The sequence below is a fragment of the Butyrivibrio sp. CB08 genome, assembly GCF_003625485.1.
Classification (GTDB): Bacteria; Bacillota; Clostridia; order Lachnospirales; family Lachnospiraceae; genus Butyrivibrio.
Map to the genome: position 1 here is coordinate 576714 of NZ_RAIR01000001.1, position 230686 is coordinate 807399.

The 230686-nt window shown below is 42.3% G+C and carries 201 protein-coding genes, 2 tRNA genes and 1 other RNA gene (2 of these 204 only partly in view); 190 read left to right on the forward strand and 14 right to left on the reverse strand.

Going from position 1 to position 230686, the window contains the following annotated elements; all coding sequences use genetic code 11:
* The 17 genes from D6855_RS02560 to D6855_RS02640 all read left to right on the forward strand — a co-directional run.
* On the forward strand, positions 1–16 hold the 3' end of the coding sequence (locus D6855_RS02560) for a cysteine hydrolase family protein (protein ID WP_120737704.1). 506 nt of this gene lie to the left of the window's left edge; the window shows 16 of its 522 coding nt (coding positions 507–522); the start codon falls outside the window, past its left edge; it ends in the stop codon at positions 14–16.
* A gap of 358 nt (positions 17–374) precedes the next feature.
* Positions 375–956: a glycerol-3-phosphate responsive antiterminator gene (locus D6855_RS02565; RefSeq protein ID WP_120737706.1), complete on the forward strand. Its 582-nt coding sequence runs from the start codon at positions 375–377 to the stop codon at positions 954–956.
* Between the two features lie 62 nt (positions 957–1018).
* Complete coding sequence (gene glpK / locus D6855_RS02570) at positions 1019–2521, forward strand: glycerol kinase GlpK (RefSeq protein WP_120737708.1); 1503 nt, start codon at positions 1019–1021, stop codon at positions 2519–2521.
* A 60-nt stretch (positions 2522–2581) separates the two neighbouring features.
* Complete coding sequence (locus D6855_RS02575) at positions 2582–3304, forward strand: MIP/aquaporin family protein (protein ID WP_120737710.1); 723 nt, start codon at positions 2582–2584, stop codon at positions 3302–3304.
* Positions 3305–3422: 118 nt separating this feature from the next.
* Positions 3423–4874 (forward strand): NAD(P)/FAD-dependent oxidoreductase, encoded by a 1452-nt coding sequence (locus D6855_RS02580; RefSeq protein ID WP_120737712.1) that lies wholly within the window; start codon positions 3423–3425, stop codon positions 4872–4874.
* Positions 4871–6139: an NAD(P)/FAD-dependent oxidoreductase gene (locus D6855_RS02585; protein WP_120737714.1), complete on the forward strand. Its 1269-nt coding sequence runs from the start codon at positions 4871–4873 to the stop codon at positions 6137–6139. Before D6855_RS02580 ends, D6855_RS02585 begins: the two co-directional genes overlap by 4 nt.
* A 7-nt stretch (positions 6140–6146) precedes the next feature.
* Positions 6147–6512 (forward strand): DUF1667 domain-containing protein, encoded by a 366-nt coding sequence (locus tag D6855_RS02590; RefSeq protein ID WP_120737716.1) that lies wholly within the window; start codon positions 6147–6149, stop codon positions 6510–6512.
* A gap of 108 nt (positions 6513–6620) precedes the next feature.
* Positions 6621–7010 (forward strand): GntR family transcriptional regulator, encoded by a 390-nt coding sequence (locus D6855_RS02595; protein WP_120737718.1) that lies wholly within the window; start codon positions 6621–6623, stop codon positions 7008–7010.
* Complete coding sequence (locus D6855_RS02600; protein ID WP_120737720.1) at positions 7003–7908, forward strand: ABC transporter ATP-binding protein; 906 nt, start codon at positions 7003–7005, stop codon at positions 7906–7908. Before D6855_RS02595 ends, D6855_RS02600 begins: the two co-directional genes overlap by 8 nt.
* The gene (locus D6855_RS02605; RefSeq protein WP_120737722.1) at positions 7880–10045 is read left to right on the forward strand and encodes a DUF6449 domain-containing protein; all 2166 of its coding nucleotides are present in this window, start codon (positions 7880–7882) and stop codon (positions 10043–10045) included. The genes D6855_RS02600 and D6855_RS02605 overlap by 29 nt, the downstream gene beginning before the upstream one ends.
* A 16-nt stretch (positions 10046–10061) precedes the next feature.
* Positions 10062–10928: a carbohydrate ABC transporter permease gene (locus tag D6855_RS02610; RefSeq protein ID WP_243111766.1), complete on the forward strand. Its 867-nt coding sequence runs from the start codon at positions 10062–10064 to the stop codon at positions 10926–10928.
* 4 nt (positions 10929–10932) lie between these two features.
* Complete coding sequence (locus D6855_RS02615) at positions 10933–11859, forward strand: carbohydrate ABC transporter permease (RefSeq protein ID WP_243111768.1); 927 nt, start codon at positions 10933–10935, stop codon at positions 11857–11859.
* 15 nt (positions 11860–11874) lie between these two features.
* Entirely contained in the window at positions 11875–13434 is a 1560-nt protein-coding gene (locus D6855_RS02620; protein ID WP_120737726.1) for an efflux RND transporter periplasmic adaptor subunit, read from the forward strand.
* The gene (locus tag D6855_RS02625) at positions 13435–14736 is read left to right on the forward strand and encodes an ABC transporter permease (RefSeq protein ID WP_120737728.1); all 1302 of its coding nucleotides are present in this window, start codon (positions 13435–13437) and stop codon (positions 14734–14736) included. It begins immediately after the preceding gene.
* Positions 14737–14756: 20 nt separating this feature from the next.
* Positions 14757–17240: an ABC transporter substrate-binding protein gene (locus tag D6855_RS02630; protein WP_120737730.1), complete on the forward strand. Its 2484-nt coding sequence runs from the start codon at positions 14757–14759 to the stop codon at positions 17238–17240.
* 33 nt (positions 17241–17273) lie between these two features.
* Positions 17274–18389 carry a LytS/YhcK type 5TM receptor domain-containing protein gene (locus tag D6855_RS02635; RefSeq protein ID WP_158589450.1) on the forward strand — a complete coding sequence of 372 codons (1116 nt, stop codon included), beginning with the start codon at positions 17274–17276 and terminating at the stop codon, positions 18387–18389.
* 171 nt (positions 18390–18560) lie between these two features.
* The gene (locus tag D6855_RS02640; protein WP_120737734.1) at positions 18561–19307 is read left to right on the forward strand and encodes a PP2C family protein-serine/threonine phosphatase; all 747 of its coding nucleotides are present in this window, start codon (positions 18561–18563) and stop codon (positions 19305–19307) included.
* A 37-nt stretch (positions 19308–19344) separates the two neighbouring features.
* Here D6855_RS02640 and D6855_RS02645 read toward each other — a convergent pair whose 3' ends face one another.
* Positions 19345–20436, reverse strand: a complete 1092-nt coding sequence (locus D6855_RS02645; protein WP_120737736.1) for a ribose-phosphate pyrophosphokinase — start codon at positions 20434–20436, stop codon at positions 19345–19347.
* Positions 20437–20550: 114 nt separating this feature from the next.
* Here D6855_RS02645 and D6855_RS02650 point away from each other — a divergent pair.
* Positions 20551–20621, forward strand: a tRNA-Gly gene (locus D6855_RS02650).
* A gap of 282 nt (positions 20622–20903) precedes the next feature.
* On the forward strand, positions 20904–21386 hold the full coding sequence (mscL, locus tag D6855_RS02655) for a large conductance mechanosensitive channel protein MscL (protein ID WP_120737738.1): 483 nt from the start codon (positions 20904–20906) through the stop codon (positions 21384–21386).
* Between the two features lie 109 nt (positions 21387–21495).
* Here mscL and D6855_RS02660 read toward each other — a convergent pair whose 3' ends face one another.
* Together D6855_RS02660 and uxaC are read right to left on the reverse strand one after the other, a co-directional pair.
* On the reverse strand, positions 21496–22518 hold the full coding sequence (locus D6855_RS02660; protein ID WP_243111769.1) for a LacI family DNA-binding transcriptional regulator: 1023 nt from the start codon (positions 22516–22518) through the stop codon (positions 21496–21498).
* 3 nt (positions 22519–22521) lie between these two features.
* Entirely contained in the window at positions 22522–23940 is a 1419-nt protein-coding gene (gene uxaC / locus D6855_RS02665) for a glucuronate isomerase (RefSeq protein ID WP_120737740.1), read from the reverse strand.
* Between the two features lie 184 nt (positions 23941–24124).
* On the opposite strand from uxaC, the gene D6855_RS02670 reads away from it, so the two are divergent.
* From D6855_RS02670 to D6855_RS02705, 8 genes are all read left to right on the forward strand, one after another.
* A complete protein-coding gene (locus tag D6855_RS02670; protein ID WP_120737743.1) occupies positions 24125–25627 on the forward strand; it encodes a UxaA family hydrolase in 1503 nt (500 codons plus the stop codon).
* A 336-nt stretch (positions 25628–25963) separates the two neighbouring features.
* Positions 25964–27622: an ABC transporter substrate-binding protein gene (locus tag D6855_RS02675; protein WP_120737745.1), complete on the forward strand. Its 1659-nt coding sequence runs from the start codon at positions 25964–25966 to the stop codon at positions 27620–27622.
* 153 nt (positions 27623–27775) lie between these two features.
* Entirely contained in the window at positions 27776–28726 is a 951-nt protein-coding gene (locus D6855_RS02680) for an ABC transporter permease (RefSeq protein ID WP_120737748.1), read from the forward strand.
* Positions 28727–28737: 11 nt separating this feature from the next.
* A complete protein-coding gene (locus D6855_RS02685; RefSeq protein WP_120737751.1) occupies positions 28738–29604 on the forward strand; it encodes a carbohydrate ABC transporter permease in 867 nt (288 codons plus the stop codon).
* A 79-nt stretch (positions 29605–29683) separates the two neighbouring features.
* Positions 29684–30406: a rhamnogalacturonan acetylesterase gene (locus D6855_RS02690; protein ID WP_120737754.1), complete on the forward strand. Its 723-nt coding sequence runs from the start codon at positions 29684–29686 to the stop codon at positions 30404–30406.
* A gap of 11 nt (positions 30407–30417) precedes the next feature.
* A complete protein-coding gene (locus tag D6855_RS02695) occupies positions 30418–32076 on the forward strand; it encodes a glycoside hydrolase family 43 protein (RefSeq protein ID WP_120737756.1) in 1659 nt (552 codons plus the stop codon).
* 42 nt (positions 32077–32118) lie between these two features.
* The gene (locus D6855_RS02700) at positions 32119–33897 is read left to right on the forward strand and encodes an ABC transporter ATP-binding protein (protein WP_120737758.1); all 1779 of its coding nucleotides are present in this window, start codon (positions 32119–32121) and stop codon (positions 33895–33897) included.
* The gene (locus tag D6855_RS02705) at positions 33897–34742 is read left to right on the forward strand and encodes a sugar phosphate isomerase/epimerase family protein (protein WP_120737760.1); all 846 of its coding nucleotides are present in this window, start codon (positions 33897–33899) and stop codon (positions 34740–34742) included. The genes D6855_RS02700 and D6855_RS02705 overlap by 1 nt, the downstream gene beginning before the upstream one ends.
* 39 nt (positions 34743–34781) lie before the next feature.
* On the opposite strand, the gene D6855_RS02710 is transcribed toward D6855_RS02705, so the two are convergent.
* Both D6855_RS02710 and D6855_RS02715 read right to left on the reverse strand, forming a co-directional pair.
* Positions 34782–36893, reverse strand: a complete 2112-nt coding sequence (locus D6855_RS02710; RefSeq protein ID WP_120737762.1) for a cyclic nucleotide-binding domain-containing protein — start codon at positions 36891–36893, stop codon at positions 34782–34784.
* A gap of 77 nt (positions 36894–36970) precedes the next feature.
* Complete coding sequence (locus D6855_RS02715) at positions 36971–38224, reverse strand: tRNA(Met) cytidine acetate ligase (protein ID WP_120737764.1); 1254 nt, start codon at positions 38222–38224, stop codon at positions 36971–36973.
* Between the two features lie 102 nt (positions 38225–38326).
* On the opposite strand from D6855_RS02715, the gene D6855_RS02720 reads away from it, so the two are divergent.
* Entirely contained in the window at positions 38327–39520 is a 1194-nt protein-coding gene (locus D6855_RS02720; protein ID WP_120737766.1) for an acetate/propionate family kinase, read from the forward strand.
* A 96-nt stretch (positions 39521–39616) separates the two neighbouring features.
* On the opposite strand, the gene D6855_RS02725 is transcribed toward D6855_RS02720, so the two are convergent.
* Positions 39617–40261 (reverse strand): RpiB/LacA/LacB family sugar-phosphate isomerase, encoded by a 645-nt coding sequence (locus D6855_RS02725; RefSeq protein ID WP_120737768.1) that lies wholly within the window; start codon positions 40259–40261, stop codon positions 39617–39619.
* A gap of 280 nt (positions 40262–40541) precedes the next feature.
* On the opposite strand from D6855_RS02725, the gene D6855_RS02730 reads away from it, so the two are divergent.
* The 12 genes from D6855_RS02730 (at position 40542) to proB (ending at position 54122) form a co-directional block, all read left to right on the forward strand.
* Positions 40542–41948: a tetratricopeptide repeat protein gene (locus tag D6855_RS02730; RefSeq protein ID WP_120737770.1), complete on the forward strand. Its 1407-nt coding sequence runs from the start codon at positions 40542–40544 to the stop codon at positions 41946–41948.
* A 13-nt stretch (positions 41949–41961) separates the two neighbouring features.
* Positions 41962–42624 carry a thiamine diphosphokinase gene (locus tag D6855_RS02735; RefSeq protein WP_120737772.1) on the forward strand — a complete coding sequence of 221 codons (663 nt, stop codon included), beginning with the start codon at positions 41962–41964 and terminating at the stop codon, positions 42622–42624.
* Between the two features lie 2 nt (positions 42625–42626).
* The gene (locus D6855_RS02740) at positions 42627–44339 is read left to right on the forward strand and encodes a DUF4153 domain-containing protein (protein ID WP_120737774.1); all 1713 of its coding nucleotides are present in this window, start codon (positions 42627–42629) and stop codon (positions 44337–44339) included.
* Positions 44340–44451: 112 nt separating this feature from the next.
* The gene (gene gpmI / locus D6855_RS02745; protein WP_120737776.1) at positions 44452–45999 is read left to right on the forward strand and encodes a 2,3-bisphosphoglycerate-independent phosphoglycerate mutase; all 1548 of its coding nucleotides are present in this window, start codon (positions 44452–44454) and stop codon (positions 45997–45999) included.
* Positions 46000–46077: 78 nt separating this feature from the next.
* On the forward strand, positions 46078–46320 hold the full coding sequence (secG, locus tag D6855_RS02750) for a preprotein translocase subunit SecG (RefSeq protein WP_120737778.1): 243 nt from the start codon (positions 46078–46080) through the stop codon (positions 46318–46320).
* Between the two features lie 84 nt (positions 46321–46404).
* On the forward strand, positions 46405–48669 hold the full coding sequence (gene rnr, locus D6855_RS02755; protein WP_120737781.1) for a ribonuclease R: 2265 nt from the start codon (positions 46405–46407) through the stop codon (positions 48667–48669).
* A gap of 6 nt (positions 48670–48675) precedes the next feature.
* A complete protein-coding gene (smpB, locus tag D6855_RS02760) occupies positions 48676–49146 on the forward strand; it encodes an SsrA-binding protein SmpB (protein WP_120737782.1) in 471 nt (156 codons plus the stop codon).
* A 32-nt stretch (positions 49147–49178) separates the two neighbouring features.
* Positions 49179–49766 (forward strand): Hpt domain-containing protein, encoded by a 588-nt coding sequence (locus tag D6855_RS02765; protein WP_120737784.1) that lies wholly within the window; start codon positions 49179–49181, stop codon positions 49764–49766.
* 39 nt (positions 49767–49805) lie between these two features.
* Positions 49806–50573, forward strand: a complete 768-nt coding sequence (locus tag D6855_RS02770; RefSeq protein WP_120737786.1) for a response regulator — start codon at positions 49806–49808, stop codon at positions 50571–50573.
* A 60-nt stretch (positions 50574–50633) separates the two neighbouring features.
* Positions 50634–50988, forward strand: a transfer-messenger RNA (tmRNA) gene (gene ssrA, locus D6855_RS02775).
* A gap of 130 nt (positions 50989–51118) precedes the next feature.
* Positions 51119–53287 (forward strand): HD domain-containing phosphohydrolase, encoded by a 2169-nt coding sequence (locus tag D6855_RS02780; RefSeq protein ID WP_158589451.1) that lies wholly within the window; start codon positions 51119–51121, stop codon positions 53285–53287.
* Positions 53288–53318: 31 nt separating this feature from the next.
* Positions 53319–54122, forward strand: coding sequence for a glutamate 5-kinase (gene proB / locus D6855_RS02785; RefSeq protein WP_120737790.1), 804 nt, complete (start codon positions 53319–53321; stop codon positions 54120–54122).
* 54 nt (positions 54123–54176) lie between these two features.
* Here the strand turns inward: proB and D6855_RS02790 are convergent, their stop codons facing one another.
* Positions 54177–54746 carry a hypothetical protein gene (locus tag D6855_RS02790; protein WP_120737792.1) on the reverse strand — a complete coding sequence of 190 codons (570 nt, stop codon included), beginning with the start codon at positions 54744–54746 and terminating at the stop codon, positions 54177–54179.
* A 145-nt stretch (positions 54747–54891) separates the two neighbouring features.
* On the opposite strand from D6855_RS02790, the gene D6855_RS02795 reads away from it, so the two are divergent.
* The 24 genes from D6855_RS02795 to D6855_RS02910 all read left to right on the forward strand — a co-directional run bounded on the left by D6855_RS02795 (position 54892) and on the right by D6855_RS02910 (position 85588).
* Positions 54892–57687: an FtsK/SpoIIIE family DNA translocase gene (locus D6855_RS02795; RefSeq protein WP_120737794.1), complete on the forward strand. Its 2796-nt coding sequence runs from the start codon at positions 54892–54894 to the stop codon at positions 57685–57687.
* Complete coding sequence (locus tag D6855_RS02800; protein WP_120737796.1) at positions 57688–59364, forward strand: formate--tetrahydrofolate ligase; 1677 nt, start codon at positions 57688–57690, stop codon at positions 59362–59364.
* A gap of 9 nt (positions 59365–59373) precedes the next feature.
* The gene (gene folD / locus D6855_RS02805; RefSeq protein ID WP_120737798.1) at positions 59374–60237 is read left to right on the forward strand and encodes a bifunctional methylenetetrahydrofolate dehydrogenase/methenyltetrahydrofolate cyclohydrolase FolD; all 864 of its coding nucleotides are present in this window, start codon (positions 59374–59376) and stop codon (positions 60235–60237) included.
* Positions 60238–61683, forward strand: a complete 1446-nt coding sequence (locus D6855_RS02810) for an FN3 associated domain-containing protein (protein WP_120737800.1) — start codon at positions 60238–60240, stop codon at positions 61681–61683. It begins immediately after the preceding gene.
* A gap of 125 nt (positions 61684–61808) precedes the next feature.
* The gene (locus D6855_RS02815) at positions 61809–62684 is read left to right on the forward strand and encodes a sulfide/dihydroorotate dehydrogenase-like FAD/NAD-binding protein (RefSeq protein ID WP_120737802.1); all 876 of its coding nucleotides are present in this window, start codon (positions 61809–61811) and stop codon (positions 62682–62684) included.
* Positions 62685–62704: 20 nt separating this feature from the next.
* Positions 62705–64090: an NADPH-dependent glutamate synthase gene (gene gltA / locus D6855_RS02820; protein ID WP_120737804.1), complete on the forward strand. Its 1386-nt coding sequence runs from the start codon at positions 62705–62707 to the stop codon at positions 64088–64090.
* Positions 64091–64270: 180 nt separating this feature from the next.
* Positions 64271–65329 (forward strand): hypothetical protein, encoded by a 1059-nt coding sequence (locus D6855_RS02825; protein ID WP_120737806.1) that lies wholly within the window; start codon positions 64271–64273, stop codon positions 65327–65329.
* A 5-nt stretch (positions 65330–65334) separates the two neighbouring features.
* Complete coding sequence (gene rlmH / locus D6855_RS02830) at positions 65335–65814, forward strand: 23S rRNA (pseudouridine(1915)-N(3))-methyltransferase RlmH (protein ID WP_120738151.1); 480 nt, start codon at positions 65335–65337, stop codon at positions 65812–65814.
* Between the two features lie 20 nt (positions 65815–65834).
* Positions 65835–66884, forward strand: a complete 1050-nt coding sequence (locus D6855_RS02835; RefSeq protein ID WP_120737808.1) for a PhoH family protein — start codon at positions 65835–65837, stop codon at positions 66882–66884.
* On the forward strand, positions 66874–68082 hold the full coding sequence (locus D6855_RS02840) for a hypothetical protein (protein WP_120737810.1): 1209 nt from the start codon (positions 66874–66876) through the stop codon (positions 68080–68082). Before D6855_RS02835 ends, D6855_RS02840 begins: the two co-directional genes overlap by 11 nt.
* Positions 68066–68569, forward strand: coding sequence for an rRNA maturation RNase YbeY (ybeY, locus tag D6855_RS02845; protein WP_120737812.1), 504 nt, complete (start codon positions 68066–68068; stop codon positions 68567–68569). The genes D6855_RS02840 and ybeY overlap by 17 nt, the downstream gene beginning before the upstream one ends.
* 39 nt (positions 68570–68608) lie before the next feature.
* Complete coding sequence (locus tag D6855_RS02850; protein ID WP_120737814.1) at positions 68609–70255, forward strand: polysaccharide biosynthesis C-terminal domain-containing protein; 1647 nt, start codon at positions 68609–68611, stop codon at positions 70253–70255.
* A complete protein-coding gene (locus D6855_RS02855; RefSeq protein ID WP_120737816.1) occupies positions 70252–71475 on the forward strand; it encodes an aminoacetone oxidase family FAD-binding enzyme in 1224 nt (407 codons plus the stop codon). Before D6855_RS02850 ends, D6855_RS02855 begins: the two co-directional genes overlap by 4 nt.
* A 15-nt stretch (positions 71476–71490) precedes the next feature.
* Positions 71491–73149 (forward strand): NAD(P)/FAD-dependent oxidoreductase, encoded by a 1659-nt coding sequence (locus tag D6855_RS02860; RefSeq protein WP_120737818.1) that lies wholly within the window; start codon positions 71491–71493, stop codon positions 73147–73149.
* Positions 73142–73711, forward strand: coding sequence for a 5-formyltetrahydrofolate cyclo-ligase (locus D6855_RS02865; RefSeq protein WP_158589452.1), 570 nt, complete (start codon positions 73142–73144; stop codon positions 73709–73711). The genes D6855_RS02860 and D6855_RS02865 overlap by 8 nt, the downstream gene beginning before the upstream one ends.
* Positions 73711–74652 carry a helix-turn-helix domain-containing protein gene (locus D6855_RS02870; RefSeq protein WP_120737822.1) on the forward strand — a complete coding sequence of 314 codons (942 nt, stop codon included), beginning with the start codon at positions 73711–73713 and terminating at the stop codon, positions 74650–74652. The genes D6855_RS02865 and D6855_RS02870 overlap by 1 nt, the downstream gene beginning before the upstream one ends.
* Before the next feature lie 266 nt (positions 74653–74918).
* Positions 74919–76289, forward strand: a complete 1371-nt coding sequence (locus tag D6855_RS02875; protein ID WP_120737824.1) for an ABC transporter substrate-binding protein — start codon at positions 74919–74921, stop codon at positions 76287–76289.
* A gap of 124 nt (positions 76290–76413) precedes the next feature.
* A complete protein-coding gene (locus tag D6855_RS02880) occupies positions 76414–77313 on the forward strand; it encodes a carbohydrate ABC transporter permease (protein ID WP_120737826.1) in 900 nt (299 codons plus the stop codon).
* Complete coding sequence (locus tag D6855_RS02885) at positions 77306–78139, forward strand: carbohydrate ABC transporter permease (protein WP_243111771.1); 834 nt, start codon at positions 77306–77308, stop codon at positions 78137–78139. Before D6855_RS02880 ends, D6855_RS02885 begins: the two co-directional genes overlap by 8 nt.
* 18 nt (positions 78140–78157) lie before the next feature.
* Positions 78158–81229 (forward strand): glycoside hydrolase family 2 TIM barrel-domain containing protein, encoded by a 3072-nt coding sequence (locus D6855_RS02890; RefSeq protein WP_120737828.1) that lies wholly within the window; start codon positions 78158–78160, stop codon positions 81227–81229.
* A gap of 151 nt (positions 81230–81380) precedes the next feature.
* Positions 81381–82625, forward strand: a complete 1245-nt coding sequence (locus tag D6855_RS02895; RefSeq protein ID WP_120737830.1) for a glutamate-5-semialdehyde dehydrogenase — start codon at positions 81381–81383, stop codon at positions 82623–82625.
* 1 nt (position 82626) lies between these two features.
* A complete protein-coding gene (locus tag D6855_RS02900; protein WP_158589453.1) occupies positions 82627–83736 on the forward strand; it encodes a class II aldolase/adducin family protein in 1110 nt (369 codons plus the stop codon).
* The gene (locus D6855_RS02905) at positions 83720–84790 is read left to right on the forward strand and encodes a S66 family peptidase (protein WP_120737834.1); all 1071 of its coding nucleotides are present in this window, start codon (positions 83720–83722) and stop codon (positions 84788–84790) included. The genes D6855_RS02900 and D6855_RS02905 overlap by 17 nt, the downstream gene beginning before the upstream one ends.
* A 105-nt stretch (positions 84791–84895) precedes the next feature.
* The gene (locus tag D6855_RS02910) at positions 84896–85588 is read left to right on the forward strand and encodes a hypothetical protein (protein ID WP_120737836.1); all 693 of its coding nucleotides are present in this window, start codon (positions 84896–84898) and stop codon (positions 85586–85588) included.
* Between the two features lie 64 nt (positions 85589–85652).
* Here the strand turns inward: D6855_RS02910 and D6855_RS17050 are convergent, their stop codons facing one another.
* Genes D6855_RS17050 through D6855_RS02925 form a run of 4 tightly spaced genes read right to left on the reverse strand, consistent with a single transcriptional unit; the run spans position 85653 to position 89388 of the window.
* Positions 85653–86717 (reverse strand): ABC transporter substrate-binding protein, encoded by a 1065-nt coding sequence (locus D6855_RS17050; RefSeq protein ID WP_199712389.1) that lies wholly within the window; start codon positions 86715–86717, stop codon positions 85653–85655.
* A 7-nt stretch (positions 86718–86724) separates the two neighbouring features.
* Positions 86725–87501 (reverse strand): ABC transporter permease, encoded by a 777-nt coding sequence (locus D6855_RS17055; RefSeq protein ID WP_199712390.1) that lies wholly within the window; start codon positions 87499–87501, stop codon positions 86725–86727.
* Positions 87501–88292, reverse strand: coding sequence for an ABC transporter permease (locus D6855_RS02920; protein WP_243111796.1), 792 nt, complete (start codon positions 88290–88292; stop codon positions 87501–87503). The genes D6855_RS17055 and D6855_RS02920 overlap by 1 nt, the downstream gene beginning before the upstream one ends.
* A 22-nt stretch (positions 88293–88314) precedes the next feature.
* The gene (locus D6855_RS02925) at positions 88315–89388 is read right to left on the reverse strand and encodes an ABC transporter ATP-binding protein (RefSeq protein ID WP_120737840.1); all 1074 of its coding nucleotides are present in this window, start codon (positions 89386–89388) and stop codon (positions 88315–88317) included.
* 167 nt (positions 89389–89555) lie between these two features.
* Between D6855_RS02925 and D6855_RS02930 the strand changes: the two genes are divergently transcribed.
* A complete protein-coding gene (locus D6855_RS02930; RefSeq protein WP_120737842.1) occupies positions 89556–90623 on the forward strand; it encodes a lactonase family protein in 1068 nt (355 codons plus the stop codon).
* Here D6855_RS02930 and aroC read toward each other — a convergent pair.
* Positions 90620–91723: a chorismate synthase gene (gene aroC / locus D6855_RS02935; RefSeq protein ID WP_120737844.1), complete on the reverse strand. Its 1104-nt coding sequence runs from the start codon at positions 91721–91723 to the stop codon at positions 90620–90622. The two genes, D6855_RS02930 and aroC, sit on opposite strands and share 4 nt — an antisense overlap.
* A 158-nt stretch (positions 91724–91881) precedes the next feature.
* On the opposite strand from aroC, the gene D6855_RS02940 reads away from it, so the two are divergent.
* From D6855_RS02940 to D6855_RS03415, 94 genes are all read left to right on the forward strand, one after another.
* A complete protein-coding gene (locus D6855_RS02940) occupies positions 91882–93009 on the forward strand; it encodes a M15 family metallopeptidase (RefSeq protein WP_120737846.1) in 1128 nt (375 codons plus the stop codon).
* A 22-nt stretch (positions 93010–93031) separates the two neighbouring features.
* The gene (tgt, locus tag D6855_RS02945; protein WP_120737848.1) at positions 93032–94213 is read left to right on the forward strand and encodes a tRNA guanosine(34) transglycosylase Tgt; all 1182 of its coding nucleotides are present in this window, start codon (positions 93032–93034) and stop codon (positions 94211–94213) included.
* 100 nt (positions 94214–94313) lie between these two features.
* Positions 94314–94667 carry a preprotein translocase subunit YajC gene (yajC, locus tag D6855_RS02950; RefSeq protein WP_120737850.1) on the forward strand — a complete coding sequence of 118 codons (354 nt, stop codon included), beginning with the start codon at positions 94314–94316 and terminating at the stop codon, positions 94665–94667.
* 73 nt (positions 94668–94740) lie between these two features.
* The gene (leuB, locus tag D6855_RS02955) at positions 94741–95844 is read left to right on the forward strand and encodes a 3-isopropylmalate dehydrogenase (protein WP_120737852.1); all 1104 of its coding nucleotides are present in this window, start codon (positions 94741–94743) and stop codon (positions 95842–95844) included.
* Positions 95822–97510: a glycosyltransferase family 39 protein gene (locus D6855_RS02960; RefSeq protein WP_120737854.1), complete on the forward strand. Its 1689-nt coding sequence runs from the start codon at positions 95822–95824 to the stop codon at positions 97508–97510. Before leuB ends, D6855_RS02960 begins: the two co-directional genes overlap by 23 nt.
* 18 nt (positions 97511–97528) lie before the next feature.
* The gene (ilvD, locus tag D6855_RS02965) at positions 97529–99199 is read left to right on the forward strand and encodes a dihydroxy-acid dehydratase (RefSeq protein WP_120738155.1); all 1671 of its coding nucleotides are present in this window, start codon (positions 97529–97531) and stop codon (positions 99197–99199) included.
* A 35-nt stretch (positions 99200–99234) separates the two neighbouring features.
* Complete coding sequence (gene ilvB / locus D6855_RS02970) at positions 99235–100917, forward strand: biosynthetic-type acetolactate synthase large subunit (protein ID WP_120737856.1); 1683 nt, start codon at positions 99235–99237, stop codon at positions 100915–100917.
* 36 nt (positions 100918–100953) lie between these two features.
* Complete coding sequence (locus D6855_RS02975) at positions 100954–102471, forward strand: L,D-transpeptidase (protein ID WP_120737858.1); 1518 nt, start codon at positions 100954–100956, stop codon at positions 102469–102471.
* A gap of 436 nt (positions 102472–102907) precedes the next feature.
* Positions 102908–103990 (forward strand): 3-phosphoserine/phosphohydroxythreonine transaminase, encoded by a 1083-nt coding sequence (serC, locus tag D6855_RS02980; RefSeq protein WP_120737860.1) that lies wholly within the window; start codon positions 102908–102910, stop codon positions 103988–103990.
* Positions 103991–104002: 12 nt separating this feature from the next.
* Positions 104003–105172, forward strand: coding sequence for a phosphoglycerate dehydrogenase (locus tag D6855_RS02985; protein WP_120737862.1), 1170 nt, complete (start codon positions 104003–104005; stop codon positions 105170–105172).
* A gap of 85 nt (positions 105173–105257) precedes the next feature.
* A complete protein-coding gene (locus tag D6855_RS02990) occupies positions 105258–106508 on the forward strand; it encodes a DUF1015 domain-containing protein (protein WP_120737864.1) in 1251 nt (416 codons plus the stop codon).
* Between the two features lie 29 nt (positions 106509–106537).
* Positions 106538–108991 carry a 1,4-alpha-glucan branching protein GlgB gene (gene glgB, locus D6855_RS02995; protein WP_120737866.1) on the forward strand — a complete coding sequence of 818 codons (2454 nt, stop codon included), beginning with the start codon at positions 106538–106540 and terminating at the stop codon, positions 108989–108991.
* 88 nt (positions 108992–109079) lie between these two features.
* Positions 109080–109152 (forward strand) — tRNA-Thr (locus D6855_RS03000).
* 120 nt (positions 109153–109272) lie between these two features.
* Entirely contained in the window at positions 109273–109797 is a 525-nt protein-coding gene (locus D6855_RS03005) for an adenine phosphoribosyltransferase (RefSeq protein WP_120737868.1), read from the forward strand.
* 6 nt (positions 109798–109803) lie between these two features.
* The gene (locus tag D6855_RS03010) at positions 109804–112086 is read left to right on the forward strand and encodes a RelA/SpoT family protein (RefSeq protein ID WP_120737870.1); all 2283 of its coding nucleotides are present in this window, start codon (positions 109804–109806) and stop codon (positions 112084–112086) included.
* The gene (locus D6855_RS03015; RefSeq protein WP_120737872.1) at positions 112086–112736 is read left to right on the forward strand and encodes an MBL fold metallo-hydrolase; all 651 of its coding nucleotides are present in this window, start codon (positions 112086–112088) and stop codon (positions 112734–112736) included. Before D6855_RS03010 ends, D6855_RS03015 begins: the two co-directional genes overlap by 1 nt.
* A 4-nt stretch (positions 112737–112740) precedes the next feature.
* On the forward strand, positions 112741–114159 hold the full coding sequence (gene hemZ / locus D6855_RS03020) for a coproporphyrinogen dehydrogenase HemZ (RefSeq protein ID WP_120737874.1): 1419 nt from the start codon (positions 112741–112743) through the stop codon (positions 114157–114159).
* Between the two features lie 103 nt (positions 114160–114262).
* Positions 114263–115138 carry a hypothetical protein gene (locus D6855_RS03025; protein ID WP_120737876.1) on the forward strand — a complete coding sequence of 292 codons (876 nt, stop codon included), beginning with the start codon at positions 114263–114265 and terminating at the stop codon, positions 115136–115138.
* 179 nt (positions 115139–115317) lie between these two features.
* Positions 115318–115686: a 6-carboxytetrahydropterin synthase gene (locus D6855_RS03030; protein ID WP_120737877.1), complete on the forward strand. Its 369-nt coding sequence runs from the start codon at positions 115318–115320 to the stop codon at positions 115684–115686.
* Between the two features lie 11 nt (positions 115687–115697).
* Positions 115698–117617 (forward strand): Firmicu-CTERM sorting domain-containing protein, encoded by a 1920-nt coding sequence (locus D6855_RS03035; protein WP_120737879.1) that lies wholly within the window; start codon positions 115698–115700, stop codon positions 117615–117617.
* 115 nt (positions 117618–117732) lie between these two features.
* Complete coding sequence (xrtG, locus tag D6855_RS03040; RefSeq protein WP_120737881.1) at positions 117733–118440, forward strand: exosortase family protein XrtG; 708 nt, start codon at positions 117733–117735, stop codon at positions 118438–118440.
* A gap of 2 nt (positions 118441–118442) precedes the next feature.
* Complete coding sequence (locus D6855_RS03045; RefSeq protein ID WP_120737883.1) at positions 118443–119804, forward strand: TIGR03111 family XrtG-associated glycosyltransferase; 1362 nt, start codon at positions 118443–118445, stop codon at positions 119802–119804.
* On the forward strand, positions 119801–120964 hold the full coding sequence (locus tag D6855_RS03050) for a hypothetical protein (RefSeq protein WP_120737885.1): 1164 nt from the start codon (positions 119801–119803) through the stop codon (positions 120962–120964). The genes D6855_RS03045 and D6855_RS03050 overlap by 4 nt, the downstream gene beginning before the upstream one ends.
* A gap of 11 nt (positions 120965–120975) precedes the next feature.
* Entirely contained in the window at positions 120976–121443 is a 468-nt protein-coding gene (locus tag D6855_RS03055) for a 6-carboxytetrahydropterin synthase (protein ID WP_158589454.1), read from the forward strand.
* The gene (locus tag D6855_RS03060) at positions 121433–124147 is read left to right on the forward strand and encodes a 6-pyruvoyl-tetrahydropterin synthase-related protein (RefSeq protein WP_120737889.1); all 2715 of its coding nucleotides are present in this window, start codon (positions 121433–121435) and stop codon (positions 124145–124147) included. Before D6855_RS03055 ends, D6855_RS03060 begins: the two co-directional genes overlap by 11 nt.
* Positions 124148–124308: 161 nt before the next feature.
* Positions 124309–125430, forward strand: a complete 1122-nt coding sequence (locus D6855_RS03065; RefSeq protein ID WP_120737891.1) for a DUF5692 family protein — start codon at positions 124309–124311, stop codon at positions 125428–125430.
* Positions 125431–126099, forward strand: a complete 669-nt coding sequence (hypB, locus tag D6855_RS03070; RefSeq protein ID WP_120737893.1) for a hydrogenase nickel incorporation protein HypB — start codon at positions 125431–125433, stop codon at positions 126097–126099.
* Between the two features lie 147 nt (positions 126100–126246).
* Positions 126247–126591, forward strand: a complete 345-nt coding sequence (locus D6855_RS03075) for a hydrogenase maturation nickel metallochaperone HypA (protein WP_120737895.1) — start codon at positions 126247–126249, stop codon at positions 126589–126591.
* A gap of 143 nt (positions 126592–126734) precedes the next feature.
* Complete coding sequence (locus tag D6855_RS03080) at positions 126735–129482, forward strand: FAD-dependent oxidoreductase (protein WP_120738157.1); 2748 nt, start codon at positions 126735–126737, stop codon at positions 129480–129482.
* Positions 129483–129625: 143 nt separating this feature from the next.
* Positions 129626–131728 carry a type I DNA topoisomerase gene (topA, locus tag D6855_RS03085; protein ID WP_120737897.1) on the forward strand — a complete coding sequence of 701 codons (2103 nt, stop codon included), beginning with the start codon at positions 129626–129628 and terminating at the stop codon, positions 131726–131728.
* A gap of 188 nt (positions 131729–131916) precedes the next feature.
* Positions 131917–132696, forward strand: coding sequence for a GTP-sensing pleiotropic transcriptional regulator CodY (gene codY / locus D6855_RS03090; protein ID WP_120737899.1), 780 nt, complete (start codon positions 131917–131919; stop codon positions 132694–132696).
* A gap of 208 nt (positions 132697–132904) precedes the next feature.
* Positions 132905–133300 (forward strand): flagellar basal body rod protein FlgB, encoded by a 396-nt coding sequence (gene flgB / locus D6855_RS03095; protein WP_120737901.1) that lies wholly within the window; start codon positions 132905–132907, stop codon positions 133298–133300.
* A 13-nt stretch (positions 133301–133313) separates the two neighbouring features.
* The gene (gene flgC / locus D6855_RS03100; protein WP_120737903.1) at positions 133314–133760 is read left to right on the forward strand and encodes a flagellar basal body rod protein FlgC; all 447 of its coding nucleotides are present in this window, start codon (positions 133314–133316) and stop codon (positions 133758–133760) included.
* 45 nt (positions 133761–133805) lie between these two features.
* The gene (locus D6855_RS03105; RefSeq protein ID WP_120737905.1) at positions 133806–134150 is read left to right on the forward strand and encodes a flagellar hook-basal body complex protein FliE; all 345 of its coding nucleotides are present in this window, start codon (positions 133806–133808) and stop codon (positions 134148–134150) included.
* A 48-nt stretch (positions 134151–134198) separates the two neighbouring features.
* Positions 134199–135818, forward strand: coding sequence for a flagellar basal-body MS-ring/collar protein FliF (gene fliF, locus D6855_RS03110; protein WP_120737907.1), 1620 nt, complete (start codon positions 134199–134201; stop codon positions 135816–135818).
* Between the two features lie 37 nt (positions 135819–135855).
* On the forward strand, positions 135856–136896 hold the full coding sequence (gene fliG, locus D6855_RS03115) for a flagellar motor switch protein FliG (RefSeq protein WP_330546819.1): 1041 nt from the start codon (positions 135856–135858) through the stop codon (positions 136894–136896).
* A complete protein-coding gene (locus tag D6855_RS03120) occupies positions 136889–137764 on the forward strand; it encodes a FliH/SctL family protein (RefSeq protein ID WP_147368115.1) in 876 nt (291 codons plus the stop codon). The genes fliG and D6855_RS03120 overlap by 8 nt, the downstream gene beginning before the upstream one ends.
* 53 nt (positions 137765–137817) lie before the next feature.
* Complete coding sequence (gene fliI / locus D6855_RS03125; RefSeq protein WP_442861345.1) at positions 137818–139137, forward strand: flagellar protein export ATPase FliI; 1320 nt, start codon at positions 137818–137820, stop codon at positions 139135–139137.
* 13 nt (positions 139138–139150) lie between these two features.
* Entirely contained in the window at positions 139151–139606 is a 456-nt protein-coding gene (locus D6855_RS03130; RefSeq protein ID WP_120737913.1) for a flagellar export protein FliJ, read from the forward strand.
* Positions 139607–139609: 3 nt separating this feature from the next.
* Positions 139610–140563 (forward strand): hypothetical protein, encoded by a 954-nt coding sequence (locus D6855_RS03135; protein ID WP_120737915.1) that lies wholly within the window; start codon positions 139610–139612, stop codon positions 140561–140563.
* Positions 140564–140641: 78 nt separating this feature from the next.
* Complete coding sequence (locus D6855_RS03140) at positions 140642–142936, forward strand: glycoside hydrolase family 9 protein (RefSeq protein WP_120737917.1); 2295 nt, start codon at positions 140642–140644, stop codon at positions 142934–142936.
* A 107-nt stretch (positions 142937–143043) separates the two neighbouring features.
* Positions 143044–144510: a flagellar hook-length control protein FliK gene (locus tag D6855_RS03145; protein WP_120737919.1), complete on the forward strand. Its 1467-nt coding sequence runs from the start codon at positions 143044–143046 to the stop codon at positions 144508–144510.
* A 20-nt stretch (positions 144511–144530) separates the two neighbouring features.
* A complete protein-coding gene (locus D6855_RS03150) occupies positions 144531–145217 on the forward strand; it encodes a flagellar hook capping FlgD N-terminal domain-containing protein (protein WP_120737921.1) in 687 nt (228 codons plus the stop codon).
* 34 nt (positions 145218–145251) lie between these two features.
* Positions 145252–145677: a TIGR02530 family flagellar biosynthesis protein gene (locus tag D6855_RS03155; protein WP_120737923.1), complete on the forward strand. Its 426-nt coding sequence runs from the start codon at positions 145252–145254 to the stop codon at positions 145675–145677.
* Between the two features lie 175 nt (positions 145678–145852).
* Positions 145853–149320 (forward strand): flagellar hook-basal body complex protein, encoded by a 3468-nt coding sequence (locus tag D6855_RS17060; protein WP_330546820.1) that lies wholly within the window; start codon positions 145853–145855, stop codon positions 149318–149320.
* Between the two features lie 363 nt (positions 149321–149683).
* Positions 149684–150490: a motility protein A gene (locus D6855_RS03170; RefSeq protein WP_120737925.1), complete on the forward strand. Its 807-nt coding sequence runs from the start codon at positions 149684–149686 to the stop codon at positions 150488–150490.
* Complete coding sequence (locus D6855_RS03175; RefSeq protein ID WP_120737927.1) at positions 150490–151323, forward strand: OmpA/MotB family protein; 834 nt, start codon at positions 150490–150492, stop codon at positions 151321–151323. The genes D6855_RS03170 and D6855_RS03175 overlap by 1 nt, the downstream gene beginning before the upstream one ends.
* A gap of 21 nt (positions 151324–151344) precedes the next feature.
* On the forward strand, positions 151345–151887 hold the full coding sequence (locus D6855_RS03180) for a flagellar basal body-associated FliL family protein (protein WP_120737929.1): 543 nt from the start codon (positions 151345–151347) through the stop codon (positions 151885–151887).
* A gap of 22 nt (positions 151888–151909) precedes the next feature.
* The gene (gene fliM, locus D6855_RS03185; RefSeq protein ID WP_120737931.1) at positions 151910–152893 is read left to right on the forward strand and encodes a flagellar motor switch protein FliM; all 984 of its coding nucleotides are present in this window, start codon (positions 151910–151912) and stop codon (positions 152891–152893) included.
* 4 nt (positions 152894–152897) lie between these two features.
* On the forward strand, positions 152898–154130 hold the full coding sequence (fliY, locus tag D6855_RS03190; protein WP_120737933.1) for a flagellar motor switch phosphatase FliY: 1233 nt from the start codon (positions 152898–152900) through the stop codon (positions 154128–154130).
* A 16-nt stretch (positions 154131–154146) separates the two neighbouring features.
* Entirely contained in the window at positions 154147–154482 is a 336-nt protein-coding gene (locus D6855_RS03195; protein ID WP_120738162.1) for a flagellar biosynthetic protein FliO, read from the forward strand.
* Complete coding sequence (gene fliP / locus D6855_RS03200; protein WP_243111774.1) at positions 154483–155424, forward strand: flagellar type III secretion system pore protein FliP; 942 nt, start codon at positions 154483–154485, stop codon at positions 155422–155424.
* Between the two features lie 26 nt (positions 155425–155450).
* The gene (gene fliQ / locus D6855_RS03205) at positions 155451–155723 is read left to right on the forward strand and encodes a flagellar biosynthesis protein FliQ (protein ID WP_120737935.1); all 273 of its coding nucleotides are present in this window, start codon (positions 155451–155453) and stop codon (positions 155721–155723) included.
* 10 nt (positions 155724–155733) lie between these two features.
* Complete coding sequence (fliR, locus tag D6855_RS03210; protein WP_120737937.1) at positions 155734–156519, forward strand: flagellar biosynthetic protein FliR; 786 nt, start codon at positions 155734–155736, stop codon at positions 156517–156519.
* Complete coding sequence (flhB, locus tag D6855_RS03215) at positions 156494–157642, forward strand: flagellar biosynthesis protein FlhB (protein ID WP_243111776.1); 1149 nt, start codon at positions 156494–156496, stop codon at positions 157640–157642. The genes fliR and flhB overlap by 26 nt, the downstream gene beginning before the upstream one ends.
* Before the next feature lie 39 nt (positions 157643–157681).
* Positions 157682–159739 carry a flagellar biosynthesis protein FlhA gene (gene flhA / locus D6855_RS03220; protein WP_120737941.1) on the forward strand — a complete coding sequence of 686 codons (2058 nt, stop codon included), beginning with the start codon at positions 157682–157684 and terminating at the stop codon, positions 159737–159739.
* A gap of 1 nt (position 159740) precedes the next feature.
* Positions 159741–161015 carry a flagellar biosynthesis protein FlhF gene (flhF, locus tag D6855_RS03225; protein ID WP_120737943.1) on the forward strand — a complete coding sequence of 425 codons (1275 nt, stop codon included), beginning with the start codon at positions 159741–159743 and terminating at the stop codon, positions 161013–161015.
* Positions 161016–161030: 15 nt separating this feature from the next.
* Positions 161031–161945, forward strand: coding sequence for a MinD/ParA family protein (locus tag D6855_RS03230; RefSeq protein WP_120737946.1), 915 nt, complete (start codon positions 161031–161033; stop codon positions 161943–161945).
* Positions 161946–161988: 43 nt separating this feature from the next.
* Positions 161989–162711: a flagellar brake protein gene (locus tag D6855_RS03235; RefSeq protein ID WP_120737948.1), complete on the forward strand. Its 723-nt coding sequence runs from the start codon at positions 161989–161991 to the stop codon at positions 162709–162711.
* A gap of 2 nt (positions 162712–162713) precedes the next feature.
* Positions 162714–163784, forward strand: coding sequence for a protein-glutamate methylesterase/protein-glutamine glutaminase (locus D6855_RS03240; protein WP_120737950.1), 1071 nt, complete (start codon positions 162714–162716; stop codon positions 163782–163784).
* A gap of 137 nt (positions 163785–163921) precedes the next feature.
* Positions 163922–166054, forward strand: a complete 2133-nt coding sequence (locus D6855_RS03245; RefSeq protein ID WP_120737952.1) for a chemotaxis protein CheA — start codon at positions 163922–163924, stop codon at positions 166052–166054.
* 29 nt (positions 166055–166083) lie between these two features.
* Complete coding sequence (locus tag D6855_RS03250; protein WP_120737954.1) at positions 166084–166578, forward strand: chemotaxis protein CheW; 495 nt, start codon at positions 166084–166086, stop codon at positions 166576–166578.
* Positions 166579–166592: 14 nt separating this feature from the next.
* Positions 166593–167225, forward strand: a complete 633-nt coding sequence (locus D6855_RS03255; RefSeq protein WP_120737956.1) for a chemotaxis protein CheC — start codon at positions 166593–166595, stop codon at positions 167223–167225.
* 14 nt (positions 167226–167239) lie between these two features.
* Complete coding sequence (locus D6855_RS03260; protein ID WP_120737958.1) at positions 167240–167725, forward strand: chemotaxis protein CheD; 486 nt, start codon at positions 167240–167242, stop codon at positions 167723–167725.
* Positions 167722–168060, forward strand: coding sequence for a hypothetical protein (locus D6855_RS03265; protein ID WP_120737960.1), 339 nt, complete (start codon positions 167722–167724; stop codon positions 168058–168060). Before D6855_RS03260 ends, D6855_RS03265 begins: the two co-directional genes overlap by 4 nt.
* 23 nt (positions 168061–168083) lie before the next feature.
* The gene (locus tag D6855_RS03270; RefSeq protein ID WP_120737962.1) at positions 168084–168857 is read left to right on the forward strand and encodes a FliA/WhiG family RNA polymerase sigma factor; all 774 of its coding nucleotides are present in this window, start codon (positions 168084–168086) and stop codon (positions 168855–168857) included.
* A 32-nt stretch (positions 168858–168889) separates the two neighbouring features.
* Positions 168890–170467 carry a DUF342 domain-containing protein gene (locus tag D6855_RS03275; protein WP_120737964.1) on the forward strand — a complete coding sequence of 526 codons (1578 nt, stop codon included), beginning with the start codon at positions 168890–168892 and terminating at the stop codon, positions 170465–170467.
* A 22-nt stretch (positions 170468–170489) separates the two neighbouring features.
* The gene (locus tag D6855_RS03280; protein WP_120737966.1) at positions 170490–170873 is read left to right on the forward strand and encodes a hypothetical protein; all 384 of its coding nucleotides are present in this window, start codon (positions 170490–170492) and stop codon (positions 170871–170873) included.
* A 75-nt stretch (positions 170874–170948) separates the two neighbouring features.
* The gene (locus D6855_RS03285) at positions 170949–171929 is read left to right on the forward strand and encodes a DUF6115 domain-containing protein (protein WP_120737968.1); all 981 of its coding nucleotides are present in this window, start codon (positions 170949–170951) and stop codon (positions 171927–171929) included.
* Positions 171930–171942: 13 nt separating this feature from the next.
* Positions 171943–172737, forward strand: coding sequence for a hypothetical protein (locus D6855_RS03290; RefSeq protein ID WP_120737970.1), 795 nt, complete (start codon positions 171943–171945; stop codon positions 172735–172737).
* A gap of 272 nt (positions 172738–173009) precedes the next feature.
* Positions 173010–173774, forward strand: coding sequence for a 30S ribosomal protein S2 (rpsB, locus tag D6855_RS03295; RefSeq protein WP_120737972.1), 765 nt, complete (start codon positions 173010–173012; stop codon positions 173772–173774).
* Positions 173775–173828: 54 nt separating this feature from the next.
* Positions 173829–174782 (forward strand): translation elongation factor Ts, encoded by a 954-nt coding sequence (gene tsf / locus D6855_RS03300; protein WP_120737974.1) that lies wholly within the window; start codon positions 173829–173831, stop codon positions 174780–174782.
* A 144-nt stretch (positions 174783–174926) separates the two neighbouring features.
* Positions 174927–175670: a septum site-determining protein MinC gene (locus D6855_RS03310; protein WP_147368116.1), complete on the forward strand. Its 744-nt coding sequence runs from the start codon at positions 174927–174929 to the stop codon at positions 175668–175670.
* Positions 175671–175686: 16 nt separating this feature from the next.
* Complete coding sequence (gene minD / locus D6855_RS03315) at positions 175687–176466, forward strand: septum site-determining protein MinD (protein WP_120737980.1); 780 nt, start codon at positions 175687–175689, stop codon at positions 176464–176466.
* A gap of 15 nt (positions 176467–176481) precedes the next feature.
* Positions 176482–176760, forward strand: coding sequence for a cell division topological specificity factor MinE (minE, locus tag D6855_RS03320; RefSeq protein ID WP_120737982.1), 279 nt, complete (start codon positions 176482–176484; stop codon positions 176758–176760).
* Between the two features lies 1 nt (position 176761).
* A complete protein-coding gene (locus D6855_RS03325) occupies positions 176762–179167 on the forward strand; it encodes an HAD-IC family P-type ATPase (protein WP_120737984.1) in 2406 nt (801 codons plus the stop codon).
* 73 nt (positions 179168–179240) lie between these two features.
* On the forward strand, positions 179241–179681 hold the full coding sequence (locus tag D6855_RS03330; RefSeq protein ID WP_120737986.1) for a MarR family winged helix-turn-helix transcriptional regulator: 441 nt from the start codon (positions 179241–179243) through the stop codon (positions 179679–179681).
* 134 nt (positions 179682–179815) lie between these two features.
* Complete coding sequence (locus D6855_RS03335; RefSeq protein WP_120737988.1) at positions 179816–180145, forward strand: metal-sensing transcriptional repressor; 330 nt, start codon at positions 179816–179818, stop codon at positions 180143–180145.
* 37 nt (positions 180146–180182) lie between these two features.
* Positions 180183–182111, forward strand: coding sequence for an NADH-quinone oxidoreductase subunit 5 family protein (locus tag D6855_RS03340; RefSeq protein WP_120737990.1), 1929 nt, complete (start codon positions 180183–180185; stop codon positions 182109–182111).
* Complete coding sequence (locus D6855_RS03345) at positions 182111–182980, forward strand: respiratory chain complex I subunit 1 family protein (RefSeq protein WP_120737992.1); 870 nt, start codon at positions 182111–182113, stop codon at positions 182978–182980. The genes D6855_RS03340 and D6855_RS03345 overlap by 1 nt, the downstream gene beginning before the upstream one ends.
* 20 nt (positions 182981–183000) lie before the next feature.
* Positions 183001–183672 (forward strand): NADH-quinone oxidoreductase subunit B family protein, encoded by a 672-nt coding sequence (locus D6855_RS17065; RefSeq protein ID WP_120737994.1) that lies wholly within the window; start codon positions 183001–183003, stop codon positions 183670–183672.
* A complete protein-coding gene (locus tag D6855_RS03355) occupies positions 183672–184004 on the forward strand; it encodes an NADH-quinone oxidoreductase subunit C (RefSeq protein WP_120737996.1) in 333 nt (110 codons plus the stop codon). The genes D6855_RS17065 and D6855_RS03355 overlap by 1 nt, the downstream gene beginning before the upstream one ends.
* Before the next feature lie 13 nt (positions 184005–184017).
* Positions 184018–185097, forward strand: a complete 1080-nt coding sequence (locus tag D6855_RS03360; RefSeq protein WP_120737998.1) for a hydrogenase large subunit — start codon at positions 184018–184020, stop codon at positions 185095–185097.
* A gap of 33 nt (positions 185098–185130) precedes the next feature.
* The gene (locus D6855_RS03365; protein WP_120738000.1) at positions 185131–185646 is read left to right on the forward strand and encodes a 4Fe-4S dicluster domain-containing protein; all 516 of its coding nucleotides are present in this window, start codon (positions 185131–185133) and stop codon (positions 185644–185646) included.
* Entirely contained in the window at positions 185643–187991 is a 2349-nt protein-coding gene (hypF, locus tag D6855_RS03370) for a carbamoyltransferase HypF (RefSeq protein WP_120738002.1), read from the forward strand. Before D6855_RS03365 ends, hypF begins: the two co-directional genes overlap by 4 nt.
* Before the next feature lie 4 nt (positions 187992–187995).
* A complete protein-coding gene (locus D6855_RS03375; protein WP_120738004.1) occupies positions 187996–188211 on the forward strand; it encodes a HypC/HybG/HupF family hydrogenase formation chaperone in 216 nt (71 codons plus the stop codon).
* 3 nt (positions 188212–188214) lie between these two features.
* Positions 188215–189258, forward strand: coding sequence for a hydrogenase formation protein HypD (gene hypD / locus D6855_RS03380; protein WP_120738007.1), 1044 nt, complete (start codon positions 188215–188217; stop codon positions 189256–189258).
* 3 nt (positions 189259–189261) lie between these two features.
* Entirely contained in the window at positions 189262–190272 is a 1011-nt protein-coding gene (gene hypE / locus D6855_RS03385; protein ID WP_120738009.1) for a hydrogenase expression/formation protein HypE, read from the forward strand.
* Between the two features lie 51 nt (positions 190273–190323).
* Complete coding sequence (locus tag D6855_RS03390) at positions 190324–191196, forward strand: adaptor protein MecA (RefSeq protein WP_120738011.1); 873 nt, start codon at positions 190324–190326, stop codon at positions 191194–191196.
* 77 nt (positions 191197–191273) lie between these two features.
* Positions 191274–191981 (forward strand): pseudouridine synthase, encoded by a 708-nt coding sequence (locus D6855_RS03395; RefSeq protein WP_120738013.1) that lies wholly within the window; start codon positions 191274–191276, stop codon positions 191979–191981.
* Positions 191982–191996: 15 nt separating this feature from the next.
* Complete coding sequence (gene ligA / locus D6855_RS03400) at positions 191997–194018, forward strand: NAD-dependent DNA ligase LigA (protein ID WP_120738015.1); 2022 nt, start codon at positions 191997–191999, stop codon at positions 194016–194018.
* A gap of 30 nt (positions 194019–194048) precedes the next feature.
* Positions 194049–195023: a homoserine O-acetyltransferase MetA gene (gene metA / locus D6855_RS03405; RefSeq protein WP_120738017.1), complete on the forward strand. Its 975-nt coding sequence runs from the start codon at positions 194049–194051 to the stop codon at positions 195021–195023.
* 15 nt (positions 195024–195038) lie between these two features.
* Positions 195039–195875 (forward strand): polysaccharide deacetylase family protein, encoded by an 837-nt coding sequence (locus tag D6855_RS03410; protein ID WP_120738019.1) that lies wholly within the window; start codon positions 195039–195041, stop codon positions 195873–195875.
* A 64-nt stretch (positions 195876–195939) separates the two neighbouring features.
* Positions 195940–196422, forward strand: a complete 483-nt coding sequence (locus D6855_RS03415; protein ID WP_120738021.1) for a hypothetical protein — start codon at positions 195940–195942, stop codon at positions 196420–196422.
* Between the two features lie 45 nt (positions 196423–196467).
* Here D6855_RS03415 and D6855_RS03420 read toward each other — a convergent pair whose 3' ends face one another.
* Entirely contained in the window at positions 196468–200730 is a 4263-nt protein-coding gene (locus tag D6855_RS03420; protein ID WP_120738023.1) for a 2-hydroxyacyl-CoA dehydratase, read from the reverse strand.
* A 188-nt stretch (positions 200731–200918) separates the two neighbouring features.
* On the opposite strand from D6855_RS03420, the gene D6855_RS03425 reads away from it, so the two are divergent.
* The 3 genes from D6855_RS03425 to D6855_RS03435 are packed head-to-tail and all read left to right on the forward strand — an operon-like array spanning position 200919 to position 202994.
* Positions 200919–201779: a hypothetical protein gene (locus D6855_RS03425; protein ID WP_243111778.1), complete on the forward strand. Its 861-nt coding sequence runs from the start codon at positions 200919–200921 to the stop codon at positions 201777–201779.
* A 24-nt stretch (positions 201780–201803) separates the two neighbouring features.
* Positions 201804–202571, forward strand: a complete 768-nt coding sequence (locus D6855_RS03430) for a hypothetical protein (protein WP_120738027.1) — start codon at positions 201804–201806, stop codon at positions 202569–202571.
* 6 nt (positions 202572–202577) lie between these two features.
* Positions 202578–202994, forward strand: coding sequence for a hypothetical protein (locus D6855_RS03435; RefSeq protein ID WP_120738029.1), 417 nt, complete (start codon positions 202578–202580; stop codon positions 202992–202994).
* A 56-nt stretch (positions 202995–203050) separates the two neighbouring features.
* Here the strand turns inward: D6855_RS03435 and rpmB are convergent, their stop codons facing one another.
* Positions 203051–203236: a 50S ribosomal protein L28 gene (rpmB, locus tag D6855_RS03440; RefSeq protein WP_120738031.1), complete on the reverse strand. Its 186-nt coding sequence runs from the start codon at positions 203234–203236 to the stop codon at positions 203051–203053.
* Between the two features lie 186 nt (positions 203237–203422).
* Here rpmB and D6855_RS03445 point away from each other — a divergent pair, with 186 nt between their 5' ends.
* The 28 genes from D6855_RS03445 to yhbY all read left to right on the forward strand — a co-directional run.
* The gene (locus D6855_RS03445) at positions 203423–203785 is read left to right on the forward strand and encodes an Asp23/Gls24 family envelope stress response protein (RefSeq protein WP_120738033.1); all 363 of its coding nucleotides are present in this window, start codon (positions 203423–203425) and stop codon (positions 203783–203785) included.
* 30 nt (positions 203786–203815) lie between these two features.
* On the forward strand, positions 203816–205591 hold the full coding sequence (locus D6855_RS03450; protein WP_120738035.1) for a DAK2 domain-containing protein: 1776 nt from the start codon (positions 203816–203818) through the stop codon (positions 205589–205591).
* Between the two features lie 53 nt (positions 205592–205644).
* Positions 205645–207714, forward strand: coding sequence for an ATP-dependent DNA helicase RecG (recG, locus tag D6855_RS03455; protein ID WP_120738037.1), 2070 nt, complete (start codon positions 205645–205647; stop codon positions 207712–207714).
* Between the two features lie 65 nt (positions 207715–207779).
* Positions 207780–208649 (forward strand): DegV family protein, encoded by an 870-nt coding sequence (locus D6855_RS03460; protein ID WP_120738039.1) that lies wholly within the window; start codon positions 207780–207782, stop codon positions 208647–208649.
* Between the two features lie 42 nt (positions 208650–208691).
* Positions 208692–210614 (forward strand): DNA gyrase/topoisomerase IV subunit B, encoded by a 1923-nt coding sequence (locus D6855_RS03465; protein WP_120738041.1) that lies wholly within the window; start codon positions 208692–208694, stop codon positions 210612–210614.
* Between the two features lie 18 nt (positions 210615–210632).
* A complete protein-coding gene (locus D6855_RS03470; RefSeq protein WP_120738043.1) occupies positions 210633–212870 on the forward strand; it encodes a DNA gyrase/topoisomerase IV subunit A in 2238 nt (745 codons plus the stop codon).
* A complete protein-coding gene (gene rsmD, locus D6855_RS03475; RefSeq protein WP_120738045.1) occupies positions 212867–213424 on the forward strand; it encodes a 16S rRNA (guanine(966)-N(2))-methyltransferase RsmD in 558 nt (185 codons plus the stop codon). Before D6855_RS03470 ends, rsmD begins: the two co-directional genes overlap by 4 nt.
* Positions 213425–213910, forward strand: coding sequence for a pantetheine-phosphate adenylyltransferase (gene coaD / locus D6855_RS03480; protein WP_120738047.1), 486 nt, complete (start codon positions 213425–213427; stop codon positions 213908–213910).
* Positions 213911–213929: 19 nt separating this feature from the next.
* On the forward strand, positions 213930–214637 hold the full coding sequence (locus D6855_RS03485; protein ID WP_243111780.1) for an ATPase: 708 nt from the start codon (positions 213930–213932) through the stop codon (positions 214635–214637).
* 67 nt (positions 214638–214704) lie between these two features.
* Positions 214705–215784, forward strand: coding sequence for an N-acetylmuramoyl-L-alanine amidase family protein (locus D6855_RS03490; protein ID WP_120738050.1), 1080 nt, complete (start codon positions 214705–214707; stop codon positions 215782–215784).
* 12 nt (positions 215785–215796) lie between these two features.
* Positions 215797–216525 carry a pseudouridine synthase gene (locus D6855_RS03495; RefSeq protein ID WP_120738052.1) on the forward strand — a complete coding sequence of 243 codons (729 nt, stop codon included), beginning with the start codon at positions 215797–215799 and terminating at the stop codon, positions 216523–216525.
* A gap of 8 nt (positions 216526–216533) precedes the next feature.
* A complete protein-coding gene (locus tag D6855_RS03500; RefSeq protein ID WP_120738054.1) occupies positions 216534–217193 on the forward strand; it encodes an HAD family hydrolase in 660 nt (219 codons plus the stop codon).
* Positions 217190–217792, forward strand: a complete 603-nt coding sequence (locus D6855_RS03505) for a hypothetical protein (RefSeq protein WP_120738056.1) — start codon at positions 217190–217192, stop codon at positions 217790–217792. The genes D6855_RS03500 and D6855_RS03505 overlap by 4 nt, the downstream gene beginning before the upstream one ends.
* A 9-nt stretch (positions 217793–217801) precedes the next feature.
* Positions 217802–218767, forward strand: coding sequence for an RluA family pseudouridine synthase (locus D6855_RS03510; protein WP_120738058.1), 966 nt, complete (start codon positions 217802–217804; stop codon positions 218765–218767).
* A 6-nt stretch (positions 218768–218773) separates the two neighbouring features.
* The gene (locus D6855_RS03515) at positions 218774–219313 is read left to right on the forward strand and encodes a Holliday junction resolvase RecU (protein ID WP_120738060.1); all 540 of its coding nucleotides are present in this window, start codon (positions 218774–218776) and stop codon (positions 219311–219313) included.
* A 92-nt stretch (positions 219314–219405) separates the two neighbouring features.
* Positions 219406–220527 carry an ATP phosphoribosyltransferase regulatory subunit gene (gene hisZ / locus D6855_RS03520; protein WP_120738062.1) on the forward strand — a complete coding sequence of 374 codons (1122 nt, stop codon included), beginning with the start codon at positions 219406–219408 and terminating at the stop codon, positions 220525–220527.
* 5 nt (positions 220528–220532) lie between these two features.
* Positions 220533–221171 carry an ATP phosphoribosyltransferase gene (gene hisG / locus D6855_RS03525; RefSeq protein WP_120738064.1) on the forward strand — a complete coding sequence of 213 codons (639 nt, stop codon included), beginning with the start codon at positions 220533–220535 and terminating at the stop codon, positions 221169–221171.
* On the forward strand, positions 221171–222460 hold the full coding sequence (gene hisD, locus D6855_RS03530; RefSeq protein WP_120738066.1) for a histidinol dehydrogenase: 1290 nt from the start codon (positions 221171–221173) through the stop codon (positions 222458–222460). The genes hisG and hisD overlap by 1 nt, the downstream gene beginning before the upstream one ends.
* A 184-nt stretch (positions 222461–222644) precedes the next feature.
* Positions 222645–223235, forward strand: coding sequence for an imidazoleglycerol-phosphate dehydratase HisB (gene hisB / locus D6855_RS03535; protein WP_120738068.1), 591 nt, complete (start codon positions 222645–222647; stop codon positions 223233–223235).
* Between the two features lie 2 nt (positions 223236–223237).
* Positions 223238–224428 carry a bifunctional phosphoribosyl-AMP cyclohydrolase/phosphoribosyl-ATP diphosphatase HisIE gene (gene hisIE, locus D6855_RS03540; RefSeq protein WP_120738070.1) on the forward strand — a complete coding sequence of 397 codons (1191 nt, stop codon included), beginning with the start codon at positions 223238–223240 and terminating at the stop codon, positions 224426–224428.
* An 11-nt stretch (positions 224429–224439) separates the two neighbouring features.
* Positions 224440–226320 carry a TIGR03960 family B12-binding radical SAM protein gene (locus D6855_RS03545; RefSeq protein ID WP_120738072.1) on the forward strand — a complete coding sequence of 627 codons (1881 nt, stop codon included), beginning with the start codon at positions 224440–224442 and terminating at the stop codon, positions 226318–226320.
* Positions 226313–227038, forward strand: coding sequence for a TIGR03936 family radical SAM-associated protein (locus D6855_RS03550; protein WP_120738074.1), 726 nt, complete (start codon positions 226313–226315; stop codon positions 227036–227038). Before D6855_RS03545 ends, D6855_RS03550 begins: the two co-directional genes overlap by 8 nt.
* Positions 227031–228194, forward strand: a complete 1164-nt coding sequence (locus D6855_RS03555; protein ID WP_120738076.1) for a ribonuclease E/G — start codon at positions 227031–227033, stop codon at positions 228192–228194. Before D6855_RS03550 ends, D6855_RS03555 begins: the two co-directional genes overlap by 8 nt.
* 97 nt (positions 228195–228291) lie before the next feature.
* Positions 228292–228600 carry a 50S ribosomal protein L21 gene (gene rplU, locus D6855_RS03560; RefSeq protein ID WP_120738078.1) on the forward strand — a complete coding sequence of 103 codons (309 nt, stop codon included), beginning with the start codon at positions 228292–228294 and terminating at the stop codon, positions 228598–228600.
* A gap of 21 nt (positions 228601–228621) precedes the next feature.
* Positions 228622–228951, forward strand: coding sequence for a ribosomal-processing cysteine protease Prp (locus D6855_RS03565; protein ID WP_120738080.1), 330 nt, complete (start codon positions 228622–228624; stop codon positions 228949–228951).
* 3 nt (positions 228952–228954) lie between these two features.
* A complete protein-coding gene (rpmA, locus tag D6855_RS03570; RefSeq protein ID WP_120738082.1) occupies positions 228955–229242 on the forward strand; it encodes a 50S ribosomal protein L27 in 288 nt (95 codons plus the stop codon).
* Positions 229243–229320: 78 nt separating this feature from the next.
* On the forward strand, positions 229321–230676 hold the full coding sequence (obgE, locus tag D6855_RS03575; protein WP_120738084.1) for a GTPase ObgE: 1356 nt from the start codon (positions 229321–229323) through the stop codon (positions 230674–230676).
* On the forward strand, positions 230676–230686 hold the beginning of the coding sequence (gene yhbY / locus D6855_RS03580; RefSeq protein WP_120738086.1) for a ribosome assembly RNA-binding protein YhbY. The gene runs 298 nt beyond the window's last position; only the first 11 of its 309 coding nucleotides appear in the window; its start codon is at positions 230676–230678; its stop codon lies beyond the right edge, outside the window. The genes obgE and yhbY overlap by 1 nt, the downstream gene beginning before the upstream one ends.

Consider the following 230686-nt stretch of genomic DNA (forward strand, 5'->3'; position numbering starts at 1 on the left):
GATAAATGTAATGTGAGCAATATGTTCAATATTACTTTAATGCTTTAAAGCGGTTTGTGCACATTTTATACAAATTGTGTAATTTTCGAACTAAAGTTGTACAAGATTTTTGTTAATAAGTACAAAAAATGAAAAAAGTATAAACGGCCCTATTGCATTTTGCACAAAGTGGCGCTATGATTAGTTTGTCGTTAGGAACTGACCGAAAGTCGTGAATGTTAATTTGGATTCTAGGAAGTTTGAACGGTGAACAATATGATCAGTCATCTTTGTTCGATTAAAAATTTAAGAGAGCCTTGAGAAGAGAGTAAGGGTTAAATGAGGGGGAACCTCATTTTACTTTGTTTGCTCTCTTTTTTGTTTGCTAAATAGATATGAAAAATCGTGATTTTATTAACAAAATTGAGATCAACCCAATCATTGCAGCAGTGAAAGATGATGATGGTCTTTCAAAAGCTCTTACTGAAGATGTAGAGATCATCTTTGTGCTCTATGGTGACATATGCACGATACCTAAAATAGTCAGCAGGATCAAGAAGGCTGGCAAGGTTGCCATGGTTCATGTGGATCTCATAACTGGTCTTAACAATTCCAAGGATGTGTGCCTTGACTTTATCAAGAACAACACAGAGGCGGACGGCATCATTACTACCAAGAGCAATCTCATTGCTCACGCAAAAGAGTTAGAACTCAATACAGTGCTAAGGTACTTCATTCTTGATAGCCTTGCACTTCAAAATATTGAAAAACAGGCAAAGAGCTCTGGCATCAAGCCAGACATCATAGAGTTCCTGCCAGGGATCGTCCTTCCAAAGATGATCCGCAGGATAAACAAAGTCAGCCGAGTTCCTATCATAGCCGGGGGGTTAATTGCGGACAAGGAAGACGTTATGAATGCTCTTGATGCAGGAGCGATTGCTATTTCCAGTACCAATGAAATGGTGTGGGAGCTGTAAAGAGAAGTTAAAGCGACGGGGCTTTAATATATTTCTTTCATAAGAAAAAGGAGGGTTTAGTAATGGCAAAGTACGTTATGGCATTGGATGCAGGTACAACTAGTAACAGATGTATCCTCTTCAACGAGAAAGGTGAGATGTGTTCTGTAGCACAGAAAGAGTTCACCCAGTATTATCCTCAGCCAGGTTGGGTTGAGCATGATGCTAATGAAATCTGGCAGACACAGCTTTCAGTTGCTCGTGAAGCAATGCAGAAGGTTGGGGCAACTTACACAGATATCGCAGCTATCGGTATCACTAACCAGCGTGAGACAACAATCGTTTGGGAAAGAGCTACTGGTAAGCCTGTATATCACGCAATCGTATGGCAGTGCCGTAGAACAGCTGACATGAAGCAGGAACTCATTGATAAGTATCCTGGAATCGACAACACAGCTTACAACAAGACTGGTCTTGTTTTCGATCCATACTTCTCAGGAACAAAGCTTCGCTGGATCCTTAACAACGTTGAGGGTGTTCGCGAAAAGGCAGAAGCTGGAGAGCTTTGCTTCGGTACAGTTGATTCATGGCTTATCTTCAAGCTTACAAAGGGTAAAGTACACGCTACTGATTACTCAAACGCATCAAGAACAATGATGTTCAACATCAACACAGTTGATTGGGATGATGAGCTCTGCAAACAGCTCGAGGTTCCAAAGAGCATGCTTCCTAAGGCTCTTCCTTCAAGCTCAACAGAGTATGGCGAGTCAGATCCTGAGTTCTTTGGCGGACCTATCAAGATCGCAGGCGTTGCTGGTGACCAGCAGGCAGCTCTCTTCGGACAGACATGTTTCGAGTCAGGTATGGCTAAGAACACATATGGAACAGGATGCTTCATGCTTATGAACATCGGCACAAAGCCTCAGTTCCCTAACAACGGACTTCTTACAACTATCGCTTGGGGTCTTGACGGAAAAGTTGAGTACGCTCTCGAGGGTTCAATCTTCGTAGCAGGCGCAGCTATCCAGTGGCTCCGTGACGAGGTTAAGATGGTTGATACATCACCTGATTCTGAGTACTTCGCAACTCAGGTTGATGATACAAATGGATGTTATGTAGTTCCTGCATTTACAGGACTTGGAGCTCCTTATTGGGATCCTTATGCACGTGGAGCTATCGTAGGACTTACACGTGGTGTTAATAAGAAACACATCATCCGTGCTACACTTGAGTCTCTTGCACTTCAGACCAACGACGTTCTTGGCGCTATGGAGCAGGGATCAGGCATCAAGCTTGCAGCTCTTAAGGTTGACGGCGGTGCATGTAAGAACAACTTCCTTATGCAGTTCCAGTCAGATATCATCAACGCTCCAGTACATCGTCCTGTATGCGTTGAGACAACAGCTATGGGTGCTTCTTACCTTGCAGGTCTTGCAGTTGGCTTCTGGTCAAGCAAGGATGACGTTATCAAGAACTGGGCTATCGACAAAGAGTTCCACCCTGAGATGGACGACAAGACTCGTGAAGACAAGATCAAGGGATGGAAGAAGGCAGTTAACACAACTCTTGGATGGGCAAAGGACTGATACATCTATTAACTAAGTGAGGAAAAAAATTTAAATATACTCAAAAGGGGGTAAATATCAATGAGTGTTTATTTAGGTGAGTTTATTGGAACAATGTTACTTGTTCTCCTTGGCGATGGCGTTTGCTGTAACGTAAGCCTTGAGAAGTCAGGCTTCAAGGGCGGCGGAGCTGTTCACATCCTTATTGGATGGGGTATGGCAGTTATGGTTCCTGCATTTGCAATGAGCAATTTCACAGGATGCCCTTCAGCATTTAACCCTGCAGTTACAATCGGTCTCGCTATCAGAACAGGCGACTGGAGCACAGTTGCTGGACAGATCATCGCTCAGATGCTCGGTGGTTTCCTCGGCGCAGCTATCCTTATGGTTCTCTATGGAGATCACATCAAGGCTACAGCTAATGATGATGTTGTTCGCGGATGCTTCTGCACAGCTCCTTCAATTCCTAACCAGGTTCTGAATTTCCTTTCAGAGTTCTGTGCTACATTCGTTCTTGTATTCACACTTGCTCTGATCCCTGCTGGCTCAGATCGTACTGTATGGGTACTTGTATACGGCGTAATCGTTGCTTGCGGCGCTTCCTTCGGTGGACTTACAGGATACGCTATGAACGCAGCAAGAGATACAGCTCCTCGTCTTGCTTACCTTTGCCTTGCACCTAACTTCGGCAAGAAGAATGGTAACTGGAGCTATGGCTGGATCCCTGCAGTAGCACCTATCTGCGGCGGTATCGTTGCATCTCTTCTTTACAACGCACTTGCAGCTGCACAGATGTTTGGTTAATATATTATTACCAGACTAATTAAATTATGAATGGAGGCGAGAGGAGGCTGAAACTGTGGGGAACACAGGTTGCTTTCTCTCGCCTTTTTTTAAGAGTACTTTATAGAAGGAGATTATTATGTTATACGATGTAATCGTAATCGGAGCAGGTGTTACCGGCTCTGCAGTGGCACGAGAGCTTTCCAGATATGAAGCTAACGTATGCGTACTGGAAAAATGCGAAGATGTTTGTGAAGGAACATCCAAAGCTAATTCAGCCATCGTTCATGCTGGATTTGACGCAGCTGAAGGCTCACTTATGGCTAAGCTCAATGTCAGAGGCAATGAGATGATGACAGATCTTGCAAGAGACCTTGATATCCCATTTAAGAGAAATGGATCTTTGGTTGTCTGCATCCACAAGGAAGCTCTTGATGGACTTAAGGATCTTTACAACAGAGGCGTTGCTAACGGAGTTAAGGATCTTAAGATCCTTTCAAGAGAGGAAGCTCTTGAGATGGAGCCAAACCTTTCTGAGAATGTAGAGGGAGCACTCTGGGCTCCAACAGGTGGAATCATCTGTCCGTTCGAACTCAATATTGCAATGGCAGAAAATGCCAATATGAATGGCGTAGACTTCCGCTTCAATACAGAAGTTGAGGACATTAAAAAAGGCGAAGACGGCAACTGGCACCTGCGCACCAACAACGGTGAATATGTGACAAGATATGTTGTTAATGCAGCCGGTGTCTATGCTGATAAGATTCACAATATGGTAAGTGCTGACAAGATGCACATCATCGAGCGTAGAGGTGATTATTGCCTGCTTGATAAGACTGTAGGTGGACATGTAACACACACAATCTTCCCACAGCCTACTAAGCTTGGTAAGGGCGTTTTAGTATCACCTACTATTCATGGAAACCTCATCGTAGGACCTACAGCTGTTGATCTTGAAAATAAGGAAGGCAATAACACAACAGCAGCTGGCATCGATGATCTTATTGCAAAAGCTGGTGATCACGTAAGAAATCTTCCTATCAGAAACGTTATCACATCATTTGCAGGACTTCGTGCACACGAAGAGCATCACGAGTTCATCATCAAGGAAGTTGACGATGCACCTTGCTTCATCGACTGCGCTGGTATCGAGTCTCCTGGACTTACAAGTAGTCCAGCTATCGGCGAGATGGTCGGCAACATGATGAAGGATATGATGAACCTTAAGCCTAAGGCTAACTGGATCAGCACACGTAAGGGTGTTAAGAAGACAGATGGACTTAGCATAGAAGAGAGAAACGAACTCATTAAACAGAATCCTGCATACGGAACCATTATCTGCAGATGCGAATCAATCACTGAGGGAGAGATCCTTGATGCGATCCACAGACCTCTTGGTGCCAGATCCCTTGACGGTGTAAAGAGAAGAACACGTGCAGGTATGGGTAGATGTCAGGCTGGCTTCTGCTCACCACGTACAATGGAAATCCTTCACCGCGAACTTGGAATTCCTTATGAGAAGATCACAAAGAGCGGTGGTAATTCCAACATTGTGCTTGAGAGAACAAAAGGGGAGGTAAGCGGGTCATGAAGACATATGATATCGTAATTGTAGGCGGCGGCCCTGCTGGCCTTGCGGCAGCTGTAGCTGCAAAAGAAGCTGGTAATGACAGCATTTTAATTCTCGAAAGAGATCATGAGCTTGGCGGAATCCTTAACCAGTGTATCCACAATGGTTTCGGACTTCACACATTTAAGGAAGAGCTCACAGGACCTGAGTATGCATATCGTTTCATTAAGCAGGTTCTTGATCTTGGCATCGAGTACAAATTAAATACAATGGTTATGGACATTGCTGCTGATAAGACTGTTACAGCAATGAACAGAGAAGATGGAATGTTCCAGATTCCTGCTAAGGCTGTAATCCTTGCAATGGGATGTAGAGAAAGACCTCGTGGAGCCCTCAACATTCCTGGATATCGTCCTGCTGGTATCTTCTCAGCTGGTACAGCTCAGAGACTGGTTAACATCGAAGGCTACATGCCTGGTAGAGAAGTAGTTATCCTTGGATCAGGTGATATCGGACTTATCATGGCCCGCAGAATGACTCTTGAAGGCGCCAAGGTTAAGGTTGTAGCAGAGCTTTTACCATACTCTGGCGGACTTAAGAGAAACATCGTTCAGTGTCTTGACGACTATGGCATTCCTCTTAAGCTTTCACACACTGTAGTTGATATTGAGGGAAAAGAGCATGTGACAGCCGTTACTATCGCCGAGGTAGGCCCAGACAGAAAGCCAATTCCTGGAACAGAAGAAAGATATACATGTGATACACTTCTTCTTTCCTGCGGACTTATCCCTGAGAATGAGCTTTCAAGATCAGCTGGTGTTCAGATGAGCCCTATCACTTCCGGCCCTGTAGTTAATGAGTCCCTTGAGACCAACATCCCTGGCGTATTTGCATGTGGTAACGTTCTCCACGTTCACGACCTTGTTGACTATGTATCAGAGGAAGCAAAGAGAGCTGGACAGAACGCTGTTAAGTACATCAACGATGGCTGCAAGAATGCTGAAGCTTCTGATGTTATCGAGCTTGTAGCTACTGAAGGCGCAAGATACACAGTTCCAAGTACTATCAACAAGTCAAGAATGGATGACCTTCTCACAGTTAGATTCAGAGTTGGTGATGTATATAAGAATTCCTTCGTAAGTGTATACTTCGACGACGAGAGAGTAATGCACAACGAGAAGAGAATCCTTGCACCTGGTGAGATGGAGCAGATCATTCTTCAGAAGAAGAAACTTGATGAGTATCCAAACTTAAAGAAGATAACTGTAAAGATAGAAAAGGAGTGACAAGCTGATGGAAACAAGAGAATTAACATGTATCGGATGTCCCATGGGATGCCTTCTTACAGTTACTTTAGATAATGGAGAAGTTACAGAAGTAAAAGGTAATACCTGTGCAAAGGGAGACATCTACGCAAGAAAAGAAGTAGTTAATCCTACAAGGATAGTAACCAGCACAGTTAAGATCACCTCTGGCGACAAGGAAAGAGTTTCAGTTAAAACTGCAAACGACATTCCTAAGAACAAGATCTTTGAAGTAATGAAAGATATTGATGCAGCAGAGGTTAAGGCACCAGTCAAGATCGGAGATGTTCTTGTAAAGAACGTTGCAGGTACTGGCGTTGACGTGATCGCAACAAGAAATGTAGAAGCAGTATAAAAAATATATTGCAAGATTCATACAATTGTTCTAGAATACAAAGTGTACTAACACTAATAGTACACTTTGTATTCTTTTTTATTTAAGGAAGTTTGAGAGGGGTAGTGTATGAATCTTATAAATTTCCAGGACAGCAGACCTATCTATGAACAGATAGTAGAAAACTTCAAGATGCAAATGTATAAAGGGATCCTTAGGGAGGGCGATCAGATGCCATCTGTAAGGAGCCTTGCTGTTGAGCTGTCCACCAATCCCAATACTGTTCAAAAAGCATATTCTGAACTTGAAAGACAGGGCTTTATCTACACTGTCAAAGGAAGAGGGAACTTTGTTAAGGGGGATTCTCTTTTAAAGGACAACAAGAAGAATGAGCTTGTTAAACAGATTGTGGAGCTCTTTATGGAAGCCCACGAAATTGGTTTGTCTATCGATGAACTTGTGGAGGATATTAAAGAGCATCTGAAGAAGATAGAAAGTGGGGAGAAAAACGATGATTGAACTTTTGGATCTTATGAAGGATTTTGACGAAGTCAAAGCTGTTAATAATGTTTCTCTTAACGTTCTTGATGGAGAAGTGTTCGGCCTTGTAGGTACAAATGGAGCAGGAAAGAGTACTATCCTAAGGATCATCTCAGGAGTTATTAAGCCTGACTCAGGAATAGTGCTTATTGATAAGAGACCTGTTTATGATAATCCTGAAGTTAAGAGCGACATCTTCTACATCTCAGATGATCAGTATTTTCTGCCAGCATCAACTCCTGATGAAATGGCAAACTACTACGAAGGCATTTACAAGAATTTTGATAAGCTAAGGTTCCACAAGCTCTGTAGCGGCTTTGGACTTGATACCAAAAGAAGGATAAGCACCTTTTCAAAGGGAATGAAAAAACAGGTATCGATCCTCCTTGGACTATGTGCCGGAACCAAGTATCTTCTGTGTGATGAGACCTTTGATGGTCTGGATCCTGTAGTGAGACAGGGAGTTAAGAGCCTTTTTGCAGGAGATATGGCAGACAGAGGGCTTACCCCTATTATTGCGTCTCATAACCTCAGGGAACTTGAAGACATCTGTGATCACATAGGACTTCTTCATCAGGGCGGCGTTATCCTCTCTGAGGATATCGAGGATATGAAGCTTAAGATGCAGAAGGTCCAGTGCGTATTCCAAAATGAAGAGGAAGAGAAAGCTGCAGTAGAGGGACTTGAAGTTCTTTTGCATGAGAGGAGAGGAAGGCTGTCCACCTATACAATTCGTGGGGAAAGAGAAGAAGTGGAAGCAGCCTTTAAGAGAGGAAATCCGGTGTTCTTTGAAGTACTTGCTCTATCACTGGAAGAAATCTTTATTAGTGAAACGGAGGTAGTTGGGTATGACATCCGCAAATTTGTCCTTGGGTGAAAAGATTAAGAATAGAAGAACATATATAAACAGAACACTTTGGACCAGCTTTGTAGTACTGCCATTTTATGCTGCATACTTTATCCTTGGCGTAATAATGCTGGTTTCAAGGTCCATCAACTACGCCAATGTATACCATCAGACCCAGCAGGTTCTTTACAGGGAAAAGCTTGCTGCAACGGCCAGTGTAGTTGGCTTCAGATCCATGGTCTGGATTCTTGTGATTGGAACAGCAGTTATGTTCGCACTTCAGGGATTTTCCTATGTGTTCAACACAAGCCAGATTGATTTTTACTTAAGTCAGCCAACAACCAGGGCTCAGAGAATAAAGAGAAATTACTTTAACGCTTTTGGTACATTTCTTTCCATCTACATCGGAACAGAGCTCATCGCACTTATAGTTGCTGCTGCGATGGGAGCTGTAAACGGCAATGTTTTAATGTCAGCACTTATAGAGACAGTCAGAGAATTTATACTTTTCTTTGCTTTTTATAATATGACAGTTCTCGCTGTGATGCTTAGTGGTTCACTTCCAATAGCGATCATCCTGACTGCGGCATTTACTTTCGTCTCTGTGATCATTGCTGGAGAAATTGCACTGTTTAAGGGGATCTTTTTTAGCACCTATGACAGTGAGGAGCCATTTAAAGTAATCTTCTCGCCTATATATGACAGAGTTTCATCTATGATGGATATCTATACACTAAGGAATGTGGGAGAAAATTACATTTTAAATCCAGGTTATGTCAGACAGTGCATTGAGACGATCATGGATAGAGAGATTGATACTGTTGTTGTAGGAGTCATCGCCTTTATCGCGGTACTTATTTTCTCAAGGCTTAGACGTACTGAATGGGCAGGAAAGAGCATTCCGTTAAGGCCTTTCCGCTGGTTTATCAAGGTTCTTGGCAGTGCCATAATCGGAATTGGAAGTGGATTATTTGTATTTGAACTTTACAGTTCAGTATGGAACAGCAGATTATATGTAATGATGTGCGTCGTTATGATCCTGGCTACCATTTTTGCAGGATGTGTCATTGAAGTCATTATGGAGGGCAACATAAGGAGAATGTTTAAGGGAGTTGCCCAGACGGTTATGGCTATAGCCATTGTTGTTCTTGTGTTCGTTATCTATAAGGGAGACCTTCTTGGATTTGACAGCTACGTGCCTGCAGCATCCAAGGTAGAGAGCTGCGCCATCATTTCCAGTGACAGAACATTTCATTTCTTCCATGGCTATTACGGAAACAGCGATTTTAGCAGCAAAGACTACATGGAGATCAAGGATGTAGATACCTTTATCGAGATAGCCAGGGTTGGAATGGATGCCCAGAAGATCACAAGAATCAATGAGCAGGCTGGCCGCTATTCCAGCACAGGCTATCAGGTTTCTGTTCTGTACAGACTTAAGAACGGAAGAGATGTTTACAGATACATCACTATTCCTTACGATGCAGTGGATGAACAGCTCAATAAAATAGTATCAAGTGATGAATACAAGACTGGATGCTTTGAAGTATTCCATGATGATTATGTCAGAGAAGCAGATAAGACTGCTGTTAACAGGAGCCTTGGCTACAACACTTCATTAGACAGTCAGGAAACTCAGAATTTTGACTATACTGAGTTTAGCGATGCTTATCGCAAGGATATTCTTGCTTATTACAGCTTTGATAGTATGAAGAATAAGATGCCTGTTGGGCAGATTGAGTATGAGGTCAATGATGAGAATTACATCTATGGAACATTTGAAGTATATGATACTTACACCAATACCATTGACCTTCTTAAGAAGTATGGTATCTATTTAGACAGCACAATTACTGTTTCTGACGTCAGGAAGATCACAGTGACCAACTATTATCCCGGATATGATCTTGAAAAGATCGATTATCAGGACATAGAGGAGTACCCGGATTCCAAGGAAATGTCCTATACAGATGAGAAACAGATAGAAGAGATTCTTGGCTCTATCATCTCCACTGATTACTATAATCCATGGTACAATTACAACAACAATAACGAGCAGTACAGTGCTCAGATCTATACAACTGAGGACAGATCAAAATATGCCGGATCATACTATACATTTATAAAGGGGCAGGTTCCAGATTTTGTTGTGGCGGATACAAACTGATAAAAAGAGACAGAGCTTGACGGTAGGTAAGAGGAAAAGCCTTATTTCATGGCTTTTCCTGGCACCGTCACTTCTGGGTGTTACAGTGTTTTTCGTAGCACCCTTCTTTGTTGTTATCTATTATTCTCTTATAGACAATCCAATTCAGCAAAACTTCGTAGGGTTTAATAATTTTATAAATGTATGGAAGAATGCAGCCTTCAAACAGGCTGGCGTAAATACCATGCAGTTTTCGTTCCTGGCTGTTCCGCTGGCGGTTATTCTGTCTCTTTTCCTGGCGGCAGTTATGGAGTCCAGGATTCCGGGAAAGAGCTATTTCAGGACCTTTTTCTTAAGTCCCCTTATGGTTCCAACTGCATCAGTTGTACTTATATGGCAGGTGTTTTTTAATTACAACGGAATCATCAATAATGCCATGCAGCTTCTTGGAGCGGACAAGATAGACTTCCTTAAGTCGGATAAGGCCCAGATAGTTATCGTAGTTCTTTTTCTATGGAAGAACCTAGGATATAACATGATCCTGTTTATGGCGGCTCTTGCGAGTATTCCCAAGGAACTTATGGAAGTGGCAGCCCTTGAGAACGCCAGTAAATTTCAGGTGTTCTGGTATGTTAAGGTAAGGTACATGTCTTCGACCATTTTGTTTGTTGCCATCATGTCCCTTATCAATTCCTTTAAGGTTTTCAGAGAGATCTACCTTATGACCGGGGATTACCCCTACAGCAGCCTGTATATGATGCAGCACTTTATGAATAACACCTTTGCTTCACTGGACTATCAAAAGCTTTCAGCTGCGGCGATCATCATGTTTATGGTGGTTTCGGGTCTGGTATACATAATGTATCAGGTTGAGAACTTCTACGGAAAGGACCTTGAAGGATAGTCAGATGTTAGCCAGAGGTATGGCGCTTGCGCGCCTTCGAAAAAAAAGAAAGAGAATAGACAAGGTAAAGACAATAATCGTTACAGCTATGGCTGTTATGTTTGCTGCAGTGTTCCTGCTTCCGATCATACTGACCTTCACCAATTCATTCATGTCAGCATCGGAGATAAGTGCCAATTACGGAAGTATTTTTGCAACAACAGACAAGGGCGGAAAGGTATTTGTTTCTAAGACCGTGAACTTAAAACTTATACCGGACATGATCACCTTCGCCCAGTACTATACGGTTTTATTCAAGAGTCCGGAATATCTGTTTAAATTCTGGAATTCAGTTATCGATGTGGCGCCTATCGTGGTTGTACAGCTCGGGGTTGCAACCCTTGCGGCCTATGGTTTTGCCAGATACGACGGTAAGCTAAAAAGAGCGATCTTTTTTGCATATATAATTATAATGCTGATGCCATACCAGGTCACACTGGTTCCAAACTTCCTGGTTTCAAGGTCACTTGGACTTTATGGAAGTGCATGGTCCATACTGCTTCCTGGATTTTTTTCACCCTTTGCGGTTTATCTTTTGACCAAGTTTATGAAGAGGATCCCCACCGAAGTTATGGAAGCGGCATCAATAGATGGGGCAAATGAGTGGATGATCTTTACAAGGATCTGCATGCCACTTTGTAAAGGAGGCCTTGCTTCAATTGCAATCCTGGTTTTCTTTGATTACTGGAATATGGTTGAACAGCCGCTGATTCTTTTGCCTGATTCGGACAAACATCCACTGTCAGTCTTTTTGTCTAAGATAAACACCGGAGAGATAAGCCTTGCATTTGCGGTGGCTGTGATCTATCTGGTACCACCACTTTTGATATTCCTATACGGCGAAGATTATCTGGTTGAGGGTATCTCGTACCAGGGTGGAATAAAAGGTTAATTTTGGGAGAGAGCTATGTCAGAAGAAATTATTGTAAAAGAGCAAAACGAGATAGTATCAGGGGATGGGGAAAAGAAATCTCCAAGAAACAGAAAGGATATGATCAAGAATGTAGCAATCGGATTTTTATCCGTTATGCTTGTCCTGACATTCTTTTCTAATACTATTATGAATTATTCCCTTCCGCAGGTTGCCACAAGGCAGATCGCAAACGGAAGCATAAGCCCTCAGATAAGAGGTACAGGAACGGTTTCAGCTGAGGATCCATACAACATTACTGTCAAGGAGACCAGGAAGATATCTGGCGTTGCAGTAAAAGAGGGAGCTCATGTGGAGATCGGTGATGTTATCTATTACCTGGAGGATAAGGAATCCTCAGAGCTTACAGAAGCAAAAGATAAGCTTGATACCATGGAACTGACCTATGAGCAGGCACTCTTTTCCGGAGATGTTCCAAATGATGTGATCACCAATGTGAGAAATGGCAGAAATACTACATTTGATACATATCAGGCTGAGCTTGCTGCAGCCAATGTCAATTACAATAACGCCCTGAATGCAGATAATGAAGCGCAGGCAGCAATTGACTTTGTGACCCAGAAGGGCAACTACGATGCTGCTGGTAACTCCTACAATGCAGCAACACCTGCATACAGTTTGGCACAGCTTCAATATGAGCTTATTGTTGCCGAGCAAAATGGGGACAGCGACAGGGAAGAAGAACTGACCAAGCAGATAGCTGAACTTAACAAGGACAGCTCTCAGCTTGGCAACTACGGAACACAGCAGGGCTATAGCTACGATCAGAAGCTCGCTACCTTATACCAGCAGAAAGCCAAGACAGCAGCAGATCTCAAGGCCGCAGAAAAGGCTAAAACAGAGCTTCTTACAAGCATCAAGACAGAGATAAGCCTCTGCCAGCAGAGGGATAAGATCAAAGAACAGAAGGACAAGATTGCCAAGCTTGAGGCTGATTCTGTTGGGGCTTCAGTAAAGAGCCCTGTTGCAGGTACTATTTCAAGTCTTTCAAAAGCTGCAGGTGAGTCCACATCTGCGGATGAGACAATTGCAGTTGTTCAGGTTGATGGAAAAGATATGACTACAAGCTTTTCAGTTACCAACTCACAGGCCCAGAAGCTTAAGGTTGGGGATGCTGCAAGACCACAGAATATCTGGCAGTTTGGTGAAGATTTTAAGGCTACACTGACTTCCATCAAGAATGATAAAACTGATCCGTCAAATAAAAAGCTCCTTACATTTAAGCTTGAAAGTAAGGACCTTACACCTGGCCAGTCTATTTCTCTAACTATAGGAGAAAGGTCAGTGGACTATGATCTGGTTGTACCAAACAGTGCGATCAAGACAGACAGTAACGGCAAATTCATCCTTGTTGTAAACAGCAAGTCCAGTCCTCTTGGAAACAGATACATTACTTCAAGAGTTGATGTAAATGTTCTTGCTCAGGATGACAATAACAGCGCAATAACCGGTGCAATTGACGGCGATGAGTTCGTTATAACAACAGCAACTACCCTTATAAAACCAGGAGATCAGGTGAGGCTTGCAGAGCAGTAAATGAAGGCTTTTATTTCTTTTGACAAAATAAAAGAGAATATAGCGAGCTGGGGGAAGGCCTTTGTTTCGGATAAAAAGAAAGTGGCAGTCACCATAAGCTGCATAGTACTTTTTGCTGTTTATGCTGTTCTTGGAGCAGTTTCAAGACACATTATCGCAGGGCTTCCTGATCAGCTTGGTGCTCAACGGTGGTCTGAGGATATGACCATGGCACAGATTTCCTTATTTCTTACACAGGATCAGAAGGCTACCGAGGATGATATAAGGCGTTTTAACTATATCCTTGAGCGCAAGCTCCTTGACGCAGGAGTTACAGATCTTGCAGAAGAGGAGGACAGTTATCTTTCAGCTCCAAGGATAATAGATACCATTGGCATTGAGGATATGTATGGCAATAAAGCGCAGACTCCTTCTGAGGAAGATGATGGCATCAGAAACCTGTACACGGTATCTTACTGTGCCCAGGGCCAGGCTACACTTTCTTTTGAGAACAGGACCTTGGAGAATGCTGCAGCTATAGGAGCAGGTGGTGATTTCTTTATCTTTCATCCTCTGACTCTGATATCTGGAACGTATTTTGACGGCGATGACATCATGAAGGACAAGATCGTCATTGACGAGGACACAGCATGGCAGCTATTTGGCTCAACGGATATTATCGGCCAGAGCGTCATGATCTCAGAAGTTCCACATTACATAGTTGGCGTTGTGAAAAAAGATACTGGAAAGCTCAATGAAGCAGCTGGCTTATCAAAGAGCTACGTCTATATGTCCTATGACTCCCTTACAAAATATGGAACTATTCTTAGCGGAGTTACTGAGCCCACAGAAGTATCTGAAGATGGAGTGACAGCCAGCATAGGAGGAATTAACTGCGTTGAAGTTCTCTGCCCAAATCCGGTAAAGGGACTTGCGGTCAAGCTTTGCAAAGAGAGTCTTGTTTCAAATGAAGATGTGGTTGTAGCAATTGATAACACGGACAGGTTTTCAGCCTTTGCCCTGTTTTCAGTGCTTAAGAACTTCTTTACCAGAAGCATGTGGGGAAAGGCGATATTCTACCCATATTGGGAGAATGTTGCAAGGGGATATGAGGATATTCTGGCCCTCATTCTTCTTGTAAGGACCATTGCACTTATTGCACTTGTAATAATACTTGTTGTGGTTGTAGTTAATCTGTACAGACACAAGAAGTGGACAGTTAGAGGAATAGTAAACTTCCTTTCAGAGAAAAAGTACGATCTGGAAGTTAAGCATAATCAGAAAAAACATCAGAAGATGATAGATAGTGCCGATAATCCGTAAGCGGCAGAGAGGAGAGAATTATGAAGAAAAGGATATTGGGAAAGAAGGCACTTAGCCTTGCGCTGTGCCTTGGAATGACTGTGACAGCTTTATCTGGCTGTGGCAAAAAGAGTGAAGAAAGTCTTGTTGATAAGGCCAGTTCAAACAGCAAAGACTATGTATTCAGGTCTGAGGATGTGGACCTTGGAGGAAGCTATGACTGCAGCAATGTAGCTATTTCAGGGGACAGAGTATATGCAACAACTTACTCAAAGAACGGATATATTACTATCTTTTCATTTAATCCTGATGGAAGCGATATGAAGGAGATCAAGATCCCTGAGTCTGACAATGAAGGTCACGGATATATGACCTACACACCAGATGGGGAGTTTTACACGATCCTAAACATCTACCACTGGGGTGATGATGAGGGTGAGATGCATACCTTTGGCCCGGAAGTTTATGACGAAGATACAATCCTTGTGAACAGTTCTGAGGTAGACACCAAAAAAGTTGAAGATGCAGAGAATGATGCGGCGACAGAGGATAGCAGCGTAGATACTCAGGATACAGAAGTTTCTACTGAGGAAGAACCTGTAGATACAGATCCTGAGGCTCCTCATGAATACTTCGACGAGGATACTGACGAAGAGGAGTACCTTGTTAAGTATGATGCACAGGGAAATGAGCTCTTTAGAATAGACCTTCTTGCTGACATCACTGACGAAGATGACTACTTCTCAGTATTTGGAATGGCATACGATGACAAGGAAGGTCTTATCATCAGCTCCAATAAGGGAATTGCCAAGCTAGATGAGAATAGTAACAGTCTTAAGACCATCGTTGACAGCTCGCAGACAGGTGGCAACAATGAGTATTACATGGGTTCCATGAGCATCTACAGAGGCTTTAATGGCAAGCTCTATGTATCAAAGTGGGGCGATGATGGCATGGAGTTCAAGAGCTTTGACCCTTCAACAGGTCAGTTTGGAGAAAAGTCCGGACAGTTCACAAACTATGAGGATTTTGCGTTCTTTGGAGGCAATGGATATGACATCTATGTTTCCAAGAATGATGGAATCTACGGTTTTGACTATGGCAAGGATGAGCTTGTAAAGCTCCTTGACTATATGGATTCTGATCTTAATGTCAGCTATTCACTTTCATCCCTTGCTGCCATCAGTGACAACGAATTTATCGCGAATATTCCAGATGAAGAATACAATTACCACCTTGTAAGACTTACAAAGGTTCCCGCCGAACAGGTAAAAGACAGAAGTGTCATAACTTTGGGCGGACTTTACATCGATTACAGGATAAGACTGAAGGTATATAAGTTTAATCAGGAGAGCCAGGATTACAAAGTTAAGATTGTAGATTATTCAACCTTAAACAATAACGAAGACAATAACGCAGGACTTACTCAGTTTAACCTGGATATCATATCTGGCAATGTTCCTGACATCATGTACTTCTCGACAGAGGAGCCAGTTGACAGCTATATCAATAAGGGACTGTTTTTAGACCTGGCACCATTTATCAAAAATGACCCTGAGCTTGCCAATGTAGAGTTTGTAGAAAATGTATTTGATGCTTTCAAGACAGGAGATAAGGTTTACCAGCTTGTTCCTTCCTACTATATCAACACATTCTCAACCAAGACTTCTTACCTTCAGGGAAAAGAGATACTGTCTCTGGATGAAGCTATCGACATGATTAAGGCCAAGGGTATTACATATACAGATTCCTTCGGACTTGTATCAAGGGAAAACATTCTGGACGCGGGGCTTACTGCAGCAGGTAGTGGTTTCATTGACTGGGAGACTAAGACATGTCATTTTGACAGTGACGAATTCATCAAGTTTATTGAATTTGCCAAGAACTTCCCAGAGCACCTTTCCGATGATGCATGGATGGATTATAAGGAGACAACCTTCATAGAGGGAGAATCTCTTTTCTGCCCGACCTATTTAAATGGCTTTAGAACCTATAGAAGATATGTGGATGGAACCTTTGGAGAGAATGTAACACTTATCGGATTCCCTAGTAACCTTGGTAAGAACTGTTCAGTGCTCATTCCTTCACAGAGACTGTGTATCAGCTCAAAGACCAAGAACTCAGAGGCATGCTGGGAGCTTGTAAGACTGTTCCTTATGGAAGATTACCAGGATGAGTTTGAGTATGAATTCCCAATCAGAAAGTCCAGCTTTGACAAGCTTGCTGAAAAGTCAATGGAGCGTCAGTTCTGGATTGATGATGACGGCGTCAAGCACTTCGAAGATGATACATACTGGATCGGAGACCAGGAAATAGTGATCAAGCCTCTTACCAGGGAAGACGTTGATTACCTCAAGAAGTTTATTGGAAGTCTTGATAACTCCAATACCTATAATGCCAACCAGAATGTAAATAACATCATTAGTGAAGAAGTTGCTGCTTTCTTTAGTGGTCAGAAGAGCGCAAAAGAAGTTGCAGATATTATTCAGAGCAGAGTGAGCATTTACGTAAATGAGAATAGCTAATTGTGTTATAATGTTTATATGCATGAATTAGTTATGGTTCTAAAGATGTCTGCAGTAACAGCACTGTACATTCTTTTGATCGTATCAGTGTGGCTGTGGACCAGGAACAAAACAATTTCAAAGGTCAAGAAAGTACTGATAGGTATTATTTTTGGACTTAGTTCTGTTTTGTCCACTCACTATGGTATTTCTTATGAGGGCATGATCATCAATGTGAGAGATCTTGGCCCTCTTTCTGCTGGCCTTTTTTTCTCACCTATTTCAGGTATTATCGCAGGTCTAATCGGTGGTATTGAAAGATATATCGCTGGAACATATTTTGGTGTGGGCGAATATACAAGGATCGCCTGCAGCGTATCAACCTGCCTTGCGGGTTTTGTTGCCTGGGGCATGAACAAGAGAGTATTTAAGGGAAAAAAGCCTTCTCCTGTATTTGCTTTCTTCATGGGAGCGGTAATGGAAGTCTTCCATATGTACGTTGTGTTCATTACCCACAGAGGTGATCTCAAGATGGCGTTTTTGGTCGTTAAGACCTGCGCTGTTCCGATGATCTTTTTCTCTGGTCTTGGACTTGCTATTGCGGCAGCAATTTTAGAGAGGCTTTGCGGAGAACGCAGGAATCCATTTGTTAGAAAGAATCCTGAGTTTGTTCCGGTTTCTGAGACCTTCCAGAGATGGCTCTTTGCTGTTACCTTCGTTGTACTGGTAAGCGCCTTTGTATTTTCTTTCTACCTGCTTACTGGTTCTGAGTATCAGGATGCGATAAATAAGATTGAGTACACCACAGATAATATCAAAGCAAGTTTGCTTGACGGAGATCTGAATATCACTCCTGATAACGATGTGGCCTATGACTATATTATTCTGGCAGATGGTTATATCAATAATGGAACCCACAGGGGAATGACTGTTGGAGCAGAGGAAGCTATGGAGCTTAAGAACTTTGCGGGTACTACAGTCAGATATGAATACCTTGGCCAGAAGTCCATGATAAGAGTTCTGCAGATGGATGAGAAACACATCCTTGTTACATCTCTTACTAACGACCAGATCTACTGGTACAGAGACGCCATGGCCTATGAAACCGGTCTTTCAAGCATACTTCTCTTTACTGTGATCTATGTGCTCATTGCTTTTCTTGTAAACTAAATTGTTGTTGATAACATCAAACTGATAAATAAATCTCTTGAGAAGATAACTAATGGCGATCTTGACGAGGTTGTAGATGTTAGGAATTCACTGGAGTTTGCGACGCTCTCTGATGACATCAATGAGACGGTAGTTGCTCTTAAGGGATATATTGAGGCTGCGGAAAAGAGAATGGAGCAGGAGCTTACTCTTGCCAAGACTATTCAGGATTCATCACTTCCTAAGTCCTTTATCTTCCCGGACAGGGATGAGATTGAGATATTTGCTACTATGAAGCCTGCCAAGGAAGTTGGCGGTGACTTCTATGATTTCTTCCATGTTGATAAAGACAGGATTGCATTTGTAATAGCAGATGTATCTGGTAAAGGTATACCAGCAGCTCTTTTCATGATGAGAAGTAAGACTTCAATAAGGACATTTGCCCAGGAGGGTGGAACGCCAGCTGACATCATCGAAAAGACCAACGAAGCCCTTTGCGAGGGCAATGACGCGGAGATGTTTGTAACAGCGTGGATTGGAATTCTGGATCTTCCTACAGGACTTCTTACCTGCGCTAATGCAGGACATGAGTATCCTGCTATCAAAAGAGCTTCTGGCGATTATGAGCTTTATAAAGACAAACATTCCCTTGCTCTTGCGGCAATGGAAGGACTTAAGGCGAGACAATATGACATTGTACTTGAGCCTGGAGATAAGGTCTTTGTTTACTCCGATGGAATTCCTGAAGCGATCAATGAGAATATACAGCAGTATGGTACAGACAGGATGATAGAAGCGTTGAATATTGTCAAAAACGAGACCATGACAGCCACGCTCCCTGCAGTTGCTGAAAGTGTAAACATATTCAAAGGTAACGCCGAGCAGTTTGATGATATGACCATGCTTGGATTCGAATTCAGACATTACAGTGAACTATAGAAAAGAAGCACTCCTTACGGAGCGCTTCTTTTTTGTTTTACTTTTTATTATAGGTATCAAGCATCTCTTTAATCTTAAGAGCCGGCTTGGTGAGGCCTGATAAGGATTTGCCCTTGTTCATGGTATCAATGATAGCTGCAATATAGCGGTTCATATTTACACTGTAGTAATACTCTCTTTTTAGAAGATCTTCCTTCTGATAGATGAGGTTAGTGGTAAAGATCTTATCAAATTCTCCCTTTTCATAGGCTTTATCAAACTTCTCCATACCGTTGGTGAACAGGCCAAATGTGGAGAAGATGAAGACTCTTTTTGCTCCCATGTCCTTGAGCTGCCTTGATACATCCAGCATACTTCCGCCAGATGAGATCATGTCATCAATTACGATGCAGTCCTTGTCCTTAACAGAAGCTCCGCAGAAGTCATGGGCTATTATCGGGTTACAGCCTTCAATGATTCGGGTGTAGTCTCTTCTCTTGTAGAACATTCCAATATTGATTCCGTAAAGTGAAGCAAGGAATACAACTCTTTCAGTAGCTCCTTCATCTGGAGCGATGAACATAAGGTGATCACTGTCTAAGGTGATATCCTCGTACTCAGTAAGAAGGGCCTGAGTGAACTGAAGAGCAGGAGATATGTTCTCAAGGCTGTGGAGCGGAAGAGTATTCTGCATCCTTGGATCGTGAGCATCAAAGGTTATGATGGAATGTACGCCCATGTTTTCAAGCTCTCGCAGCATCACAGCGCAGTCCAGGGATTCTCTGGTGGTCTTTCTGTGCTGACGACCTTCGTATAGAAATGGCATGATAACTGTTATCCTTGAAGCTTTGCCATTACATGCAGCGGTGACGCGCTTTAGATCCATATAATGATCATCAGGAGACATGCGGTTTGGTGCGCCGTCCATCTTATAGGTAAGGGAATTGTTCATTACATCCACAAGGATATAGATGTCCTTATCTCTTACAGAATTTCTGATTATGCCTTTTCCTTCACCACTTCCAAAGCGTGGGCACTCACATGGGATAAGGAAGCCATCGCTATCCTTTCTCCATTCCTTAAGCAGGTCATTAACCCTTTCGCCAGAGTGTATTGCTGATTCCAATGCGATGATTCCCATGTTTGCCATAAGCGTCGTCTCCTTGTCTGAAATTGCGGTTTTCTTTATACCATTATATCAAACAGAATAGGCAAATAGTCTTGAAATATCGACTTTCTTTAACTACAATAAATAAAGTAGCGCGCAGGATTAGTACATCGGTAGTATGTCAGCTTCCCAAGCTGAAGAGGCGGGTCCGATTCCCGTATCCTGCTTACTCAAACGATGCAAAAAATGAGATATAAACCAGCTGCAAGCTCGCTTGCAAAGCTGGTTTTATATCTCATTTTTTATACCGCGCGACGCGCGGACAAGATTTGCGAAGCAAATCTTGTATGCATCGTTCGAGTAAGCAGGGCGGTGCTTGAGTAAGCAGAGTAGAGTGCACAAGAGCGACGCGCGGACAAGATATGCGAAGCAAATCTTGTATGCATCGTTCGCGTAAGCAGTGATATAATAATGGAAGTGTATGAATTTTTTGAGAGGAGAAGGGGAACATGACAGAGAAAATCAAAGATGTAGCAGGAAAGAGTAAGGGCGTTGCAGGGGAATTTCGTGAGTTCATCATGAGAGGCAATGTTCTTGATATGGCAGTCGGTGTTATCATCGGCGGTGCATTTCAGAAAATCATTTCATCTCTCGTAGATGACATTATCATGCCACTTATTGGACTTCTTACTGGCGGCGTAGACTTTAACAACAAGTTCATCGTTCTCGACGGAGGATCCTATGACACCTTGGAAGCTGCCAAGGAAGCAGGTGCAGCAACACTTAACTATGGAACCTTCATTACCGTAGTTATCAACTTTATTCTCATGGCACTGGTTATCTTCTTTATTGTTAAGTCCATGAATAAGCTTTCAGCTAAGCTTGAGAAGGAAAAGGAAGAAGCTCCTGCAATAACCAAGATCTGCCCTCACTGCAAGAGCGAGATCAACATCGAGGCAACACGTTGCCCTCACTGCACATCAGAACTCTGATGAACAGATGCTACTTAATAACATAATTATAGTAAAAAGCTCAGTAACCACAAAAAGGCTACTGAGCTTTTTAAATAAATGTATATAAGTGGGTTTTGTTTATCAATACTTAGAAGCTTGTGGAGCCTCTCTTTACCAGCTCACCAGAGAAGATGGTCTTCTGTGGCATTTCGCTCTGAGAGAGTGTGCCGATAAGAGTCTTAACCAGCTGAATGCACATATCTTCAAGACGGTTATCAATAGAAGACAGCTCAGGTTCTGAACAGTGCGCAAGAATTGAGTTGTTGTAGCCAACAATCTGAAGCTCTGAAGGAACCTTGACATGGCTTGCTCTTGCAAAGTTCATAGCACCAATTGCAAGGAAATCATCGCTGGTTACAATACCGTCAAACTTGATACCTTTCTTGCAGATGGATTCAACAAAGCTCTTAACACCATCGATGTCCTCATGACTTCCCTTAAAGCACTGCATAAGCTCTTTTTTAAGAGGAATATCATGGGATAAAAGAGCGTTCTGATATCCTGCGAGCTTGCGAAGTCCTGAATAAGAATTGGAGTTGTAAAGGTAAAGGATATTATTGGCTCCGCTTGAAAGCATCTGTTCAGTGGCATCCTGAGTTGCCTTGTAATCATCACAGAGAGTGCAGTACACGTTGTTGCAGTCAAAGTCAGCATTAAGGAGCATGATAGGTACCTGGCCTGCTGCATCTCTAACATACTGGTTGTCCTCAGGGTTGTTTAAGATAAAGTTAGAACCAATCATTACAACCGCATCAACGTGCTGGGAGAGCAGGAGATTAAGAGATTCCTTTTTTCCTTCAAGCTCATATCCAGTACATCCAAGGATGGTGTGATAACCATTCTCTCTGAGATTCTGCTCGATATAATAGATAGCTTTGGCAAGATACAGGTCAGATGCATCAGCACAGAGGATACCGATAGTCTTCATGGAATTAAGACCAAGTCCTCTGGCGAAAGCATTGGGTTTGTATCCGTACTGTTCAATAATGTCCATGACTTTTTTCCTGGTCTTGGGCTTAACATTGGCACTGCCGTTAAGAACACGGGATACAGTGGCAATGGATACACCAGCCTTTTTGGAAATGTCATAGATAGTCATCTGGTTACTCATAAGTTATCTCGTTTCTAATGGGAATTTGAAATATCTGACTGCATTGTTGTAGGAGATATCTTTTACAATCTCACCAAGTACAGGAAGCTCTTCCTCTGGGAACTCACCGTTGTCTACAAGACCACCAAGGTAGTTGCAGAGGATCCTTCTGAAGTAATCGTGTCTTGTATATGAAGTGAAGCTTCTTGAATCTGTAAGCATTCCTACGAAGCCTGAGAGGTTACCAGACTCAGCAACTGACTCAAGCTGCTGCTCCATACCAAGCTTGGTATCATTGAACCACCAAGCGCTTCCCTGCTGGATCTTGGCAACAGTAGGAGCCTCGTTAAATGCATTGAGAGTTGTGTTGATGATCTTGTTATCGCTAGGGTTTAAGCTGTAAAGGATAGTCTTTGGAAGAGTTCCTTTTTTGTGGAGAGCATCAAGGAAATCTGCAAGCTCACCCATAGGATAGTAAGCACCGATAGTATCGAAACCAGTATCTGGACCAAGCTTCTCATACATAGGAGTATTGTTGTCGCGCTTGCATCCAAAGTGAAGCTGCATAACCCAGTCTCTCTTAGTGATCTCTTCACCTTCAAAGAGCATGAATGCAGTCTCGTATTTAAGGCTCTCTTCATAAGAAACAGCTTCGCCGTTCATTGCCTTCTTAAAGATAGCCTCGATCTCGTCATCAGTAGCAGGGCGGTACATAACGTACTCAAGAGCGTGGTCTGTTACGTTACATCCCTTTTCTGCGAAGTAGTCAAGTCTTACTCTGAGAGCATCCTTAAGTGATGCAAAAGAGTCTATCTTAACTCCGCTTACTTCTGAAAGAGTCTTGATATAAGAAGCAAATTCAGGCTTTAAGATATTCTTGGCCTTGTCAGGTCTCCATGCAGGAAGAACCTTAACATCAAAAGAAGTATCAGCCTTGATCTTGTCATGCCACTCAAGCGTATCAATAGGATCATCTGTTGTGCAGATGAGAGTAACATTAGACATCTTGATGAGCTTTCTTACGCTCATGTCAGGAGACTGAAGAACCTTGTTGCAGTGGTCGTAAACTTCCTTGGCTGTTCTTGAATTAAGAATGCCATCGTATCCGAAATACTTGCGAAGCTCGAGATGTGCCCAGTGGTAAATTGGATTACCAACAGCCTTCTCAAGGCACTTAGCAAACATGAGGAACTTCTCCTCGTCTGAAGCATCGCCAGTCATATACTTCTCATCTAAACCAAATGCGCGCATAAGACGCCATTTGTAGTGATCTCCCCCGAGCCACACCTGAGTAATAGTCTCAAAATGACGATCCTCAGCGATTTCCTTAGGGCTGATATGACAGTGGTAGTCAAGGATTGGCATGTTCTCTGAATAATCATGATATAAAACCTTGGCAGCTTCTGTCTGGAGAAGGAAATCTCTGTCCATAAACTTTTTCATTGCTATACCCTCCACATATTTTATTTCATGAAAGCATTTTCATGTTTTTTTCAAACAGTATTATACTAGAGCCCAGAGCCAAATACAATAGAAAAATTCGTTGACGTAGCACAACATTGAATATATGATTTTAGTGTAAACGCTTACAGATGTTTTGAACATTTTTGAAAAAGAGGTAGGTTATATGAGCAGATTTTTACAAATTCATCCTGAAGACAATGTAGTTGTATGTCTTGAGGAGATTAAAAAAGGAGAGAGTATCGAGCTTTCAGATGGAAGACAGATCGTAGCTAGTGATGATATCCCTGCTGGACATAAGATAGCAATAAGGGATATCTCAAATGGCGGAAACATCGTTAAGTACGGATATGCAATCGGACATGCAACAGAGGATATTACCACTGGAAGATGGGTGCACACCCATGATATCAAGACTAATCTTGAAGGTATTCTTGATTACAAATACACTCCTGATACTGATGATATAGAAAAGAAAAAGTCCCAGATGGCCACTAGAAAGGGCGCATTCAAGGGATTTGTAAGGAAAAACGGAAAAGTTGGAATAAGAAATGAGATATGGATCATTCCAACAGTTGGCTGTGTAAATAACATAGCCACTGCTCTTGCAAAAGAAGCCAACTCTTATATCAAAGGTAATATAGATGAAGTAGTTGCTTTTACACATAACTACGGGTGTTCCCAGACTGGTGATGATCAGGAACACACAAGAACTATCCTTGCTGATCTTATCAATCACCCAAATGCGGGCGGAGTTTTGGTCCTTGGACTTGGCTGCGAGAACAGCAATATAGATGTACTTATGCCTTATATCGGGGAGTATGATAAGGAGAGAGTTAAGTTCCTGGTATGCCAGAAATCAGATGATGAGATGGAAGATGGTCTTAATCTTCTTAAGGAAATAATTGAGGCTGCTTCAAAGGATGAGAGAGAAGATGCGGATCTTTCAAAGCTGGTTATCGGACTTAAGTGCGGAGGAAGCGACGGATTTTCAGGTATCACAGCAAATCCTCTTGTCGGAAGGATATCTGACAGGATAATTGAGTACGGCGGAACATCCATACTTACTGAAGTTCCTGAGATGTTCGGAGCTGAGACTATCCTTATGAACAGATGTAAGGATGAAAAGACCTTTAACGATACTGTGAATATGATCAATGGATTTAAGGAATATTTCACCAGACAGGGTGAGCCTATTTATGAGAATCCTTCACCTGGAAACAAGGCTGGTGGAATTACTACTCTTGAAGATAAATCTCTTGGATGTACACAGAAATCCGGTGATTATCCTGTTATGAACGTAATGGAGTATGGCGACAGGACAGATGTTACTGGACTCAATCTCCTTTGTGCGCCAGGTAATGACCTTTGTGCAGCTACAGCTCTTGCAAGTGCAGGAGCCCAGATAGTCCTCTTTACAACAGGACGAGGCACACCTTTTGCATGTCCTGTTCCAACTATGAAGATTGCAAGTAACAACACTATCGCATCAAAAAAGTCTAACTGGATCGATTACAGTGCCGGACAGATACTGGACGGAAGGACTTTTGAAGAGCTTACAGACGAACTTTTTGAAAAAATTGTAAGGACAGCTTCAGGAGAGAAGCTTAAGAGCGAAATTGCAGGCTTCCATGACATGGCGATATGGAAGAGGGGTGTAACATTATAAAACTGCCCATGACATATCTTACATAAGAAAACAACCCTGTTATGCATTATGACCAACGGATACATATCAAAATATGGTGTCTGTTGGTCATTTTTTTATAAAACAAGGTCGATTTTTTTAAAATGACAAAATTTTATTGTAAATTTTAGATATGTAAGAGCTTTCGGAAATGCCTTAAAAAGGGCATTTCACAGAAAAAGTGCCCAAGTTTGTTACAAATCCTACAAAATTGCTACTTGCAAAGGATTATCAGACATGTTACAGTACATACACAAGTAAGTGAAAACGCTTACATTTTTTCTTTCAAAACTAATTCTAGGGAGGAAACGAATTACAATGAAAAAGAAAGTCTTATCATTACTTCTTGCGACAGCAATGGTAGCTTCTCTTGCAGCTTGCGGATCAGCAGCTCCAGAGAGCACAGACACTCAGTCATCTGACACATCAGCTCAGTCAGGTGATGCAGCTGCTACAGATACAGCAGACTCTGCAGCAGAGGACTATGAGCTCACAGACCTCTACATCACAGTAGACGGAACACTTACAGCTAACGTTGATAACGGACAGGACGCTTTCATCGAGCAGTGGGAGCAGGCTGTATCAGAGAAGATTGGTCATCCAATCACTCTTCACATCAACCAGCCTGAGCACTCAGGTTACAAGGACAATGTAGCTCAGCTCCTTACAACAGGACAGCCTGGTGACGGACAGTATCCAGATGCTCTTATCATGAGCGCTACAATGTTCAAGCAGTACCAGACAACAGGAATTCTTTGGAACATGGCTGATGCATATGCTAATGCAGAGTTCCAGTCAAGAGTTACACTTCCTTCAATCAACGAGAACATGAAGACAGCAAGCGGTGAGCTTTATGCATTTGCTCCTACATATGGTAACGGATGTGTTACTTATGTTAAGCAGTCATGGCTTGATGCAGCTGGACTTAAGATCGACGATATCAAGACATTTGATGACTACTACAACATGCTTAAGGCATTTACTAAGGATGGACAGACAGGTGTTATCGCAGCAGGCTTTGGTAAGCTTGACGAGGCTCCTTACATCAACTACATGCCAGAGTTCTGGCAGGGCGCTTACCCAGCTATCTACAAGAATGGCGATCAGTGGGTAGACGGTTTCCAGGAGCAGGCTACAATCGATGCTCTTAACAGACTTGCTCAGGGTTATGCTGATGGCGTAATCGATAAGGATACAGAGGAAGCTACAACTAAGGTTGCTCGTGAGAAATGGTTCTCAAACGACCAGACAACTTCTGAAGGTGTATTCACATACTGGGCTGGAACATGGCTTAGAACACTTACAGATAACCTTGACAAGAACGATGTAGACGCTGATCTTGGCGATGACAGACTCGTTCAGCTTGCTCCTATCAAGGAGATCAAGGATACATGGGGCGGATACCTTAACCGTGAGGCTCCTGTATGGGTAATCACAGATGATGGTGATGGAAACGACGCTCGTGAGCAGGCTATCTTCGATGCACTTATCGAGACAATGCTTGACGGTGACAAGGTTCAGACACTTTGGACATATGGTGCTGAGGACGTTCACTGGTCAACACACGCTGAGTCATTCACAACAAACCCAGACGATCCTGACAAGAAGAAGGATTACGAGTACGCAGAGGGTGAGTTCCACCTTAAGCAGTCTCCTAACGATCCTAACGCTGTATGGAAGAAGAACCACCTTGATCCAGTACTTGTTATTGCACCTCTTACAAACGGATTCATTGATAATGATCCTCTTGTAACAGCTGGTAACAAGTTCTTCACAGAGAACTGTGTAGATGCACCTCAGTCTCCTTCATCAGAGACACTTACAGAGGTTGAGGCAGATCTTGCTACAGATAAGACAACATACCTCAACAACGTTGTAGCTGGTAAGATGACAGCAGAAGATGCTATCGCTGACTACCAGTCAAAGTGGGGCGATACAATCAACACAATCCTCGAGGAGCTTAACAGCGCTGAGTAATTTTTGACTCTTTGTTTTTTCTTAAAAATATCTAACAACTATGTGGGCACCGCTTAGGCGGTGCCCATGTAGAACTAAAAACAATTTCTTTTTTTCATTTACGATCAACAAACAAAATCCAAGTTATATTTTTTAAATGAATGGGGCAAGAGAATGAGCAAAACAAAAAAGGTTACGTCCACAGGACAGACTCTGAATAAGAAACCACTTGGAATGCGCATCTGGAATCACAGAGGCTTCTATCTGATGTTTCTTCCTGTATTTATCTATGTGCTGATAGTATACTATTGGCCTATGCTGGGTGTCAGATATGCTTTCTACGACTACACCTTAAAGAAAATCGAATTTGTTGGCCTTAAGCACTTCACCAAGATGTTCTCAGATGCAGACTTCTGGAAGGCCTTTACTAATACATTGGAGCTGTCTATCATCAAGCTCCTTATTACAACCGGTACTGCTGTTATTGTTTCAGTATTTATCAATGAGATGGCAAACCTCTTTGCCAAGAAGGTACTGCAGACAGTTATTTACCTTCCACACTTCATGTCATGGACTGTTACAGCAGCTATCTTTACACTTTTCCTTTCAACATCTTCAACTGGTTTCGTCAACGAGACTTTAAAGAACTGGGGACTTATCAAAGAGAGCATTGATTTCATGCATGAAACCAGCTTGTGGCGACATGTTTACTACCTGGTAAACATCTGGAAGGAAACTGGTTGGGGTACTGTAATCTTCCTTGCAACACTTTCTGGTATCAACCCTGAGCTCTACGAGGCTGCTGATATCGATGGTGCGACAAGACTTCAGAAGATCTGGTATGTGACAGTTCCTGAACTCCTTAACACAATCATCATCGTGCTGATCCTTAACCTTGCTAAGGTTCTTAACCTTTTCGAGTCAGTATTCGTTATGTACAACAACCGAGTATTTGATGTTTCAGACGTTATTTCAACTTACATCTATCGTAAGACCTTCATGACAGCTATTCCAAACTATGGTTATTCAACTGCAGTTGGTCTTTTCAAATCAGTAGTAGGCTGCGCACTTGTTCTTATCTGCAACAGAGCTAGTAAGAGAGTTCGCGGACGTGGAATCATTTAAGGAGGCTTACGATGGCAAAAAGAGTAGAATTTGCTGCAGGTCGAAAGAAAAAGACCGACGCATTTGACATAGTTAATTACATAGTATTTATTTTGCTTGGACTTATAGTCCTTATCCCAATCTGGAAGGTAGTAGTTGATTCTTTTAACGCAGTTGGTGTGTACAAGTTCCAGTTGTTCCCTAATCAGCCAACCCTGGATGGATATCGTACTATCATCCATACATCCAAGCTTTATCATCCATTTGTAAACTCTGTTGTTACAACAATCCTTGGAACACTCCTTGGTCTTGTAATGAGTACACTTGGTGGTTATGTTCTTTCACAGTATGAGATGCCAGGAAGAACAGCAATGGCTTACTTCCTTCTTTTCACCATGATCTTCTCAGGTGGTATGATCCCTGAGTACCTGGTTATGAAACAGCTTGGTCTTGTTAATAAGATGTGGATCCTGGTTGTTAAACATGGTATGAACGTTTACAACCTGGTACTGATGCGAAACTTCTTTGAAGGTATTCCTGGATCGCTTTTTGAAGCGGCCAAGATCGATGGATGTTCTCCTATGGGAATCTTCTTCAGGATCGTGCTTCCTCTTTCAAAGGCAGCTCTTGCATCAATCGGACTTATGTTTGCTGTAACTGTATGGAACGATTATTCAACAGTTCAGATCTACATCACAAATCGTGATCAGGTTAACTTCCAGTATATCCTGAGAGTTATGGTCATGGATGGCGATACGCCGACAACAGCTTATAAGGTTTCTCAGAGTACTCTGTACTACTCAGCGATCGTATGCGCTATACTTCCTTTCATGCTTCTGTATCCATTCCTTCAGAAGTACTTTGTAAAGGGTGTTAACGTAGGTGCTGTAAAAGAGTAACCTGCTATATTTACAAATTGTAGAATACGCCGTTCAGGTTAATGTTTGACTTGAACGGCGTTTTTTAGGAGAGTTTATCATGAGGCATATATTCTGGGCAGGAGATTCAACTGTAGCAACCAACAAGTATTCAACATATCCGCAGACTGGCATAGGTCAGGCTTTTGACAGATACACAAAAGCGGATGTGGTTGTTGTAAACCATGCTGTTAATGGCAGGAGTACAAAGAGCTTTATTGATGAGAGCAGACTGGCTACTATTTACAATGACATTACTAAAGGGGATTATCTCTTTATCCAGTTTGGTCACAACGACGAAAAGAAGCAGGACCCATCCAGATATACTGAACCTCACGGAGAGTTTATTGAAAACCTTGGTAAGTTTGTGAACGTTGCCAGAAATAAGAATGCTTATCCGGTTTTTATTACCTCTGTTGAGCGAAGGCTCTTTTATGAAGATGGTAAGCTTAAGGAATCTGAGCATACCGAGTATGTTAAGGGTATGAAAGAGGCAGGGGAAAAGTTTGACGTGCCTGTGGTAGATCTTTTTACCGAGAGCCGGGACTTCCTTGAAAAAACAGGAGATGAGGCCTCTAAGAAATACTACATGAATCTTGAAAAGGGAGAGGCCAGCTGGGCTCCTGAAGGCAAGACAGATAACTCCCATCTTAAGTATGAAGGAGCAATGCTCTATGCGGGGATGATCGCCAGAGCCATCACAAAGCTTGGAGACCCATATAAGAGCCTTATTGCAGATGACGTTTTACTTTCGCAATCTATGGATATAGAAACTAATGGTTAAGGTGGTGCGTGATGCGCTATTCAGATTTGGGAAATGGTAAATTTCAGAATCCGGTTCTGTTTGCTGATTACAGCGATCCTGATGTTATAAGAGTAGACGACACTTTCTATTTGACAGCAAGTAGCTTCAATTACACCCCAGGGCTTCCAATCCTTACTTCTAAAGACCTGGTAAACTGGGAGCTTGTAAACTACGCTGTAGATAATATCGAAGAGGAGCGTTTTGATATTCCAAGGCATTCTGAAGGGATATGGGCACCTTCAATCAGATATCATGATGGATGGTTTTATATCTATTATGGAATGCCAGATGAAGGCTACTATGTAGTAAGGACTAAGGATCCTCTTGGGCAGTGGGAAAAGCCAGTCTGCATTCTTCCGGGTAAGGGACTTATTGACCCATGCCCATTCTGGGATGATGATGGCAGGGCCTATATTGTCCATGGCTATGCCAAGAGCAGGATTGGATTTAAGAGCATCCTTGGAATCTTTGAGATAAGCCCTGATGGACTTACTGCAATCTCTGAGGACCGTTTTATTTTCGATGGCAATGACCCTCGGCACCCTGCAGTAACTATCGAGGGACCAAAGGTCTACAAAAGAGATGGCTATTACTATATCCTTGCTCCTGCAGGAGGAGTGAGAAATGGCTATCAGGTGGCTCTTCGAAGCCGTGATATCCATGGACCATATGAGATCAGAACAGTCATGGATAAGGGCAGTACTGTGATCAACGGACCTCATCAGGGAGGACTTGTTGATACGCAGGATGGAAAAGAGTACTTTCTTCATTTTCAGGACAGAGGTCTGTATGGCAGAATATGTCATCTTCAGCCTGTTTCCTGGAAGGAAGGCTGGCCAGTTATAGGCGAAGATGGAAACGCAGATGGATGCGGAGAGCCAGTTTTTGAACAGGATATTCCTGTTAAAAGAGCTTTACCCTCTGATAGAATTAATCTGCAGGCTTCAGATGATTTCCCATCTGGCAGATATGGCCTTTGCTGGCAGTGGCTTGGAAATCATAGAAACGACTTTTGCACAGCTACTGATAAAGAAAATGGATTAAGGCTTTTTGCATTAAACCCTTCAGGGGAAGATGAGCCAATAATCTGGAAAAGTGCCAATGTTCTTACCCAGAAGATCATCTATCCAATGTTTGTGGCGGATATCTGCTTTGACGTTTTGGGCCTTAGAGAAGGTGAAAGAGCCGGAGTATGCATGACTGGCGGACAGTACATAACCGCCTATGTCCAAAAGAATGAGGATAGCTATATTCTCAAAATAGCCAGATCTGCGGGCTCTGACAAGGATAAGTTCGAAGTCACAGAAAAAGAGCTTTCTCTGTCCGGATTGGCTAACGAAAGAGCCATTGATCTATCTGAGCTTATTAAGGATCTGACCATCAGAATGACCTTTAAGCATGAGGATGAAAAGGCGTCAGGAGAGGATATGTACTATCAGGATGTGAATGTTCCTTATGGAGGAAGGGAACCCGTTTTATCCATGGACCTTATTCTTCCAGATGGAGAGGCTCTTGATCTTGGAGTAACATATACACCTCTTGATCATACCTGGGTTGGAGCAAAGATTGGAATCTATGCTCTTTGCGCAGGTAATCCCAAAGATCATGGATATGCTGATTTTAGCTATGTGAGAGTAGATGAGCTATAATTTTTCGATAGATAAACATGTTTTGTGAGGAACATATTTAGAATGAACAATTCTGTAAATCTGGATACAAAGGTATATTTTGAGAGCTTTGAAAAGCACAGGGGCAATCCTCTTAAGATCCTTATTGGATTTTACAAAGGGCTCTACATGAATTTCTTTTGGTCCACTGTTTTTTACATAATCAAGCACAGCCCTGTATGGGTGCTTCCAATAATTACGGCTAATATCATCAATAATGTGACCAGCCACAATCCTGATATCTACAGGATCATTGCATTTGATTCGGTACTCATGGTATTTCTTTTGATCTTGAACGTCCCTATGAATCACCTGCACATACACTTTAGGAGCAGAGCTGTGAGAAAGGTTGAGGCGGGACTTAGAAGCGCCCTGGTTCACAAGATCCAGGTACTGTCTATTCCTCACCAAAAGGAGATGCTCTCGGGAAGACTGCAGTCCAAGATCATAAGGGACGTGGAGGCTGTTGAGACATTATCTGATCAGCTTTTTGTTTCACTTATCAATATATTCATCAACGTTATCGTCGCTCTTACTGTAACTGTATCAAAGAGCTTGATCGTGTTTTTGTTCTTCCTGTTTACCGTTCCTATTGCAGCGGTACTGGTTGTCAGCTTTAAAAAGCCAATAAAGAAGCACAATCAGAAGTTCAGGAAAGAGATGGAAGAGACCAGTGCCAAGGTCATGGAAATGGTTCAGCTGGTTCCTGTAACAAGAGCCCACGGACTTGAGGATGAAGAGATAAACAGAATGGACACCCAGGTGGACTTAATTGCCCAGGCTGGTTATTCCCTTGATATAATCCAGGGACAGTTTGGAGCTGTAAGCTGGGCAATCTTCCAGATAGCGCAGATAATGTGTCTTACCTTTACAGCTGTTTTATCAGTGACTGGCAAGGTACAGGTTGGTGATGTGGTTCTTTATCAGAGCTACTTTACGACTATTGTTGGGCAGGTGTCATCTCTTTTGACCCTCCTTCCTATCATCTCAAAGGGACTTGAATCAGTTACCAGTATTGGGGAGATCCTTGAATCTCCACATATAGAGGACAGCACAGGCAAGGAAGACATCGGAGAGATCAGGGGAGAGTTTGATTTTGAAAACGCTGGCTATGCTTATCCTGACAGCGATGAGGAGATGATCACAGGTCTTTCCTTCCATGTTGAACCGGGACAGACTGTGGCATTTGTTGGAGAATCAGGCGCAGGCAAGAGTACTATCATGAACCTTCTTGTAGGCTTTGGAATGCCAACAAGTGGCAGGCTCCTCATTGATGGAAAAGATATACAGGACATCAATCTACAGAGCTACAGGAAGCAGCTGGCTGTTGTGCCACAGAATACGATACTGTTTTCCGGAACTGTCCGTGACAATATTCTTTATGGAACGACTGGAGTTACGCAGGAGAGACTTGATCAGGTTATTGAGGAGGCGGGGCTTAGAAGCGTTATAGACAAGCTTCCAAATGGACTTGATACAATAGTTGGTGAGCATGGAGATAAGCTTTCTGGAGGCCAGAAGCAGAGGCTCTCAATTGCAAGGGCCCTTATAAGGGATCCAAAGGTAATTCTTTTGGATGAGGCTACATCTGCTCTTGACGCCATCTCTGAAAAAGAGGTGTCCTACGCCCTTGATAATATTTCCAGCAAGTGCACAACCTTTATTGTTGCCCACAGACTTGCTACCATTGAAAAAGCTGACAAGATCATAGTTATCGACAAGGGCACTATTGCAGAGGTTGGAAGCTTTGCGGAGCTAATGGAGAAAAAGGGAATATTCTACAGAATGGAGACTACAAAGTGATGCAGATAGGAATAAGATTTCATGATACAAAAGAGCTCCCATTTGAGGAGAGACTGGCTGATATTAAGAAACAGGGATTTGATTGTGTGCATATTGCCCTTTCAAAGGTTCCTGGATTAACTGCGGATACTGACGCTTTAAATCCCGGTTATGCAATGTATCTTAGAAATGCCTTCAGAAAAGCTGATCTGGATGTTGCTGTACTTGGATGCTATTTAAACCTCGCTAATCCCAATCAGGAAGCTCTAAAAAAGACCCAGGAGAAGTACTTTGCTCACCTTCGTTTTGCATCTGTTCTTGGATGCGGAATGGTTGGAACTGAGACTGGTGCTCCCAATGAAACATACACTTACGATAAAGAGGCCTGCCACTCAAAGGAGGCGCTGGATACTTTTATCACTAACCTTAAGCCTGTTGTTAAGTGCGCAGAGAGTACTGGAACTATCATTGCCATTGAGCCTGTTTACAGACATATCGTGTATGATGCGAAGAGGGCAAGAGAGGTTCTGGATCGCATAGGTTCCCCTAATCTTCAGATCATTTTTGACCCTGTGAATCTCCTTTGGACAGACAACTATGACAGGAGATATGAGGTGATAGATGAAGCCATAGACCTTCTTGGTAAGGATATAGCCATGATACACCTTAAAGATTCCATTCTTATGGAGGACAGCGTAAAGAGCGTTGGATGCGGATTTGGTGAGATGAAATACGAGAGCATAATAAAGTTTGCTCTTGAGAAGAAGCCATTTATTCACGCAACACTAGAAGATACCAAACCTGAAACTGCAGCTAAGTCTCTTCAGTGTATCAGAGATGTGATCACATCACTATCAAATTCATAATAAGTAGAAAACCCTGACTCATGGGAGTCAGGGCTTTTTTTATTTCTTCAGGTGTTCGATCTGTCTTGTGAGTTCCTCTGGTACAGGAATGTCTTCTTTCTTTAGCTTTGCAATTGTATTGACTATAGGCTTTGCTACATTGCTCATGTGGGCGTTGTAGTGGTTGATAAGCTCAGTGTACTGAGGATTATCTCCGATCCTTTCACGGATCTCTTTGGAGAATGGACAGAAGGTAAACAGGATCTCTCGCACAACCTTGTTGAGCCTTGGTGAACTCTGGGACTCGTATTTAATGTAGGAGAGATAATCAGCAATAAATACATTCTTGTAGTTGTTGCTGAATTTCTTAAGATCTGTTCTGAGCTTTTCTTTATTCTCTGTAGACAGGGCAGAGTTCTTTTTAAAGAACTGCAGATAGTCGCAGTACATGGAAGTAAGAGATGGATCTGTAACGTCGTTCCAGTGTACGCCCTGTACAGTCTTGCACATTTCCCATCTGAATTCGCCAAAGAGCTTTATCATTGCTTCTTCGGTGTTTTCTGTATTGAAGATGGATACGATCATTCTTGCTTTGGTTCTTCTGTTTTTACCGTTTATTTCCTGCCAGAGACTTGCTCTGCTTCCAACATTTGGCATAAGGATCATGTAAGGAGTGATGTCGTCGTCATAGAAGAGCTGTGTGATTCCGATATCGGTATTGGAGTAAACAGCCTGCCTGCAGAATACGCTGTAGTCGATACTCCTTATCATGTCAAAGTAGCCCTTAACCTTGTCTGGTGTAAGGTATGCCATATCAAGAGGACGAAGGACATTTTGTGAATCAAATACAGGAACGAAGGATGAGATCCTTCCGAAGGTCATTCTGTTTCCAAGTGAAAAGAGATTATGGATCTCAAATTCAAGCCTGCGAAGAGGGTTGTGCATCATTGCATCCATCTGAGGCTGATTGATAGCTCCGCTTGTTTTCTGTTCCCTAAGGTATGTTGGCCAGTCCTGATCGAATTCATTTTTGGATGGATCAGCTTCAAGCATGTATACCTTTTTAAGCCACTCATAAAGAAGCAGTACATTGCCATCAGGATCCGGAGTGTAGGCTTTGGCCATGTTGTAGAGGATGGTAGTATTTTTTTCTCCTGCAAGCTCTTCATCTACAAAGCCAAACATGAAGAACATCTTAAGTTCAATTGGAAGATCTTCGTCAGTAAGACTCTTTAAGAAGCATGGAGTGAAGACCTCATAGTAAGAGGTTGCAATATTCCTTCTAAGAGCTCTTGCCTCATCTGAAGAGTCATATCTGTTTTCATTGGCTTTAAATGCAGCGATCTGCTCTTCAAACTTGGCTGCTTTTTCAGGTGGAACCTCAGAATAAGCAAGGATGGTGGTAAGAGCATTTACAACGGTGGTGACAGATTCACCGCCATCTTCAGCTCTTTCAAGATCGCCAAGTTTAGCCCTTATCATCTTCATGGTCTGCTGGAACGCAGTTGTCTTTTTCTTGAGGGTCTTTCTATAGGTGTTGATCTCCTGAACATCTTCAGAAATTCCATTGTAGATAACAAAGGAAGTCATTACCATTCCCACAGCGATTTCCATGGAGAGAGGGTAGAAGCTCTTTTTAAGAACAGCCTCATTTTCTTTTAAGCTGTTGCAAAGATCGATGGCCCAATCAGAAATCCTTCTGGGCTTTTCGGGAGCAATCAGTTCATCCATTTCAGGGAAAGCCTTAGGTGTTTCTCCAACCTTTATGCAAAGGCTCTGGTAATCAGCATAGTCTGCCATGAGCTGTTCATAGTCGCCCAGAGCCATGTCATATTCTTTTTCAAAAACAGCACAAACACTGGCTGCACTGCTGATCGCTGTGGAAGCCAGGATAGGAGCTATCTTTGGATTACTTCTGATAATGTTTGGAATATCATCCAGGGATTCGTAAGGATACGAGTAGACTGCAGATTCTTCGAGAGCTTCATAGGTATAAATATAGGGACTTCCAGGCTTTTCAACTGCGCCTGCAAATCCGCCAACTCCAAGAGTAATATCAGAATTAGTGTTAGAAATCTTTAAGGATCCCTTAACAAGGATCTCTATGGAGTTTACTTCATCAGTACCAGCTTTATGAAGTATCTGCCCTTTTTCAAGTTTGAGTATTCCCATACTTCCTCCGTAAAAACGAGAAATCCGTTAATACATATATGTTATCACGTTGACGGGCGTGCTTCAATCAAATATGCCTACAGAACTATCTGTTTCAGGCTATATTCAGAACCAATTCCGTTTCCGGAGATATTGTTGTAGATCTGGCTGGCAATAAGAGTCTCATCAAGAAGTTTCTTCTGGAGAGGAGTAAGGAGCTTGTCTGCATCCTTAAGTCTGCTAAGGACAGGGATTGATCCGTTTTCGTTTATTGCCTTTATAAGATCTGATGACTCGCCTCGCAGGCCTAGAACTCTCGCATAAGCTGTGTATTCATCATCCTTGTAAGCCTTCATGTTTTCTTCTGTGATGTTTAATAGGATGTGCATAAGGCATCTGCTGATCCTGGTATGGACAAGGTTTTTGGTCTTTAAATGATTACAGAATGAGCTAAAGCCATCATTATACTCGAGATTACTCTGGATCCTGTTTGATATGTCCCTTGTAACATCGAGATATTTGGTGTAACCTTCATTTCTTTCAAGTAAAAGCTTGTATGTAAGAAGGGAAGAATAGTCGTTGTTTTGCATGAATCTTCCTTCATATCCAGAGATTGATTCAATGGCAGAAGTAGGCATGACACCGTCAAGAATAAATGGCGCATTGAGTTTTACTCTGTCGCCAATACCTGATAAAAGCCTTGCTCTAATGCCGGCTGCAGAAGGAATACTTCCAAGTTCTTCGCTGTGGAACGGTCTTCCGACTCTCTGGATAACATATGGCTTAATGAACTGATTCTTTTTCTTAAGAGCCCTTAGGTATTCGATAGCGAGGATGGTGTTTGGGGCTGACAAGAGTTTTTCGTATTCTGAAGAGTTGTAGTTTTTGGATGACTCTTTAAGCTGTGCATCTAAAGCCTTGGCTCTGGCCGCAGGAAATGACTCCCCCTCTTTAACTGAAGCGCTGAGCACTTCCTTGTAAAGAGCAGGCTCTTCCTGAATGATATCAGCTATTTCGTAAAGCTTTTCAACATCCGGGAATTCGCTTCCAAAGCAGAGATAATCTACGCAGCCAAGACCGGAGAGAATAGATATAGCGCCTTTTGCAAAATACTCAGCGCTTCCAAGGCTGTAGTAGATGGGGAGCTCAAGAACAAGATCTGCTCCGTGATTGAGAGCGCAGATGGTCCTTGTGAATTTGTCTATTATTGCAGGTGCTCCTCTCTGAACATAATCTCCACTCATTACCACGATAACTCTGTCTGCGTGAAGATCCTTTTTGCACTTATCGATCAGATATTTATGTCCGTTGTGAAAGGGGTTAAATTCAGCAATTATACCGATAGTTTTCATTATTACGCACCTTTTGTACAATTTTTTCCTTGTTATTAAATTATAATATAAGTATCATAGACATGAAAGATTTTACGTAAAAAATGGGAAAGAAGGTTACATATGAAAGTATTAGTTATTAACTGTGGAAGTTCATCCCTTAAATTCCAGCTTATCGATTCTGATACAGAGGCTGTAATTTGCAAGGGACTCTGTGAGAGAATCGGTATTGACGGAAGCCAGATCGTTTACACTCCAGAAGGCAAGGACAAGATCACCAAGGTTACTCCTATGCCAGACCACAACAGAGCAATCGAGCTTGTTATTGAGGCTCTTACCAACAAGGAAGACGGTGTAGTATCTCTCGATGAGATTGGAGCTGTTGGACATCGTATTGTTCACGGCGGTGAGAAATTCACTAAGTCAGTAGTTATCAATGATGAGGTTATCAAGGCTATCGAAGAAGTTTCAGATCTTGCACCTCTTCACAACCCAGCTAACCTTATTGGAATCAGAGCATGTCAGAAGGCTATGCCAGGAGTTCCTATGGTTGCAGTATTTGATACAGCATTCCATCAGACAATGCCTGAGGAGGCTTACCTTTACGGCCTTCCACATTCATACTATGAGAAGTACGGCATCAGAAGATACGGCTTCCACGGAACAAGCCACTCTTATGTAAGCAAGAGAGCAGCAGAGATCCTTGGCAAGGACCCTAAGGACCTTAAGATTGTTGTTTGTCATCTTGGTAACGGTGCTTCTGTTTCAGCTGTTGATGGTGGCAAGTGCGTAGATACATCAATGGGTCTTACTCCTCTTGAGGGACTTATCATGGGAACAAGAACCGGTGATATCGATCCTTCTGTAGTAGAGTTCATCATGAAGAAAGAGAATTCTACAGTAGCTGATGTAACTAACCTCCTCAACAAGAAGTCAGGTGTATTTGGACTTTCTGATGAGCTTTCATCAGACTTCAGAGACCTTGAGGACGGATATGTAAATGGCAATGCTGAAGCTAAGAGAGCAGTAGATGCTTTTGCTTACAGAGTTCTTAAGTACATTGGATCTTATGTAGCAGCAATGGGCGGTGTTGATGCAATCTGCTTCACAGCAGGTGTTGGCGAGAACAGCGGATTTGTTAGAAAACTCATCTGTGAGCGCCTTACATTCCTTGGAGCAACTCTTGATCTTGAGGCAAACAAGGTTCGTGGAAAAGAGCAGATCATCTCCGGAGCTGACAGCAAGGTTACACTAATGGTAGTTCCTACCAATGAAGAGCTTGCTATTGCAAGAGATACATGTGCGCTTTGCAAATAATAAGTAAATTAAAAGCACATCTCCAAATGGGGATGTGCTTTTTTAGTGCCATAAATGGAACATGGCAAGTGGGTCTATTAGATTTTACGAAAAATATCAGGCACCAAGGATCTCATGTACACAAGCCTTGATGGCATCATCCTTGCAGTTAGCATCGAAGTACTCAAGGAAGTGAGCACCTGAGAATGCACCCTTTACAAGGTCCTGATCCAGGCTCTTTAAGATGGTTGGAACGTCCTGCACAAGAGTCTTTTCTCTTACTGCATCAAGGATCTTTTTGTTGCGCTGCTCTGGAACAGCTCTTTCTCTTGGATATCCCTGACCTGACTCTTCGCTAAAGAGCTTCTCAAAGCTGTACTCAAGATTGAGTTCTGCGCCCCAGCCTGACTTAAGAGCAAAGTTCATGGAGATGGCGTTTCCATCATTGACCTGAGCAAATGTATAAGCGTCAAGTGGATCTGTTACATGTCCGCAGATAACTCCTGGGAAGCTGTTGCATGCGAGCATAGCGCCTTCACCGGTTCCGCAGCCTGTTACAACGTAGTCTGCAGCGCCTGAATTAAGAAGTACACAGGCAAGAATGCCGTTCTGAACGTATGTAAGCTGTGCCTCGTCTTCAGCAGAGTACATACCGTAGTTAAATACTTCAAAGCCGTGCTGGTCTGCTACCTTTTTAAGAGCTTTGTAGATCATCTCGTTTTTAGCAGCCTGGCTGTTCTCATTGATAAGAGCAATCTTCATGAAAAATACCTCCACATTTTTGTCCTGAAACATCGGATAAATTCACATAAAATTATTCTAATTTTTTTGCCTTCTGATGTCTATGGAATATAAGCATTTGTGCGGTTTTTTCAAGGTTTTCTTCAATCATTAAAAATGTTTGTGCAATCCACAATTTTTGTCTTTAATGACGGGAGATTTCGTGGTATACTATCTCAGGTATTTGGTTTAAAAAGGGGCTATAAGCTTATGCGTATAGCTTCTTTTGTAGTTTATTTTTTTGTTTTAAAGGGTAAGAGAATTGAGCAATACAAGATCTGTGAGCTATAGGAATAATGACAGGAGCTATAGCCGTAATGTAAAACTTAAAAAGCGCAGGAGAAGATCCCGTGTAAATACTAAGAGGATTGCAATAATTGCAGCAACAACACTTGTAGCAGTTGCAGCAGGCTATGTGATCTACAACCACCTTCCTGTGGTTAAGGTTAATAAGGCAATCGCAGCAGGAGATAAGTATACACAGGATGCTGATTACCAGGCAGCTATTGATTCATATTCAGAAGCTATTGAAATAGACAAGCACTCCGTAACTGCATACAGCAACATGGCTGGTGCTTACCTTAGCATAGACGACTATGAATCAGCCAAGGAAACACTCTATAACGGCTTTGTAGAAACTGAGAATGAAGGCCTTTTAGACAACTATCACGCAGTGATCCTCAATGAGGCAGTTGGCGTACTCAATGAACAGAACGCTGATATGAGTACAGTTCTTTCAATTTTAGATGTACTCAAAGAGGACAACAGCAGCAGCGACGCAGTGCAGCTCCTTGATTCAGCTTACTCAAGAGTATTTGATGATACTTACAGCTACGATGTAAACGCTCTTTTTAGAGCTGACAGTGTAACTTCTACTGAAGGAAGTGCAACTTTTTCATACGCGGATTATGAGTCTTTTGTAAAAGAGCTTCTTGCTATATACAGTGCTGCTCCTACGGATGAGCTCAAGGAAGTCATTCTTAAATACGCTACACCAGGAGAAAACTCTTTTACCATTTCTCTGGATGATGCAGGCAGCTACAATGAACTCCTTGCAAGCGTTGAGAGCAGTGTGGGAAGCAACGACAGTATCTCTTCAATGAGAAACTGCCTCAGCAACGCATCTGATGTTCTAGGTATCTTTAGTGGTATTTTTGAACAGCTTGATGTAGGCAATGTGGATGAGCTTAGAGGATTTGTTGTTTCAGATGAGTATCTTGGACTTAGGGATATTTTCCTCAATGACCTTGAGACTCCTCAGGAGAACACCACTTACGTTCCCATCAGCAGAGAGGCTATCATCCTTAACAACAAGGATGGTCAGTGGACATACAGATTCCTTGATTTTGAAGAGAATCCTGCTACTAGTGGTGTTATTACACTTTGGGCTAACTTCTTTGAGGATGACGGAGTTCAGAGAAATTCTATCTCCTATGAGCCTGGAGCTATTGATGGTAACATCTATCCACATACCAAGTACTCAGTTACTTACCTCCGCAGCTACATCACATCAGGTAAGGCTACCAAGGTTCCTAAGATGAACTACAGGCTTGATACTACAGTTACTACAGAGGATGGTCAGCAGATCGAGACTATCGTTGGTGACTGGGGCGGCGAGAACGAGTGGACCATGGATATCGAAACAATTGAGTCAAGAATAAGAGCATAATATCGGAGCTTTTATGGAACCTAAATGCGTCATTATATCTGCAGGCAGTTTTCCTAATATAGATATAGATCTTAACGAAGGTGATCTTTGCATAGCATGTGATGCTGGATTTAAGTATGCTCAGCAGCTTGGAATACTTCCAGATCTCATAGTGGGAGATTTTGATTCAGCAGCTGAGGCGGGGATTGACGTACTAAGGGGAATTGAAGAGATTGCTCAGCACGATCCTTCAAGGATAGTTAAACTTGAAGTCAAAAAAGACGATACAGACACGCTTAAGGCCGTTAAGATAGGCCTTTCCAAGGGGTACAGAAAGTTTTACCTGTATGGGGCCCTTGGAGGAAGGCGGTTTGATCATTCCTTTGCCAATATCCAGACTCTTTTATATATAAAGAGAAATGGTGGCACAGGATATATTATGGATGCAGACACCATGCTGATGGTGGCTGAAAATGAGACCATTCATTTCCACAGAGGAAATACTGGTATGCTGTCAGTATTTTCGTTATCAGAGGTTTCAAAAGGCGTAACTCTTAAGGGACTTATGTACAATTTAAGTGGGGCTACGCTGACAAGTGATTTTCCGCTAGGGACTAGTAACGAATTTATCATCGATGAGGAGGCAGAGATCACCGTAGAGGATGGAACGCTTTTGATCACGGTGTTCTGGGGATAATTATGTTGTGGGTTCAAAAGTTAAAGAGTGCTGCAAAGGGAGTTCTTAAGGAGCACCTTATTTCTGTTTGCGTATGTTTTGTCGCCTGTCTTTTGGCTGGTATATCAGAAGATATCAAAAGTGGCAAGGTGATAGAGTTCTTATATTTCTTTCTGTTTCTGATGCTTCCATGCCTTGTAACTATTGAAGCGTGTTATCAGTACAGGATCAAAAGGGGTAGTGACCAGTATAAGCTTAATGTGAAGACTTCACTGCCTTATCTTGTGTATTTCTGCATTTCTTTATTTATCTGTTTTACTTTTGAATATTTGACTATATTTAAACATGAAGAGTCTGTAAATAAGAGCGGAAGCTTATACACCACCCATGTTTATCTCACAAGATTTCTTTTTGTTTATATCGTGATATCAGTAATAGGAGCGATTTACTTTTTCTATAAGAACTCGGATCGCAGCCTTGAACAGTACAGTGTCAGGGCTTTTCTTGGCGTGGTCAAAGCAGGATTTTTGTATGGTGTAGTGGCGCTTGGAAGTCTTTGCCTTATCTATGCTTTCCAGGCTCTTTTGTTTGACTTTGAAACCTTCTGGATCATAGAGATGCTCATTATGGCAGTATTTCTTTTCCCGGGGATTCTCATTGGACTATCTAAGATCACAGACGGTATGGCCAAGTTTGCCAAGGTACTTATGGGATATGTCCTGCCTGTGATCGTGGCCCTTGCATGTGCAATTGTTTATATCTATATCGTAAAGATAATAGTCTTAAGGAGCATGCCATCCAATGAGGCATTTGCCATAATGACAGGAATCTTTGCTTCGGGATTATTTATCTGGACTTTTGCACAGGGCTGTACAGAGGATCCGGTTCATAAGTATCTGTTATATTTCCCGGTTGTCTTTGCGCCATTTATTGTGGTTCAGATCATTTCTCTTTCCATGAGAGTTGCGCAGTACGGCCTTACAAAGAGCAGATACTTAGGAGTCCTTCTCATTGTGTTCGAGCTTATTTACGTGGGCTATTATGTTTTGTGCCTTCTGAAAAAGAAAGGGGTGTCGGGATTTCTTTTCCTGATGCTGATTGCTCCCTTTGTGATCTATTTCCTGGTGCCTGGCATCAATATGTACAGTGCTGTCACGGCTTCCCAGGCAAAGGTTGTCAGTGCTTATCTTAAGGAACATGCGAGCGGAGCAGAGGGGTCAATATCGATCAATTCAGCCAGATCAGCCATGTATCAGATAAAAAACGACGGAAGTCTTGAAGGCATGAAATATATTGAGCAGCTTAAGGGGAAGTATTCACAAGACATGATCATTTCATTAAATACCGGCAGTAACTTTGATTCCATTAAAGAGGATCAGACATCGATTTCCGTATATAACAGTGACCCGGTAGTAGATGTATCAGCTTATAAATTCTTTAAAGTGGCTGAAGTATCAATTTACAACAAATCAGTAGATCCAGGTAAAGTGCCTGTATATCAGGACTATGACAAGACTAAGAGTCTTGGCTATGTGGATCTCGAGGAGACAATTACAGAACTTAAGAAACTTTCTCAGGACAATGCTGGGTCTGATAAAAAGAGAGAGGTTATTGATAAGGTCATCCCTATGGAGAATGGCGCAGGTCTTTATATCTATGATCTTGACGCTCAGGTACTTGATAATGGGGAGCTTGATTCCATCAGTTATAGTGCATATTACCTTTACAACAACTAATTATTAAGGTTTTGTTAAATGCTTGTCATTTAACCTGACTATGAGATATACTATGCAAGGAAATTGTAATAATGTTTTTTGAGCTTATAGCTTGGAATGGAGGATATAAATAATGAGAGGTTCAAAACCTACAGTTCTTTTAATACTTGACGGATATGGAATCAATGAGAATCCAGAGGCTAATGCAATTGCAATGGCTAACACACCAGTTATGGATGCTCTTGAGAGAGATTATCCTTTCGTAAAGGGTTATGCTTCAGGTCTTGCAGTAGGACTTCCAGATGGACAGATGGGTAACTCAGAGGTTGGCCATATGAACATGGGAGCTGGCCGTATCGTATACCAGGAGCTTACAAGAATCACCAAGTCAATTGAGGACGGAGATTTCTTTACTAATGAAGGCCTTATGGCAGCTATCAATAACTGCAAGGAAAAAGACTCTGCACTTCATATGTATGGTCTTGTTTCTGACGGAGGCGTTCACAGCCACATCACACACATCTATGGACTTTTAGAGCTTGCTAAAAAGAACGGCCTTAAGAAGGTATATGTTCACTGCTTCCTCGATGGAAGAGACACACCACCTGAGAGTGGTATCGACTTCGTCCAGCAGCTTGAGGACAAGATGAAGGAACTTGGCATCGGTGAAGTTGCTTCAATTTCTGGCCGTTACTACGCTATGGACAGAGATAACAACTATGACAGAGTAGAGATCGCATACAATGCTCTTACTAAGGGCGAGGGCAACAAGGCTAATTCTGCTCACGAGTGCATGGTTAACACATACAAGGATGGCAAGACAGACGAGTTCGTTGTTCCTACAGTTATCATGAAGAATGGTGCTCCTGTAGCAACAATCAAGGACGGCGATTCAATTATCTTCTACAACTTCCGTCCTGACAGAGCAAGAGAGATCACACATTGCTTCTGCGATGATGATTTTGATAAGTTTAACAGAGGTAAGCGCCTCGATGTAACATACGTATGCTTCACAGATTACGATCCACTTATCCCTAACAAGGAGGTTGCATTTAAGAAGGTTCTTCTTAACAACACCTTTGGTGAGTGGCTTGCAAACAAGGGACTCAAGCAGGCTCGTATCGCTGAGACTGAGAAATATGCACACGTAACATTCTTCTTCAACGGCGGTGTTGAGCAGCCTAACGAGGGAGAGGACAGAGTTCTAGTAAACAGCCCTAAGGATGTTCCTACCTATGACCTTAAGCCTCAGATGAGCGCTCCAGAGGTTTGCGAGAAGATTCTTGATGCTATCAACTCTCAGAAGTATGACGTTGTTGTAGCTAACTTCGCTAACCCAGACATGGTTGGACACACAGGTGTTATCCCTGCAGCTGTTAAGGCTATCGAGGTTGTTGATGAGTGTGTTGGTAAGATCGTTGAGGCTGTTAAGGCCGTTAACGGAACACTGTTCATCTGTGCTGACCACGGTAATGCTGATATGATGATCGACTATGAGACAGGAGAGCCTTGGACAGCTCATACAACAAACCCTGTTCCATTTATACTTGTTAACTATGACCCTGCATACACACTTCGTGAGGGCGGATGCCTTGCAGACATCATTCCTACACTTATCGAGTGCATGGGAGAGCAGCAGCCAGCTGAGATGACAGGAAAGAGTCTTCTTATTAAGAAATAATTGACTAATTAGCCCTGAATGTGCTATAGTAAATTTTGCGTGTTTTAGAATTCATTGAACTTTTTTGGAGGTTTTTTCGTGAGCGTTTTAGATTACGTATTTGGAGTAGTATTTATTATAGTTTGCATCGCACTGTGCACACTTGTACTTGCACAGGAAGGCAAGAACCAGGGACTTGGTGCTATTCAGGGAACAGTTGAGAACACATACTGGGGCAAGAACAAGGGCCGTTCAAGAGAAGGCGTCCTTAAGAAGGTGACAGTTGTTCTGTCAGTTCTTTTCATTGTTTTTGGTATCGTTCTTAATATGGGTATTTTCTAATTAAGTATTCCAATTACATTAACTTTTCTGGGCACTCTACTACAAGGTTAGGGTGCCTTTATTTTTTTATGGTATGATAATAATATGAGTAAAAATAAGAGCCTGAAGCGCATGGATGAACAGCTTTTTGGCAAAGACAAGAGAAAAAACTACATAACCGGGCAGTTTGTCAGCAACGCCAGAGGCTTTGGCTTTGTGGAGGTTGAAGGCTGGGATGAGGATATCTTTATCCCGGAGGAGTATGTTCACGGAGCTTTTCACACTGATACTGTAGAGGTTGAACTTCTTCCAGACAGCACTGGCAAGCGCCAGGAGGGCAGGATCAGAAATATCCTGGTAAGGGGTATTGAAGAGATTGTTGGAACCTACCAGGGTGAGCAGAACTTTGGTTTTGTGATCCCGGATAACAACAAGATCCAGAACGATATCTTTATTCCTATTGAGTTTCACGGCGCTGCGGTCACTGGAGATAAGGTTGTTGTTAAGATAACTGATTATGGCGATCCCATAAAACGCCGTAAGCCTGAGGGCAAGGTCAAGGAAGTAATTGGCAACATCAATGATCCTGGAGTAGATATATTATCCATAGTAATGGGCTTTGGTATCCCCTATGAATTTCCTGAGAAGGTAATAAACCAGGCCAACAGATGCCCTGATATAGTAAGTGAAGCTGATATGTATGGCAGACAGGACCTTAGGGATGTCACAATGGTCACCATTGACGGAGAGGATGCCAAGGACCTTGACGATGCAGTCAGTCTCCACATAGATGAAGAAGGCAATTACCATCTGGGTGTACACATCGCAGATGTTACCAACTATGTACAGGAGAGCTCTGCCCTTGACAGAGAGGCACTAAAGAGGGGCACCAGTGTATATCTGGTAGACAGGGTTATTCCCATGCTTCCTCACAGACTCTCAAACGGAATCTGTTCACTTAATCACGGAGAGGACAGACTTGCTCTTAGCTGTCTTATGACTTTTGATAAAAACGGAGGTCTTCTTGACCATGACATATGCGAATCCGTGATAAATGTCAACGAGCGTATGTCCTATACAGATGTTGCCAAAATCTTAGAGGACAAGGATGAGGAGACCATTGAGCGCTACAAGGACCTCGTTCCTATGTTTGAACAGATGGCTGAGCTTTCTCATATCCTTAGAGCAAAGAGAGAAAAGAAGGGCGCTATAGATTTTGATTTCCCTGAGTCCAAGATCATTCTGGACAAGGAAGGAAATCCTGTAGATATAGTTCCTCACGAGAGAAATACAGCTACGAAGCTTATCGAGGACTTTATGCTGGCAGCCAATCAGACAGTGGCTGAGCATTTTTACTTCATGCAAAGTCCTTTCGTATACAGAATTCACGAGCAGCCAGATCCGGAGAAGATTGCTTCTCTTTCATCATTTGTAAGTAACTTCGGGCACCATATCAAAACCCGTAAGGATGAGGGTGTAAGGCCAAAAGAGCTTCAGAAGCTCCTTAAGACTATTGAAGGCACCAAGGAAGAACCTGTGATCAGCAGGATGGCTCTTCGCAGCATGATGCAGGCCAAGTACAGCACAGAGTGCACAGGTCACTTTGGACTTGCCTTTGATTACTATTGTCACTTCACATCTCCTATCAGAAGATATCCTGATCTTCAGATCCACAGGATCATCAAGGATTATCTAAGGGGCAGGATGACAGAGGCCAAAGCATCTCATTACAGTGAGATCCTGGACGAGGTAGCCAAGCACTCATCTGAAACCGAGAGGCGTGCAGAAGAGGCTGAGAGAGAAACAGACAAACTTAAGAAAGCCCAGTTTATGGAAAACCATGTGGGAGAGCGCTTTGAAGGTATAGTATCCGGTGTTACCCAGTTCGGATTCTTTGTAGAACTTGAAAACAGCTGCGAGGGAATGGTAAGAGCAGCTTCCATGGAAGATGACTTCTATGTATTTGATGAAACATCTCTTAAGCTTGTTGGAGAGAGATATCACAAGGAGTTCACCATCGGACAGAAGGTCATGATCAGGGTCGTTGGAGCTGACAGACTCACCAAGACTATAGATTTTAAGCTTGCAAGTGATAATCCTGAAGATGACGCAGATGACTATGTGGAGTATTCTGAGGCAAGAAGAGTTGTAGAAAAGAGAGCAAGTAAGGTACGAAAGCTCTCAGCAGCTTCTTTGGATGATGGTCCTGTCAGAAGGACAAAAGGCTCTGCCGGGTCTAAGCCTTCTTCCAGAAAAAAGGAAGAAAAGAAGAAATCTACCAGGAAGGTGTACAAGGTACACAAATATAAAAAATCAGCCACCAGTAAGGCAGCAAGAAGTGCCCAGGGAAAGGGCAGGAAAAAGAGATAACGAATAATGGCACAAGAAGCACAGGCAAGAAAGTTAATAGCAAATAACAAAAAAGCATATCACGACTATTTCATTGAAGAAAAGTACGAGGCTGGAATAGAGCTTTTTGGAACAGAAGTTAAGTCAATGCGCCAGGGAAAATGCAGTATCAAGGAGTCCTGGATCAGCATAGACAAGGGTGAAGCCTTCATCATGGGCATGAACATCAGCCCCTATGAAAAGGGCAACATATTTAACAAGGATCCATTAAGAGTAAAGAAGCTTCTTCTTCACAAGGCGGAGATCAGAAAGCTTGAGCAGCAGAAAATGGTTCAGGGCTATACACTGGTACCACTTGAGGTGTACTTTAGAAATGGAAAGGTCAAGATTGAGATTGGCCTTGCCAAAGGTAAAAAGCTCTATGACAAGAGAGCAGATATGGCCAAGAAGGACCAGCAAAGAGAAGCAGAAAAAGAGTTTAAGCAGAGATTTAAATAGAAATTGAGCTTTTGGAGGATATTACTGTAATAATGCCTAAAGATCAGGATTTATGGTTAAATCAGCTTAAAGGAGTAGTGGTTTCAGATGGCATCCGGTACACGGGTTCCGAGGAGGCTTACCTTAAGTTTCTAAGGACCTTCACCTGTACTCTGGATGACAAGGCAAAAGAGATAGAAGACTCCTACAATAATAAGGATATGGATTTCTGCACTATGAAGGTTCATGCCCTTAAGAGTTCAGCAAGGATAATCGGAGCAAGGAAACTGTCTGAGCTTGCTGAAAGAATGGAAGAAGCTGGCTGCAAGGGGGATACAAAGACCTTTGACGCCCATATTAATGAGCTTCTTGATCTCTATCGAAGCTATAAAGATAAGCTGTCTCGTTTGCCGAAGGAGATGGAGATCATCAAGAAAGAGCCTATATCTGATGATGCGCTCTCTGATGCCTATGAAGCCATCAAGGCTTTTGCAGCACAGATGGATGTAGATGCCCTCAGAATGATAATAGATGAACTTGGAACCTACATATTATCTAAAAAAGACGAAGAACTAATTGAAACTATTAACAGAAAACTGATACAATTTGATTGGGATGGCGTAGAAAAGCTGTTACAATAGAAGTAGTAATCTAAGTCACCTTCTGGAGGACGTAAGTGTATGACTTCAAATTCAGTAATGGTAATTGGTCAAAAGGAATCGTTTTTTATCAAAGTTCTTGTGAAAAAGATACTTGATGGCAGAATGCATGCTTTTTATGTTCAAAACACGGTAAATGCCATCAACAAGAATATTGATAGTGCTGATATTGCTGTATATTATATGGACTCCGGAGAGGTCATAGATATCAGTATATTAAGATTCTTGTCAGATACACTTCATGACAAGCAAAAGAAACTCATCCTTATTGGGGATCCTGCAGATACCAAGCTTGTATGCGAGACTCTTCCAGGGGATGTTATCTACGAGATACTTCCAAGACCACTTGATAATGAACAGTTCATGTCTATCGCCAAGGAATTCTTTAAGAGAAGCTCCATGGATGAATTTAAGAAGAGCATCCTTGTGTGTGACGATGATCCTAATTATCTTGGACTTGTAAGAGAGTGGCTTAAGGATACATATAAAGTTTCTGTTGTTACGTCAGGACTTCAGGCAATTAAATGGCTTGGCAAAAACAAGGCTGATCTTATTCTTCTTGATCACGAGATGCCAGTTACAACAGGTCCTCAGGTTCTTGAAATGCTAAGGGCTGATGATGAGACCAAGTCAATTCCTGTAATGTTCCTTACAGGTAAGAGTGATAAGGAGAGCGTTCTTGCGGTTGTTGCACTTAAACCGGAAGGATATTTCCTTAAGAATATTGAGAAAGACGAGCTCCTTGAAAAGCTCAATGAGTTCTTTACTTTAAGAACTGCAAGACACTAAACCAGAAGGTTATTGATTTCTATTTCAATTACCGATATACTGAGTAAGCAAATTAAATAAGGGTTAGTAAAGGTTTCGACAGGGATTTTGAAGCTGGAGAAGCTATCCGCAGGACGGTGCGTTAAACCTCAAATTAAACATAAACGCTAACAACGAATTAGCATTTGCTGCCTAATGGCGGCTCGTGGACCTGAGTACACCTACATATTCAGCAATCCGCGTCAAAACTTGTAGGAAACGACATGGCAAGTGCCTCGAGGCTATGGTCGTATAAGGGGCTACAGATCATCTTTGGTTGTCAATTACTGAGGGCGTGATGGAACAGGAATGCAGAATTCCAGAATAATTGACTATGATAGTAGAAGGACAGGGGATGAATTTTTGGACAGGGGTTCGACTCCCCTCTAATCCACTATAAGACTATGGACGACGAACATACTATCCACGAGGGTGTATTGTGGGTATATGTTCGTTAAATATTGTATATGAGAAAATTATTTCACTGTATAAAAGAAATATGGGGAGCCTTAAACAGGTCTATCTACGTGGGACCCAGGTATGAATCCAACATGAGGGCTCTGACCTTTGCTAGTATTGTATCTGCTATACTGGGACTTATCCTGGTCTCTTTTGATATTTCAAGTCATAACTATCCACTTCTTTTTGCATCATTTTCAACATTTCTGGCAGGCGTTGGCTGCGGTATATGTACCCACGTACTTAAGAACCGTGAGCTTGCCATCAAATTCCCAACACTTTTTTGCATTTTCTTTATAACAACATATGTACTTACCGCAGCAGGAGAAGGCTCAGCGATTATGTGGTCTTTATTTGTGCCCCTGGGAGTCTGTTATTTTGTAAGTGTTAAATATGGCATTTATCTTTCTGTATACTTCACGCTTTTGATCTCTGCTGTTTTATACAGCCCTCTTGGAGAGCGTTACACAGAGTTCTATAACCACATGTTTATCACAAGATTCCCTATCGTATATGCGGGGATTTCTATTTTTACATGCATGGCCATGATACAGTATCACAGGACAGCTCTTTTTGAGATCGATCATGCCAGCAGACTATCAGAGGAAGTAGAGAGGCAGACAGCTGTTGTTAAGCAGCAGAGCCTTAAGATCGAGCAGCTTTCTCTTCAGACCATTCATACTCTTGCCAATGCCATTGATGCCAAGGACCCATATACAAAAGGACATTCTGCCCGTGTAAGCCTCTATTCTGAAAAACTGGCTACGAGTCTTGGCTGGGATGAAGATAGGATCGCAGATCTTAAGTATGCAGCACTTCTTCATGATATAGGCAAGATTGGTATTCCGGATTCAATTCTAAATAACCCAAGGATGCTTACAGACATTGAATTTAACATTATTAAATCACATACATCCATTGGCAGGGAGATGCTAAAGGACAGGACAATCATCAAGATGGCAGACGATGTGGCAGGAAGTCATCACGAGAGATACGATGGTAAGGGCTATCCTGATGGCCTTAAGGGAAAAGAGATATCAGAGGAAGCCAGGATAGTAGCTATAGCAGATGCTTTTGATGCTATGAGCTCTGACAGAGTATACAGAAGATCCTGCAATAGAGACTATATTCGTAGTGAGCTTGAAAAGGGTAAGGGCAAGCAGTTTGACCCTGAATTTACAGATGCATTTATTATGCTCTGGAACAGTGGAGAGCTAGACGAGATCAGGGATACTTACAGCTCAAGAGAAGGAGATGCCTCTGAAACAGAAGCTTCCACAGCGCTTCTTCAGGAGGTTGTTGAGACTTTTGTTACTCAAGGGTCCAAGGATGAGATAGATATAACTACCGGCATCATGAGCAGAAATGCCGGCGAGAAAGCCATTGCCAGAGCTATGAAGCAGGAGAGTGGCTGCCTGGTATTTATGGACGTTGATAATCTGAAGAAGATAAATGATACCTATGGTCATGAAGCAGGCGATAAGATACTTCACATAATGGGAAATACCCTCACAGAAAACAGCAAGGACTGTATGTGCTGCAGACTTGGAGGAGATGAGTTCCTTATTTTCCTTAGGAATACTTCTGAAATAGAAGCAGGCAAGCGCATGATCAAGATCATCAATGACTTTGAGGATAATAAGAAGGACGATTCAAGAATCTCAATAGCCTCTATCTCGGCTGGACTTGTTATGTGCAGTCCAAGGGATTCTTATACTGATGTCTACAATAAGGCTGATAAAGCTCTTTATCATGTAAAACAGAATGGAAAGAGCAGCTTTGATTTTTATAATGAGGAACTTGAAACTACTGCACTTGAAACTATTGACCTGAGCAGGCTTGTTGACAGTATAAAAAACAGTGGCAGCTACGTTGGTGCCATGAATGTGGAATACAGAGAGTTTGCCAAGCTCTATGAGTTTGTAACTAATCTTGAGCAGCGCTTTGACTATTCCTTCAGACTCATCATGATATCCTTAAATCCTTCTGATGATGTGGCATACAGTACAGAGGAACTGGACAGATCAATGTATAACATGGAGCAGTCCATAAGGCAGACCATCAGAGATGTGGATGTCCTCACCAGATTTGGTAAGAGCCAGTTTCTTGTGATCTTCCTTGGAGCTGACAAGGAAGGCGTTAAGACAGCACTTGACAGAATTTTCAGAAGTTACTTTAAGATTAACGGAAGCGGAAGCTTTATTCCTACATATTCTGCAGTAGACAATATGAACTAGTTGTATTATCTTAGACTTTGAGGTTAAAAATATGGCGGTTAGTAAGAAGAGAATTGTAGTTAAGGTTGGTACATCAACCATTACAAATGAAGAAGGAAATATCGATATCAGAGCCCTGGACCACCTGTGCAGAGCCCTTGCTGGTGTAGAGAATCTTGGATATGATCTGGTGCTGGTATCTTCTGGAGCTATTGCAGTTGGTGCATGCAAGATGCGCCTTGCCCAGAAACCCAAGGAAATAAGGATGAAACAGGCAGCTGCAGCTGTTGGACAGACTGAGCTCATGCATCTTTATGATAAGTTCTTTGGTGAATATGGCAGAATGGTAGGACAGATCCTTCTTGATAATGGAGATATCACTGATCCTGTCAGGAGTGAGAACCTCAAGAACACATTTGATGCTCTTTTGGAGAACCACATTATCCCTATTGTCAATGAGAATGACTCAGTCAGCCATGCAGAGATTGAATCTGAGAAAAAGCTCTTTTCCGATAACGACATGTTATCAGCTGTTGTTGCAGTGTTCTGCAATGCATGTAAGCTTATTATCTTCTCAGATATTGACGGGCTCTATGATGGTAATCCCAAGACAGATAAAAACGCCAAGGTTATCAGCAGAGTAGAGGAGATAACTGAGGAGCTTAAGAGCCTTGCTTCCGGATCCGGGTCAAACAGGGGAACTGGTGGAATGATCACCAAGCTGGAAGCGGCTGAACTTGCCACATCCCATGGCATAGATGTTCTTGTTACCAACGGCAAGAATCCTGAGAAACTCTACGATGTTATTGAAAAGAAAAAGGTTGGAACACTTTTTGTTGCAAAAGAAATAGATTAAAAAAGAAAATCCGAAGAGTTTTAAACTCTTCGGATTATTATTTGCCTGAATTTATTATGGATTCTCGTGATACTTGTCATAGATCTCTGTGAGATAAGTCTTAACGATCTGGATGTTGGCCATCTTGCGAAGATCAACATTGCCCATGCTTACAGCAATCTCATCTGCAAGAAGGAGCATATCGTAGATCCTGAGCTTAAATTCATTACGGTTGAGCTGGTCGATGTTTACCTCCATAAGAGGAGCACCAAGCTTCATTGTAACGTTCTCATCAGCGATACCTGTCATAATGATACGGGTTTCAGGATCGAAGTTTACATAGAGGATGAGCTTTTCTTTCTCGTGCTTTTTAAGTGTTGTAGGAGTCTGGTGAGATGCATCCATCCACTCGTAGAGATCAGCCTCATCCGGGTTCATAAGGAACTTAGTGAGATCCTCTCTGTGTTTCTCGACATACTGAATATATTTGCTGGCGTTTGGACCAGTATAAGCCATTTCTACTTTGACACCGTTGTCTGTCTTGACCAGGCGGCATTTTTCAGCAACTTCCTTGATCTTAAGGGAGTTTTCTGTGCTTCCGATCATCTTAAAAGAGCCGGTTTCCAATTCCTGCTTGAATTCCATTCTGTTCTCCTTGTCTGTTTTTAAGTAACAACCTATAAATCAGTTGTTAGTATAGCATAAAGATATTAAAAATGATATACTATCTAAAGTCTGAGAAGGGTATCTCAGATTTTATATTTAGAGAAAGTTTTGTAATGGGTAAGAAATGGCTACAAATAACAGGGGAAAATCATCCAGGGGAGCTTCTTCAAAGAGTTCTTCCAGGTCTAAAAGTGCATCCAGGAAAACAAGGGCGCAGGAAGAGGAAATACTTGATTATTCCTTAAGAAGCGAGCTTGTTGTCATCGCCATGGTGGCGCTTACTATCTTTCTATTTCTATGTAATTTCGGAATATGTGGTGCCTTCGGAAACGCAGTAAGTAGCGTTTTATTTGGACTGTTCGGATTTACTGCCTATATAGCACCGCTTGTTATCCTTGCTACAGTAGTTATATCTATTGCCAATTTTGGCTCAAGTGCTTCCACCAGGAAGGTTATTTCAGGAATAGTTCTGTTCTTCCTTATAGGAATAGTGGCAGAGCTTCTTACAGGACGTCCTCAGTCCGCAGAAACCTATGATATTAAGCTGATATATTCTGAGGCCAGTCAGATGCGAAACGGCGGTGGAATCTTTGCCGGTTCTCTGGCTTACCTTTCATTTAAGTATCTGTCCCTTGTTGGTACAGTGCTTGTTATCCTGCTTCTTAGCATTGCTGCTGTGGTGGTATTTACCCAGCATTCCTTTGTTGGCGGCCTTAAAAAGGGCGGAAGACGTCTTATTGACAAGACCAGGCAGGAAGCAGACAACTACAGGGATTACGCCGAGAGGCGCAGGGAAAAGATGGAGCAGCGAAGGGCTCTGGTAGAAGAGGAGAGACGCCTTGCTCTTGAACAGAAGGAAGATGAGAAGATTCTTCGAATGGATAAAAAAGTAGCTGGCGTTATGATAGATACCCAGCTAAAGGCTCAGGATGAAGAAGGACCTGATACCCATGAGATCAGGATCCACGATGAAAATGACAAGGATGGCAAGAATCTCTTTATCCCTGACGAAGATGAGTTCCACGACGACATTCACGAGATCACTCTAAGGAATGCCATCGACGAGATAGAAAGTGCTGATGATGACCTTTATCAGCCTGAAATGCACGAGGTGCATCAGATCAAGGTTAAGACATATGAAGAGGAAGAGGACGATATTGAACCTGCTCCTGTTAAGACTTCAGATAAACTTGTAGCCAGAGCGGTTCAGGATCCTGAAGATGAATCAGATCCGCTTCCAGATGTGCCTGTCCACGCTGAGCATCTTGGCAATGGCATGAATGGAGACTATGTGGTTCATGCACAGGATCACATCTCCCAGAGTTCTAATGCTTCAACAAGGATAAATGGCTCAGCTACATCTTCCGTTGACCTTGGACCAGGTCCCCATACCACAAGTCCTGGCATGGAAAAAGAAATTGAGAAGCACAAGAAGGTGCTCAATAAAAAGTACGTATTCCCGCCACTTTCACTCCTTGAAAAGGGCGTTAAAAACAAGAACACAGACACAGCAAGGCAGCTTAAAGAGACTGCACTTAAACTTCAGGAGACTCTTAAGACCTTTGGTGTTAACGTTCAGGTAACAGACATAAGTCAGGGACCTGCAGTAACAAGGTTTGAGCTTCAGCCTGAGGCTGGAGTCAGAGTCAATAAGATAGTATCTCTTGCAGATGATATCAAGATGAATCTGGCAGCAAGCGACATCAGGATAGAGGCTCCTATCCCTGGTAAAGCCGCTGTTGGAATCGAGGTTCCAAATAAAGAGAACCAGGCAGTTGCTTTGAGAGATCTCTTTGAATCTTCAGAGTACAAGAACTTCTCATCAAAACTCGCCTTTGCAGTTGGTAAGGATATAGCAGGTAAGACGGTGGTTACGGACATTGCCAAGATGCCACATCTTCTTATTGCCGGTGCTACGGGTTCTGGTAAGTCGGTCTGCATCAACACCATTATCATGAGCCTTATCTACAAGGCTGATCCTAAAGATGTTCAGATGATCATGATCGATCCTAAGATTGTAGAGCTTTCTGTTTACAACGGTATTCCACATCTTATGATCCCGGTTGTGACTGATCCTAAAAAGGCTGCAGCAGCTCTTAACTGGGCAGTTGCGGAGATGACCAACAGATACAAGAAATTTGCGGATACAGGAGTAAGGGACCTTAAGGGCTACAACAAGCTCCTTGAGCAACAAAATGATCCTGACAATCCGCCGCTTCCACAGCTTGTTGTCATTGTGGACGAGCTTGCTGACCTTATGATGGTTTCAGCCAATGAGGTTGAGGATGCAATCTGCAGACTTACTCAGCTGGCAAGAGCAGCGGGCATACATTTGATCATAGCGACCCAGCGTCCTTCTGTAGATGTTATTACCGGTCTTATTAAGGCCAATATGCCAAGCCGAATAGCATTTGCGGTTTCAAGTGGCGTTGACTCAAGAACAATTCTTGATATTAACGGCGCGGAGAAACTCCTTGGCAAGGGCGACATGCTCTTTTACCCGCAGGGCTACACCAAACCCGCCAGAGTTCAGGGAGCATTCGTATCAGACAAGGAAGTACAGGCAGTTACAGATTTCCTGAAAAATCAGGGAATAGACTCTTCATATAGCGAAGAAATTGAGATGCAGATACAGAATCTGCAAAGTCAGTCCGGTGGCGGAAATGGTTCATCAGCTTCTGGTGATCCGGATTCTGACAGAGATGAGTACTTTGTTCAGGCAGGGAACATTATCATAGAAAAAGAAAAGGCTTCAATCGGAATGCTTCAAAGAGTGTTCAAGATCGGCTTTAACAGGGCAGCAAGGATCATGGATCAGCTGTGTGAAGCGGGAGTGGTTGGAGACGAAGAAGGCACCAAGCCCAGGAAAGTACTGATGTCAAAAGCGGAGTTTGATTCATATCTAAACGGAGGAGAGTAAATGGCTGTAAAAAGTGATATCGAAATTGCACAGGAAGCTAAGATGCTTCACATCAGAGAGGTGGCAGACAAGCTGTCAATCACTGAGGATGACCTTGAGTACTATGGTAAGTACAAAGCTAAGCTTTCAGAGGAATACCTCTCAAAGGTACAGGGAAACAAAAAGGGTAAACTCATTCTTGTTACTGCAATCAACCCTACCCCCGCAGGCGAAGGAAAGACAACAACATCTGTAGGACTTGGAGATGCTCTTAACAGACTTGGATACAAGACTGTAATAGCACTTCGTGAGCCTTCTCTTGGACCATGCTTTGGTATCAAGGGTGGTGCTGCTGGCGGTGGATATGCACAGGTCGTTCCAATGGAAGACCTTAACCTCCACTTTACTGGAGATTTCCACGCAATAACTGCTGCAAACAATCTTCTGGCTGCTTTACTCGATAATCACATACAGCAGGGCAATGAACTTGGCATCGACACCAGACAGATCATCTGGAAGAGAGCTGAGGACATGAACGACAGAGCTCTTAGAAATATAGTAGTAGGTCTTGGCGCTAAGGCTGATGGTGTTCCAAGAGAGGACCACTTTGTAATCACAGTTGCTTCAGAGATCATGGCAATCCTTTGCCTTGCAAGCGACATGAACGACCTTAAGGCAAGACTTTCAAGAATTATCGTTGCATACACAAGAGACGGTGAACCGGTTACAGCTAAGGATCTTAACGCTGTAGGTTCTATGGCAGCTCTTTTAAAGGATGCTATCAAGCCTAACCTGGTACAGACTCTTGAGCATACACCGGTTATTGTTCATGGCGGACCATTTGCTAATATCGCCCATGGATGTAACTCAGTAAGAGCAACCAAGACTGCTCTTAGCATTTCAGATTACACAGTTACTGAGGCAGGCTTTGGTGCTGACCTTGGTGCTGAGAAGTTCCTTGATATCAAGTGCAGGATCGCTGGACTAAAGCCTGATGCAGTTGTTCTCGTTGCTACAATTAGAGCACTTAAGTATAACGGCGGCGTTGCCAAGGCTGATCTTGGAACGGAGAACCTTGATGCTCTTAAGAAGGGTATCGTAAACCTTGAAAAGCACATCGAGAACATCCAGAAGTATGGTGTTCCTGTTGTTGTTACACTTAATGCATTCCTTACAGATACTCAGGCAGAGATGGACTATGTTAAGGCATTCTGCGAGGAGAGAGGATGCAAGTTCGCTCTTTCAGAAGTATGGGCAAAGGGCGGAGAAGGCGGAGAGGCTCTTGCAAAAGAGGTTATTGAGACCATCAACACCAAGCCTTCAAATTATGCTCCTATCTATCCTGATGACATGTCTCTTCAGGACAAGATCACAAAGGTATCAACAGAGATTTATGGAGCAGACGGCGTTAACTTTGCTCCTGCAGCACTTCGTCAGCTTAAGAAGATCGAAGAGATGGGCTTTGGCGGGCTTCCAGTATGTATGGCCAAGACTCAGTATTCACTTTCTGATGATCCAGCCCTTCTTGGAAGACCAAGAGATTACAATATCACAGTTCGTGAGGCCTATGTATCAGCAGGTGCAGGTTTTGTAGTAGCCCTTACAGGAGCTATTGTTACAATGCCAGGCCTTCCAAAGAGACCTGCTGCCTTTGACATCGATGTAAATGATGAAGGCAAGATCGTAGGACTGTTCTAAGGAGATAATATGAGTGCCACTATAATCGACGGTAAAGCTATATCACAGCAGATCAAGGACGAGCTTAAGGTTAAGTGTGAGGCGTTAAAAGAAAAAGGCATAGAGGTAACTCTTGCTGTTATTCTTGTGGGAAGTGACCCTGCATCACAGGTTTACGTAAGAAATAAAAAGAGAGCCTGTGAGTACATCGGCTACAATTCACTTTCCTACGAGCTTCCAGAAGATACAACCATGGACAAGCTCCTTGAACTCATAGAGGAACTCAATTCAAGAAGTGATGTGGATGGCATCCTTGTTCAGATGCCACTTCCACCTCATATGGATGAGAAAAAGGTCATAAATGCCATTGATCCATCCAAGGATGTTGACGGTTTCCATCCAATGAATGTTGGAGCTTTGATGGTTGGTGATAAGGGATTTGTTTCCTGCACACCAGCTGGAGTTATACAGCTTCTTAAGAGAGGCGTACCAGATCTTGATATATCTGGAAAAGAGTGTGTCATCATCGGAAGATCAAACATTGTTGGTAAGCCAATGTCTCTTTTGATGCTTCGTGAGAATGCTACAGTCACTGTAGCGCACTCAAGAACCAAAAACCTCCCTGAGGTTTGTAAAAGAGCTGACATCATTATTGCAGCTGTTGGCAAAGCCGGTGTTATAACAAAAGACCATGTTAAACCTGGTGCTGTAGTTATTGATGTGGGAATCAACAGAACAGATGATGGAAAACTTTGCGGTGATGTAAAGTTTGATGAAGTAAGTGAGATAGCAGGTGCTATAACACCAGTTCCTGGTGGTGTAGGTCCCATGACCATAGCGATGCTAATGAACAACTGCTATGAAGCTGCAGCCATGCATAAGCTTGGAGAATAAATGAAGTGTCCTAATTGTGGCCTTGATATTCCGGAAGGGCATATGTACTGCGACCACTGCGGTACTGAAATCAATTTCGTACCTGACTTTGAGCCAGAAGTTGAGAATGAGATCAATGCCACTTTATCCGGAATGGCAGATGAACTGAATAAGGAAGAGCGCGAAAGGGAAGAGAGGAAAAAGCAAAGAGCAGAGAGGATTAAAGCTATTCTTTCCAAATGGAAGATAATCCTTGCGGTTGTAGCAAGCGCTATAGTTTTAATTGGAGTTGCGGTATTTGCTTTTTCTTTTAATGGCAAGTCCTCGCTGTATTATCTGACTACAGCAGAGTCAGAGAAGGCTTCGGGTAATATTGCTGGTGCTATTGATGTCCTTAAACAGGGCCAGATAGCGCATCCGGGCAATACAGATATTATCTTCAGGATGTCTGACTATTACCTTGAAGAAGGGATGATACAGGAGGCAGTGGACAGCCTTCGCGGTATTACAGAAGGTACGAACTTTTCGGACGAGAAGGTTCTCAATGCCTATGAGAGCATTATTTCTATCTACAGACAGAACGGGGATTACGACAAGATCGCTGAGATTTTAAACGCCAGCGATAATGAAATTGTAGATGGACTCAGGCAGAGGTATATTCCCGGGATGCCGGTCATGAATCCTGCATCAGGCAGTTATCCGCTTGTGAATGTAGAATTAAGACTTCTTGATGGTACGGGCAATAAGATCTACTATACGGTCAACGATGGTACCCCTGATTCAGGAAGTATCCTTTACGACAAGGAAATAGTTCTTGATGCTGATGGAACATACAATATCAAGGCTGTTGCCGTTAATGAGTATGGTATTTCAAGCCCTGTTGCAGAGAGCGAGTACATTGTTGAAAAGGGTGCGCCAACTGCGCCGGAGATCATGGAGCCAAGTGGGGATTACAGCCAGAACACCATGATCGTAGCTGTGGCAGAGGCAGGAACTTCGATCTTTTATACTACAGATGGAAGTGATCCCACCATGGAGTCCAAACAGTATGTATCACCTATTACTATGCCTGTTGGAACTAGTCATTTCAGGTTTATTGCCTATGACAATGATGGTAATTGTAGTGATATTGTAGATAGGGATTATCACCTGGTCTACACAAGACTTGTCTCAACTGAGCAGGCTGTCAATAATCTTGTAAGCACTCTGGTAAGGCTTGGATATCTCCTGGACAATACCGGTAAGGTTATTGGTGTTGCCGGTCACAACGAGTACATTTATAACTCTGTGATAGAGATAGAGGGCGCTGGAGAGTACTACGTGGTTGTTGAAAACCATGTAAACAATGACGGAACAGTGGCTCCAACAGGTCTTATGTATGCGGTTAATACACATGACGGTGCAGTCAACCGTCTTGGATATGATTCCAGTGGAAAATATACGCTGATAACCATATCAAACAGGTGATCAATTACTTTAGCGATTTAAAGATTTAAAGATTGAAATTTGGCTGAGCTTCATATATTATTGAGAAAGTGAGGCTATGTCATTTTTTTATCAGGGGAACAAAAAACTTTTGTAGGAGGGAAGATATGTTCAAGATTTTAGAGGCCAGAGAGCTGACAACAAACATATTTCAGATGATTGTTGAGGCTCCACGTGTGGCTAGTGCCTGCTTGCCAGGACAGTTCCTTATTATCCGTGTGCATGAGGATGGAGAGAGAATTCCTCTCACAATCTGCGACTATGACAGGGAGAAAGGAACTGTAGAGATCGTTGTCCAGGCTATCGGAGCTGAGACACAGAAGCTTTCTAAGCTCAAAGCTGGTGATTCACTGGCTGATGTAGTAGGACCTTTAGGTCAGGCTTCAGATTTAGTTTACGAGGACATCGAAGAACTTAAGAAAAAGAAGATAGTCTTCATCGCTGGTGGCGTTGGTACAGCACCTGTTTATCCTCAGGCTAAGTGGCTCAAGGAGCATGGTGTTGACTGTGACGTTATCATCGGTGCTAAGAACAAGGATCTCGTTATCCTTGAGGATAGATTTAAAGAGGTATGTAACCTTCATATCACAACAGATGATGGCTCCTATGGTAGAAGCGGAATGGTTACTGTAGCACTTCAGGATCTTTGGAATGAAGGCAACAAGTATGACCACTGTGTAGCAATCGGACCTATGATCATGATGAAGTTTGTATGCAAGCTTACTAAGGAACTTGGTATTCCTACAGTAGTCAGCATGAACCCAATCATGGTTGATGGTACTGGTATGTGTGGTGCCTGCAGACTTACTGTTGGCGGAGAAGTTAAGTTTGCCTGTGTAGATGGACCAGAGTTTGATGGCCACAAGGTTGATTTCGATCAGGCTATGAATCGAATGAAGCTCTACAAGACAGAAGAGGGCAGACTTTTACTCAAGGCCCAGGAAGGTGACACACACCACGGCGGATGCGGTAACTGTGAATAATCTAAAATAGGAGACTTAATATGGATGGATTTGTAAGAGTTCCTGTTCGCGAGCAGGACGCAAAAGTAAGAGCTACAAACTTCAAAGAAGTTTGTCTTGGATACAACAAAGAAGAAGCAGAGAGCGAAGCAACAAGATGCCTTAACTGCAAGAATCCTAAGTGCGTAGAGGGATGTCCTGTATCAATCGATATCCCAGCATTCATTCAGCAGGTTAAAGAGGGCGATGTTGCTGGAGCTTATCAGACTATCAGCAAGTCAAGTGCACTTCCAGCTGTATGCGGAAGAGTTTGCCCACAGGAGAGCCAGTGCGAAGGTAAGTGCGTAAGAGGTATCAAGGGTGATGCAGTATCAATCGGTAAGCTTGAGAGATACGTTGCTGATACAGCCAGAGAAATGGGCATTGTTCCAGAGGGGGCCAAGGAAAAGAAGAACAAGAAGGTTGCAGTTATCGGTTCAGGCCCTTCAGGTCTTACCTGTGCAGGTGACCTTGCAAAGATGGGTTACGATGTAACTATCTTTGAGGCTCTTCATGAGGCAGGCGGCGTTTTGGTATATGGTATTCCTGAGTTCCGTCTTCCTAAGGATGCAGTAGTTAAAAAGGAAATTGAGAACGTTAAGGCTCTTGGCGTTAAGCTTGAGACAGACGTTGTTATCGGTAAGTCAGTTACAATCGACGACCTTATGAAGAAGGAAGGATTTGAGGCTGTATTCATCGGATCAGGCGCAGGTCTTCCAAGATTCATGAATATCCCTGGCGAGCAGGCTATGGGTGTATTCTCAGCAAATGAGTACCTTACAAGAAGTAACCTTATGAAGGCCTTCGACGAGAACTCAACAACTCCTATCATGAGAGCTAAGAAGTGCGTAGTAGTTGGTGGCGGTAACGTTGCTATGGACGCAGCAAGAACAGCTCTTCGTCTTGGAGCAGAGGTTCATGTAGTATACAGACGTGGTGAGGAAGAGCTTCCTGCACGTAAGGAAGAAGTACATCACGCTAAGGAAGAGGGTATCATCTTTGACCTTCTTACAAACCCTGTTGAGATCCACGAGGATGAGAACGGATGGGTTAAGAGCATCACATGTATCCGCATGGAGCTCGGCGAGCCTGATGAGTCAGGAAGAAGAAGCCCTGTTGAGATCCCAGGTTCTGAGTTTGACATCGAGTGCGATGCTGTAATCATGTCTCTTGGAACATCACCTAACCCTCTCATCTCTTCAACAACTGAGGGACTTGATGTTAACCGTAGAAAGTGCATCGTTGCTACTGAGGAAACAGGTCAGACTTCTAAGGAAGGCGTATTTGCCGGTGGTGATGCTGTTACAGGAGCTGCTACTGTTATCCTTGCTATGGGAGCTGGTAAGGCTGCTGCTAAGGGTATCGATGAGTACCTTTCTAACAAATAATAATGTGATTTTTGAGGCTGTCACGGATTTTTCCGTGGCAGCTTTTTTAATTCTTAAGAAATCTTAAGAAATTTCGACGGTAAATCTTAAGAATTTGCTGATAACATGAGGGTAAGAGATATTATAGAAGGCCTATTTGTGGTATAATATCAAAGATTGTGAAAGCGAGAGAGTAAGAGAATGGAAAGAGAAGAAAAGATTAAAATTGCCATAACAGCGGGTATTGCAGCAGTAATATTACTGATTTTGGTGCTTGTACTTGCTTTATCAGGTAAAAAAGATAACGGAGATGACGCTAAGCTGTCTCAGAATATCACAGAGTATGCAGAAAGCGGAGCAAGCCTCCCTGATGTTGGCTCTGCTTTAACTGATGCTTCAGCTCAGGCAACTTCTGGTGATGAAAGTGAAAATGCCAGTGAAGAGAAGAGCGAAGCTGCTACAGAAGCCACCTCTGACGTTCTTACAACCACAAAAGGGATGGATTCTGATATTAAGACAGTTTCAGGTAACAGCTTCTATCCTACAGATACAGCTGTCCTTAAGAATGTATACAAGAATCTTAAGATAGACAAAGAGGCTCAGATCAAGGAGCTTTATACATACTGGTCTGATGATAATACAAGCGCTGTAAGAGACTTAGCCCACCTTGAGAGATTTGAAGCTATGTCTTATCAGCTATCTGGTACCAACGATTTTTACTACTACGGTGACAAGAACAGTGACGGTCTTCCAAATGGTACAGGTGTAGCTGTCTATGGCAATGACCAGTACTATTTTGGCCAGTGGGTCAATGGTAAGAGAAGTGGCAACGGAACCTGGTTCTCTTTTTACCCCAAATATTATAGTGAGTATGTTGTGAAAGAGCATATGTATTCCGGACAGTGGGCTAATGACCTTCCATGTGGGCAGGGACAGGAGCACTACGATTATAACTATGAATACATGAATGAAGTAGATTATTACCTTCAGAACGCCATTGGCGAGTTTTCAGACGGATACTATAATGGCGAAATGTATGTAATGACCGTTGATAAGTATGAGAAGTCTGTGGAGTGGACTGGAAAGTGCAATAATGGTAAATGGGAACAGGTTCTTTATTCTACTGTAGACAGTAAGGGTAAGGCTCCATATCTTTCTCAGGTACTTGATCCTGAGCGCCATCTTTACATGACAATGGAAGGCGCCAGTGGTAACGGTGTAAGAGGCATTATCTATGGCGGAAACGTTAAGGGTAACTGATATTGATAAAGATAAGTATTATCTGTGTGGGCAAGATAAAAGAAAAATACTGGAATGATGCCATAGCAGAGTATTCAAAAAGGCTTTCGAGATACTGTAAGCTAAGTGTCATTGAAGTGGCTGATGAGAAGACTCCGGATGAGGCTTCAGAAGCTGAGTGCGACGTAATTAAAAAGAAAGAGGCTGAGAGGATCCTGAAAAAGATTGAAAATGGTGCTCTTGTCTGTACTTTGGAGATCGCAGGTAAGCGGTTTACTTCTGAAGGGTTTGCCTCCTTCCTTGAGAGCAGCGCTGCCAGAGGATGCAGTCACATTCAGTTTGTTATTGGTGGATCCCTTGGACTTCACAAAAGCGTCCTTGAAAGATCTGATATGGGCATCAGCTTTTCAGACATGACATTCCCTCATCAGATGATGAGAGTGATTCTTTTGGAACAGATATACAGAGGCTACCGTATAATAAACGGAGAGCCTTATCACAAGTAATATGGGGATAGTTCTTTTATATGAGTGAGATTACAGAACTGAGACTCTCTCTAACCGCTGAGGATGAGAGAAGTATTTTTGGGGACAACGACAATTATATCAAGAAGATTGAAAAGAGCCTTTCTGTGGAGATAATAGACAGAAACGGCGAACTTCACATCATAGGTGACAGAGAAGGCGTCAGCAGTGCTTCTCAGATCATCCGGGATCTGGTGCAGCTTTCAAGACGCGGATCATCTATCGAGGAACAGAGTATAGACTATGCGATCTCCTTAAAGAAGGACAAGAATCAGATCGTCCTTGATAAGGAGGAAGAGAAGAATACTCTCTCTTACATAGATACTGATGTGATCTGTCATACCATAAATGGCAAGCCAATCAAGCCCAAGACTTTGGGACAAAAGAGATATATAGACGCCATAAGAAATAAGATGATCGTATTTGGCCTTGGACCAGCAGGAACAGGTAAAACATATCTTGCTATGGCCATGGCTATCACAGCTTTTCAGAGAGAAGAGGTGGGAAGGATCATTCTTACAAGACCTGCTATTGAAGCTGGTGAGAAGCTTGGTTTTTTGCCTGGTGACCTTCAGAGCAAGGTTGATCCTTATCTGCGTCCTCTTTATGATGCTCTTTATCAGATAATGGGTTCTGAGAACTTCCTTAAGAACATGGAAAAGGGACTTATCGAGGTAGCACCGTTGGCATACATGAGAGGAAGAACTCTCGATAATGCCTTCATCATTCTTGATGAGGCTCAGAATACAACCCCTGCCCAGATGAAGATGTTCCTTACCCGTATAGGCTTTGGCTCCAAGGTTATCATTACTGGTGATTCATCTCAGAAGGACCTTGCTCCTGATACCAAGTCAGGACTTGATATTGCGGAGTCAGTGCTTAAGGGAATTGATGATATTGCTTTTTGCAATCTGACCAGCGCCGATGTTGTAAGACACCCGCTTGTTCAAAAGATCGTCAAGGCCTATGAGGACTACGAAAAGAAGGCGGCAAACAAGGCTACCAAGAGAAAAATACAGAAGGTGGAGAAGCAAAAACAAAATGGAAGGTGAGAAATCTTCAGCTAAGTTCAATCTTATATATGCTACACTTTTTCTTTTTACAGGTGCGTTCGTATTTGCTTTTTCCTTCTTTGTTGGAAAGAGCTACGAAGCAATTTTACGAAATACTATAGTTGCACTTCTTTGCGCCGGAACAGTTCTTTTCATGATCAGTGATGCCAACGGAAGGGGCAAAGAGGGCTTTTCTTACGACAACTATTACCAGAAGAACAGGTTTATCCTGGTTTTTGCTGTAATGGTTGTTCTTTCGTGCGTTTTATCGCTGGTGCCAAATGAGTTCTGGCCATACATGTCACTGTTTGTAATCCTGGCTTTATTTTCCAATAACGAAATTGGACTTGTCGCCGGTATTTCTTTTACCACAATCTCAGTTATGCTGGAGGCAAATGGCAGCAACGGAGAGCTCTTTATGTATGTTCTTGCCGGGGCAGTGGCAATAGCGCTTCTTCGTGACCTTAAAGAGAATACTGCGGTAGGACTTCCTGTGTTTATTTCCCTTATTATGCAGGCAGTTCTTATCATTGCATATAATGTTCTTTTCCAGAACAGGACTTTTTCTATCAATATTCTCATTCTTCCAATACTTAATCTGATGCTGAATCTCATCATGCTTCTGGTTTTCCTTAACATGTTTGGAGTATATGTTATCCGTAAGTCCAATGACATGTATATGGAGATCAATGACGCTGCGTATCCTCTTTTAGTACAGCTTAAGGAAAAGGATAAGGATGAGTATTTTAGAGCTATCCACACCGGATATTTGGCAGAGAGAATAGCTCTTGGACTTGGCTTTAACGACAGAGCAGTCAAGGCCTGTGCATACTATCACAGGATTGGAATCCTTGACGGAGGCCTAAAATGGTCTGATGTAGAGCATTACTACCTTGAGAACAATTTCCCTATTGAGGCGGTGGAGTTTTTACATGAATATATTGAGCCTCCAAAGGGTCACATCAAGACAAAAGAAGCACTGGCAGTGCAACTTTCAGAGACAGTTATTGCATCTATAATGTATCTTATCAAACAGAATAAAGATGCTAAAATAGATTATGACAAGCTCATCGATAACCTTTTTGATAAAAAAGAAGCCAGCGGAGAGCTTAAGGACTACGCTGTTACATTTATGGAATACGACAGAATGAGGTCGATCTTAAAGAAAGAGAAACTTTACTATGACTTTTTACGTTGAGAATGAGGTAGACGCTAAGTTTGATTTTGATATAGAAGAACTGGCTATAACGGTTGCCAGTAAGGTCCTTGAGTCAGAAGGGTGCGACTACGATGTAGAGATCGGACTTACAATTACTGACGATGAAGGGATAAAAGAGCTAAACAGTCAGTTCAGGGAAATAGATTCCCCTACAGATGTTCTTTCTTTTCCAAATGTCAGTTATGAAGAGCCTGGAGATTTCTCTGTGATAGAGTCTGATCAGAAGGTTGATCTTGAGAATCCTGATACTGGCAGGATAATGTTTGGGGACATTGTTATCAATGAAAAGAGAGTCAGAGAGCAGGCTCTTGAATATGGCCACAGCGAAAGAAGAGAATTCGCTTTTCTGGTGGCTCACAGTATGCTTCATTTGTGCGGATATGACCACATGGAAGCTGGTGAAGCTAAGGTCATGGAGGGCAAGCAGGAAGCTGTCCTTACAGAATTGGGGATAACCAGGGATTAAACCCTTTTAAATACAGTATTGTTGTGGGAGAACGCCTTAATGAGGACGTACGCTGAGGATAAACGTATAAGACCAGATATTCTTACAGCAGCAGTTTATGTTGCTGCAAGTATCATACTGATCTTTTTGATAGTTTCTGAAAAGATATTTGGAGATAAGGGAACTTATTTTGTAGCAGGACCTTTTTCGATTTTTGTACTTTTTTATTTAGGTCTTGTATTGTCAGTTCAAAAAGCTGTTTATATCATGGTAAGGCTCCGTGCCAGAAGATCGCAGTACCTTAATGCAGAGGCCAATATGCAAAGATCTATGAGGATCTTTTCTGTGGCTGGCGTTATTTCCGGAGTACTGCTTATCTGCGCATGCTTTCCAATATCCATAAGGCTCTTTGGAACGGAGAGAGGATACATTCAGATCATTATTGCCGGGGCATCAGTTCTTTTGCTTGGCATACAGGGCGTACTAAGGGGCTATTTACAGGGTATTGGTTATACAAAACCTATAGTAATAGCTGATATTCTTGTTGCTGTTGTATCTCTGGTTTCAGGCATCATAATATCTGAGGTTTTGTTTACCTATGGAACAAAAGTCAATGATCTGTTCCATGTTGATGAGTTTTCTGCAGTTTACGGATCTTCTGGAATGATGGCTGGTGTGTTTATTGGATCCCTTGTTGGCTTTGTCCAGATAGTCATCAGCTACAATCTCAGGAAGAATGAGATTGCAAGCTTTGTTAAGTCAGGCGCTCCAAGATATCTTGATAATAAAAATGATGTAATTGCAGGCATCAGACCAATAATGCTTTTATATTGCGCACCTGCCTTTGTTTCATTATTTGATCAGTGCTTTTACTCAATTTATATGAGAAAGGCGCATGAGGACATTGATTTTAAGACAATTTACGGAATGGTATTTGGCAGGGTAGAGGTGCTTGTGGCCTTTATCGTGATCATCTGCTGTATTCCATTTATCAAGTCCTTAAACAGGATCATGGCAAGAGTTGAGAGGGATGAACACGAAGGCTCAAGAGAGAGATTTCGTGGTTTTATGCGTTTTTCAAATATGCTGTTTATTCCAGCAGCTGTTTTTGTCTTTGCTGTAAGTGACTCACTTATGACAGCTGTCTTTGGAAAGAGCACAGAGCTGGCAAATGGGCTTTTAATGCTTGGCTCAACTCTTATATATTTTGGCGGGTTCATGGTAATGTTTTCCTGGCTCATAAACCATATGGGCAAGTCTGTTCTTACTATGCTTAATGTTGGAATATGTCTTGCTGCACATATAGCACTTATGGTGCTGTTTGTTCCTGTTCTTAAGCTTGGAGCCCATGGAATCTTGCTGGCTGTTCTCGTTAGTATGATCGTTTATGACCTTCTAAATCTTTTGGAGATCAGCAAGATACTTTCAAACAGACAGGAGTATGTAAAGACCTTTTTGATGCCTCTGCTTTCTGCTGCAGTGGCAGGAGTGGTTGCTTTTCTTCTGAATATGCTTCTTGCGGGACTTATTGGAGAGATACTTACACTTATAGTTTGTCTGATACTGTTCTGGATAACTTATATGATCGTTATGATCTTTAGCAGAGGTATAAGAGCCCATGAGCTTAGGAAGGTATTCCTGGGACAGCTCTTTTACGGCGTTGCCAGGATGATCCAGACCGAAGAACAATATGAGGGATATAATTGAGTAAGAGAATTTATGTGGCTGGCGGCGGTGCATCAGGAATGTGCGCCGCTATATACGCTGCAAGAAATGGCGGAGACGTCTGCATAATTGAAAAGAATGACTGCCTTGGGAAAAAGCTTTCCATGACCGGCAATGGTAGATGCAATCTTACCAATCTGGATATGAGGGCTGAATGTTACAACGCTGCAAGCAGAGGCAGGATGAAGGACTGGCTTGGAACGTATGGCGCGGAAGATGTCATATGTTTTTTTAAATCACTGGGAGTTGTGGTAAAAAGCGAGGACGGATATATCTATCCGATTTCAGGACAGGCAAGGACTGTAGTAGACGCCCTAGAAAACGAGATAAAGAGACTTGGCATAAAGGTCATCTACAAGGAACAGCTTAAGGGTATAGAATGCCTTGATGATGGTTCTCTTAATGTGATCACCAATAGAGATAGGTACCTGGCTGATAAGTGCATCATTGCGGTTGGGTCATTGTCTGGTGCCAAGAGCACCATGTCTACAGGGGATGGCTATTATATCTGCAAACAGCTTGGAATGAGTATAAAAGATACTTTCCCTGCCCTTGTAGGATTTAAATGCACAGAGGATGAGTACCTTCCGGAAAAGGGAGTAAGGTGCGATGTAAATATCTCTTTTATCCTGGGAAGCGAGGTACTCGCATCTGAAAATGGTGAACTTCAGATTACTTCAGATGGCATTTCAGGATTTCCTGTTATGCAGGCATCAAGGGATATTATCAGGTTTGTTGAAGAGAAAAAGCCTGTGTGTGCCGTGATCGATTTCTTCCCTGAGTATGATGATGCTGATTTTGAGGCTCTTAAAAAGGACATGCTCCGACTTAAGGATGAGAGGACTGTAGAGGAGTTCCTTCTTGGATTTGGTAATCAGTGCGTCACAGATATGATACTTACCAGGATGAAGCTCTCAAAGACCATGAAGATGAAGAACATCTCTGACAGTATGGCAGAGTGTATGCTGGACAGCTACAGAAGCCTTAAGCTTAAGATCAGTGAGAGCTACGGCTATCAGGCATCTCAGGTCACAACTGGAGGCGTTAGTCTTGTTGAGATTGGAAGCAATTTTTCTTTTAACAAAAACAGAAGTATTTACTGCATTGGAGAGCTTCTTGATGTGGATGGAAGGTGCGGAGGTTACAACCTTCAGTGGGCATTTACCAGCGGCTCAATAGCTGGATGTGCGGCTTCGTTATAAGGAATTTATATATTTATGATTAGAATTGGCCAGATAAAACTGGAGATAAATGAAAATACAACTTATGAGGATAAGTCTCTTAAGGAGATCCTCCAAAAGAAAGCAGCGAAAAAGCTTAAGGTTTCTGCCTCTGACATTGTGCGGCTTGATATAGTTAAGCACTCTATAGATGCAAGGAAGAAGCCTGAGCTTTTTGACGTATATGTGGTAGAAGTTTCTCTTAAGGGAAATGAGGGCAAGCTGGTTTCAAGGCTTAAGGACAGGAACATCACGCTTTCTGACAGAAAGGAATATGATTTCTGGATAGCAGCCGGCGTTCCAGAAATTTCTTCTGACAAGAAAGTGGTTATAATCGGATCTGGACCTGCGGGGCTTTTTTGTGGCTATGAACTTGCTAGGCACGGGTTTAAACCTCTCATTCTTGAGAGAGGCTCTGATGTAGATAAGAGAACTGAGATAGTAAGCCAGTTTTGGAAGGATGGCAAACTTAATCCCGCTACTAACGTACAGTTTGGCGAAGGGGGAGCTGGCACCTTCTCTGATGGAAAACTAAACACCATGGTAAAAGATAAGGATGGAAGGGGCGAGAGAGCTCTTGATATCTTTGTTAAAGCAGGTGCTCCAGAGCGGATAAAATACGAATCCAAGCCCCACATAGGTACTGACATCCTTAGAAGGGTTGTCAAGAATATAAGAAATGAGATCATTTCGAGTGGCGGTCAGGTAATGTTTGATTCGCAGGTGACTGATATCGTTATAGATGATGGCCGTGTAAAGGCTGTTAAGTGCGGCGAAACAGAGTACCCCTGTGATTATCTTGTTCTGGCAATTGGACATAGTGCAAGGGATACCTTTGCCATGCTTAAGGACAGAGGCATCAGTATGCAGCCCAAGCCCTTTGCTGTGGGCTTTAGGGTTGAGCATCCGCAGAGCCTTATCAACGAATCCCAGTATGGTAAAAGAGCTATTGGCGCATTGCCACCAGCTCCCTATAAGCTCACAACTACAACCAGTGAGGGACGAGGCGTGTACTCATTTTGCATGTGCCCGGGAGGATACGTTGTCAATGCTTCCTCCGAGGAGGACATGCTTGCGGTTAATGGCATGAGCTATAGCGGGAGAGACGGAGATAATGCCAATTCAGCTATTATCATTACTGTAGACCCTAAGGACTTTGGCGGAAGTGACATTCTCTCTGGCGTAGAGTTCCAAAGGCGTCTTGAAAAGAAAGCCTATGAGCTTGCAGGAGGTAAGATTCCTGTTGAGTACTACGGCGACTTTAAAAAAGCCATAGACGGAGATGGTCAGGAATCAGGATCAATAGATAACTTCATTGACCAGAACTTTGTGCCACAGATGAAGGGCGAGTATGAATTTGCCAAGGTTCACACAATTCTTCCGGATGACCTGAATAAGGCCTTTGTTGAGGGAATGGAAAATTTTGGCAGGACTATCAGGGGCTATAACGACGACAGAGCTCTGGTTTCCGGTGTTGAGAGCAGAACATCTTCCCCAGTCAGGATTGTAAGGCTCGAGGATGGTGTTTCTGAAAACATAAGTGGCCTTTTCCCTTGTGGTGAAGGTGCTGGTTATGCGGGAGGCATCATGTCCGCTGCGATGGATGGCATAAGGATCGCGCAACTTGTTGCCAGAAAGGCAGGCGGCATTGACTAAGAACGAAGCAAGGGAACGCGCCATAGCTAAAAGAGATGGTCTTGATGGCGAACTTATTTTGGAAAAAAGCAGAGTTATTTTTGAAAAGGTCACAGCACTTACGGAGTACATAGAGGCTGAAAATATCCTGGTTTATGCGTCAATGAGAAGTGAGGCGGATACTTTTGAACTCATTCTGGATGCATTATCCGGTGGGAAAAGAGTCTTTTGCCCCAAGGTCACAGATAAGAAAAATGGTCTTATGAAATTTGTGCCTATAAGCTCTATTGAGGATCTTGTTGAGGGCTACTTTGGCATCAGAGAACCGGTTTTACCAGAAGGCTATAAAGAGCCTGAGTTTGATCTTTGGAAAACCCTTATGATAATGCCTGGTGTGGCTTTTGATAAAGACAGGAACAGGGTTGGTTATAGCGGCGGATTTTATGACAGGTATCTGTATGGGCATAAGGGACTTAAGGCTATTGCCATAGCTTTTGAATGTCAGGTAATGGACGACATTATTGAAATGGATCACTACGACATCAGACCTGACATGCTCATTACTGAAGAGAGTACTTACTGATGGGAAGAAAAAAGAGAGAGACAATTGAATTTCGTTTCTATGAGGTTCCGCAGGGTCAGGACTGCCTGGCTCTTCTTGGTGAGAGCTGGATCAGGATCTATGGAATCGACGAGAAATACCTTCACTTCCACAATCTCTTTGAAGTAGGCTATTGCAGGAATGGAAGCGGAGACCTGGTCCTTGATGAAGAGGTGAGAAAGTACGAGACTGCGATGCTTTCAATGATTCCTGCCAATTATCCTCATACCACAATAAGTCTTGTGCCAAATTTCTGGGAGTATATCTTTTTCGATTCTGATCAGATACTTGCTCAGATATATCCTGGCAATCCCACCAAGCAAAGGGAAGCTGCGGAGATCATTGGCAAGAATGCGGACCTTGTCTACGAGTACCAATATCCTGAAATGGCCGAGGTCATAAAAAGGATAATGGAGGAGATGAGGGACAAAAAGCCTTACTATATCGAGACTGTACAGAATCTCTTAAAGGCATTTGTCCTTATGCTTATCAGGTATCAGAGCCAGCAGGAAGCAGCAAAGAAGATGAATATCGAGGGCGAAGATGACTCAGCTATGATGGTCATTCGTCCGTCCCTTGAGTATATTGATACTCATTTTGCAGAGGCCATTAAGGTTTCAGATCTTGCAGCCCAGTGCAACTTAAGTGAACCACATTTCAGGCGCATATTTGCTACGACTATAAACATGTCGCCAATTGATTATCTTAACCTTGTAAGGATCCAGAATGCTTGTAAGATCATGAACAAGACGGATCACTCCATGGAGGTTGTGGCTTCAGAGTGCGGCTTTTCAACGTTTTCAACCTTCAACAGGAACTTCAGAAAATTCCTTGATACTTCTCCATATCAGTGGAAGAAGAACAAGGACAATTATGAAAACAAGCTTCTTAATTACAACATTAATGCCTTAAAAGGCTGGTGATTATTAAACTAAATAATTGACATATTTCGAAAACGTTTACGAAAACTTTTTGTTCACATTTTCGACATATTTGATTGAAAATGCACATTTTACACTTTAAAATGTGTATTTTTTTATTTTTGAGTTGTTATAATGTACACATAACCGGTTCAGAAACGTTAAGTTTCCGTCAAAATGTATAAGCCTATGTCAAGTACACTCATCTGACATATGTGCAAAATACATAAGGTATTAAATCTAATTTTCATTTAGGGAGGGTAACAAAAATGAAAAGAAAAGCATTATCTATTTTCCTTGCATCTGCTATGTCACTTTCACTTTTAGCTGGATGCGGTGGTGCAGCAGACACAGCTGCAACTACAACAGACGCTGGACAGGCAGACGCTCCTGCAGCAACTGAGGCAGCTGCTCCTACAGCAGACGTTGCTTCTGAGGGTGAGCACGAGCTTTCAGTTTATGCTTGGGATAAGAACTTCAACATTCCAGCACTTGAGGCTGCTGAGAAGGCATATCAGACAGTTGATCCTGAGTTCAAGCTTAACATCGTTGAGCAGTCAGCATCATCTGACGTTGAGAATGCTATCACACTTGCTGCTTCATCAGGCGATTACAGCCAGCTTCCTGACATCGTTCTTTTCCAGGATCATTACATTCAGAACTATGTAACTAACTATCCTGATGCTTGGATGGATCTTGAGGATGCAGGCATTGACTGGTCAGACTTCGGTGCTGAGAAGCTTTCATACTCAACAGTTGGTGGCAAGCACTACGGCGCACCTGTTGACAACGGAACATCAGTATTTGCTTATCGCACAGACGTACTTGAAGAGTGCGGATACACAATTGATGATGTAACAGGAATCACTTGGGACGAGTGGCTTGAGATTGGCCGCGTAGTTAAAGAGAAGACAGGTAAGTACCTTGTTTCTATGGACCACAACGGAGACGATCTTCCTTACATGATGATGCAGGCTGAAGGCCAGTCACAGTGGAAGGACGGAGAGCCTAACTTCGTAAACAACGATACTCTTAAGCAGATCCTTGAGGTTATCATCACAGGCGCTAAGGACGGCGTTATCTACCTTTGCAACGACTGGTCAGAGTACACAGATACATCTATCATTGGCGACCAGGTAGCAGGTGTATTCAATGGTAACTGGATCATTCCTACAATGGAGCAGGTTTCTGAGAACAGTGGTAAGTGGGCAATCACAACAGCTCCTACACTTTCAGGAAAAGAAGGCTATGCTGCAAACGGTGGTTCTTCACTCTATGTAACAGGCAACTGCTCAAAGCCTGAGCTTGCTAAGGCATTCCTTGCTTACACATTCGGCGGCGGAGAAGGTGCTATGGCTACATACGATGACGCTCTTAGAAATGGTGGCGTTATCACATGCTGTATCTCAGCTTCTAAGTCATCTGTATACCAGGAAGGTGTTGATTTCTTCAATGGTCAGTCAATCTATTCAGACATCGTTGCTATGGGTGCTAACGTTCCTGTAGTAGAGCAGAACGACTACCACTACACAGCACGTACACAGATCCAGGCTGCAATCACAAATGTTATCAACGGTTCTGACCTTGAGACTGAGCTTAAGAACGCAGAAGATCAGGTTAGATTCGAGATGGGCCTTTGATCTCTTAGCTCGACAGAGCTTTTCTAGCGATCAAAGTCGTTATGGGACACATAAGGGGGATCGGACTTCCGATTCCCCTTTTTAAAGAAAAACTAGTTATGTAATGTCACAAAGGGGGACAACAATGGGAAATAAGAATAAAATGGGCCTCTTAGCAAAACAGAAAGCTGCTGGATGGCTATTCCTACTTCTTGCGTCCGCAATGATCGTTGTTATGAGCTTTTACCCTATGGTACGGGCCCTTATTACATCATTTAAAACGGGCTCTTCAGCCAATCTTCAGTGGGCAGATCCGCTGATCTACAACTACAAGAGAATGTTCCAGGACAAGATGTTTATGAGATCTGTTGGAAATACTTTCCTCTATCTCATTATTCAGGTACCTATCATGCTGATCCTGGCAATTCTTCTTGCTCAGCTTCTTAATAACAAAGACCTTAAGTTCAAGGGCTTATTCCGCACATGCATTTTCCTTCCTTGTGCTGTATCACTTGTTTCTTATGCTCTTATCTTTAGAACAATCTTTGCAACACAGGGTCTTATCAACATCATCCTCATGAAGATCGGAATAATCTCTGAGGGAATCAACTGGCTTGGAACCACATCAACTGCAAGAATCGTTATCATCATTGCTCTTATCTGGAGATGGACAGGATATAACATGGTTTTCTATCTTGCAGGACTTCAGAATATCGAATACTCAGTGTATGAGGCAGCCAAGATCGATGGTGCAAATGGATGGAAGACCTTCTGGTATGTGACAGTACCCCTTCTTCGTCCGGTTATCATCATGACATTCATCATGTCTATCAATGGTACACTGCAGCTCTTTGATGAGTCTGTAAACCTTACTAATGGTGGACCTGCTAATACCACGATCACCATGTCTCATTACATTTACAATAACTCATTTGGACAGGGCGTAGCTAACTTTGGTTATGCATCTGCAATGTCATTCTTTGTATTTATCCTGGTTGCTATACTTGCAGCAATCAACCTGAAAGTAGGTGATACACGTGACTAAGAAAAAATACAATAAAAGCGCAACACAAAGAAGACTTATACCTACATACATCTTCCTCACGATAGCATCTATTTTCTCAGTATTTCCACTTTACTGGATGTTTACTGCAGCAACAAACCTTACAGTAGATGTATCAAGAGGTAAGATCTGGTTTGGAACCCACATGGTCGAGAACTTCAATAATCTTGTGGCAAACACAAACCTCTGGAAGGCTTTTGGCAATTCCTGCATTTATTCAACAGCGCAGACACTACTTTGCATCTTTGTATGCTCACTTGCTGGATACGGTTTTGAGCTTTATCACGACAAGGGGAAAGATCTTTTGTTTGCTATACTTCTTATGGCCATGATGATCCCTGGTGTAGCAACTATGATTCCTCTTTTTACCATGATGAGTAAGATGCATTTCCTCAACACTGTTTGGGGCTTTGTACTTCCTGGTGTATCAACACCATTTATGATCATGATGTTCAGACAGAATTCCCGTAACTTCCCACCGGATATTATGGAAGCTGCAAGAATTGATGGGCTGTCTGAGTTTGCTATCTTTTTCCGCATGTACATGCCAGTTATGAAGTCTACATATGCAGCAGCTGCTGTAATCATCTTCATGAATTCCTGGAATGCCTACATGTGGCCAAGAGTCGTAATGACTGATAACAGGGCACAGACAATGCCTATGCTTATTGCCAACCTGGCTGGCGGATACACAATTGATTATGGAATGCTTATGATGGGCGTATTGTTCTGCTCACTGCCAACCATGATCGTGTTCTTCGTACTCCAGAGACAGTTTGCAGAAGGAATTACTGGTTCCGTCAAATAATAAAACGGGGAAATTGTTATGGAAAAATTTGTTTATGATATTGTGGGTGATCCAGAGGTTTTTGAACAGAACCGCATGCCTGCACATTCTGACCATGTTTGTTTTAAATCACTGGCAGAGCTCACAGCAGGAACAACCAGTTATAGGCTCAGCCTTGATGGTGTATGGCAGTTCCACTTTGCGAAAAACATCAACGATGCGCCTGTGGATTTCTTTGAGGGCTCTTATGACACATCTGGATGGGACAGGATTCATGTGCCAGCTCATATTCAGATGGAAGGCTATGATAAGCCTCAGTATGTAAATGTTCAGTATCCATGGGATGGAAAAGAGATGCTGACTCCACCTGAGATTCCTCAGGAGTTTAACCCTGTTGGGGACTATGTAAAACACTTTACACTTCCTGATGGATTTAAACAGGAGAGAGTATGTATTTCCTTCCAGGGAGTAGAGAGCGGTTTTGCTCTGTGGCTTAATGGCCAGTACGTTGGCTACAGCGAGAACTCTTTTGACCCTGCAGAATTTGATCTTACGGATAAGCTTGTAGAGGGTGATAATAAGCTCTGTGTAAGAGTGTTTAAATGGACCAGTGGAAGCTGGTGCGAGGACCAGGACTTCTTCAGGTTCTCAGGAATATTCAGAAGCGTCTATTTGTGCAGCGTACCTAAGACTCATCTCTATGATCTGACTGTTGAACCTGTAGTGGATAAGAGTTTAAAGAGTGCAAGCCTTAAGTTTAAGTTTGTCACTCAGGGAAGTGGCTCCATTGATTTAAAGCTAAGCTTACAGGGAGAAAAGATAATCGAGGGCAACATACCTCTTTTGGACAGCGGAGAGACAACGGGAAGCTGCGACGTTACAAAGCCTGTTCTTTGGAGTGCTGAAGAGCCAAACCTTTATGAGCTTCTTCTTACAGTTAAGGATAAGAAGGGCAAAGTCTTAGAGGTTGTAAAGCAGAACGTTGGCTTTAGACGCTTTGAGATGAAGGATGGTCTCATGGTCCTTAATGGCAAGAGGATTGTCTTTAAGGGCGTTAACAGACATGAATTCTCCAACAAGAATGGAAGGGTGCCAAGTAGAGAAGAACTTATTACTGACATCATCACCATGAAGAAGAACAACATAAATGCCATCAGAACAAGCCATTATCCTGATGACAGTGCGATCTATGAGCTGTGTGATATCTACGGCCTTTACATGATCGCTGAAAATAACCTTGAAACCCACGGAACATGGGAACCCTATGAGAGGGGAGCTAAAGGTGTTGAATACGTGGTTCCAAGGGATAATCCAATCTGGGAAGGCCTTCTTTTAGACAGGGTTAATTCCTGCTATCAGAGGGATAAGAACCATCCTGCAATCCTCATCTGGTCCTGCGGCAATGAGGCCAATGGCGGACTTGTTATCAGCAAGATGGCAGCTCTTTTCAAAGAACTTGATCCATACAGACTGGTTCACTATGAGGGACTGTTCCACGACAGGAGATATCCTGAGATCTCCGATATGGAGAGTCAGATGTATCCCCCGGTTGCAGCTATCAAGGACTTCCTTAAGAAGAACAAGGAAAAGCCTTTTATCTGCTGTGAGTATTCTCACGCAATGGGAAATTCCTGCGGCGGAATGCATCTGTATACTGATCTTACTGACACAGAGCCAAGGTATCAGGGCGGATTTATCTGGGACTATATAGATCAGTCCATAACCAAAAGGGACCGCTATGGAAAAGAGTTTGAGGCCTACGGCGGAGATTTCGACGAGAGACCAAACGATGGTAACTTCAGTGGAAACGGTATCTGCTATGGAGACAGAACTCCTTCTCCAAAGATGCAGGAGGTTAAGTTCAACTACCAGAATATCTCTGTGGCATTTGATAAGACCGGTAAGAAGTTCAAGGTAACTAATAAGAATCTGTTTGTTAATACAAATACCTTTGATGCATTTGTGATCCTTAGCGTTAACGGCGTGGAAAAGAAAAGGGAGTTTATTGATATAGCAGTTAACCCTATTTCTTCAAAGAGCTTTAATGTACCAACTTCTGTTCTTGATACCGCAAAGCTTATCATGGATGCACAGAAGGGTAAGAGTGATTTTGTTGAGCTCGTACTTACAGTATCCTTTGTATTAAAGGAGAATACGCTCTGGGCTCACAAGGGTCATGAGGTTGCATTTGGACAGACTGTTTATAGCGGTGAATTTACTGGCTTTAGCTGCAGTCAGCCACTTAAGCTGGTTCCCGGCAATAACAATATTGGCATATATGGTCAGGATTTCTCATGTATGTTCAGTTATCCTAATGCGAGTCTTTTGTCCTACGTTTACTGTGGCAAAGAGATGATGATAAAGAATCCTCTTCCTAACTTCTGGAGAGCGCCTGTTGATAATGATAACGGATACATGATGACAAGCCGCTACGCCCAGTGGAAGATAGCAAGTCTTTATCCTACACTTAGAAGACCCGATGCTCCATTTGTAATGCCTGATGTAATTCCTGGTCCAAACAGTATTACAATCAGATACACATACTATATGCCAACAACTCCTGAATCAGAGTGCCATGTGGCCTATGAAGTATTTGGAGATGGAACCATAAGATGTGAGATGGATATGGACCTTGTGAAGAAGCTTCCAGATCTTCCAGAGTTTGGCATGATCTTTAAGTTTGATGCAGACTTTGACCAGGTTAGCTGGTATGGACTTGGGCCAAAAGAGACTTACGCAGACCGCAAGAGAGGCGGAAAGCTGGGGTTCTTCCACAACGAGGTAAAAGACAACATGGCAAAATATCTTGTTCCTCAGGAATGTGGAAACAAGTGCGACGTAAGGTTTGCCAAAGTTACAGATAAGCGCGGAAGAGGAATGATGTTCTTCGGAAAGCCATTTAACTTCAGCGCCCTTCCATATAGTCCTCACGAGCTGGAGAACGCAATGCATCCATTTGAACTGCCAGAGGTTCACTACACTTACGTAAAGACCTCTTTAGCCCAGATGGGGATAGCCGGCGACGATAGCTGGGGATCAAGACCACATCCTGAATATCGCCTTCTAAATGAGGGCAGCCTGAAGTTTGAGTTCTACTTTAAGGGTATCTAAAGCCAATGCGGCTGTGAAATGTTAGTGCATTTCACAGTCGTTTTTTTTTTATGACTCAAAGTAGGCTCAAATCCCCATGGATACTAGACATTTTGATGGTAATATGGGATAATTTAGAGAATTGGTGCAAGTTTAATGGGGAGGATGGCCTATGGAACTTAGAGAGTTGTGCAGTAGGGCGAAGGAAGCCAAGTATGAAGTGCAGAATCTTACAACAGAGCAGAAGAATGATGCACTTTTGTTTGTGGCGCAGGAGCTTGTAAGGAACGGGGATAAGATCATTGCGGCCAATGCCATTGATGTTAAGAAGGGGCAGGACAATGGAATGCATCCTGGTCTGGTGGACAGACTTCTTCTTAATGAGAAGAGAATTGAGGGCATTGCTGAAGGACTTAGACAGGTTGCAGAGCTTCCGGATCCTATAGGGGAAGTGCTTGAAGAGTTTGAAAGGCCTGTGGGACTTAAGCTTAAGAAGGTAAGGGTTCCCCTTGGAGTTATAGGTATTATTTATGAGTCAAGGCCTAATGTTACAGCGGATGCTTTTGCGCTGACATTTAAGGCTGGTAATGCTGTTGTCTTAAAGGGCGGAAGTGATGCTATTAACAGCAACATTGCTATTGCCAATGTCATGAGAGATGCACTTAAGGCTAAGGGCATTACTCCTGATGCGATACAGCTTATTGAGGATACGGACAGGGCTGTGACTTCTGAGTTTATGAAGATGAATGAGTATGTAGATGTGCTCATTCCAAGAGGCGGCGCTGGTCTTATCAGAAGCGCTGTTGAGAATTCTACAATTCCAGTTATCGAGACAGGCAGCGGCAACTGTCACATTTATGTGGATAAGGAAGCAGACCTTGATAAGGCTATTCCTATCATTATAAATGCCAAGACCCAGAGAATAGGTGTCTGCAACGCTGCAGAATCCCTTATTGTTCACGAAGATATCAGAGATAAGTTCTTACCTCTTTTTGCAAAGGCTATGAATGAGCACAATGTGGAAGTCAGAGCAGATGAGGGGGCAAAGAGCTACATTGATGGTGCCAAAGATGCTACCGAAGAAGACTTTGGAAAAGAGTATCTGGACTACATAATCTCTGTTAAGACAGTTAAGGATGTGGATGAGGCTATTGTCCATATCAATAAATATAATACCGGCCATTCAGAAGCCATCATTACTGAAAACATGGAAACAGCCCAGAGATTTCTTGACAGGGTCGATGCTGCCTGTGTTTATGTGAATGCTTCAACAAGATTTACAGATGGTTTTGAGTTTGGCTTTGGTGCAGAGATAGGCATCAGTACCCAGAAGCTCCACGCAAGGGGACCTATGGGACTTAGGGAGCTTACTTCCTACAAATATCAGATCTATGGAGAAGGGCAGATCAGAGGATAACATGAGTAACATAGAATATTTGGAAGAGAGACAGCACATAATAGATGTTGCCAGGGAACTTCAGGAGATAGGTCTCCTTGTAAGGACCTGGGGTAATATTAGCTGTAGAACAGACCACAATCATTTCCTTATTACACCAAGTGGTATCAAGTACGAGGATTTAACTCCTGATATGATAGTACTTGTTAACCTGAAGGATATGTCTTACGAGGGAGAATATAAACCATCCAGTGAGAAGCTTGTTCACGCAGCTGCATACAAGGCAAGAAAAGACTGTGATTTCATCATCCATACCCACCAGGTATTTGCATCCTGTGCAGGTACACTTGGTATCAAAAAGGTTTTTTCATATTTTGAAGATGAGGACGTGACTATTCCTGTTGCTCCATATGCGCTTCCTGGAACCCAGAAGCTCGCTGATAATGTGGGGAGGACACTAAGCCACTACAAGAGCGCTAATGGAATCATAATGTCCAATCATGGAACACTTTGCCTTGGTCAGACATCTAACGAAGCACTCTTTGAAGCAGAGATGATGGAGACAGCCTGTAACAACTTCCTTGAGGATGTTTGCAAGATGGATATGCCTCATGGTGTAGAGGAGATGTTTAGCTCCCATCTTGAAAATGGCGATATCAGATACGCTGTTTCTGATACTCCTGAGAGAGTAAAGACGATTCATAAACAGATCTATGCAAAGCGCCCGGACGTTAAGTTTATCGTACATAATAAATCTGAAGCTGTAATGATGGTTTCAAGAAGAGCCAATCATATGAAACCTCTTCTTGATGATTTTGCACAGCTCATTGGAGTATCAGTTAAGATTCCAAGTAACGAGGGCGAGATCTATCACAACATCAAGAAAAAGGTAAATGTTTTATTTGTTCCTAACGATGGTGCATACTGCTTTGGCGGTAATGAAGATGATGCCCAGGCTGTGGCTACAGTTCTTGATAAGGGATGTATTGCTTATGTGGCAGCCATGAGAAATGGCGAGGGTCATTATCTGTCACTGTTTGACTGCATCAAAATGAACCGCAATTACAGGAAGAATTATTCTAAACTTGCTGACACTGTAGAACACGAGGAAAAAGATGATCAAGAGACCTGACAGTATTAAAAGCGGAAATACCATTGGAATAACAGCTCCTTCCTATGGGGCATCCATAGAGCCCTACAGTCTTCTTATCGACATATCAGAGGACAATATCAGAAACAGGGGATATAAGATCGTAGAGGGTAAAACAGCAAGGCTCGGCGATGGTATTGGCATCAGTACGGACCCCAAGGTTTGTGCGGCTGAGCTTATGGAATTTTATAAACGAGATGATATAGACGCTATCATTTCTGCAGGCGGCGGAGAGCTGATGGTAGAGACCATAACTCACGTTGACTTTGATGAACTTAAGAAATATAAACCTAAGTGGTATCTTGGATATTCTGACAACACGAACTTTATCTTTCCTCTGGTTACCATAACAGGAGTTCAGGGAATATATGGTCCCTGCATCAATGGCTTTGCCAAGGTTTGGGAAGATACGGAAAAAGATTCTTTCGCAATCCTTGAGGGAACCAAGAGCTCTTTTGACGGATACAATAAGTTTGTAGAGCCTGTAAAAGAAGAGCAGGAGGTCACACCAGAGTATACAGATGAATATCTTAGAGCTCCTTATGCATATAATGCAGATAGAGAGCTGGTGTCATTTGTTCCAGATAAGACAGGGCTTGTTCCTGCAGGAGATAGCACCATAACAATGGATGGAGTACTCCTCGGAGGATGTCTTGATATTCTGGACTGCCTTGTGGGTACAAGGTTTGACAGGGTAAAAGAGTTTAATAAAAACAATCCTAAGGTTATATGGGTGCTTGAATGCTGCGACTTAACTCCCATGTCGATCAGAAGAGGCATATGGACACTGAGGGAAGCGGGCTGGTTTGAAAATGCTGCGGGATTTGTTTTTGGAAGACCAAGAGAAGCCTGGAAGCAGAATATGCTTGGCGTGGATCAGTACAACGCAGCCACGGATGTGCTTAAAGACCTTGGAGTTCCAGTAGTTATGGATGCAGAGATAGGCCACATTGATCCCATGCTTCCTGTGATAATGGGAGCAGAAGCGACGGTGACAGTTAAGGGTAATTCATTGAATATCAGTTACAATCAATGATCGTCCTAAATAATTTACACTTTTTACGCTTTATTTACGTGCAATTTCGTTAATGAACGACTATAATATAATTACTTACTAGGCGAAAATGGAGGGATCCAACATATGAAAAAGAACATTAAGATGATCTATGGTTTAGTATTAGCACTTTTAGTTTTCCTGGCAGCACCTGCTATGCAGACATATGCATACAGCGAAATACCTGATTGTTTTGATTTTGAAGACTGTGTTATTTCAATCCCAGCTGGTGGAACTCATAAGATGTGGCTTGCTGCAGAGTATGATTATACTTACTTTGTTGAAGGAGCAACCAGTGATGCTACATACCTTGAGTGTAATTATAAGAGAGATTCCGGATATGTTACATTCCATATTGGAGCAGACGAACAGGGCAAAAACGTATTTTTCCATTTCTATGTAAGAGATGACAGACGTCCAGATCAGGATCTCCATGATTGTGTTGAGATTTATGTTCAGAATATTCAGCCTGTAACTCTTAGCCTTCAGACTCCAATAGCTGGTAAAAAGGTTGGAACACTTGTTAAACAGCCTAACAAGACAGCACTTCTAAGTAATGACCAGGGCGTTCCAATGGCTTCATTCTCATTAACACGTGGAAATGGCAGAATGGCTGAGTTCCAAATCAAGGGTATCGAGAATAATGGTGCAAATTATTTCTCAGTTGTTACTGGATATGACTTTGCATCACCTCTCATTTCTGGATCAGATAAAGAGGTTATGCTGGCAAATGGTTACGCTGGTGTATGCGTAAATGGTAAGTTTGTAAACTGGCCATAACATTAGACAAAAAATAAAGCAGTTCCCAATTGGGAACTGCTTTTTTATTGCCGTAATATTTGTATCAGTTAGCTGACTTAACCTTCATCCAGGCGTCGTTGTAAAGCTTGTCGCCCTGTTCTCCAAGATACTTATAAGCTTCAAGTTTCATTGTTGAGAGATCTGGGAAAGCTACATTTGAGCCCTTGATATCTTCATCTTCAATGTTGTTTTGAGCTTCAATATTTGGAGTAGAGTAGGTGATATATTCAAAGTTCTTAAGTGCGATGTCGCCTCTGCACATGAAGTCGATCCATTTCTCTGCGTTTGCAACATTCTTGGAACCCTTTGTGATTACCCAGGAATCGATCCAGATATTTGAACCTTCGTCTGGAACTACATACTCGAGATCTCTGTTTTCTCTTACAGTATAGATCGCTTCGCCTGAATAGATAACACCAAGAGCAGCTTCTCCGCCGATCATCTTATCCCTTACCTGATCGATAACGTAGGCCTGTACAAGTGGCTTCTGAGCGATCAGATCTTCTGTGGCTTTATCAATCTCAGATTGATTGGTTGTATTTAATGAGTAACCATTTTTGATAAGTGCTACCATGTAAGCATCTCTTACTGAATCCTGCATAAGGATCTGTCCGCTATACTTGGGATCCCAGAGGATGTTCCAGCTGTTTACAGGGTCTGAAACCAGTGTCTTGTTGTAGAGAATACCAACTGTTCCCCAGCAGTAGGGGATTGAGTATCTGTTACCCGGGTCAAAACTCTCTGAGTTTTTGAAGTACTCATCGCCAATGTTTTTGCTGTTTGGGATGTTGCTGAAGTTAATTGGCTGGATCATGTCTTTTTCAATGAGCTTCTGGATCATGTAATCTGAAGGACATACTACATCGTAAGCAGAAGTGTCCTGAGCCAGCTTGGCAAACATGATCTCATTGGTCTCAAACATATCATAAACAACATCGATTCCGGTTTCTTCCTCAAACTGTTCAATTACATCTTCGTCGATGTACTCACCCCAGTTGTATACGTAAAGCTTGCCGTTAGAACCGTCTCCAGCGCTACTTCCACAAGCTGTTAAGCACCCAACAAGCATAGCTGATACAAGTGCTAATGATAGAACTTTCTTTTTCATATTCCTCTTATTTCTCCTTGACTTTATTATTTGGTGATCTGTAGATGATCATCAAAAGAGATAACACAACTACAAATATTATAGCAGAAAGTGCATAAATTTCAGGTTGAATTCCTCTTTTTACTTCGTTATAGATAAGTGTTGAAAGAGTCTCAAATCCTGATCCCTTTGTAAAGTACGTGATGATAAAGTCATCAAGGGACATTGTAAATGCCATCAGGGCTCCTGAAACAACACCTGGCATAATGTCTGGAAGCATGGTCTTTCTAAATGCATAGAGAGGAGTTGCTCCAAGATCAAGGGCTGCTTCGTAAACATAGAAGTTAAGGCTCTTTACCCTTGGCATAACGCTCAGCATTACAAATGGAATATTGAAAGTTATATGTGCCAAAAGGATAGTGGTAAATCCAGATCCCAGATGAAGGAACCTAAACAGCAGCATCAGTGAAATACCGGTAACAATATCTGCATTGATCATCGGGATATTGGTTATGCCCATGATCACTGAGCGCAGTTTGGAATTAAGGCCTATCATTGCAATACAGGTAATGGTTCCAATTATTGTTGAAAAGATAGTAGCCAGTACCGCGATTAAAAGGGTATTAACCAGCGCGCTGGCAACTGCCTGATCGGAAAAGAGCCTTGTATACCATTTAAGTGTAAAGCCTCCCCATTTAGCTCTGGACTTACTTGAGTTAAATGAAAGGATGATCAGTGTAACGATCGGTGCGTACATAAAGATAAGAATGATGGCCAGGTAAATTCTTTCGAAGACTTTTTTCATCAGAAGATACCTCCTTCCTTATCAGATACGCTCTCAATTATCATGTTGAGAAGGATGAATATCATAAGCACGATGGACAGTCCGCTTCCAAGGTGCCAGTCGTAAACCTGAGTAAACTGCTGCTCGATGATGTTACCAATGAGCAGGATCTTGGATCCGCCAAGCATGGTGGAAATAGCGAAGGTTGTAAGCGCCGGGATAAATACCATGGTTATTCCACTGATAATGCCTGGAACTGAAAGCGGAAGAGTGATCCTAAGGAAAGTCTGAAGTGAATCCGCTCCAAGGTCCCTTGCGGCGTTTATGATATTGTCATCGATCCTGCTAAGGGAGTTGTAGATAGGCAGGATCATAAAGGGCAGGAAGTTATAAACCATACCAAGAACAATAGCACCAGAAGTGTTGATGATGTTGATGGTAGGCAGGTGTAAAAACTCAAGGATAGTGTTTATAACACCTTTTCCCTCCAGAAGAGTCATCCATGTAAGGGTCCTTAAAAGGAAGTTCATCCACATGGGAAGAATGAATAATGTAACCAGATATGTGTTTCTGGTAAGCTTCATGGAAGAGAGGATCATTCCCAGAGGGTAAGCTAAAAGGAAACAGATGAGGGTACTGATAAAGGCCAGTAAAATAGAGCGGTAGAGGGCCTTCAGATATCCTGACTCTGAAATCCTTGCAATATTCTCAAATGTGAGTGCGCCACTATTATCTGTGACACCGTAATATATTACCATGGCCAGTGGAACTACTATAAAGATCACGGCCCATGCTATATATGGAGATGCCATAAGAAATGCACTTTGCCTGTTCTTAAATAGTTTCACTGATTGCCTCCTCGTCCTCAGAAACGGGAACATTCATGATCTGTATGTTGAATGGGTCAACTTTGATGCCAACTTTGGTTCCTACTTCAGAAAGCTTGGTGGAGTGAACAAGCCATTCAAATCCGCCAGCTTCAACGTCCATTTCGTAGTGTACGCCCTTGAAGGTGAGACCGGTTACAACACCTGAAATAGTGCCTTCTTCAGGAGATACAAGCTCCACGTCCTCAGGCCTTATTACAACGTCAACAGGCTTGTTCTCGCCAAAGCCCTTATCGACGCAGGCAAATCTTGTTCCGAGGATCTCAACAAGCTCATCCCTTACCATTGTGGACCTGATTATGTTACTGTCGCCAATAAAGTCAGCAACAAAGGCATTTTCAGGCTCGTTGTAGATCATCTCAGGTGAACCTTCCTGCTGAATATAGCCCTGGTTCATAACAACGATATGATCTGACATTGTAAGAGCTTCTTCCTGGTCGTGAGTTACGTAGATGAAGGTGATACCAAGCTCTTCCTTGAGCCTTTTAAGCTCATACTGCATGTCCTGACGCATCTTAAGATCCAATGCACCTAGGGGCTCATCCAGCAAAAGAACTTTTGGCTCATTAACTATGGCTCTTGCAATAGCGATACGCTGCTGCTGACCACCTGATAATGAGTCAGGCATACGGTTTTCAAAGCCCTCGAGGTTAACCAGCTTAAGGGCATATTTGATCTTGTCCTTAATGTAGCTGTCTGACTTGTTCTTGATCTTAAGGCCAAAGGCAATATTGTCAGCTATGCTCATATGGGTGAAGAGAGCATACTTCTGAAAGACAGTATTGAGCTGTCTCTTATTGGGAGCAAGAGAAGTGATATCCTTGCCATCAAATATGACTCTTCCCTGATCTGGCTTCTCAAAGCCGCCAATTATCCTTAAGGTTGTGGTCTTTCCACATCCTGAAGGTCCAAGAAGGGTTACAAAAGAATTCTCATGGATCTCTAAGTTTAAATCGTCCAGAATCAGCTGTCCGTCATAGGATTTAGAGATGTGCTCAAGTGTGATCAGGTTCTTCCCCATTTTTTGTCTTCTCCTATTATTAATAAAAAAATAGCAATCTACTTTATTTTAAATGAGCACGACACAGTGTCAATTACTTTTTTGAATATATTTAAAGTTTGTTTTAGTTGTGATAGAATGTGATAAATAAGCGATTTTCAAAATAATCTCTTTAGGAGGAAGCTAAGGTGGCTGCAAAGGATAAGTATGTGGCATATGTGTCCAGCTATACATCAGGCCTCGGCACAAAATACGGAATCAGAATTTATGATGTAGATCTTAAGAATGGAAGACTTTCTGAGAAGCAGAAGGTCGAGATTACCAATTCATCCTATATAAACATTTCTCATAGTGGCAAAACTCTATATTCGATCACTGACGATGGCGTTGAGTCATACAGGATCCTTAAGGACGGAAGTCTTGAGTTTTTAAATGAAGCTTCTATCAACGGTATGAGAGGTTGCTATGTTAACATGACTCAGAACGACAAGTTCCTTGTTACAGCTGGTTATCACGATGGAAAGGTTACAATCCTTAACCTCAACGAGGATGGCAGCATTGGTGGCATCACAGACGAGAGATACCACAAGGGACTTGGAACAGCAGCAGGACGTAACCATGTTCCTCATGTTCAGTGTATCAAGGTTTCCAAGGACAACAAGTATCTTCTTGCAGCAGATCTTGGAATGGACAGGATCAATATCTATGCCCTTGACTACGAGACAGGCAAGATCAAGGATGCTGACGTTATTCACTGTGATCAGGAGTCTTCACCAAGACATATGCAGTTTTCCAAGGACGGCAGATTCCTCTATGTATGTCTTGAGCAGAAGTGTGCGATTGATGTTTATGAATATCATGAGGACGACAATGGAATGCCTGAGTTTAACAAGATTCAGGAAGTTTCAAACTCAGACGAGTCAGATTCGATCGGTGTTGCATGCAGTGCTCTGAACTTCTCAGCTGATTACAACTATCTTGTAAGCACAACAGCTGGTGAGAACAATGCGATCGTATTTAAGGTAGACAGCGAGACAGGACTTCTTACCAAGAAGATCCAGCTGCCTGTAGCGGGAGAGTATCCTAAGGATGCAGCTCTTTTCCCAGATAACAAGCACCTGGTTTCACTTAACCACGAGTCAGATTCACTTACATTCTTTAATGTGGATATGGACGCCGGAACTATGGTAATGAATGGGCCTGAACTTCCAATATCCAGACCCAACTGCATCGTATTCCATAAGCTTGAGGCTTAAGACTTTTTATAAAAAGAGATTACGCTGTCAGCCTTTGAGGACATGTTAGATATCATGAGATCAAGGAGGGTGATAGCGCACATTGATTCAACAACAACAACGGCTCTTGGCACTACAACAGGGTCGTGACGACCTTTAATATTTATTGTAATGTTTTCCCCATCCTGATTTATTGTCTCCTGAGTGGAGGCAATGCTCGGGGTGGGTTTTATATATGCACGAAGAACAATTTCGCTTCCGTCAGACATTCCGCCAAGGATTCCGCCGGAGTGGTTGGTCTTTTTAGTGATCTTGGAGCCCACAGCTTCAAAGGCGTCGTTGTTTTCTGAACCGTAGTAGGTTGCAACCTGACAGCCATCGCCGATTTCTATGGCTTTTACAGCTCCGATGCTCATGACAGCCTGAGCGAGCAGAGCGTCAAGCTTATCAAATACGGGTTCTCCTATACCTGCAGGAACACCTGTGATCCTACATTCTATGACTCCTCCCAGGGAGTCATTTTTTGCTCTTGCATCTGCAATTAGCTCCATAGCTCTTTTGTCTGCATCTATATCTGGCATGGCAGTGGGAGTAGACAGTCTTACACTTGGATCAATTTTGGATGGATCTATCTCAACATTTCCGATAGCCTTTGTAAAAGCGCATACTTCGATCCCCATCATGGACAGGAGCTTGCTTGAAATAGCACCAGCAGCAACACGGCCAATTGTCTCTCTTCCGGAAGATCTTCCGCCGCCGCGATAGTCCCTGAAGCCGTACTTCTGGTCAAAACCATAGTCTGCATGTCCTGGACGGTAGTAGGATGCGATCTCCTTGTAATCAGAGGATTTCTGGGATGTGTTTTTTACCATCAGAGAAATAGGAGTACCTGTGGTCTTACCATCAAAAACACCAGATAAAATGTCAACAAGGTCATCTTCCTTGCGAGAAGTTGTGGCGTTTGAAGTGCCAGGTTTTCTTCTGTCTAAGAATTTCTGAATATCCTCTTCAGATAGCTCCATTCCTGAGGGAAAGCCGTCTATTACACAACCAAGGGCCTTTCCATGGGACTCTCCCCAGGTTGATACTGTGATGTTCCTGCCAAATACTGATCCTGCCATAATGCTCCCTTCACAAACTGCGTATTTTTCTTACCTTTTGAATTGTAATATTATTTCCGAAAAAAAATAAGTAGTGAATTTTTTTCGAAAACGTACTATAATACAGTAGTATTATTATATTCATTACGTGGATATCAGAAATAGAGGGGATTTTTGATATGAACGCCAGTAATCTACAGAAGAAACTTACCTTTAAGAGCAAGGTAATTTCTAAGGTAGAAAAATTCAATAGAAAGCATAAGGCTTTGTCATTTCTTGGACTTGCTTATGCTGTTGTTGCGATAACAACTTATAACTTCCTGTTTTACTTCTACAGAAATGGGAAGCGTTTTACAGCGCTTGCCTGTATTATTTTGTTCTTTATATCCAGCAGCAGTTTTTCTTATCCTGCAATGTCCATGAATATAAGCTTTGCATCTAATGCAGCATCTGAGGATGATGATGTTCTTGGAGCTTCCAGAGTTCTTTCTGATGAAACGGTTGCTGAGTCTGATGCTGAACTTGTTGCTGAAACTGTTGTAGATTCTGCTGTTATCGAACAGGAGAACACAGATGTCAATCCTGATGTAGCTGAGATTGACAATATGGCTTCACTTAACGAGATTTTGGAGGCTACTGAGCAGATAGATCCTGAAGTGCTTGCGGCCTATGGTTATACTACTGAGAGCGAAGAAGAGGTTCAGCAGAGTGAGGAGCCTGCGGAACAGGAATTTAGCAGCGATGACTGGAAAATCGTTCTTGTTAACAAGCAGCATCCTATTCCCGATGATTATTCCTTTGAGCTTGGAACTATAAGTGGCGGTATGAGATGCGATGACAGGATCATCACACCACTTCTTGATATGCTTAAGGGCGCAAGAGCAGACGGCGTCAACCTTATCGTATGCTCGCCTTACAGAGACATCGACAGACAGACCATGCTTTTCTCAAACAAGGTTGGTAAATACATGGACGGCGGATTGTCTTACATGGAAGCGTACAATCTTGCTTCACAGGCGGTAACCGTTCCCGGTTCTTCTGAGCATCAGATCGGTCTTGCAGTTGATATTATTACAGATGGATACTCAACTCTTGATGAGGGCTTTGGAGAAACAGCAGCTGGTAAGTGGCTTGCAGAGAACAGCAGTAAGTACGGCTTTATCTTAAGATACCCTGAGGGAAAAGAGAAGATAACCAGTATCGAGTATGAGCCATGGCACTTCAGATATGTTGGTGTTGATGCTGCTACAGTCATCACTGACAATGACCTGTGCCTCGAGGAATTTTGGAATATATACGTAGATTAAACAGAAACGGATTTATTTTTATATGTACAAGATTTTAAAAAAGGACGGAAGTGCCAAGAGAGCAGAGTTTGAAACTGTTCACGGCAAGATCCAGACTCCCGTATTTATGAATGTGGCTACGGTAGCTGCCATTAAGGGAGGAGTATCAACAGAGGATCTTGAGGGCATAGATACACAGGTCGTCCTTTCAAATACTTATCATTTACACTTAAGACCAGGAGACGATCTTATCTATAGGATGGGTGGACTTCATAAGTTTATGTCCTGTAACAAGCCTATTCTGACAGATTCAGGTGGATTCCAGGTCTTTTCTCTTGCAAAAACCAGAAAAATAAAGGAAGAGGGCGTTTACTTCCATTCTCACATAGACGGTCATAAGCTCTTTATGGGCCCTGAAGAGAGTATGAGGATACAGTCTCACCTTGGATCTACTATAGCCATGGCTTTTGATGAGTGTCCTTCAGCCAAGGCGGACCACGAATATGTTCAGATGTCCGTTGACAGAACTACAAGATGGCTAAAGAGATGTAAAGCTGAGATGGACAGGCTCAACAGCAATCCATACACTGTTAACCCTCATCAGATGCTATTTGGAATCAATCAGGGAGCAATCTTTGATGATATCAGGATTGAACACGCCAAAGTCATAAGCGATCTTGACCTTGATGGATACGCTGTTGGCGGTCTTGCAGTAGGTGAATCCCATGAGGAGATGTACCACGTTTTAGAAACAGTGGTTCCTTATCTTCCTGAGAATAAGCCTACCTACCTTATGGGAGTTGGTACTCCTGCCAATATCCTTGAGGCTGTTGAAAGAGGCGTCGACTTCTTTGACTGTGTTTACCCAAGTAGAAATGGTCGTCACGGTCATCTTTACACTAACAGGGGACATATCAATATAATGAATGCCAGGTATGAGCTTGATGATACTCCTATAGAACCTGGTTGTCAGTGCCCGGCCTGCAGAAGATACTCAAAGGCATATATAAGGCATCTTCTCAAAGCTGGTGAAATGCTTGGTATGAGGCTTTGTGTTCTTCATAATCTCTATTTCTACAACCATATGATGGAAGAGATAAGAGATGCCATTGAGAAGGGCCAGTTTGCTGAATATAAGAGAAACAAGCTCTTTGGAATGCAGGAGTTTGACGGAAGTAACAATGGAGAGTATCAGGGAATAGATAAGAACTGGCGAAAAGGTTAAATTTGCTACCTGTTCCCATTAAGATTGCACACTTGAATTTACTACCCACATTTAGTATTATGTTTGGGTGTATATAATTATTTAAGGTATGGAGGAAGTTATGGGTTTACTTTTAACATCTGAGGCAGCTACCAGCACACAGAGCATTGTTTCAATGGTAGTTGTATATGCTGCAGTTATCGCAGTTTTCTATTTTCTCTTTATGAGACCACAGAGAAAGGAACAGAAGCAGAAAGCTCAGGTTCTTGCAGCTTTAGCAGTAGGTGATAGCGTTAGAACAACTGGCGGATTCATCGGAACAGTTATTGATATCAACGACGATATGGTTATCGTAGAGTTTGGTAATAACAAGAACTGCCGTATTCCTATGGTTAAAGAGGCAATTGTTGAGGTTGAAAAGCCTGAAGATGCTGTTGCAACAGCTAATGATACTTCTGATTCTAAAAAGAAGTAATATTTTTTGTGTCTATTAAAGCCTGATTGGCTCCTGCCAATCGGGCTTATTTTCAAATATGGAGGAGAGAGGTATGAAATTAAATATTACTTGCATTCCTGGTGATGGAATCGGTCCTGAGATCGTAACTCAGGCCAAGAAGGTCCTTGACAGAGTGTGCGAAGTTTATGGACATGAGATCACATACAAGGATGTTCTTATGGGCGGATGCTCAATTGATGCTTACGGAGTTCCTCTTACTGAGGAGACTATCGAGGCAGCCAAGAGCGCTGATGCTGTTCTTATGGGTTCTATTGGTGGAAATACTTCCACATCTCCATGGTACAAGCTTGAACCAAGTAAGAGACCTGAAGCTGGTCTTTTAGGGCTTAGAAAGGCTCTTAACCTGTTTGCCAACCTTCGCCCTGCATATCTTTATCCAGAGCTTATGAAGGCCTGCCCTCTTAAGGAAGAGGCTGCTAAAAAGGGCTTTGATATGCTTATTATGAGAGAACTTACTGGCGGTCTTTATTTTGGTGATCGCTTTACAAAAGAAGTTGACGGCGAGCTTACAGCTACAGATACCCTTGTTTACAAGGAGAGTGAGATAAGACGTATCGCCATCAAGGCCTTTGAAGTGGCAAGAAAGCGCAGAAAGAGCGTTATCAGTGTTGATAAGGCCAACGTTCTTGATTCATCAAGACTATGGCGCAAGGTAGTAGAAGAGGTTGCCAAGGATTACCCGGACGTAACTTTAGAGCATATGCTGGTTGATAACTGTGCTATGCAGCTGGTAAGAGAGCCATCTCAGTTTGACGTGGTACTTACTGAGAATATGTTTGGCGATATCCTTTCAGACGAAGCCAGCATGATCACAGGCTCTATCGGAATGCTTCCCAGTGCCTCACTTAACGACACAAGCTTTGGTCTCTATGAGCCAAGCCACGGAAGTGCACCGGATATTGCTGGTAAGGACCTTGCTAATCCTATTGCGACAGTTCTTTCAGCAGCAATGATGCTTAGATACAGCTTTAATCTCGACAAGGAAGCAGATGCAATCGAGGCAGCTGTTTCTAAGGTTTTAGAGGATGGATACAGAACAGTTGACCTGATGGGAACTTCTGAGGGAGAGTCATTTAAGCAGGTTGGCTGTAAGGAGATGGGAGATCTTCTAGTTGAACGAATCACTAACCTATAAAACTGAAAAGAAAATATATGACATTTTGCCCCATGAGCCTGAAACCATGGCGGCTACGCTCTTTATCTTTGGAATGGCAGCCTACTATTTCTGGCGCATGTTTGCCATAACTCCAAGCTATGATGAACTGTATACCTATTACACGTTCATAAGCAGGGGGCCTGTGTATGCAGCTATTCACTGGCCGCTTCCAAACAATCACGTTGGATACTCGGTTTTATCAGCTATTTTGAACTATACGGGTAATTCCTTTATCGGTCTTAGGGGTGTTTCTTTTATCTGTGCTGTTTCAAACCTCATTCTGATATACAGAATATGTAAAAGATATTATGCTCATGGACTTGCATTTGGCGCCATGCTCCTTTATGCATCAATGCAGGTTGTCAATGAATACAGCATTCAGGGAAGAGGATACACTCTAGGAACGACATGCTTTTTGATCGCCATCTATGCTGCTGGCAATATCTGTAATGCAGATGAGACCAGGAATTTCTACTTCTGGGCTCTTGGTATAGCATTTGTTCTGGCACTTTATACTGTGCCCAGTAGCGTTTATTTTGTTATTCCTGTAAGCGTGGCTATTGGAGCATATCTTTTGATCAACGCTTATCGAAGCAGGGATATGCATGGCAATATGAGGGAGACTTCATATTACAAGAAGTTTAGAAGGTTCTTTTATACAGGTCTTCTGGCGGCGTTTATTACAGTCGTGCTTTATTCGTTGATATGGCTTGCTATTGGCTCAAACCTTTTGGTTAAGACGCAGGGTAGTGAATATTATGGACTAAGCCACGGAACAGTGCTTCTTAGAAGTCCTGCGACATCTCTTTTAACTGGGGCAAGATATATGCTGGATCAGCCATATATTCAGAGCCTTCCAAGAGATGAGTTTTACGAAAGAGTTCTGGGATGGAACCACAGTCTGTATGAATATATGCTGCCTGGTCTTGCGCTTCTGATCTATATTGCGGTTCTGGTATCCATTGGAGTTGCGCTTTATGAGTGCGTAAGGCACTTTGCATATTCGAGAACTATCATCAACCTGATGATTCTTTCCAATATAATTATTACAGCACTTATTCTGATCCTTCAGCATAAGCTTCCATACCTTAGGGTATTTAGCTATGCAGCGGTTACTATCACGCTTAGCTTCTGTATCTGTATAGAGAGACTTATCAATGTCACAATCAGGATATACAACAGAGAAGTAAAGGGCGCAGACGAGAAGGCTGTTCATAAGGAAATTGAGACAACCATAAAAGGTGAGAAGTGGTATTCAGGTTTTGGCGTCTATATACCTGTAATGGCGGCTATAGTTCTTTTTGTCTTAAGATTCATGACCCCGAACTTTACCTGCCAGCTTGATGAGAGGGAAAATGACCTGATGGGAACCCTGTATGTGGCAGGAGTAGAAAAGAGACAGAATATAGCGGCTCTTGACTGCGATCAGCAGTATCTTCTTAAGTTTGGCTGGGATATAGATTGTCAGAAAACTGATGTTAATGACGCAGATTGTGTTATCATTGACAAAAATATGATGACTCCGGATTACAGTGGAGAGGATTTCTGGAAGTTTTATCAGACCTATGAAACCATAGATTGGGACTATGTAAAAACTCTTCGTGCTATATACGAAAATGAAAGATTTATTCTATATGTAAAATAAGGAGGAGATGAAATGGCTATGAATAGTGAAAGAGTATTTAAGGGGCTTCAGCAGGCGCCTCACAGAAGCTTGTTCAATGCGTTGGGATTTACTGAGGAAGAGAGAAACAAACCACTTATTGGTATTGTCAGCTCATATAACGAGATCGTTCCTGGCCACATGAACCTCGATAAGATAACAGAGGCTGTTAAGCTTGCTGTTGCTGAGGCAGGTGGTATGCCAGTTGTTGTTCCTGCTATCGCTGTCTGCGATGGTATCGCTATGGGACATATTGGAATGAAGTACTCACTTGTGACAAGAGATCTTATTGCAGATTCTACAGAGTGCCTTGCAATCGCCCATGCTTTTGATGGAATGGTCTGCATTCCTAACTGCGACAAGAACGTTCCTGGCCTTCTTATGGCAGCTGCAAGGGTTAATATCCCTACAGTATTTGTATCCGGTGGCCCTATGCTGGCGGGCAGGATCGATGGCCACAAGACATCTCTTTCATCTCTCTTTGAGGCTGTAGGAAGTGTTTCTGCAGGTAAGATGACAGAGGAAAAGCTCTGTGAGTACGAGGAAAAGGGATGTCCTACATGCGGATCATGTTCAGGAATGTACACAGCAAACTCCATGAACTGCCTTACAGAGACCATTGGAATGGGTCTTCCTGGAAATGGAACTATTCCTGCAGTTTATTCAGCAAGAATCCGTCTTGCCAAGAAGGCTGGCTATGCTGTAATGAAACTTATTGAAAAGAACATCAGACCAAGAGATATCATGACAAAGGATGCATTTATGAACGCTCTTGCTCTTGATATGGCTCTTGGCTGCTCAACCAATACAATGCTTCATCTTCCAGCTATTGCTCATGAAGCAGGCGTTGATATCAACATGGAAGTTGCCAACGAAGTATCATCAAGAACACCAAACCTTTGCCATCTTGCTCCTGCAGGCCCTACTTACATGGAGGACCTCAACGAGGCTGGCGGTGTTCCTGCAGTTATGTCAGAGCTGGTTAAGAAGGATCTCTTAAATCTTGATTGCATGACTGTTACAGGTAAAACTGTAAGAGAGAATATTGAGGGTGCTTTTAACAAGAACCCTGAGGTAATCAGACCAATCGACAATCCATATATGCAGTCTGGCGGAATTGCTGTCCTTAAGGGTAACCTTGCACCTGATACAGGTATCGTTAAGAAATCAGCTGTTGTTCCAGAGATGATGGTACACGAGGGACCAGCAAGAGTATTTGACTGTGAGGAGGATGCTATCGGTGCAATCCTTGGCGGCAAGATCGTTGCAGGCGACGTTGTAGTTATCAGATATGAAGGACCTAAGGGCGGTCCTGGAATGAGAGAGATGCTCAATCCTACATCAGCCATTGCGGGTATGGGACTTGGTTCAACTGTAGCGCTTATCACAGACGGAAGATTCTCTGGCGCAAGCCGCGGAGCTTCAATCGGACATGTATCTCCTGAAGCTGCTGTTGGCGGTCCTATCGCCCTTGTTGAGGAAGGCGATATCATCAGCATTGATATTCCAAACAACTCTCTTAATGTTAAGGTTTCTGATGAAGAGCTTGCAAAGAGAAGAGCAAATTGGACTCCAAGAGAGCCTAAGGTTACAACTGGATATCTTTCAAGATACCGTGAGCTTGTAACTTCTGGTAACAGAGGAGCTATCCTGGAGATTCCAAGAGCCTGATTAGTCTAATATATATTTGATGAGGAGTATGAAAGATGGTATTAACTGGATCACAGATTGTTTTTGAATGCCTTAAGGAGCAGGGAGTAGATACTATTTTTGGTTATCCCGGAGGAACAATCCTTAATATCTATGACGAGCTTTACAAACAGCAGGATGATTTTCTTCATATACTTACAAGCCATGAGCAGGGAGCTGCCCATGCAGCTGACGGATATGCAAGATCAACAGGTAAGGTTGGCGTATGTTTTGCTACAAGCGGACCTGGTTCAACAAACCTTGTAACTGGTATAGCAACAGCCTACATGGACTCTGTTCCCATGGTAGCCATTACCGCCAACGTTAATCTTCCTCTTTTGGGAAAAGATACTTTCCAGGAGGTTGATATTGCTGGTATTACCATGCCTATTACAAAACACGGCTACATTGTCAAGGATATCAAGGTTTTAGCTGATACCATCAGAAAAGCCTTCAAAATTGCAAGGACTGGTCGTCCAGGCCCTGTTATCGTTGATATCACCAAGGATGTTACCGCAGCCAGCTGCGAGTATCGCCCTGTTCAGATAACAGAGGAAGAGCCGGCCCGGGACTTTGACGAAGAGAATATTAAGGCGGCTCTTAAGCTTATTAAGGCTTCCAAGAGACCTTATATCTATGTTGGCGGCGGCGCTGTTATTTCCGGTGCGTCAAAAGAGCTAAAGGAGTTTGCGGAGCTTATCGATGCTCCTGTTTGTGATACTCTTATGGGCAAAGGTGCGTTCGATGCAGCGCATAAGCTCTATACCGGCATGATCGGAATGCATGGAACCAAGACCTCCAATTTTGGAGTTAGCGAATGCGATCTTCTCATCACTCTGGGAGCAAGATTCTCAGACAGAGTAATTGGTAATGCCAAGACCTTTGCTGGAAAAGCCAAGATTCTTCAGGTGGATGTTGATGCTGCTGAGATCAACAAGAATATCAGGACTAATGTATCTGTTATAGGTGATCTCAAGGAAGTTCTTAAGGTATTTAATTCAAAGCTTGAAAAGATGGATCACTCTGACTGGATCAAGAAGATCTCAGATTATAAAAAGAAATATCCACTTAGCTATGAAACTAATAAGCTCACATGTCCTTACGTTATTGAAGAGCTCTATAATCTCACAAAGGGCGATGCGATTATTTCTACAGACGTAGGTCAGCACCAGATGTGGACTGCGCAGTACTACAAGTTCAATAAGCCAAGGACATTTCTTACATCTGGCGGCCTTGGAACTATGGGCTATGGCCTTGGAGCCTGCATTGGAGCTCAGGTAGGTAATCCTGATAAGCTCTGTGTCAATATAGCTGGTGATGGCTGCTTTAGAATGAACATGAACGAGCTGGCAACAGCTTCAAGATACAATCTTCCTATTATTGAGATCGTGATAAATAACCACGTTCTTGGAATGGTAAGACAGTGGCAGACACTGTTTTATCAGAAACACTATTCACAGACTGTGCTTGAGGACAAGGTTGATTACTGCAAGGTGGCTGAAGGTCTTGGATGTATGGCTATTAAGGTGACCAAGAAGTCTGAGGTTGTTCCTGCCCTGAAGAAAGCCATAAAATCTAAGACACCGGTACTAATTGATTGTATAATAGAAGAGGATGATAAGGTATTTCCTATGGTACCTGCCGGAGCATCCATCAGCGAAGCGTTTGATGCATCAGACCTTGATGCAAAAAAGAAATGATTCTTTAGTAAACTTTTGAGGGGTTTATAGGAGATTATGAAAAAAGCACTGCGGGGCTCAGTAATAGGGCTGATTGCAATTGCCTTGTTGCTGGTGGCAGTTTATGTCCTTCTGGGGTTTTATTACATGGTTGGTTTTCCATGTTTTACCTGGATCAATGGTGTATATTGCACCGGCAAAACTGTCTCTGAAGTTAATGAAGAACTTATCCAGAATAGCGCCTACGAAGGCATAGCTATTCTGGATCAAAGTGGTGCAAGGCTTTTTGTCAGCGCAGATGATGCTGACATGTCTATTGATTATACAGATTCTCTCAATGAGGTTTTCTATAGCAGGAACCCATTTCTTTGGGGGTTCTATGTCTTTAAGAATCTAAGTATCCAGTATGAACCAACAGTATATATCAACAGGAATAAGGTTATAGCTCTAGTCTCTGACTGGGAGATCTTTGTGGAGCCCACAGATCTTGAGTGCAGTATCGAGAAAACAGCTGATGGCTATACTCTTGTTAATGGCTTTGTTCAGGTGCCGGTTAAGGATGTGGTGGTTGAAAAAGCTTTTAATGCCATGGTAAAAAGAGAGAGCGTCCTAGACCTTACTGATATGGAGGACTGTTATGAGATACTTGACCTTAGGGATGAAGAGAAGGAGAAGGTAGAGCTCTTTTCCAAGGTCGAGAAACTTCAGGACATGGATATTGTTTATCTTGTTGGAGGAGATAGCATAACCCTTACAAGGGGCAGAGCCAGTGACTTTATCCTTACAGAAAAAGATATCCAGACAGCCCTGGAGGAACAGGTAAATGCCAAGAAGCCTGGTAATGGCTTGTTTATTATTGATGGAGCAGAGCAGAAACTTTCAGAGGAAGATGAGATAAATACTTTTGAAGGGATAGCTGTTGATAAAAATGGCAATCCAATTGTCAGTGAGAGTAAGATGTATGCATTTCTTAAAGGAGTAGCTGACAGCCATGATACTTCCTGGATGATGGACAGATACAGAAATGGTGAGGGAGAAGAAGTCATCGTCAACGATAACAGCAAAGGCGATGGAACGATTTATGATATAAACTCAGAGTTTGAGTATCTAAAGGGTGCTGTTACAACTGGAGAGGGCCTTACTGGCACCAGAGACCTTCAGTTATCAGAAAGCGCATCTATTTATAATGCCAAAGAGCAGCTTGGCAATACCTATATAGAAGTCAATATGGGAGACCAGGTTCTTCATTACTATGTAGATGGCGAGCTAAATATGGAGATGCCTGTTGTAACAGGTAATGTAAATCGCGGAAGAGGAACGCCAACAGGAATATACCCTGTATATAATAAGAGGTATCACACTTATCTGCGCGGCGTAGATTATGTATCTTACGTCAACTACTGGCTTGGTGTTCACAAGGGAGTTGGTATCCACGATGCAAACTGGCGCAGTAAGTTTGGGGAGGAGATCTATAAAGTAGATGGATCTCACGGCTGTATAAACTGTCCTGAATCCTCGGTTTCAGTTCTGTGGGAAGTAGTTGATGTGGGAACACCGGTAATCCTGTATTATTAAAAAACTGATCTGATCCACCAGTGTTTATGCATTGGTGGATTTTTGAAGGCGCGGAATATGCAATCGCTCATGTTCTTCCTGGTGGAAAATGTGAAATTTTGAAAGATAATGATGACGATCCACATACAATTTCTTTCCCGGTTTCAGCAGGATATGGAGCATATGCTCTTGTAAGAATTAAATAATCCATATTAGACATTTCATATATACAAAATAGAGCAAGGAAGAGGGGTTAGTCCTCTTCCTTGCTTTTTGTTTTAGTCTGTTTTGATATAACATTAAGATTAAAATCACTCCACAAAAACGACAAAAAACATCAAAGGAAAAATTAAATAACAAACATTATGGAATGACGTTATTGACAAAATTTTTTTTGCGTTTACAATTAACTTTAAGTTATTAAAGTGAAAAAGTAATACTAAGGAGGAGATTTAAATTGTCACGAGTTTATAATTTTTCAGCTGGTCCGGCAGTACTTCCGGAAGAGGTATTAAAACAGGCTGCAGCAGAGATGCTTGATTACAATGGATGTGGAATGTCCATCAATGAGATGAGTCACAGATCCAAGACCTTTGACAGCGTTATTGAGACTGCAGAGCAGGATATCAGAGATCTTATGAACATTCCTGACAATTATAAGGTTCTCTTTTTACAGGGCGGAGCAAGCCAGCAGTTCGCAGCTGTTCCTCTTAACCTTATGAAGAATGGCAAGGCTGGTTATATCATCACAGGTCAGTGGGCTAAAAAGGCTTATCAGGAAGCTCAGAAGTATGGAGAGGCTATAGAGCTTGCATCAAGTGCAGACAAGACCTTCTCATATATTCCTGACTGCTCAAATCTTGATATCTCTGATGATCTTGACTATGTATATATCTGCGAGAACAACACAATCTACGGAACCAAGTTCAAGACGCTCCCTGATACTAAGGGCAAGATTCTTGTGTCTGACGTTTCTTCATGCTTCCTTTCTGAGCCGGTTGATGTATCCAAGTATGGTGTTATCTACGGCGGTGTTCAGAAGAACGTAGGACCTGCTGGTCTTGTTATCAGCATCATCAGAGAAGATCTCATCACAGATGATGTTCCTGCTTATACACCTACAATGCTCAAGTGGAAGACTCAGGCTGACAATGGCTCTTTATACAACACTCCTAACTGCTGGAGCATCTATATGTGCGGTCTTGTATTTAAGTGGCTTAAACAGCAGGGCGGTCTTGCAGAGATGAAGAAGAGAAATGAAGAGAAGGCTGCAGTTCTCTATGACTATCTTGATCAGAGCAAGATGTTCAAGGGAACAGTAAGACCTGAGGATCGTTCTCTTATGAATGTTCCATTTGTTACTGATTCTGAGGATCTCAATGCCAAGTTTATCAAGGAGGCTACAGCTGCTGGATTTGTAAGCCTTAAGGGACACAGAACAGTTGGTGGTATGAGAGCAAGTATCTACAACGCTATGCCTATCGAGGGTGTTAAGAAGCTTGTAGAGTTCATGGATAAGTTTGAGAAAGAAAACGCATAATAGGGGGATAAAATGTACAAGTACAAATGCTTAAATCCAATCGCCAAGATTGGTCTTAATAATTTCACGGATCAGTACGAGACAGTTGATAACGTTGACGATGCTGAGGGTATTCTGGTAAGAAGTGCCAACATGCTTGAGATGGAGTTTTCAGACACTCTTCTTGCAATCGCAAGAGCTGGTGCTGGTGTTAACAACATTCCTCTCGACAGATGTGCTGAGAAAGGTATTGTTGTTTTCAATACTCCAGGCGCTAATGCCAACGGCGTAAAAGAGATGGTTCTTGCTTCTATGCTCATCGCATCAAGAGACATCATCGGTGGAACAGAGTGGGTTAAGGCTAACGCTGGTGATCCTGATATTGCCAAGATCACAGAGAAGGCAAAAAAGAAATTTGCTGGTACAGAGATCTTTGGTAAGAAGCTTGGTATCATCGGACTTGGAGCTATCGGTGTCCGTGTTGCTAACTCAGCAAGACAGCTTGGCATGGAAGTATATGGCTATGATCCATATCTTTCAATCGATGCAGCCTGGAGGCTTTCTTCTGATGTTAAGCACGTAACTAATGTGGATGACATCTATTCAAAGTGTGATATTATCACAATCCATGTTCCTGCTCTTGACTCAACAAAGGGTATGATCAATAAGGATGCCATTGCCAAGATGAAGAAGGGTGTTATCATCATCAACCTTGCGAGAGATATTCTCTGCAATGAAGTTGATGTTCTTGCTGGTATCAATTCAGGCAAGATCAGGAAGTATGTTACTGACTTCCCAAATCCTGTTATCGCAGGTCACGATGGATGTATCGTTATTCCTCACCTTGGAGCTTCTACAGAGGAGTCAGAGGACAACTGTGCTGTTAAGGCTGTTCTTGAGATGAAGGATTATCTTGAGAATGGTAACATCAACAATTCAGTAAATCTTCCTAACTGCGACATGGGCGTATGCCATGGACCAAGAGTTGGTATCTTCCACAAGAACGTGGCGAACATGATTGGTCAGTTCACAACAGTATTCGGCAATATGGGCATGAACATCTCTGACATGACCAACAAGTCAAGAGGTGACTATGCTTACACACTTATCGACCTTGAAGAGAAGGTAACTCCTGAGATCGTTAAAAAGCTTTCTAAGATTGACGGCGTTATCAGAGTAAGAGTCGTAAGAGAAGACGTTTAATTTAAGAAAATATAGTAAAATAGTGGGAGAGATTTTGTGCTTCGCAAGGTCTCTCCTTATATTTTTTTGATGGAGGATATGAAAAATGGCGGATATCAGACCTTTTAAAGCGTACAGACCGGCAACTGACAAGGTGGAGAAGATCGCAGCTCTCCCCTATGACGTATATAACAGACAGGAGGCCAGAGAGGTTGTAGAAAAGAATCCTGATTCTTTCCTTACAATCGACAGACCAGAGACATTCTTTGAGCCTGATCATGACATGTATGCTCCTGAAGTATATGAAAGAGCAGCAAAAGAGCTCAGAGACAGAATGGCCAAGGGAGATTTTATCCAGGATGAAGAAAACTGCTACTACATCTATGAGCTTACATTTAAGGGCAGAAGTCAGACAGGAATTGTAGCGCTTTCTTCTGTAGATGATTACTTAAACGGAGTGATCAAAAAACACGAGAACACCAGAGAAGAAAAGGAAAAAGACAGGATCGAACACGTCTATACCTGCAAGGCTCAGACTGGTCCTATTTTTCTGTGCTATAGAGAAAACAAGACTATAAGCGAGATCGTAAACAAGGTAAAGAGTGTTGATGAGCCTGTTTATGACTTTGTTTCAGATGGGGATGTAAGAAATAGAGTATGGCTTATGGAAGATGAAGATGAGAACAACATGATAAGCCGCGTATTTACTACAATTAACGATATCTATATCGCTGATGGTCACCACAGATGTGCTTCTGCAGTAAAGGTGGGCCTTAAGATGAGAGAGGAAGGAAAGGGAAGCCTTAAGGGCAAGCAGCAGTCTGACTACTTCCTGTCAGTTCTTTTCCCTGATTCTGAGCTTATGATCATGGATTACAACAGGGTTGTAAAGGATCTGAATGGTTTTTCTGAAGAGGAATTCCTTAATAAGATAAAAGAGAAGTTTGATGTTGCTGCTGAGTCAGAGGCTGTTAAGCCTGATAAGAAGGCTTCGTTTGGAATGTACCTTAATAAGAAGTGGTACAGATTAACTGCGCATAAGGATCTTTTGAAGGATGATGCTGTTGAGGGCCTTGATGTATCTATACTTCAGAATGAAGTTCTTTCTCCAATCCTGGGAATCGGAGATCCAAGGACTGATAAGAGAATTGACTTTGTTGGCGGAATAAGGGGACTTTCTGAACTTGAAAAGAGAGCTGACAGTGATATGTGTCTTGCCTTCTCCATGTATCCGACTTCAATTTCAGAACTTTTTGAAGTGGCAGATGCGAAAAGGCTCATGCCTCCTAAGTCAACATGGTTTGAACCAAAACTTCTCAGTGGTTTATTCATCCATGACATTTGTGGTAAGATATAAATATATTGATAACTTATGGAGGGATTACCGTGAATAATAAACTGTACAAGATGATGAACTGGCCTGAAATCGAAGAGATCATTTATTCTGATGGTGATGATCCCCACAGAATATTGGGCGCCCATAAGGTCGGCAATAACTTCCTTATCCAGGCGTTTTATCCAGATGCTCTTTCTATCAAGGTTTACATCGAGAACAGCAAAAAGAGCTATGAAATGGAACTTGCTGATGAGGCTGGTTTCTTTGCCGTGATCGTACCCTATGTAGACAAGCTAAAATATCATCTGCTTATCACTGATGCAGATGGCAATGAGACCAAGGTCTACGATCCATATGCCTTTGGCCCTCTCATGGACAGAGAGGATTTCATCAAGCTTGGAAGCGGTATCCACTTTAAGATATATGAAAAGATGGGCGCTCATCCCATGAAGAGGAACGGGATAGAGGGCTGTGAATTTGCGGTTTGGGCTCCTTCTGCTGCAAGAGTCAGTGTTATTGGTGATTTCAATAACTGGGATGGCAGAATATGTCAGATGCACAGACTTGATCCAATAGGTGTGTTTGAGATATTCATTCCTGGTGCCAAGGTTGGCGATGGCTATCAGTTTGAGATCAAGACCAGAAATGGACTTATCTTAAAAAGACCTGATCCATATGCAATTCAGTCCAAGGGAGAGAATGGCGTTATTTCCGTTATAACCAAGACTCCATCCTTTAACTGTACTGATGAAAAGTGGATAGCAGGCAGAAAGAACCTCAATTTGGATGAGGATCCTGTTTCTATCTGTGAGATCAGCCTTGAGGCTTTTGCTGGAAGACATGAAGGCAAGAGCACCATGGAGGAGATCACTAAAGACGTCCTTGAATATGTAATTAACCATGACTTTAATACCATTGAACTCATGCCTGTAATGAAGCATGTTCCAGGACATTTCTACCACATTTTGAATTTCTTTGCCCTGGATGAAATCTATGGAACTCCTGAAGATTTCAAGAAATTTATTGATGCATGTCATGAGGCTGGTATCAGAGTTATCCTTGACTGGGTTCCAACATTCTTCCCTAAATCATCCTGTGGTCTTAGCGAGTTTGATGGAAGAAGTCTGTTTGAATATGCTGATCCAAGGATTGGAATACACCCTAAGTCTGGCGATCTTATCTTTGATTATGGAAGAAAGGAAGTTACTAATTTCCTTATTTCAAATGCGATCTATTGGGTCGATCAGTTCCACATCGATGGAATAAGGTCCTCTGATATTTCAAGGATCCTTTACCTTGACTATGATCGCAAGCCCGGTGAGTGGATGCCAAATATCTACGGTGGCAATGAGAATCTGGAGGCTCTTGAGTTCCTCAAGCAGTTTACATCTGTTCTTCACAAGAATTATCCTGGAATAATTCTTTTCACCAAAGAAACTGCCTGCTGGCCACATGTTACAGAAGGCATTGAAGAGGGCGGCCTTGGATTTGACTTTAAGTGGAACAATGGCTGGAGCAGAGATTTCCTGTCATATATGGAAAATGATCCTCTGTTCAGAGCTGGACACCACGATGAGGTTACATTCAGTCTTATCTACAGCTATACAGAGAGATTTGTCCTTGCGTTTACTCATGAAGACATTGAGAAAGGTCTTGAGGGTCTGTATTACCGCATGCCTGGCGATTCATCCCAGAAGATGGCAAACCTTCGCCTTGCTGTCAGCTTTATGATGGTTCACCCTGGCAGAAAGCACCTCTACATGGAGCCTGATGCCCTTACAGTTGATCAGTCTGTGTTTGTTGAGAACATGATAAAAGATCTCAATGAACTCTATTACAAGAAACCTGCGCTCCATGTCCTTGATGGCAGTGATGCAGGCTTTGAGTGGATAAACGTCCTTGCTTCAGAGGAATGTATGCTGGCATTTGTAAGAAAGACTGAAAATGAGGATGAGATGCTGGTTGTAGTTGCCAATATGGCAGGCGTTGACAGGGAATTCGAGATAGGAGTTCCCGCTGACGGCAGATACCTTGAGATCTTTAACTCAGACAATACCAACTATGGCGGAAAGGGAATGCTCAACCAGGGCAGAAAAGAAGCAAGACGCAAGGAGGTAGATGGAAGAAACTATTCAATCTCCATCGAAATGGCGCCTGTTTCTCTTGCTATCTTCAGCTACACTCCTTATACCGATCAGGAAAAGAAGATCCGTGCTATCAAGGAAGAGCAGGAGATCAAGAAAGAGAAGGAAAAGCAGGAACGCATGGAAGCTCTTTTGAAGAAACAGTCCCTTGAAGAGGAGAAGCTCCTTAGAGACCTTAAGCAGAAGTATGAAAAAGAGCTTAAGGAGCAGGAGAGGGCTATTGAAGAAAAGTATGAGAAGATCGAGGAAGAGAGGATCTTCAACATTATTTCTGAGGAAGCTTTAAAGAGAGTTGCCAAGAAGAATACAGCTAAGAAGGCCCCTGCCAAGAAGGCTGCTCCCAAAAAGAAAAAGTTGTAAATCTTCTAATATGAATTTATAATAATGAAGTTGCTAAGGTGGATTCCGGAATGATCTGGAATCCACTTTAAATACGGCTTATATAAAGGCTGGAATAGCGCAGTCGGTAGCGCAACTGATTCGTAATCAGTAGGTCGAGGGTTCAAGTCCCTTTTCCAGCTCTATTGTACAGAAAAAGAGACAACATTTTTCTTTGTTGTCTCTTTTTATTATAATAATATGTCGAATTATTTTGTTATGCATCGTAATATAATTTCAATCGATGCGGAGAGGGTATAACCATGAAAGAATTAAAAGATTACGTACGTACAATACCGGATTTTCCTGAGCCAGGCATTATGTTCAGAGATATTACCTCTGTTCTTCAGGATGCGGAGGGGTTCAAACTTGCTATCGACCAGATGCAGGACCTTATTAAGGACCTTGATTTTGACGTAGTACTTGGAGCTGAGTCAAGAGGATTTATCTTCAGTGCTCCTATTGCATATAACAGAGGTAAGGCACTTGTTCCTGTTAGAAAGAAGGGCAAGCTTCCTTGTGAGACAGTAGAAGTTTCTTATGACCTTGAGTATGGTCAGGCTACACTTGAGCTCCACAAGGACTCAATCAAGCCAGGACAGAAGGTTCTTTTAGTAGATGACCTTATGGCAACAGGCGGAACAATCGAAGCTATGATCAAGCTTGTTGAGATGCTCGGCGGCGAAGTTGCTGGTATCCTTGTTCTCATGGAGCTTAAGGGTCTTAAGGGAAGAGAGAGACTTAGCAAATACAGGTTAGACGCAGCACTTAGTTACGAGGGGAAGTAATTTTAGATGTCTCAACACTTTGACGACGGAAAAATTGAAGCAATCCCTGAGTTTAAGTCTCCTGAGAGCCTTTATGAGGGCCTTATCACCAGAGTCAAGAAGTATCACCCCTCTGATGATATCTCCCTTATAGAGAAGGCTTACAAACAGGCGGCACAGGCTCATGAGGGACAGCTGCGCAAATCTGGTGAACCATATATCATTCACCCACTTTGCGTAGCTATAATCCTTGCTGATCTTGAGATGGATAAAGAGACCATCGCAGCAGGGCTTCTTCATGATGTCGTTGAAGACACCATCTGTACTAAGGAAGAGATAGAAGCTGAATTTGGTACCGACGTAGCACTTCTTGTTGACGGCGTTACCAAACTGACAGCTCTGCAGCTGACATCAGACAATACAGGCAAGACTCCTGAGCAGCTTGATATGCAGGCTCAGAACCTTCGTAAGATGTTCCTTGCAATGGCCAAGGATATCAGAGTCATCCTCATTAAGCTTGCGGACAGACTCCACAACATGCGTACTCTTGAGCATATGCCTCCAGAGAAACAGCAGAGGATTGCCCAGGAGACTCTGGACATCTATTCACCTATCGCTGGACGTCTTGGTATCAGCAGGATCAAGGTTGAACTGGATGACCTTTCTCTTAAGTATCTCAAGCCTGACGTATATAAGGATCTTGCTGAGAAGGTTGCAGCAAGAAAGAGCGAAAGAGAGAGCTACGTAGAAGAGATCTGCGAAAATGTTCGTAAGAACATTGCTGCTGCTGGCATTAAGGGTGAGGTTAACGGAAGAGTCAAGCATTTCTTTAGCATCTATAAAAAGATGCGCAACCAGAATAAGTCACTTGATCAGATCTATGATCTGTTTGCGATTCGTATCATTGTAGATACAGTCAAGGACTGTTATGCTGCGCTTGGTGTAATCCATGAGCTCTATAAGCCTATACCGGGCAGATTCAAGGATTACATTGCAATGCCCAAGCCCAACATGTATCAGTCCCTTCATACAACTCTTATTGGACAGACTGGTCAGCCATTTGAGATTCAGATCAGAACCTATGATATGCATAGGGCAGCTGAATACGGTATCGCTGCCCATTGGAAGTACAAAGAGTCTTCTGATGGCAAAAAGGCTGATAGCGGTGAGGAAGAGAAGCTCATATGGCTTCGTCAGATCCTTGAATGGCAACAGGATCTTTCTGACAACCAGGAGTTCATGAGTCTTTTAAAGAGCGACTTAAACCTCTTCTCTGAAGACGTTTATTGCTTCACTCCAACTGGAGAAGTTAAGAACCTCCCTGCAGGATCAACACCTATCGATTTTGCTTACAGTATTCACTCAGCTGTTGGTAATAAGATGATCGGTGCCAAGGTCAATGGCAAACTTGTGCCTATTGACTACAAGATCCAGAATGGTGACCGCATCGAGGTTGTAACCAGCCAGAATTCCAAGGGACCAAGCAGAGACTGGCTCTCTATCGCAAGGTCCACATCCACCAAGAACAAGATCAATCAGTGGTTCAGGCATGAACTTAAGGAAGAGAACGTCCTTAAGGGAAAAGAGCTGCTGATAGAATATTGCAAATCCAAGGGAATGGATTATTACACCATTGCCAAGCCCGAATTCCAGGCTATTGTCACAAGAAAGTACGGATTCCATGAATGGGATGCGGTTCTTGCTGCAGTAGGCCACGGGGGCCTTAAGGAAGGTCAGATCATCAACAAGATCTTAGAGCTTGGTGACAAGGAGCACAAGCGCAACATCACTGACGAAGAGGTGCTTGCAGCTGTTGCTGAATCCAATGTAACTCCTCAGGTTTCAGGTTCTGATAACGCCATCATTGTTAAAGGCGTTCATGACGTTGCGGTAAGGTTCTCCAAGTGCTGCAACCCTGTACCTGGTGATGACATATGCGGATTTGTTACAAGAGGAAGAGGCGTATCCATCCACAGAAAGGACTGCATCAATGTTATCAAGATGCAGGAAGAAGACAGAACCAGACTTATTGAAGCCAGATGGCAGGCTGATTCTGGCGCTTCTGGTGGTAAGTACGCAGCTACCATCAAGATCTTTGCCAATAACAGAAGTGGTCTTCTTGCAGATGTATCAAGAGCCCTTACTGAAAAAGATATAGACATCCTGTCCATGAATACCCGTACCAGCAAGCAGGGTCTTGCTACCATGGAGACATCTTTCCAGGTTTCTTCAAGGGATCAGCTTAGAGATATTGTGGACAAGATCAGACAGATCGACAGCGTAATCGATATAGAGAGGACAACAGGCTGATGGCTGAAACTAAGGTCGGAATGTTCACTTTGGGAATGGTTGGCACCAACTGTTACTTTGTCTTTAAAGAGGATGAAACAGATGCTGAAGGCAACAGACACTGCATCTTTTTTGATCCGGCAGACAGAGAGGCCAGGATATTTGAAGCTCTTAAGGAGAATCAAATCGTAGTGGATCTGATTCTTTTGACCCATGGACATTTTGATCACATTGGCGGAGCGGCAGAGCTTAAGAAACTTACCGGGGCTAAGCTTGGATGCCTTAAGGAAGAGGAAGCTATCTGTAAGGATCCATACCTTAACCTTGGAAACAGCTATGGAATGGACCTTAGTGTTTCTCCTGATATTCTTTACAGAGACGGCGAAGAGATAACTGCTGCAGGTCTTAAATGCAGGGTGCTTAAGACACCCGGACACACATCAGGCAGCTGTTGTTATTACTTTGAGGATGATAATATACTTATCAGCGGAGATACACTGTTTGAGGAATCCGTTGGAAGAACAGATTTTCCCACCAGCTCAACCAGTGATCTCATCAGGTCTGTGAAAGAGAAGATATTTGTTCTTCCCGATGAGACTTATGTTTATCCGGGTCACGGGGAGATGACCACAGTTGGCCATGAGAAACAGTACAATCCATTTATAATTTAAGATAATGCAGATAATTTATATAAAAGAAGACAAGTTTCAATATGATATTCACTCACTGTACAAGGCGTTTTATCCAACTTCAGAGGTAAGAGTGATTGTAGGTGAGAAGGGATCAAACCCCGATAAAGAAAAGGATATTTCACCTGATGATGAGATATCCTTTATTGATGTAGATAAAACCAAGAACGAACTAAAAAAAGATATATACCTTGATCTTTCAAAAAAGACTGGCAAGAACCTTCCCTGGGGAGATCTTACCGGGATCCGTCCCACAAGGATAGCCATGAACCTTTTTGAAGAGGGTAAGAGCGATCCTGAGATCTATTACTACATGAAGGATACTTATCTGGTAAGTGATGAGAAGATAGCAGTCAGCATAGACATTGCCAAAAGGGAGAGGGACATATTAAAGGACATAGATTATATAAACGGATATAGTCTGTACATCGGTATTCCGTTTTGTCCAACCACCTGTCTTTACTGTTCATTTACATCCTATCCGATAGGAGCATATAGCAGTCTTGTTGATGACTATCTGTCCTGTCTTGAAAAAGAGATAGATTATGTGGCAGAGAATTTTGCTGACAAAACCCTGGATACCATTTATATCGGAGGTGGCACTCCTACCACTTTGGAGCCAGACCAGATAAGGCGTCTTATTGGATACCTGAGAGATAAGGTTGATCTTTCCAAGGTAAAAGAGTTTACTGTGGAGTCAGGAAGACCTGATTCTATAACAAGGGATAAGCTTAAGGCCATGAAGGAGATGGGTGTAACAAGAATTTCTGTTAACCCACAGACTATGAGCGATGAGACTCTAAAGCTCATTGGAAGAAGGCACACAGTTGCGCAGCTTATTGATGCCTTTAAGATGGCAAGGGAAGAGGGCTTTGATAATATCAATATGGATATTATCTTAGGACTTCCGGGAGAGACTAAAGAGGATGTCTCTCACACCATAGAAGAGATCAAAAAGCTTGATCCAGACGACCTTACAGTTCACTGCCTTGCTGTTAAGAGGGGATCTAAGCTCTTTGAAGTCATAAGGGAAAAAGAGCTGTCTGGAAACCTCAAGATACCTATGCTTGATACCATGAGTGATATTGAGGATATGGCTGTGATAGCTGCAAAGGGAGCTGGTGATATGGGACTTAAGCCATATTACCTCTACAGGCAGAAAAACATCAGTGGCAATTTTGAAAACACAGGATATGCCAGAGAAGGTAAGGCTGGAATATACAACATACTTATCAATGAGGAAGTCCAGTCAATTGTCGCACTGGGGGCTGGAACTGTTACCAAGAGAGTTTATGGCACTGGTGGCAGGATAGAGAGATGCGACAATGTCAAGGATGTTAAACTCTATATGGATAGCATCCAGGAGATGATTGAGAGAAAGAAGAAGCTGTTTGAAGAAGAGTAGGGGACTAAAAAACATACTTTGTATCATATTGCTTACGTGTTTAATATGTGGCTGTTCAAGTGCATATGAGGCCGACAGCTCTTTTGCGGATGCAGAGGAGGCGGTGATAAATGAAAGCGAAGGGCCTCTTGCGGATGCAGCAAGCATTATTAATGATGCATCTGAAAACACAGAGGGGGAGGCGACTATGCCTGAAGCGGACAGACCTAAACATCCCTTTGGGGCAGGAGTTTTTTCCTGGGATCATCTTGCAGATGAGACGGATATTGAGTGCCTTGTAAGTAATAATATTACTGAGATATATCAGTATATTAAGCCCGAGTACTCGGATGATGAGATAATGGATTTCCTTGGGAGGATGTCTGACAGGGGGATTGATGTATATATCCTTGATGGTGAGCCTTCCTGGGCATACAAGGATAACTTCAGATATATGGAAACAATTGTGGACAGGATTGCTTACATCAATAACTATGTAAGCCGCAGAGAGAGAATCTGCGGAATTGTCTACGATATTGAGCCCTATGTTCTTGATAAGTGGCACAGTACTCCGGATATTATCATGGATGAATATATCAGCAATGTATCTGAGGTGAGAGATAAGATCGACAGGCGTGGATACAACATCGAGATGTGCGTCTGTGTTCCGTACTCCTTTGATCTTATGGGATATGAAGCACATCTTGAGAGCCTTATAAGGAATTCAGATCAGGTATTTGTGCTTAATTACAACAAGAATAATGAAGTAGAGAACATAAGGACTGAGGTAGAGCTTGCCAGGGACTATGAAAAGCGCATAGTGACTGTATATGAGATACAGCCAGGACTTCTTTCCCAGACCAATAACAGTGTCACCTATTACAAGGATGGACTTGGAGCAATTGTAAAAAGCTATGACAATATTATCAGCTCCTATGAGGACAAGAAGATTGGTATAGCCTATCACACTTTGAATTATCTGAAAATTCTCAGCCAGTAACGATTAAATTTCAGTAAATAAGCCCTTTTTAGAATTTTATTTCTAAGGAGGGCTTTTTTGTTGATAATTTTAATTCAAAAACGTGAAATTTTTAAGTCTCGCTTATAGCATATACTTTCGGCATTTATTATGATTGAGATGTAAGAAACTGCATATTATAAAGGGTGGTTAATACTTAAATGCTTACACTCCAGGAAAAATCTTACAAATTGCGCACCTTTGTGGCGATACTTCACAGTTTTGACGGCAATGAAGAGAACAAACATGTTCATACCATTGAAATAAACTGCACGGTAAAGACAACAGAGGAAATAATAGATTACAGGATGACTGAAGGAACTCTTGCTGACTGCCTATCAAAATATGAAAATCAGTATCTGAACGATTTTGATGAGTTTAGTGAGGATGCCACTATAGAGCATTTTGGTGAAGTTATCTGTTATGAGATTGACGAGGCACTTTCAGACAACGGATACAGGATGACACGTTTTGAAATTGGAGAGACGCCTCTTCGAGTATATGTGATAACTGACGAGCTTAGAGATTAAAGAGGGAAGAAATGAAAAAGAATTTTTGCAAAGTAGTAGCGATCATACTTGCATCCAGCATGATGAGCATGACAGTATTTGCGGCTGAGGACACATTTGGTTCTGAGCCAGGTACAGGTGCGGAAACTTCGCAGCCAGCCCAGGACAGTACTGGCTCTGATAGCACTGGCTCTGATACCGGTTCATCAACTGGAGATAATACAAATACTAATACTGATGAAAATAAAGGGTCTCAGCCTGCAGAAGAGCATACTACTCCTGCAAATACAGATAATGGAGAAAATAAAGACGCAGAAGATACTGAAAATAGCGGCGAAAACAAGTCTTCAGAGACAGGTGATACACAGGAAACTACTCCTGCAAGTACACCAGCTCCTACTCCTTCAAACGACACATCAGAGTCTTCAGGCAGTGACAACTCATCTGATAATGGTGAGCAGAGAAGAACAGCTGCCATAGAGTCTCAGAACTGGTCCAATGGTGATCTTGAAGACGTTATGGGTGTTAAAGCTGTATCAGATGGACAGACTGTAACTATTTCTTATAAGACTAAGAACTCCAATGAGTGGGAACATACCTGGCAGAATTATCCGCTTACTATCACTTATCCAGATGGAACTACTCAGACTATCATCATTGATTATAATATGGGCGTTCATGGAAACAACTGGAGTGATGTTCCAGGTTATTCAGTAACACAGAGCTCAGATCAGGCAGATACACTGACACTTAATATTTCAATTCCAGCTTCATACTTTGCAAGCACTGACTTTACTGTAAGCAGCCAGAAATATTCTACAAGTGTTAACGGTGATGTTATAGAAGATGTATCAACATCAGATCCAAATGCTGTATATCAGGGAATTGGACTTGATGGCAACTTCAATGACTGGAATGCAGTTACCAAGTACGACTTAAAAGAGCCTAACGGCGAACATAATGTTGAATCTGTTGCATGGGTCATCGATTCTGACAGGGGATATGTATATATCTATGTAAAGGACGATGGCAATAACTCAGCAACATGGGCAGGACCTAATCACAACGGTAAATTTGAGATCTTAACAGATCTTGGAAACAGAATGCTTATCCAGCTTACACATGATGGCGCAGTAGTTGGAGCAAATGGATATGATGCAGTTCACACAGGAAGCCAGTGGGAGATCGCTATTCCAATAAGCGAGCTTCCAGCTAATACCGGCGGACTTTCTTTTGGACTTTATATGGAAGAGTCATCTCTTTCAGGTTATGGTGATACAGGAGAGATTGGTTCCAAGGTTGGAATCACCTATGACGGAAACAGCGATGACTGGAAATACTATCCATCAACACTTATTCAGTATGCAACTCCTGGTACTCAGGAGATGAAGGTAGATGGTGAAGCCAAGCAGTACTGCGACCAGGAAGAAAATATCTACGGATACTGCACAACTCAGATGGATGCTCACTTAAGTGAGAGAGGCGGCGAATTTACTCAGGCTGTAAGGATTGCTGTTAACAACGACTGGGATTGGAACAAGACCCTTGAGATGAGACTTGTAACAGTTGATTCAAACGGTAATATCAACTGGAATCCTCAGAGACAGGGACTTCCAGATGGAAGCTACGAGTATTACATCTTTGCTACAAATGCGTGGGGATCAAGTAAGAACATCAATGAGCTTGTACCAGCAGATGTATGCTATGGTAAGACAACAATCAACATCTCAGGCACAGAGCAGGAGATGGAGTGGTACGTCAATACAGTTAAGCTGGCAGAGAGATATGGAATAGACGCAACTGACGTTAAGGTTGTTTCAACCAAGTATTTAAGAATTGGTAATCAGGAAGTAACCTGCGCAGGAACAAGTTCAGGACCTTGGGGCGGCGCTGCAATGTGCATGCTTTCAGCATTTGTTCCATTTGTTATCAGGAAGAAATTCGTGTTCTGATCTTGGGAAAATAATAAAGACTTTTAAAAAGCGGCTATTTTAGCCGCTTTTTTAATAAACATTTCATGGAAACTTGTATATAATATATAGTAGGACTACGATACGGAGGTATGTCATGTCTTTTGCTACTAAAACAGCAGCTTTCTTTTCAACCATCAATCCCTCAAGCACCACAAAACTAATAATATTTCTTGTTCTTGTTGTTATCTGGCTTTTGAACTTAAGGATATTCTACAAAGTTAAAAATCAGGCGGCCTTTATCACTATAGGAATGGGCGGTCTGTTTATTCTGATGATGATCTTTCTAAGGCCAATTGCGACAATGCCTCTTGCAAGGATAGTTGCTGCACTTGCGGGACTCTTTGGCCGTGTAACAGGCTTCTTTTCAGCCTTTTTCAAGTATGGTATCATTTTTGTTGAGACTGCAGGCGGATCCATGACCCTTCAGATTGATTTTGAGTGTTCCGGAATCATTGAGATTATGGTTTATATCGCCATTCTTGCATTCTTCAGAGTCTATACAGTTTCTGAAAGGGCTATCCTTTCAGCTGTTGGAGTGATCTATATAATTATTGCCAATGCTCTCAGGATCATTATCATCGCGACCATGATCCACTTTGGCGGTGAGCAGATGTATTACATCGCTCATACCTACATAGGGCGTATTTTCTTCTATGCAGCTACGGTTATTCTGTATTTCTATGTATTCACCAAGTCACAGGTTGTAAGGATGAAGGTTGGAAGCTTCTCCTATGACAAGGAAAAGACTGAAACACCAAAAGAAGGCGAGACACAGGACGAAGAGAAAAAGGAAGATAAGTAAATATGGGATTAAATACGTTATTTAACTCCTTTATATTCTGGGGCGCCTGGGTAATCATCCCCTTTATCATGGAGATCATTCCCTCCATTGGAAGCGCCATCACACTGATCAAAAAGCGAATAAAAAACTACCATCCGGCGCCACCTGCTGCCTATCCGGAGATATCCCTGATCGTACCAGTTTATAACTCCTACGATTCATTAAGAGCGTGTATCAAATCTATCCATGACTCAAGCTATGACGACTCCAAGATAAGGGTATACCTTGTAAACAACAGGACCAAGGATGATTCTTTTCATGTATACACAGAGGCTCAGAAGGAATTCCCAACCATCAGGATGCAGTGGCTTAATGCCAGACAGGGAAAGAGCAGAGCCTTAAACCTTGCCCTTTATAACAGCACGGGCAAATATATTATCAATATCGATTCCGACGGTGCTCTTGAAAAAGATGCACTTAAAAACATGATCGATCTGTTTGAATCCGATGCATCTATTGGCTGTATGACTGGTGCAATCCTTACTATTCCGGAGCAGATCGAGGAGTACAAACATTTCTTTTCAAGGCTTCTTCGCCAGATAGAGTTCGTGGAATATGCCCAGGCTTTCCTTGCAGGAAGAAGTTACGCTTCTGAAAAGAATGAGATCTATACACTCTCTGGAGCTTTTTCGGCTTTTAGAAAATCTACAGTTTTAAAATCAAGAATGTACAACACCAATACCATCGCGGAGGATACTCAGATCACCTTCCAGATGAGATATCTCATGGGACAGAAGGTTAAGCTCTGCGACAATGCCATATATTTTGTTGGCCCCATCGAGGGCATGAACAAGCTCTATACCCAGAGGCAGAGGTGGCAGAGAGGATCCCTGGAAGTTGCAAACATGTTTGACTCAAAAGCCTTTCGCCCTGCAAGACTTCTTAAGGATGTAAATGTTAGAACTCTTTTGTACGATCACACCTTTGCATTCCCCAGAGTTGTCTGGATCCTGGCTCTTGTCTGCCTGTACTTTATGGACTTTTCAACCAAGATGATCCTGTTTTCCAGCGTTCTCATTATGCTCATCTATGTGGTCATCGCTTATTTGTATTTCTGGTCCATCAGCATATTCCTTCGGGAATTCCCTGATATTAAGAAGTACTACAAGTCGCTGTGGTGGGCGATCCCAATACTTCCGCTGTTTAATATGCTGACCTTCTTTATAAGACTTACTGGTATCTTTAACAGCATGAACACCACCAGTGCATGGAAGACCAAGACATTTACGGAGGAAGTGGAAGAGTACAAGAACGTTGTAAAAAGTGATATGAAGAAGATATCTCTTTTGAACTCAAAGCTCTATCATTTTATGAATGAATCATGAAAAAGACTAAAGAAAAAAGCGGACTTATCAGCATTCCAAAAATCTTATTACTGATGATCTTAGTGGTTACTGCACTAGTTGCTCTAACCTATTTTGAGATGCAAAGATATGAAGATGGAATACTGGATGTGTGTGCAACTCAGCAGGACAGCTATGTTCAGCTGGTTATTGATCAGATCAACTTAAAAGAGAACAGAACAGATCAGGAAATCATCGAGAGTATCTTAAGTACCCTTGATTCCTCCTCAAACAGGTATTGGACCTTTTCAAAGGATCAGACCATGCTCTACGTCAAGGATGCCCTTGAGACCAACAGATATCAGGCCCTCAATGCCAATTCCTACTATACAACAGATTCATCCATGGGCTTTATAACGAACTTAGAGCTCAACAAGGTTAAGCACGAGAGGATCTTTTTGGACAATAAAGAGTATATAGCCAGTGGAGCTCTGTTTGAATATGAAGGGGAGGAGTACAGAATCTGTCTTCTGACCAACACCACAGTCCTTCTTGATAACAACAAGTTTCTTGGTTCCAAGATGGAGCTCATCATTATCTTTGTTGTTGTTTACAGTGCAGTGTTTGTATTCCCTATTGCTCTTGCAATCCTTAACAACAAAAACAAAAAGAAGGTCTTTACTACCCAGGCTGATCTTCGCGAGGCCAACACTGCAATCGAGGTCCTTAATGAGAAGATAGTTAAGGATGAGATCTACGACAACAGGCTCAACCTTTTTAACTTCTCAGCTATTGACACCTTCCTTGAGGAGTACAAGAAAGAGGTGAAGGCTTTTCCTCTTTCCTTTATTGCTTTTGAGTATGGCCAGAAGGAGACAGTTTCAAATTTCTTTGGCCATAACTGTGTGCTCTTTGGGAAAAGAGATATCAAATTCTATGATGGTAAGAACCACCTGGCACTTATCCTTTCAGTAAAATGTGACAATGACAAGGCGAAAGAGATCGCTGGACGAGTTAAGGCTGACTGCAAGCTTCTTGCAATAGAGACAGCAAAGAGCAGGCTGGACCTTAAGGAATCCTATGACAGGATCATGAATGCTATGGGTAATCCTGAGATTATATCCGGATTGCCAAAGGGCAAACCAATGAGACCTGACTCAAGAACCGAGTCTAGATACAGAGCAAAAGAAGATCAGAATTAAGGAGAAACAAAGTGCGTAACGATGCCCTTAGAGAATACAAGTTCAAACTGTACTTAAATGCCAATCACTTTGTGATCTTTAATGGTCAGAAGGGTGAGAGTCATCCTCATACCTGGGAGTTTGCCATTGAGCTTTTGGTAGATAAGGATAAATTCATTATGTTCCTTGACTTTGAAAAGGCCATTGATGATTATCTTGAGCCTTTCCAGGACAAGCTCCTTAATGATATCAAGCCCTTTGATACCATTATTCCGACCCTGGAGAACATGCTTGATTACTTTGCTCCCATATTCTATGAGGAGATAAAAAAGATCGGAGGCCTTCTTATCAAGATAGAAGCCAGCGAAACTCCAAGCAGAACCTACGTCTATTCCTTCAGAGGAAGAGATGAGTATTTAAATGATCTTAATGAGCACATGAATACAGCTCTTTCAAATATAGTCCATTCCATAGTAGAAGAGAGTCTCGATGAAGAGTAAATTATCAGGATTTTTTGCAATCTTAATAACATGCGCTTCCCTCGCCGGGATTTCTTTTCTCCTGTATGAGTTTATTGTGGTGAATGGAATCTATCCCAGCGGTGAGGACGTGTTCTACCACCTGTTCAGAGGTGATGCTCTCTATAAGTCCATTGTAAAAAGAGATTACTATCCCCTGTACAACACCATGTGGTACAACGGCATTCAGCCCTTAAGGTACATTGCGCCGCTGTCAGCTCTTGTGATAGCCCTTTGCGAGATGTACGCAGGAGGGCAGCTTTATATTGCCTATATTTATTACTGTATAGTTCTCTTTTGCCTTGGCCAGATCATCTGGACAGCTATTGGTTTTAAAAAGAGAAGGCCTCTGACCGGTACAATATTTGGAATAATATGGTTCTTTCTTCCTATAAATATCTATGTTCTGTTTAGCCAGGGCAATCTTGCCATGGCTCTTTGCGTGTGCTTTGTGCCACTGCTTTTTGTTGGAGTATCTGAATATCTTCAAAATAACAGAACTTCCAGTCTTGTTTTCATTATGCTTATCAGCATCCTGATGATATTGTCCCACACAGGGGTAGCTCTTTTGCACTTTTTGCTTGTATGGCTCTACATGCTGATACAGAGGTTCTTCTTTCAGAACAGAAGAAGGATCACAAAGGTCTTTATCAGCTTCTTTATTTCGTTTTTGATCTGCGGAATATACACAGTTCCTACGCTCATTAATGGCTACGATTTTGAGAAACTGGACAAGGCAGGGAACTATTTCCAGAACATCTTAATCACGTTAAATCCGCTGTATCGTATTGATGTTAAGGACGCAGCTTATTTTGGATTATCTCTTTTGCTGATCGCAGTTCTTGGTATCCTTGTAAGCAACCATAAGTCTATCCCTATGTGCATTACAGCGGTTGTGGCGCTTCTTCTTACAAGCTCAACTTCCTATCTGATGATAAAGATCATCCCAGGCTCTGAGATGCTGTGGCTCATAAGGATTCTTCCTGGAGCAGCTACGCTGGTTCTGCTTGCTCTCATCTACTGGGAGAAGCTAAGGAAGTGGATCCTTGTTTTCTTTATGTTGCTTATCGTTGCAGATTCGATTCCTTCACTTTACTGGATCTATGGGAACGGTAATGCAAGGCAGCCTGGTGAGAGACTCCTTGAGCTATCTGAAAAGACACTTATAAAAGAAGCGAGAGAGTTGTGCAACCAGAGAGTAGCTCTTATTGACCTTGGAACATTATCTGGCGAGGGAGCTTTTGCCCTCAGCAACGGGCCAGATGGAGTTATGGAGGTTTATGGTCAGAAGTACGAGACAGCTGTGACTGGTGATAATACCATAAGGCTCAACATGGCCATGAGCGATGAGTACTTCGACTATCTCTTTGACAGGTGCATCACCCTTGGCGCAGATACGGTCATTATTGACAAGGAGCAGGCGCCATACGGGGAAAAGAGTCTCATCCGACTTGATAAGGCTGCTGAAAAGTGCGGCTATGATTTCCTGTATGAGAACAGCAGATACATGCTCTATCACCTTGCCGGAGTGGATTCATATTTTGGAACAAAGACTAAGTATGACGCCATTGGAATAGGATACAGTGCATATTCTCTTTCTCTGGCTTTTCCTAATATCAAAGAGACAAGCGATGAGTATCTTGACCACTACACATACGAGGAACTTTCTAAGTACAAGACTGTTTATCTGTCAGGGTTCTACTATGAAAACAGGATAAATGCAGAAAACCTTGTAAAGAAGCTGTCTGAAAACGGAGTAAGGGTCGTTATCCTGGCGGATGGAATGCCAGAAGATCGTGACACCAGAACCAAGACCTTTCTTGGAGTAACCTGCAATATTATCCAGTTTGAAAATGGTTATCCAATTCTTTATACCGAAGACTTTGGAGAGATGGATTGTGATCTTTTCCCAAGAGGATATTCCAAGTGGATCACGTATTACTTAAATGGTCTTCATTCTGTAAAGGGAACTATTTACGACAACAACATTGAGCTTGCGTTCTTTGGCTCTGGAATCAATGAGAACGTCTGCTACATCGGACTTAACATTCCTTTCTACTACTACATTACAAGGGACTCCCACGCCGAGAAGATCATGCAGTGGGTGATGGGAATGGAACCTTCGGTTCTCCCTGAAAAAGAGATCTATCCGATCCAGGTTTCTTCATTCCTTAACGGACTTATGATAAACAGCCCTGTGGACGGACTTAATACAGGTATTGCTTATCAGGATATATTCAGGTCAGACAGGGCAATAGGAGAGGACAATAATCTTCTTGTTGTAGATTCTGGAAATACCATAATAAGGGTTGTCTATCCATACCTTATGGAAGGTCTTATTGCTACTGGAATAGGTATTCTTCTTTGCATGATATTCCTTGTATATTGCACCACATCTGAGATAAGGGACAGAGAGGGAAGAGTGCACAAATCTGAACTTGAAGAGATACAAAAGGAAGAGGAACCTGTTTCAGAAAAAGCAGATGAAAACATTCCAGAAAATGAAGCTGAAAATGAAACTGAATTAGATACAAAATTAGATAAAGAAACTGATAATTTGGCTAAAATGGAAACTGATAAACTTAACTCCCCAAAAGAACCAAAATATGACCTTAAGTCATTTGACCTTGACATCAGCAGTGGAGACGATTTTGATATCCCCTTTGGACAGAGGAATAAGGACTGATTAATGGTGAATTTGGAAACTGGAAATAAAATAGCCAGTGCCCCAGTTTACACAAATTTTATCCTTTGATAGTTGCTTGTAGTTGTGCAATATGCTATACTAATTTAAATCATGGCGTGTTAGGCGAAACTATAAAAGATTCATGCCAAAGGAGGACATTTATGTTATTTCAACTTTACAGCAATCATGCATCAATGCAGCTGATCGGTTGGGTATTAGTGTTTGTGGGACTTATTCTCATGAACGAGATTGGTCGTAGGACCAAAACAGGTGGAATGATCGTTTTCGTTGTCATTCCTACAATTCTTACAGTTTACTTTATTCTTGCTCACATGGGCATGTTCGGTGGAAAGGCCAATCCTACAGTAGCTTTCATGGATGGCTGGTTCCACTACTTCAAGCTTTATGCTGCTGATATCGGCTGCGTAGGCTTCATGATGATCAAGTACAAATGGGGCATTGGAAAAGAGAAATGGTTCAAATGGTTCCCATGGTTCATCGTTGCAGCTAACATCATGATCGCTAACGTTTCTGATATGGAGTCTGCTCTTGCAGCATACGGAATCACTGGCGACCTTTCAGGTGCTTGGTGGGCATCAAACGAGGGCGTATTCATCTATGGTGGATGGTGGAACGTAGTTAACGCTCTTGCTGGTATGATAAACATCTTCTGTATGACAGGTTGTGTACATCTTTACACATCAAAAGACAAGAATCATGCAGATATGCTCTGGCCAGATATGACAATCTGGTTTATACTTGCATATGATGTTTGGAATTTTGAGTACACATACCTCAATCTTCCTACACATTCATGGTACTGCGGTGTTGCACTTCTTCTTGCTCCTACATTTGCTAACGCATTCTGGAACAAGGGTGCATGGATCCAGAACCGTGCTAACACACTTGCAATCTGGTGTATGTGGGCTCAGGTTGTTCCTGCATTCCAGCTCAGCTCCAGATTTGCAGCAGCTCTTCCTTCAGTTTATGGCGGAGCAACCAAGGCTGGCATCACAACTATGGATCTCTATGCTAAGGCTATCGATCTGTACAACTCAGGCGCTGGTAAGTCAGCTCAGGCTGGACAGATCATCGAGAGCATGGGAATCACAGCTAACCCTACAGCTCAGGGTGTTGTAGCTATCCTTGCAATCGCTATCAACGTAATCTGCATGGCAGAGATCATCAAGAGATCAATCAAACTTGGCAAGAATCCTTATGCTAACGAAGTATTCGTTGGAACTAAGGACTTCGATCTTGCAATGGAGCGCGCAGAGGTATAAATGGATAACGTAAGAGTAATTGAAGTAAAAAGAAGCATTTTTGAAAGTAATGATAAGGATGCTGACAAGCTCAGAGGAGAACTTAAGGAGTCCAAGACTTTTCTTTTGAACCTTATGTCTTCACCAGGATCTGGTAAGACCACAACTCTTAAGAGAACAATTGAAACCCTTAAGGACAAATACAGGATTGGCGTTATGGAAGCTGATATCGATTCAGACGTTGATGCCAAGGCTATCGCTGAGCTGGGCGTTAAGTCCATTCAGCTTCACACTGGCGGAATGTGCCATCTTGATGCTGATATGACAAGACAGGGTATTAAGGAACTTGATGTTTCAGACGTGGATTTTGCGATCCTTGAGAATGTAGGAAATCTTGTTTGTCCTGCAGAATTTGATACAGGAAGCACCAAGAATGCCATGATCCTCTCAGTTCCTGAGGGACATGACAAGCCACTTAAGTATCCTCTCATGTTTTCCATCTGTGATGTGGTTCTTATCAATAAGATGGATGTAGCGCCATACTTCGATTTCGATCTTGAAAAGTGTAAGGAATACATCCTTATGCGTAATCCCAAGGCTAAGATAATTCCTATCTGTGCCAAGACTGGCGAGGGAATTGGAGCTTGGGCTGACTGGCTTTCAGAACAGATCGATGAGGCCATCAGATAAGTTAGAATAATAATTTGGCAATGAGATGAGAGAAGAGCCATGCGATAAACAGGGGGAAGTTTATCTTTATCCTTAATATCGCCTGGCTTTTCTTAAGCTCATAAATTTGTATCAGTTGTATTTTACAAGGCAGACAAGGATAGACTTATGCACGAACTTGGCGTTGTTTTTCGAATAATAGATGACCTTACGGAAGTAGGTAAAGAAAACGAACTTGAGAAAATTCATTCGGTTACTTTGCAGCTTGGAGAGGTGTCAGGAGTAGTACCATCTCTTTTAGAAGATGCCTGGAAGTGGGCTGCAGCGAGAACAGAACTTATGAAGGACTCAGAGCTTATCATCGAGACCCTTCCTGCTGTGACCTACTGTGAGGACTGCAAAAGCGAATATGAAACAGTAGCACATGGTAAGATCTGCCCGAATTGTGGCAGTGAACATACATATCTCTTAAAGGGAAACGAATTCATGATAAAAGAGATAGCAGCTACGTAAATAGATGGCTTTTTTAGAAAGAAGAGGAAAAAACTATGGATATGAATACATTTGATATGCAGGATCTTATGACTCCATACTCTCTGGATCCAAACCGTAACAGACAGGATCCAAGAGCTGGCATAATTCCTGAGTGGGTAGATATGAACGCTCCTTTCCGTGAGCCACTTGCAAAATTTGCAACTGTGGTAACTGACAGAAAGAACATCAAGCTTGGTATTGAGAAGATCACCAAGGAGAGCCCTGAGTACTGGGGACTTTACAACCTTATCACTGATGCTCAGTGTGAGATCGCTCTCAAGATGGAAAAGAGAAAGCCTAAGACATTTGAGCAGATTGCAGCTCTTTGTCCTGAGTATTCAAAGGAAGAGCTTCAAAAGCAGCTTGATGAAATGTCTTATAACGGTGTTATCGAGTGGAACTATGAGAACGACAAGCACGAGAAGCAGTACGTTCTTCCTATGTACGTTCCAGGATCTGCTGAGTTTGGAAACATGAACGGCAGAGTTATAGAGGCGCATCCTGAGGTTGGTCCATTCTTTGAGAGAATGAGCCGTATTCCTCTTGAGGGACTTACACACATGGTTCCTATGGGCGGCGCTGGTGTAGGCATGCATGTTATTCCGGTAGAGAAGGCTATTGAGATGGAGAATTCTGCAATAGGTCTTGAGAAGATCTCTTACTGGCTTGATTACTATGAAGGAAAATACGCTGCATCTCCATGCTCATGCAGAAGATCAAGAAAGACTTATGAACAGGGCTGTGCTGATGATCCGGAAGGATGGTGCATAGCAATTGGTGATATGGCTGACTATGTTGTTGAGACACAGAAGGATGGCCGTTACATCACTAAAGAAGAGGCTCTTGAGATCTTCAAGCAGGCTGAGGACAACGGATTTGTTCATCAGATCACAAATATTGATGGAGAGCACAAGATCTTTGCTATCTGTAACTGTAATGTAAATGTATGCTATGCGCTTCGTACTTCACAGCTCTTTAATACTCCTAACATGTCTCGTTCAGCTTATGTTGCACACGTTGACAAGGAGAACTGTGTTGCTTGCGGACGCTGCGTTGAGGTTTGTCCTGCTGGTGCAGCTACTCTTGGACAGAAGCTCTGCAAGAAGGATGGAAGCGAAGTGATCTATCCTAAGATGCCTCTTCCTACTGAGAAGAAGTGGTCTACAGAGATGTGGACAGAGGACTACCGTGATATTAACCGTATCAATACTCACAAGACTGGTACAGCTCCTTGTAAGACAGCCTGTCCAGCTCATATTCCTGTTCAGGGATATCTTAAGATGGCCGCTCAGGGCAGATATGAGGAGGCTCTTGCTCTTATCAAGAAGTACAATCCACTTCCTGCTGTTTGCGGACATGTATGTAACAGACGCTGTGAGGATGCATGTACAAGAGGAACTATAGATCAGGCCCTTGCTATCGATGAGGTTAAGAAGTTTGTAGCAATGCGTGATCTTCAGTCAAATACACGCTATATCCCTAAGAAGACTATTCCAAAGATTGGCGGCGGATTTGACGAGAAGGTAGCTATCATTGGTGCAGGACCAGCTGGTATTTCCTGTGCTTACTACCTTGCGCTTAAGGGATACAAGCCTACTCTGTTTGAGAAGAACAAGAAGCCAGGTGGAATGGTTACTTATGGTATTCCATCATTCGTTATGGAAAAGGATGTTGTGGAAGCAGAAGTTGACGTTCTTAGAGAACTTGGTGTTGATATACGTCTTGGAGTTGAGGTTGGTAAGGATATTACTCTTGCTCAGCTCAGAGAACAGGGATACAAGGCATTCTATATTGCAATCGGCTGTCAGGGCGGCAGAGGCGTAAATGTTCCTGGAGAGGATGCAGAGGGCGTTATCAAGGGTGTTGATATCCTTCACGACGTTATAGATGATGAGAATTATAAGCTTACTGGCGATACTGTAGTAATCGGTGGTGGTAACGTTGCTATCGACGTTAGCCGTACAGCGCTTCGCTGCGGATCACCTAAGATTACACAGGTTTCTCTTGAGACTAGAGATATCATGCCAGCTCTTCCTGAGGAGATCGAGATCGCAGAATCTGAAGGCATCGAACTCAGAGGCGGTTGGGGACCAAAGGAAATTCTCACTGAGAATGGCAAGGTTAAGGGTATTGTATTTAAGAAGTGTACTCAGGTTAAGAATGCTGAAGGACGCTTTGATCCTAAATATGATGAGAATGAGACTATGGAGATCGCATGTTCTAACGTAATCCTTTCAGTTGGACAGGCAACTGTATGGGGAGATCTTCTTAAGGATGAGAAGGTTGAGTTCAGAGGACCAGCTCCAGCAGCAGATAAGATCACATTCCAGACAACTGTTCCTGATATCTTTGTTGGCGGTGATATGTTCTACGGCCCAAGATTTGCTATTGACGCTATCGCTTGTGGAAGAGAGGGCGCTGAGTCTATCCACAGATTTGTTCAGCCTCATTCTTCACTTACAATCGGCCGTGATCCTAACTTCTTTGTAGAGCTTGATAAGGACGACATCTCAGTTAAGGACTATGATCACGTTGGACGTCAGCAGCCAGGTGTTAAGAGCACAGACGGTAAGCTCTCATTCCGTGACAACAAGCTTGTATTCACAGAAGAGCAGGTTAAGAAGGAGACATCTCGTTGTCTTTCATGTGGTGCATCCATCGTTGATCCAAATAAGTGCGTAGGCTGCGGACTTTGCACAACAAGATGTGAATTTGACGCCATCAAGCTTACAAGGGATAATCCAGACTGCTCAACCATGAGAAAGGCTGAAGATAAGCTTAAGTACATCCTTCCTAATGGAGCTAAGCAGGCACTTGCAAGACCATTTGTAAGGAAGACTCCAAAAGAGACTGCATGGCTCAAGAAATAATGAATTTCAAGGCGCTGGTGGGAGATGATCTCACCAGCCCTTTTTATTTGCGACTTGACTTAAACTTTAAAAATGTATATTAATATGAAAGTGAACTTAACAGAAACGTAACAGATTATTTTGTGAAGGGGCAAATACTATAAATGGCAACCAAGAAAGAAACTAAGGCTAAGAAAAACTCACTTCTTATAGTTGAGTCACCAACCAAGGTTAAGGCTATCAAGAAGTTTTTGGGATCTGGCTATGAAGTAGCAGCCAGCAATGGTCATGTAAGAGATCTTCCCAGAAGTTCAATGGGAATTGATATCGACCACGATTTTGAACCCAAATATATCACTATCAGAGGAAAGGGAGATGTTCTTGCTGAGCTTCGCAGACAGGTCAAGAAGGCTGACAAGGTTTATCTCGCAACTGACCCGGACCGTGAGGGAGAGGCAATAAGCTGGCACCTTTGCTCTGCGCTTAAGCTCGCAGATGCTGATGCCAAGGTTCAGAGAGTAACCTTTAACGAGATTACCAAGAATGCAGTCAAGGAAGCTATGAAGCATCCTAGGGACATCGACATGAACCTTGTTGATGCACAGCAGGCAAGGCGTGTTCTTGACCGTATGGTAGGTTATGAGATTTCACCTATTCTCTGGTCCAAGATCAAAAGAGGTCTTTCTGCAGGAAGAGTTCAGTCAGTAGCTCTTCGTATCATCGCAGACAGAGAGGAAGAGATAGACTCTTTTATCCCTACAGAATACTGGACCCTAGATGTAAACCTTATGCCAGAGGGAGAAAAGAAGCCTCTTGTGGCTCACTACTATGGTAAGGGTAATGACAAGAAGGAAATTAGCTCCAAAAAAGAGCTTGAACAGATACTTAAGGACCTTGAAGGTAGCAAGTATGTTGTAAGTGATGTTAAGAAGGGCGAGAGAAGCAAGAAGGCTCCACTTCCATTTACAACATCAACTCTTCAGCAGGAAGCCAGCAAGGCTCTTAACTTCTCAACTCAGAAGACCATGAGAGTTGCTCAGCAGCTCTATGAAGGAATTGAGCTTGGTAAAGAGGGTACAGTTGGTCTTATCACTTACCTCAGAACAGACTCAACAAGAGTATCAGCGGAGGCAGTAGAAGCTGCCAATGACTATATCTCTAAGAACTTTGGTGATAAGTACCTCGCTGAGGGCGCTGGTGCCAAGAAAAGCGAAGGCAAGATCCAGGATGCTCACGAAGCTATCCGTCCTACCTATGTTGACAGAACACCTGTAATGGTCAAGGACTTCCTTTCAAGGGATCAGTTCAGACTCTATCAGCTCATCTGGCGCAGATTTATGGCAAGCCGTATGGCTGCTGCCAAGTATGAGACCACATCAGTTAAGATCGACTGTGGTGAACACAGATTTACAGTAGCTGCCAGCAAGACTATATTTGATGGATTCTTAAATGTTTACACAGATGAGGACGATCAGATCGAAAAGAACGTAATCATGAAGAATCTTGATACCAAGACCAAGCTTAAATTTGACAGCTTTGATTCACAGCAGCACTTTACACAGCCTGCACCTCACTATACTGAGGCTTCTCTTGTGCATGACCTTGAGGCTCTTGGAATAGGCAGACCATCTACCTACGCTCCAACAATCTCAACTATCATGGCAAGACACTATATAACCAAAGAGAATAAATCTCTTTACATCACTGAGCTTGGGCAGGCAGTTAACAAGATGATGATGGAGGCATTCCCTCAGATAGTAGATGTTAACTTTACTTCCAACATGGAAGCTCTCCTTGACGGAATAGCAGAGGGTGATGTTAAGTGGAAGACAGTTATCGAGAACTTCTATCCTGACCTTAGTGAGGCTGTTTCTGCAGCGGAAAAAGAGCTTGAGAAGGTTCAGGTTCAGGATGAGGTTACAGATGAGGTATGTGAACTCTGCGGAAGAAATCTTGTTATCAAATATGGTCCTCATGGTAAGTTCCTTGCTTGCCCAGGTTTCCCTGAGTGCAAGAACACCAAGCCATACTTTGAGAAGATTGGTGTTGAATGTCCAAACTGTGGGAAGGATATCGTCCTTAAGAGAACCAAGAAGGGACGTATTTTCTACGGATGCATTGACAATCCTAACTGTGACTTTATGTCATGGCAGAGGCCTGTCTCCAAGAAGTGCCCTAAGTGCGGCGGTGTAATGTATGCCAAGAACAACAAGCTTGCCTGTGGCAATCCTGAGTGTGGACACGTAGAAGATAAGGTAAAAGAATAAACGTAAAACTAATCATATAAATTTTCAGAAATCTTTAGCTTTTTTTCATAATTGTAGGCGCTTTATTGTTTGAAGCGCCTATTTTTTTATGATATGATACAAATAGTGTAGTGACATTATTGACGCTTTTTCGTCTATGCAATGATCACTTTGCACGTTGGGGAAAATACAGAAAAAGGAGAATTCTGATGAGTAGTGTACAACTACTGGATAAGACCCGTAAGATAGGAAAGCTTCTTCACACCAGTAACTCTGGTAAGGTTGTTTTCAATGACATTTGCAGGGTTCTGTGCGACATTTTATCCTCAAATATGTTTGTTATCAGTAAAAAGGGTAAAGTTCTCGGTATTGGTGAGAGCAAGGATGTAGAATCCATCAGTAACCTTTTATCCTGCAGCGTTGGATCATTTATCGATCCGATGTTAAATGAGAGGCTTCTGACAATTCTTTCAACCAAGGAGAACGTAAACCTGGAGACCCTTGGATTCGAGGGAATAGACTCTTCCAAGTTCCAGGCTATAATTACTCCGATCGAGATAGCGGGAGAGAGACTTGGAACACTGTTCATCTATAAGACAGACAAGCCTTATGATATTGATGACATCATTCTGTGTGAATATGGAACAACAGTTGTTGGTCTTGAGATGCTAAGGGCTGTAAATGAAGAGAACGCTGAGGAGAGCAGGAAGCTTGCCGTTGTTAAATCAGCTATCGGAACTCTTTCTTTCTCTGAGATGCAGGCTATCATCCATATATTCGATGAGCTCGATGGAATGGAAGGAGTGCTGGTTGCCAGCAAGATCGCCGACAGGGTAGGAATTACAAGAAGTGTTATCGTAAATGCTCTTAGGAAATTTGAAAGCGCTGGCGTCATTGAATCAAGATCCTCCGGAATGAAGGGTACATACATCAAGGTTACAAATGACGTGGTATTTGGAGAGATCAAAAAGCTAAAGCAGGAAATATAATTTGCCGATGTATATTGTATAAACAATAACAGCGACATGGATGTGAATCATGATGAAAGGATTTATCAATATTTGGTAAATCCTTTCTTTGTTTTTTACATAGATTTTGTAGGATGGATTACAAAAAGCACAATATAAAGTATATTATGCTTGTAATTTACATAAAAAAATTTTATTATTAAATAGAATAATAAGGAGGAGTGGGTCTGTGATTAATAGCAATGTATTTGATTACATCAATGTCCTGGACAAGGCTGCTGACGCTGCTTGGACTAGAAACGAGATAATTGCCAATAACATTGCCAATGTTGACACACCAGGCTATAAGAGGCAGGATCTCAATTTTGAGGATGAGCTTGAGAGAGCTCTTGGACACAACAAGTACAAGACTATGGATGCCAAGGTAGCTAACCTCAAGAACAAGCACCTGGAGGCAAGAGTAGTTAATGACTATTCGGGATTTTCCTACAGGACTGACAAAAACAATGTTGATATCGATACAGAAAACGTTATGCTTGCTGCAAACCAGCTCAAGTATCAGGGACTAATGTCTTCACTTAAGAGTGAATTCTCAAACCTTTCATTGGTTACAAGGTCATCATAACGGGAGGTGCTAGATGAGCATATTCGATTCCTTTAATATCAATTCTTCAGGTATGACTGCCCAGAGATTTCGTATGGACATCATCTCTGAAAATATTGCCAACGCCAATACCACAAGGACTTCAGAAGGAACTCCTTATGTCAGAAAGGTAGTTACTTTTGCTGAAAAAGGAACACAGACTCCGTTTTCAAGGATTCTCAATGAGAAGCTTGATCATTATTCAGGAAGAGGTGTTAAGGTTTCAACTGTTCAGGATGATACCTGGACTCAGATGAATATAGTTTACGACCCATCTCATCCAGATGCTGATGAATATGGATATGTTACTTATCCTAATGTCAACACTGTAACCGAGATGACAAACCTCATAGATGCCAGCAGGTCCTATGAGGCTAATGTCACTGCCTTTAATGCCAGCAAGAATCTTGCATCAAGGGGACTTGACCTTGGCCAGGGCTGACGTTTAATAGATAGTTTTGCAATATAACCTTTGGGGAGGATTATTATGGCATCTCTTGATATTTCTCAGCTTAGAAATGTTAGTAGTGATGTAATAAGACATGCTGAAAAGACAAACAGCAGAGTTTACAATGTTCTTGGCGATGACCAGGTTGGTAACGACCAGTCATTTAAGAGTATTTTCAGTGCAGTAGTGGACAATATCTCAACCACTAATGCATATCTGTCAGATGCAGAGAATGAAGAGATCAAATGGTCACTGGGGCTGACTGATAATACACATGATCTGTCCATTGCTCTTCAGAAGGCAAGCACGACCCTGCAGTATACAGTAGCTATAAGGGATAAGGCGCTTGCTGCTTATAGAGAACTGACTCAGATGCAGATCTGATTTGGTATTAAGTTTTAGTGTGTTTTGCAATAGAGGGGAGGGAGAGATATGCCAGAAAGATTTAGGGCTATTTGGCAGAAGATTCTCGACTGGTGGAACGCTTTTACAGCCAGGCAGAAAACCTTGATAATAGGTGCCAGCACGGTTGTACTGCTTACCATCATTATTTTGGTGTCTGTATTAAATCAGCCACAATACGTGACTTTAGTAAATGCTAATTCTACCAAGGAGGCGTCCGAGATCAAGGAGCTCCTTGATTCAAATTCAGTTAATTACAAAATGTCAGACGATGGATTGGAGTTCAAGGTCCTTAAAAAGGATCAGGGTGATGCCAGTCTTCTTTTGGGTGCTAATGACATCCAGTCTTATGCTTACAGCATCGACAATGTAACCAATGGCAGTTTTTCAACAACTGAATCAGACAAGCAAAAGAAATATGTGCTGTATTTAGAGAGCAGACTTGAGCAGGACTTTATTTCCAAGTTCGATGCCATTAAGTCAGCCAATGTACAGCTCAATATCCCTGACAATGACGGAACACTTATTGGCAATCAGGAAGAAGCTTCTGCATGGATTCTTTTGCAACTTAGTGAAGGCGGCAAGTTTGACGAGGAAAATGCTGCTTTCCTTGCTAAGGCAGTTGCAGTAGCTGTGGGTAATGAAAACACTGACAATATAGTTATTCTTGATACGGAAGGCAACATGCTCTTTTCTGGAGGAGAAGATACAACAACTTCAGGTCTTGCATCAACACAGCTTTCTGTTAAAGCCAAGGCTGAGCAGCTTGTTAAGTCAGAGGTCAAGAAGGTTTTACTTGGAACCAAGCTCTATGACAACATTGAGGTTGCAAGTAACCTGGTAATGGACTTCTCTAAAAAAGAAGTTACAGATCATCAGTATACTCCAGCAGAAGACCAGACACAGGGTGTTCTTAGCCATGAGGATACTTATAATGCTGAGAACGTAAACGGTATCAGCGGAATACCTGGAACAGATTCCAATGCTGATGATGAGACCACTTATGTAACTCTCGACAATACAAACTCCACATCAACCATTACTGAGGAGTCAAGGGACTATCTTCCAAATGAGAAGATCACCACAGAGTCCAGCGTACCTGGTGCCATCAAGTACAATGAGTCTTCAATTTCAGTTACAGCTATCAACTATCAGGTTATGAAGCAGGAAGACTATAAGCCTGATGATCACGACGGAGCTACATGGGAAGAGTTTAAGGCTGGAAACACACAGCCAATAGTACTTGAAGTTCCTGAAGAGATGATAAATGTTGTCTCCAAGGCTACTGGTATCAAGGCTGAAAACGTAGCCATGGCAGCATATACCGAATATGTATTCTTTGACAGAACTGGTGCTAACATCACCGTTACAGATATTCTTCAGATCGTTCTTATCCTTGTTATTCTTGGACTTCTTGCATTCATTATTCTCAGGAGCATGTGGACATCCAAGAAGACAGAGGAAGAACAAGAACAGCCAGAACAGCTTTCTGTTGAACAGCTCCTTGAATCTCAGCCTGAGGAAGTTCTTTCAGATATTGAGATGGATCAGGGATCTGAGACAAAGAGACTTATTGAGAAGTTCGTAGATGAGAATCCGGAAGCAGCAGCTACGCTTCTTAGGAACTGGCTCAATGAGGACTATGGCTAATTATTTGATTTACTAAAGGTTTTGCGAGGGAACAGTTATGATGGACGTAGAAATGGGGGGTGGACCAAATCCCTTAATCGCCGATTTTACGGGGACTCAAAAAGCAGCGATTCTTCTTATCGCCCTAGGGCCGGAAAAATCATCTGCCATATTTAAGCACCTTAAGGAAGAGGAGATCGAGGAGCTTACACTGGAAATAGCTAACACTAGAAGTGTCACTTCCCAGATCAAGGAAGCGGTACTTCAGGAGTTCTATGGGGTATGCCTTGCTCAGCAGTACATTGCTGAAGGTGGTATCACCTATGCTAAAGAGCTTCTTGAAAAAGCCCTTGGTGAAGATAAGGCTCTTGATGTTATCAGTAAGCTTACTGCTTCACTGCAGGTTAAGCCTTTTGAGTTTATCCGCAAAACTGAGCCATCACAGATCCTCACCTTCATTCAGGATGAGCATCCTCAGACTATTGCCCTCATTCTTTCATACATGTCTGCTTCCCAGAGTGCTATGATCCTTTCAGCTCTGGCACCTGACAGACAGGCTGATGTTGCTAAGCGTATTGCTTCCATGGACAGAACAAGTCCGGATACGATCAAAGAGGTAGAAAAGGTATTGGAATCCAAGTTGTCATCTCTTGTAAACCAGGATTACACAATCATCGGTGGTGTAGATGCAGTAGTAGAGATCCTCAATACTGTAGACCGTGCCACAGAGAAACATATCATGGAGACTCTGGAAATCGAAGAGCCAGAGCTTGCAGACGAGATCAGAAAGAAGATGTTCGTATTCGAAGATATCCTTCTTCTGGACGACAGATCTATTCAGAGAGTGCTGCGTGAGGTTGAGAACTCAGACCTTGCTCTTGCATGTAAGAGTGCTACTGAACAGGTTCAGACAGCAATCTTCAACAACCTCTCCAAGCGTCTTGCTGCTATGATCAAGGAAGATATGGACTTCATGGGCCCTGTGCGTATGAAGGACGTTGAAGAAGCTCAGCAGAAGATTGTTAACGTAATCAGAAAGCTTGAGGATTCTGGCGAAATCGTAATCTCCAGAGGTGGAGGTGATGAGTTAGTTGTCTAATTTGTTTAAAGCAGGTTACGTCACTTTCGATTCTACTGAAACTAGGATCATTGATAACAACGACCTGGCTAATAGAAAAATAGAAGCCTTTCAGGAACAGGAACTAAAAAGGCAGAGAACCCAGATGGTACAGGATGATGCATATCCTGATATGGAGATGGGTGAGGACTTTATTCCTGGTATTGAAATGGAGCAGCTTTCTCAACTTACAGAGGATCAGAGCATGCTGGAATCAGTTCCTGATCCTCAGTTTGATATGGAAGCGATGCAGGCTGAGATGGACCTTAAGATCCAGCAGGCCCAGGAGCAGGCTGACATGATCCTTCAGAGTGCCCAGCAACAGGCTGAAGCCATCAGGAATGAAGCCATGGAGCAGGGACATAGGGAAGGATATGAAGCTGGCTATCAGGAAGGCGTAGCAGCTGCCCAGGCCCTCAAGGATGAATTTGAGCAGCAAAGAGGAGATCTGGAAAAAGAGTATCAGCAGATCGTTGATGAGCTTGAACCTGAGATGGTTGATGTTCTTACTCAGATCTATGAACACGTGTTTAACATTGAGCTTAGAGAAGATAAGGGTATTATCCTTCATCTTCTTAAGACTACTCTATCAAGAATAGAGCCTGGAAAAGACCTTATTGTCCACGTTTCATCAGATGACTACGACGATATCATGGATGAGAGGGAAACTCTCAATGCATGTATTACATCTCCAAATACCACAATGGAGATCATAGAAGATCCTCTTCTTAGAGAGAATGAATGCATGATTGAGTCTGACAGTGGCGTATTTGACTGCAGCCTCGGTGTGGAACTGTCAGAGATCTCAAGGAAATTAAAGCTCCTGTCCTTTGACAGAAACAGAAGATAAGTTGGTGTTTGCCTATGCTGGTTTCATCAGTTGATCTATCTAAATATAAGAAAATGCAGAATGCACCATTTTACCGCACAAGAGGTAAAGTGGTTAATGTCATAGGCCTTACCATTGAATCTGCTGGACCAGATGCCAAACTTGGTGATATCTGTCTTATCTATCCCAAGAAAAAAGACAACGAGTCTGCATCTAACCATGTGGTTAAGCCATCAATGGCAGAGGTGGTTGGATTTAAGGATGGTCATGTACAGCTGATGCCCTATGAAAACACCAGTGGCATTGGCAATGGCAGTATTGTAGAAAATACCGACTCACCACTTCGTGTTAACGTTGGTGAGGGACTTCTTGGCAAGACTCTTGATGGTCTTGGAAGAATCGATGGTACCAACTATGGTCAGGGTACTGTTCTGGAGGGCGGTATTGCATACTCGGTTGAGAACCAGCCCCCGGATCCTATGACAAGAGATCCTATTTCAGAGGTCCTTTCACTTGGAGTTAAGGCTGTTGATGGTCTTCTTACAGTTGGTAAGGGACAGCGTATTGGTATCTTTGCTGGTTCTGGTGTTGGTAAGTCTACACTTCTTGGCATGTTTGCAAGAAACACTCAGGCGGACATAAATGTCATAGCTCTTATCGGAGAGCGTGGCAGAGAGGTTCGTGAATTCATAGAAAGAGACCTTGGCGAGGAGGGTATGCAGAGATCGATTGTAGTCTGTGCAACCTCAGATAAACCTGCTCTTGAAAGACTTAAGGCTGCCAAGACTGCGACTTCCATTGCAGAGTACTTCAGGGATAAAGGAAAAGATGTCCTTCTTATGATGGATTCTCTTACCCGTTTTTCAATGGCTCAAAGAGAGATCGGACTTGCATCAGGAGAGCCGCCTGTATCAAGAGGATATCCTCCGTCAGTATATGCGGAGATGCCAAAACTTCTTGAGAGAGCCGGTAAATCCAGAAAAGGCTCCATAACTGGTCTTTACACCGTCCTTGTAGATGGTGATGACATGAATGAGCCTATCACCGATACCGCCAGAGGTATCCTTGATGGCCATATAGTACTTAACAGAAAGCTTGCGCAAAAGAATCACTACCCGGCGATAGACGTTCTGGCCAGCATCTCAAGATGTATGTCTGCCATAGCAGATCCTGAGCACAAGAAGGCTGCGGGCAAGCTTAAAAACGTACTTGCCACTTATAACGACGCAGAGGATCTTATCAATATCGGCGCATACAGAAACGGCGCCAATAAGAATATTGACTATGCGATATCCAAGATAGAGATGGTCAACAATTTCCTTATGCAGGAGACAGATGAGAAGTTCTCATTTGAAGAGATAAGATCGCAGCTTCTAAATATGTTTGCGGAATAAGAGAAGTTAACTTATGGCAAGATTTGTTTACAGGATGCAGAGCGTTCTTAATATCAAGCAGCAGACAGAGAACCAGACTAAAATGGAATTTGCTGTGGCTCAGAATGAACTCAACGAGCAGCTTGATATTTTGGATGAATATGTAAGCAGAAAAGCCAGATATCTTGAAGAAGCGGAGGAACTTCGAAATGAAGACTCGTTAAAGCTTCAGGATATTCTGGATAACCAGTATGCAACAGCCCAAATGGACGTCATGATCAAACAGCAGTCCATGGTGGTCAAACAATATGAAGACAGGGTTGAAAAGATAAGGGTTAAGCTTACAAAAAATGTTCAGGAACGTAAAATGCAGGAGACCCTTAAAGAAAAGGCGTTTGAACAGTTTATAGAGGAACAGAAACAGGAAGAAGCTAAGGAAAACGATCAGCGAAGCAGCTTTACCTACGCAGAAAAACAAAAGGAAGATTAGTAAATGGCTGATAGCAGTTTATTACATGGCCCTGAAGACCCGAAAGCGGCGAAGGCCAAACTGAAAGCGGATAAAAAAGAATATGCCAAGAAGCTGAAAGAGCAGAGAAAAGCACAAAAGGAAAAAGAGAGGGAATTTGCAGACAGAAGTGCTGAAATAAGTGGCGATAATGCAGGTGGCCTTGCTACTCTTGTTATCACTTTCCTCATTATCCTTATCTGGCTTGCTATTATGGCACTGCTTGTAAAGCTCAATGTCGGTGGTTTTGGTTCAGATATTCTGGCGCCTCTTATCAAAGATGTACCTTATCTGAATCTTATCCTTCCTGAAGGCTCTGTTCAAAAAGAGACTGAAACCACTCAGATTGTTGTGGATGGAACAACAGTAATTGATGGAACAGGTTCTGAAGGATCGCTTAATACTCTCGAGGATGCTCTGAACTATATAAAGAGACTTGAAAAAGCGTTGCAGTCTGAAATGGAAGAAAACAGCACACTGACTGCTGAAAATGAAAAACTAAAGGCAGAAGTTGCAAGACTCGAACCCTTTGAGCAGCAGCAAAAAGCCTTCTACGAAGAAAAGGCCAAGTTCTATGAGGAGGTTGTATACGGCGATAATGCTCCAGACCCGGAAACTTATCAGACATATTATGAGATGATAGATCCTGATAATGCTGAACAGATTTATCAGAAGATCGTGCAGGGTAAGGTTGATGATGCTGCTATTAAAGCCTTTGCCACAACCTATTCAGGCATGAAAGCAAAATCTGCTGCCAAGATCTTTGACGAGATGGTCAAGGAGAACCAGATACAGCTTGTGGCCAAGATATTGGCACAGATGAGTGTGGAGAACAGAGGAGATATCCTTGCAGCTATGGAAGAAGCCAACGCTGCCAAGCTCACGCAGCTTTTGGAGCCTACATCTTTGGAGAACAAATCAACAAAGGTTACGGGATGAATATTTATATAATTAGATTGAAGTTATTAAGGGCTGCGGTCTTCACCGCGGCTCTTTGAGAATAAGGGAGAAGAAGGTATGAAAAAGAAAGTATTGTCTGTGGTATTTGCTGCTGTAATGGCGTTTTCTTTAGTGGCTTGTGGTGAAGGCACAGTTCAGGAAGTGCCTGAGCAGCCAACTGAAGAAACATCTGAGATTGTCCAGCCAGATTCTGCAGCTACAGAGCCTGCCGCTACCCAGGAAGAAGAAAAGAAAGAAGCGGAGCCGGTTGAGATCACTGGCGAAAATATGATCACAAATGGGGACTTTTCTGATGGGACTGAACCATGGCATACCTTCTGTCAGGATGGACTTGCAGAGCTAACTGTGAACGCTGAGGGTGAGCTCGACATTGATATAAAGAGTCTTGGATCTGTTGCTCATGGCGTACAGCTTTATCATGATGGATTCCAATTAGATGAGGGCTGCGTTTATAAGATCGCCTTCGACGCATATTCTGATATTGATAAAAAGATACTTGAGATGCGTTTCCAGTTAAATGGCGGTGATTATCACGCCTACTATATGGAGCATATCACTATTGATAAGGAAAAAAAGCACTACGAGTACACCTTCACGATGGAAGAAACCGGTGACCTTGTTCCCAGATTTTGCATTAACATGGGTGTAGTTGATGATATGGATCGCAGCACTCCTGAACACCACGTGTATCTTGACAACGTAGTTCTTACATTGGAGGATGCCACCAACAGGATAGCTACTGCCGGGGATATTGATTTTCCTGATATTTCAGTCAACCAGATAGGGTATCTCCCTGACTCTTATAAGAGTGCCACCCTTAGAAGATCTTCACTTAATAAGACAGCTCTTTTGATAAATGAAGCTACTGGTGAAAGTGTTTTAGAACAGAAGATCACAAGCAGTATCGATGATCCTGATACAGGCGAAAAGGAAGCAATCTTTAATTTCTCATCTGTAACTGATGAGGGAACCTACCATGTAGAGGCAGGGGATAATGTTTCTCCATCTTTCAGGATTGGTAATGATGTTTATGATGAAGCGTTTAAGGCATCTATCAAGATGCTTTATTACCAGAGGTGTGGAACAGAAATCACAACAGATCTTGCTGGAGACTTTGCGCACCCAGTATGCCACAATGATATGGCTGTTCTTTATGAAGATAATTCCCAAAAGCTTGATGTATCCGGTGGCTGGCATGATGCCGGAGATTATGGAAGATACTCTGTAGCTGGAGCCAAAGCTGTAGCTGACCTTCTTCTTGCATATGAGAATTATCCGGATGTATTTGATGACAATGTTGGAATCCCAGAGAGTGGGAACGGAATTCCTGATGTTCTTGATGAAGCTAAATATGAACTGGACTGGCTCTTTAAGATGCAAAGAGAAGATGGCGGCGTTTACCATAAGGTTACATGTCGCAACTTCCCTGGCAATATAATGCCACAAGATGAAAAAGATGAACTTGTGATCATGCCCGTTACTACAACTGCGACAGCTGATTTTGCAGGTGTGATGGCTATTGCTTCGAGAGTCTATTCCGGTTTAGATAGCGAGTTCTCAGAAAAGTGTCTTTCAGTCTCTAAAAAAGCAGCGGAGTACATCTCAAAGACTCCAAGAGACCCAGTGGGTTATAAGAACCCTTCTGACGTATTTACAGGTGAGTATGAAGATGTTAATGATATTGATGAGAGATTCTGGGCCTATGCAGAACTCTTTAAGACAACTGACGATAAGTCCTATGAAGAACTATTAAAGAACGAGCTTCCTGACAATGGCTATTCCCTTGGATGGCAGGGAGTAGCTGGATACGGTGGATATGCTTATCTTTCTGCTAAGGGAGCTGACGATGATACTGCTTCACTTGTTAGGGACGAAGCTAATAAGATGGCAAAAGAGATCATCTCAAACTCTGCAAAATATGGCTATGGATCTTCCATTGTTGGTGCTTACCCATGGGGAAGTAACTTGACTATCGCCAACAATGGTGAATATCTTCTTATGATGGATGGCCTTATTGATAAGACCAATAAGAATGTTGCTGATATGCAGCTTAACTATCTGTTTGGCAACAACTCAACAGGTTATAGTTTCTTTACTGGATTTGGTACATATTATCCTGAGCATCCTCACCACAGACCTTCTCAGGTTAAAGGTGTTGCTGTTCCCGGAATGCTAGTGGGAGGCCCAAATAGCGGACTTAATGATGATTATGCTATGAATGTCCTTAGCGGAGCTCCAAGTGCTAGGTGTTATGGAGACAATGAATCCAGCTATTCAACTAATGAGATAACTATCTACTGGAATTCACCACTTATTTACCTTCTTGCTGGTGAGATTGCGGCTGCAAAATAATTTTGGTAAAGGGGTTAAGTATTCAATCTATTATCCGATATACATAGCGTAAGACTATGGGTATATTATGCCCGGTCCATAAACTTCATAGTGAAAGGAGGATTTAGATGGGCGGTGCAAACAATCCGGTAAGCTCAATCGCAGCTTATCTGACACAGGGCACTGCAGCCAATGTTTCAAATGTCTCAAGTATAAACAGCCAGAAGAATTCTTCGCAGGCTGCTGCATCAAGCTTTGATAACATCCTGAATAAAGTATCAGGCAACTTTGTACAGACAAAAACAGAAGATACTACAAAAGATGTAAACAAGCAGATGACAGGCGCAAAAGAGACAGAAGGTGCTGACACCAGGACCACAGAAGTAAAGGCAGTTACAGAAGATACAGCTAATACAGAAGTGGTTAACGAGCAGGGAAGTCAGGTAGCAGCTACAAATGAAACGGCAAACACGGAAGTTAATGACAAGCTGCAGGAAGCTATTAACGAAGCGGGGGAAGAGATCATCTCCCAGATTGCAGAAACATTTGATATCTCTGAAGAAGATATAGTATATGCGATGCAGGTACTTGGCCTTATGGCTGCAGATCTTTTAAATCCAGCAAATTTACAGCAGCTGGTAACTGAGATCTCAGGACAGGAAGCGGCCATTGATCTTATTACAGACTCTGATATATATACATCACTGCAGGACCTCATGGAGGGTGCAGAGAGTATGAAGAGCGAACTTATGAATGAGTTCAATCTATCAGACGAGGATTTACAGACAGCAATAGAGGATGCCAAAGCTGGTTTTGCAGGAATGCTTGAAAATTCCGCAGAGCAAAACCAAAATCCAGAGGTGACAAAGGAACTTGTTACTGATACTTATGGAAAAGAGCTTGAGGCACCTGATACAAAAGCACCCGTGTCTGAGGCGTTCGTTAGCGAAGCGCCAGAAGAAAAGCCAGTAGTTGTTGAAACCCATAATAACAAGGGTGGAGAGAACAAAGGCAATCTTCAAAATGGAGCTGAATCCACAAATCTTTTCAATCAGGTCATGAATAACATAGCAGATGCTGCAATGGATGTAGAGGCCACTTCTTTTGAGGGCTATACAGACAGGACCCAGATGGAAGATATCATCAGACAGATCACGGAAAAAATTACAATCACACAGGCACAGGGAGAGACCAGCATGGAGCTGGCGCTTCATCCAGCAAGCCTTGGTCATGTCAACATTCTTCTGACCAGCGGCAAAGATGGAATAGTTGCCAAGTTTACTGCTCAGAACGAGATCGTGAAAGAGGCTGTAGAAGCTCAGATGGTACAGCTTCAACAGAAGTTCAGCGAGCAGGGAATAAAGGTTACATCAATTGAAGTCACAATTGCCAGCCATGAATTTGAGCAGAATCTTGATCAGCATGGTGACAGGCAGCCAAAGGAATCAAACGAAGGAAAGAAAGTAAGGAACCTTAGAAGGATCAATCTTTCAGAACTTACAGATGATATCGAGGCTGAACCTGAAAGCGACGCAGAAAGAATTGCAGTTCAGATGATGGAAGCAAACGGAAATACAGTTGACTTCAGTGCATAATATCTTTAGGGGTGAATATTATGGCAGATACAAATTCAGTAAGCGCAATCATTAAAAATGGTGAAGTTGTTAATTCCGGACTTGCAGAAAAAGAAAAAGCAGCCAAGACTGCACCTACAGGATATGACAAAGATGCATTCATGCAGATCCTTGTAGCTCAGATGAAGTATCAGGATCCATTGGAGCCAACATCAAACACTGAGTATATATCGCAGTACGCAACCTTCACTCAGGTTGAGCAGCTCTCCAATATGGCCAATGCAATGTCTCTATCAAGAGCATCTGAGATGGTTGGAAAGACCGTTACCATTTCTCAGACCAATGCTGAGAATGGTACAACTACAGAGATCCAGGGTGTTGTAGACTTTGTTACCTACAGCGGAAACAAGGCATATCTCAATATCAATGGAACAGCTTATGACATTGATCAGGTAACACAGGTTCTTTCTACAGACTACACTGATGCAGTTGAAGCTGTATCAGACTTCCAGAAGGCTATCGATAAGCTTCCAAATCTCGACATGATCACAGAAGAGCAGCATGGCGAGACCATCGATACAATGTATGCTTACTACAATGAGGTCATGGACAAGAAAGCTAAGAACATGATGGATAAGAATTATGTAACATCACTTCTTCAGTATGTTAACAGAATTGATGACATCAGGCAGGATGACCACAGAACCTTCAAGAAGGATGAGATCTAAAACAGGTAACAAGAAAGTTTCGGAGGACAAATAAATGATAATGGATGATCAAAGGTTCATGTCAATTGGCCAGGTCCAGGATCAATATTTAAATCCTAATACTCCTAAAACAGGCAAAGAAAATAATTCTTTGCCTGTTGGAGCAAATTCTTTTGCTTCAGTACTAAATAAAGTTAAGGAAGCGTCCGATATTAATAACAGTGAAGAAACTGTTAGGTTTTCTAAGCATGCCCTTAACAGACTTAGTATGAGAAACATCGAACTTACAGGCGAGCAGATGGAGAGACTAAGTCGCGGTAAGATCGAAGCAGGAGAGAAGGGTATCAAGGATTCACTGATACTGGTTGACCAGCTGGCATTTATCGTAAATGTGCCAAGCAGCACAGTAGTAACAGCAATGGATCAGACAGAAAACAAAAGCAACGTATTTACTAACATAGACGGAGCAGTTATTGCATGATTGGACCGAAGCGGGATTCAAGGCCAGAAGTGCCACCCGCCAGGAAATCTTTTGATCCGGACAGACTGCCGGATCAGTCGCAAATAGCTTCGTCCGAAATCCGGAAATAATCCATAAGTATCTGGTGAATATTTATGTCTTATTTCTATATTCAAATGATGGAGGACTTTGCCTTATGATGAGATCACTTTATTCTGGTGTTGCAGGACTTCGTACACATCAGACCAAGATGGACGTTCTTGGTAACAACATTGCCAATGTTAACACAACATCTTACAAATCCCAGTCAATCACATTCTCAGACCTTATGTATCAGACAACACAGACAGCATCTGGCGCATCAGAGACAAAGGGTGGTGTAAACGCTCGTCAGATCGGTCTTGGTGCCAAGTCTGGTGCTATTTCTACAGCAATCGAATCTCAGGGTGCAACTCAGACCACAAATAACCCATTCGATATCATGATCACAGGTAGCTCATTCTTTATCGTAAACAACGGTAAAGAAAACCTCTATACAAGAGACGGCTCTTTCTACGTTGACGGTGCCGGCAACCTTGCTATGCAGTCAAATGGTTACTTTGTACAGGGCTGGGCAGCAAAAGAAGATAAGAAGACTGGTGAGATCAAGGTTGATAAGAATGGCGACATCACATCTCTTCAGATTATGAGCGCTGACAATGCTACATATTCTCCTGCATCAACAACAGCAGCTCTTTACTCTGGCAATATTGATGACCATGATACAAACGTAACATCTGATGATGGTAAGACAATCACTCTTGAGTTCTACGACAACAAGGGTTATCTCTATACAGGTAAATTTACACTTAAGGATACTGGAACAGATCATCTTTTCTCACTTCAGCTCACAGATATCCTTGATTCTGACGGAAATTCAATCAACCAGGAGATCACACTTCCTGACGGAACAAAGACAAACAGACTTGACCATGTAACTTTTGGTAAGACAGAGACTGAGAGCAAGAAGATCTCTGAGGGTTACTACCTTGAGAACGGAACAGACAATACTGTTTCTGTATGGCGTGAGGCTAATTCTCCAGTTTATTCAGAGTACACTATTAAGGCAACAGGTGAGGGCTCACTTGATAATCTTCTTAAGATAGACGGATTCCTTGATGAGGTTTATCCACTGGAGTCTGGCGAAACATACAGAGATCATTACGGAGATATTACTTCATATACTATTACAAAAGATTACCTTACAATCATATATAATTCTGAAGATGCCAAGCTTGCTACAGATACTACAAAACAGTATACAAGTGTTGCTACATCAAATGAAAACCCATACTACTTTAACCGTACAACAAAGTTTGGTTATGCACTTCCTTCTGCTTCAGACAGCGGAGCATACAAGTTAGAAGGAAAGCTCTCAGATCTTAATCAGGGTCTTATCCAGGATGTATTTGGAATTAGCGCTACAGATATTGATCCATCCAAGTACGCTGATTATAACTACAAATTCAACAAGGATACAAATGTTCTTACAGTAAGTGCTAATAAGGGACCAACTGTTACTCCAGTTCCTGTTGATACAGCTGCCCTTGGAACTACATATGATGAATATTTTGAAGGTGCAAGGGGACTTACTGTAAGCGATCTGATTACAAAGATAGGTGACGGAACAATCCAGAGCCCTGCAGGTAACAATTACCTTTCATCTACATATTCATATGCAGAAGATGGAACTCTTACAATCAAAGGAAAATACAAAGCTCCTGCAACTGGTGTTACCGGCAGCTTTGGCGTTACTGCAACAGAAGATCCTGAGCTCTTTGCACTTCTTTCCGCTGGAATTAACGCTGATCTGGATAGAACTGCTCTTAGTACTGCGCAGCTTGATGATCTTAAAAAGGCAGTTGTGCCTCAACTTGCTAACCAGTTCACATTTACACTTAATGCTGCTGGGGATGAGCTTACTGTTTCAAGTGGTTATTATTCAGAAATTATCACAGCTGGAGATCTCTTCGATGAAGTTGTACCTACTATGACTCCTGGCGGAACAACTACAGCTGTTGGAACATCTCTTTCAACTGATGCAAAGGATGATCTTCAGTCAAAGCTGGATGGTTACTATGCAGGAATGGACGATTTTAAGTTTAGACTTTCTGCAACAAGTCCTTCTAATAAATTTACTGTAAGCTATAATGATGGCACTGCTGTTCGTGAAGTTGAGATAGATGGAACTTACACAGCACTATATGCTCACCTTAACACATTGCCTGTTTCTTACACTCCAGCTACTCTTACAGCTGAGCAGAAAGAGGAGCTTTATGCTAATCTTGGTCTTTCTGAGACAGATATTACTTCAGCAAGATTTACTTATTCAGCAAAGAGCCTTACTGGCACAACTGGTTATATGGTGAATATAGTCTATGACGGCGATGTTGAACAGGAAGCTACTGTCGATACATTCCACCATGTATCAGCTACTCATACAGCTGATGCAGCTACATATGAGTACGGGGTACCAACTACTGTGTTCAGAAATAAGGATAAGACAACTGAGGGCTATGTTCTTACAGGCGCAGCATCAGATGGAACATATACTCTGGATCAGATCAGAACACAGTTTGGTAATGATGATACAATGCTTGAAAAGTTCTATGCTGATGGAACAACATTTGACAGTCTGAAAGGCGAATATTCTACTCTTGATGATAGCAAGTTTACAGTTCAGTTTGTAGGAAGCAGAATGATCGTATCTCACGAACAGACAGATCCCAACAAGATCAGCAACGATTATGAGGCTTCTCTTGATTCAGCAACAGGTACAGTAACTTATAAGACTGTCAACCCTACCAAGATTGCTGATAAACTTCCTTCATCTGGAAATATTTCAGACCTTCTTTCTTCAGCAACTGGAGATTATAAGGGCATCCTTCAGAAGATCTTTGGTGTAAGCGATGATGTAGCCAGAGCATTCGGCGGAGATGGAACATACAAGATTGCAGAAGACCTTAAGAACATCGAGCTTACAACTGGTACACATACAATCATGCTTGAGTTTGATGCTGCAAACGGATCACTTGTAGATGCAAATGACAACTCAGTAGGATATGGTCTTGTAAACATGATCTTTGATCAGGACCCTAAGTACGGAATGGAAGCATTTGGTTACCAGAGAGGTGACAATGATCCTGCAGAGATGGTTGCTGGACATGTTACATTTGATTTCTCAGCTGTTACTAACTACAACACCAGCGGATCATCAACAGTAAAGGCTGTAAAGGGTGACAAGAAGAGTCTTAATACAGGTAGAGCAGTAGGTGAGATGAACGGTGTCAACATTTCAACTGACGGACGTATCTACGCTACATACTCAAATGGTCAGACCAAGCTTCTTGGACAGATTGCATCAGCTCAGTTTGCAAATGCATCTGGTCTTTCAAAGGAAGGCGACAACCTGTATTCATCAACACTTAACTCTGGAGAAGCTACAGTTCAGGATATCACAACTGACGGTGGTTACATGAACACTGGAGTACTTGAAATGTCAAACGTAGACCTTTCAAGAGAGTTTACTGAGATGATCACAACACAGCGTGGTTTCCAGGCTAACAGCCGTATCATCACAGTATCAGATACACTTCTTGAGGAACTCACCAACCTTAAGAGATAATAAGCAATTTATGGCATAATAATCCATCAGATAACTCCCTCGGAAAAAAATCCGAGGGAGTTTTTATTTTTTACTGTTAACATTGATGAAATAGTGGTAGAATATGTTTGATACCACAAGATGTAGTATTGTGTCTATTTTAGACTCTTTTTCAGATGTTGGGGGATTATTTTATCTTAATTTTATTTCATATTCTTTCCCAATTAGTGAAATTATGCTCCAAATATGTCTAAAATGTGAACGGAATTAGCGGTTTTTCGACCTGAAAAGTGGTAAAATTAGGGTATAAAGAAATTTAATTTCATTATTGATTGAAAAAATTAGAAAGTTTGAAACTTTTTATATTAAAAAGGGGGAAATGTTGTGGATATTGCTTCATTACTCGGTGTAGGACTATGTTTCGTCTTCATGATCCTCAGTATCGTGTTCTCTGCCGGTATCGGAGGTGTTAAATACTTCGTGGATGCTCCTTCCATGATGATCACATTCGGTGGTGCGTTCATGGCGGTTTTGGGATCCAGAAGTATGCCAAGCTTCATCAATGGTCTGAAGTCATATACCATGATCTTCAAACAGCCTTCAGATGACACCAAGGCAGTAATCAAGAACATTATCGACTTATCTAATACAGCTAGAAAGGAAGGTCTTCTTGCACTGGAAGAAGCGGCTGGGAGCCTTGAAGATCCCTTTATGAAAAAGGGAGTTATGCTCATAGTTGACGGTACAGAACCAGAGCTTGTTAAGAGTATTCTAGAAGCTGAGATCGATGCCATGGCTGAGCGTCACAAAGAGAACTATTCATTCTTTGCAGACGTAGCAGGTATGGGACCTTCCTGGGGTATGATCGGAACCCTCCTTGGACTGGTTCTTATGCTTCAGAACATGTCAGACCCGTCATCAATCGGACCATCCATGGCGGTTGCCCTCATTACAACATTCTATGGTTCAGTTCTTGCTAACTGGTTCTGTTATCCTGCTGAGAATAAGCTTAAGGCCAGAAGCAATGCGGAATATATGAGTAAGAGTATCGTTATTGAAGGACTTCTTTCTATTCAGGCAGGAGAGAACCCTCGTGTTACAGAAGAGAAGCTTAAGTCATTCCTTTCACCTGCTGACAGATCAGCTTATGAAGCAGAGAATGGCAGTGGAGATGCTGGCGGAGGAGAATAATGGCTAAGAGACAGGAAGAAATTAAGCCCGGCTTGCCTGCGTGGCAAGGTACCTTCGGTGATCTGATGAACCTGCTTCTTTGTTTCTTCGTTTTGCTTTTCTCCATGGCTACAATGGATGCAGCGAAATTCGAAGAGGTTGCAGCTTCCTTTAGTTCAGCTTTTGGTATCTTTTCAGGCGGTGAAATGGCTATTGGCCAGGGCGCTTTAATTGGAGATGGTGTATCCCAGCTTACAGAGCTGTCTTCTTATATAACATCCATGGGTCTTGCTCAGAGCGGAGATGATTCTGATTCTGAAGAGGCTGATGTGGGTGATATGGAACAGGAAGAACTCATGGAAGCTGCAGAGGCAGAGCAGCTTGAGGCCTCAGCGGAGCTGGCAGAGAAGATAGAAGAGGCTCTTGAAGAGGGAGAGATAAATGATCTCGTATCCCTCAACTACACCAGTCAGTTTGTGGAACTTACTATTCAGGGATCCATTCTTTTTGATTCAGGTAAGGTTGAACTTAAAGAGGATGCGCTTCCGGTTGTTGAAAAGGTAGGACAGATCCTTGAGTCCTATGCAGGCGGAACCATTGAGATCGAGGGACATACTGATAATATCCCTATGGGCGGTGGTGGCAAGTATGCCAACAATGATGAGCTTTCATCAGGCAGAGCCCTTACGATCTTCTATTATCTTACAGAAAATACAACTTTGGACCCTGCAAAGCTCGTTCACACTGGCAGAGGACAGTATGATCCTATTGCAGATAACTCAACTGATGAGGGAAGAGCCCGCAACAGAAGAGTTGAAATCAAGATATACAATCCTTTGAGTGCTTCATACTAATTTGAGGGGAGAATCAAAAACATGAAAAAGAATCTGTTATCAATAATTATCCTGGCACTTCTTATAGTGAATCTGGGTATGACAGGATTTATGCTTCTTAGTGTCATGACTACCAATTCACAGACAGCACATCTTATCTCAGATATTGCTGCAGCCCTTGAGCTTGAGGCCAACGGCGGAAGTAACGGAGGATTTTCTGGATCAGCATCAGGAAATGTTGCTGTAACAGATGTGGCAACCTTTGGATTTACTGGTGATGAGAAGCTCACCATCAACCTTAAGGCTGGAGCCGATGGCAAGAGCCACTACATGGTAGTCGAGGTTGTGTTCTCAATGAACAAGGCAAGTGCTGATTATGCAACTCTTGGAACTGAAGAGTCCCTTGCAAGTATGAAAGAACTTATTAAGTCCAAGGTAACAACAACTCTTTCTGAATACAGCATGGAAGAACTTCAGAGCGGCTCTGTAGAAGAGGCAAAAGAGAAGATCCTTGAAGGTGTTCAGGAGATGTACAATTCAAACTTTATCTATGATGTAAGCTTTTCTAGCGTGCTTTATAACTAATTTGTTTTAGAGGAGATTCACATTGAGCGAAGTACTATCACAAAGCGAAATAGATAGTCTGCTGTCGGCGATTTCGACAGGTGAGCTTGATATGGAACAGATGCAGGGCAACGACGAGAAGAAAGTCAAGGACTACGACTTCAAACGTCCCGCCAAGTTCTCTAAAGAGCACTTGCGTACCCTGGAGATGATCTATGAGCACTATGGACGTCTTTTATCAACGACCCTTCCTCTTTACCTTCGTAAGAACGTTACAGTTTCAGTAGCTAACTCCGAGACGGTTACATATTCTGAGTTTTCTAACGCTCTTTCGAACCCGGTAATCCTGGGAGTCATAAGCTTCCTGCCATTGCAGGGAACCATCATATTGGAGCTTCAGGCCAATATAGGTTTTTCCTTCATTGACAGAATGCTTGGAGGTGAGGGAGCTGGTCTTGATAAACCGAGGCCCTTTACAGACATTGAGATGCCTCTCATTGAGAAGCTGGTTACCATCTGCATGCAGTTGATGGTGGAACCATGGCAAAACGTTGTGGCTATCAATCCTGTAATGGAGCGAATTGAGACCAATCCACAGTTTGCACAGGTTATATCACCTACGGACATGATAGCTATTGTCACTCTCAATATTAAGATTGGCGACACTGAAGGACTTATGAATGTCTGTCTTCCTTATTTCACCTTAGAGAGTGTCATGGATAAGCTGAACACCAAGTTCTGGTTTTCTACCATGCAAAAGAATGCAGAGGAAGACTACGAAGAGTATCTTGAGGCTATGGTCAGACATGTGGATGTTCCGGTTAAGGCAGTCCTTGGCAGATGTAATGTTTCAGTTAATGATTTTGTTCACTTACAGGCCGGAGACATAATAAGGCTTGATAACAGAGTTAATACAGACATGCAGGTTTACATAGGAAATCTATTTAAATTCACTGCATTGCCTGGTACCGCAAAAGATAAATACGCCGTTCGTATAACGTCGGTAGTAAGAGAGGAGGAAGAGTAGGAGCATGGATGGAATGTTATCTCAGGACGAAATTAATGCTTTACTTGCCGGTATGGATCCAGCCGGTGGTGGCGATGCTGCGCCTGCAGATGCTCCTGCGGACGCTGGAGCTCCAGAAGCTTCAGTTGCCACAGCACCAGTAGGTGGAGGCGATATTGATGAAACTCTCCTTACTGATTCAGAGAAAGACGCAATTGGTGAGGTTGCCAATATAAGTATGGGCTCCTCAGCAACAACGCTTTACTCTCTGGTCAATCAGAAGGTTAATATCACCACTCCTCAGGTAGAACTGGCTAATTGGGAGAATGTTATTAGTAACTATGAAAGACCTTGTGTATTTATTCAGATCAAGTACACGGTTGGTCTTGATGGAACTAATATCCTTATCCTGAAAGAGCACGACGTTATGGTCATCACAGACCTGATGATGGGCGGTGATGGAACCAATACAGATGGAGAGATCGGTGAACTTCAGCTTTCAGCTATTTCTGAAGCCATGAACCAGATGATGGGAGCTGCTGCGACATCTCTTTCAACAATGATCAATCAGAAGGTAGATATCAGCCCTCCGCAGGCTACACTGCTTGATATGATCAATGATGATCCATCAGACATAGCAGAGTTCCTTACTGGAACCTTTGTTAAGATTTCCTTCAAGATGCAGGTAGGTGATCTTGTGGATTCAACTCTTATGCAGTTGTATCCTATAGATTTTGCCAAGACACTTAAGGATACCGTTATTGGCGCAGAATCTGCTTCACAGGAAGCTGCTCCTGCACCAGCTCCAGAGCCAGCTCCAGCACCAGCTGCTGCCGCTCCTCAGCCTATGCCTATGCCAGCTATGGATCCTGGCATGATGGGCGCTCAGCCAATGCCTCAGATGGCTATGCCACAGATGCAGATGGCTATGCCACAGATGCAGATGACTCCTCAGATGATGAACATGAACATTCAGCCTGCACAGTTCCAGACCTTCGCTGGTGGAACTACAATTATGGCTGGTGGAGAGAATATTGGAATCATCAAGGACGTTCCTTTGGAAGTTACTGTTGAGCTTGGACGTACAGCTAAGCCTATTTCTGACATCCTTGATTTTGCTCCTGGAACCATCATAGAGCTTGATAAGGTTGCAGGTGAGCCTGTAGACGTTCTTGTAAATGGTAAGTTTGTTGCCAAGGGAGAAGTTGTTGTTATCGAGGAGAGTTTTGGCGTCCGCGTAACAGAGATTGTTCAATAAGAATGGAGCATTCTTTATGAATACCTATTTGCAGTTTATAACCATGCTTATTATCTTTGTTGTTGTTTTGGCTGCCACTTACTTTTTTACCAAGTGGATGGCAGACTTTCAGAAGGATAAGACAGCATCAGGTAATATAGAGGTAATAGAAACTGCCAGAATATCAGCTACCAAGTATATTCAGATTGTCCGCATTGGCCAGAAATACATGGCCATTGCTGTGGGCAAGGACGAGGTGACAAACCTCGGGGAAATATCCAGAGAGGACCTTATTTTCAAGGAGGAAAATCCTGAGGAAAACCTTAAGTTTAAGGACATTCTTGAAAAATTTAAAGGTGAGATTAAGAAGTAAATGGCTAGAAACAGGGGAGAGCACAATAACAATCACATAAGAACTCTTTTAAGGAAAGGGCTTCTTTCAGGCCTTGCCTGTGTTGTTATGGCTTCTTTCCTTGTCTTTTCCATTCCTCTTACTACTCAGGCTACTGAAACTGTAGTTAGTGACACAACACCTACAGACCCAACAGTGGACAGGGATACTGCTCTTACCGGTACAAAAGATGAGAGGACCAACATAACTGATCCCGGAAGTGCTGAGACCCCAGAGGACCTCAAGGAACTTAATATAGCAAATACAGTGACTGTGACCTATAACAACGGTAACGGTTCACTTAACGGCGCGCTTAGAATACTTATTACTCTTACTTTGATATCTTTGGCGCCAACACTTCTTGTGATGATGACCTCTTTTACCAGGATCATTGTCGCACTTCATTTCACAAGGACTGCCATTGGTACCCAAACATCACCTCCAAACATAGTGATGATTGGGATTGCTTTGTTTATGACCCTTTTTATTATGCAGCCAACTCTCACAGAGGCATATAACACAGCAGTTATCCCATTTGAGAACGGTGAGATGGATCAAAAAGAGTTTTTTACAGAGGCCATGAAGCCCTTCAGGCAGTTTATGTATGGCCAGACACAGACCAAGGATGTAAGGCTCTTTATGCAGATAGATGGCATAGAGTGGGATGGTGAACTTGAGAGTATACCCAATGTGGTGCTGGTTCCAAGCTTCATAGTCAGCGAACTTAGAACTGCATTTATCATTGGATTCCTTATATATATTCCGTTTATTGTAATTGACATGGTTGTGGCGTCGGTACTTATGAGTATGGGTATGATGATGCTGCCGCCGACCACGATTTCGCTTCCGTTTAAGATACTCCTGTTCGTTCTTGCGGATGGTTGGAGTCTTATCATTGGCAATCTTGTTAAGTCATTTTATTGATTGCGATTTAGAGAGGAGGAAAGGCTATGATCACACTTGCAGATATTAACCAAATAGTTGCTGAAGCGCTGATGATGGTTATCAGGATGTCACTTCCTATACTGCTTACATCCATGATCATTGGTCTTGTAATCTCCATTTTTCAGACTGTTACTTCCATTCAGGAACAGACCCTGACATTTGTACCAAAGGTTATCGGTGTGTTTACAATAATCATGCTGATGGGCAACTGGATGCTTACAGAGCTTTCTGGCTATATCAATAATCTTTGGTCAGATTTTTCGAAATATGTCCGCTAGGTTTTAGCTTATGATCGACTATTCATTTAGCTACGGTGATTTAGAAGTTTATCTTTTGATAGTGATGAGGATCATGTCCTTTATATTTGTCTGTCCCTTCTTTGGAGGCAGACAGACACCTAACCAGGTCAAGATAGGATATGGACTTCTTCTTTCTATACTTTTGTATGGAGCTGTACCATTTTATCCTCCATCTTATAACACAGTGGCAGGTTATACAGTCATTGTGCTTAAAGAGGTAATGGTAGGGCTGCTTATTGGCTTTGCAGTTACGCTTTGTCAGCAGATCGCATCATTTGCGGGTTCTGTTGTGGATATGCAGATCGGTCTTTCCATGGTTTCCATGATGGATCCTGCGACCAGTCAGCAGGTTACTATTACCGGATCTCTTTATTCACAGTATCTGACTATTGCGCTTATTATTACAGGAATGTACCAGTACATATTAAGTGCGCTGGTGGATAGTTTTAAGCTTATCCCCATAAATGGCGCTGTGATCAATCCTGACAAGATGCTTAATGTTATGCTGGATTTCATGAAAGACTACATTGTGATCGGATTTAGAATCTGTCTTCCAATCTTTATCATCACTTTTATCACCAATGTAGTTCTGGGTGTACTTGCGAAGGTTTCGCCACAGATGAATATGTTCTCTGTAGGTATTCAGATAAAGATCGTTGTTGGTCTGATGATAATGTTTATCACAGTAACGATGCTTGCAGACGCTTCAAACTTTATATTCATCAATATGAAGGAGATGATAGCTGATTTTGTATACAGCATGCAGAGCGGTTGATGACGACAACCTGTTAATCAAATATAATCTGCAGTTCTTTGCTGAAGATGCAAATGGTGCTGAAAAGAGCGAAGAGCCTACCACCAAAAAGCTGGACGACGCCAGGAAAGAGGGACAGGTTGCTAAGAGCCAGGAAGTAGCAACTGCCTTTTCTTTACTTGCGCTTTTTGTTATTTTAAGAATCCTGTATCCATTTATTGGCTCAAACTTCCAGGCTATTTTTGAAAGGGTATATAACAACATTCCAAATGTTGCAAGAACCTATGACGGATATCTTCCTGTAGCTACTATTATCAGCATTTTGAATAATGCTATTTTGACAATGCTTCTTATAGCAGCTCCATTTCTTATTATTGGTTTTCTGATCGCCTTTTTAAGTGACCTTGTACAGGTCGGATTTAAGCCAACAAGTAAACCACTGCAGCCAAAGCTTTCTAAGATCAATCCCATAAGCGGAATGAAAAAGATTTTTTCAACAAGAAAGCTTTTTGAGCTGGGTAAGTCTATCTTAAAGCTTGCGGTTATGGCAGTTGTTATTTATTCGTTCTTTACAGGAAGGACAGAATCTCTTTTCCTGCTGTATGATATGCCTCTTAAACAGGCTATAGGGCTTATGGGTGATCTTATCATTTCCCTAGGACTTAGAATTGGCGTAGCTTACATGATCATTGCCATAATGGATCTCATCTACCAGAGACGCAAGTTCAAGAAAGATATGATGATGACCAAGCAGGAAGTTAAGGATGAGTACAAGAACTCTGAAGGAGATCCTGCAGTTAAGAGTGCTCAGAAGCGACGTATGATGGAGTCGTCCAGAAGACGTATGATGCAGCAGCTGCCACAGGCTGATGTTGTTATCACGAACCCTACTCACTATGCAGTAGCCATCAAGTATGACGCTGAAGAAGCAGATGCACCTATCGTTGTAGCCAAGGGCTCTGACTATCTGGCACAGAAGATCAAAGAGATTGCCAAAGAAAACGGTGTAGAGATAGTAGAAAACAAGCCGCTTGCCAGAATGCTGTTTGCCAATGTTGAGATTGGAGAGATGGTTCCACCTGAGCTCTATAAGGCAGTAGCTGAAGTTCTTGCTTATGTATATCACTTAAAGGGCAAGATTTAATTACGATTTGAACTGATTTTTTACGGAAGGAGGATAATGATGGATCTTAAGAAGATTAGAGATCGTGTATTTGACTATGGTCTGGCGCTATATATTGTTGCGGCTATTGTTATGCTCATTATCCCGCTTCCAGACTTTATTCTTGATATTTTGCTGGCTTTTGACATGGCTCTTTCCTTTGTGATCATGTTTACGGCCATGTTTGCAACTGAAGTTTTGCAGATGTCTTTTTTCCCTACCATCTTACTGTTCACAACAATATTCAGAATTGCGCTTAACGTATCGTCTACCAGACTTATCCTGACTCAGGGCAGCGCGGGACAGGTTATTGAGGTGTTTGGTTCCTTCGTTGGAGGAGGTGACCTCATCGTCGGAGCTATCATCTACGTAATTCTTATTATTGTACAGCTCATGGTAATCAACAAAGGTTCTGAGCGTGTAGCTGAAGTATCAGCACGTTTCACACTGGATGCTATGCCTGGTAAACAGATGGCTATTGATGCGGACCTTAATACTGGAGCTATTACGGATGCAGAGGCCAAGGCAAGGCGAGACAAGATCCAGGAAGAAGCAAGCTTCTTCGGAGCTATGGACGGTGCTACCAAGTACGTTAAGGGAGATGCAACTGCCGGCCTTATCATTACAGCAACCAACCTTATTGGTGGTATTGCAATGGGTGTTATCAGAATGGGGATGGATGTAAATACTGCCATCAACACCTATTCAATCCTTACCATGGGTGATGGTCTTGTAAGTTCAATTCCTTCACTTATGATCTCAATGTCAACTGGTATTCTGGTCACAAAGGGATCCAAGGAAGCAGACTTTGGTCATGCTCTTATCAGTCAGCTCTTTGGTACAGCCAAGACACTGTATCTTGTTGGCGGCGTTGTTGCTGGACTTGGTATTTTCTCACCACTTCCTACAGTTTTATATGTGACATTCGGCGCAGCATTTATCATCCTTGGTCGTATTACAAGCCAAACCATGGAAGAAGCTGTTGCTGAGAGCGAAGTTGCAACAGAGGAGGAACAGCAGGCTGAGGAGATCAGACAGCCGGAGAATGTTACCAGCCTTCTTCAGGTTGATCCTATCGAGCTTGAATTTGGCTACGGAATCATTCCGCTTGCTGATGTTAATCAGGGCGGAGACCTTCTGGACCGTGTTGTTATGATCCGTAGGCAGGTTGCTCTTGAGCTTGGTACTGTGGTTCCTATTATCAGACTTAGGGATAATATTCAGTTGAATCCCAATCAGTACATTATTAAAATTAAAGGTATACAGGTCAGCGATGGTGAGATCCTCTTTGATCACTATATGGCCATGAATCCAGGTCATGTTGAGGATGAGATCACCGGTATTCCTACAACTGAGCCTTCCTTCCATCTGCCAGCCACATGGATCACAGAGGGACAGAGGGAAAGAGCGGAAAGCCTTGGTTATACTGTTGTTGACCCGCCTTCGATCATTGCCACACACCTTACAGAGATTATCAGAGAGCATATTGCTGAGCTCATGACAAGACAGGATGTGCAGAATCTTGTTGATAACCTCCGTGAGAACAATCCGGCTCTTGTGGACGAACTTGTACCTAAGCTTATGAGCCTTGGTGAAATTGAGAAGGTACTCCAGAATCTCCTTAGTGAAGGCATTTCAATAAGGGATCTGGTTACTATATTTGAGACACTTGCAGACTTTGCTCCATCTACCCATGATCCGGATATCCTTACAGAGTATGTTAGACAGAGCTTAAAGCGTGCTATTTCCAGCAAGTACTTTGTTCCGGGAGAGACAACAAGCGTGCTTACTCTGGATCCTAAGATCGAGCAGGAGATCATGAGCAGCGTCAAGCAGACAGAAACTGGCGCATACCTTACCCTTGATCCAGCAAGGACCAAGTCTATACTCACAGCTGTGGGCGAGAATATAAGGCGTCTTGAGGAATCAGGTAAGATGGCCATCATTATGGCTTCACCAATTGTCAGAATGTACTTTAAGAAGATGACACAGGATTACTACAAGGATCTTATTGTCATTTCCTATAATGAAGTAGAACCAACTATCGAATTACAATCAGTGGGGATGGTAACGGCATAGTATGATTATCAAAAAGTATGTTGGAAGAACTGAAAGCGAGGCTACTGAAGAGGCGAGAAAAGAGCTGGGGCCCAATATCGTTGTTATGACGGTAAGGCCTGCAAAAAAGACCGGCTTCTTTTCTATTTTCCAACCTCAGAAAATTGAGGTGACAGTTGGCCTTGAGGAGGAGACTGAGAGAGCACCAAGAGCTTTTTCTCCAGAAAAAGAGAGAGTGATCAAGCCAAAAACAACGGCTGATGATTATTCTCAGAAGGACACTATCCTGGCTTCTGGTGGCAGCGTGGCTCCAAAGGCTCCTGTAAGGAGCGAGATCAAGGATGACAACAGCGCTATAGAAGAGAAGCTGGATAACTTAAGCAATCTCCTTGAAAAGAACTTCCTTAAACCTGAAAAGAAGGATGATGAGGACAGAAAGGACTTTGATGAGTCTGAAGATACTGTAGCTAAGCCTGTAAAGAGCAGCGACGTATCTGAAGAGATAATGTCCTTTATTAAGCTTCTCTACAATACCCTTATCGAGAACGAAGTTGATGAGATATACGTCAATCAGCTCACTGATGAGGTTGAGAAGATTTCAAAGCCCGGTCTTCCTTTTGACTACGCCCTTTCTAACGTATACCAGAAGATGGTACTTAAGTTTGGCAAGTCAGAGCCTATAGAGCCTGTAACTGAAGGACCAAGGGCTGAGATATTCATTGGACCTACAGGCGTAGGCAAGACCACAACTATAGCCAAGCTGGCATCAGAACTTTCTGTCACACAGAAAAAGAAAGTGGCTCTTCTTACAGTTGATACCTACAGAATTGCAGCTGCTGAGCAGCTTCGTACATATGCATCTATCCTGGAGATTCCTTTCAGGGTTATCTATACAGTGGATGAGATGAAGCAGGCGGCTGAGGACTTTACAGATTATGACTACATCATGGTTGATACTGCCGGACATTCTCTTCATAACGAGGAGCTTAAGGCCGGGGTTGAGAGCTTTATAAGGGTTCTTGAGGACACCATGGACTGTGAGAATTTCCTTGTATTGTCAGCGACCACCAAATATCGCGATCTTATTGAGATTGCTGACGCATATTCTGAAATGGTTGCTTATAAGCTTATCTTTACTAAAATGGACGAGACTGGAGCTAAGGGAAATCTCTATAATATCAGGATCCATACTGGAGCGCCTATCGCATACATCACCAATGGACAGAATGTCCCTGATGATATTGCTGTATTCGATGCTCAGAGGATCGTCAAGAATTTGTTGGGTGGAAAGAGTTAATCCCTGGGGGAATAAATGGATCAGGCAACACAGCTTAGAAATATAATCAAAAATCAAAGTGCGCCTCAAAGACCGCTTGCCAGGATCATTACTGTGACAAGTGGAAAAGGAGGAGTCGGTAAGAGCAACGTGGCTATTAATCTTGCTGTTCAGTTCCGCAAGATGGGGAAAAGAGTTATCATCCTGGACGCCGACTTTGGTCTTGCCAATATAGAGATCATGTTTGGTACTATTCCCAAACATAACTTAAGCGATCTCATATATCAGGGAAAGAATATAAGAGACATTATTACCTGGGGACCTGAGGGGGTTGGATTTATTTCCGGTGGTTCAGGTATTTCAGGTATGTATAACCTTAGCAGGGACTATCTGGTTTACATTATTGTGAATCTGGCACAGCTTGATGCGATTGCAGATATCATCATCATTGATACTGGTGCTGGTATTTCAAGTGCTGTTATGGAGTTCCTTGTAGCCAGCGGCGAGATCATTCTCGTTACTACTCCTGAGCCAACATCCATAACGGATTCGTATTCTCTTTTAAAGGCGCTCAATCAGTCGCCAAGGTTTTCGAGAGACAATACCAAGGTTAAGGTAGTTTCAAACAGGGTTTCTTCAGATGAAGAGGGCCAGCAGCTCTTTAACAAACTAAATGCTGTTGTGGCCAGATATCTTAAACTTCCATTAACTTATATGGGCGCTATTCCTCAGGATCAGATGCTTGCAAGAAGCGTAATGCAGCAGTCGCCTGTTTCTCTTCAGTATCCAAATGCCAAATCTGTAAAAGCATTTGAGGCTATTGCTAATCAGCTGATGAATCCGGGAGAGGCTACTGAAGTCAAGCAAAGGGGCATGGCTGCGTTCTTTTCCCATATTATTACTGGCAGAAAGCTGTCCAATGCCCAAGTAACAAATGGTACACAAGTATGATATACTGTAAATATATTAATCATAATGGAGATAACTAACAAATATGCTCAGTGACTACATTTCACCTGGAAACAGGGTGGAACTAAAAGCAACAGGCAAGGTATGGATGGATGAAGATGTCCGTACCAAGCACATATACATGAGCAAGGTTATGGATGTGACATCAGACGACAGGATCGAGATACTGATGCCCTTTGAGAGAGGCAAGATAGTTCTTTTACCTGTAGATGGTGAATACAGCCTGTGCTTTTATTCAACCAAGGGATTGTTCCAGTGTTTTGCAAAAATAATAGACAGGTACAGATCGGATAACATGTACATTCTTGTTATGGATCTGACCAGCGAACTCAGTAAGCTCCAGCGAAGAGAGTATTACAGATTCAGCTGTGCTCTTGAACTAAAGAGCAGACTTTGCTCAAAAGAAGAGCTGGAGGCTTTTGAGAGAAATCGTAAATATCTTGTCGACCCTGGAACTAATTTACAAAGAAGTGTAGTAGTTGACATAAGCGGCGGCGGTTTACGATTTGTAGCTAATTTCCAATATGAAGAAGGCAGTACGATTTATTGCTCCTATCATTTACCGGGCAATGCCAATGATAAAGAATATGAAATGATCTGTAACGTGTTGAAGGTACAGGAGCTGGAAAGCAGACCAGGTCTTTTTGAGCACAGAATCCAGTATGTGTACATTGATGAGACTTCCAGAGAAGATATCATTCATTTTATCTTTGAGGAAGAACGAAAAATCAGAAAGAAGCAGACTTAATTATGAAAAATATTATAATTATTGATGACTCTGCACTCATGAGAACTGTACTCAGTGATATTATTAATGCAGATTCAAGATTCCAGGTAGTTGACAAGGCTAAAGATGGAATTGAGGGACTCGAACTTCTTAAAAAGAAAACATATGATGCGGTAGTTCTTGACATCAATATGCCACGTATGGATGGTATAACTCTTCTTAAGGAGCTTCAGAAGGCCGGAATCAGGCAGAAGATCATGATGGCCAGCACCGACACCAAGGAAGGTGCAAAGGTTACCATGGATGCCCTTGATCTGGGAGCTCTCGATTTTGTTCATAAGCCTGACAGGGCGTCTGAATGCAGAGGAGAAGATTTCGCCAAGCAATTTATTGATACGCTCGCAGCTGTAGCTAATTCAAAAGCTCCGGCACCTGCAAAAGCCTTTTCCTTTGAAGAAGCCAAGGAATCCCGAAAGGTTATTGAACTGGTAACCAAATCTGCTAGTAAGATCACAGGTAACAAGATAGTTGCCATCGCCAGTTCCACAGGAGGCCCGAGGGCGCTGCAATCAGTAATCCCCAAGCTTCCCAAAAACCTTAAGACACCAGTTGTACTGGTACAGCATATGCCTGAGGGCTTTACCGCTTCCCTCGCTGACAGACTTGATTCTCTGTCGGAGGTAACGGTCAAAGAGGCGGCAGAAGGAGATGTACTACAGAAAGGAACAGTATATATCTCCAGAGGCGGCAAGCATATGCATATAGTTAAAAACGCTGGAAAGCCGACAATCCACTATGTGGATGGCCCAACCAGAGAAGGCGTAAGACCTTGCGCCAACTATATGTACGAGTCACTGATGGATTCAGACTATGATGAGATCTGCTGCGTAGTACTTACGGGTATGGGAGCAGATGGAACAGAGGGAATCAAGAATCTAAAGTCTAAAAAGAAAGTACATGTAATCGGACAGGAAGAAAGTACCTGCACGGTTTACGGAATGCCCAAAGCTGTAGCAACGGCTGGACTTGTTGATCAGGTTGTCAAACTTGATAACGTGGCCCAGGAAATCATAATGTGTGTCGGTGTGAATTGAGGGGTTTCCTAGTTTTATACTTTTTTTATCTTTAGAGTCTAAATTCCTCCATTCAAGAAACCGATATCTTGTACAGAAGTATGCGATTACGCGTTTACTTCTGACAACCAATCATTTCTAATGGAGGTATATAGGTTATGGATGTTTCCCAGTATCTAAGTGTCTTTCTCGATGAAGCAAAAGAGCACCTTCAGTCGCTCAATGACAACATCATGGTTCTCGAGCAGGATCCAGAGAATGAAGATTGTATCAATGAGATCTTCAGATCTGCGCATTCTATGAAGGGTATGGCTGGTACCATGGGCTATACAAGGATGCAGAATCTTACTCACGACATGGAGGATGTATTCTCAGATGTTCGTGGTGGTAAGATCAAGATCAAATCTGCGGACATTGATGTCTTACTCCAGTGCCTTGATGCTATTCAGGGATATGTTGACAATATCACTGAGAATCAGGACGAAGGTACTGAAGAACACCAGAACATTATCAAATCTTTAGCTGATATCAGAAATGGTGTCAGTGGCGGAGAAGGCGGGGATGCAGCTCCTGCGGCAGATGCTCCAGCAGCAGATGCAGCTCCAGCAGCCGATGGTGGCGCTTCTTCAGCAGACGGCTCTGCTGATTACAAGGCTATCAAGCTGGATCCTTCAGTAAAATCCACATTGGAAGAAGCAGCTTCCCAGGGCAAGAAGATCTACGGCGTAACCGTACATATTCAGGAGTCCTGTATCCTTAAGGCTGCCAGAGGTTTCCTTGTATTCAAGGGACTTGAAGAAATTGGTGAGATCGCGGTTTCTGATCCTTCAACTCAGGATATTGAGGATGAGAAATTTGATTTTACATTCAGCCTTGTTCTTATTACAGATGAGTCAAAAGAGAAGGTTGAAGAGATAGTTAAGGCTGTTTCAGAGGTAGAAGGCTGTGATTGCGGCGAATTCGACCTTGGAAACGCAAAGACAACTGATGATAAAGATGACAGTGCAGCAGCACCAGCTCCTGAAGCAGCACCTGCAAAGGCAGCACCTGCAGCACCTGCAGCTTCAGCTCCTCAGACACCTGCTCCAGCACCTGCTGGCGGCGGAGCAGGAGGCAAGAAGCCTGTTGGTAAGCCTGTTGTTAATAGAACAGTCCGTGTTGATATTGAAAAGCTGGATGTTCTCATGAATCTGGTAAGTGAGCTTATCATTGCCAAGAACTCCCTTATATCAGCAGCTAACACATCCGGTGTCAGCAACGGAAATGTAAATGAGCAGATTGAGTACCTTGAGAGCGTGACCACGAACCTCCATGAGTCAGTTATGAAGGTTCGAATGGTTCCTATTGAGAGCGTACTTCAGAAGTTCCCTCGTATGATCAGAGATCTTAATAAGACCCTTGGCAAGAAGATGGAACTTACAATGACTGGTGAAGAGACAGAAATGGACCGTACCGTGGTTGATGAGATTGGTGATCCTTTGATGCACCTTATCAGAAACAGTGCGGATCACGGAATTGAGTCTGCTGATCTTCGTGCCCAGAGAGGCAAACCGGAAGTTGGACAGATCTTCCTTCACGCTTTCCAGGATGGCAACAGCGTTGTTATCGAGGTTGGTGATGATGGTAATGGTATTGATGCAGAGGCTGTTAAGAATAAAGCCATTGAAAAGGGAGTAGTTACTCCTGAACAGGCTGCACTTCTTACAGAGAAGCAGTGTGTAGAGCTTCTTTTCCATCCTGGTTTCTCAACTGCCAAGCAGGTATCTGAGATTTCAGGTAGAGGCGTAGGTCTTGACGTTGTTAAGTCCAAGGTTGAATCTCTTTCAGGTGAAGTTACAGTTCGTACTAAGCTTGGTGAAGGCTCAACATGGGTAATCAGACTTCCTCTTACACTTGCTATCATTCAGGCTCTGATGGTAATAATTGGCGAAGAGAAATATGCTATTCCTCTTGATTCTATCCAGAGTATTGAGGATGTTTCTCCTGCAGATATTAAGTTTGTTGAAAATAAAGAAGTTATCAATTTGCGCGGAAGCGTACTTCCTCTTATCAGACTCAACGAAGTCCTCGATACAGAGTCCAAGAGAAATCCTGATGAGGATATGGTTGTTGTTATCGCAAGAAAAGGCGATCAGCAGGTTGGACTTGTTATTGATGAACTCATGGGCCAGCAGGAAATTGTTATCAAGCCACTTGGCAAGTACACCAATAAGTGCAAGCTCATAAGCGGCGCTACCATTCTCGGTGATGGCGAGATAGCTCTTATCCTTGATACCAATTCAATTTTCTGATGAGTATTTAAAAAGAAAGGAAGAATGTTATGAACGAACTTAGAGATAATGGTGATGTAGGAGAGCTTATCCAGTTTATCGTAATCAAGATAGATGATGAGCAGTACGGCATAAACATCAAATATATTGATAATATCGTTAGAATGCAGCAGATAACACGTGTTCCTAAGGTAGATGACTACCTCAAGGGCGTTATCAACATCCGTGGTGAGATCGTTCCTGTAATGAGCGTTCGAATGAAGATGGGCCTTGCAGAAGATGAACTTACTGGTAAATCCAGAATTATTATCTTAAAGACTGGCGAAGGCGATCTTGTTGGAATTATCGTCGACCAGGTTAATCAGGTTCTGACCCTCGATACAAACAATATCGAGAAGGTTAGATATGATGACAAAAAAGGCAGTGGCCATACTAATTTTGTTGGCGGCGTAGGACACTATGATGGCGGTCTTGTTTCAATCCTTGATCTTGATGCTGTCGTATCCGAAAGGGAAGTAAAAGAGAAGACTTCTAATGCCAGCTGATCGGAGGAATGACAATGGGTGATTTGACTTTGGACAATATGTCCAATCAGTATTTTGACGTACTTAAAGAGTTAGGAAACATCGGTGCCGGTAATGCTACAACAGCTCTGGCACAGATGATAGGAACTAAGGTAGATATGGCTGTTCCACAGGTCAGACTCCTTGACTTCAAGGATGTTGGAGATCTGATGGGCGGTGCAGAGCAGATCATGGCAGGTATTTATCTTGCAGTTGAAGGCGACATTGATGGAAGTATCATGTTCCTTCTCAATAAAGTAGCCGCAAGACACCTGGTAGATAAGCTTATGGGAACAGGCTCCAAGCCTGAGGAAGAAGAGTTTGATGAGGTTGAGATGTCAGCTCTCAAAGAGGTAGGTAACATCATTACAGGTTCCTATCTGAACTCTCTTTCAATGATGACAAACCTTAAACTTATTCCTTCTATTCCTTATGTGGCCATTGATATGGCAGCTGCGATCCTTAGTGTTCCAGCTATACAGTTTGGAATGATGGGTGATAAGATACTTCTTATCGAGACCCAGTTCTTTGATGAGCTTAAGCTCAGCGGATATTTTATTTTGCTACCTGATGTTGATGGATATGCTAAGATCCTGTCATCTCTTGGTATGGGAGATATCCAGTTATAATCGAAAGGGCTAATATGAGTGAAATTATTAAGGTTGGCATGGCCGATCTCAATATTTGTGTGAGCCCTGACGGAATAACTACTTTGGGACTTGGTTCCTGCGTTGGAATTGCTGTTAGGGACCCAGTCACCAAGATAGGGGGCTTGGCACACGTAATGTTGCCGGACTCAACTGAGATTAAGAACAACTCCAATATACCCAAGTTTGCTGATACCGGAATAGAGGAACTCATCAAACAGATTGTTGCGAAGGGCGCCAGCAGGCAGAGGCTTGTAGCCAAGATTGCAGGCGGTGCGCAGATGTTTGCTTTTCAATCCAGCAACCAGACCATGAGGGTTGGAGACAGAAATGTTCAGGCTACTCTTAAGAAGTTAAAAGAGATGAACATTCCTGTACTTGCTCAGGATACCGGCGACTCATATGGTAGAACGGTCATCTTTTATCCTGAAAATGGAAATTTTGTGATTAGGGCAGTAGGAAAGCCTGAGAAAGTTATATGAATACCGATATTGATGAACTGAAAAAAATCAATACGAAACTGATCACTCCGCTGATAGTGCTTAGTTGTACCGCTATAATTGCGATATTTACTTACTTTAAGCACTATCCAGCTGGTGATTGGTTTATTATAGTTTTTGCTTCAGTAGTTATTTTTCTTGTAATTGGGCTTATAATAGAGAAGATGATAACCAGATTTATGGAAATCAACTATGAAAAAGCTCTGGCAGAAAGGCTGGAAGCAGAACGCCTCGAGGAAGAGGCAAGAGCCGCAATGGAAGCGGAAGGTGGAGAGGAAGTGGAAAATATCGATCAGGAGCTTCCACCTGAATTCTAAATATTATCTGGGGAAGATAATAAATGGACGAAGCAGGACGTAATAAATTATGGACCGAATATAACAAGACTAAATCAGCTGATATCCGTGAGCAGCTGATTTTAGAGTATGCTCCTTTAGTTAAGCTTGTTGCTGGAAGACTTTCCATGTACCTTGGCTTTAACGTTGAGTATGATGATCTTGTAGGTTATGGAATATTTGGACTTATTGATGCTATCGATAAGTTTGATCTGATGAAGGACGTTAAGTTCGAGACTTATGCCAGCCTCCGTATTCGTGGAGCTATCCTGGATCAGATCCGCAAGATGGACTGGATTCCACGTACCATCAGACAGAGACAGAAAAAGATTGAAGCTGCCATCAGGGAGATCGAAAAGGACGGCGGACATGTTGCTACTGACGCTGAAATAGCTGCCAAGATGGAAATCAGCGAGGATGAGTACCAGAACTGGCAGAATCAGATGAAGGTTACTGGTGTTGTTTCTCTCAATGAGTTCATGGATCAGGGTGCTGATATTCCAGAGGATGCCAATAACAGGAGTTCTTCTTTTGTTAAGCCTGAAGAAGCAGTTGAGAAGGAAGAGCTCAAGAAGATGCTTGCAGAGTCTTTGGAGCTGTTAACAGATAAGGAAAAGAAAGTAATCTTATTATATTATTACGAAGAACTTACATTAAAAGAGATAAGTGAAGTACTGGAGGTTTCAGAATCAAGAGTTTCGCAGCTTCATACAAGGGCTCTTCAGAAGATGAGGGAGAAGCTTGGAAATTACCTTGGTATCCTGACAAATTCCAGATAACCACATAAAAACATTACTTGCAGAGGTCTATTATGAACGGATATTTTCAACTGGTTATTACTCCAAAAGGCACTGGAATCAAGGTGTTTCCGCCAACTGATGGCGGAGAGCCTCTTAACGTCAATGACGTTAGGGACTATCTGGAAGATAGAAAAATTCAATACGATGTAGTGCTTATTAACGATGCTGTGACAAAGGCTGAGGAAAACGTTGCCATCTTTACACAGGAGCAGGTGCTTCCTGAAAGAGAGGGCTGTAAATACACGATTTCCCAGGATCGTATGACTGTCACGGCGTTTTTTTATCCTCCAAGCGAGGGTGCGGAGCTAATGACTGAAAAAGAGGTCATGGACTCTCTTGCATATAGAAAAGTAAAATATGGAATCCAGGAAGATGCCATAAAGAAATTCTTTGAGCACAGACAGTACTGTACAGAGATTGTTGTTGCCCAGGGGAAAAAGGTTGTTGAGGGTCACGATGCAAAGGTTGAGCTGCATTTCAATGCTAATCTGCGTGCAAAACCAACCCTTCGCGAAGACGGAAGTGTTGATTACTTCCATCTTAATCTCATAAATAATGTTCAGCAGGGACAGCTTCTGGCAACTCTTCATAAAGAAGTGCTGGGAGAGCCTGGCATAAATATTTATGGTGAGACTATAAAGCCTCATAGCGTAAAGTCGACGTTTATCAAATTTGGTAAGAATACGGTTCTTTCTGAGGATAAGACACAGCTTTTTGCTGCTAAATCAGGTCACGTAACTGTAAGGGAAGGTAAGATTACAGTTTCAGATGTCCTCGTGGTAGAAAATGTTGATGTATCTACTGGTAATATTGAGTATGAAGGCAGCGTGGAAGTTAAGGGCGTTGTAGCCAGCAACTTCTCTGTAAAGGCCGGTGGAAATATAGTTGTTAAGGGCATTGTTGAGGGTGCTACCCTTGATGCCGGAGCAGATGTAATCCTTGAGTGTGGCGCTAAGGCGGGCGGTAACATTACTGCTGGCGGAAATGTTGTTACCAAGTTTATTGAGAATGCAACAGTCAATTCAAGAGGTGGCGTTACCAGCGAGTGTATCCTCCATTCTAATGTATCTTCAGGAACTGAAGTTACAGTTACCGGAAGAAGAGGCTTTATCGCAGGTGGTAAGGTTACTGCAGCTGACAGGATCACTGCCAAAGTCCTTGGATCTGAGATGGGAGCTAACACAATCATTGAAGTTGGTGCTGATCCACAGCTTAAGGTCAGGCTAAAGGATCTGCAAAAGAATATCACTGCAGCCAACAAGAATCTTGAGAGCATGAAGCCAACTCTTGAAGGCTTTACCAAGATGCTTAAAGCAGGAGCTAAGTTCACTCCAGAGCAGGTTGCCAATGTTAAAAAGCTTATGGAAGTAAATAAGACTCTGACTGCTCAGGTTCAGCAGAATGAGGAAGAGTACTCAGAGCTTATGGAAAAACTGGCTGAATCCAAGGAAGCTGATGTAATTGTTGAGGGAACAGCTTATCCTGGAACAACAGTAAATATAGGGGAACTTTCTATGATCGTTAAAAAGCCTGTTCAATACAGCAGGTTTGTTGTCAAGGAGGGGGATGTCAGACTAGCACCGATCTGATCTTCGGTGGAAGGAGGTATCTATGTCAATTAACCACATAGATTTTGGGGTGATGGCCACATCCACAGATGTGACATCAATAAAGGCTGCGGAAGAAGCCAGGCCACTTGCTGATCAGCATAACTTCCAGACTCAGTTCAATCAGGAGGTTCAGAACAACCAGCATTCGGTTAATGCAAAAAATGATATTGACCAGGGGCAGCTTAATTCCAATGCCGAAGATAAAGGCTCAAATGAGTACATGGGGGATGGCGGAAAAAACAGAAGAAATGGCGAAAAGAAAAATGCTCCGGAAGAGAGAACTCTTACCAAGGAACAGATGGAAAAAATGGCTGAGAGCATGCATGACAGGAACGGCAAGCCCATTGACTTTCGGATTTCTTCTGGTTTCGATTTGAAGATTTGAGCTTTCTATATTATAATGTATTGACGTATGTTCAAAATATACGTTTAGTTTTTTGTGGGGTATTTGGGCGGAGAAATGATAAGTATTACAGAGATTGTTCTCATTGTTGCTGGTTTTGCGGCAATAATATTAGGTTACCTTCTTCCTGCCGGTAAGGAGATGGATGAAGAAGATAAGATGCTCATGGAGAGGGAAATCCGTGAGCTTGTTAGGCGTGAAGTCGAGGACCAGAAGGAAACCATCGACGACATGGTTGGGGACAGTGTCGAAAATTCTTTAGACAGAACAGAGCGTGCCATGGAGCGTATTTCCAACGAGAAGCTTTCTGCTATTGGTGAGTACTCTGATACTGTTATCAATGATATCCATAAAAATCACGACGAAGTAATGTTCATGTACGATATGCTCAATGACAAGCACAAGAATCTTACAAGTGTTGTCAGCGAGGTTACTAGGAAAGCGGACGAAGCAAAACAGGTTGTCCGTGATGCAGAAGCCACCGCCAAAGAGGCACAGGAAGCTTCTAATTTGCTTGCTGCTACAGATGAAAAGAGCAATGTCAGAGCAATACTGCTTGATGAAACAGATGATAAGCTCAGCGGTATCCGTATTCCATATAAAGAAAAGAAACAGGTGGTTACACCTGAACCTGTTGCTGAACCAAAGGAAGAACCTCCTGTTGGAAACGTTGAAAGCGGATATGTCGAAGAGAAAAACATCAAGGAACTTGAAGGTCTTGATCAGATAGGTGCAAGAGTTCTTGATAAGGAAGAGATATCTTCTTCTCATGTAATCGGAAACACAGTTTCTCCTGAACCTGTATCATCCAAGGTTGTTCCTATTACAGAGGCTGTCAGGGTAGAAGGAAGATCCAAGAACCCTGATAAATCCATGCAGGAGCTTACTGCTAACGATCCTGTTTCTCAAAACAAACAGATCATTGAAATGCACAAGGCTGGCAAGTCTAACATGGTTATTGCCAGGGAACTGGGACTTGGAATTGGCGAAGTTAAGCTTGTAATAGATCTTTCTAACAAGCATAGAAAAGTAAGATAAGGAAAGTATTTAAATGAAACTAAAGTATTATCTTCGTGGTATGGGTATTGGAATAATCCTTACTGCGATAGTAATGGGCTTTGCACTGGGCGGCAGAAAGGCCACACTAAGCGATGCAGAGGTAATCCAAAGAGCCAAAGCTTTGGGAATGGTTGATGGAGACAGCGGTGTTCTTCTTAATTCTCAGGGCGAGGAAGTAGAGGAAAACAGCGATGATAAGACTTCATCCAATACGCCATTATTTGAAGAAGGAACTACGTTACCTGAAAAAGAGCAACAAGAAGTCGCTGACGCAGGTTCATCAGTTTCAGAAATGGCTAAAGAGGAGGAAGAGGGAGAAGGAAGCGGCTCAGAAGCTTCAAAAGATGATAGCAGCGCTGCCGAATCCTCTAAAAAAGAAGAAACAGTTGCTCAGTCAGAAGTCTCATCAGGAGCTTCAACAGAAGCTTCAACAGGAAAGTCAGATGTAACTGCTGCTTCTACTGAGGCCAGCAAAACTGAGACTGCTAAAACTGAAACACCAAAAACAGAAACACCTAAAACAGAAACCCAGGAAACACCGGCTCAGACAGCTTCTACTTCTTCTGGGACAGGCGTTAACTCTACATCCAAGACAATTACAATCCCTGGCGGACTTGGTTCAGACCAGGTGGCACAGATACTTTACAGAGAAGGTATTATCGATAACGCTGTAGCATTTAATAAGTATCTTGTGGACAGCAGAAAGGACAGGATCATCAGATCCGGTACCAAGACAATCCCGGCTGGTGCATCATATGATCAGATAGCTTCAATAATTACTCAGTAATTAAAAAAGAGCAGATTACCTGCTCTTTTTTTGAGGTTTTATGATAAAAATGTATTGAAATCTTGATTTTCCTATGCTATTATAACTAAGCTGTGTCTAAATAGGTGGTTTATGCCCTGTTTTACGCGGCAGTAACAAATAAACACGTATATCTGATCATGGTTTTGGTGTCAGCGAAGCTGATCGGAACTATGGCCTGCCACATAAATGACGCTTTGTGTGGATCTACAGGTTAAGGATATACGGAAGATTAACCAAACGGAGGTATTAAAATGAGCGTTGTATCAATGAAACAGTTACTTGAGGCAGGTGTACATTTTGGACACCAGACAAGAAGATGGAACCCTAAAATGGCTCCTTACATCTTCACAGAGAGAAACGGAATCCACATCATCGACCTTCAGAAGTCAGTTGTTAAGGTTGACGAGGCTTACAAGGCAGTATTTGAGATTGCACAGCAGGGTGGAACAATCCTTTTCGTAGGTACCAAGAAGCAGGCTCAGGACGCAGTTAAGACTGAGGCAGAGCGTTGCGGAATGTACTATGTTAACGAGAGATGGCTCGGTGGTATGCTCACTAACTTCAAGACAATCCAGAGCAGAATTGCTAGAATGAAAGCTATCGAGAAGATGCAGGAAGATGGAACATTTGATGTTCTTCCTAAGAAGGAAGTTGCTCAGCTCAAGAAGGAGCTTACAAAGCTTCAGGCTAACCTTGGCGGAATCAGAGACATGAAGAGAATCCCTGATGCTATCTTTGTTGTAGATCCTAAGAAGGAGAGAATCTGCATCCAGGAGGCTGAGGCACTTGGAATCACACTTATCGGTATCGGTGATACAAACTGTGATCCTGAGGAGCTTGACTTCATTATTCCTGGTAACGATGACGCTATCAGAGCCGTAAAGCTTATCGTTGGTAAGATGGCTGACGCTGTTATCGAGGCTAACCAGGGTGCTGAGGCTGATTCAGCTGCAGATTATGTTGCTGAGGGCGCTGAGGCAGAGGCTACAGACATCGAAGAAGCAGCAGCAGAGTAATTCCTATAAACATAAAATAAAGCAGGTTTCCTGCATATTACGGAGGATAAATAGATGGCTATTACAGCAGCAATGGTTAAAGAGTTACGTGAGTCTACTGGCGCTGGAATGATGGAGTGCAAGAAGGCTCTTACAGAGACTAATGGAGATATGGACGCAGCTGTTGAGTACCTTAGAAAGAACGGTATCATGAAGGCTGAGAAGAAGGCTAGCAGAATTGCAGCTGAGGGTCTTACAAGAATCGCTGTTAAGGATGACAAGACAGCAGCTGTTGTAGAGGTTAACTCAGAGACAGACTTCGTTGCTCAGAACGAGAAGTTCCAGGCATTCGTTGAGGCTGTTGCTAAGCAGGCTGTTGAGTCAGATTCTAAGGATCTTGATTCATTCATGGCTGAGAAGTGGAACGAGGATGCATCTAAGTCAGTTAACGATGCTCTTGTTGAGATCACAGCAGTTATTTCTGAGAAGCTTTCAATCAGACGTTTTGAGAAGGTTGTAGCTCAGAACGGTATCGTTGTTCCTTATGTTCATGGTGGCGGAAGAATCGCTGTTCTTGTAGAGGCTGACACAGATGTTGTTAACGATGACATCAAGGATGCTGTTAAGAACGTTGCTATGCAGGTTGCAGCTCTTAGCCCTAAGTTCGTTTCTTCTGAGGAGATCTCAGAGGAGTACAGAAACCACGAGAAGGAGATCCTTCTTGCTCAGGCTATGAAGGAGAACGAGGAGCTTCCAGAGGGTAAGAGAAAGCCTCAGGAGATCATTGAGAAGATGCTTATCGGACGTCTTAACAAGGAGTTCAAAGAGATCTGCCTTAACGATCAGGTTTATGTAAAGGCAGAGGATGGTAAGCAGTCAGTTAGCCAGTACATTGCACAGGTTGCAAAGAACAATAACGCAAACCTCAAGATCAAGAGATTTGTTCGTTTTGAGACAGGTGAAGGTATCGAGAAGAAGAACGAGAACTTCGCTGAGGAAGTTGCTAAGCAGGCAGGTCAGCTTGGCTGATTTTCTTAAGAGTTTTAAGGGCTCTGGCATTTGCCAGAGTCCTATTTTTATGTGGAAATTTTGGCCCTGTTGGCTTATACTAGAGGAGTGCGTTTTGGGAAAATGTAGCGCACATACGTATGAAAAAAGGTTGGGTGATCTTAATTGGAACAAGCAGTTACTATTAAAGGTACCAAGTCCGGAATCATTTTGGTTTTGGATTCGGAGCCATCTTTTGAATCTCTATCTAAGTCAATTGCTGAAAAGTTTGGGGAAGCAGCATCATTCCTTGGGAAAAACAATATGGGACTTCTGATCAGGGGAAGAGATCTTTCTGATGCAGAGACTGATGAAGTTGTAAGGATCATCGAAAAAAACTCTGATCTTACGATTTCCTGCATTATTGACGAAGAATCTGACCTTGAGAGAGTATTTGCCCGTAAAATGGGAAAAGAAGAGCAGCCTGTTATAGCTGGTGAAGTTGTTTCACAGGCTATTGAAGGAATTACAGAGGACACTGCCCTTATTTACAAGGGTAATCTCAGATCCGGACAGGACATTTCCAGCGAAAAGAGCATAGTTATTCTCGGAGATGTTAAGCCAGGAGCAAATGTCACATCCTTTGGAAGTATTTTTATACTTGGGGAACTAAGGGGCAATGCATTTGCTGGGGCTTCAGGAGACAGAAAGAGCGTGATCATGGCTCTTGAACTTGACCCGATCCAGATCAGGATAGCTGAGACAATTGCAATATCTCCAGATGCGGAAAAAGGCAATAAGATCAAGGTCAAGAGAAAGAAACTTCTTAAAGATGCAGGTAATGTACCTGAGGTTGCTTATATAGAAAATGGTCATATAGTCAAGACCAGCTATGGCACCTCATTTTTGAGACAATTCTATAAAATCTAATTTTCAGGAGGAAAATATGGGAGAAGTAATAGTTGTAACATCAGGCAAGGGTGGAGTTGGCAAGACCACAACAACAGCCAACCTTGGTACTGGACTTGCCAAGCTTAATAAAAAGGTAGTTCTTATTGATACAGATATAGGACTTAGAAATCTTGATGTAGTTATGGGTCTTGAAAACAGGATTGTTTACAATCTTGTAGACGTTATTGAGGGAAATTGTAAGAGAAATCAGGCACTTATCAAGGACAAAAAGTACGAGAGCCTTTTCCTTCTTCCTGCTGCACAGACCAAGGATAAGACCAGTGTAACACCTGAGCAGATGAAGAAGCTTACAGATGAGCTCAAGGAAGAGTTTGACTACATCATACTTGACTGCCCGGCAGGAATTGAGCAGGGCTTTAAAAATGCCATCGCTGGTGCGGACAGAGCTTTAGTTGTAACAACACCTGAGGTTTCTGCTGTTAGAGATGCTGACAGGATCATCGGTCTTTTAGAGGCTAACGAGATCAAAAATCCTCAGCTTATCGTAAACAGACTTCGTCCTGATATGATAAAGAGAGGCGATATGATGTCTGCAGAGGATGTAGTTGATATCCTTGCTGTTGAACTTATCGGACAGGTTCCAGATGATGAGAACATCGTTGTGGCTACCAATAATGGTGAGCCTTTAGTTGGCGATAACTCACTGGCTGGTCAGGCATATATGAATATCTGCAGAAGAGTGACAGGTGAAAACGTACCATTTTTAGATCTTGATTCTAAAAAGGGACTTTTCTCATGGCTTCGCAAGAAATAATAGGGGGACTTTAAGGTGAAGATTACTGATATTTTCAAAAAGAAATCATCTAGTGATGTCGCTAAAGACCGCCTCAAGCTCGTCCTTGTTTCTGACAGAGCCAGCTGCTCACCAGAGCTTATGCAGAGAATCAGAAGTGACATCATAGAAGTATTATCAAAATATGCTGAAATTGATATGGATGGAATCGATATCAATTTCACCCAGATGGATGCAGAAGACAATACAGGTAAGACATTACCTGCGCTTTACGCAAATATTCCTATCAAAAACATGAATCACAATGTGAAATAATATGGATTATACAAATGTAGGGCTTACTCAGGCAGAGGCGAAAGCTCTTTATGACCAGGGTAAGGGCAATGTACAAATTGAGAATATTGGCAAGACCACTAAGGATATTATCAGGGAGAACATTTTTACATACTTCAACTTGATCTTCTTTATCATGGCCGTGCTTCTTGTTATATCGGGAGCCTGGAACTCACTTACCTTCCTTCCGGTTATTATTTGTAATGCTCTGATTGGTATTTTTCAGGGAATCAAGGCGAAAAATGTTCTTGATAAACTGAAAGTACTGAATCAATCCTCAGCCATAGCCATAAGGGACGGCGATGAGAGAATAGTTCCTCTTGATAAACTGGTTCTTGGAGATGTGATCGTATTATCTGCCGGTAGTCAGATCTGTGCTGATGCTGTGGTTGTTGAAGGCGAAGTTGCAGTAAATGAAGCTCTGCTTACTGGAGAAGCTGATGAGATCGTTAAAAAGAGCGGATCTGAGCTTATGTCTGGAAGCTTTGTGGTATCCGGTAAGTGTCTTGCAAAGCTTACAAGTGTTGGAATGGACTCATACATTTCAAAACTTATGCTAAAAGCCAAGAAGATGCCCTCTTCTGAACAGTCCGAGATGGTCAAGTCTATCAATAAGATTGTTGCATTTGCTGGTCTTATTATTATCCCTATTGGAATAGCTCTTTTCGTTCAGAGCTTTTATATTCAGGGCAATTCCTTTGCAGAGAGCATTCCTTCCATGGTGGCTGCTCTGATTGGAATGATACCTGAAGGATTGTATCTTCTTCTTAGTATCACCCTTGGTCTTAGCACTATCAGACTTGCCAAGCAGAAGGTAATGCTTCACGACATGAGGAGTATTGAATCACTTGCAAGAGTTGATACTATATGCGTTGATAAAACCGGAACTATAACTGACAACAGTATGCTTGTTGCTGATGCAGTTCTTGCTGATGGAACCAAGGACCCAGAAGCAATGAACTATTATGAAAACCTCATTGCAGATTACATTGGATGTGTGCCTGATGACAATATTACAATGCATGCTCTTGAGGACTATTTCCCTATCAGAAATAGTAGAACCTGTGTATCATTCCATTCGTTTTCATCAAAATACAAATACAGCGCTGTTCAGTTCACTGACGGTACATATGTATTGGGTGCTCCTGAGTTCGTTCTTAGAGATAATATAGCTGAGTATCAGGAGCTTATAACATATTACGCAAGCAGGGGACTTAGAGTTTTGTGCTTTGCCAGCTACTTTGGCGGCGCAGATGGAACACAGATAATTGATGAGAATGCTGAGAATATCTCTGTAGATGTTCCTGATCATTCTCTGGAAGGCGCAAAAACTGTGCCGCTTGTGTTCATTCTTTTACAGAATCCTATCAGGGAAGCTGCTCCTGCAACCTTTAGCTACTTCAGGAAACAGGGTGTAGATGTAAAGGTTATCTCTGGTGATAATCCGCTTACGGTATCTGAAGTTGCCAAAAATGCCGGAATTGAAAATGCTGACAGATTTGTGGATGCCAGCACTTTGGAAGAAGAAGACATCAGAGAAGCAGTAAGAAGATACACTGTATTTGGACGAGTGTCTCCAGAGCAGAAACAGAAGATCATCAGAGCTCTAAAAAAAGATGGCCATACAGTTGCCATGACAGGAGATGGTGTTAATGACATCCTTGCCATGAAAGATGCCGACTGTTCCATAGCTATGGCCGCTGGTTCAGAAGCTGCAGTTCAGGCTGCACAGGTGGTTCTTATGGACTCTGATTTTTCAAAGATGCCTAAGATAGTTGGAGAGGGTCGCAGGAACATTAACAATATTGAGAGAACAGCCACTTTGTTCCTGGTTAAGAACATTTTCTCACTGCTATTAGCTGTCTTTTCGATTATAAATGTACTGACATACCCGCTTCAGCCATCACAGATAACTATGGTCAGCCTTGTAAATATTGGAATTCCGGGATTTTTCCTTGCTATGGAGCCAAATAACAGGCGAATTGAAGGGAATTTCCTTGTAAAGGTTCTTTTGAAAGCAATGCCTGCGGCGCTGACAGACTTTTTTGCCATAGCAGCCCTTGTTATATTTGGAAATACCTTTGGGGTTTCAGCAGAAGATGTGTCCGTTGCAGCTACATTTCTTCTTGCGATTGTAGGATTTATCATTCTGGCCAATATCTGCGCGCCTCTTAATGGCTACAGCCTTCGTATTATCATCGGATGTATAGTTGGCATGATAGTTGGAGCGATATTCTTCCATGACCTGTTCTCTATCAGCTATGTATCTGTAGAATGCGTTATGTTGTTTGTCCTGTTTGCGATTGCGACAGAGCCGTTTATGAGATATCTGACCATGATATTTACAGCGGTGGAAGACAGACTGCAAAAATTTTTTAATCAAAAATAAAGTAATAATTTAACCACATTATTATTTTGTGTTATAATAAATAGCATAAAATTCAATTCAGGAGTATTTTGTAATGGAAAAACAAGAAAAATATGATTCATTAAAGCTTGGTAATCAGTTATGTTTCCCGCTCTATGCATGTTCTAAGGAGATTATCAGGAAATATAAGCCATATTTGGATGATATTGATCTTACATATACCCAGTATATTGCAATGATGGTTCTCTGGGAGAAGAAGACCGTCAATGTTAAGACACTGGGAGAGTGTTTATATCTTGATTCTGGTACACTTACACCTGTTCTTAAAAAGCTTGAGTCCAAGGGATATATCACAAGGGAGAGATCCAGTGAAGATGAGAGAAATCTTGTGGTATCCATAACCCCTGAGGGCGAGAAACTCAAGGATAAAGCTTTGTCTATTCCACCTGCAATGGGATCATGTGTCAAACTTACTGAAGAAGAGTACAGATTACTCTATAAGCTTTTATATAAGATTATTGGAAATGTTAGATAATCTTTATTGATTTTTTTTTCACATGATATATAATGATATTCGGTCAGATGTGCGTTTTCTGTGACTTTTCTTTCTTTGCTCTGCAAAGTCAAAAAATTAACAAGGGGACGCACTTTATTTTTGGAGGTTTTTTTATGAGTTCTCATGATCATGATGAGAGCCTGGATCACGGGCATGGTCATCACCATCACCACCATGATCCGGAGCACATGAAGGCCATAACTAACAGGCTTTCAAAGGCTATTGGTCATCTTGAGTCAGTCAAAAAGATGGTTGAAGATGACAGGGACTGCACTGAAGTCCTGATACAGCTAGCAGCTGTTCGCTCCGCTATCAATAACTGCGGAAAAGAAATACTTAAGGAACACATGAGTCACTGTATTGTTCATGCTGTTCAGGACGGCGATGAGAAGGCAATTGCTGATCTCAATGAAGCTGTTGATAAATTTATGAAAAACTCATAGGTAGTTGTGAGATTTTATGTGAAAGGGGCGAAACACCTTGTCTATTCCAATTTTAAGTGTAGTAAATTTTCTAATCCTATTTCCCTTTATCATGGCAGCACTTATCTTCATTTTAAAAGAGGCTAGTCCTCTTAGAAGCGCAGTTATCATGCTTGGTGGTTTTACAATCATGGCCAGCGCTATTTATGTTGCTGTCAATGTACTTATTTCAGGAGATCCATCGCAGTTCGTTTATCTTGAGCATACACATATTTCTGATACTATCGCTGTTTGCGGCGAGGTATTCCTTATGCTTTTAGTATGCTTCCTTTCAATCAAGTACAAGAAATACTATGCGATCATCTTTTCACTGGCAGGAACAATTCCTGTTCTCTGGATGGATCTTACAGGCAGAGCAGTAGAGGGCAATGCTCATGTGAGAATTGATACCTTTGCAGCTGTTATGTACCTGATTGTAGGTGTTGTAGGTATCCTTATCTGTATCTATGCTTCAGGTTATATGAAGGATTACCATCATCATCACACAGATGTGCAGGACAGATCCAATTACTTTATTGCTCTTATGTTTGTATTCCTTGGAGCAATGTTTGGACTTATTTCATCTGATTCACTTTCCTGGATCTATTTCTTCTGGGAGATCACATCAGTATGTTCATTCCTTATGATCGGTTATACAAGAACTCAGGAGGCTGTTAATAACTCCTTTAGAGCTCTTTGGATGAACCTTCTTGGTGGATGCGGTTTTGCTGCTGGTCTAATGATCTGCAACCTCGGTCTTGGCATCTCTAACTTAAGCCAGGTAACAGAGGGCGGTAATGAGCTTGTTATTGTACCTGTTACATTATTTGCATTTGCAGCTCTTACCAAGAGCGCACAGTTCCCATTCTCAAGATGGCTTCTTGGCGCCATGGTTGCACCTACACCATCAAGTGCGCTTCTTCACTCAGCTACAATGGTTAAGATCGGTGTTTATATGCTGATCAGACTTTCACCTATAATGTATGGCACACTGACAGGTGTTATGATCACTGTCATTGGTGGATTTACATTCTTTACAGCATCACTTCTTGCTATCACAGTAAGCGATGGCAAAAAGGTTCTTGCTTATTCAACAATTTCAAACCTTGGTCTTATTACAGCCTGCGCTGGTACTGGTACACCTGAGGGTGTCTGGGCGGCTGTAATGCTTGTTCTTTTCCATGCTGTATCCAAGTCACTTCTGTTCCAGACAGTTGGTGATATTGAGAACTGCATGCACAGCCGTGACATCGAGGATATGCACGGTCTTATCATCAAGCTTCCAAGACTTGCATTTATTATGATCATTGGTATCTGCGGTATGTTCCTTGCTCCATTTGGTATGCTTGTTTCCAAGTGGGCAGCTCTTAAATCATTCGTAGATTCAGGTTCTGTATGGCTTGTTCTTTTCCTTGTATTTGGTTCAGGAAGCACACTTTTCTATTGGGCAAAGTGGCTTGGCAAGATCTGTACAGTAATCCATCAGTCCTTCGAGCTTGAAGACATTACACCAAGAAGTGAGATGGTTTCAATTTTCCCACTTACTTCACTTATTATCATCATGTGCTTTGCATTCCCTTGGATGTCAGGCAACATGATCCAGCCTATTCTTGATGAGGCATTCCATACTAACATCCCTGATGTTATCGGTGGTTCTGATGTCATCATCATGATGATCATGGTAGCTATGGTATTTATGATCCCTATTGGATCAAGATTCCTTTCAATTGGTAAGAAATCCAAGATGACAATGTCTTATGTTGCCGGTGTAAATGCTGGTGATGACAGACATTACATTGATTCTTTTGGAAAAGAGAGAGCTCTTTACATGTCAAACTGGTACATGAGAGACTTCTTTGGCGAGGATAAACTTCTTTCTCCTTGCGTTTGGGTAGCAGCTGTACTTGTGGCAGTAATGCTTATCGTAGTAGTAGGAGGTGCTATCTGATGGAAATCAATTTTATTATTAAAGCTGTTCTTTATTTAGTATTAGCACCGCTCCTTGGCGGACTTTTATCAGGAACTGACAGACTCTTTGCTGCACGTATGCAGGGAAGGCAGGGGCCACCAATCATCCAGCCTTTCTACGATGTCAATAAGCTCCTTCACAAGCAGACCACCGTTGTTAACAGTATTCAGGTTCTATTTGTCACAGGATACCTTATTATGACAGTATTCACTGGATGCCTGTTCTTTGGCGGCGGAGATATGCTCCTTGTATTTTTTGCTCTTTCAATGTCAGAAGTTCTTATGGTTATGGCAGCTTTCTCAACCAATGGACCTTACAGTATCATGGGTGCCCAGAGAGAACTTCTCCAGATGATGTGCTATGAGCCAATGACACTTCTTGTTGCTATCGGTTTTTACTACGCACAGGGAAGCTTCATGGTTTCAGACCTTGTCAAAGCAGAAACACCCGCGATCATCCAGCTTCCAGGCTTCTTTATTGGATTCGTATTTATCCTTATAATCAAGCTTCGCAAGTCACCATTTGACCTTAGTACTTCTCACCACATGCACCAGGAGATGGTTAAGGGTCTTACAACAGACCTTTCAGGTAACAACCTGGCATTTGTAGAGATCGCTGAGTGGTATGACACAATCCTTATGATGGGTATTGTAGGAATGTTCTTTATTACAGCTAACCCAATCAGCAGGATATGGGCTTTAATTGCCGTAATTGTAGTATTCTTCATTGAGACACTTATTGATAATATATTCCCACGAGTTAAGTATATTACAATGCTCAAGGTAACATGGGCTGTAATCCTTGTATTTGCGGGAACCAATTTGCTGATTCTTAATGTACTTAAGTAAAATGGAAGGGATATTGATCAATGAATATTGCTAAATCACCATGGGTGTTACATTATGATGGATCCAGCTGTAATGGCTGTGATATCGAAGTTCTTGCGACAATGACTCCAATGTATGATGTTGAGAGATTTGGAATCATTAATACAGGTAATCCTAAGCATGCAGACGTACTGCTTCTTACAGGAGGTATCAATGCTCAGACAGCTCCTGTTGTAAGACAGCTTTACAATATGATGCCAGATCCTAAGGTAGTAGTTGCATGCGGAATCTGTGCTTGCGATGGTGGAATTTTCAAGGAGTGCTACAACATCTTAGGCGGCGCTGACAAGGTTGTTCCTGTTGACGTTTATGTTCCTGGATGTGCTGTAAGACCTGAAGCTCTTATTGAGGGCGTGGTTAAGGCAGTTGGACTTCTTGAGGAAAAGAGAAAGAAGTTAAAAGAGTCATTGAAGCAGGGATACTGTTCAGTAGACTACAGCAAGATGGCTATTCATATGACTGCTGATGATTATGATCCAAGTAACCAGTATGATGCAGTTCTTACTGAAGAAGCTCTTCGCCAGCAGGCAGAGGAGAAGATCAAGGCTTCAAGTAAGCCACCTGTACCTGCAGCCGCTGCTCCTAAGCCAGCTCCTGCTGCAGCACCAGCTACAGCACCTGCACCAGCTGCTGAGAAAGGGGACAATGCATAATGAATACAGAATTTATAAATGTTAATCCTGAGAGCATCATTGATGAGTCTCAGAAGCTTAAATTTGCAGGCTACCATCTTATCCAGCAGTGTGCCACAAGAGTTCCAGATGCATATGAACTCATTTATACCTTTGGCAAGGATCTGGAGATGAAGAATCTTAAGATGACACTTCCTGAGGACCAGGAGATCTCAAGTATCACTAGCATTTTTCCATGTGCTTTTATCTATGAGAACGAGATGCACGATCTGTTCGGAGTACAGATCAAGATGATCAACATTGACTTTGAGGGTAAGCTCTATCGCACAGCTATAGAGACACCATTTAAATAATCGGAGGGAAGAAATGTCAACTAGAAGTGTAATTCCATTTGGACCCCAGCACCCGGTTCTCCCAGAACCAATCCACCTTGACCTTGTTATGGAGGATGAGAAGGTTGTAGAAGCAATTCCTTCCATCGGCTTTATCCACAGAGGTCTTGAGAAGCTGGTAGATAAAAAAGATTTCAATGAAATGGTATATGTAGCTGAGCGTATCTGCGGTATCTGCTCTTTAGGTCATGGCCTTGGTTACTCTGAGGCAGTTGAGCACATCATGGACATTGATGTACCTTCAAGAGCTAAATACCTTAGAACAATCTGGTCAGAGCTTTCAAGAGTACATTCACACCTCCTGTGGCTTGGTCTTTTAGCAGATGCTTTCGGTTTTGAGAGCCTTAATATGGAATGCTGGAGACTTCGTGAAGAAGCTCTTGATATGTTCGAGGCTTCAACTGGTGGCCGAGTAATCTTTTCAGTTATGAAGGTTGGCGGAATCAGAAGAGATGTACCTGATGAGATGCTTAAGGACTTCTATCAGAGGATCAATAAGATGGAAGAGCAGCTTAAGACCATCGCTAAGCCATTCCTTAATGATATGGCTGTTCAGACAAGACTTCGCGGAGTAGGAATTCTTACAGCAGAGCAGGCAGATGCTCTTGGATGTGCCGGACCATTCCTTCGTGCCAGCGGAATAGCAAGAGATATCCGTACAACAGGTTACTGCGCATATGGCGATGTGGAATTTGAGCCTATCATCAGCAATGATGGTGATTCATACGCAAGAACCGAGTGCCGTATCAAGGAAATCTTCCAGGCATTTGATATTATCCGTCAGTGCATTGATAAGATGCCTGCTGGTGATATTGATGTTCCTGTTAAGGGAATGCCAAACGGCGAATACGTTATGAGAATAGAGCAGCCTCGTGGTGAAGCTATTTACTACGTTAAGGCTAACGGAAGTAAGTTTATTGACAGAATGAGAGTCCGCACTCCCACATTTGCTAATCTTTCTGGTCTTGTTGAAACTCTTAAGGGTTGTGACCTTGCTGATGTGCCAATTCTTGTACTTACAATTGACCCATGTATCAGCTGTACTGAGAGATAACAAATTGACTGTAAGATAAGAAGGAGTTTTAAGATGGCAATCGTAAGTTTTAATAAAACTGTATTACATAATCTTATTTCTAAGCCTAAGACAAGAAAGGCTGAAAAAGAGTATCCAGCTGGCACCAGGGGACACGTTGAGAACGATATGGACCTTTGCATTCTGTGCGGTCTTTGCTCTATCAAATGTCCTACACATGCCATTACTGTAGATAAAAATGAAAAAACCTGGTCAATCAGACCTATGAGCTGTATTCAGTGCAGATCCTGCGTTGATAACTGCCCTAAGAAGTCACTTTCAATGGGACTCAGGTTCCAGGAGCCAGGTACTGAGAAGATCACAAAGACCTTTAAGCAGTCAGAGAAGGCTATAGCTGCTCAGGAAGCACTTATGAAGGCAGCTAAAGAGCGTGCAGCAGCTGCAGCCGCAGCAAAGGCAGCCGCAGCAGCGCAGGGTGGTCAGGCAGCACCAGCAGCCGCACCTTCGCCTGCAGCACAGGCTCAGCCAACTCCTGCAGCACCTGCTAATCAGGATCAGAACAAGGAATGATAAAAGAAATAACGGTTAAAGGGGCGGTACAGGGTGTTGGTTATCGCCCCTTTATTGCTTGTATGGCAAAGGAATTCAATATTGCGGGATTTGTTAAGAACATGGGGGCTTTGGTTCAGATTCTTGCTATTGGTAAGGAATCTGATCTAAAAGCTTTTATTTCCTGCATTAATTCCAAGAAACCAGAAGGCGCCTTTATTTTATCTGTTAATGAAAAAGAGCTTCAGTCTATTCCATCTGAATATCAGAAGTATAGCCTGGATTTTTCCATAATCGACAGCAGTGAAATAGATCTTTCTTCTGATATCCCGGTGTTTTTGCCGGATATTGGTATATGTGATGACTGTAAGAGAGAACTGTTTGATAAGGATGACAGGAGATACAGGTATCCTCTTATCAGCTGCGCAATATGCGGTCCAAGAATGAGCATTTTAAATTCTCTTCCCTATGACAGGCAAACTACAACAATGGACAGCTTTTCAATGTGCCCATCCTGTCAGGCTGAATATGCACAAGGAAGACGAAGATATGCTCAGACTATTTCATGCCATGACTGTGGTCCACAGATGATACTGGATCATTGGTCTGTTTATGGAGAGGCTGTTCGGAAGAATAGAGACGAGGCTGTTGTCGAAGCTATAGACATCCTTAAAAATGGTGGAATTTTAGGCCTTAAAGGCGTTTCTGGTTATCAGCTTGTATGTAAACCAGAAAGAGAACCAGCAAGGCGTTTAAGGGCTATAAAGGGCAGAGAAAGCAAACCCTTTGCCATAATGTTTTCTGATATTGAAAGTGTTAGAGAATATGCATGTGTAAGTGATCTGGAAGAGGAACTTCTTGTTTCTTCAGGAAGACCAATAGTTCTTTTACAAAAGAAAAATGATCTTGACGATGAGGTTGTAAGAGGAAGCAGATATATTGGAGCTTTCCTTCCTTCTGCAGGAATTCACAGCCTTCTTACCAAAGAACTTGGGCCACTTATTGTGACTAGTGCCAATAAGTCCGATGAACCTATAATTATTGACGATAAGGACTTTGTCTTAGGATTTTTTAAAGATCATTCAGATAGAGAGTCCAATGTTGATGGAGTTCTTTTCCATGAGAGAAACATCAATATGCCTATGGATGACTCTGTAATGTTTGTTATCTCAAACAAATACGGAGAATATCCGCAGTTCATAAGAAGAAGCAGAGGTTATGTACCACTTCCAGTCATAATAGATAAGGCAGAGACAAGGCATGGGAATGTTGTATTTGCATTTGGCGGCGACTTAAAGAGTACCTTTGCTTTTGGACACAATGACAAGATACTGCCTTCCCAGTACATTGGTGATCTGGAAGATTACAGCTGCGCAGTAAATTACAAGGCGCTTACAGGGCAGTATAAAGACATATTCAAACAGGTACCATCATTATATGTATGTGATAAGCATCCATCCTATGTATCATCGCAAATGGCCAAAGATAAGGCTAAAGCTGATGGCATAGAGCTTATTTTTCTACAGCACCATTTTGCACACACCTACAGTGTAATGGCTGAAAACGGACTTGAAAGTGCAATCGGAGTATCCTTTGACGGAACTGGCTATGGGATTGACGGAGCTGTCTGGGGCGGCGAATTTACTTACTGTAACAAAGCTGAGGCAGCAAGGGCTGGTCATCTGTCATATGTCACTATGACAGGTGGAGATAATGCATCCAAAGATGCCAGGCTTATCAGCAAATGTTACCTTCATAAGGCTGCTGTGCAGGGGCTGATCTCAAAAGATAATTTACAGAGCTTTTCAGAAGATAAACTTCTTTTTGCGGCTCTTGATAACAAGGTTCAGACCTTTGAGTGCTCAAGCATGGGGCGTTTGTTTGATGCGATAAGTGCATTTCTTGGGATCTGTGATTACAATTCCTATGAGGGAGAATGTGCCATCAGGCTGGAAAATGCAGCATGGGAATTTGTAGAGACTAAACCTATTGGGCAGTACCCGGAATTTGATTTTGATATTAATATTACTAAAGAGGGATTTACCGCAGACCAGATAAAGCTCTTTTCCGAGATATATAATTGCGTAAATGGCGGTAATTACTCTGCCAAAGAGATAGCATATGGCTTTCATATGGCTGTTGTCAGACTTATCACTAAAGGCTGCGCCATGGCAAAAGAGAAGTACTTAGAAAATAAAGTATGCTTATCAGGCGGAGTGTTTAATAATAGACTCATACTATCCAAGGCTACAGAAGCTTTGATGGATATGGGCTTTGAAGTATTTTGGAATAAGGATGTTCCCCTGGGAGATGGCGGAATATCTGTTGGACAGGCTTACTATGGTCTGATGTTTGAAAAGGAATAAAGATATGTGTGTTGCAATACCAGGAACAGTAATTAAACTTGATGGAACCAAAGCCACTGTGGATTTTAGCGGTAATATCGTAAATGCTGAGGCGGGTCTTGTTAACGTCAAGATTGGCGATAAGGTTCTTGTACATGCCGGCTGTATCATTCAGACAATGGATGAAGATATGGCAAATGAAATGGAAGAGCTTTATAAAGAAATCGAGGATTTAGGCTGACAGATGAGTAATCCTGCGTTAGATAAGATAATTGAAGAACTGAAAAACTATGACGGCAGGGAAATCCGTCTAATGGAGGTCTGTGGTACCCACACGGCAGCTATTTCAGAAAACGGTATCCCATCCATGCTCTCAGATAAGATAAAGCTCATATCAGGGCCTGGATGTCCAGTCTGCGTGACTGTTACAGCTGTGATTGATACGCTTATCGAGCTTTCGCTGACTGAAAAAACCTGTGTTCTTACCTTTGGAGATCTTATAAGAGTTAAGGGAACTGACGGGTCCCTGGCTGATGCCAAGGCAAGAGGCGGCAATGTGAGAATGGTTTATTCTCCAATGGATTCCATTAAGCTTGCAAAGGACAATCCAGATACAAACTTTGTCTTTGCAGCTATCGGGTTTGAGACTACAACTCCTGTATACGCCCTGCTTATAGAAGAAGCCGAAAAGCTGAGACTTAAGAATATTAAGATCCTTACATCCCTTAAGACCATGCCAGAAGTTATCAGATGGGTTGTGAAAAATGCGGGTAATATCGATGGCTTTATCGCACCTGGTCATGTGGCTGCTGTTACTGGTGGAGGAATCTTTAATGATCTGTCAAAAGAGCTGGGAATCCCCTTTGTAGTTTCCGGATTTGAGGGTGAACAGCTCCTTATGACCATATATGCACTACTTAAGATGGCTGGGAAGGGTGGCTATAAAAACCTTTATAAATCAGCTGTTTCAGAGGAAGGCAATCTCTCTGCAAAAGAAAAGGTTGCAAAATACTTTGAAGTTTCTGACTCCTCATGGAGAGGAATGGGGAAGATACCTGGCTCTGGAATGGCACTTAAACCTGAGTACAGGCAATTCGATGCTGGCAGCTATGGTCTTGATGAAGATCATGAACCTGCTGGCTGCAGATGTGCAAGCGTTCTTGTTGGCGCTATAAGCCCTCATGAATGTCCATTATTTGGAAAAAAATGTACTCCAGATAATGCACATGGAGCCTGCATGGTATCAACAGAGGGCAGCTGCTATAACTACTTTATTTCCGGGAGATAAAAAATGAAGATAACCATGGCTCATGGAAGTGGCGGAGAGTCGACTTCCAGGCTTATTGAAGAAGTATTTTCCAAGTATTTTAATAATGAATACCTTTCTGAGCTTTCGGACTCTGCAGTAGTTCCGGGTGCTGGAAGGCTTGCCATAACCACAGACAGTTTTGTAGTAACTCCTGTTATTTTCCCAGGGGGAGATATCGGAAGACTTTCTGTTTGCGGAACGGTGAATGATCTTCTTATGAGCGGCGCTGTTCCCAAGTACATTACCTGTGGATGCATCCTTGAAGAAGGCCTTGATATGGAGATCCTTGATAAGGTCATTGCATCAATGGCTGAAACTGCAAGGGAAGCTGGCGTTGTAGTTGTAACAGGAGATACCAAGGTTGTTGAAAAGCATAGCGATGTTTCAGGTCTTATCATAAACACTTCAGGAGTAGGTTTTATCCCTGAAGGTATCGATGCGCCAGGTCCTTCACACTTAGAGGATGGTGATAAGATCATTGTTTCAGGTAATCTTGGAGATCACCACGCAGCAATTCTCGGTACCAGGATGGGAATTGAAAACGACATTATTTCTGATAATGCACCTCTTGTAGAGATGACAAGAAAGCTTATGGATAACGGACTTAGGGTCCATGCCATGAGAGATGTCACAAGAGGAGGCCTTGGCACAGTACTTAATGAATTTGCATCAGCATCAAAGTGCCAGATAGAGCTATCTGAAACAGATATTCCTGTTTCTCCTTCGGTTAAGGATTTTTGTGGAATCCTTGGTCTTAACCCTATCTATATGGGTAATGAAGGCAAAATGGTAATCTCTGTCCATAAAGATGACGCAGAGAAAGCTCTTTTGCTCATAAAAGAGTCTAAATACGGCGAAAATGCTACCGTTATTGGCGAGGTTAAAAAAGGCAAAGAATCTGCCGATAATATTAATGTCATCGTCAGGACTAAAATTGGCGGAAAGCGCGTGGTTGGGCCAATGTATGGCGAGGGACTTCCAAGAATCTGTTAATTGTGTTAACATATGGCAAGAAGGTACTTAGGGTAATTTTATAGGTGAAAAATGGAATTTAAGAGAATCAATAAAGATACAGTAACATGCATTATTACTGAAGATGATATGTTTGAACAGGGAATTAAACTCGAGGATCTCTTTGAGAAAAAGAAAGAGGCCATGGAGTTTTTGCACGATGTTATGAAGAAGGCTGAGGAAGAAGTTGATTACAAGCCAACTGGTTCTTTTACACCTCTTCAGATAACAGTTCTTCCTGATCATTCAGTTTCACTTACTCTTTCAGAGAATGCATCAGCTTCTTTTAACGAGATACTTAAAAACCTTACAGACAAAGCTGGAATCAAGCTTCCCAAGCAGGTCCTTGAAGATATCGGGGATACTGTTGATGAGGAGCGCCTCAACAGGCTCAATGAGTATTTAAAGAGCCTTAAACAGATCACCAACTCTGTCAAGAATATGATCGAAGAGAACGATATTATCAAGAACGATTCCGACAAGGTTTCTCTTAATAATAACGCTACAGTAGAGAGTGCAGCCAAGCTTTCAGACAAGCTCACAAACAAGACATCAAGGAAAAAGGAAGAAGCTGCTAAGGACAAAGACCTTCAAAGGCTCAAGTTCCACGAATATGTATTTACATTTAAGGACCTTCAGACCGTTACAAGGTTCTGTGCAAGGGTTCCCGGGAATGTGAACATTGAGAGCTCTTTATACAAGAACAGTGCTGATGGCCTATACTATCTCGATCTTAAGAGAAAGAGCGAGGATCCCAAGGTATTTGCATCTCTCTTCACCATGGCTTATGAGTTTGGACACTTCCAGGCCAGCAACCTGTACGTAATCTCACATATCAAAGAGAATTATGACTGCCTTATAAGTGGCAGAGCAATTGAAGAATTGTCATCCCTTTCTATGAAGTGATTAGTTTTGTCATTCTAGGAACGGTCCAGTTATCTAGGCCGTTCCTTTTCTTTATAATGTTTATACAGGTAGGAGCTATGCGACTTAACAAATTTATCTCATCCTGCGGCATCTGCTCCAGGAGAGAAGCTGACAAGTTAATAGCAAGTGGACGCATAACGGTCAATGGGCAGATACCTGGACCCGGAGATGATGTAGGCGATGGGGACAAGGTCTTTTTGGATGGAAAAGAGATTGTTCCTAAGGAAAGTCATTCGTACTACGCCTACTACAAACCGGTAGGAACTGTCTGTACCAAGGACGACCCCCATGCTGAGAGGACCATCTACGATGACCTTGAAGAAAAAGGATCTCTTACCTATGCTGGGCGTCTTGATAAGGATTCCGAAGGGCTTCTTATCATCACCGACGATGGCGCACTTATAGATGCCATGATGAGAGGCAAGAATGCCCATGAAAAAGAGTACGAAGTCACTGTAGACAGGGATATCAGTAAGACATTTCTTTCAGAGATGGGGAGCGGTGTTTATCTGGAAGAGCTTGAGACTACTACAAGGCCCTGCGAGATATGGGCTACAGGAAAAAGGTCTTTTAACATTGTTCTGACACAGGGCCTAAACAGGCAGATAAGGCGTATGTGTGCGCAGCTTGGCTACGAAGTAATGACCCTTAAAAGGATCAGAGTCATGTGCGTTGAACTTAAAGATTTTGATATAAAACCTGGGGAATTCGTCAGCTTGTCTGACGAAGTGGTTAATAAACTATATCAGGAAACTGGTATTTGATTGGGGAGATTTTAAATGGCAACTGAAGAGATCAAAAAAGAGTATCTTGAACTGGTTGAGACAATAAGGCACCACATGGACCTTTATTACAATCAGGATACTCCTGAAATATCTGATTTTGAGTATGATCAGCTCATGCAGCGCTTAAAGGCTATAGAGAGGGACAATCCTGAGATCGCTCTCAAAGATTCTCCAAGCCAGGTGGTTGGCGGAACAGCCAAGCGCGAAGCCGGGGTAAAGATTACTCACAACGTTCCGATGCTTTCTATTGAGGATGTTTTTAATGTGGATGACGTAAGAGCTTTTGTTAACAGAGTCCACGTTAGGCACCCTGATGCAAAATTCTCCGTTGAACAGAAGATCGATGGTCTTTCATTAACCCTTAGATACAATAAAAATGAATCCGATGGAAAACTCCACCTCACCCTTGCTGAGACAAGAGGAGATGGTCTTATTGGCGAGGATGTAACAGCCAATGCGCTCGTAATTCCTGATGTTCAGAAGGTCATTGATCTTCCTTATGAGTACCTGGAGCTTAGGGGCGAAGTATATATGTCCCACGACTCTTTTGAAGCGTACAATGCTCTTATGGAGAAGGAGGGAAAAAAGCTTGCGGCTAATCCAAGAAACCTTGCTGCAGGTACACTTCGTCAGCTTGATCCGGAGATCACAAGAAGTCGCGGCCTTAAGATGTTCGTGTTTAACGTTCAGGATGGTCCAGAGGAACTTAAGGATTCTCACTGCAAGGCCATGGATCTTCTTTCGGAAAATGGCGTTAAGACAGTATTTCACAAACAGTGTGAGAATGCTGATGAGGTTATAGCTGCCATTGAACAGATCGGAGAGATGCGTCAGGACCTTGAATTTGACCTGGACGGAGCGGTAGTAAAGGTAGATAACACAAATTGGAGAGACGATTTCCCTGCTGGCAGCAAGTACTCAAGTGGCCATATCGCTTACAAGTACCCACCTGAGGAATGCGTAGTTGAGATGGACGAGATCCTGGTGGATGTCGGAAGAACTGGTAAGCTGACATTTACAGGGAGCTTTCATGATCCAAATACCGGTAAGCCAGCAAGACTTTGCGGTACTAGTGTATCAAGAGCCACACTTCACAATCAGGACTATATCACTGATATGAAGATTGGTGTTGGCGGTCATTATAAGCTCTTTAAGAGTGGTGAGATCATTCCTAAGCTAAATGGTTGCGTAAAAGAGCCTTTGGAGGTATATAAGGCTCCTGAAAAATGCCCTGTTTGCGGTGGTCATCTTGTAAGAGAAGCTGATACGGCAGATATAAGATGTATCAATCCTACATGTCCTGCCCAGATTACAAGAACAATTGCATACTTTGCTTCAAGAGATGCAATGAATATCATGGGCCTTGGTGATACACTTGTAGAAGCACTGGTTGGTGAGGGATATCTTCACAGCTACGTTGATATCTATCATCTAAAAGAACATCGCGATGAACTTATTGAAAAGGGCATCGTGGGAAAAGAAAAGAATACGGATAAGCTCCTTGCTGAGATAGAAAAATCTAAGGAAAATGATCCTGTAAGACTCCTTACTGGTCTTGCCATCAGAAATGTTGGTAAGTCTACAGCAAGAGAGATAATGAAACATTTTGATGAGCTTACAGATCTAACCAGAGTTACCAGAGATGGATTTTTACAGATTCCAGATATTGGCGAAACAACAGCTGATGATCTTTATGAATTCTTCCACGATGAAGTTAGCTTACGTATATTGGATGAGATGAAAGCTCTTGGACTTAACATGAAAGCCAAAGAGGTAGAAGGTGCTTCAGATAAGCTTTCAGGTATGACTATTGTAGTTACAGGAACGCTTCCAACGCTGGGCAGAAAAGAAGCGGAAGAGCTCATTGTGAAAAACGGAGGAAAGGCTTCAGGAAGCGTTTCCAAGAAGACTAGCCTTGTTCTTGCTGGAGAAGCTGCAGGCAGTAAACTTACTAAGGCCAATGAACTTGGAATAAAGGTTATTGACGAACAGACATTTCTTGATATGCTTAAATAAACATAATTACTAGACTGGAGATGAAAAAAGATGCCTATCAAAGTACAGAATGACCTGCCGGTCAGGGATATCTTAGAAAAAGAAAACATATTTGTAGTTGATGAGAACAGGGCTATGCATCAGGATATCAGATCACTTCAGATCTGTATCTTAAATCTGATGCCGCTTAAGGAGGATACTGAGCTTCAGCTTCTAAGGTCCATGTCAAATACACCTCTTCAGATCGATGTTTCCTTTATGCAGATGAGTTCACACCATTCTGCAAATACATCTCCCAACCATTTGAACAGGTTCTACAACACCTTTGATGAGCTTAAAGAGAATACCTATGACGGCCTTATCATTACAGGAGCTCCAGTTGAACAGATGGAGTTTACTGAGGTTGATTACTGGGATGAGCTTTGCAGGGTCTTTGAGTGGTCCAAGACAAATGTTACATCTACATTCCATATTTGCTGGGGAGCCCAGGCAGGAATCTATTATCATTACGGCATAGATAAAGAGCCTCTTTCTGCTAAGAGATTTGGTATATACCAGCACAGGGTTAAAAACAGGAAGGTTCCTCTGGTTAGGGGCTTTGATGATGTTTTCCTGATGCCTCATTCAAGACATACAGAGACTCCTGCTGACAAGATTCACGCCTGTGAGGATCTTGTTGTTCTTGCTGAATCTGATATCGCTGGTGTATTTCTTTGCATGAACAAGTCTGGCAGCCAGATCTTTGTCATGGGACATGCTGAATATGACAGACTTACACTTGATACTGAATACAAGAGAGATCTCTCCAAGGGTCTTCAGATAGATATACCCATCAACTATTACCCGGATGATGATCCTAACAATAAACCGGATCTTGTCTGGAGAGGACATGCCAACAATCTCTATTCCAACTGGCTAAACTACTACGTTTACCAGAACACCCCATACAAGTGGGGGCAGATCCTGGATGCGGAAAAGAGAGGAATGGCACATAAAGACCTTACCCAGAAAGTTGATCTTTCATAAGAGAAAGGAGTTTATATGGCCAAGTCACATAAGCTTCGAAATATCTATACCACCTTTCCGGAGGGCAGACATAAAGTACTGACCCTTAGCTATGATGATGGCAAGATCCCAGACAGGAGACTTGTTGAGATCTTTAATGATCATGGGCTAAAGGGAACATTTAATATCAATTCCGGCCTTGAAAAGCGTAAGTTCAAAAATGACTATGACGAACGGATCCCTTCTTCAGAGTACAAAAAGCTCTATAAGGGGCATGAGGTTGCAAGTCACACAGTTCTCCATCCAACTATAGCAAGGACTCCTAAGGAGCAGATGATCAGACAGATCATTGAGGACAGAAGAGCACTTGAAGAGGTTATGGGATATACAGTAAGAGGCTTTGCTTATCCTAATGGATCTGTCAGCGAAGATGTAAGGGATGCACTTAAAGCCTGTGGAATAAGACATGCAAGAACTGTGGTTTCAACAAGAAGCTACGACATGCCAAATGACTATCTTACATGGAATCCGACATGTCACCATGGTGATCCTGCTTTTGAAGACCTGTACAAGGACTTTATCAAGGTTCACAAGAGACAATACCTGTATATGCTCTATGTATGGGGACACAGCTACGAGTTTGAAAAAGAAGACAACTGGAACATAATCGAAAAGTTTTCTAAAAAAATTGAAAACAAGTCAGATATCTGGTATGCAACCAACATAGAGATCGTTGATTATATGGACAGGGCAGAGCGCCTGCAAGTCTCTGTTAATGGGGATTTTGCTTACAATCCAAGTGCTGAAAGTGTATGGGTTGAAGTCGATAAGAAAATAATTGAGCTTAAAGGCGGAGCTTCCACAGAGTTGTAATTTTCTTTTTAATAAGTTAAAATATATATGTTAAGTCGTTAACTTTTCAAAAGGAGAATTGCTTATGCCTCTTAATATTGAAAACGATGATGCAGCTGTAAAATCTGAAGAACGCGGCAAAAAACCTACCAAGAAAACCAAAGAAATGCTTGAAGAAAATTCAAAGCAGATCGAGGAACTTGAAGCTTCTCAGAAACAGCTTGAAGAGGAGCTTGCTGGCCTTTTGAAAGAAGAAGAGGCACTTGGGGACAAATCTGCGCTTAAGATGAAGGTTACTCACAAGAAGTATGGTGAGGGAACTGTTACCAGCCAGGATGGTAAATACATCGAGGTTAAGTTCTCTGATGTTGTAAAGAAGTTTGTTCTTCCTGGATGTATCGCAGATAAGTACCTTGAGGTCAATGATGATGCTATCCTTGATTACTACATTAAGTGTAACGAGATACATCAAAAGAAGATGGCTACAGAGCTCAAGATTAAATCTGCAACATATGCTATCCAGAGACATGAGGATGCCATTGACAGACTAAAAGCTAAATTAAAATAATGAAAATAAATAACTCCACTGCTTAATCAGCAGTGGAGTATTTTTTTATGCCAGTTTTTGTGGAGTTGCGTTTTCTTTTGCAACTTTCTTTTGAGCTGTAGAGAGCATGAGCTTGATTCTGTTAAGCTGGTTAACTTCTGAAGCTCCTGGATCGTAGTCGATAGCCACAATATTGCAGCCCGGATACATATGTCTCATCTGTTTGATTACACCCTTACCGACGACGTGGTTTGGAAGACATCCAAATGGCTGTGTACATACGATATTAGTAGCGCCTTCCTTGATAAGCTCAACCATTTCTCCTGTAAGGAACCAGCCTTCACCTGTCTGATTACCGATTGATACGATTGGCTCAGCGTATTTTACAAGCTCGTAGATACTTGTAGGTGGTTCAAAGTGAACACTCTTTTCAAAGGCCTTGCTTGCGCCGCTTCTAAGTCTTTCTATAGCCCAGATAGCAACTCTCATAAGAGCAGCTGTCTTCCTGGAGGTTCCAAGCTCTTTTGCCTTGTATATCTGGTTGTAGAAGCAGTAGAGCATAAAGTCTATGAGATCAGGAACAACAGCCTCAGCGCCTTCTGCTTCAAGGAGTTCAACCAGGTGGTTATTAGCAGCTGGAGCAAACTTAACCAGGATCTCGCCTACAACGCCAACTCTTGGCTTAACTACATCAGTTAACTCTATCTTATCAAAGTCCTCGATGATGTCTTTGCAGAGCTTTTGGAATCTTGCAAAGCTCAGGTGCTTGGATGTTACAAACTTCTTGGCTTCAAGAAGCCATTTCTGATGACATTCATCTACAGAGCCTTCTCTGGCTTCATATGGACGCATTCTGTATACACATCTCATGAACACGTCACCAAGAATAGCACCATAAGCAGCTCTTTCGATCATACCTAAATTGATATGGAAGCCTGGATTAGCTTCGAGTTTGGAAAGATTCAGTGATACAACAGGAATCTGCTCCATTCCGGCTTTTTTGAGAGCTCTTCTTATGAATCCAACATAGTTTGTAGCTCTGCATCCGCCACCAGTCTGAGACATGATGACAGCTGTTTTGTTAAGGTCGTACTTACCTGAGTGAAGCTCATCCATGATCTGACCAACTACCCACAAAGAAGGATAGCAGGCATCATTGTTAACATACTTAAGACCCATGTCTATGGCATGTCTGTTGTCGTTTTGCATTACAACGAAGTTGTATCCGCAAGACGCAAATGCAGGCTCTAAGATGTCGAAGTGAATTGGTGACATCTGAGGGCAGAGGATGGTGTAGTTCTTGCGCATATCCTCAGTGAACAGAACTCTGTTATTGGCAGATGATCTGATAGTCCTCTTCTGATTCTTTTGCTTACGGACTCTGATGGCTGCAAGAAGAGAACGAACTCTTATCCTAGCGCTTCCAAGGGAGTTAACTTCGTCTATCTTAAGGCAGGTATAGATCTTGTCTGAACCTGAAAGTATATCATTAACCTGATCAGTTGTTACAGCATCAAGACCGCATCCAAAGGAGTTGAGCTGGATAAGATCAAGATTTTCACGGCTTCTTACATAGCTTGCTGCAGCGTAGAGTCTTGAGTGGTACATCCACTGGTCTGATACGATAAGTGGTCTTTCAGGAGCTCCAAGGTGGGAGATGCTGTCCTCTGTAAGAACTGCAACGCCGTAGGAGCAGATCATATCAGGAATTCCATGGTTAATCTCAGGATCAACGTGATATGGACGGCCAGCAAGAACGATACCGTGCTTGCCATTTTCTTCCATCCACTTAAGGGTTTCTTCACCCTTTTGCTGAACATCTTTTCTGGCCCTTGCCATTTCATCCCAGCCGTCTTTAGCAGCCTTTATTACTTCCTCTGCAGGGATCTCGGAAAACTCTTTTACAAGAGAATCAGTTACTGTCTCAATACTTGTGAAAGCCATAAATGGGTTCCTGAGCTTCATCTTGCCTTCGGTAATGGCCTCAACATTGTTTTTGATATTCTCTGAATAGGATGTAACAATAGGGCAGTTATAATGGTTGGTTGCGCCATCTACCTCTTTTCTCTCATAGAAAAGACCTGGATAGAAGATGAAGTCAACCTTTTGGCCAATGAGCCATTCCACATGTCCGTGGGATATCTTGGCTGGATAACACTCTGATTCACTTGGAATTGATTCAATACCCATCTCATAGATCTGGTGAGTTGATCTTGGAGAAAGAACTACTCTGAATCCGAGATTGGTAAAGAATGTAAACCAGAATGGATAGTTTTCATAGAAATTGAGAACCCTTGGTATACCAACGGTACCTCTAGTTGCCTTGTCTGGATCAAGAGGCTCGTAGCCAAAGATTCTTTTGTACTTGTAATCAAAGAGGTTAGGAATGCCATCAGCATTCTTGACCTTACCAATACCGCGCTCGCACCTGTTTCCTGAAATGTGCTGACGACCGCCTGTGAACTTGTTGATGGTAAGTCTGCAGTGGTTGGTGCAGCCCTGACAGGTGGTCATGCTTGTTGAATATTTAAGGCTGTTTATCTGATCGATAGACAACATAGTAGTCTTGTAATCGTCTACTTCACTAAAGCGTTCACGGGCAATAAGAGCAGCTCCGAACGCGCCCATGATTCCTGCGATATCAGGGCGGATAGCTTCAGCACCTGAAATGATCTCAAAAGCCCTAAGGACTGCGTCATTATAGAAAGTTCCGCCCTGTACAACAATGTGATTACCAAGATCCTTGGCGTCAGAAACCTTGATAACCTTAAACAGAGCGTTTTTGATAACTGAGTAAGCAAGACCTGATGAGATATCAGCTACATCAGCTCCTTCCTTCTGGGCCTGCTTAACCCTGGAATTCATAAATACAGTACATCTTGTTCCAAGATCTACTGGAGATTTAGCGTAAAGAGCAACCTTGGCAAAATCCTGAACTGAGTAGTCAAGGGACTTGGCAAAGGTCTCAATAAAGGAGCCACATCCTGAAGAGCATGCTTCGTTAAGTTGAACGGAATCAACAGAATTGTTCTTGATATGGATGCACTTCATGTCCTGACCACCGATATCTAGAATACAGTCAACCTGTGGATCAAAGAATGCAGCTGCATTGTAGTGAGCAATTGTCTCAACTTCGCCGTCATCAAGTAAAAGAGCGGATTTAAGAAGAGCTTCACCATAACCTGTAGAGCATGATCTTGCGATTCTGACGCCTTCAGGCATCAGCTTGTATATCTCCTGAATAGAAGTAATGGCAGTCTTTAAAGGACTTCCGTTGTTACTTGAATAGAATGAATATAAAAGGTCTCCATCTTCGCTGATAAGCGCACACTTGGTTGTTGTGGAACCAGCATCGATTCCAAGGAAAGCATTGCCCTTATAATCATCAAGTTTTCTTGTTTTTACCCTGTAATTGTCCTGTCTGGATTTAAATGACCTGTATTCATCTTCATTTTTGAATAATGGATCAAGACGGGAAACTTCAGCTTCCATAACGATCTTGCTGGAGAGCTTACCAGTCATTTCCTCCATGCTGTATGAAACATCCTCATGAGCATTCATGGCAGAGCCAATAGCTGCAAAAAGATGAGAGTTATCAAGTTCTATTGTGTGCTCACTATCAAGGTTTAAAGTTCTTACAAATGAAGCCTTGAGCTGATCAAGGAAGTGAAGAGGACCACCAAGAAATGCTACGTGGCCTCTGATAGGCTTACCACATGCAAGGCCGGAAATAGTCTGGTTAACTACGGCCTGGAAAATAGATGCTGAAAGGTCTTCTTTTGTAGCACCTTCATTGATAAGCGGCTGAATATCTGACTTGGCAAATACACCGCATCTTGCGGCGATTGTGTAAAGAGAGTTGTAGTTTTTGGCATACTCATTAAGACCTGTGGCATCTGTCTGTAACAGAGAAGCCATCTGATCGATAAAAGAGCCTGTACCACCGGCACAGATACCGTTCATACGCTGCTCGACATTACCATCCTCAAAGTAGATGATCTTGGCATCCTCGCCGCCAAGCTCAATTGCGACATCTGTCTTGGGAGCAAGAGCCTTAAGAGATGTAGAAACAGCTACAACTTCCTGCTCAAATGGTACGCCAAGGTGTTTAGCAAGAGTAAGTCCACCAGAGCCTGTGATAACAGGGTGGAGAGTTACATTGCCACATTTACTCATGGCATCATTTAAAAGATCGGAGAGAGTCTCCTGAATATTAGCAAAATGTCTTCTATAGTCTGAAAAGACAATATTTCTGTCTTTGTCTAAAAGTGCAATCTTAACAGTTGTAGAACCAATGTCAATTCCAAGTGTAAAATCTTTTGAAATCATAAAAAACCTCTTCTTATTAATAACCGACAATCTCAATGATTATATAGCAGAGGGGTGAAAAAAGCAATTGGAATAGATTGCATAAAATGTTTACAATAAAAACAGCAGATGTTAAAATTTTAAAGTTAAATGACTAATAAAAATCATGAAAGCTGGACTGATCATATATGAATAACTTTTTAAATAACATGGAAAGAAAATTTGGCAAATATGCCATCAGAAATATCACAATCTACATCATCGGACTCTATATTCTTGGATATATAATCCAGTACGCACCATTCAGGACAAATATTACAAATTATCTGACTCTTGACCCATATCTTATCCTTCAAGGACAGATCTGGCGCTTGTTCACCTGGGTGCTTATACCACCAAGAGCCCTTAGTATCTGGATCTTCTTTACACTTTACCTGTATTATTTCATGGGTACTACCATGGAGAGGACCATTGGAACCTTTAGATACAATGTGTTCATCTTTGGCGGAATGCTGTTTATGATCCTTTCAGCCTTCCTTACATATTTTGTGTATTACCTTATAACTGGCGGCAATCAGGAGCTTCTTGCAGGTATTATGTACGCACTTTCCGGCGTATTTTCTACCTATTATATTCAGGAAGCGGTATTCCTTATCTTTGCCATCTGTTATCCAGACATACAGCTGCTTTTGATGTTCATTATCCCTGTTAAGGTTAAATATCTTGGAATCCTGTATGCAGCGATGCTGGCATTTTCAGCTATCTACGACGGACTTATCGGCAGGAACTATGCGGTATTCTTCGCTGTATTCTTCCAGTTTGTAAACCTGTTCCTTTTCTACCTTTCAACAGGAAGACTTCATCACCTTAAGCCAAAGGAAGTAAAGAGAAGGCAGGAGTTTAAGCAAAACGCCAGGGTGATGCCAAAGGGTCTTACAAGACATAAATGCGCCGTATGTGGACGTACAGAAGAGACCAATCCAGAGCTGGAATTCAGATTCTGCTCAAAGTGCAACGGCAATTACGAATACTGCCAGGACCACTTATTTACTCACCAGCACGTAAAATAATCATAGAAAAGAGATAATACTTAAATGGGCAATATAGATAATAAGGAAAAAGAGTTTGCGGAAACCTTAAAATATGTCACAAGAACCGCAAGAGAAAATAAGAACACTATCTCAAAAGAGCAGATTGATCTGGCTTTTGCAGAGCTTGACCTTGATGAGAAGCAGCTTTCAATGGTATATGAATACCTTAAGAGCCACAAGATCGGCATCGATGAAGCGGCTGATCTGTCTGATTTTGATGAGGAGCTTAGCGACGAGGAGCGAAACTACCTTCAGGACTATATAGAGAGCCTTGATGCATTAAATAAGCTCTCAGATGGTGAGCTTGAGGCTGTTCAGATGTCAGCGATCGCAGGAGATAAGGACGCTCAGCAAAAGCTTATTGAGAACTACCTTCCACTTGTTGTAGATGTGGCAAGGATGTACTCAGAACAGGGCGTTTTCATTGAGGATCTTATTGGAGAGGGCAATGTTGCACTCACAAGAGGCGTTACAATGCTTGATGCTGTTGGCGAACCCAAAGAGGTTGAAGGTTTTCTTTACAAGCTGATGCTTGATGCAATGGAAGCTATTATCCAGGACAACCTTTCAGAGGACGCTGGCATGCAGAAGGTTGTAACTCTTGTAAACGAAGTGGCAGACAAGGCAAAAGAGCTCTCAGAGGACCTCAGAAGAAAGGTCACAGTTGAAGAGCTTATGGAAGAGACTGGATGGGAAGAAGACAAGATCAGAGATGCCATCAAGTTCTCAGGAGACAACATCGAAGATATCGACAGCGGAGACCAGAAATAATCAGTTATGAACAATATTGTTAATGAGAATGACTTTAAATACTACATGCAGGATATCGAGAGATACTATTTTGGAGCTCGCTACAGTTATAGCGAGCTTTTAAATAATGAAATGGTCCCATTTAAATACAAGACCATCATTACCAAGTATCTTAAGGATGAAGTTGACTATGAAACAACTTTGGAATCCCATTTTTATCATATGAACAATGAGGGATTTGATTACAAGATATATAAACAGCTCAGGGCCAGAGTCAGAGCCAGCCAGTACAAAGACCCTGCAAAGAGGGAGAAGGGCTTTAAAGAAAAGATATACACTATTGAGCAGTTATCAAGGATAAGCCCCAAGGAAAAAGAGAGCCTTGGAATTATAATAAGAGAGCTTATAATTTCAAAGCTTGCCATGTTTGGATTTTCTGCATAAAAAAATCACCTGGAAAACCAGGTGATTTATTTTTGTTATCTTAGTCTGGTAGGAGATTAAGCTCTCTCTACTTTGTTAGATCTAAGGCAGCTTGAGCAAACATTCATTCTCTGTGTGTTTCCGTTAATCTTAACAGCAACATGCTGAACGTTAGACTTCCAAACTCTGTTAGATCTTCTATGAGAATGGCTTACGTTGTTACCGAAATGAACGCCCTTGCCACAAATTTCACATTTAGCCATTTTGACACCTCCTTATAAGCCATGTTGATTCCTATAGCAATTTCGCGCAGAATTATCCGCAACATTGATATATTAGCAAAAAACATTTTGGATTGCAAGTAAAATATAAAAAATAATGGATTTTTTTGAGCCCTTCTATTATAATTCAATGTGGTATGCAAAAACACCGCATTAAGGAGGACATATATGAAGGCTTCAGTAGTTAATACTCACATGGGAAATATTTCCATTGATAATGAAGTTATTGCCCAATATGCTGGCGCAGTTGCCATGGAGTGCTTTGGCATCGTTGGTATGGCCAATGTCAATGTTAAGGACGGACTTGTAAGCTTACTTAAGCTTGATTCCATGACAAGAGGTATCAACGTAACTCTTGATGAGAACAACAAGCTTAAACTTGACTTCCATGTTATAGTATCATACGGCGTAAGCATCTCTGCTGTTTCTGAGAATCTTATCGATACTGTTAAATATAAGGTAGAAGAGTTTACAGGACTTGAGATAGAGAAGATCAATATTTATGTAGAAGGCGTTCGCGTCATCGACTAAGCAGACAGATGGTTTATGGAGGATATTGTTTTGAGTAATAATGCTATTGACGCGAAGATGCTCTCTAAGATGTTCCTTAGTGGAGCTAAGAATCTTGACGCAAAGAAAGAGTGGATAAACGAACTTAATGTATTCCCTGTTCCTGACGGAGATACAGGTACAAACATGACTATGACAATCATGTCTGCTGCCAAGGAAGTACAGGGACTTTCAGATTCTTCTAATATGGAAGCTATCTGTAAGGCAATCTCATCAGGATCCCTTCGCGGAGCAAGAGGTAACTCCGGTGTTATCTTATCCCAGCTCCTTAGAGGATTCACCAAGGTGGTTAAACAGCACGATGAGCTTACAGTTAATGTTCTTGCAGAGTCCTTTGAGAAGGCTGTAGAGACAGCTTATAAGGCTGTTATGAAGCCCAAGGAAGGTACAATCCTTACAGTTGCCAAGGGAGCCAGCGAGAAGGCTCATGAGCTTGCTGTTGAGGGCTGCGATGATATCGAGACATTCTGCAGAGGAGTCATCGAATACGCTGATGAGGTTCTTAGCAAGACTCCTGATATGCTTCCTGTTCTTAAGCAGGCTGGCGTTGTAGATTCAGGTGGACAGGGCCTTGTCCAGGTTATGAAGGGTGCCCTTGACGGATATCTTGGAAAAGAGATCGATGTAACAATTCCTGATGAGTCTGCTAAGCCATCTAAGACTGCTGAGAAGGCTCAGAGCACAGAGGACATCAAGTTTGGATATTGTACTGAGTTTATCGTACTTCTCAACAAGCCTCTCAATGTTAAGCAGGAAATAGATTTCAAGGGATTCCTTGAGTCAATTGGTGACAGTATCGTAATGGTAGCAGATGACGAGATCTGCAAGGTACATGTTCACTCCAATGACCCTGGTCTTGCAATTCAGAGAGCTTTAATGTATGGCCAGCTCTCTAATATGAAGATTGACAATATGTGGATGGAGCACAGAGAGAAGCTCTTCCATGAAAATAACGACGGTTCCTGGTCAGAGATCCAGACAGAAGTTAACGGAGCTGCAGAGATGACTCCTACATATTCTGCTGGTGATGATATTCCTCTTGGAGACAAGGTTTCTACAGAACCTGTAAAAGAGGAAGTTCCAGAAGGACCAAGAAAAGAAGTGGGATTTGTAACAGTTTGCGCTGGTTCAGGTCTTGCAGAGATCTTCAGAGGTCTCGGCGTAGACTATGTAATTGAGGGCGGACAGACCATGAATCCAAGTACAGCAGATATCCTTGATGCAGTAGACAAGGTTAATGCTGACACAGTAATTGTTCTTCCTAATAACAAGAACATCATTCTTGCAGCTAATCAGGCAGCTATCATGTCTGAGGATTCAGATGACGGCAAGAAGATAGTAGTTGTTCCAAGTAAGACAGTACCTCAGGGTATCACAGCTATTATCAACTATGTGCCAGATGTTGCACTTGATGACAATATAAGCGCAATGAATGATTCTCTTTCAACTGTTTCTACCGGTGAAGTTACCTACGCAGTTAGAGATACTGTTATTGATGATGTCACCATCAAGCAGGGCGACTATATGGGAATTGGCGATTCTGGAATCCTTGGAGTAGGCTCAGATATCGCAGATGTAACCTTTGATATGCTTGAGAAGATGATGAACGAGGATAAAGAGCTTATCAGCGTTTACTTCGGTGACGAGGTTAAAGAAGATGATGCTAATGCCCTCAGGGATCGCATTTCTTCAAGATTCCCAGACTGTGATGTTGAGCTTCAGTTTGGTGGTCAGCCTATTTATTACTATATTGTATCTGCTGAATAATAATTATAAGCCGGGCATTTTGTCCGGCTTATTTTGCCTTATGGGGGTTTGTTTTGGGGAAAAGAGAACTTGATGAAAGTGTAATAAATCTAAAGGGCATAGGAGAAAAGACAGGAAAACTCTTTAACAAGCTTGGTATATATACCTGTGGGGATCTTATACACTATTTTCCAAGGGGATATGATAAGTTTGATGCTCCTGTTCGTGCCTGCGACTTAAGAGAAAACATCATTCTCTCATCAAGGCTTACCATTATTGGAACAATCACCAAGAGACGTGTTCGTAATCTTTCGATAATTGCTTTTGAAGCTGCCGATGAAACAGGCAGAGTTAAAATGACATTCTTTAATGCTCCTTATCTTGCAAGTTCCCTTAAAAGTGGAACCACTTATATTTTCAGGGGAATGGTGAGAAAGAAGGGCAATTTCTTTTCCATGGATCATCCCAAAATGTACAAGGATGAGGAGTATGCACCTCTTATGGGCAGACTTCAGCCACGCTATCCGTTAACCAAGGGCCTTACCAACAATTCAGTCAAAAAAGCTGTAGAAAAGGCTTTTGTTAATATTGGAAGTCTTGAGGAATTCATCCCACAGGACATTTTAGACAGGCTTGATCTTATTGGGTATTTCGATGCTCTAAAGGGCATTCATTTTCCTGAAGGGGAGATACAGCTGGAGGATGCCAGAAGAAGGCTTGCCTACAATGAATTTCTGTTGTTTGTCATTAAGCTTAGGCTCCTTAAACAAAATTCTGATGAAGTTCAAAATACCTGTAAGATGATCGAGGTAGCTGATACAAAAAGGCTACTTGAGCAGCTTCCTTATGACCTTACCGGCGCTCAGATGAGAGCCTGGAACGATATTGTAAGTGACCTTTCAGGCCCATATGTTATGAACAGGCTTATTCAGGGCGATGTTGGATCAGGTAAGACAATCCTTGCGTTTTTAGCGCTTCTTATGACCGCTGCCAATGGATACCAGGGCGCCATGATGGCTCCCACAGAAGTTCTGGCAGCACAGCATTATGAGACCTTTAAAGGACTTATCAAAAAATATAATATTAAAAACTTCAATATAGCTCTTTTATCCGGATCTCTTCCTGCAGGAGCGAAAAGAGAAGTACAGAGGCAGATAAGTGAAGGCGAAGTTAACTGCATAATAGGTACAAATGCGCTTATTCAGGAAAAGGTATCCTACAAGAATCTTGCCCTTGTTGTTACAGATGAACAGCACAGATTCGGCGTGCGGCAAAGAGGAGCTCTTGCTGGAAAGGGCTTAAATACTCATGTCCTTGCAATGAGTGCAACGCCTATCCCAAGGACACTTGCAATTATCCTTTACGGAGATCTTCATATCTCAATTGTTGACGAGATGCCACAGGGAAGACTCCCAATAAAGAACTGCGTTGTTGGTCCCGGATACAGACCAACTGCCTATAAGTTTATTTCTGATCAGGTATCCAAGGGCCATCAGGTCTACGTTATCTGTCCAATGATCGAACAGGGCGAACTTGACGGAGTTGAGAATGTCATGGATTATTCTGAGGTACTGAGAACTACACTTCCTGAGAGCGTAAGTGTCGGCGTTCTTCATGGAAAGATGAAGCCTGAGAAGAAGGATGAGATCATGGAATCCTTTGGAAGGGGAGAGATCGACGTTTTGGTGTCAACTACAGTTATTGAAGTTGGAATCAATGTGCCAAATGCTACAGTTATGATGGTTGAAAACTCTGAGAGATTTGGTCTTTCTCAGCTTCACCAGCTGCGTGGACGAGTGGGAAGAGGCGGTGACCAGTCATATTGTATCTTTATCAATTCTTCTGACGATGAGGATGCTGCTAAACGCCTTGATATTATGAACAGATCCAATGATGGATTTGTCATTGCTGAGGAAGATCTAAAGCAAAGAGGTCCTGGCGATCTGTTTGGAGTAAGACAGAGCGGTGAGATGAACTTCAGAGTGGGTGATATCTACCATGACAGCAATCTGGTAAAAGAGTCTGCCATGGATGCGGACAGGATCCTTTCAGATGACCCTGAACTATCACAGCCACAACATGCTGTGCTTAAGGATTACTTAAATACAAAATCTGTAAATTTGGTTGACTTTACAACTCTATAAAAGTAAACTTAATCTATCATATTAGTGAAAATAGGAGGAATGTCGGCATTCGCCGGCTTATTGACATGTCTAAGATTGCGATAATTACAGACAGTAACAGCGGAATAACCCAGAAACAGGGCGAGGAACTTGGCATATTCGTAGTTCCAATGCCTTTTATGATAAATGGGGAAGACTACTTTGAAGATATCAATCTTACACAGGAACAGTTTTATCAAAAGCTTGCTGAGGATGCCCAGGTTTCAACCAGCCAGCCAACGCCCGATTCACTCATGACTCTTTGGGACAGTGTACTTAAGGATTATGAGCAGATCATCTACATTCCTATGAGTAGTGGCCTTTCAGGATCCTGCCAGAGCGCATACATGATCGCTCAGGAGGAGTACGAGGGAAAGGTTTTTGTTATAGACAATCAGAGAATTTCAGTTACCCAGAGACAGTCAGCCCTTGATGCCAAGGCTATGGCAGATGCAGGTCTTTCTGCTGAGGCAATAAGAGATAAGCTCATCGAGACCAAAATGGAATCAAGTATCTACATTATGCTGGATACTCTTCATTACCTTAAAAAGGGTGGCAGGATCACTCCTGCAGCAGCGGCTCTTGGTACACTCCTTAGGCTTAAACCTGTGCTGCAGATCCAGGGCGAGAAGCTTGATGCTTTTGCCAAGGCAAGGACAAGTGCCCAGGGCAAATCAATTATGATAAATGCCATCAAGGCAGATATCGAAAACAGATTTGGTGGTATGGAAGCCGGTGATTTCTGGATTGCAGGCGCTTATACCAACAATATTGAAGCAGGACTTGAGTGGAAAAAGGAAGTAGAAGCTGCTATACCTGGCTTTGATATGCATCTTGATCCACTTTCACTTTCAGTTGGATGCCACATTGGACCTGGGGCTCTTGCTGTAACAGTTACAAGAAAGGTCCATTTCTGATAAGTATCAGAGTATGAAAAAATGTTTTAAAGGGGTTATCTAATGTCAGTACAAGAAAACTATGATGCTTCCAGCATTACAGTCTTAGAGGGTCTTGAAGCGGTAAGAAAGCGCCCTGGAATGTATATTGGAAGTGTCACCACCAGAGGTCTTAATCACCTTGTTTACGAGATCGTGGACAATGCTGTGGATGAGCATCTGGCTGGTTTCTGTTCCAGAATCTATGTATGCCTTGAGGCCGACGGCAGTGCAACTGTCGAGGATAATGGACGAGGCATTCCTGTTGGTATGCACGCTAAGGGCATAACTGCCGAGCGTGTAGTTCTTACCATGCTCCATGCAGGCGGTAAATTTGATAATAATGCTTATAAGACCAGCGGAGGACTTCATGGTGTGGGTTCTTCGGTAGTTAATGCGCTCTCAAAGAGAATGAGTGTAAGAGTCAGAAAAGATGGCTTTATCTACGAGGATGCTTACGAGAGGGGTATTCCTACAGTCAAGCTTGATAAGGGGCTTCTTACTCCTGTTGGAACTACCAAAGAGACTGGTACAACAATAAATTTCCTTCCTGATGATGAGATCTTTGAAAAGACCAGATTCAGAGAGGATGACATCAAATCAAGACTTCATGAGACAGCTTATCTTAATCCCAAGCTTACGATCGTCTTCGAGGATAAGAGACCTGGTGTCGAGGAATACATTGAGTTCCGCGAACCAGACGGCATTACAGGCTTTATTAGAGACATGAATAAGTCAAAAGAAGCTGTATGCGACGTTATCTCTTTTAGCGGCGAGAGCGAAGGAATTGAAATAGAAGCTGCATTCCAGTATGTAAACGAATTCCATGAAGAAGTTCTGGGATTTTGTAATAACATCTATAATGCTGAGGGTGGTACTCACCTTACAGGCTTTAAGACGATGTTTACCAATGTTATCAATCAGTATGCAAGAGAGCTTGGCATCCTTAAGGATAAGGATGTGAACTTTACCGGTACTGATGTAAGAAATGGTATGACAGCGGTTATCTCAATCAAACACCCTGATCCAAGATTTGAGGGACAGACCAAGACCAAGCTTGATAACCAGGATGCTGCCAAGATCGTATCCAAGATAACAGGCGAAGAGGTAACAAGGTTCTTTGACAGAAACCTTGAGACATTGAAGGCGGTAATTGGCTGTGCTGAAAAGGCTGCCAAGATCCGTAAGACAGAGGAAAAAGCCAAGACCAATATGCTTACCAAGCAGAAGTATTCCTTTGATTCCAATGGTAAGCTTGCAAACTGCATAAGTAAGGATGCTTCAAAGTGCGAGATCTTTATCGTAGAGGGAGATTCTGCGGGCGGTAGTGCCAAGATGGCAAGAGACCGCAACTATCAGGCAATCCTTCCTATCAGAGGTAAGATCCTTAACGTTGAGAAGGCCAGCATAGATAAAGTCCTTGCAAACGCTGAGATCAAGACCATGATAAATGCCTTTGGATGCGGATTTTCAGAAGGCTATGGCAATGACTTTGATATAAATAAGCTTCGCTACGACAAGATCATTATCATGTCCGATGCGGACGTAGACGGTGAGCATATTGCAACACTGCTTTTGACACTGTTCTACAGATTCATGCCAGAGCTTATTTTCCAGGGACATGTTTATCTTGCTATGCCACCTCTTTACAAGGCACTTCCTGCCAAGGGAAAAGAGGAGTACCTCTATGATGATGTAGCTCTTTCCAGATACCGTAAGACTCACAAGGGCAACTTCACTCTTCAGAGATACAAGGGTCTTGGAGAAATGGATCCGGAGCAGCTTTGGGAGACAACACTTGACCCTGAGCGCAGACTACTTAAGCTTGTAGAGATTGAGGATGCCAAGATGGCTTCTCAGATGACAGAGCTCCTTATGGGAGTTGACGTTCCACCAAGAAAAGAATTTATTCATCAGCATGCCACAGACGCAGAGCTTGATATTTGATGATAGGAAACAGTTAATATGGATGATCGTATTATTAGAACCGAATATTCCGAGGTAATGCAGAAGTCCTTTATCGACTATGCCATGAGTGTTATCGTTGCAAGAGCGCTTCCTGATATCAGGGATGGACTTAAACCAGTTCAGCGAAGAACTCTCTATGATATGTATGACCTCGGGATCAGATATGACAGGCCTTACAGAAAGAGCGCCAGAATAGTTGGTGATACCATGGGTAAATATCATCCCCATGGCGACAGCTCAATCTATGATTGTCTTGTTGTAATGACTCAGGACTTCAAGAAGATGGTTCCTCTGGTTGATGGCCATGGTAACTTTGGAAATATCGAAGGCGATGGCGCAGCTGCCATGCGTTACACTGAGGCTAGACTTTCCAAGCTCACTCAGGAAAACTTTCTTGAGGACCTTGATAAGAATGTTGTAGATTTTGTACCTAACTTTGATGAGACTGAAAGAGAGCCATCCGTTCTTCCTGTTAAGATACCTAATTTCCTTGTAAACGGATCTGAAGGTATTGCGGTAGGTATGGCTACAAGCACACCTCCTCATAACCTTGCTGAGGTTATTGACGCGGAGATAGCTTATATTCAGGATGATACTCTTTCTACCAAGGATCTTATGAAATACATCAAAGGACCTGACTTCCCAACAGGTGGAGTAGTCATCAATAAAAATGAGCTTTTATCCATCTATGAGTCTGGTGTGGGTAAGATCAAGATAAGGGGCAAGGTAGAGGTTGAAAAGGGCAAAAACGGCCATACAAACCTTGTTATCACTGAGATCCCTTATACCATGATTGGTGCAGGTATTGGTAAGTTCATGGCAGATGTGGCTGAACTTGCTGAAAAGAAAATAACCAATGATGTTGTAGATATTTCCAACCAGTCATCCAAGGAAGGCATCAGAATTGTAATCGAGCTTAAAAAGGATGCTGATGTAGAGAACTTTACAAACCTTCTATACAAGAAGACCAAGCTAGAGGATACCTTTGGTGTCAATATGCTGGCTATTGATAATGGAAGGCCGGAAACTCTTTCTCTTAAAGAGATCATGAGGGCCTGCGCAGACTTCCAGTTTGAGATAACCACCAGGAAGTATCAGACTCTTTTAAAGAAAGAGCAGGATAAAAAAGAGATTCAGGAAGGTCTTATCAAGGCATGCAACGTAATTGACCTTGTTATTGAGATCCTCCGCGGCTCTAAAGACCGTCCGATGGCTAAAAACTGCCTGGTAAACGGTGTTACAGATGGAATCAACTTTAAGTCAAGAGAGTCCAAGGCAATGGCTGCACAGCTTCTTTTTACAGAAGCACAGGCAGATGCTATTCTTGATATGAGACTGTATAAACTCATTGGCCTTGAGCTTGACGCTCTTATCAAGGACCATGAGCAGACTGTAGCCAATATCTATAAGTATGAGGATATTTTGGAGAGCCATGAGTCAATGTCCATGGTTATCCAGAACGACCTTGTGAGGATCAAAAAAGAGTATCAGAAGGCCCGCAGGACTGAGATAGACAACAGAGAAGATGCTGTCTACGAAGAGAAGCCTGTAGAAGAGATAGATGTAGCGTTTATCATGGATAAATTTGGCTATGCCAAGACCATTGATGCTTCTACATATGAGAAAAATAAGGAAACAATACAGAACGAGTTCAGGTTCTCGTTTATCATGAAGAACACTGGTAAAGTATGCTTCTTTACCAATACCGGTAATCTTCATACAGTTAAGGCCATGGATCTTCCTCAGGCCAAGATGCGTGACAAGGGTGTTCCTATCGACAATGTCAGCAACTTTGATACTTCAAAAGAGACTATAGTTATGGCTGCAAGTCAGTCAGACCTTAACCTATACAGGATCCTGTTTACAACCAGGATGTCCATGATGAAGATCGTTGATGGTGGTGAGTTTGATGTTTCAAAGAGAACAGTAGCTGCAACGAAGCTCCTAGACGGGGATGAAGTTGTAAATGTAGAGATACTTCATACCCAGAAGACTCTTGTTCTTCAGACTAATGACGGATATTTCCTGAGGTTCCTTGTTGAAACAGTACCTGAAAAGAAGAAGGCTGCTGTGGGCGTAAGAGGTATGAGGCTCTCTACAAAGGACTATATCAGAGATGTTTACTATCTCTCTGACATGGAAGAAAAGAAGATAGAACATAACGGCAAAGAACTTAACCTTGGCCACCTTAAGATAACAAGCAGGGATACCAAGGGAACAAAGGTGAGATTATGAGAGTAATTGCAGGTTCTGCAAGAAGACTAAGACTGGTAACTCCAGATGGCAATGATACCAGGCCAACACAGGACAGGATAAAAGAGACTCTTTTTAACATGATCCAGAATCAGGTTCCGGGAACTGTATTTATCGATCTGTTCGCTGGAAGCGGTGGTATCGGCATCGAGGCTCTTTCAAGAGGAGCTACCAAAGTGATATTTATTGAGAATAATACCAATGCCTACAAGTGCATCATGCAAAACTTAAAGACCACTCATTTTGAAGATCAGGCTATGGTGCTTAAACAGGACGTGGTTCTTGGGCTTCGCAGCATCAAGGAAAAAGAGGCAGATATAATCTTTATCGATCCTCCTTATCACGGAGAGCTTTATGAGAGAACTCTGTCACAGCTTTCTGAGATGAGCTATGTTACTAAGAACACAATGATCATTGTTGAATCAGCTGAGGATATGGATTTTTCTTTTGCTGAAAACTATGGCTTTGAAGTAAGAAAAGAAAAAGAGTACAAGACCAACAAACATGTTTTTCTTTATCGAAAGGCAGGAGATTAAATGAAAACTGCGATTTATCCAGGTAGCTTTGATCCTGTAACCTTCGGACATCTGGACATCATAAAGCGCGCATCAAGGATGTTTGACGAGGTTATAGTGGCTGTAATGGTCAATTCAGCCAAAACTACGTTGTTTAGTCTTGATGAACGTGTTAAAATGTTACAGGAGTCTGTAAAAGGCTTATCTAATGTGAGAATAGAACATATCAGTGGCCTTCTTATTGATTATTGTAAGGCAGAAGACATCCATATTGTTATCAAGGGTCTTAGGGCTGTCACTGATTTTGAATATGAGCTTCAGATAGCTCAGGTCAACAAGGAACTTTCTCACAATGAGGTTGATACGCTTTTCCTTACAACGAGTCTTGAGTATTCATATCTCAGCAGCTCGGTTGTAAAAGAAATAGCACGCTACAATGGGGATGTATCACCTTGTGTGCCTGATTTTGTGGCGGATGAGCTTGATAAGAAATACGGATTTAAGTAAATTCAGGGGGAATTAATATATGACTAGCAGGATTGAACAGCTGATAGATGAGATTGAGACCTATATAGACAACTGTAAGCCTCAGCCTCTTTCTCAGACCAAGATCATAGTCAACAAAGAGGAGATCGATGAGCTTTTAAGAGAGCTCAGATCCAAGACACCAGAAGAGATCAAGAGATATCAGAAGATAATCAGCAATAAAGAGGCTATCCTCAATGACGCCCGCAAGAAAGCCCAGGAGCTTATTGATGAAGCCACTGTTCACACCAATGAACTTATAAACGAGCATGAGATCATGCAGCAGGCTTATGCGCAGGCCAACGAGGTTGTTTCTCAGGCTGCTATGCAGGCCAAGGGAATCCTTGATAATGCAATGCTCGAAGCCAATGAGATGAAGGCTGCTGCCGTACAGTACACTGACCAGCTTCTTGCAGATGTTGAGAGCATTATCGCTCAGTCAATTGATGTTACAAGCAAGCACAACGATGAGATCATCGAGTCAGTCAAGCAGCACAGCATCAATATCGTTAAGGATGTAGCCCAGAACAATGACAGTATTCTTTCTGCACTTACACAGTACAGTGAGATCATCAAGTCAAACAGAGCAGATCTTAAACAGCCTGTTAATACAACGGCTTCAGCTTCAGCAGATGCAGCTGCGCCTTCCAGTATTGGTGAGCAGTTAGATGCTCAGGAAGAGAACATCAATCTTGACATAATCAACTGATCTTTAGATTTACAGCTGCCGCTTTTTGCGACAGCTTTTATCTTTTTATGAACATCGGAGGTAAGTTATGAAAAAAGCATCAGATTTAGTTAAGAGAGTTTTGACCGGTTTTATTATGGCAGCTTTGTCGATAGCTCTTTTTACTGCTCCTGCATTTTCAATTAAATCTTATGCAGCACCAAAGAATGTTGTAGTTGTTATTGACCCGGGACACGGCGGAACAGGGGATAGAAACCTTGGAGCCCAGTACAATGGTCTTTCAGAAAAAGAGCTGACATTGCAGCTTGCAAACATTCTTAAGGCGGAACTTGAAAAGTACGAAGGAATTACTGTTTATCAGACAAGAACTACTGACGTTCTCATGTCCCTTGAAGACAGAGCAGTATTTGCCAAGAATGTGGGCGCGGATTTTGTGTTCAGCATCCATTTCAATGCCTCTGCAGAGCATATATTCTACGGATCTGAAGTATGGACATCAACCTTTGGCTCATTTTATCAGAAGGGTTATAACTTTGGGCAGATCGTCCTTGGAGAATGGGGAGGCCTTGGCCTTTACCAGAAGGGCGTTAAGACCAAGATCGGATCTTCAGGAAACGATTATTATGGCATTATCAGACAATGTGTTGCAAGAAACACACCTTGTGTAATCTTAGAGCACGCTTATCTTGACCAGGGCAATGATGTATCTCTTATTAAGACCAGCGACTTTATTAGTAAACTTGCCCAGGCTGATGCCACAGCGATTGCCAAGTATTACGGTCTTAAGTCATCAAAGACTGGAGCAGACTATTCCGGATATACCTATAAATCAGTAAAAAAGCCATCTGGCAAGCTCTATCAAGATGAATCAGGCCCCGATAAGTGCGAAGCAAAAGTTCTTACCTATGATACAAATAGCGGAAATGTACTTGTTGAGCTTACAGCTGTTGATAATCAGAGCCCTGTAATCTATTTTAGCTACAGCTATGATGGTGGTAAGACTTTCTGCCCTTTACAGATGTGGGACAGAACAAAGCCTACTCAGTCCTTCAATGTTAAAGTGCCTTCAGGAACTGTTAATCCAAATATTATTGTCAGGGCATACAACAACTATGAAAAAGGTTCTGAGAGTGCTCCAGTAGCGGTAAACGCAGCATTTAATTACTAATGGAGTAAATATTTGAGACTAGATAAATTCTTAGGGGAACAGGGAATTGGAACCCGCAAACAGATAAAAGAATATGTAAAAAATGGAAGATGCAAGGTAAACGGCGAAGTTGTACTTAAAAGCGATGTCCATATTGATGAAAATAAAGATGATATCTCTTTTGACGATGTGCCTCTAAGTTACAGCAGATTCCATTATTTCCTTTTGAATAAACCAGCTGGCGTAGTTTCTGCTACCACAGATGGCAGAAACACTACAGTTCTTGATCTTCTCGGAGATGATTATGTAAAAGGTCTAAGCCCCTGTGGAAGGCTTGATATTGATACAGAAGGCCTTCTTCTTATTACTGATGATGGAAACCTCATTCATAAGCTTTTATCACCCAAAAAGCATGTTGATAAGGTATATGAAGTACATTTGAGAGATTCTCTTTCGGATGCAGATATCACTAAGCTTGAAGAAGGTGTAAATATCGGCGATAAGAAGGATGATGGCTCCATAGATTACACTTTGCCTGCAAAAGTAGAGGTTAAGGATGTGGATAACGAAGGAAGACCTGTGATTTTCCTTACGATCCATGAAGGACGTTTTCATCAGGTCAAGCGAATGCTCGAGGCTGTTGGCAATGAGGTTTTGTTTTTAAGAAGGCTCTCCATGGGACCTTTAAAGCTGGATGAATCTCTTTTGCCAGGTGATTACAGGCCTCTGACCGATGAAGAGATAAGTATATTAACTAAGTAGGATTATGTATGTTTGATATAAATTTAGACGATTTTGAAGCGGTGATCTTTGATCTTGACGGATCACTGGTTGATTCCATGTGGATGTGGAAGGCAATAGATATAGAGTATCTTGGGGGCTTTGGCATAGAGGCTCCAAAAGACCTTCAAAAGGAGATTGGCGGAAGAAGCTTTGTTGAAACTGCCATCTACTTTAAAGAGAGATTTGGACTTGAGGATTCCATAGAGAAGATCGGTGATGACTGGAACCGAATGGCTTTTGATAAGTATACCCACGAGGTTCCTCTTAAGGACGGCGCAGATAAGTTCCTTACAATCTGCGAAGAAAAGGGAATTAAGCTTGGAATAGCATCCAGCAATTCCACAGAGCTTATTGAGCAGGTTCTTGCATCCCACGGCATCAGAGATAAATTTAAGAGCATCAAATCTGGCACTGAGGTTTTAAAGGGTAAGCCTGCTCCTGATATTTATCTTACTGTTGCAAAAGAGCTTGGGGCTGATCCTTCAAAGTGTCTCGTGTTTGAAGATCTTGTGGATGGTATCATAGCTGGCAAGAATGCAGGAATGACTGTGGTTGCTGTAAGTGATGACTACTCAAGACACAGCGATGATGAGAAAAAAGAATTATCAGATATGTATATAGAAGATTACTGGGGATTTGTTTCATGAAGAAGTGTTATAAAGGCGATTTTGGATATATAAAATACAGAAAACAGCTGGGAATCATTCGAACAGGAGCATTTTTACTTGTTGTTCTTGCACTGTTTGTGACAGGGCTTCTTCTATTTGATTCCAGCAAGAATTATCTAAGTATAATAGCGGCTCTTCTTTGCCTTCCAACAGGCTGGAGCGCAGTTAATCTTATTATGTTTTTAAGAGCAAAAGGGTGCAGCGAAAGCTCTTTTGCCAGAATTAAAGAGCATCAGGGAGGACTTCTTGTTCGTTTCGACCACGTCATCACCTCCTATGACAAGAACTTTAATGTAGCGGCTTCTACTGTACTTGATAAGAACATATGCTGTCTTGTAGAGGATGACTCTTTTGACTTATCAGACCTCGAAAAGCATATCAGGAAGATGATGGCTCAGAATGGGTACTCAAGCTATAGCATTAAAGCTTTTAGCAAGCTAGATGATTTTTGCACAAGACTTGATCAGCTTGAGAGGATCAGAAGCGAAAAGAGCATAGACCCTCAGGCAATAGAAGACTCATGGGTTCCTGGAACACAGGAAACAGCAGCATCAGTGCTTCTTTCTATTTCATTATAAGGTAGAGATATGAGAGAGATTCATATTGGACCAAACGAGGCTGACAAGAGACTGGATAGGTTTCTGACCTCCTATTTCAAGGAAGCTTCCGCAGGGTTCATATATAAAATGCTTAGAAAAAAGAATATTACACTTAATGGGAAAAAGGCTGATGGAACTGAGAAGCTAAAGAGCGAGGATGTTATCAAGGTCTTTTTTTCAGATGAGACCTTTGAAAAATTAAAAGGTGACAGTGGTGTCATTATTCCTTCTGGTCGAATTTTTAACCAGTTCGGTCAACTTCCTGTGATATATGAAGATGAAAATATTGTTCTGGTCAACAAACCCTTTGGTGTTTTATCCCAGAAGGCTGCAGCAACAGATATAAGTCTAAATGAATGGCTTATAGATTATCTGCTTGAAAAGGGCGAAGTGACAGGGCAGAGCCTTGAAACATACAGGCCATCAATTTGTAACAGGCTTGACCGCAATACCACAGGGCTTGTTATATGCGCCAAATCCCTTATTGGTGCCCGCAAGATGAACAGCCTGATAAGTGAAAGAGCTGTAGATAAGTTTTACAGAACTATTGTATCCGGAAGGCTTACAGACAGAGTTACTCTTAAGGGCTATCTAAGTAAGGATGAAAAGGCAAATAAGGTAGATATAAAAAAGACTGATCCAGGTAAAGGATATTCATATATTGAGACGGTTTATGAACCTGTAAGTTACCTCTCTGATAAAGACCTGACTGTGCTTGAGGTTAAGCTTGTTACAGGTAAGCCGCACCAGATCAGGGCTCATTTATCCAGCATTGGCCATCCAATAATAGGTGATGTTAAGTATGGCGGCAAGAAGGTATTTTCATTAAATCATCAACTTCTTCACAGCTACCGCATTGTATTTCCTAAAGACCTTGAAGCGCCTTTTGATAATATCGCTGGAAAAGAGTTTGTAGCTGAGCTTCCAAAAGAATTTAAGAAAATAACAGGTTAACGATCTATGCCAACATGGAAATCCAGGGGCCTTAGAGGTTCGACCCTAGAAGAACTCATAAACAGAACCAATGAGAGGTATGGTGAGCTTGGACTTGCGCTTATTCAAAAGATTCCGACTCCCATAACACCCATTAATATTGAAAAAGAAACAAGGCATATAACTCTTGCCTACTTTGATCAAAAGAGTACTGTCGATTACATAGGCGCAGTTCAGGGTATCCCTGTTTGTTTTGATGCCAAGGAATGTGCCCAGGAAACCTTTGCTCTTGAGAATATCCATCAGCATCAGGTTGATTTCATGGAGAATTTTGAAAAGCAGGACGGCGTTGCTTTTTTCCTTATCTATTTCACCGCATTAAATGAGTTTTATTACCTTCCATTTCGTGATCTTAAGGTATTTTGGGACAGAGCAGCGGATGGCGGCAGAAAGAGTTTTAGACACGATGAACTTGACGAGAGTTATGTAATAAAACCAAGTCACGACGCAGGTATATTCGTTCCTTATTTAGATACATTATCCATTGATCTTGAAAACAGAGAATAAAAAGATTGACAGGTAACTATCAATACTGTAAACTCTCTTTTATAGTAGCGAATTAGCATAGTAGCACTGTGCATTACTAAAGTGAGGTTTATATGAACAAAGTATTATTACATACCCCAGACGGTGTAAGAGATATATATGGAACTGAATGCAGTGACCGTATACTTACCAAGGACAGGATCTATGGCAAGATGAAGAGCTTTGGATATCAGGATATCGATACCCCTACATTTGAGTTTTTCGATGTATTTGCTGATGAGATCAATACATCCGATGCAAAAGAGCTTTATAAGTTCTTTGATAAAGAAGGCAATACTCTTGTATTAAGGCCCGATTTTACACCTTCAATAGCAAGATGCGCATCAAAGGTCATGCTCGAGGATTCACAGCCTGTAAGAGTGGTTTACCAGGGTAAATCTTTTTTAAACACTTCTAATCTTCAGGGTAAGCTAAAGGAAAACTACGATATCGGAGTTGAGCTTTTGAATGACGACTCGGTATTTGCTGATGCTGAGATGATAGCTCTTTTGATCGAATCCCTTAAAAGCTCAGGCCTTTCAGAATTCCAGATAAGTATCGGAGATGCAGATTATTACAAGGGCCTTTGTGAGGAAGCTGGAATCGATGAAGAAACTGAGGAAATGGTAAGAGAGCAGATCCTTCAGAAGAATTATTTTGCAGCTGAGAACATCATGACTGAGAGACTTATCTCTGACAAGTACAAGGACCTTATAGTAAGATTTTCCGAGTTTATTGGCACAGATGAGGCTTTGGACAGAGCAAGACAGCAGGTAAGTAACGACAGGTCTATCCAGGCTATTTCAAGGCTTAAAAGGCTGTATCAGGTGCTCAAGGAATATAATGTGAGCCAGTATGTATCATTTGACCTTGGAATGCTAAGTAAATTCAACTATTACACCGGCGTGATCTTCAGTGCTTATACCTATGGAGTGGGCGATGCCATTGCTAAGGGAGGAAGATACGATTCACTTCTTGGCAAATATGGCAAGGATGCTCCTGCTATTGGATTTGTAATCTTACTGGATGACCTTATGTCTGCTCTTTACAGACAGAATATCGACATCCAGCATGAAGATGCTCCAGTAGTCATTGAGTTCGATGAACAATCATTTTCAGAGAGCCTTAAGAAGGCTTCTGAGCTTAGAGCAGCAGGAAAAGCTGTGGCTCTTAAAAACAGAAAGAGGGGAGAGTAAAGATAATGAGATATTTAACTTTTGCCCTTGGTAAAGGAAGACTTGTTAATGACACAATGGAGATCCTTAATAAATGCGGTATCCAGTGTGAAGAGATCCTTGATAAAAAGACCAGAAAGCTCATATTTACCAACGAAGAGCTTAAGCTGAAGTTCTTTTTGGCTAAGGGGCCAGATGTTCCTACATATGTTGAGTATGGCGCTGCAGATATTGGTATTGTTGGTGCTGATACCATTTTAGAAGAAAACAGAAGAGTATATGAGGTTTTAGATCTTGGCTTTGGCAAATGCAGAATGTGCGTATGCGGACCTCATGAGGCTAAAGAGCTCTTAGAGCATAGGGAGATGATCAGGGTTGCAAGTAAATACCCAAACATCGCCAAGGACTATTTCTTTAACAAAAAGCATCAGACAGTAGATATCATCAAGCTTAACGGATCAGTAGAGCTTGGACCTATCGTCAATCTGTCAGATGTTATCGTAGATATTGTTGAAACCGGTTCAACTCTTAGAGAGAATGGACTTGAAGTACTTGAGGAGATATGTCCTTTATCTGCCAGAATGATCGTAAATCAGGTCAGCATGCAGATGGAGACAGAGAGAATTCGCAAACTCATCAGTGATATTAAGGAGAATCTTGGTTAATGAGAACACTTAAGTTAACACAGCAGACTAAACAGGAGCTTTTGGGTAATCTGCTTAACAGAAATCCTGGAAGCTATACAGAATACGAAGAAACAGTAAATGGAATAATAAATGATATTCGAAATAATGGCGATAAAGCTTTGTTTGAATATACAGAGAAATTTGACAAATGTAAGCTCGATGCTACCTGTGTTAAAATAACAGATGATGAGATTAAAGAGGCCTATGCAGCCCTTGATCCTGAGTTCATCGAGGTTATGAAAAAGAGTGCTGAGAATATCAGAGTCTTTCATGAGAAGCAAAAGAGAAATACCTGGATCGACACCAGGGAAGATGGAAGTATCCTTGGCCAGAGAATTCTCCCAATAGAAATCTCTGGAGTTTATGTTCCAGGTGGTAAGGCTGCATATCCAAGCAGCGTTCTTATGAATGTTGTTCCTGCAAAAGTAGCTGGAGTTGAGAGAATAGTAATGTGTACGCCTCCTGGTAAGGATGGCAAGGTTAACCCAGGTACACTGGTAGCTGCAGACATAGCAGGTGTTACAGAAAGCTATAAAGTGGGCGGGGCACAGGCTATAGCTGCCATGGCTTTCGGTACAGAGAGCATTCCCAAGGTTGATAAGATCACTGGACCAGGTAATATCTTTGTTGCCCTTGCTAAAAAGGCCTGCTTTGGCCATGTATCAATTGATTCTATTGCAGGTCCAAGTGAGATCCTTGTTCTTGCAGATGAAACCGCTAATCCAAGATATGTAGCAGCAGATCTATTGTCACAGGCAGAACACGATGAAATGGCCAGCGCAATACTGGTTACAACATCTCAGGAAGTAGCAGATAAGGTTTCAGCTGAGATAGACGAGTTCTTAAAGACATTATCAAGGGCAGAGATCATCAAGAAATCCCTGGATAATTACGGATATATCTTTGTTGCTGAAAACATGGAAGATGCTATAGAAGCCGCTAATGCAGTTGCTTCAGAGCACCTTGAGATCATTACCAGAAATCCTTATGAAGTAATGACCAAGATCAAGCATGCAGGAGCCATATTCCTTGGAGATTATTCTTCTGAACCTTTAGGAGATTACTTTGCTGGACCAAACCACATTTTGCCTACAAACCGCACAGCCAGGTTCTTCTCACCGCTTTCAGTAGATGATTTCGTTAAGAAAACAAGTATTATTTCGTATTCACAACAGGCATTATATAATGTTCATAAGGATATTGAATTGTTTGCAACCAGAGAGGGGCTTACAGCACATGCAAATTCCATCGCAGTCAGGTTTGAGTAAGTGATTCAATATGTTATGATAATGACTGATATGGATAATACCGATTAAATCACATTTGTAATTGTGTAAAATTGTGTTAAAAATGCAAGTTAACTTTCTAAATTATAAATTAAATGCAAGTTTACATAATGTTTATAATTTAAAATGACAATATTTAGTATCAGACAAAAGGGAGCCACAAGCTATGGTTAAAAGAGAAGCCACCGTAACACGAAAAACGCAAGAAACAAATATAAAAATTTCATTAAACCTCGATGGCACTGGAGTTTCTAGCATCGAAACAGGCATCGGATTTTTCGATCACATGCTTGCAGGATTTGCAAAACATGGTCTTTATGACATGGATGTCAGGGTTTCTGGAGACCTTGAGGTAGATGGTCACCACACAGTAGAAGATACCGGAATAGTGCTTGGACAGGCCATTGCGCAGGCTCTTGGCGACAAAAAAGGAATTAAGCGCTATGGAAGCATGATCCTTCCTATGGATGAAACTCTTGTAATGAGCGCAGTTGACCTTTGTGGAAGACCTTATTTTGTTATGGATGCAGAGTTTGAATCACCTATGGTAGGAGATTTTGACACCCAGCTTGTTAGAGAATTCTTCTATGCTGTATCTTATTCAGCAGCCATGAATCTACACCTAAGGGTTATCACAGGTCTTAATGACCACCACAAGATCGAAGCCATGTTCAAGGCTTTTGCCAAGGCTTTGGATGAGGCTTCAACATTTGATCCAAGGATCACAGATGTACTTAGCACTAAAGGAGCGCTTTGATTATGCAGGATAACAGACAAAAAGTAGTTGGATATATATTTCTTTCAAATGGCAAGGTTGTATCATCACTTGACAAGATATCAGCAGTTAGTGATGATCCGGTAGCATTTTGTGGCAGCATTTCAGATAATGGTGCTGACGAGATCATTGTTTTCGATATGTCAGAGTCAGGTAATGACGCAGCTCACGAGGATGCTCTTGATATTATCAAGGACATTTGCAAGGAAGTTGATGTTCCTGTGACAGGTGCTGGCAATGTTAAGCGTATGGAAGACATCAAAAAACTTCTCTATGCTGGCTGCAAAAAAGCTGCACTCAACTTCTCAAAACCTGGAAATATTGAGATTTTGAAGGAAGTATCAGAGAAGTTTGGTAAGGACAAGATTGTTATCTGCTACGATGATCAGAAGGTTATAGATGAAAACAAGGACCAGATCGATACTTTTGCTTGTGAACTCATTCAGTTTACATGCAATAATGGCTCTTTTGTTCCTGCTCCAGAGTCTAAAGACGCTAAGTTTTACGACGGAAAAGATATTATAGAAAAGGACGTAGCTGACAGGGCTCTTACAAGCTCTTTTACCTGGGGAGACCTTAAGAAGAACTCTGACGGAATGGTACCGGTTATCGTTCAGGACTATAGAACTGATCAGGTTCTTATGCTTGCTTACATGAACGAAGAGGCCTATAACACTACACTTGCAACTGGTAAAATGACCTATTTTAGCAGAAGCAGAAACGAGCTTTGGATAAAGGGCGAGACCAGCTCTCATTATCAGTATGTTAAGAGTCTTACTGCTGACTGCGATATGGATACTATCCTTGCAAAAGTTAAGCAGATTGGAGTAGCTTGTCACACAGGCAGCTATTCCTGCTTCTTTAATGAGATTGCCAAAAAAGACTATAGCGAAAAGAATCCTCAGAAGGTTCTTGATAGTGTATATGAAGTCATTAAAGACAGAAAAACTAATCCAAGAGAAGGTTCATACACTAATTACCTGTTCGATAAGGGCATAGACAAGATCCTTAAAAAGGTTGGCGAAGAGGCCACAGAGATGGTCATTGCTGCCAAAAACCCTAATGACAACGAAGTTATTTACGAAATGTCAGATTTCCTGTATCATATGATGGTCCTCATGGCTGTTAAAAATGTTAGCTGGGAGGATATAACAGACGAACTGTCGAGACGATAAAGGAAAGTGAAATGAACGAAAACTTAGCTCTTTCAGATGAGACATTGCTCAGTATTGAGAAGCCAGAGAGATACATAGGCAACGAAGTTAACTGCGTAATGAAGGATAAAGAGAAGGTGGATATCAGATTCGCCTTTTGTTTTCCTGATGTTTATGAGATTGGAATGTCTCATCTTGGAATACAGATTCTTTATGGAATGTTTAACTCCTACGAAGATGTTTGGTGCGAACGTGTCTATTCACCATGGATGGACATGGACGCTGTTATGAGGAGTCAGAACATTCCTCTTTTTGCGCTTGAATCTCAGGATAAGGTAAAGGATTTTGATTTCCTTGGCTTTACCCTGCAGTATGAGATGTGCTACACCAATATCCTTCAGATTCTTGATCTTTCTGGGATTCCATTTAAAACAGCAGACAGGACATGGGAAGATCCTATTGTTATAGGCGGCGGACCATGCACCTATAACCCTGAACCAATCGCAGACTTCTTTGATATTTTCTACATCGGAGAGGGCGAGACCAGGTACAGGGAGCTTTTTGATCTCTATAAAAAAGCAAAAAATGATGGCATTTCCAGACAGGACTTCCTTCATATGGTTGCGAAGATTCCAGGTATGTATGTTCCATCTCTTTATGATGTTAAGTACAAGGAGGATGGCACCATTCTCTCTATGGATCCTGTATATCCAGATGTACCAAGGACTGTCTACAAGGAAATGTGTCTTGATCTGTCAAAAGAGTTTTATCCTACAAAGCCTGTTGTTCCCTATATCAAGGTCACACAGGACAGAGTAGTTCTTGAGATCATGCGTGGCTGCATAAGAGGCTGCAGATTCTGTCAGGCTGGACAGCTCTATAAGCCACTTCGCGAAAAGGATGTTGATTATCTTAAGAAGATTTCTCTTGAATCCCTTAAGAATACAGGATATGAGGAGATTTCCTTAAGTTCGCTAAGTTCCAGTGATTATTCAAAGCTCCCGGAGCTTCTGGATTTCCTTATCGAAAGCTGTAATGAGAAAAAGATAAATATCTCTCTTCCAAGCCTTCGTATTGATGCATTCTCTCTGGATGTAATGAGCAAGGTTCAGGACGTAAAAAAGAGCAGTCTCACATTTGCTCCTGAGGCTGGAACCCAGAGAATGAGAGATGTAATTAACAAGGGCCTTACAGAAGAGGATATTTTAAGAGGCTCTGAGCAGGCTTTCCTTGGAGGCTGGAATAAGGTTAAGCTCTACTTTATGCTGGGTCTTCCTGGAGAAACTGACGACGATATCCTTGGAATCGGAGATATAGCCAATAAGATTGCTGTAAGGTATTTCGAAACTGTCCCAAAGGAAAAGAGAAACGGTAGAACTATAGATATTGTTGCAAGTACCTCATTCTTTGTCCCAAAGCCATTTACACCTTTCCAGTGGGCAAGAATGAATACCAAGGAGGAATTCCTTGATAAGGCCAATAAGACCAGAAAAGGTATTATGGCACAGCTTAACCAGAAGCATATCAAATATAACTGGCACGAAGCTGATGCCAGCATGATGGAAGGTATTTTCGCAAGGGGCGACAGAAAGCTTAATGACGTCATCTTAAAGGCTTATCAGAAGGGCTGTATTTTTGATGCCTGGAGCGAATACTTTGACTTTGGCAAGTGGATGGAAACCTTTGAAGAATGCGGAATTGATCCTTTCTTCTATACAACAAGGGAAAGAGCTGATGATGAGATCTTCCCTTGGGATATACTTAACTGCGGCGTAACAAAAGAATTCCTTTTAAGAGAATGGAAGAATTCCATAAAAGGAACGCCTTCTACCAATTGCAGAAAAGGCTGCCTTGGATGCGGAGCTGCATCTTATGGAGTCGGTGTATGTAAGGAGGGCAAGATAAATGAATAAATTACGCCTGAAATTTTCAAAAAACGGCCCTATTAAGTTTATCGGACATCTGGATGTCATGAGATATTTCCAGAAGGCTATAAGAAGAGCAGACATTGATATCAAATATTCTGAAGGCTTTAGCCCACATCAGGTGTTATCTTTTGCTCAACCACTTAGTGTTGGTGCTACCAGTGATGGTGAATACCTTGATATGACTGTTAATTCCATGGTTTCTACTCAGGATATCATGTACAGACTTAACAGCGTGATGAATGAAGGTATAAAAATACTGGCTATTACTGAGCTCAAAGAAGGCGAGGACAAAGCAATGACATTGTCCTATGCCGCCAGATACTGTTTACAGCTCAGAAAGAGCGCCGATTTTCCTGACTGGACATACAAGATGGAGGAATACCTTAAGGGTGATCATCTTCCAGCCATGAAGAAAACAAAGAGTGGCGAAAAAGAAATTGATATGAAACAAATGTTATTCGATTATACTTTCGACCATGAAAACAGCAGTGTTGACATGCTTCTTAGCATGAGTAGCAAAGAGACTCTTAAACCAGCACTTCTTTTCGAGTACTTTTACAAGAGTCTTGATAAGGAATTTGATACCAAGTTCCTGGATATCCACAGGATAGATATCTACAAATCTGGCGAGGATCAGAAAGGCACTTATATTGAGCCTTTCATAACAGATGATATAAATAAGAGAATATACTTAAATGGCTGATATCTTTGTTACCGAATATGAAAAATACCCTGTTGTATCTGCATATATTGATAATAAGCTTTCATTTTTGTCTCTTGTAAGGGACTCTGAACTTGGAAGTATTTATTTATGTCGCGTTGATAACATACTTCAAAACCTGCAGTCTGCCTTTGTAAGGTTTGGAGATGGGCAGATAGGATATGTTCCTTTTAAGAGCATACTCCCTGTAAGTGTAACTGGTAGGAAGATACTTTCTGCAAAAGATCTAAGACAGGGCGACGAGATTATCCTTCAGATTGATACAGAAGCCCTTAAGCTGAAAAAAGCCAAGCTTACTTCTTATATATCAATATCTGGCAAATACTCAGTAGTTACACTTGGAAGAAAAGGTGTAGGCGCATCCTTAAAGCTTCCTGATGATCTTAGAGAGAGCCTTATTTCTGATGTAAAAGGAGAGCTTCCATCAATAATGGATGGCCTCAATGAACTCCTTAGAGAAACTGGCTTTGGGATCATCATAAGAACCGAAGCATCAGAACTTCAAAGGGATGAAGCTCTTTTAACCATCCTAAATGATATAAGGGAATGTGCTTATGAGCTTGAGCGCATACTGACTGAAGGCAGGAGCAGATCAGTATATTCCTGTATAAAAAAGGGAAAATCCGGAGACATCGAGGATCATATACTAAAGGCTAAAAACTTCCTTAAATCAAGGGGAATAGAAGAATATAACATTATTAATGAATCTGTTGTATATAGTATCAGACAGGACATAGATAAACTTACGCACAACAGAGTGTGGCTTAAGAGCGGTGGATTTCTTATTATAGAACAGCTTGAGAGCTTTAATGCCATAGATGTTAATTCCGGTAAAGCTATTGATAAGAAGAGAGATACTCTTTCCAAGATCAATTATGAAGCCGCTGAAGAGATATTCAGACAGATACGTCTTCGTAATCTCTCTGGAATGATCCTTATAGATTTTATCAATTTGAAAGATGCGCAGGATATTGAAAAACTCTGTGATTATGTAAGAAAGCTTGCCAGAAAAGAGCCTGTACATACTGAGTTTGTGGACATAACGGGACTTGGTATAGTTGAGCTTACAAGAAGTAAAAATGATAAAACGTTAAAAGAAGTATTGGAAAATAATACAGAGGCTGTTGACAACGGATAAACCCTGTGCTATTATACCATGGTATGCCGCTTAACTAGGCTTAAGTGGGCCTTGCCCCGCCGAAGTTAGCGAGTTTTTTAGAAGAAGGAGGTAACTTATGTACGCAATTATTGTAACTGGTGGAAAGCAGTACAAAGTTTCCGAGGGCGATGAGATCAAGGTTGAGAAGCTTGATGTAGAGCCTGGAAAAGAAGTAACATTTGACAATGTTATTGCAGTAAACGATGACAAGGCACTTAAGGTTGCAGGCGATGTTTCTGGTGCTAAGGTTAGCGCAACAGTAGTTGAGCAGGGCCGTGCTAAGAAGGTTGTTGTTTACAAGTACAAGAGAAAGACTGGCTATCACAAGAAGAACGGTCATAGACAGCCATTTACACTTGTTAAGATCGACAAGATTTCTATGTAATTTAAACTGGGTCGATATACCATGACTACTATTACAATTACCAAGACTTCCGATGACAATTATAAAGAATTTGAATGTAATGGTCATGCTGGATATGCAGAATATGGAGAGGACATTGTTTGTGCAGCTGTTTCAGTGCTGACGATCAACACCCTCAATTCCATAGAGAAGCTTACAAAAGATGAAATAGATGTCTTTGAAAGCGAAAAGGATGGAATCATCCGTGTAACTTTCAAGGATATTCCTTCAAAGGAATCAGATCTGCTTCTTAAATCTTTTGAACTTGGTGTTACAGGTATATACGATCAGTACGGTAAGAAGTTTTTGAACATTAAATTTAGGAGGGTATAAGTCATGATGAATATGAACCTTCAATTTTTTGCTCATAAGAAGGGTGTTGGATCTACTAAGAACGGTAGAGATTCAGAATCCAAGAGACTTGGAGCAAAAAGAGCTGATGGACAATTCGTAAAGGCTGGTAATATTTTATACAGACAGCGCGGAACACACATTCATCCAGGTGTAAATGTTGGAATCGGTAGCGATGACACACTCTTTGCACTTGTTGATGGTATTCTTAGATTTGAGCGCAAGGGCAGAGATAAAAAGCAGGCTAGCGTTCATCCTGTAGAGAATAAGTAATTAGTAATGTGATTTATCAGGCTTCAAACATTGTTCGTTTGAAGCCTATTTTTTTCAAAACATATTTGAGGTAAACATATGCCTGTATTTGTTGATAAAGCGAAAATATTCATTCAAAGCGGTAAAGGCGGCGACGGTCATATCTCTTTTCGCAGAGAAAAATATGTACCTAACGGCGGTCCTGATGGCGGCGATGGTGGAAAAGGCGGAGATATCATATTCGAAGTAGATAAGGGCATCAACACCCTTGCTGATTTTCACTATGGCGGTAAGTACAAAGCTGAGAATGGTGAAAATGGAAATAAGAGGAGGATGCATGGTAAAAATGGATCCGACCTCATTATCAATGTACCTGAGGGTACAGTTATAAAAGACGCAGAGAGCGGAAAAGTTATCGCTGATATGAGCGGTGAGAACAGCAGAATGGTAGTCCTTAAGGGCGGAAGAGGCGGAAATGGTAATATGCACTACGCCACATCCACCATGCAGGCTCCAAAATACGCTCAGCCAGGTCAGCCAGCCATGGAGCTTGAGGTTTTACTTGAGCTTAAGGTAATTGCTGACGTTGGTCTTGTTGGTTTCCCTAATGTAGGTAAGTCAACATTCCTTTCAAAGGTTTCTAATGCGAAGCCTAAGATTGCAAACTATCATTTCACAACTCTTTCTCCCATGCTTGGAGTAGTTGATCTTGATGATGCAAAGGGCTTTGTTGTAGCTGATATTCCTGGTCTTATTGAGGGAGCTTCAGAGGGAGCGGGTCTTGGACATGAGTTCCTTCGCCATATCGAGAGAACAAGGATGATGATCCATGTTGTGGATGCAGCATCTACAGAAGGCCGTGACCCAATGGAGGATCTGGAGGCTATAAACAGCGAGCTTGAGCGCTACAATGCCGATATTACCAAAAAGAAACAGGTAATTGCTGCCAATAAGATAGATATGCTTCCTGAGGGAGAAGATTCTGAGATCATCAAAAAGATCAGGGAAAAGTATGAACCACTTGGCGTTAAGGTCTTTGCCACATCCACCCTTACTGGAAAAGGCATCAAAGACTTGTTATACTATGTAAGTAGGACCCTTTCTGAGATCAACGAAGAGCCTGTGGTATTTGAACAGGAATTCTTCCCTGAACAGGAGCTTAAGGATATTGATGATGCATTCTCAGTATTCTATGACAGCGACGAAGCTGAATACGTAATAGAAGGTCCTAAGATTGAGAAGATGCTTGGTTACACCAACCTTGAATCTGAAAAGGGCTTTGCATTCTTCCAGAAATTCCTTGCTGATAACGGTATTCTCGATGAACTTGAGAAGCTCCACATCGGCGAAGGCGATACAGTAAGAATGTACGGATACAGTTTTGAATACTATCGAAATGCAGACACAATGCCTGTAGATGACATAGACGAAGATGACAATGAGGACGAAGAATAATGACATTAAC

Bases quoted from the DNA above. Each gene is read 5' to 3' on its own strand.
- D6855_RS02565 (WP_120737706.1), top strand. From the start codon at position 375: ATGAAAAATCGTGATTTTATTAACAAAATTGAGATCAACCCAATCATT.
- glpK (WP_120737708.1), top strand. From the start codon at position 1,019: ATGGCAAAGTACGTTATGGCATTGGATGCAGGTACAACTAGTAACAGA.
- D6855_RS02575 (WP_120737710.1), top strand. From the start codon at position 2,582: ATGAGTGTTTATTTAGGTGAGTTTATTGGAACAATGTTACTTGTTCTC.
- D6855_RS02580 (WP_120737712.1), top strand. From the start codon at position 3,423: ATGTTATACGATGTAATCGTAATCGGAGCAGGTGTTACCGGCTCTGCA.
- D6855_RS02585 (WP_120737714.1), top strand. From the start codon at position 4,871: ATGAAGACATATGATATCGTAATTGTAGGCGGCGGCCCTGCTGGCCTT.
- D6855_RS02590 (WP_120737716.1), top strand. From the start codon at position 6,147: ATGGAAACAAGAGAATTAACATGTATCGGATGTCCCATGGGATGCCTT.
- D6855_RS02595 (WP_120737718.1), top strand. From the start codon at position 6,621: ATGAATCTTATAAATTTCCAGGACAGCAGACCTATCTATGAACAGATA.
- D6855_RS02600 (WP_120737720.1), top strand. From the start codon at position 7,003: ATGATTGAACTTTTGGATCTTATGAAGGATTTTGACGAAGTCAAAGCT.
- D6855_RS02605 (WP_120737722.1), top strand. From the start codon at position 7,880: ATGACATCCGCAAATTTGTCCTTGGGTGAAAAGATTAAGAATAGAAGA.
- D6855_RS02615 (WP_243111768.1), top strand. From the start codon at position 10,933: ATGTTAGCCAGAGGTATGGCGCTTGCGCGCCTTCGAAAAAAAAGAAAG.
- D6855_RS02620 (WP_120737726.1), top strand. From the start codon at position 11,875: ATGTCAGAAGAAATTATTGTAAAAGAGCAAAACGAGATAGTATCAGGG.
- D6855_RS02625 (WP_120737728.1), top strand. From the start codon at position 13,435: ATGAAGGCTTTTATTTCTTTTGACAAAATAAAAGAGAATATAGCGAGC.
- D6855_RS02630 (WP_120737730.1), top strand. From the start codon at position 14,757: ATGAAGAAAAGGATATTGGGAAAGAAGGCACTTAGCCTTGCGCTGTGC.
- D6855_RS02635 (WP_158589450.1), top strand. From the start codon at position 17,274: ATGGTTCTAAAGATGTCTGCAGTAACAGCACTGTACATTCTTTTGATC.
- D6855_RS02640 (WP_120737734.1), top strand. From the start codon at position 18,561: ATGGAGCAGGAGCTTACTCTTGCCAAGACTATTCAGGATTCATCACTT.
- D6855_RS02645 (WP_120737736.1), bottom strand. From the start codon at position 20,436: ATGGCAAACATGGGAATCATCGCATTGGAATCAGCAATACACTCTGGC.
- mscL (WP_120737738.1), top strand. From the start codon at position 20,904: ATGACAGAGAAAATCAAAGATGTAGCAGGAAAGAGTAAGGGCGTTGCA.
- D6855_RS02660 (WP_243111769.1), bottom strand. From the start codon at position 22,518: ATGAGTAACCAGATGACTATCTATGACATTTCCAAAAAGGCTGGTGTA.
- uxaC (WP_120737740.1), bottom strand. From the start codon at position 23,940: ATGAAAAAGTTTATGGACAGAGATTTCCTTCTCCAGACAGAAGCTGCC.
- D6855_RS02670 (WP_120737743.1), top strand. From the start codon at position 24,125: ATGAGCAGATTTTTACAAATTCATCCTGAAGACAATGTAGTTGTATGT.
- D6855_RS02675 (WP_120737745.1), top strand. From the start codon at position 25,964: ATGAAAAAGAAAGTCTTATCATTACTTCTTGCGACAGCAATGGTAGCT.
- D6855_RS02680 (WP_120737748.1), top strand. From the start codon at position 27,776: ATGAGCAAAACAAAAAAGGTTACGTCCACAGGACAGACTCTGAATAAG.
- D6855_RS02685 (WP_120737751.1), top strand. From the start codon at position 28,738: ATGGCAAAAAGAGTAGAATTTGCTGCAGGTCGAAAGAAAAAGACCGAC.
- D6855_RS02690 (WP_120737754.1), top strand. From the start codon at position 29,684: ATGAGGCATATATTCTGGGCAGGAGATTCAACTGTAGCAACCAACAAG.
- D6855_RS02695 (WP_120737756.1), top strand. From the start codon at position 30,418: ATGCGCTATTCAGATTTGGGAAATGGTAAATTTCAGAATCCGGTTCTG.
- D6855_RS02700 (WP_120737758.1), top strand. From the start codon at position 32,119: ATGAACAATTCTGTAAATCTGGATACAAAGGTATATTTTGAGAGCTTT.
- D6855_RS02705 (WP_120737760.1), top strand. From the start codon at position 33,897: ATGCAGATAGGAATAAGATTTCATGATACAAAAGAGCTCCCATTTGAG.
- D6855_RS02710 (WP_120737762.1), bottom strand. From the start codon at position 36,893: ATGGGAATACTCAAACTTGAAAAAGGGCAGATACTTCATAAAGCTGGT.
- D6855_RS02715 (WP_120737764.1), bottom strand. From the start codon at position 38,224: ATGAAAACTATCGGTATAATTGCTGAATTTAACCCCTTTCACAACGGA.
- D6855_RS02720 (WP_120737766.1), top strand. From the start codon at position 38,327: ATGAAAGTATTAGTTATTAACTGTGGAAGTTCATCCCTTAAATTCCAG.
- D6855_RS02725 (WP_120737768.1), bottom strand. From the start codon at position 40,261: ATGAAGATTGCTCTTATCAATGAGAACAGCCAGGCTGCTAAAAACGAG.
- D6855_RS02735 (WP_120737772.1), top strand. From the start codon at position 41,962: ATGGAACCTAAATGCGTCATTATATCTGCAGGCAGTTTTCCTAATATA.
- D6855_RS02740 (WP_120737774.1), top strand. From the start codon at position 42,627: ATGTTGTGGGTTCAAAAGTTAAAGAGTGCTGCAAAGGGAGTTCTTAAG.
- gpmI (WP_120737776.1), top strand. From the start codon at position 44,452: ATGAGAGGTTCAAAACCTACAGTTCTTTTAATACTTGACGGATATGGA.
- rnr (WP_120737781.1), top strand. From the start codon at position 46,405: ATGAGTAAAAATAAGAGCCTGAAGCGCATGGATGAACAGCTTTTTGGC.
- smpB (WP_120737782.1), top strand. From the start codon at position 48,676: ATGGCACAAGAAGCACAGGCAAGAAAGTTAATAGCAAATAACAAAAAA.
- D6855_RS02765 (WP_120737784.1), top strand. From the start codon at position 49,179: ATGCCTAAAGATCAGGATTTATGGTTAAATCAGCTTAAAGGAGTAGTG.
- D6855_RS02770 (WP_120737786.1), top strand. From the start codon at position 49,806: ATGACTTCAAATTCAGTAATGGTAATTGGTCAAAAGGAATCGTTTTTT.
- proB (WP_120737790.1), top strand. From the start codon at position 53,319: ATGGCGGTTAGTAAGAAGAGAATTGTAGTTAAGGTTGGTACATCAACC.
- D6855_RS02790 (WP_120737792.1), bottom strand. From the start codon at position 54,746: ATGGAATTCAAGCAGGAATTGGAAACCGGCTCTTTTAAGATGATCGGA.
- D6855_RS02795 (WP_120737794.1), top strand. From the start codon at position 54,892: ATGGCTACAAATAACAGGGGAAAATCATCCAGGGGAGCTTCTTCAAAG.
- D6855_RS02800 (WP_120737796.1), top strand. From the start codon at position 57,688: ATGGCTGTAAAAAGTGATATCGAAATTGCACAGGAAGCTAAGATGCTT.
- folD (WP_120737798.1), top strand. From the start codon at position 59,374: ATGAGTGCCACTATAATCGACGGTAAAGCTATATCACAGCAGATCAAG.
- D6855_RS02810 (WP_120737800.1), top strand. From the start codon at position 60,238: ATGAAGTGTCCTAATTGTGGCCTTGATATTCCGGAAGGGCATATGTAC.
- D6855_RS02815 (WP_120737802.1), top strand. From the start codon at position 61,809: ATGTTCAAGATTTTAGAGGCCAGAGAGCTGACAACAAACATATTTCAG.
- gltA (WP_120737804.1), top strand. From the start codon at position 62,705: ATGGATGGATTTGTAAGAGTTCCTGTTCGCGAGCAGGACGCAAAAGTA.
- D6855_RS02825 (WP_120737806.1), top strand. From the start codon at position 64,271: ATGGAAAGAGAAGAAAAGATTAAAATTGCCATAACAGCGGGTATTGCA.
- D6855_RS02835 (WP_120737808.1), top strand. From the start codon at position 65,835: ATGAGTGAGATTACAGAACTGAGACTCTCTCTAACCGCTGAGGATGAG.
- D6855_RS02840 (WP_120737810.1), top strand. From the start codon at position 66,874: ATGGAAGGTGAGAAATCTTCAGCTAAGTTCAATCTTATATATGCTACA.
- ybeY (WP_120737812.1), top strand. From the start codon at position 68,066: ATGACTTTTTACGTTGAGAATGAGGTAGACGCTAAGTTTGATTTTGAT.
- D6855_RS02850 (WP_120737814.1), top strand. From the start codon at position 68,609: ATGAGGACGTACGCTGAGGATAAACGTATAAGACCAGATATTCTTACA.
- D6855_RS02860 (WP_120737818.1), top strand. From the start codon at position 71,491: ATGATTAGAATTGGCCAGATAAAACTGGAGATAAATGAAAATACAACT.
- D6855_RS02870 (WP_120737822.1), top strand. From the start codon at position 73,711: ATGGGAAGAAAAAAGAGAGAGACAATTGAATTTCGTTTCTATGAGGTT.
- D6855_RS02875 (WP_120737824.1), top strand. From the start codon at position 74,919: ATGAAAAGAAAAGCATTATCTATTTTCCTTGCATCTGCTATGTCACTT.
- D6855_RS02880 (WP_120737826.1), top strand. From the start codon at position 76,414: ATGGGAAATAAGAATAAAATGGGCCTCTTAGCAAAACAGAAAGCTGCT.
- D6855_RS02890 (WP_120737828.1), top strand. From the start codon at position 78,158: ATGGAAAAATTTGTTTATGATATTGTGGGTGATCCAGAGGTTTTTGAA.
- D6855_RS02895 (WP_120737830.1), top strand. From the start codon at position 81,381: ATGGAACTTAGAGAGTTGTGCAGTAGGGCGAAGGAAGCCAAGTATGAA.
- D6855_RS02900 (WP_158589453.1), top strand. From the start codon at position 82,627: ATGAGTAACATAGAATATTTGGAAGAGAGACAGCACATAATAGATGTT.
- D6855_RS02905 (WP_120737834.1), top strand. From the start codon at position 83,720: ATGATCAAGAGACCTGACAGTATTAAAAGCGGAAATACCATTGGAATA.
- D6855_RS02910 (WP_120737836.1), top strand. From the start codon at position 84,896: ATGAAAAAGAACATTAAGATGATCTATGGTTTAGTATTAGCACTTTTA.
- D6855_RS17050 (WP_199712389.1), bottom strand. From the start codon at position 86,717: ATGAAAAAGAAAGTTCTATCATTAGCACTTGTATCAGCTATGCTTGTT.
- D6855_RS17055 (WP_199712390.1), bottom strand. From the start codon at position 87,501: ATGAAAAAAGTCTTCGAAAGAATTTACCTGGCCATCATTCTTATCTTT.
- D6855_RS02920 (WP_243111796.1), bottom strand. From the start codon at position 88,292: ATGGCATCTCCATATATAGCATGGGCCGTGATCTTTATAGTAGTTCCA.
- D6855_RS02925 (WP_120737840.1), bottom strand. From the start codon at position 89,388: ATGGGGAAGAACCTGATCACACTTGAGCACATCTCTAAATCCTATGAC.
- aroC (WP_120737844.1), bottom strand. From the start codon at position 91,723: ATGGCAGGATCAGTATTTGGCAGGAACATCACAGTATCAACCTGGGGA.
- D6855_RS02940 (WP_120737846.1), top strand. From the start codon at position 91,882: ATGAACGCCAGTAATCTACAGAAGAAACTTACCTTTAAGAGCAAGGTA.
- tgt (WP_120737848.1), top strand. From the start codon at position 93,032: ATGTACAAGATTTTAAAAAAGGACGGAAGTGCCAAGAGAGCAGAGTTT.
- yajC (WP_120737850.1), top strand. From the start codon at position 94,314: ATGGGTTTACTTTTAACATCTGAGGCAGCTACCAGCACACAGAGCATT.
- leuB (WP_120737852.1), top strand. From the start codon at position 94,741: ATGAAATTAAATATTACTTGCATTCCTGGTGATGGAATCGGTCCTGAG.
- ilvD (WP_120738155.1), top strand. From the start codon at position 97,529: ATGAATAGTGAAAGAGTATTTAAGGGGCTTCAGCAGGCGCCTCACAGA.
- ilvB (WP_120737856.1), top strand. From the start codon at position 99,235: ATGGTATTAACTGGATCACAGATTGTTTTTGAATGCCTTAAGGAGCAG.
- D6855_RS02975 (WP_120737858.1), top strand. From the start codon at position 100,954: ATGAAAAAAGCACTGCGGGGCTCAGTAATAGGGCTGATTGCAATTGCC.
- D6855_RS02985 (WP_120737862.1), top strand. From the start codon at position 104,003: ATGTACAAGTACAAATGCTTAAATCCAATCGCCAAGATTGGTCTTAAT.
- D6855_RS02990 (WP_120737864.1), top strand. From the start codon at position 105,258: ATGGCGGATATCAGACCTTTTAAAGCGTACAGACCGGCAACTGACAAG.
- D6855_RS03005 (WP_120737868.1), top strand. From the start codon at position 109,273: ATGAAAGAATTAAAAGATTACGTACGTACAATACCGGATTTTCCTGAG.
- D6855_RS03010 (WP_120737870.1), top strand. From the start codon at position 109,804: ATGTCTCAACACTTTGACGACGGAAAAATTGAAGCAATCCCTGAGTTT.
- D6855_RS03015 (WP_120737872.1), top strand. From the start codon at position 112,086: ATGGCTGAAACTAAGGTCGGAATGTTCACTTTGGGAATGGTTGGCACC.
- hemZ (WP_120737874.1), top strand. From the start codon at position 112,741: ATGCAGATAATTTATATAAAAGAAGACAAGTTTCAATATGATATTCAC.
- D6855_RS03030 (WP_120737877.1), top strand. From the start codon at position 115,318: ATGCTTACACTCCAGGAAAAATCTTACAAATTGCGCACCTTTGTGGCG.
- D6855_RS03035 (WP_120737879.1), top strand. From the start codon at position 115,698: ATGAAAAAGAATTTTTGCAAAGTAGTAGCGATCATACTTGCATCCAGC.
- xrtG (WP_120737881.1), top strand. From the start codon at position 117,733: ATGTCTTTTGCTACTAAAACAGCAGCTTTCTTTTCAACCATCAATCCC.
- D6855_RS03045 (WP_120737883.1), top strand. From the start codon at position 118,443: ATGGGATTAAATACGTTATTTAACTCCTTTATATTCTGGGGCGCCTGG.
- D6855_RS03050 (WP_120737885.1), top strand. From the start codon at position 119,801: ATGAAAAAGACTAAAGAAAAAAGCGGACTTATCAGCATTCCAAAAATC.
- D6855_RS03060 (WP_120737889.1), top strand. From the start codon at position 121,433: ATGAAGAGTAAATTATCAGGATTTTTTGCAATCTTAATAACATGCGCT.
- D6855_RS03065 (WP_120737891.1), top strand. From the start codon at position 124,309: ATGTTATTTCAACTTTACAGCAATCATGCATCAATGCAGCTGATCGGT.
- hypB (WP_120737893.1), top strand. From the start codon at position 125,431: ATGGATAACGTAAGAGTAATTGAAGTAAAAAGAAGCATTTTTGAAAGT.
- D6855_RS03075 (WP_120737895.1), top strand. From the start codon at position 126,247: ATGCACGAACTTGGCGTTGTTTTTCGAATAATAGATGACCTTACGGAA.
- D6855_RS03080 (WP_120738157.1), top strand. From the start codon at position 126,735: ATGAACGCTCCTTTCCGTGAGCCACTTGCAAAATTTGCAACTGTGGTA.
- topA (WP_120737897.1), top strand. From the start codon at position 129,626: ATGGCAACCAAGAAAGAAACTAAGGCTAAGAAAAACTCACTTCTTATA.
- codY (WP_120737899.1), top strand. From the start codon at position 131,917: ATGAGTAGTGTACAACTACTGGATAAGACCCGTAAGATAGGAAAGCTT.
- flgC (WP_120737903.1), top strand. From the start codon at position 133,314: ATGAGCATATTCGATTCCTTTAATATCAATTCTTCAGGTATGACTGCC.
- D6855_RS03105 (WP_120737905.1), top strand. From the start codon at position 133,806: ATGGCATCTCTTGATATTTCTCAGCTTAGAAATGTTAGTAGTGATGTA.
- fliF (WP_120737907.1), top strand. From the start codon at position 134,199: ATGCCAGAAAGATTTAGGGCTATTTGGCAGAAGATTCTCGACTGGTGG.
- fliG (WP_330546819.1), top strand. From the start codon at position 135,856: ATGATGGACGTAGAAATGGGGGGTGGACCAAATCCCTTAATCGCCGAT.
- fliI (WP_442861345.1), top strand. From the start codon at position 137,818: ATGCAGAATGCACCATTTTACCGCACAAGAGGTAAAGTGGTTAATGTC.
- D6855_RS03130 (WP_120737913.1), top strand. From the start codon at position 139,151: ATGGCAAGATTTGTTTACAGGATGCAGAGCGTTCTTAATATCAAGCAG.
- D6855_RS03135 (WP_120737915.1), top strand. From the start codon at position 139,610: ATGGCTGATAGCAGTTTATTACATGGCCCTGAAGACCCGAAAGCGGCG.
- D6855_RS03140 (WP_120737917.1), top strand. From the start codon at position 140,642: ATGAAAAAGAAAGTATTGTCTGTGGTATTTGCTGCTGTAATGGCGTTT.
- D6855_RS03145 (WP_120737919.1), top strand. From the start codon at position 143,044: ATGGGCGGTGCAAACAATCCGGTAAGCTCAATCGCAGCTTATCTGACA.
- D6855_RS03150 (WP_120737921.1), top strand. From the start codon at position 144,531: ATGGCAGATACAAATTCAGTAAGCGCAATCATTAAAAATGGTGAAGTT.
- D6855_RS03155 (WP_120737923.1), top strand. From the start codon at position 145,252: ATGATAATGGATGATCAAAGGTTCATGTCAATTGGCCAGGTCCAGGAT.
- D6855_RS17060 (WP_330546820.1), top strand. From the start codon at position 145,853: ATGATGAGATCACTTTATTCTGGTGTTGCAGGACTTCGTACACATCAG.
- D6855_RS03175 (WP_120737927.1), top strand. From the start codon at position 150,490: ATGGCTAAGAGACAGGAAGAAATTAAGCCCGGCTTGCCTGCGTGGCAA.
- D6855_RS03180 (WP_120737929.1), top strand. From the start codon at position 151,345: ATGAAAAAGAATCTGTTATCAATAATTATCCTGGCACTTCTTATAGTG.
- fliY (WP_120737933.1), top strand. From the start codon at position 152,898: ATGGATGGAATGTTATCTCAGGACGAAATTAATGCTTTACTTGCCGGT.
- D6855_RS03195 (WP_120738162.1), top strand. From the start codon at position 154,147: ATGAATACCTATTTGCAGTTTATAACCATGCTTATTATCTTTGTTGTT.
- fliP (WP_243111774.1), top strand. From the start codon at position 154,483: ATGGCTAGAAACAGGGGAGAGCACAATAACAATCACATAAGAACTCTT.
- fliQ (WP_120737935.1), top strand. From the start codon at position 155,451: ATGATCACACTTGCAGATATTAACCAAATAGTTGCTGAAGCGCTGATG.
- fliR (WP_120737937.1), top strand. From the start codon at position 155,734: ATGATCGACTATTCATTTAGCTACGGTGATTTAGAAGTTTATCTTTTG.
- flhA (WP_120737941.1), top strand. From the start codon at position 157,682: ATGGATCTTAAGAAGATTAGAGATCGTGTATTTGACTATGGTCTGGCG.
- flhF (WP_120737943.1), top strand. From the start codon at position 159,741: ATGATTATCAAAAAGTATGTTGGAAGAACTGAAAGCGAGGCTACTGAA.
- D6855_RS03230 (WP_120737946.1), top strand. From the start codon at position 161,031: ATGGATCAGGCAACACAGCTTAGAAATATAATCAAAAATCAAAGTGCG.
- D6855_RS03235 (WP_120737948.1), top strand. From the start codon at position 161,989: ATGCTCAGTGACTACATTTCACCTGGAAACAGGGTGGAACTAAAAGCA.
- D6855_RS03240 (WP_120737950.1), top strand. From the start codon at position 162,714: ATGAAAAATATTATAATTATTGATGACTCTGCACTCATGAGAACTGTA.
- D6855_RS03245 (WP_120737952.1), top strand. From the start codon at position 163,922: ATGGATGTTTCCCAGTATCTAAGTGTCTTTCTCGATGAAGCAAAAGAG.
- D6855_RS03250 (WP_120737954.1), top strand. From the start codon at position 166,084: ATGAACGAACTTAGAGATAATGGTGATGTAGGAGAGCTTATCCAGTTT.
- D6855_RS03255 (WP_120737956.1), top strand. From the start codon at position 166,593: ATGGGTGATTTGACTTTGGACAATATGTCCAATCAGTATTTTGACGTA.
- D6855_RS03260 (WP_120737958.1), top strand. From the start codon at position 167,240: ATGAGTGAAATTATTAAGGTTGGCATGGCCGATCTCAATATTTGTGTG.
- D6855_RS03265 (WP_120737960.1), top strand. From the start codon at position 167,722: ATGAATACCGATATTGATGAACTGAAAAAAATCAATACGAAACTGATC.
- D6855_RS03270 (WP_120737962.1), top strand. From the start codon at position 168,084: ATGGACGAAGCAGGACGTAATAAATTATGGACCGAATATAACAAGACT.
- D6855_RS03275 (WP_120737964.1), top strand. From the start codon at position 168,890: ATGAACGGATATTTTCAACTGGTTATTACTCCAAAAGGCACTGGAATC.
- D6855_RS03280 (WP_120737966.1), top strand. From the start codon at position 170,490: ATGTCAATTAACCACATAGATTTTGGGGTGATGGCCACATCCACAGAT.
- D6855_RS03285 (WP_120737968.1), top strand. From the start codon at position 170,949: ATGATAAGTATTACAGAGATTGTTCTCATTGTTGCTGGTTTTGCGGCA.
- D6855_RS03290 (WP_120737970.1), top strand. From the start codon at position 171,943: ATGAAACTAAAGTATTATCTTCGTGGTATGGGTATTGGAATAATCCTT.
- rpsB (WP_120737972.1), top strand. From the start codon at position 173,010: ATGAGCGTTGTATCAATGAAACAGTTACTTGAGGCAGGTGTACATTTT.
- tsf (WP_120737974.1), top strand. From the start codon at position 173,829: ATGGCTATTACAGCAGCAATGGTTAAAGAGTTACGTGAGTCTACTGGC.
- minD (WP_120737980.1), top strand. From the start codon at position 175,687: ATGGGAGAAGTAATAGTTGTAACATCAGGCAAGGGTGGAGTTGGCAAG.
- D6855_RS03325 (WP_120737984.1), top strand. From the start codon at position 176,762: ATGGATTATACAAATGTAGGGCTTACTCAGGCAGAGGCGAAAGCTCTT.
- D6855_RS03330 (WP_120737986.1), top strand. From the start codon at position 179,241: ATGGAAAAACAAGAAAAATATGATTCATTAAAGCTTGGTAATCAGTTA.
- D6855_RS03335 (WP_120737988.1), top strand. From the start codon at position 179,816: ATGAGTTCTCATGATCATGATGAGAGCCTGGATCACGGGCATGGTCAT.
- D6855_RS03345 (WP_120737992.1), top strand. From the start codon at position 182,111: ATGGAAATCAATTTTATTATTAAAGCTGTTCTTTATTTAGTATTAGCA.
- D6855_RS17065 (WP_120737994.1), top strand. From the start codon at position 183,001: ATGAATATTGCTAAATCACCATGGGTGTTACATTATGATGGATCCAGC.
- D6855_RS03355 (WP_120737996.1), top strand. From the start codon at position 183,672: ATGAATACAGAATTTATAAATGTTAATCCTGAGAGCATCATTGATGAG.
- D6855_RS03360 (WP_120737998.1), top strand. From the start codon at position 184,018: ATGTCAACTAGAAGTGTAATTCCATTTGGACCCCAGCACCCGGTTCTC.
- D6855_RS03365 (WP_120738000.1), top strand. From the start codon at position 185,131: ATGGCAATCGTAAGTTTTAATAAAACTGTATTACATAATCTTATTTCT.
- hypF (WP_120738002.1), top strand. From the start codon at position 185,643: ATGATAAAAGAAATAACGGTTAAAGGGGCGGTACAGGGTGTTGGTTAT.
- D6855_RS03375 (WP_120738004.1), top strand. From the start codon at position 187,996: ATGTGTGTTGCAATACCAGGAACAGTAATTAAACTTGATGGAACCAAA.
- hypD (WP_120738007.1), top strand. From the start codon at position 188,215: ATGAGTAATCCTGCGTTAGATAAGATAATTGAAGAACTGAAAAACTAT.
- hypE (WP_120738009.1), top strand. From the start codon at position 189,262: ATGAAGATAACCATGGCTCATGGAAGTGGCGGAGAGTCGACTTCCAGG.
- D6855_RS03390 (WP_120738011.1), top strand. From the start codon at position 190,324: ATGGAATTTAAGAGAATCAATAAAGATACAGTAACATGCATTATTACT.
- D6855_RS03395 (WP_120738013.1), top strand. From the start codon at position 191,274: ATGCGACTTAACAAATTTATCTCATCCTGCGGCATCTGCTCCAGGAGA.
- ligA (WP_120738015.1), top strand. From the start codon at position 191,997: ATGGCAACTGAAGAGATCAAAAAAGAGTATCTTGAACTGGTTGAGACA.
- metA (WP_120738017.1), top strand. From the start codon at position 194,049: ATGCCTATCAAAGTACAGAATGACCTGCCGGTCAGGGATATCTTAGAA.
- D6855_RS03410 (WP_120738019.1), top strand. From the start codon at position 195,039: ATGGCCAAGTCACATAAGCTTCGAAATATCTATACCACCTTTCCGGAG.
- D6855_RS03415 (WP_120738021.1), top strand. From the start codon at position 195,940: ATGCCTCTTAATATTGAAAACGATGATGCAGCTGTAAAATCTGAAGAA.
- D6855_RS03420 (WP_120738023.1), bottom strand. From the start codon at position 200,730: ATGATTTCAAAAGATTTTACACTTGGAATTGACATTGGTTCTACAACT.
- D6855_RS03425 (WP_243111778.1), top strand. From the start codon at position 200,919: ATGGAAAGAAAATTTGGCAAATATGCCATCAGAAATATCACAATCTAC.
- D6855_RS03430 (WP_120738027.1), top strand. From the start codon at position 201,804: ATGGGCAATATAGATAATAAGGAAAAAGAGTTTGCGGAAACCTTAAAA.
- D6855_RS03435 (WP_120738029.1), top strand. From the start codon at position 202,578: ATGAACAATATTGTTAATGAGAATGACTTTAAATACTACATGCAGGAT.
- rpmB (WP_120738031.1), bottom strand. From the start codon at position 203,236: ATGGCTAAATGTGAAATTTGTGGCAAGGGCGTTCATTTCGGTAACAAC.
- D6855_RS03445 (WP_120738033.1), top strand. From the start codon at position 203,423: ATGAAGGCTTCAGTAGTTAATACTCACATGGGAAATATTTCCATTGAT.
- D6855_RS03460 (WP_120738039.1), top strand. From the start codon at position 207,780: ATGTCTAAGATTGCGATAATTACAGACAGTAACAGCGGAATAACCCAG.
- D6855_RS03465 (WP_120738041.1), top strand. From the start codon at position 208,692: ATGTCAGTACAAGAAAACTATGATGCTTCCAGCATTACAGTCTTAGAG.
- D6855_RS03470 (WP_120738043.1), top strand. From the start codon at position 210,633: ATGGATGATCGTATTATTAGAACCGAATATTCCGAGGTAATGCAGAAG.
- rsmD (WP_120738045.1), top strand. From the start codon at position 212,867: ATGAGAGTAATTGCAGGTTCTGCAAGAAGACTAAGACTGGTAACTCCA.
- coaD (WP_120738047.1), top strand. From the start codon at position 213,425: ATGAAAACTGCGATTTATCCAGGTAGCTTTGATCCTGTAACCTTCGGA.
- D6855_RS03485 (WP_243111780.1), top strand. From the start codon at position 213,930: ATGACTAGCAGGATTGAACAGCTGATAGATGAGATTGAGACCTATATA.
- D6855_RS03490 (WP_120738050.1), top strand. From the start codon at position 214,705: ATGAAAAAAGCATCAGATTTAGTTAAGAGAGTTTTGACCGGTTTTATT.
- D6855_RS03500 (WP_120738054.1), top strand. From the start codon at position 216,534: ATGTTTGATATAAATTTAGACGATTTTGAAGCGGTGATCTTTGATCTT.
- D6855_RS03505 (WP_120738056.1), top strand. From the start codon at position 217,190: ATGAAGAAGTGTTATAAAGGCGATTTTGGATATATAAAATACAGAAAA.
- D6855_RS03510 (WP_120738058.1), top strand. From the start codon at position 217,802: ATGAGAGAGATTCATATTGGACCAAACGAGGCTGACAAGAGACTGGAT.
- D6855_RS03515 (WP_120738060.1), top strand. From the start codon at position 218,774: ATGCCAACATGGAAATCCAGGGGCCTTAGAGGTTCGACCCTAGAAGAA.
- hisZ (WP_120738062.1), top strand. From the start codon at position 219,406: ATGAACAAAGTATTATTACATACCCCAGACGGTGTAAGAGATATATAT.
- hisG (WP_120738064.1), top strand. From the start codon at position 220,533: ATGAGATATTTAACTTTTGCCCTTGGTAAAGGAAGACTTGTTAATGAC.
- hisD (WP_120738066.1), top strand. From the start codon at position 221,171: ATGAGAACACTTAAGTTAACACAGCAGACTAAACAGGAGCTTTTGGGT.
- hisB (WP_120738068.1), top strand. From the start codon at position 222,645: ATGGTTAAAAGAGAAGCCACCGTAACACGAAAAACGCAAGAAACAAAT.
- hisIE (WP_120738070.1), top strand. From the start codon at position 223,238: ATGCAGGATAACAGACAAAAAGTAGTTGGATATATATTTCTTTCAAAT.
- D6855_RS03545 (WP_120738072.1), top strand. From the start codon at position 224,440: ATGAACGAAAACTTAGCTCTTTCAGATGAGACATTGCTCAGTATTGAG.
- D6855_RS03550 (WP_120738074.1), top strand. From the start codon at position 226,313: ATGAATAAATTACGCCTGAAATTTTCAAAAAACGGCCCTATTAAGTTT.
- D6855_RS03555 (WP_120738076.1), top strand. From the start codon at position 227,031: ATGGCTGATATCTTTGTTACCGAATATGAAAAATACCCTGTTGTATCT.
- rplU (WP_120738078.1), top strand. From the start codon at position 228,292: ATGTACGCAATTATTGTAACTGGTGGAAAGCAGTACAAAGTTTCCGAG.
- D6855_RS03565 (WP_120738080.1), top strand. From the start codon at position 228,622: ATGACTACTATTACAATTACCAAGACTTCCGATGACAATTATAAAGAA.
- rpmA (WP_120738082.1), top strand. From the start codon at position 228,955: ATGATGAATATGAACCTTCAATTTTTTGCTCATAAGAAGGGTGTTGGA.
- obgE (WP_120738084.1), top strand. From the start codon at position 229,321: ATGCCTGTATTTGTTGATAAAGCGAAAATATTCATTCAAAGCGGTAAA.